The following is a 230,686-nucleotide window of genomic DNA, read 5'->3' as shown; positions in this document are numbered from 1 at the left end:
CGGAGGAGTAGAAAAAGATACGCAGAAGGCATTGGATCTCTATCAAAAGATGATATATCTGGATGTGCCTCAGGGGTTCTATGATATGGGAGCAATGATTGGAAATCGCGCCGGGGTTAAAAACCCTGTAACTGACGGACTTACTTTTCTTGATAAGGCTGCTAGCCTAGGAAATCCGCCGGCACTAACCGAGCTAGGTAAGCTCTATATATATGTGGCCAAAAAAAAGGATTTGGGGTTGGCGTATACTCACTGTGCTGCTAGCCAGGGCCATGCGCCGGCTAGTTATGAGTTGGGGGCGTATTACAAGATAGTAGAGCATAATTTTCCAAAAGCATTGGGTTATTATCAGGCGTCAGTCTCTCAGGGCGGAAAGAGTGCGGCTTTATTTATCTCCGGTGTTTTTGATAAAGCCAGTCCTGATGTCGATAGAATGTGGTACGCCCCCGATGAGAAGCTGCACAAACTATATGATGGTATTTACGATCAACTTGCCGCTGATCCTGATTTGCGTTTTCCCAATTTGATAAAGGACCATCCTCTGCCTCCTCACCCGACCCAAGGCTACGACGTGGACCGCCCAGACTGGAAGCCGGAGCGGTAAGTACGCGAGGCGTGGGCCAGAACGACGTCCAAGGTTTCCAGCGGCAGGCCAGGCGGCAAATGCTACATCTGCACGGCCCGCAAACGCTCCTCGGCCTGGCGGGTGAGCATCCGCAGCAGCGGAGCGAGGGTGTGCGGCGGGGTTTCGTCGGCGCGGGTGATGGCGTAGAGGGTGACCGGGAAGGCCGGGCTCAATGGGCGGATCGCGGTGCTGTGCGGGTCGGCGCCGAGGGCGGTGAAGGGATCGACCAGCGCCAGGCCCGCCCCAGCCTCCACCAGGGCGCGGGCGAGGGCGTAGGTCTGCACGGCGATCTTCACCTGCGGCGGTGGCTCCACGGCGCTGAGGTAATCCTCCAGGCGGGCGAACAGTGGGTCGGCGGTGGACAGCCCGATCAGCGCTTCGCCGGCCAGCCCGGCCAGGCTCAGCGGCTGCCGGCGTTCCGCTTCGGGCCAGTGTTTGCGCGGCGCCAGGGCCACCAATACGCCGCTGGCGATGGCTTCGCCGCGCAGGCCGGGGTGTTCCGGCTGCTTCAGGCTCAGGGCCAGGTCCAGTTCGCGCATCAGCAGGCCCTGCACCAGCTCGCGCGAATGCAAGGTGGCCAGTTCGCAGCCGCTCTGCGGATAGCGCGCGCTCCATTCGCCGATCGCCCGCGGCAGCAGCGACAGCGCCAGGGCCGGGGTGGCGCCGATGCGCAGGCTGTGGCCCGGCTGGCGCCGCAGGTTCTGCGCCAGGCGCCGCACCGCCTGCAGGCTATCGCTGAGCTTGGCCACTTCGCGCTCCAGTTCCAGCGCTTCCGGAGTCGCCAGCAGCTTGCCGCGCACTCGCAAGAACAGCGGGAAGCCCAGTTGCTGCTCGGCGTGCTGCAGGACCTTGCTCACCGCCGGTTGGGACACATGCAGCAACTGTGCGGCGCCGCTGACCGAGCCAGCCTGGCGGATCGCCTGGAACACTTCGATATGGCGGAGCTTCATCGGCGCGATCCCATAACCTGGATTTATACCCTGGCCATCTTTATTCATTGTCCTACCGCTGTCATCCGCACCTATCGTCGAAGCCCTGGAAAACACCTGGATAACGATTGTCATGGCTCAGCGGGTTTGCATCATCGGCGCCGGCGTGGTCGGCCTGGCCACGGCCTACGCCCTGGTTCGCGAAGGATTCGACGTGATCCTGGTGGAAGCGCGCGAGCGGGGCGGGCTGGAAACCAGCTACGCCAATGGCGGGCAGTTGTCCTATCGCTACGTGGCGCCATTGGCCGACAGCGGCGTGCCGGCCCAGGCGCTCGGCTGGCTGCTGCGCAACGATGCGCCGTTGCGCCTGCGGCCGCGTCTTGATCCGGCTCAGTGGCGCTGGCTGCTGGGCTTCCTCGCGGCCTGCCGCGGCTCGCTGAACCGCCGCAATGCCGCGCACCTGCTGCGCCTGGCATTGCTCAGCCAGCGCACCCTGCAGGCCTGGCGCGAGGAGGATGGCCTCGATGGCTTCGACTGGCGGCGCAACGGCAAGCTGGTGGCGTTCCGCCAACCGGCCAGCTTTGCGCGGGCTCGCCAGGGCCTGGCCGATCCCTCGGCGCAATTCGTCCTGTCCGCCGCCGAGTGCCGCGAGTTGGAGCCGGCCCTGTCCGACGCGCCCTTCGTCGGCGGCATCCACACGCCGGACGAGGAGGTCGCCGACTGCCATGCCTTCTGCGTGCAACTTGCCGAGCGCCTGCAGGCTTCCGGACATTGCCGGCAACTGCATGGCCGCAGGGTGACGAAGATCGTCGAGGGCGGCGCGGCGGTGCGTGGCGTCGAGGTCGGCGGCGATCTCATCGAGGCCGATCATGTGGTGCTGGCCGCCGGCTACCGCAGCGCCGAATTGATGCTGCCGGGCCTGCGCCTGCCGCTATACCCGCTCAAGGGCTATAGCCTGACCCTGCCGGTCGGCGCGCAGCACCGCGCGCCGGATACCAGCATCACCGATTACGACCGCAAGATCGTCTACGCGCGAATCGGCGAGCGGCTGCGGATCGCCGCGATGGTCGACATCGTCGGCTTCGACCCCGGCCTCGAGCCCGCGCGCCTGGCACTGCTGCGCCAGCAGGCGCGAGACACGTTCCCGCAGGGCGGCGATTTCGACGCCGCCGTCGAATGGGCCGGCATGCGCCCGGCCACGCCCACCGGGGTACCGCTGGTGGGCAACGGCGGCTACCGCAACCTCTGGCTCAACCTCGGCCACGGCGCGCTCGGCTTCACCCTGGCCTGCGGCAGCGGGCGCCTGCTGGCCGAGCAGATCGGCCGCCGCCCGCCGAGCATCGATACCTCTGGCCTGCTTCCGCGCGGCGCGCTGGCTGGCTGAATTCCCCTCGACCTGGAGCACTCCCATGGAACCGACCCGTATCGCCACCAACGACCGCCTGTCCGCCGCGGTCTGCTTCGACGCCCTGGTATTTCTTTCCGGCCAGGTGCCGGGCCAGGCCGAGGATATCCATGGCCAGACCCGCGAGGTGCTGGCGAAGATCGACGCGCTGCTGGCCGAGGCCGGGTCGCGCAAGGAGCGTATCCTCAGCGCGACCATCTACCTGAAGGACATCGCCCGCGATTTCGCCGCCCTGAACGAGGTCTGGACCCAGTGGTTACCGACCGGCCAGGCGCCCAGCCGGACCACCGTCCAGGCGGAGCTGGCGCGTCCGTCGGTGCTGGTGGAGATCACCGTGGTGGCGGCCAGGGGCTGACTTACTTTCCATAGCCATAAGAAAAAAGAGGCAGAACCTCCGATGAAAATCCTTGTATCCAGCACTCTCGCACTCTCCCTGTCGCTCGCCATCGGCGCCGCGCAGGCCGAGGAACTCAGCGGCACCCTGAAGAAGGTTGCCGACAACGGCACGATAACCCTGGGTTATCGCGATGCCTCGGTGCCTTTCTCCTACCTTGGCGATAACAGCGGCCAGCCCATGGGCTATTCGGTGGAACTGGCCGACAAGGTGGTGGAGCGGCTCAAAAGCACCCTCGGCAAGCCGGAACTCAAGGTGAAGTACAACCTGGTCACTTCGCAGACCCGTATCCCTCTGGTGCAGAATGGCACCGTCGACCTGGAGTGCGGCTCCACCGGGGTCACCGCCGAGCGGCAGAAACAGGTGGCGTTCTCCTACGGCTTCATCTACGTCAAGGGCCAGTTGCTGACCCGCAAGGACAGCGGCATCGCCCACTTCGACGACCTCAAGGGCAAGAACGTGGTGACCACCGCCGGCACCACCAACGAGCGCTACCTGAAGAACTACAACGCCGAACACAAGCTGGGGATGAACGTGGTCAGCGCCAAGGACCACGGCGAAGCCTTCCAGATGCTGCAATCGGGTCGCGCGGTGGCCTTCTACATGGACGATGCGCTGCTCTACGGCGAACGCGCCAAGGCGCGCCAGCCGCACGACTGGGTGGTGGTCGGCGAGCCGCAATCGCGGGAGATATACAGCTGCATGGTGCGCAAGGACGACCCGCAGTTCCTTGCCCTGGTCAACGAGACCCTGGCCGGGCTGTATCGCTCGGGCGAGATACAGGGCATCTACCAGCGCTGGTTCCAGCAGCCGATCCCGCCCAAGGGGTTGAACCTGGAGTTTCCCATGACCGCGGAGCTGAAGGCGATCCTCGAGAACCCCACCAGCGATCCGGTGCAGTGAGCGTCTAGCGCTGCAGGCCGAGGTGGCGGATCGACGGCGTCGGCGCGTCCAGGCGCGACCAGACGTCGTCGGCCAGTTCGGCCGGATAGAACGACGGTAGGCCAGGCAGTTCGTCGCGGGCGATCCAGCCGACCTCGCGGATATCGAACTCGTCGCCGCCCAGGCCCTTCAGGTTGGCCAGGGTCGGCTCGCCACGCCAGGCGTCGATGCGGTAGAACAGCTCCATGTGGAAGCGCCCGGCGGCGGGTTCGGCGAATTCGCGCACGTAGACCAGCGGGCCGACGTCCACCCGCAGGCCGGTCTCCTCGAAAAACTCGCGCCGGACGGTATCCTTCGTCGATTCGTCGCATTCCGACTCGAAGCCGCCGCCGGGCGGAATCCAGTAGATGTCGCCGCCGACCTCGTGGCGGACCAGCAGGATGCGTTGCTCCACCACCAGCAGGCCGGCGGCGCGGATACGGTGTCGCAAGGCCTCGGCCATGCTCGTTCTCCCGGCGCCAGGCGCCGTTGCTTGGATTGATGGTTTCCCCTCTACCGGGGCGGACATGAAAGCCGCTCGGTTTTTTTCCCGGCGCCGAAGTATCATGCGCGGCAGAGCAAAGGACGGGCCCCGCTGTCGACGTTTGCGCCGGGGGCCGAACACATCGCCTCGGGAGCGCATCATGCTAGTTCTGTATCCGGAAATTAAACCCTACGCTCGCCACGAGCTGGCCGTCGACGAACCGCATGTGCTGTATGCCGACGAAAGCGGTTCGCCGGACGGACTGCCGGTCGTCTTCGTCCACGGCGGCCCCGGCTCCGGTTGCGATGCCCTGTCGCGTCGCTTCTTCGATCCCAACCTCTACCGTATCGTCACCTTCGACCAGCGCGGTTGCGGCCGTTCCACGCCCCACGCCAGCCTGGAGAAGAACAGCACCTGGGAGCTGGTGGCGGACATGGAGCGCCTGCGCGAGCACCTGGGTATCGAGAAGTGGGTGCTGTTCGGCGGTTCCTGGGGCTCGACCCTGTCGCTGGCCTACGCGCAGACCCATCCCGAGCGGGTCCATGCGCTGATCCTGCGCGGCATCTTCCTCTGCCGTCCGCAGGACATCCACTGGTTCTACCAGGAAGGCGCCAGCCGCCTGTTCCCCGACTATTGGGAAGACTATGTCGCGCCGATCCCGCCGGAAGAGCGCGGCGACCTGCTGGTGGCCTTCCACAAGCGCCTGACCGGTAGCGACCAGATCGCCCAGATGCACGCTGCCAAGGCCTGGTCGACCTGGGAGGGCCGCACCGCCACGCTGCGCCCCAACCCCATGGTGGTGGACCGCTTCACCGAGCCGGGCAGGGCGCTGTCGATCTCGCGCATCGAGAACCACTTCTTCGTCAACCAGGGCTTCCTCAGGCCCAACCAGTTGCTCGAGGACATGCACCGCATCGCCCATCTGCCTGGCGTGATCGTGCATGGCCGCTACGACGCCATCTGTCCGCTGGACAATGCCTGGGCCCTGCACCAGGCCTGGCCGAACAGCGAACTGCAGATCATCCGCGACGCCGGGCATACCGCCAGCGAGCCGGGGATAGTCGATGCGCTGGTGCGCGCCACCAACGAGATCGGCCGGCGACTGCTCGACCTGCCGCCGGAGGCCGAATGAAGGCATTGCTGCAGCGCGTCGGCGCGGCGCGGGTGGAGGTTGGCGGCGAAATCGTCGGCTCCATCGATCGCGGCCTGCTGGTGCTGGTCGGGGTCGAGCCCGAGGATGGCGAGCGTTGCGCGGCGAAGATGCTGCACAAGCTGCTCAACTACAGGGTGTTCGGCGACGACGAGGGCAAGATGAACCGGTCCTTGCTGGACGTGCAGGGCGGCTTGCTGCTGGTCTCGCAATTCACCCTGGCGGCGAACACCCGCAGCGGACTGCGTCCGAGCTTCTCCAGCGCGGCGCCGCCGGCGCAAGGAGAGGCGGTGTTCGAGCACCTGGTGAAACTGGCGCGGGAGGCCTATCCGCAGGTGGCGACCGGGCGTTTCGGCGCCGACATGCAGGTGCACCTGGTCAACGACGGGCCGGTGACCTTCCTGCTGGAGAGTTGATCGGCGTCGAGGGGATTTTCCCCAAGGTGCTTCAGGGAGGGATGGCGGGGCCGGAACGGTGAATTTTTGTGACAGATACATGGCCTTTTGTCACAACCTCGGTGCATCATCCGCACGCCGATTTCATGCTGTACAGGACAGGCCGGCCGGCATCCCGATGCCGGGCGGGGCGTCCTGCAACCCAATGGACGGGAATCATTCCGCCCGGGCAGGGTCGGAACCTCTGGGGTCGCTAGCCGACGAGCGGCATGCCCCCTGGTCTTCCAGGCCCGGTGCACGTAACGCGAATGACTGGAAACAGGCATTCTTTTTGTCAGATCGCGCCAAATCTGGCTATCTATCGGGTTTGGCAGCGAATGTGGCGAAACCATGTTCGACCGGCACTCCGGTGCCGTCGGAGACCCCTGAACGGTCAGGGCGTCTTCAGTAATTCATGTTCACGGACGAGGGGGCCTCGTGATTTTCCGTTCCGTTTCAAACACCGATTTCCGCGCCCGCGTGCGCACCCTGCTGCTTGCCGGCTCGACCGCGCTGGCATTCGTCGCCGCCCCGGTATGGGCGTTCAGCATCGACGACGTGGCGAGCAAGGCCAAGGACCTGGCCGGCGACAAGTATTCCGCGCCGACCAGCAACCTGCCATCGGAATTCAGCGAAATGAAATTCGCCGATTACCAGCAGATCCGTTTCATCAACGAGCGCGCCTACTGGGGCAAGCTGAAGACGCCGTTCAAGCTGAGCTTCTATCACCAGGGCATGCACTTCGACACGCCGGTGAAGATCAACGAGGTGACCGCTACCACGGTCAAGCCGATCAAGTACGATCGCACCAAGTTCGATTTCGGATCCCTGAAGTTCGACGAGAATGCCACCAAGGATCTCGGCTATGCCGGTTTCCGCGTGCTCTATCCGATCAACAAGGCCGACAAGCAGGACGAGATCGCCACCTTCCTTGGCGCGAGCTACTTCCGCGTGGTCGGCAAGGGCCAGGTCTACGGTCTGTCGGCGCGCGGCCTGGCGATCGATACCGCGCTGCCTTCGGGCGAAGAGTTCCCGCGCTTCCGCGAATTCTGGATCGAGCGGCCGAAGGCGCAGGACAAGCAACTGGTGATCTACGCCCTGCTCGACTCGCCGCGGGCCACCGGCGCCTACCGCTTCGTGCTGCGTCCGGGCAAGGATGCGGTGATGGATGTCCAGGCCCGCGTGTTCCTCCGCGACAAGGTCAGCAAGCTGGGCCTGGCGCCGCTGACCAGCATGTACCTGTTCGGCTCCAACCAGCCGTCCGAGCAGCACAACTTCCGGCCCGAGCTGCATGACTCCAGCGGCCTGCAGATCCATGCCGGCAACGGCGAGTGGCTGTGGCGTCCGCTGAACAATCCGAAGCACCTGTCGGTGAGCACCTTCAGCGTGGAGAACCCGAAAGGCTTCGGCCTGCTCCAGCGCGGCCGCGAGTTCTCCCGCTACGAAGACCTGGATGACCGCTACGACCTGCGTCCGAGTGCCTGGATCGAGCCGAAGGGCGACTGGGGCAAGGGCACCGTGGAACTGGTGGAAATCCCGACCCCGGACGAAACCAACGACAATATCGTCGCGTTCTGGAACCCCGAGACCCAGCCTGAGGTCGGAAAGCCGCTGGACTTCGCCTACCGCCTGCACTGGACCATGGATGAAGACGAGCTGCACGACCCGAAATCCTCCTGGGTCAAGCAGACCATGCGCTCGGTCGGCGACGTGAAGCAGAAGAACCTGATCCGCCAGCAGGACGGCAGCACCGCCCTGGTCGTCGACTTCGAAGGGCCGGCCCTGAAGGACCTGGCGCCGGACGCGCCGGTGACCACCCAGGTCAGCACCGACAGCAACGCCGAGGTGGTGGAGAACAGCCTGCGTTACAACCCGGTCCTGAAAGGCTGGCGCCTGACGCTGCGGATCAAGGTCAAGGATCCGAAGAAGCCGGTGGAAATGCGCGCGGCGCTGGTCGACGAGGCGCAGAAGCCACTGAGCGAAACCTGGAGCTATCAGCTGCCTGCCGATGAATAACCCATCCACTACGAAAGCACCGCTGGCCGACTACCTCGCTCATCTTCCCCTGGCGGAAGAGGAGCGGGAGCGGCTTGGCGAGTCCGCTTCCTTCTCCGAGCTGCACGCTCGCCTGGCGGGAGCGGAAGGCGCCGCTGCCGATGCCGGGGGCGATCCCGCCCTGGCCTCGGTACGCGCCCGCCTGCAGCTGGGCACCCCTGAGCTGGACGACGCCGAGATGTTCGGCGTCGACGCCCAGGGTCGCACCTTCCTCAAGATTTCCCCGCCGATCCGCCGTACCAAGGTGATTCCCGAGCCCTGGCGCACCAACATCCTGGTGCGCGGCTGGCGTCGGCTGACCGGACGCAGCAACCCGCCCAAGCCCAAGCGTGCCCTGCCGCGGGCCCGCTGGCAGCGGGTCGGCTCGCTGCGCCGGTTCATCCTGCTGTTGTTGATGCTGGCGCAGACCTCGGTCGCCACCTACTACATGAAAGGCATCCTGCCCTACCAGGGCTGGGCCTTCGTCGACCTGGAGGAGCTGGCCCAGCAGAGCCTGCTGGATACCGTCCAGCAGGTGCTGCCCTATGTCATCCAGTTCGGCATCCTGGCGCTCTTCGCGATCCTCTTCTGCTGGGTCTCGGCCGGCTTCTGGACCGCGCTGATGGGTTTCTGGGAGCTGCTCACCGGGCGTGACCGCTACCGGATCTCCGGCAGCAGCGCCGGCAGCGAGCCGATCGCCGCCGACGCCCGCACGGCGATCGTCATGCCGATCTGCAACGAAGACGTGCCGCGGGTATTCGCCGGCCTGCGGGCGACCGTCGAGTCGATGGCCGCCACCGGCGAGATGGAGCGCTTCGACTTCTTCGTCCTCAGCGACACCAACGACCCGGATATCGCCGTCGCCGAGCAGCAGGCCTGGCTCGAGCTGTGCCGCGAGACCAAGGGCTTCGGCAAGATCTTCTACCGTCGCCGCCGGCGTCGGGTGAAGCGCAAGAGCGGCAACATCGACGACTTCTGCCGGCGCTGGGGCGGCGACTACCGCTACATGGTGGTGATGGACGCCGACAGCGTGATGAGCGGCGACTGCCTGGCCAAGCTGGTACGCCTGATGGAGGCCAATCCTGAGGCGGGGATCATCCAGACCGCGCCGAAGGCGTCCGGCATGGACACCCTGTATGCGCGCATGCAGCAGTTCGCCACCCGCGTCTACGGCCCGCTGTTCACCGCCGGCCTGCACTTCTGGCAACTCGGCGAGTCGCACTACTGGGGCCACAACGCGATCATCCGCATGCAGCCCTTCATCGACCACTGCGCCCTGGCGCCGTTGCCGGGCAAGGGCTCGTTCGCCGGCGCGATCCTGTCCCACGACTTCGTCGAGGCTGCGTTGATGCGCCGTGCCGGCTGGGGCGTGTGGATCGCCTACGACCTCGACGGCAGCTACGAAGAACTGCCGCCGAACCTGCTCGACGAACTCAAGCGCGACCGCCGCTGGTGCCACGGCAACCTGATGAACTTCCGCCTGTTCCTGGTCAAGGGCATGCACCCGGTGCACCGCGCGGTGTTCCTCACCGGGGTCATGTCCTACCTGTCGGCGCCGTTGTGGTTCTTCTTCCTGGTGCTTTCCACCGCGCTGCTGGCGGTGCACCAACTGATGGAGCCGCAGTACTTCCTGGAACCGCGGCAGCTGTTCCCGATCTGGCCGCAGTGGCATCCGGAGAAGGCCATCGCGTTGTTCTCCACCACCCTGACCCTGTTGTTCCTGCCCAAGCTGCTCAGCGTAATGCTGATCTGGGCCAAGGGCGCCAAGGGTTTCGGCGGGGTGATCCGGGTGACCCTGAGCATGCTCCTGGAGATGTTCTTCTCGGTGCTGCTGGCGCCGGTGCGCATGCTCTTCCACACCCGCTTCGTGCTGGCCGCCTTCCTCGGCTGGTCGGTGCAGTGGAACTCGCCGCAGCGCGACGACGACGCCACGCCCTGGAGCGAGGCGATCCGCCGGCACGGCATGCAGACCCTGCTGGGTATCGCCTGGACCCTGCTGGTGGCCTGGCTCAACCCGCGCTTCCTGTGGTGGCTGTCGCCGATCGTCGGTTCGCTGATCCTGTCGATCCCGGTATCGGTGATCTCCAGCCGGGTGAAGCTGGGCCTGCGCGCCCGCGACGAAAAGCTGTTCCTGATCCCGGAGGAGTACGACACGCCGCGCGAGCTGCGCGCCACCGACGAGTACACCTACGAGAACCGCTGGCATGCGCTCAAGGATGGCTTCCTCAAGGCCGCCGTCGATCCGTTGCTCAACGCCCTGGCCTGCGCCATGGGCACGGCTCGCCACAACCGTGCGCAGGCCATCGAGACGGTGCGCGGCGAGCGTATCGGCAAGGCCATCGATAAGGGCCCGGAACAGCTCGACGGCGCCACGCGCCTGGCTCTGTTGAGTGACCCGGTAGCACTTTCGCGCCTGCATACGCGGGTCTGGGAAGAGGACCGCGACGACTGGCTCGGCCGCTGGCGCAAGGCCGAGGCGGACGACCCCCACGCCGCCAGCGTACCGCTGGCCCAGGTAGTGCCCGGCGACGCCGGCCTGCTGCCCGCCGCCCAGTCCTGATCCCATGCCCCCGGCGGAACGCCGCCGGGGGCATGGTCTGTTTCTTGCCTGTTTTCCCCGTGCGGCGCTGCTGTTACCCTGCGCCGGCAATCCAGAAAGTCTCGTATCGTTCGCCAGCTGAGGTACTATCGGCCGCCTTTTGCGCAGCCGGTCATGGCCTGCTGCCCGCCCGGGACGGCGACACGACGAGAGCATCCGTTCGACGACTGTGTTTCTAAGACTGCTGGGGATTGGGGAATGAAAAAGTATCTTGCTTCATTGGTTCTGGGCGTCTGCGCCCTGGTGGGCGTGGCTTCGGTCCAGGCGGCCGGCGCGGTGGAGGACGCGGTCAAGCGCGGCACCCTGCGGGTCGGCATGGACCCGACCTACATGCCGTTCGAGATGACCAACAAGCGTGGCCAGATCATCGGCTTCGAAGTCGACCTGCTCAAGGCCATGGCCAAGTCCATGGGCGTCAAGCTGGAGCTGGTCTCCACCAGCTACGACGGCATCATCCCGGCGCTGCTGACCGACAAGTTCGACATGATCGGCTCGGGCATGACCCTGACCCAGGAGCGCAACCTGCGCCTGAACTTCTCCGAGCCCTTCATCGTGGTCGGCCAGACCCTGCTGGTGCGCAAGGAACTGGAAGGCAAGATCAAGTCCTACAAGGACCTGAACGATCCGCAGTACAGCATCACCTCGAAGATCGGCACCACCGGTGAGATCGTTGCCCGCAAGCTGATCAGCAAGGCCAAGTACCACGGCTTCGACAACGAGCCGGAAGCGGTGATGGACGTGGTCAACGGCAAGGCTGACGCCTTCATCTACGACTCGCCCTACAACGTGGTGGCGGTGAGCAAGTTCGGCGCCGGCAAGCTGGTCTACCTCGACCAGCCGTTCACCTACGAGCCGCTGGCGTTCGGCCTGAAGAAAGGCGACTACGACAGCATCAATTTCATCAACAACTTCCTCCATCAGATCCGCGAAGACGGCACCTATCAGCGCATCCACGACAAGTGGTTCAAGAACACCGAGTGGCTGAAGGAAATGGAATGAACCGCTGACGGCCCCCGCGAAGGGGGCCGTCGTACCTGCGCATTCCATCGTTCGAGAGAGTTTCCGTGACCAAGAAGAAACGTTCCGTCTGGCCCTGGCACCTGCTGACCGGGCTGATCCTGCTGGTCCTGGCCTGGGCGCTGTGGTTCTCCACCTCGCTGATTTCCTATGAATGGCGCTGGAACCGCGTTCCGCAGTACTTCGCCTACCAGGCCGAGGAGCCGTTACGGGCCAACGAGATCGGCCGGGTCGAGGCTATCGAGGAACAGGGCAGGGACGCGCGCGTCACGCTGCTTGGCGAGAGCGGCGAGAAGCAGGTCGTGACCGTCGCCCAGGACAGCCTGCAATTCTCCGAAGGCGACGACGTGGCCGAGGGCGACGCGGTCGGGGTGACCCGCCACTGGGCCGCCGGCCCACTGCTCTGGGGCCTGTGGACCACCCTCTGGCTATCGCTGGTGTCCGGTGCCATCGGTCTGGCTATCGGCCTGGTCGCCGGCCTCTGCCGGCTGTCGAAGAACCCGACCCTGCACGACCTGTCGACGATCTACGTCGAGCTGGTGCGCGGCACGCCGTTGCTGGTGCAGATCTTCATCTTCTACTTCTTCATCGGCACCGTGCTCAACCTGTCCCGCGAGTTCGCCGGGGTTGCGGCGCTGGCGCTGTTCACCGGCGCCTACGTGGCCGAGATCATCCGGGCCGGCGTGCAGTCCATCGCCCGCGGACAGAACGAGGCCGCCCGCTCCCTGGGCCTGAACGCCGGCCAGTCGATGCGCTACGTGATCCTGCCGCAGGCCTTCAAGCGCGTGCTGCCGCCGCTGGCCGGGCAGTTCATCAGCCTGGTCAAGGACACCTCGCTGGTCTCGGTGATCGCCATCACCGAACTGACCAAGAGCGGCCGCGAGGCGATCACCACCTCGTTCTCCACCTTCGAGATCTGGTTCTGCGTCGCCGCGTTGTACCTGCTGTTGAACCTGCCCCTTTCGCACATGGCATCCCGACTGGAGCGGAGGCTCGGACAAAGTGATTGAAGTACGCAACCTGCTGAAGGTCTTCGATACCCGCGGCCAGGTAGTGCGCGCGGTGGACGACGTGAGTACCCGCGTGGCCAGGGGCGAGGTACTGGTGGTGATCGGTCCGTCCGGTTCCGGCAAGTCGACCTTCCTGCGCTGCCTGAACGGCCTGGAGGAGTTCGACGAAGGCTCGGTGAGCATCGACGGCGTCGACCTGGCCGACCCGAGGACCGACATCAATGCCTACCGCCGCGAAGTCGGCATGGTGTTCCAGCATTTCAACCTGTTCCCGCACATGACCGTGCTCGAGAACCTCTGCCTGGCCCAACGCGTGGTGCGCAAGCGCGGCAAGGCCGAGCGCGAGGCCAAGGCGCGGGCGCTGCTGGCCAAGGTCGGCATCGGGCAGAAGGCCGACGAATATCCCTCGCGCCTGTCCGGCGGCCAGCAGCAGCGCGTGGCGATCGCTCGCGCGTTGTGCATGGACCCCAAGGTGATGCTGTTCGACGAACCGACCTCGGCGCTCGATCCGGAGATGGTCGGCGAAGTCCTCGACGTCATGAAGACCCTGGCCGTGGAAGGCATGACCATGGTCTGCGTGACCCACGAGATGGGCTTTGCCCGCGAAGTGGCCGACCGCGTGCTGTTCTTCGACCACGGCAAGCTGCTGGAGGACGCGCCGCCGGCGCAGTTCTTCGACAATCCGCAGGACCCGCGGGCCCAGGCCTTCCTCCGTCAGGTCCTCTAGTACCGCGCTAGGCGAACGGCTTGCCCGGCGGCGGCAGGAGCGACGTCGGACTCTGCCGCGCGGCCGGCTGGATATCGTTGTCCTCCAGCCAGTCCAGCGCCCATTCGCGCAGGCGCTCGTTCTGGTAGCGGTACCAGTCCTGCAACAGTTCCGGGTACTCCATCAGAGAGTGCTTGAAGGCCTTGAACGGCTTGCGGCTCTGCAGCGCGTTGGCGAGCGTCGCATAGGCGTGCGGCTCTTCCACCTCGCGGAGGAAATCCTGCATCAGTCCCAGCGACTGGGTGGTGCTCAGCGGGTCGATCAGCAGCAGGCGTTCCGGCTCGTTTTCCAGCAATGCGTCCAGTTCGGGATCGGGCGCCTCGGCGGAGATCAGCAGCACCTTGCCGCTGTACAGGTCGAGGTAGTGGTCAATTCCCGGGGTATCCAGGGCGAAGGCCAGTTCGTCGATATCGATGGTCATCGGGCGCATGGCGTCATCTCCCAAAAGGCGAAAGCCTGATCCTACGCAAAGGTGCCCCTCCTGTCCGCTTTCGATGGACGGGAGGGGCTGCCGATGCAAGGAGGATCCTCTCGGGATGTTACAGGCGGAAGCGTCCCACCTGTGCCTGCAACTGCGTGCCCAGGCGCGCCAGCTCGCCGCTGGAGGCGGCGGTCTGCTCGCTGGCGGCGGCCGACTGCTCGGCGACGTCGCGTACGCTGAGGACGCTGCGGTTGATCTCCTCGGCCACCGTGCTCTGTTGCTCCGCGGCAGTGGCGATCTGCAGGTTCATGTTCTGGATGTCGGAGACGGTGCGGGTGATGCTGTCCAGCGCGGCGCCGGCGCGGCGCGCCAGTTCCACCGTGCTGGCGGTCAGCGAGCGGCTGTTCTCCAGGCGTTCGGCGGCTTCGCCGGCGCCCTGCTGGAGACGCTGGATCAGGCCCTCGATCTCGGCGGTGGACTGCTGGGTGCGCTGGGCCAGGCCGCGGACCTCGTCGGCGACCACCGCGAAGCCGCGTCCGGCGTCGCCGGCGCGTGCCGCTTCGATGGCTGCGTTGAGCGCCAGCAGGTTGGTTTGCTCGGCCACCGACTTGATCACGTCGAGGACGCTGCCGATCTGCTCGCTCTCGTTCTTCAGGCGCGCCATGGCTTCGCTGGAAACGTCCATTTCGCTAGCCAGGCGCTCGATGCGGGTCACCGCCTGGTCGACCACCGCGTCGCCCTGGCGCGCCTCTTCGTCGGCCTGGCGAGCGGCCTGGGAAGCCAGTTCGGCGTTGCGCGCGACGTCCTGCACGGTGGCGGCCATCTCGTGCATGGCGGTGGCGACCTGGTCGGTCTCCACTTTCTGGCTGTTGACCCCGGCGCGGGTCTGCTCGGTGACCGCCGAGAGTTCCTCGGCGGAGCTGGCCAACTGGCTGACGCCGTCGCCGATCCGCCCGACCAGCTCGCGCAGGCTGTCGCCCATGCGCTGCATGACTCGCTGCAACTGGCCCAGTTCGTCGCGGCGCTGGAGGGTCAGGGGATTCTGCGGACGCTTGCCGAGGTCGCCGGCGGCGATGGCCTCGGCCTGCGCGAGGGCTTCGTCCAGCGGCCGGACGATCTGCCGGTTGATCGCCCAGCCGGCGACGCAGCCGAAGGCCAGGGCCAGCGCGGCGATCAGCCAGAGGCTGGCGCGGTCGCGGCTGGCGGTGCTCTCGCGCAATTGGCGACCGGCTTCGGTGAGGGTCCGGCCGGCCCGGGCCATATCCTGGGTGCTGCTTTGCATCGCTTGCTGCGCCTGGCGCGTGCGGATGACGCTGGCACGGAACTGCTCGATCCCGCCACGATAGCCCTGGAGGCTGCCCATGGCCTGTTCCAGCGCCGCATCGGCCTCGCCGGGCAACTGGCCACGCAGCGTCGTGGCGGCCTGGCGGAGGGCGTCGAACGCGGCGAACGCGGCCTGCTCGGCCTTGTCGCTGCGTTCGAAGACGTAGCCGCGCACCTGGTAACGCACCATGAGCAACTGTTGGTGCAGGTCGGCCACCGCACGGCTACGTTGCAACGCCTGCGGGTCGCCGGCCTGCTGCGCGAGGCTGGCGTCCATCAGTTCCTCGAGGCGGGCGAAGCTGTCCAGCGCCTGCTGTGCAGTGCCCACCAGCACACCACGGGCGGCGCTGCGTTGCTGATCGGCTGCGGCGAGGTCGTCGAAAGCCTTGCGGTAGGCTTCGATGGCTTCGGCCTGGTGGGCCAGGGCGGCCGGGTCAAGCTCGCTGTCGCGCAGCGCCTGCAGGCGCTGGAGCATCCCGGCCAGGGTCTGGCGGACCTGCTCGGCCTGGCGCGGGTCGCTGCCGGCTTCGAATGCCAGGCGGCCTTGTTCGGCTTGCTGGGTCTGTTCCATCAGGCTGGCGACTTCGGCGAGCTGCTCGCTGAGGGCGGTCTGGTGCGTGAGGGTGCGGTTGCTGCTGATCACCACCAGCAGAAGCAGCGCGAGGAGGACACCGAAACCGACCATCAGCTTGCGGCTGACGCTCAGCTTGGCCAGTTGGAGAACCCACCAATCGTACATCGTCATTACTCCAGGCAGTGCGACACCCTGGGTTGGCAGCCCCATGGCGTGGCGGAACAGGTAATGGCTCAGCGTCGTCGCGTCCGGCGTGCGGGCGCGGAGGGCCGGTACGTGGCCGGCGGGCGAGGTCTTATGGTTGTCGTGCGGAGCCCTGCGCGACAGAGGATGTCGGCCGGGCGGGGAAAACCTTCAGTCTTTTACCGGAGTTTTTTCAGAACAACCGCGCAAGCAGGGCGCTGACCGCGGTTTCCACGCGCAGGATGCGTTCGCCGAGCTGCACCGGATGCAGTCCGGCTTCGCGCAGCTTGTCGACCTCGTAGGGAATCCAGCCGCCTTCCGGGCCGATCGCCAGGGTCACCGGCTTCTCCACCGCGCGCGGACAGGCCGGCCAGGGACCGGGATGGCCGACCAGGCCGAGGCTGCCGGCGGCCAGGGCCGGCAGGCGGTCTTCGACGAAGGGTTTGAAGCGCTTCTCGACGATGATTTCCGGCAGCACCGTATCGCGGGCCTGCTCCAGGCCGAGGACCAGGTTCTCGCGGATCGCCGCCGGGTCGAGGAACGGGGTCTGCCAGAAGCTCTTTTCCACGCGGTAGCTGTTCAGCAGCACCAGCTTCGGTACGCCCATCGCGGCGATGGTCTGCAACACCCGGCGGAGCATCTTCGGTCGCGGCAAGGCCAGCAGCAGGGTGATCGGCAGCTTGGCCGGCGGCGGCTGGTCGAAGTGCACTTCCAGGATCGCCTCGCTGGCGTCGAGCTTCAGCAGGCGACCTTCGCCCATCCAGCAGCCGAGGCGGCCGACCCGCAGGGTGTCGCCGTTCTCGGCGCGGTGCACTTCGTGCAGGTGCTTGAGGCGGCGATCGTGCAGGACCGCACGATCCGCCGACACGAAGTCGGCGTCGTCGAGGAGCAGCAGGTTCACTGGCGGGTGGCCGGAGGCTGGTCGCCGTCGCTGGCCGGTTGGTCGTCCGGATGCTCGCCGCGCTTGCGTACCAGGCGGCCGAACAGCAGGCCGATCTCGAACAGCAGCCACATCGGCACCGCGAGCATGGTCTGGGAGAAGATGTCCGGCGGGGTCAGGACCATGCCGACCACGAAACAGCCGATGATCACGTACGGGCGGATCTTCTTCAGGTACTCGACGTCGACCACTCCGATCCAGATCAGCAGCACCGTGGCCACCGGGATCTCGAAGGCGACGCCGAAGGCGAAGAACAGAGTCAGGACGAAGTCCAGGTAGCTGTTGATGTCCGTCATCATCGCCACGCCCTCGGGCGTCACGCTGGCGAAGAAGTGGAAGATCATCGGGAACACCAGGAAGTAGGCGAAGGCCATCCCGGCGTAGAACAGGATGATGCTGGACACCAGCAGCGGCAGCGCCACGCGCTTCTCGTGCTTGTACAGGCCGGGCGCGATGAAGCCCCAGACCTGCGCGAGGATCACCGGCATGGCGAGGAACAGCGCCACCACCATGGTCAGCTTGAACGGCGCGAGGAACGGCGAGGCGACGTCGGTGGCGATCATGCTGGTGCCTTCCGGAAGGAAGCGGCGCAACGGCTCGGAGACCAGGGTGTAGATCTTCTGCGAGAAGTAGAACAGGCCGGCGAAGATCAGGAAGATCGCCGCCACGCTGCGCAGCAGGCGCGTACGCAGTTCGGTCAGGTGCGAGACCAGGGGCATTTCCTGGTCGTGCTCGGGCTGCTCGGGTTTATCGGCGCTCATGGATTACGCGGCGTCTCGGACGGTGGCGAAGGGGGAGTGGAGGCAGCGACTGCCGGCGGTGCCGCGGCGTCCGCGGGCGGAACCGCAGGCGTGCTGGTCGGCGGCGGCGTGGGTACGCTCGGCGCCGGGCTCTCGGCCGCCGGCGGCGGGGTTTCCTGCGGGGGATTCTGACCGGTCAGCGGGGCCAGCAGCTTCTGCGCTTCGCGCTCCATCGAGAGGATGTGCTCGTTGTGCAGTTGCCGGCGGATCTCGTCCGCGCCGATTTCCCGTTCCACTTCCTGCTTGATGGTATTGAAACTGCGCTTCAGGCGGCCGATCCACAGGCCGGCGGTACGTGCGGCGCCCGGCAGACGCTCGGGGCCGAGCACCAGCAGGGCGACCAGCCCGACCAGCAACAGTTCGCTGAAGCTGATTCCGAACATCGATGGCTACCCGTCAGTCCTTGCGCGCCGGCTCTTCGACCTTCTGCGCCTGGGCGTCGATGGTGTGCGGCTGGTTCAGCGGTTGGGCCGGCTGGGCGGCGGGCTGGTCCTTCTTGTCGTCTTCCTCGGTGTTCACCGCCTTGCGGAAGCCCTTGATCGCTTCGCCGACGTCGGAACCGAGGTTCTTCAGGCGCTTGGTGCCGAACACCAGTACCACGACGATCAGGATGACGATCCAGTGTTTCCAGTCAAAAATGCCCATGTCGTATTCCTCGCAATGTGTAGGTTCAGGCCGATGGTTGGCGGGCGGCTTTCTCGGCGTGGCCGGAAAGGCCGAAGCGGCGCTCCAGTTCGTCCAGCACGGCTTGCGGATGCTGGCCGAGGGCCGAGAGCATCACCAGCGAGTGGAACCAGAGGTCGGCGGTTTCGTAGATCAGGTCCTGGCAGTCGCCGCTGGCCGCGGCATCCTTGGCGGCGATGATGGTTTCCACCGACTCCTCGCCGACCTTCTCCAGGATCTTGTTCAGGCCCTTGTGGTACAGACTGGCCACGTAGGAGCTGTCGGGCGCGGCGTTCTTGCGCTCCTCGAGCACCGCCGCCAGGCGGGTCAGGGTGTCACTCATGGTGGTGTCCTGCGTGTTCGTAGATAGCGTCCGGGTCCTTCAGCACCGGATCGACGGTCTTCCATGCACCATTCTCGAAGACGCGGTAGAAACAGCTTTCCCGGCCGGTATGGCAGGCGATCCCGCCGACCTGCTCGACCATCAGGATGACCACGTCGGCGTCGCAGTCCAGGCGCAGTTCGTGCAGCTTCTGCACATGCCCGGACTCCTCGCCCTTGCGCCACAGCTTGCCACGCGAACGCGACCAATAGATTGCACGGTTCTCGCTGGCGGTCAGGGCCAGCGCCTCGCGGTTCATCCAGGCCATCATCAGCACGCGCCCGGTCTCGTGATCCTGGGCGATCGCCGGGACCAGGCCGTCGGCGTTCCAGTGAATCTCATCCAGCCAGTCTTTCATGGTCTTTCCACGTTCGTTGCCGGTACGTTGCGTGCGTTTCCGGCGGAAATGGGAGTAGTGTGCCAGCCGGGAGCGCGACTGGCTATCGGCGCGGGCCTAGTGGCCGTGCGCGGCGCTAGCGGCGCAGGATCAGGAACACCCCGCCGGCCAGCATCACCCACGCCGGCCAGGCTTCCAGCTGCTGACCCAGGCCGACCTCGGCGGCGCCGACCAGCAGCACCGCGCCCACCAGGCGCCCGAGCCAGTCGTGGCGGGAACCTTTCCACTCCGGCGGCGGCGCATTGTGGGCGTGCGGTTGTGACAGGCGTTCGAGGGTATCGCGGGCCATTTGCGACAGGTGCGGCACCTGCTCGACCTGTTGCTGGAAATTGCGCAGCAACTGCTTCGGGCTGACCCGTTCGCGCATCCAGCGCTCCAGGAACGGCTGGGCGGTGGCCCACAGGTCGAGTTCCGGGTAGAGCTGGCGGCCGAGGCCTTCGATGTTCAGCAGGGTCTTCTGCAGCAGCACCAGTTGCGGCTGGATCTCCATGTTGAAACGACGCGCGGTCTGGAACAGGCGCAGCAGGACCTGGCCGAAGGAGATGTCCTTCAGCGGCTTCTCGAAGATCGGTTCGCAGACGGTGCGGATCGCCGCCTCGAAGTCGTTGACCTTGGTTTCCGCCGGGACCCAGCCGGAGTCGATATGCAGTTGGGCGACCTTGCGGTAGTCGCGCTTGAAGAAGGCGATCAGGTTGCGCGCCAGGTAGTCCTGGTCCTCGTCGGTCAGGCTGCCGACGATGCCGCAGTCCACCGCGATGTATTGCGGGCTCCAGGGCGCGCGGGTGCTGACGAAGATGTTGCCGGGGTGCATGTCGGCATGGAAAAAGCTGTCGCGGAACACCTGGGTGAAGAAGATCTCCACGCCGCGCTCGGCCAGTGCCTTGAAGTCGGTGCGCTGGTCGCGCAGGGTTTCCAGGTCGGTCACCGGGATGCCGTAGATGCGCTCCATCACCAGCACCTTGGGCCGGCACCAGTCCCAGTAGACCTGTGGCACGTAGAGCAGCGGCGAGCCTTCGAAGTTGCGTCGCAGCTGCGAGGCGTTGGCCGCCTCGCGGAGCAGGTCGAGTTCGTCGACGATGGTCTTCTCGTAGTCGCTGACCACTTCCACCGGGTGCAGGCGCCGCGCCTCGCTGGAGACCCGCTCGGCGAGGCGGGCGAGGATGAACAGCCAGGCGATGTCGGAGCGGATCACCGGTTCCAGGTTCGGCCGGATCACCTTCACCACCACTTCCTCGCCGCTCTTCAGGCGCGCGGCGTGGACCTGGGCCACCGAGGCGGAGGCCAGCGGTTCGCGTTCGAAGCGGGCGAAGACCTGTTCGATCTTCGCGCCCAGCTGTTCCTCGATGCGCTTGACCGCCAGCTCCGGCGGGAAGGGCGGCACCTTGTCCTGCAGCCAGGCCAGTTCGTTGGCGATGTCGTCGGGCAGCAGGTCGCGGCGGGTGGAGAGAATCTGGCCGAACTTGATGAAGATCGGTCCGAGGTCCTGCAGTGCCAGGCGCAGGCGCGCGCCGCGGGTCAGTTCCAGCTTGCGCCGCGGCAGCCAGCGCCAGGGCAGGGTGGCACCGAGCAGGCGCAGCCACCAGGGCAGCATCGGCAGTTCGAGGATCAGGTCGTCCAGGCGGTAGCGGATGACGACGCGCTGGATGCGCAGGAGGCGGCGGACAGCGAGGAGCTTCATGCGTCGGGCTTGGTCTTTTGGCTGAGGCGTCCGACGCGCGCGTCGAGACGATCGAGGGCCAGCTTCAGCTGGTCCAGTTCGGCGAAGCGGGCTTCGGCTTCGTGCTGGCCGACCAGCGTACGGCTTTCCTCGGCAAGGTAGTCGGCCAGGTTCAGGCGCAGGCTGTGCAGGCTCTGCGCGCTCCAGCGCGAAGCGTCGCGCAGGCTGCTGCCGAGCACCTGGGTGGCGAGCGGGCCGAGCCAGCGCGACAGTTCGTACTCCCAGTCCAGCTCCAGGCTCTGCAGGATGCCGGCCAGTTCCAGCAGGGCCGCGCTGTCGCCGTCCATGCTGACTTCCGGGCTGTGCAGGACGCGGGTCTTGTCGCGCGCCAGGGCCAGGTGCAGGAGGTTGCCGGCCGGCGCACGCAGGGTGCAGTCGACCTCCGCCTCATGCTGCGCGGCGAAGTGCAGGCCGTCGCCGGCGGGCAGGATGAAGACCCGCAGCGGCGGGCTCAGGCAGTCGACCTCGATGACCTTGGCGGAAAGCCTGCGCAGGCGCGGCAGCGCTGTCCCGTCGAGGCGCAGGACGCGATTGATGCCGGTTTCGGCGGCGGCCAGCACGGCCTGGATCAGCAGCGAGCTCATCGGCGCGCCCTCGGTTAAGGCTTGATACCGCGGTGCAGGGCGACGATGCCGCCGGTCATGTTGTGGTAGGTCACGCGGTCGAAGCCGGCTTCCACCATCATCGCCTTCAGGGTTTCCTGGTCGGGGTGCATGCGGATCGACTCGGCCAGGTAGCGATAGCTCTCGGAGTCGTTGGTGACCAGCTTGCCCATCAGCGGCAGCAGGCTGAACGAATAGGCGTCGTAGGCCTTGGACAGCAGGTTGCTGCTCGGCTTGGAGAACTCCAGCACCAGCAGGCGGCCACCGGGCTTGAGCACGCGCAGCATGGAGCGGATCGCTTCGTCCTTGTGGGTGACGTTGCGCAGGCCGAAGGCGATGGTCACGCAGTCGAAGTGGTTGTCCGGGAAGGGCAGCTTCTCGGCGTCCGCCTGGACGAAGCTGACGTTTCCGGAGACGCCCTTGTCGAGCAGCTTGTCGCGGCCGACCTTGAGCATCGAGGCGTTGATGTCGGCCAGCACCACCTCGCCGGTCGGGCCGACCAGGCGCGAGAACTGCCGGGTCAGGTCGCCGGTGCCGCCGGCGATGTCGAGCACGCGGTTCCCGCTGCGCACGCCGGACAGCTCGATGGTGAAGCGCTTCCACAGGCGATGGATGCCACCGGACATCAGGTCGTTCATCAGGTCGTACTTGGCTGCCACCGAGTGAAATACCTCGGCGACCTTCTTCGCCTTCTGGCTTTCCGGAACGTTCTGGTAGCCGAAGTGGGTGGTGGGTTCGGCGTCGGCGCCTTTGCGGGGATCGTTCATGACGTTCTCACCTGGAAAGAATGCCGGGCATTCTAACAGGATGTGGGGAAAGTGCTGTGCCGCCGTCCGACGGCGCGGGTGCGGTGTTTTGTCTGGCCGCGTATAGTTTTCCGATCTGCAATCAGGAGTCGATCCATGTCGCGTATCCACATCGAACGTCCGCACAGCCTGGGGCTGGACGCCGCACGGGCCAAGGCGGAGAAACTGGCCGAACGTCTGGCGAAGGAGCACGGCGTGCAGTGCGAATGGCAGGGCGACGAGCTGACCTTCAAACGCAGTGGCGTCGACGGCAGGATCGCGGTGGGGGCGGACAAGGTCGCGGTGGACGTCAAGCTCGGCCTGATGCTGTCGGCCATGAGCGGCCTGCTCAAGGGCGAGATCGAGAAGGCGCTGGACAAGGCGCTGGCCTGATCCCGCCGGGCGTTCGCCGTCCTGGCGGCGCCCATCTTCCGCTTAGTATGCGGTTTCTAATTTTCCCCGATACCTTGCTCTCACGCTGCCAGCGTTCCGGCGGCGCCTGCGGTTTCTTCAACCCAACGAGCGTGAGGTGCCCCATGGCCAAGATTGCCCTGAAGAAAAAGACCGTTTCCGAATCCACTTCCCTGGTCTCCGAGATCCGCCACTATGCCCGCCAGATCTGGCTTGCCGGCCTGGGTGCGTATTCCCGCCTGGGCACCGAAGGCAGCGACTACTTCAAGGAATTGGTGAAAGCTGGCGAAGCCCTGGAGAAAAAAGGCAAATCGCTGGTCACAAGTCAGGTCGATTCGGCCAATGACAGTGTCAAGACCGGCCTCTCTTCGGTGAAGGGAAAAGTCGAAGACCAGCTCGACAGGATCGAGCAGGCATTCGACAGCCGTGTCGCTAGCACGTTGAACCGGATAGGCATACCTTCCCGGAACGATGTCGAAGCACTCTCTGCTAAGCTGGATGAGCTGAGCGCAGTGCTCGAGCGTGTCGCGAGAACCCAATAAGGAGAGCAGGATGGCTGGCAAGAAGAAGAGCGAAAAAGAGTCCAGTTGGATCGGCGAGATCGAGAAATACTCGCGGCAGATCTGGCTGGCTGGTCTGGGGGCCTACTCGAAGGTCAGCAAGGACGGCAGCAAGCTGTTCGAGACCTTGGTGAAAGACGGCGAGAAGGCTGAAAAAGAAGCGAAGTCCGATGTGGACGCGCAGGTCGGTGCGGCGAAGGCTTCCGCCCGCTCTGCGAAGAGCAAGGTCGACGAGGTTCGGGACCGTGCGCTCGGCAAGTGGAGCGAGCTCGAGGAAGCTTTCGACAAGCGCCTGAACAGCGCCATCTCGCGTCTCGGCGTGCCGAGCCGCAACGAGGTGAAGGAGCTGCACAGCAAGGTCGATACGCTGACCAAGCAGATCGAGAAACTCACCGGCGTCAGCGTCAAGCCGGCGGCGAAGGCAGCGGCCAAGCCTGCGGCGAAACCGGCTGCCAAGCCCGCGGCGAAAACCGCAGCGGCCAAGCCGGCAGCTAAACCGGCAGCCAAGGCCGCCGCCAAGCCTGCGGCGAAACCCGCGGCGAAAAAAACCGCGGCGAAAACCGCGGCCGCCAAGCCGGCAGCCAAGCCCGCCGCCAAACCGACTGCGAAGGCCGCAGCGAAACCGGCGACCAAGCCGGCAGCCAAGGCCGCGGCGAAGCCTGCTGCGAAACCTGCCGCAGCCAAGCCTGCCGCGAAGCCGGCAGCCAAGCCGGCCGCTGCGACCGCCGCCAAGCCCGCGGCGAAACCTGCCGCCAAGCCGGCTGCGAAAAAGCCTGCGGCGAAGAAGCCGGCAGCCAAGCCCGCCGCGGCGAAACCGGCCGCTCCCGCCGCGTCTTCGAGCGCGCCCGCTGCCCCCGCCGCCACACCGGCTGCCAGCGCTCCGGCAGCGAACGCTCCGGCGACGCCGAGCAGCCAGGGCTGAGTCCTGGCGGCAAGGCACACGCCCGGCACTCGCCGGGCGTTTTTCATTCCGGTCCCAGGTAGCGCTGCGCCAGGCTTTCCGCCGAGCGTTGGGCCTCGCTGCGCAGATGCGGGGCGACCAGCATCATGATCTGGTAGACCACCGTGCGCACCTCGCCCTTGCTGCCCAGTACCCGCTGGTAATCCAGGGAGAACAGCAGGGTCAGGGTGATCTGTTCGACCAGTTGCCCGAGCGCCGGCGCGTCGCTGCGCAACTGCCGGTCGGCCTTGAGGCGGGCCAGCAGGGTGGCCAGGGTCCGCTTCAGCGCGCCGAGCCAGGTACGGATGCCGCGAGCCAGCCGTGGCAGGCGCCCGGTCAGGTTGGACAGGTCCTGGAACAGGAAGCGGTAGTGGGCGAGGCGCTCGACGATCAGGTGCAGGAACAGCCAGTAGTCCTCCGCGCCCAGGCGCACCTCCTCGGGCGGATCGAGCAGCGGCGCCAACTCGGCCTGGAACCGCTCGAACAGCGCCATCACCAGCGGTTCCTTGCCATGGAAGTGGTAGTAGAGATTGCCCGGGCTGATGCCCAGTTCGTTGGCGATCTCCAGTGTCGAGACGTTGGGCTCGCCCTGTTCGTTGAACAGCAACAGCGAGCATTCGAGGATTCGGTCGCGTGTCTTCATCCGGACTTCTTCTGGGGATGGAGGTGCCCGGCTCCAGGCGCCCCGGATCTTTCAGCGTATATGCACGTAGGTGCCCGGGGCCGCTTCGAGGGGCGGATGCGCGGCGCTGCCAAGGTTGAAGTCAGGGTTGCCCAGCTCGCCCGAGCGCTCCTGCAGCCAGCCCAGCCAGACCGGCCACCAGCTGCCCTCTTCGCGCTTGGCGTCGTAGTACCAGGCGCGTGGATCGCTGCTCAGCTTGTCGTTCTCGAAGTAGCAGGCCTTGGGGTTTCCGGGAGGGTTGAGGATGCTCTGGATGTGCCCGCTGTTGGACAGGATGAAGCGGCGCTGGCCGCCCAGCAGGAGGGCCGAGCGATAGACCGCGTCCCAGGGCGTGATGTGGTCGGTGATGCCGGCGACGTGGAAGCTGTCGATCGCCACCTTGCCCAGGTCCACCGCGGTCCCGCTGACCTCCAGCGCGCCCGGGCGGGTCAGCGGGTTGTGCTTGAACAGGTCGAGCAGTTCGCCGTGGAACGCCGCGGGCAGCCGCGTGTTGTCGTTGTTCCAGTAGAGGATGTCGAACGCCGGCGGCTGCCTGCCGAGCAGGTAGTTGTTGACCCAGTAGTTCCAGATCAGGTCGTTGGGGCGCATCCAGGCGAACACCTTGGCCATGTCGCGCCCGTCCAGCACGCCATGCTGGTAGGAGCGGCGCTTGCTGCTCTCCAGGGTCTGCTCGTCGGCGAAGAGCATCGCCGGGCTTTCCATCTGGCTGTCGAGCAGGCTGACCAGGTAGGTGACGCTACTGACCTTGCGCAGTTGCCGGCGTACCTGCAGGTGGCCGAGCAAGGCGGCCACGGTGAGCCCGCCGGCGCAGGCGCCGGCCAGGTTCACGCTGCGGCTGCCGGTGATCTCGCGGCTGACCTCGATGGCCTGGTCGAGGGCCTCGACATAGGTGCTCAGGCCCCATTCGCGGTGCTGGGCGTCGGGGTTGCGCCAACTGATGACGAAGACCTGCAGGTTGTTCTTCAGGGCGTACTGGACGAAGCTCTTTTCCGGCGACAGGTCGAAGATGTAGTACTTGTTGATCTGCGGCGGCACGATCAGCAGGGGCTTGGCGTACTGGCGCTCGCCCAGCGGCTTGTACTGGATCAGCTCCAGCACCTCGTTGCGGAACACCACCGCGCCTTGCGTGGTGGCGAGGTTGCGACCGATCTCGAAGGCGGTCTTGTTCACCTGGCTGGGCATGCCGCCGTTGTGCACCAGGTCTTCGAGCAGGTGGCGGACGCCATTGAGCAGGCTGATCCCGCCGGTATTGAACAGTTCCTTTACCGCCAGTGGATTGATCAGGCTGTTGCTGGGTGCCACGGCGTCGGAGAGCAAGGCGACGAGGAAGCGGGCGCGGGCGCGATCGTCGCAGTCCAGGTTGCTTTCGTCGATCCAGGCGAGCAGTTGCTTCTGCCACGCCAGGTAGGCCTGCAGGGTGCGCCGGTAGAAGGGATTGAGGCGCCAGGATGGATCCTGGAAGCGGGCGTCCTGTGGGTTCGGCTGGTGCAGGGTGTCGCCCAGCAGCACCTTGCCCAACTGGCCTCCGAAGGCGACCAGGTGCCGCGCACTGTGCAGCGGCTGGCGCAGGCCGTGGACAGCCAGGCTGCGGACCGTCGTCAGCAGGTCCTTGCCGCGCAGGCCGACGATGGCGCTCTGTGCACTCATGAACTCGGCGGGCACCGGCACGCTACCCGATTCCTGCTTTTCTCGCATGGACCACACTCCGTCGTAGGACCACAGTCTGGATGCCACGGGCGATCGTCCCCTGGCTCGGAATACTCAGTTATAGCCTGTGAATTCCGTTTCACCCGGGGCAGAACCGCACACCTGCCTGAACAGGGAGGATGCCGCCCGACAGTGGGGCAGCAAGCGCTGTACCACAACGCCGGGAGGGGCGTCGCAGAGCTTGCGCTGTCGCGGCGAAGCCAGGCGCCATGCGCCGTTGCGGAACATTGACTATGCACCTGCACCATGACGAAGCAGTGTCTGCTGCCCTGGTGTTGCCCGTGCAGCAGTTCAGCCGGTCTTGGGCAGGAACGGACGAGGGTGCATGACGGCGCGACGGCGCTCCTCGGCGAGGAACTTCATGATGATCGGTGCCACCGATTCGGCGCGGGTCACCAGGAACAGGTGGCCGTCGTCGATCACGTGCAGTTCGGCGTTGGGAATGCGCCAGGCCAGCACACGCATGTTGATCAGCGGGATGATCGGGTCGTCGTCGCCGGCCAGCACCAGGGTCGGCTGGCGGATCCTATGCAGCCAGTGGATGCTGGTCCAGCCGAGCCCGGCGAACAGTTGCCAGTAGTAGCCCAGCTTGCCCGACGAACGCACCTTGCTGGCATGCGCCATGGCCAGCTTGGGGTCGCGGCGGAAGGCCCCGCCGTAGATGTCCGGGGCGATGTGTACGCCATAGGAGGGCTGGATGTAGCGCCGCGGGCTGGCCATGCGCATCAGTACCTTCGGCTTGCCTGGCACCATCACCGCGCCAGCCGAAGTGGCGGCGAGGATCAGCTTCTTGCAGCGTTCCGGATAGTCGTGGGCGAACTGCTGGGCCAGCGCGCCGCCCCAGGACACGCCGATCGCGTTGACCTGGCCGTAGTCCAGGTAGTCGAGCATCCGCGCCGCCAGCTTGGCCAGGCCGGGAAAGCGGTAGGGCACGCTGGGCGTCGAGGAACCGCCGACGCCGGGAACGTCGAAGGCGATCACCTCCAGTTCCGGGTCGAGCGCCTGGACGAAGGGGAACACCAGTTCCAGGTTGGCGCCTATGCCGTTGAAGATCAGCAGCGGAGTGCTTCCTTCCTTGCCCGGCCGCACTGCGGTGCGGATGGTCTGGCCGTCGAGGTCGATGGTCCGGAAGACGAAGGGCTGGGGCATGCTCGGGGTCCTCGGCGGCGCAGCCGCGGGCTCGGCGATACGGGGCCTGGCCGGCTTCCGCGCGGCACGGGGCCGCGCCGGAGGCGCTGGCGGGGTTTCGTCGGCGGAGGCCGCGGATCGCTCCTGCGGCTGTTCTTCAGGCTGGTCGCTTTTCATCGTTCATGCACGTAGGTTCCGGGCGCGGCTTCGCCGGCCGGATAGGTCTTGTTGCCCAGGCTGGCGGGCGCCTTGCGGGTCTTGCCGGAGCGTTCGGCCAGCCATTGCTGCCAGTGCAACCACCACGAGTCGGCGTGCTTGCCGGCCTGTTCCAGCCAGGCCTTGGGCTCGGCGGGCAGTTCCGGATTGGTCATGAAGCGTGCCTTGGGGTTGCCCGGTGGGTTGAGGATGCTCTGGATGTGACCGCTGTTGGAGAGGATGAACTCGCACTTGCCACCCAGCAGCCTGGCCGACTTGTAGCACGACTCCCAGGGGGTGATGTGGTCGTTCAGACCGGCGACACAGTAGAAGTCGCAAGTCACCTGCTTCAGGTCGATGGGCGTGCCGGAGACCTCCAGGGCGCCGGGGCGGTTCAGCGGGTTGCTCTTGAACAGTTCGACGAACTCGCCGTGCAGCGCGGCGGGCAGGCGCGTGGTGTCGTTGTTCCAGTAGAGGATGTCGAACGCCGGCGGCTGGTTGCCGAGCAGGTAGTTGTTGACCCAGTAGTTCCAGATCAGGTCGTTGGGGCGCATCCAGGCGAACACCTTGGCCATGTCCTTGCCCTCCAGCACGCCGGACTGGTAGGAACGACGCTTGGCGGCCTCCAGAGTCTTCTCGTCGGCGAACAGCGCGACCTGGGTATTCAGTTCGAAGTCGAGCACGCTGACCAGTTGGGTGAAGGCGTTGACCTTCTTCTCGCCGCTGGCCACGTAGTGGCCGACCAGGGTCGCGGTGGTGATCCCGCCGGAGCAGGCGCCGAGGAGGTTGAGGTCCTTGCTGCCGGTGATCGACAGGACTACCTCGATGGCCTCCTTGAGCGCCTCGATATAGGTGGTCAGGCCCCATTCGCGCTGCGACTTGGTCGGGTTGCGCCAGCTGACGATGAAGGTCTGCACGCCGTTGCGCAGGCAGAAGCGCGCCAGGCTCTTGTCCGGCGACAGGTCGAAGACGTAGAACTTGTTGATCTGCGGCGGCACCACCAGCAGCGGGCGTTCGTGCACCGACTCGGTGATCGGCCGGTACTGGATCAGTTCCAGCACGTCGTTGCGGAACACCACGGCGCCCTCGGTGGTGGCCAGGTTCTTGCCCACCTCGAAGGCGTCCATGTCCACCTGGCTCGGCATCCCGCCGTTGTTCACCAGGTCCTTGGCCAGGTGGCCGAGGCCGTCCAGCAGGCTCTTGCCGCCGGTCTCGAAGAAGCGCTTGACCGCCGCCGGGTTGCTCAGGCTGTTGGTCGGCGACATCGCCTCGGTCAGCAGGTTGATGACGAACTGGCCACGACTGATGTCCTGCGGCGACAGGTCGCTGTGGCTGATCCAGCTGTGCAGCTCCTTGCGCCAGGCCAGGTAGGTCTGCATGTAGCGCTTGTACAGCGGATTCTGGCTCCAGGCCGGATCGGAAAAGCGTCGGTCGTCATCGCCTGGGCGTAGCTCCGACTGGCCGAGCAGGACGTTCTTCAGCTCCAGGCTGAAATGCGCCACGTGCCTGGCGCTGTGCAGCGGCTGGCGCACCGCCTGGAGCAGGACCATGCGCGCGGAGGTGAGCAGGTCCTTGCCCCGGATGCCGATCACCGGATTCAGGTTCAGCGTGTTTTCCGCGGCTTGCTTGGGAAGCTCGTTATTGTTCTTCTGACTCATCGGCAACGCTCCATTGTTCGAGGCGAAACAGGGGACCGCAACGAAACCGGGGACCAGGTGTCCGGCCGGCTACTGCTCGACTACCAGCCCACCCGCACGTTTCAGGGCGGGGCGGACGCACGTCAGGGAAGGGAACCCGGACAAGGGGCTGCACCGTCTTGGTTACGCGAGTTTCCGCTGGCGTGCAAGCTGGCAGAAGCATCGGTGGCCGGCGTGGCTGGCCCGGCGAGCGGCCGACCTGCGGACTAGAGCGTTGCTGCCGTGCAGGGTAGGACATTCGCCGTGGCGACCGCGCCGACCGGATGTCTGGTCTGGCAGTCTGCGGGGCGAATGTTGCAAATGACGTGCCCTCGTTCGGGGCAGCGGAGAAAAATCGCCTGGATGCCGTGTGCCGCGAAGGGGCACTCGGCCCGGCGCTTCAGAGCATCAGCTTGACGACCGACTCGTCGGGGTCGCGCGACTTGCCGGCGCTGGCCAGCTCCGCCAGGTAGTCGGCCCATAGCTGGTCCTTGCGGGTCGCCAGCTCGTACAGGTAGTCCCAGGTGAACAGGCCGCTGTCGTGGCCGTCGTCGAAGCTCAGCTTCAGTGCGTACTGGCCGGCGGGTTCGACGCCGACCAGGCCGACGTTCAGCTTGCCGTACTGCAATACCGGGTTGCCGTGGCCCTGGACCTCGGCCGAGGGCGAATGCACGCGGAGGAACTCGGCAGGCAGGTCGTAGCTATCCTCGCCGTAGCGCAGGGTCAGGGTCTTCGAGGCTTTGTGCAGCTGGATGGCGGAAGGGATACGCATCGCATCGGACTCGCGGAAGGGCGGAGTACAAGGATACCCCGGTTCGGGACCGCGCGGCCCGCCGCCACGGTGTTGGCCGTGGCGGCGGCGGTGGTCAAAGGATGTAGCGGGACAGGTCCTCGTCCTCGGCCAGCTCGCCGAGGTGGCTGTTGACGTAGCCGGCATCGATCAGGATCGGCTTGTCGCTATGCTCGCTGGCCAGGTCGGCGGCGCTGAACGAGACCTCTTCCAGCAGCCGCTCGAGCAGCGTATGCAGGCGGCGGGCACCGATGTTCTCGGTCTTCTCGTTGACCTGCCAGGCGATCTCGGCAAGGCGCTTGATGCCGTCCTCGGCGAACTCGATGGCCAGCCCCTCGGTCTTCAGCAGCTCGCGGTACTGCTCGGTGAGCGAGGCATGCGGCTCGGTGAGGATGCGCTCGAAATCGTTCGGACTGAGGGCCTTGAGCTCCACGCGGATCGGCAGGCGGCCCTGCAGCTCGGGAACCAGGTCGCTCGGCTTGCTCAGGTGGAAGGCGCCGGAGGCGATGAACAGGATGTGGTCGGTCTTGACCATGCCCAGCTTGGTGTTCACCGTGCAGCCCTCGATCAGCGGCAGCAGGTCGCGCTGTACGCCCTCGCGGGAGACGTCGGCGCCGCCGGCGTTGGCGCGCTTGGCGATCTTGTCGATCTCGTCGATGAAGACGATGCCGTGCTGCTCGACCGCCTCCAGGGCGCGTGCCTTGAGCTCTTCCTCGTTGACCAGGCGCACCGCCTCTTCGTCGCGGATCAGCTTCAGGGCCTCGGCGACCTTCAGCTTGCGGGTCTTCTTCTTGCCCTTGCTCATGCCGGAGAACAGGTTCTGCAACTGGTTGGTCATCTCCTCCATGCCGGGCGGGGCCATGATCTCCACGCCGGCCGGGTTGTCGGCCACCTCGATGTCGATTTCCTTGTCGTCCAGCTGGCCTTCGCGCAGGCGCTTGCGGAACAGCTGGCGGGTGTTGCTGTCCTCGCGTGCCGGCTCGTCGCCGAAGCCCATGGCGGGACGCGCGGCCGGCAGCAGGGCATCGAGGATGCGCTCTTCGGCGGCGTCCTCGGCGCGATACTTGACCTTCTGGATCTCCTGTTCGCGGAGCATCTTCACCGCGGCGTCGGCGAGATCGCGGATGATCGATTCGACGTCGCGTCCGACATAGCCGACCTCGGTGAACTTGGTCGCCTCGACCTTGATGAACGGCGCGTTCGCCAGGCGCGCCAGGCGGCGGGCGATCTCGGTCTTTCCGACGCCGGTGGGGCCGATCATGAGGATGTTCTTCGGTGTTACCTCGGCGCGCAGCTCGGCCGGCAGTTGCATGCGTCGCCAGCGGTTGCGCAGGGCGATGGCGACGGCGCGCTTGGCGTCGTCCTGGCCGATGATGTGGCGGTTGAGTTCGTGGACGATCTCGCGGGGCGTCATGGACATTCGTTTACTCCAGCGGGGGACGAGCGCTTCAGACGGCGCTGTCCAGCTCCTCGATGGTCAGGTTCTGGTTGGTGAAGACGCAGATCGAGCCGGCGATGTTCAGCGCGGTCTCGGCGACTTCCCGAGCGCTCAGCTCGGCGTTGTGCTGCAGCAGGGCCAGGGCCGCGGCCTGGGCGAAGCCGCCGCCGGAGCCCATGGCGATCAGGCCGTGTTCGGGTTCGACCACGTCGCCGTTGCCGGTGATGATCAGCGAGGCATCCTTGTTGGCGACCGCGAGCATGGCTTCGAGGCGGCTCAGGGAGCGGTCGGTGCGCCAGTCCTTGGCCAGCTCGACGGCGGAGCGGACCAGGTGCCCCTGGTGTTTCTCCAGTTGCTGCTCGAAGCGTTCGAACAGGGTGAAGGCATCGGCGGTGGCGCCGGCGAAACCGGCCAGTACCTGACCGTGATACAGGCGCCGGACCTTCTTGGCGTTGCCTTTCATCACGGTGTTGCCCTGGGAAACCTGGCCGTCGCCGCCCATGACGACTTTGCCGTTGCGGCGGACAGATACGATGGTGGTCAAGGGGGAAATCTCCACACTGCGGGGCCGAATGCCCGGAATGCTGGGAGATATAGGGGCGATCCGCGGCTTTTCAACCGCACGCACCGCCGTGCGTCGGAACGCACGGCGTGGCCCGCGTTCAGCGGGCCTTGCGTTGCTGTAACAGCAGGTTGCTGAAGCCGTTGGAGGACAGTGTCTTCTGCGCCTGGGACAACTGGTCGCGGCTGTTGAACGGGCCGACCATCACCCGGTACCAGGTCTCGTCGCGGACGTTGCCGGCCTCGACGTTCACCGACTGCCCGAGCAGGATGATCTGCGCGCGCACGCGGTCGGCGTCGGACTGCTTGCGGAACGAGCCGGCCTGCAGGAAGAACTGCGTGCTGGCGGCGACCACCGCTTTCGGCAGCGGCGGTGGCACCTGCCCGGCGAGTGCGGCCTTGGCCCGCGCTTCGTCGGCCTTGGCCAGTTCGGCGGGGGTGGGCGGCGGCGGGGCCTTCTCCGGTACCGCTTCCGGCGGCACCACGACCTCGGACTCCGGCAGCAGGGTGTAGAACTCGTACTTCGGCTTGGCCTGGGCCGGCGTCTGCGTTTGCGCGGGCTGCTGGGCCTGGCCGTTCTGCTGCGGCTGCTTGCCCTGCACGGCGGCCGGGCGCTGGGCGTCCGGGCGTTCGCGCTGGACGTCCTTGCGCCCGGGTTCGAGCTTCATCAGGAACATGATGAAGCCGCCGATGGCCAGGCCGGCGACCAGCCAGACCCAGCCGGGAACGCCGTTCTTCGCGGCGGGCGCCTGGTAGCGGCTGGCGCCGCGCTTGGGGGCGGGTTTCTTCTTTGCCATGGGGGTTCCCGGACTCCTGTTCGGGCGGGTTCGATTACATGCGTTCCAGAGTCTTCAGACCGAGCAGCTCCAGGCCCTGTTCCAGGGTACGGCCGGTCAGCGCGGCGAGACGCAGGCGGCTGTCCTTCTGCGCCGGGTCCTCGGCGGTGAGGATCGGGCAATGCTCGTAGAAGCTGGAGAACAGCCCGGCCAACTCGTACAGGTAGGCGCAGAGCAGGTGCGGCACGCCCTTGAGCGCGACGTTGTTGATCAGGTCGCCGAACTGCGCCAGCTGTGCGGCCAGGGCCAGCTCCTGGGGCTGCTCGAGGACGATCTTCCCGCCCAGTTGCTCGCGGCCCTGGCCGAGCTTGCGGAAGACGCTGGCCACGCGGGTGCAGGCGTAGAGCAGGTAGGGTGCGGTGTTGCCTTCGAAGCTCAGCATCAGTTCGAAGTTGAAGCTGTAGTCGCTGGTGCGGTGCTTGGACAGGTCGGCGTACTTCACCGAGTCGATCCCCACCACCCGGCCGATCTCGCGCAGTTGGACCTCGTCGAACGGCTCCTCGCCACGCTCGGCGCGCTGCTCGTTGCGTTCCTTGACCAGCGCATAGGCGCGGCTCTCGGCCTCTTCCAGCAGGTCGATCAGCTTCACCGTACCGCCGTCGCGGGTCTTGAACGGACGGCCGTCGGCGCCGTTCATGGTGCCGAAGCCCATGTGCTCCAGCTCCATGCCGGCCGGAACGAAACCGGCGCGCCGCGCCACTTCGAAGACCTGCTGGAAGTGCAGGGCCTGGCGCTGGTCGACGAAGTACAGCACGCGGTCGGCGTGCAGCACGTTGTGCCGATAACGCATGGCGGCGAGGTCGGTGGTGGCGTAGAGGTAGCCGCCGCCGGCCTTCTGCACGATCACCGGGAGCGGATTGCCCTCGGCGTTCTTGAACTCTTCGAGGAAGACGCACAACGCGCCGTTGTCTTCGGTGAGCAGGCCCTTGGCGGTCAGGTCGGCGACCACCTGGGCGAGGTCGTCGTTGTAGGCGCTCTCCCCCATGACGTCGGCCATGCTCAGCTTCACGCCGAGACGGTCGTAGACCTTCTGGCAGTGCGACAGGGAAATCTCGTTGAAGCGGGTCCACAGGCGCAGGCAGTCGGGGTCGCCGGCCTGCAGCTTGACTACCAGTTCGCGGGCGCGGTCGGCGAATTCGGGAGACTCGTCGAAGCGTTTCTTCGCCGCGCGGTAGAAGACCTCCAGGTCGTGCAGCTCGGCCTCGGCGTCGACCGGTTGCTCTTCCAGGTAGGCGAGCAGCATGCCGAACTGGGTGCCCCAGTCGCCGACATGGTTCTGCCGGATCACCGTGTCGCCGAGGAACTCGAGGACGCGCGCGACGGCGTCGCCGATGATGGTCGAGCGCAGGTGGCCGACGTGCATTTCCTTGGCCAGGTTCGGCGAGGACAGGTCGATCACCACGCGCTGCGCCGGGCCTGCCTTGCGCACGCCGAGACGTTCGTCGGCGAGTGCGCGGTCGAGGCTGGCGGCGAGCCAGACGTGATCCTGGAAGAAGTTGAGGAAGCCGGGGCCGGCGATCTCCACCTTGGCCAGTTGCTCGTGGGCGGGGATTGCCTCGACCAGCCTGGCGGCCAGGTCGCGCGGCTTCATCCCGGCCGGCTTGGCCAGCATCATGGCGATGTTGCTGGCGAAATCGCCGTGGCTACGGTCCTTGGTGTTCTCCACCTGGATGTCCGGGGTCAGGCCGGCGGGCAGGGTGCCGTCCGCGGTCAGTTGGTCGAGGGCTTGCTGGATCAGCTGGCGAATCGTGTCTTTCATCGTTTTTCTCCGTGCTCGCGGGCAGAGGGGCGGCGCGCGACGGTCGGGCAGGGGAAGGGCCGGCGGATGCGGCGCTCCGAAGTTCACTCCCCGCGATGTGCGCGGGGTGGCCGGTCGAGGCTCAGAACCGCGCATTATCCGTGGGCGGACAGGCGTTGCCAACCGTTGCGGCGATTAGCCGACAGTTTGCGCCGGACATCGCGGATTCCGGCTGACCCCAGTCAAGCGGGGCGTCTTCCTGGAAGGCGCTCAGAACAGGTCGATCGGATCGATATCGAGCGACCAGCGCACCTGGCGCCCGCCGGGCAACTGTTCGAGGCTCTGCAGCCAGGGCGTCAGCAGGCGATGCAGCGGCGCCCGGCTCATGCACTGCAGCAGCAGTTGCGCACGGTGCTTGCCGGCACGCCGCTCCATGGGCGCGGGCACCGGCCCGAGCAGTTCCACCTCCGGTCCGCCCATCTGCTCGAGCAATTGCTCGGCGGCACTGCAGGCGCTGTCGAGGAAGGCTTCCGCCTGGCCCGGCTTGTGCGCTTCGGCGCGCAGCAGGGCGAGGTGGGCGAAGGGCGGCAGGCCGGCGGCGCGGCGTTCGCTGAGGGCCTGTTCGGCAAAGGCGAAGTAGCCGTCCTCGGTGAGCTGGACCAGCAGCGGGTGATCGGCCAGGTGGGTCTGGATCAGTACCCGTCCGGGCTCCTCGGCGCGTCCTGCGCGGCCGGCGACCTGGACGATCTGCTGGGCCATGCGTTCGCTGGCGCGGAAGTCGGCGGAAAACAGGCCGCCATCGGCATCGAGGATCGCCACCAGGGTGACCCGTGGGAAGTGGTGCCCCTTGGCGAGCATCTGGGTGCCGACCAGGATGCATGGCTCACCGCTGTTGATGGTGGCGAAGAGGTCGCGCATGGCGTGCTTGCGCGAGGTGCTGTCGCGGTCGATGCGCAGCACCGGATGGTTCGGGAAGAGAATCCGCAGGCGTTCCTCGGCGCGCTCGGTGCCGGCGCCTACCGGGCGCAGGTCGAGCTTGCCGCATTGCGGGCAGTTCATCGGCGGCCGCTGGCGGTGGTCGCAGTGGTGGCAGCGCAACTCGCCGCTGCCCTGGTGCACGGTCATCCGCGCGTCGCAGCGCGGGCATTGGCTGATCCAGCCGCAGTCGTGGCAAAGCAGGGTCGGAGCGAAGCCGCGGCGATTGAGGAATACCAGGACCTGCTGGCCGGCCGCCAGGGTATCGCCGATGGCCTGTTGCAGCGGACGGGAAAGGCCGGCGTCGAGCGGCATGCTCTTCACGTCGAGGCGGATGAACTTCGGCGGGTGCGCGCCACCGGCGCGCTGGGTCAGGCGCAGCAGGCCGTAGCGGCCGGCCTGGGCGTTGTGCAGGCTTTCCAGGGCGGGCGTGGCCGAACCGAGCAGGATCGGCACATTCTCCAGGCGCGCGCGTACCAGTGCCAGGTCGCGGGCGTGGTAGCGCAGGCCGTCCTGCTGTTTATAGGAGGCGTCGTGTTCCTCGTCGACGATGATCAGTCCCGGTCGCTTCAGCGGCGTGAACAGTGCCGAGCGGGTGCCGATGACGATGTCGGCCTCGCCATCCCGGGCGGCGAGCCAGGCGTCGAGGCGCTCGCGGTCGGTCAGGGCCGAATGCAGCAGGGCGATGCGCGCGTTGAAGCGGCGTTCGAAACGCGCCAGGGTCTGCGGCCCCAGGTTGATCTCGGGAATCAGCACCAGGGCCTGGCGGCCTGCGGCCAGGGTTTCGCGGATCAGTTGCAGGTAGACCTCGGTCTTGCCGCTGCCGGTGACCCCGGCCAGCAGGAAGCAATGGAAACCGCCGTGGCTGGCGCGAACCGCCTCGAAGGCGGCGCGCTGCTCGGGGTTCAGCGGCAACTCCGCCTGGGCCAGCCAGCCGCCTTCGCGCGGCGGGGTGCTGTGGCGCCGCACCTCCAGTTCGACCAGGCCTTTTTCCTTGAGCAGGTCGAGGCTGTCCTTGTTTATCTGCAACTGGTTCAGCAACTCATGGGACACCCCGTGCGGATGCTGCTTGAGAATCGCCAGGGCCTGGCGCTGGCGCGGCGCCCGGGCCAGGCGCGGATCGTCGAGGCTGGATTGCGCGGTGGCATGCCAGAAGCGCTGCTGGCGCGCCTCGGCCGGCTCGCCCTGGCGCAACAGGTTGGGCAGCGCCCAGGACAGGGTGTCGCCGAGGCTGTGCTGGTAGTACTGGGCGGTCCAGCGACAGAGTTCGAGCAGGTGCGCCGGCATCGGCGGCTTGGCGTCGAGTACCCTGAGGGCAGGCTTGAGCTTTTCTTCGGGTACTTCGGAACGGTCCGTCACCTCTATCAGAACGCCAACCAGCTCCCGGCGCCCGAACGGCAGCAGCAGGCGAATCCCCGGCTGTAGGGCGCTGCGCGGAATGCCGCGGGGCGCGCGGTAGTCGAACAGGCGGCGGAGTGGCGAAGGCAGGGCTAGGCGTAGGATCAGGTCTGACACTCAGCGGCTTCCGGGGATGAAGGAAACGAGGACTGGGCCGGCGATGTTAGCAGACGACCGGCGGGCGGGGTCGCTTGCATAGATGAATCGGTCTGGTATGATCCACGCCCTTAATTACGTGCGGTGCCTGGTAAACGCGCTGGGTGGCGGCACACAACGCCTCGAGGATTGAATCATGAAAGCGGACATCCATCCGACTTACGAAGCTATCGAAGCTACCTGCAGCTGCGGTAACGTCATCAAGACCCGTTCCACCCTGTGCAAGCCGATCCACCTGGACGTGTGCTCCGAATGCCACCCGTTCTACACCGGCAAGCAGAAGGTGCTGGACACCGGCGGCCGTATCGACCGCTTCAAGCAGCGTTTCGGCGTATTCGGCGCCACCAAGTAAGCCGCTTGCCGCGAACGCGCGCAATGCTACTTGTCGCTGTACCGAGAAAGGCGTCCCTGGTGGGCGCCTTTTTCATGTCCGTGGTTTCCGCCTTCGCCGGTGCGGCGGAGGCCTGCCGGCCTACCGGCGCCTTGCAGAACGTCGAGGTGGCGCGGGTGGTGGACGGCGATACCGTGCGCCTGCGCGATGGCCGCAGCGTGCGGCTGATCGGTATCAACGCGCCTGAGCTGGCGCACAACGGTCGCACCACCGAGCCCTTCGCCGAAGCCGCGAAGCAGCGACTGCAGGCGCTGGTATCGGCCAGCGACGGGCGTCTCGCCCTGCAGCCGGGCCGCCAGGCCCGCGATCACTACGGGCGGACCCTGGCGCACCTGTTCGATGCCAGCGGCGCCAACCTCGAGGCGCGCCTGCTCGGCGAGGGCCTGGGCTACCTGGTGGCGGTCGCGCCGAACACCGAGCTGACGGCCTGTCAGCAAGCGGCGGAACGTGCAGCGCGTTCGGCTAATCTGGGTGTATGGAAGCGTTCGCCGGTGCTTTCGCTCGATCGACTGGCGCAGAGCGGCTTCGCCGTGGTCCGCGGGCGGGTGCTCGAGGTCGAACGCAACCGGGGCGGTATCTGGCTGGAGATGGACGGTCCGCTGGTCCTGCGGATCGAGCCGAAGGTGCTCAAGGCGTTCGATGCGAAACGGGTGATGCAGATGGCGGGACGTTCGCTGGAAGTGCGTGGCTGGGTGGTCGATCGTTCCCGCCGTGGCGCTGTGCCGGCCGGCAAGGCGCGCTGGCAGATGTCGGTGACCGATCCGGCGATGCTGGAATGGTTGCCATGAAGACCGCCTGGCTCCTGCTGCTGTTGCTGGGAGTCGGCGCGCTGGGCGGCTGCGCGGTGAACCCGGCCACCGGCAAGAGCGATTTCGTGATGATGAGCGAGCAGCAGGAACTCGGCATGGGCGCTCGCTACAACCAGGAAATCCTCAAGCAGTTCCCCCGCTACAACGATGAAAAGCTCCAGGCCTACGTGCAACGGGTAGGCGAGCGGGTCGCCCGCAGCAGCCACCGCAGCAATCTGCAATATCATTTCACCGTCATCGATTCGCCGGACATCAACGCCTTCGCCCTGCCGGGCGGCTACATCTATATCCATCGCGGACTGATCGCCTACCTTGGCTCCGAGGCCGAACTGGCCGCGGTGCTCGGTCATGAGGTCGGCCACGTCACGGCGCGCCACAGCGTGCGCCAGCAGAGCCAGGCCAGCGCCTGGAACATCCTTGGCCAGGCGGTGGCGATCGGCACCGGGGTCGGTGCCGCCGGCGACCTGGCCAACGTGCTCGGCACGGCCTTCGTCCGCGGCTACGGGCGTGACATGGAACTGGAAGCCGATGGTCTCGGCGCTCAGTACCTGGCCCGCGCCGGCTACGATCCGACGGCGATGATCCAGGTGGTGCGGGTGCTGAAGAACCAGGAGGACTTCGCTCGCGAAGAGGCTGCGCGCAATGGCCAGGCGGTACAGGCCGGCGGCTACCACGGGTTGTTCGATACCCATCCGGACAACGACCGGCGCCTGCAGGAAGTGGTCGGCCCGGCCCGGCAGCTGGCCAACGGACAGCAGGAAGTGGGGCGCGAGGTCTTTCTTCGCCATCTGGAAGGCATGCCGTTCGGCGACTCGGCATCGGCCGGGGTGCGTCGCGGGCAGAACTTCTACCATGCCGAGCTGGACTTCACCCTGAGCTATCCGGCGGGCTGGAAGATCCTCAACCAGCCCAGCGCCCTGCTTGGCTATCCGGCGGACGAGCAGTCGTTCATCGGCATGAAGCTGGTGCCCCATGATTCCCGCCTGACGCCCGCGGAGTTCCTGCGCAAGAACGCCGGGCAACGGCTGGCCCAGGAAGAGTCGCTGAAGCAGGCCGGGCTGAACGGCTACACGGCGGTGGTGCCAGGCAACCCGGCGCGACGGGTTGCTGTGATCTACCAGGGCGACCGCGCCTACCTGTTCGTCGGCGTGGTCAAGGTCGGTTCCCTGGAGACCCAGGACGACCGCTTCCTCAGCGTGATCCGCAGCTTCCGTCCGCTGCGCGACAAGGAGCGGGCCCTGGCGCAGCCGCGACGCCTGCATCTGGTGCAGGTCAAGGCGGGGCAGACGCTGGAGCAATTGGCGGCTGGCGGCGAGGGGTCATTGAGTGACTCCGTGGCTCGTCTGCGTCTGCTGAATGACCTTTATCCGAGCGGTGAACCCCGTCCGGGCGATTGGCTTAAAGTCGTACGCTAGAGGTCTTGACAGCCGGGTCCTGACGATCTTGTGGGGCGTCGTCTTCTTGCGTATGCTCGGTCGCCCCGTCTGTCCAACAAGCAATAAAGCGGAAGTGCCCAAATGTCCGATCTTAAAACCGCTGCCCTCGAATATCACGCACAACCCCGTCCGGGAAAACTGAGTGTCGAGCTGACCAAACCCACCGCTACCGCCCGGGACCTGTCCCTGGCCTACAGCCCGGGTGTCGCCGAGCCGGTGCGTGAAATCGCCCGCGATGCCGAACTGGCCTATCAGTACACCGGCAAGGGCAACCTGGTGGCAGTGATTTCCGACGGCACCGCGATTCTCGGCCTGGGTAACCTCGGCCCGCTGGCCTCCAAGCCGGTGATGGAAGGCAAGGGTGTGCTGTTCAAGCGCTTCGCCGGCATCGACGTGTTCGACATCGAGGTCGACGCCGAGAGCCCGCAGGCTTTCATCGATACCGTCAAGCGTATTTCCATCACCTTCGGCGGTATCAACCTCGAGGACATCAAGGCTCCCGAGTGTTTCGAGATCGAGCGCGCGCTGATCGAACAGTGCGACATCCCGGTGTTCCACGATGACCAGCACGGCACCGCCATCGTTACCGCGGCGGGCATGCTCAACGCGCTGGAACTGGCCGGGAAGAAGCTGGAAGAAGCGAAGATCGTCTGCCTCGGCGCCGGCGCTGCCGCCATCTCCTGCATGAAGCTGCTGGTGAGCATGGGCGCCAAGGTCGAGAACATCTACATGATCGACCGCAAGGGCGTGATCCACGCCGGTCGCGACGATCTGAACCAGTACAAGTCGGTGTTCGCCACCGAGACCGACAAGCGTACCCTGGCCGACGCCCTGGAGGGCGCCGACGTGTTCGTCGGCCTGTCCGGCGCCAACCTGCTGGAGCCGGAAGACCTCAAGCGCATGGCGCCGAACCCGATCGTGTTCGCCTGCTCGAACCCGGACCCGGAGATCAAGCCGGAACTGGCCCATGCCACCCGCAACGACGTGATCATGGCTACCGGACGTTCCGACTATCCGAACCAGGTCAACAACGTGCTCGGTTTCCCCTTCATCTTCCGCGGTGCCCTGGACGTACGTGCCACGCGCATCAACGAAGAGATGAAGATCGCCGCCGCCCTGGCCCTGCGCGACCTGGCCAAGCAGCCGGTCCCGGAGGACGTCTGCGCCGCCTATGGCGTGGACAAGCTGGAATTCGGCCGCGAGTACATCATTCCGAAGCCGATGGACAAGCGCCTGATCACCGTGGTCTCCGATGCCGTGGCCAAGGCTGCCATCGAGACCGGCGTGGCTACCCTGCCGTATCCGAAGAACTATCCGCTGAAATCGGTGGACGACGTCTTCAACGGCTGATCGATCGATCCGCCGGATAAAAAGAAACCCCGCCTTGGCGGGGTTTCTTTTTGCCTGCGCCTCGCACTCCCGTCGTCGCCAACGAAGCGCAGGCGCCGGCCGGTTCAGAACAGGTCGATCGGCGCGCCTTCGTCATCCGGCAGCGGGCTGCCAGGGAAGCTGCCTGGCGGCAGTTCATTGACCGAGGGCGGGGTATCCTCGTTCTTGAACATCTCGAAATAGGCGCCGGGAGTGCCCGGCGCGGCCGAACGGCCGGTCACCGGGTCGATGCGCAGGCTGACGATGCCTGGCGGCTCGGCCATGGTGTGCATCGGCTTGTCCTTGAGGGCGAAGCCCATGTACCTGATCCAGATCGGCAGCGCGACGGTACCGCCGTACTCGCGGCGACCCAGGGTCTCCGGCTGGTCGAAGCCGACCCAGACGCTGGTCACGTAGTCGGAGTTGTAGCCGGAGAACCAGCCATCCTTGGAATCGTTGGTGGTGCCGGTCTTGCCGGCCAGGTCGGTGCGCTTCAGCGCCAGGGCGCGACGCCCGGTACCGCGCTTGATCACGTCCTGCAGCATGCTGGTCATGATATAGGCGGTACGGGCATCGATGATCCGCTCGGCCGGGGTCGGCTCGAAGGTGGTCTGGGCCTTGGCGGCGACTTGCTGGGCTTCGATCGAACCTTCGCCTTCGGCGCTCTCCGGATGCTCGGGGTCACCAGGATTCCCGGCGTCTTCCGCATCCGGCGCAGCGACCTGTTCTTCCACCGGCACGCGGGGCGGATTGGCCTGGTACAGCACCTGTCCGTCGCGGCTCTCGATGCGTTCGATGACGTACGGATTGACCTTGTAGCCGCCGTTGGCGAATACGCTCCAGGCGCCGGCGATTTCCATCGGTGTGACTGTCGCGGTACCCAGGGCCAGGGAGAAGTTGCGCGGCAGTTCGTCGCGCTGGAAGCCGAACTTGGTGATGTAGCTGATCGCCCGCTCGATGCCCAGGCCCTGCAGGACGCGGATCGAGACCATGTTGCGGGACTTGTACAGGGCTTCGCGCAGCGGGATCGGGCCGAGGAAGGTATTGGTGTCGTTCTTCGGTCGCCAGACCTTGTCCAGGTACTCGTCGACGAACACGATCGGCGCATCGTTGACCAGGCTGGCGGCGGTGAAGCCGTTGTCCAGGGCCGCGCTGTAGATGAACGGCTTGAAACTGGAGCCCGGCTGGCGCTTGGCCTGGATCGCGCGGTTGTAGTTGCTCTGCTCGAAGGAGAAGCCGCCGACCAGCGAGCGGATCGCCCCGTCCTTCGGGTCGAGGGAGATCAGCGCGCTCTGTGCGGCGGGAATCTGTACGAAGCGCAGGGTGCCGTCTTCCTGGCGCTGCACGCGGATCTGGTCGCCGGCCTGGGCCACGTCGGCGGGCTGGCGCGGCATCGGGCCCATGCTGTTGTTGCTGAGGAAGGGGCGTGCCCATTTCATGCTGTCCCAGGTCACGGCTTCTTCCTTGCCGTCGCGGGTCATCACCATGATCCCGCTCTTTTCCACCTGGGTGACGATCGCCGGCTCCAGGCCGCCGATGCTGCGCTGCTGGCCCAGGTGCTTGAGCCAGGCGTCGCGGGTCTGGCCCGGCAGGCGGGTCTCCGGGCCGCGGTAGCCGTGGCGCTGGTCATAGTCGATGAGGCCGTCGCGGACCGATTGGCTGGCGGCGTTCTGCAGGTCGCTGCGGACCGTGGTGATGACCTTGTAGCCCTCGGTATAGGCCTCGCTGCCGTAGCGGCCGACCATCTCGGCACGGGCCATCTCGGCGATGTAGGGCGCATTCAGTTCGGGGGTCTGCACGTGGTAGGAGGCGTTGATCGGCTCCTCGACGGCGGCCTGGTAGCGTTGCTGGTCGATGAAGCCGAGCTTGAGCATGCGCTCGAGGATCCAGTTGCGCCGCTCCGTACTGCGGGTCGGGTTGACCAGCGGGTTGTAGCGCGAGGGCGCTTTCGGCAGGCCGGCGATCATCGCCATCTCGGCCAGGCTCAAGTCTTTGATCGGCTTGCCGTAATAGACCTGTGCGGCAGCCTCGATGCCATAGGCACGGTTGCCCAGGTAGATCTTGTTGACGTAGAGCTCGAGGATCTCGTCCTTGGTCAGCTGTCGCTCGATCTGCAGGGCCAGGAGGATTTCATTGATCTTTCGCGAGAAGCTTCTTTCATTGGTAAGGAAGTAGTTCTTCGCTACCTGCATGGTGATGGTGCTGCCGCCAGTCTGGATGTGACCGCTTTTCAATAATTGCGCGGCGGCGCGCATTAGGCTTTTCACATCGACGCCATAATGGTTGGCGAAATTGTCGTCCTCGGCGGACAGCAGGGCATGGATGAAGTCCTGCGGGATGTCGGCGAAGCGGATCGGCGTCCGGCGCATCTCGCCGAACTCGGAGATCAGCTTGCCGTCCTCGCTGTAGACCTTGAGGGGGATCTGCAGCTGGACGTTACGCAGAGCTTCCACCGAGGGCAGGCTGGGACTCAGATAGAGATAGGCGCCGCTGAAACTGAGCAGCACTCCACAAATCAGGGTGACGCAAGTCCACCACAGGAACTTCAGCAGGCGCATGGGTAGATTCGGATTTCCAAGAAAAAGAAAGAGTTAAGCGAATAGGACAGGAAAAAGGCAAAAGCTGTTCACATTATAAGCAATTTTTCTGTGACCTAGCCATTTGCCTGGCCTTCGGCTCTGGTATCTAATGTGAAAAAAGAAGAATCGTTCGTAAGTATTGAACGCTAATAGGGAATTGGTCGTGCTAGGGCTCATAAAGAAGAAAGCGAACACCTTGCTGGGGATCGACATCAGCTCGACCTCGGTAAAGCTCCTTGAGTTGAGCCGCTCCGGAGGCCGCTACAAAGTGGAGGCCTATGCCGTCGAGCCGCTTCCGCCGAATGCAGTCGTGGAAAAGAACATCGTCGAGCTGGAAGGGGTCGGCCAGGCGTTGTCACGGGTGCTGGTCAAGGCGAAAACCAACCTGAAGTCGGCCGTGGTCGCCGTCGCCGGTTCGGCGGTGATCACCAAGACCATCGAGATGGAGGCCGGGCTTTCCGAGGATGAACTGGAAAACCAGCTGAAGATCGAGGCCGACCAGTACATCCCCTATCCGCTGGAGGAAGTCGCCATCGACTTCGAGGTCCAGGGACTCTCCGCGCGCAATCCCGAGCGCGTGGACGTACTCCTGGCCGCCTGTCGGAAAGAGAACGTCGAGGTTCGCGAAGCGGCCCTGGCGCTGGCCGGCCTGACCGCCAAGGTGGTCGACGTCGAGGCCTACGCGCTGGAGCGCTCCTATGCGCTGCTGAGCAGCCAGCTGGGTGCCGACACTGACCAGTTGACCGTGGCGGTAGTGGACATCGGCGCGACCATGACCACCCTGAGCGTCCTGCACAACGGACGCACCATCTATACCCGCGAACAGCTGTTCGGCGGTCGCCAGCTCACCGAGGAGATCCAGCGGCGTTACGGACTCTCGGTGGAAGAAGCCGGTCTCGCCAAGAAGCAGGGCGGTCTTCCGGATGACTACGACAGCGAAGTTCTGCGTCCGTTCAAGGACGCCGTGGTGCAGCAGGTTTCCCGCTCGCTGCAGTTCTTCTTCGCCGCCGGACAGTTCAACGACGTCGACTACATCGTCCTGGCGGGCGGTACGGCGTCTATCCAGGATCTCGATCGGTTGATCCAGCAGAAGATCGGCACCCCGACCCTGGTCGCCAACCCGTTCGCCGACATGGCGCTGAACGGCAAGGTGAATGCCGGCGCCCTAGCCAGCGACGCTCCGGCGTTGATGATCGCCTGCGGCCTGGCGTTGAGGAGTTTCGACTGATGGCACGGATCAACCTTCTACCCTGGCGCGAAGAGCTGCGCGAGCAGCGCAAGCAGCAGTTCCTGGTGATTCTTGGCGGCGTCCTTTTGGTTTCCGGCGCACTGGTGTTTCTTGGTGGCCAATATCTCAACACTGCGATTGAGCATCAGGGCGCGCGCAACGACTTCCTGCGCAAGGAGATCGTTGTGCTGGATGCGCGGATCAAGGAAATCAGCGAGTTGAGATCGCGGCGCCAGCAGTTGCTCGAGCGGATGAAGATCATTCAGGACCTGCAGGGCAACCGCCCGATCATTGGTCGGGTGTTCGACCAACTGGTGCGCACCTTGCCTGACGGTGTGTATTTCACCGACCTGAAGATGACCGGCAAGAACATCGCCATCGCCGGCGCGGCCGAGTCCAACAACCGCGTTTCCAATCTCATGCGCAACATGGACGCGTCCGAGTGGCTGACCGCCCCGACCCTGAACGAGGTCAAGGCGGTGACCCAGGGCGCGGTGGACCAGGCCAACGTGTTCCAACTGACCGTGCAGCAGACGCAGCCCGGCGAGGAAGACGCCAAGGCGAAGCATGGGGTTGCGCAAGGAGCCAAGAAATGAGTCTGGCCAGTTCCCTGGAAAGTCTGCGCAAGATCGACGTAAACGACCTCGATCTGAACAACATCGGTTCCTGGCCGGCGGCGGTCAAGGTCATCGTCTGCGTGCTGCTGACCGCGGCGGTCCTGGCGCTGGGCTACAACTTCCATCTCCGTGACTTGCAAACACAGCTCGAACAGCAGGCTGCGCAAGAAGAATCGCTCAAGCAGCAATTTGCTACCAAAGCGTTCCAGGCCGCGAACCTGGAAGCCTACAAGGCACAGATGAAAGAGATGGAGGAGTCCTTCGGCGCCTTGCTGCGGCAGTTGCCCAGCGACACCGAGGTACCCGGGCTGCTCGAGGACATCACTCGTACCGGTCTGGGCAGCGGCCTGGAGTTCGAGGAGATCAAGCTGCTCCCTGAAGTCACTCAGCAGTTCTATATCGAGCTGCCGATCCAGATCAGCGTGGTCGGCGGCTACCACGACCTGGCGACCTTCGTCAGCGGCGTGTCCAGCCTGCCGCGGATCGTTACCCTGCATGACTTCGAGATCAAGCCGGCTTCGCCCGATAACACCTCGAAGCTGCGCATGAGCATCCTGGCCAAGACCTACCGCTACAACGACAAGGGGCTGAAGAAATGAGAGCCCGCCTGATTCTGAGCAGCTTGCTGCTCACCATGCTTGCCGGTTGCGGCGCGAATTCCGAGTTCGGCGATCTTCAAGCCTATATGAACGAGGTACGTGCTCGACCTAAGGGCAATATCGAGCCTCTGCCGAAGTTTCAGCCATATGAAGCTTTTACTTATAGCGCTTCGAACCTGCGTAGTCCGTTCCAGCCGCCGGTGAAGATCGACCTGACCGTGCGGCAGAAAGGCAATAAGGTGGTTAAACCCGACGAGACACGGGTCAAGCAGTTCCTGGAAGGTTTCAACATCGAAACCTTCGAGATGGTCGGCACACTGTCCAACGCCCAGGGTACCTTCGCCTTGGTGAAGGGCGCGGGTGGCGTGCATCGGGTGAGGGTCGGGGACTACCTGGGGCGCAACGATGGCAAGGTCGTCGGCATCAGCGAAGGAAAAATAGACGTGATTGAAATCGTTCCTGACGGAGAGGGGAACTGGCTGGAGCGTCCGCGCAGCCTGACTCTCAAGGAACGCTCCTGAGGGCGGGGAAAAACATGCATAACCAACAGCAGTCTGTACAACGGAGTCGGACGATGAACAGTGGCCTCTCGCGCCTCGGGATCGCTTTGCTGGCCGCCATGTTCGCGCCGGCGTTGCTCGCCGCGGACCTGGAGAAACTCGACGTGGCGGCACTGCCTGGAGACCGGGTCGAGCTAAAGTTGCAGTTCGACGAGCCCGTCGCCGCGCCGCGTGGCTATACCATCGAGCAGCCGGCGCGAATCGCCCTCGATCTGCCGGGGGTGCAGAACAAGCTCGGCACCAAGAACCGCGAGTTGAGCGTGGGCAATACGCGCAGCGTCACGGTGGTCGAGGCGAAGGATCGCACGCGGTTGATCATCAACCTGACCACGCTGTCGTCCTACACCACCCGGGTGGAAGGCAACAACCTCTTCGTGGTGGTCGGCAATTCGCCGGCTGGCGCCAGCGTCGCTTCCGCCGCTCCGGTCAAGGCAAGCCCGGCTCCGGCCAGCTATGCCCAGCCGATCAAGCCCAAGCCGTACGTGCCGGCGGGTCGTGCCATCCGCAACATCGATTTCCAGCGTGGCGAAAAGGGCGAGGGCAACGTGGTCATCGACCTGTCCGACCCGACCTTGAGCCCGGATATTCAAGAACAGGGCGGCAAGATCCGCCTGGACTTCGCCAAGACCCAGCTGCCGGATGCGCTGCGGGTTCGCCTGGACGTCAAGGACTTCGCCACGCCGGTGCAGTTCGTCAACGCCAGCGCGCAATCCGACCGTACCAGCATCACCATCGAGCCGAGCGGGCTCTACGACTACCTGGTCTACCAGACCGACAATCGCCTGACCGTCAGCATCAAACCGATGACCATGGAAGACGCCGAGCGGCGCAAGAAGGACAATTTCGCCTATACCGGCGAGAAGCTGTCGCTGAACTTCCAGGACATCGACGTGCGTTCGGTACTGCAGCTGATCGCCGACTTCACCGACCTGAACCTGGTGGCCTCTGATACCGTGCAGGGCAATATCACCCTGCGCCTGCAGAACGTGCCGTGGGACCAGGCGCTGGACCTGGTGCTGAAGACCAAGGGCCTGGACAAGCGCAAGCTCGGCAACGTGCTGCTGGTGGCCCCGGCCGACGAGATCGCCGCCCGTGAGCGCCAGGAGCTGGAAGCGCAGAAGCAGATCGCCGAGTTGGCGCCACTGCGTCGGGAACTGATCCAGGTGAACTACGCCAAGGCCGCGGACATTGCCAAGCTGTTCCAGTCGGTTACTAGTAGTGGCGAAGAGAAAGAAAATTCTCGTGGTTCGATTACCGTAGATGACCGTACCAACAGCATCATTGCCTATCAGCCGCAGGAGCGGCTGGACGAGCTACGCCGAATCGTTTCCCAGTTGGACATCCCGGTTCGTCAGGTGATGATCGAGGCCCGTATCGTCGAGGCCAACGTGGGGTACGACAAGAGTCTTGGTGTGCGTTGGGGTGGTGCCTACCACAATGGCAACTGGAACAGCTACGGCAAGAACGGCAACATGGGCATCAAGGATAAGGAAGGTTACAACTGCGGGCCGTTCCAGGGGCAGTGTACGTTCCCGACCAGAGATAATTCTCCGACCCCATTTGTGGATATGGGGGCCAAGGATGCTACTTCCGGTATCGGTATTGGCTTTATCACCGATAACATCATTCTTGACTTGCAATTATCGGCCATGGAGAAAACCGGGAACGGCGAAGTGGTTTCGCAACCCAAGGTCGTAACTTCTGACAAGGAAACCGCGAAGATCCTAAAGGGATCGGAGATCCCATATCAGGAGGCCAGTTCCAGTGGTGCGACCAGCACCTCGTTCAAGGAGGCCGCTCTTTCTCTGGAGGTGACGCCGCAGATCACTCCAGACAATCGGATCATCGTTGAGGTGAAGGTGACCAAGGATGCTCCCGACTTCCAGAATGCTTTGAATGGAGTTCCTCCGATCAACAAGAACGAGGTTAACGCCAAGATTCTGGTCAACGATGGTGAAACCATCGTTATCGGCGGTGTATTCAGCAACACCCAGACAAAGGCTGTCGACAAGGTACCCTTCCTCGGTGACCTGCCTTACTTGGGCCGTTTGTTCCGCCGCGATACGGTCTCCGACACGAAAAACGAACTTCTGGTTTTCCTGACACCGCGGATCATGAATAATCAGGCCATCGCAATCGGTCGCTGATATCGAACAACGTGGTCAACCTGATCCTCGTCGGCCCGATGGGTGCTGGAAAGAGCACCATCGGGCGCCTGCTCGCCAAGGAGCTGCATCTCGCGTTCAAGGACTCCGACAAGGAGATCGAACAGCGGTGCGGCGCGAATATCCCATGGATCTTCGATGTCGAGGGCGAGGTCGGTTTCCGCGAGCGCGAGCAGGCCATGCTCACCGAACTCTGCGCCGCCGACGGCATGGTGATCGCCACCGGCGGCGGGGCGGTGATGCGCGACGGTAACCGCCAGGTGCTGCGCGCCGGTGGCCGGGTTGTGTACCTGCATGCCTCGGTCGAGCACCAGATCGCGCGCACGGCGCGGGACCGCAACCGCCCCTTGTTGCAGAAGCCCAACCCGGGACAGATCCTCCGCGACCTGATGGCGCTGCGCGATCCGCTCTACCGCGAAATCGCCGATGTGGTGGTGGAGACCGACGAAAGGCCGCCGCGCCTGGTCGTCCAGGAAATTCTCGAACGCCTGCGCAAGTTGCCGCCCCGCTGAGGCGCGGCGAATTGCGTTATCCTATTGCCCTTTCCTGTCTGGGGGCCTCATGCGCACACTTCACGTCGATCTAGGCGAGCGTAGCTATCCCATTTACATCGGTGAAAACCTGCTGGGCGACGCCCGCTGGTTCGCGCCGCATATCGTCGGTCGCCGGGTCGCGGTGATCAGCAACGAAACGGTCGCTCCTCTCTATCTGGAAACCCTGCTCAAGGCACTGCAAGGCCATGAGGTCACCCCTGTGGTGCTGCCCGACGGCGAGGCCTACAAGCAGTGGGAAACCCTGCAACTGATCTTCGATGCCCTGCTGAAGGAGCGGCATGACCGCAAGACTACCCTGATCGCCCTGGGCGGCGGCGTCATCGGTGACATGGCCGGTTTCGCCGCGGCCTGCTACCAGCGTGGGGTCAACTTCATCCAGGTGCCGACCACCCTGTTGTCCCAGGTCGACTCCTCGGTGGGCGGCAAGACCGGGATCAACCATCCGTTGGGCAAGAATATGATCGGTGCGTTCTACCAGCCCCAGGCGGTGGTCATCGACACCGCGTCGCTGAAGACGCTGCCGTCCCGCGAGCTGTCCGCCGGGCTGGCGGAGGTGATCAAGTACGGTTTCATTTGCGACGAACCGTTCATCACCTGGCTGGAAGAGCACATGGATGCCTTGCTGGCACTGGAGCCGACCGTTGTCACCGAGGCCATCGAGCGCTCTTGCGCGGCGAAGGCCCGCGTGGTGGGCGCCGACGAGCGCGAGTCGGGCGTGCGCGCCACGCTGAACCTCGGCCATACCTTCGGTCACGCGATCGAGACCCAGCAGGGTTACGGCGTCTGGTTGCACGGCGAAGCGGTAGGGACGGGAACCGTGATGGCACTCGAGATGTCGCATCGGTTGGGTTGGCTGAGCGCCGCCGAGCGCGATCGCGGTACCCGCCTGCTGCGCCGGGCTGGCCTGCCCGTGGTACCGCCGGCCGAGATGACGGCGGAAGATTTTATGGAACACATGGCCGTCGACAAGAAGGTGCTCGATGGCCGCCTGCGTCTGGTTTTGCTGCAAGGACTGGGGAATGCCGTGGTCACCGGCGATTTTCCCCGTGAGATCTTGGACGCGACCCTGCGCACCGACTATCGGGCCTTGGCCGACCAGCTTGGAGATGAATGAGGTCCCATGACCAGCTTGCATGCCGATGAGGCCTTCCTGGGCCACTACCAATTCAGTCACGACCCGTTCGCGCCGCGCGTTCCGGGTTTCAAGTTCTTCCCGGCGCAGCGCAAGCCGGTGCTCGGCCAGTTGCACCATCTGGCCCGCTACAGCCAGCTCCTGCTGCTGGTCACCGGGCCCCTGGGCAGCGGCAAGACCCTGCTGCGCCAGGCGCTGGTGGCCAGCACCAACAAGGATGCGGTCCTCAGCGTGGTGATCTCGGCGCGCACCGCCGCCGACGAGACTTCGTTGCTGCGCCAGGTGGCGCAGGGCCTGAGCATCAACCAGGCGAGCCTGGAGGCGATCCTGACCAAGGTGGCGCAGCTGGCGATCACCGGGCAGGACGTCTACCTGATGGTGGACGATGCCGAACAGCTCCAGGACAGCGCGCTGGAAGTGCTGTTGCTGCTGGCTTCCGGCACCAACGAGGGACGCCTGCATGTATTCCTGTTCGGTGAGCCGTCGTTGCTGCCGCGCCTGGAGGTGTTTTCCGAGGGTGAGGAGCGCTTCCATGCCATCGAATTGCAGCCATACAGCGAAGAGGAAACCCGCGACTACCTGGCCCAGCGTCTCGAGGGCGCCGGGCAGGGCATCGAGCTGATTTCCAATGACCTGCTGGTGGACATCCACGAGCAGTCGGAAGGCTGGCCGGGAGCGATCAACCAGGTCGCCCGCGATGCCCTGATCGAAGCGATGCTGGCCAATCGTGGCGCAGCGCGCAAGGCAACCGGAGGGTCTTTCAACTTGCCCAAGAAGCATCTGGTGATTCTTGCGGTCGTGGCCATCGGCGTGATCGCCGCCTGGTTCATGCAAGGCAAGAGCAAGCCGGAGGCGCCGCAGACCGCCTCTACCGAATTGTCCATGAATGGCGCTACGCCGGCCCAGGCCCAGCAGCCGGGCAGCGGCCCGGCCGTGGAGTTCAACGGCTCCAGCCAGCCGTTGCCGCTACCGTTGGTCGGCGAGTCGCAGCCGGTCATTCGCGAGCCGCTGGCCCAGGCCGCCGGGCAAGGTGGCGACGACGAAGGCGGCCTGCCGTCCGCCGCGGTGCCGCCTACCGTTTCCAGCTCGGCTCCTCCGGTGACGCCGCTGGCCAACAACGGCGTCACGCCGATGCATCCGGTGCCGCCGGCGCCGACCGAACCGACCGCGCCTGCGGCGACCCCGACTCCGGCGCAGACCCCGGCACCGGCCGCGCCGGTCGCCAGCGCCCCGGCCAGCAAGCCGGCCCCGGCTCCGGCCAAGCCGGCGGCCAGCAAGCCGGCCACCACCGCCGCGGCGAAGCCGGCCCCGGCTCCGGCCGCCAAGCCGGCCAGCGGTGGCGGTGCGGGAAGTCAGTGGTATCGCAACCAGTCTGGTGGTAACTTCGCCCTGCAGATCCTCGGTACCGGCTCCGAAGCCAATGCCCAGGCGTTCATTCGCCAGCAGGGCGGCGGCGATTTCCGCTACTTCAAGAAAACCCTGCAAGGCAAGCCGTTCTACGTCGTCACCTATGGCAGCTTCCCGAACCGTGCCGCCGCCCTGGCCGCAGTGAAAAAACTGCCGTCCAAGGTGCAGGCCGGCAAGCCGTGGCCGCGTACCTTCGCCAGCATCCAGCAGGAGATCGGCCAGGCGCATTGATCCGACCTGCCGTCGCCTCTTGACGAAACTCGCTAGTCGTTAGCATGACCGGCGGGTTTCGTCTTTCATTTTGGCGACATTGAATTTCATTTTCTCGCCGCAAAATTTGTGAGGCCTTGTGCACCTATGTACAATGGCCTCCCTTTGCCTGTCGAAAACTCGCCGCATGAGCGGGTGACAGGCGAAGTAGATGACTAAAAAAGTTTTGCCGGTGAGAGTTCCTTATGAAAGCAGGTCTGTACCATCCTGAAACGTTCAAGGATAACTGCGGATTTGGCCTGATCGCCCATATGCAGGGCGAGCCGAGCCATCAACTTCTGCAAACCGCAATCGAAGCACTGACCTGCATGACCCACCGCGGTGGGATCAATGCCGATGGCAAGACCGGGGACGGCTGCGGGCTGCTGATCCAGAAGCCCGACCTGTTCCTGCGTGCCGTCGCCAGGGAAGCCTTTTCTGTCGACCTGCCCGAGCAATACGCGGTGGGCATGGTGTTCTTCAACCAGGACCCGGTGAAAGCCGAGGCGGCACGCGAGAACATGAATCGCGAGATCGTCGCCGCCGGACTGGAGCTGGTCGGCTGGCGCAAGGTGCCGATCGATACCAGCGTTCTCGGCCGCCTGGCGCTGGAGCGCCTGCCGCAGATCGAACAGGTGTTCATCGGCGGCGCCGGCCTGAGCGACCAGGACTTCGCCATCAAGCTGTTCAGCGCACGGCGCCGCTCGTCGGTGGCCAACGCCGCCGACAGCGACCACTACATCTGCAGCTTTTCGCACAAGACCATCATCTACAAGGGCCTGATGATGCCGGCCGACCTGGCCGCCTTCTATCCGGACCTTGGCGACGAGCGCCTGCAGACCGCGATCTGCGTATTCCACCAGCGCTTCTCCACCAACACCCTGCCGAAATGGCCGCTGGCGCAGCCGTTCCGCTTCCTCGCCCATAACGGCGAGATCAACACCATCACCGGCAACCGCAACTGGGCCCAGGCGCGGCGGACCAAGTTCACCAACGAACTGATCCCCGACCTGGAAGAGCTCGGCCCGCTGGTGAACCGCGTCGGCTCCGACTCGTCGAGCATGGACAACATGCTCGAACTGATGGTCACCGGCGGCATGGACCTGTTCCGCGGCCTGCGCATGATCATCCCGCCGGCCTGGCAGAACGTCGAAACCATGGACGCCGACCTGCGCGCGTTCTACGAGTACAACTCGCTGCACATGGAGCCCTGGGATGGCCCCGCCGGCGTCGTGCTGACCGACGGTCGCTATGCCGTCTGCCTGCTCGACCGCAATGGCCTGCGCCCGTCGCGCTGGGTCACCACGAAGAACGGCTACATCACCCTGGCTTCGGAAATCGGCGTCTGGGACTACAAGCCCGAGGACGTCATCGCCAAGGGGCGCGTCGGCCCGGGGCAGATCCTCGCGGTGGACACCGAGACCGGCCAGGTCCTGCACAGCGACGACATCGACAACCGCCTGAAGTCGCGCCATCCCTACAAGCAGTGGCTGCGGCAGAATGCCCTGCGCATCCAGGCGACCCTGGACGACGACCATGGCGTGGCCAGCTACGACGCCGACCAGCTCAAGCAATTCATGAAGATGTTCCAGGTCACCTTCGAGGAGCGTGACCAGGTGCTGCGTCCGCTCGGCGAGCAGGGCCAGGAAGCGGTGGGCTCCATGGGCGACGATACGCCGATGGCGATCCTCTCCCGGCGCATCCGCTCTCCGTACGATTACTTCCGCCAGCAATTCGCCCAGGTCACCAACCCGCCGATCGACCCGCTGCGCGAAGCCATCGTGATGTCCCTGGAAACCTGCCTGGGCGTCGAGCAGAACATCTTCGAGGAAGCCCCGCACCATGCCAACCAGGCGATCCTCACCACTCCGGTGATCTCGCCGGCGAAGTGGCGGACCATCATGACCCTGGACCGCCCGGGCTTCGACCGCCACTTCATCGACCTCAACTACGACGAGTCGATGGGCCTGGAGGCCGCGGTGCGCAACATCGCCGACCAGGCCGAGGAAGCCGTGCGCGGCGGCAAGGTGCTGCTGATCCTCAGCGACCGCCATATCGCTCCCGGCAAACTGCCGGTGCATGCTGCCCTGGCCGTCGGTGCGGTGCATCACCGCCTGGTGCAGACCGGGCTGCGCTGCGACTCCAACATCCTGGTGGAGACCGCCACCGCCCGCGATCCGCACCATTTCGCGGTGCTGATCGGCTTCGGCGCCTCGGCGGTCTATCCGTTCCTCGCCTACGAGGTGCTGGCCGACCTGATCCGCACCGGTGAAGTGCTGGGCGACCTCTACGAGGTGTTCAAGTACTACCGCAAGGGGATCTCCAAGGGCCTGATGAAGATTCTCTCGAAGATGGGCATCTCCACCGTCGCGTCCTACCGTGGCGCGCAGCTGTTCGAGGCGGTGGGCCTGTCCGACGAGGTCACCGACCTGTGCTTCACCGGAGTCGCCAGCCGCATCCAGGGCGCGCGCTTCGTCGATATCGAGAACGAGCAGAAGCTCCTGGCCGCCGAGGCCTGGAGCAACCGCAAGCCGATCCAGCAGGGCGGCTTGCTGAAATTCGTCTATGGCGGCGAATACCACGCCTACAACCCGGATGTGGTGAATACCCTGCAGGCTGCCGTGCAGCAGGGCGACTACGAGAAGTTCAAGGAATACACCGCGCTGGTGGACCAGCGCCCAGTGTCGATGATCCGCGACCTGTTGCAGGTGAAGACCGCCGCGCAGCCGCTGGCGCTCGACGAGGTGGAGCCGCTGGAAGCCATCTTCAAGCGCTTCGATGCCGCCGGGATTTCCCTCGGCGCGCTGTCGCCGGAGGCCCACGAGGCGCTGGCCGAGGCGATGAACACCCTGGGCGGTCGCTCCAACTCCGGCGAGGGCGGCGAGGACCCGGCGCGCTACGGCACGCTGAAGAGTTCGAAGATCAAGCAGGTGGCTACCGGCCGCTTCGGCGTGACCCCGGAATACCTGGTCAACGCCGAGGTCCTGCAGATCAAGGTGGCCCAGGGCGCCAAGCCCGGCGAGGGCGGCCAGTTGCCGGGCGGCAAGGTCAACGGCCTGATCGCCCGCCTGCGCTATGCGGTGCCCGGCGTGACCCTGATCTCGCCGCCGCCGCACCACGACATCTACTCCATCGAAGACCTGGCGCAGCTGATCTTCGACCTCAAGCAGGTCAACCCGCAGGCGCTGGTATCGGTGAAGCTGGTATCCGAGCCGGGCGTCGGCACCATCGCCGCCGGCGTGGCCAAGGCCTATGCGGACCTGATCACCATCTCCGGCTACGACGGCGGTACCGGCGCCTCGCCGATCACCTCGATCAAGTACGCCGGCTCGCCCTGGGAACTGGGCCTGGCGGAAACCCACCAGACCCTGCGCGGCAACGACCTGCGCGGCAAGGTCCGGGTGCAGACCGATGGCGGCCTGAAGACCGGCCTGGACGTGATCAAGGCGGCCATTCTCGGCGCCGAGAGCTTCGGCTTCGGCACCGCGCCGATGATCGCCCTGGGCTGCAAGTACCTGCGCATCTGCCACCTGAACAACTGCGCCACCGGCGTGGCGACGCAGAACGACAAGTTGCGCAAGGACCACTTCATCGGCACCACCGCGATGGTGATCAACTTCTTCACCTTCATCGCCACGGAAACCCGCGAGTGGCTGGCGCGCCTCGGCGTGCGCAGCCTGGGCGAGCTGATCGGCCGCACCGACCTGCTGGAGATCCTCCCCGGCGAGACCGCCAAGCAGCAGAATCTGGATCTCGCTCCGTTGCTGGGCAGTGAGCTGATCCCGGCCGACAAGCCGCAGTTCTGCGAGGTGGAGAAAAACCCGCCGTTCGACCAGGGCCTGCTGGCCGAGAAGATGGTCGAGCTGTCGAAGGCCGCCATCGAAGGCCTGAGCGGCGGCGAGTACGAGCTGGACATCTGCAACTGCGACCGATCCATCGGCGCGCGGGTATCCGGCGAGATCGCCCGCCTGCACGGCAACCAGGGCATGGCCAAGGCACCGGTGGTGTTCCGTTTCAAGGGCACCGCGGGACAGAGCTTCGGCGTGTGGAACGCCGGTGGCCTGCACCTGTACCTGGAAGGCGACGCCAACGACTACGTAGGCAAGGGCATGACCGGCGGCAAGCTGGTGATCACCCCGCCCAAGGGCAGTCCGTTCAAGACCCAGGAATCGGCCATCGTCGGCAACACCTGCCTGTACGGCGCCACCGGCGGCAAGCTGTTCGCCGCCGGAACCGCCGGCGAGCGCTTCGCCGTGCGCAACTCCGGTTCCCATGCGGTGGTGGAAGGTACCGGCGACCACTGCTGCGAATACATGACCGGCGGTTTCGTCTGCGTGCTGGGCAAGACCGGCTACAACTTCGGCTCCGGCATGACCGGGGGCTTCGCCTACGTCCTCGACATGGACAACACTTTCGTCGACCGCGTGAACCACGAGCTGGTGGAAATCCAGCGGATCAGCGGCGAGGCGATGGAGGCCTATCGCAGCCACCTGCGCAAGGTCCTGGTCGAGTACGTGAACGAAACGGCAAGCGAGTGGGGCGCGAACATCCTGGAAAACCTGGATGACTACCTGCGTCGGTTCTGGCTGGTGAAACCGAAGGCGGCCAGCCTCGGTTCGCTGCTGACCAGCACCCGTGCCAACCCGCAATAAGCGCCCGAAGTTGTGATGAGGTTTCGATATGTCTGAACGTCTGAATTCCGACCGCCTGAACAACGACTTCCAGTTCATCGAAGTCGGGCGCAAGGACCCGAAGAAGAAGCTGCTGCGCCAGCGCAAGCGCGAGTTCGTGGAGATCCACGACCTGTTCAAGCCGCAGCAGGCCGCCGACCAGGCCCACCGCTGCCTGGGCTGCGGCAACCCGTACTGCGAGTGGAAATGCCCGGTGCACAACTTCATCCCTAACTGGCTGAAGCTGGTTTCCGAAGGCAACATCCTGGCCGCCGCCGAACTGTCGCACCAGACCAACACCCTGCCGGAAGTCTGCGGCCGGGTCTGCCCGCAGGATCGCCTCTGCGAGGGCGCCTGCACCCTCAACGACGGTTTTGGCGCGGTGACCATCGGCTCGGTGGAGAAGTACATCACCGATACGGCCTTCGCCATGGGCTGGCGTCCGGACCTGTCCAAGGTCAAGCCGACCGGTAGGCGCGTCGCGGTGATCGGCGCCGGCCCGGCCGGCCTCGGCTGCGCCGACGTGCTGGTGCGCAACGGCGTGACCCCGGTGGTGTTCGACCGCAACCCGGAGATCGGCGGCCTGCTGACCTTCGGCATTCCCGAGTTCAAGCTGGAGAAGCACGTCCTCAGCCGTCGCCGCGAGGTGTTCACCGGCATGGGCATCGAGTTCCGCCTGAACACCGAGATCGGCAAGGACGTGACCATGGAGCAGTTGCTCGATGAGTACGATGCCGTGTTCATGGGGATGGGCACCTACACCTACATGAAGGGCGGTTTCCCCGGCGAGGACCTGCCGGGCGTACACGACGCCCTGGACTTCCTGATCGCCAACGTGAACCGCAACCTCGGCTTCGAGAAGTCGGCCGAGGACTTCGTCGACATGAAGGGCAAGCGCGTGGTGGTCCTGGGCGGCGGCGACACCGCGATGGACTGCAACCGCACTTCGATCCGCCAGGGCGCCAAGTCGGTGACCTGTGCCTATCGCCGTGACGAAGAAAACATGCCGGGCTCGCGCAAGGAAGTGAAGAACGCCAAGGAAGAGGGCGTGAAGTTCCTCTTCAACCGCCAGCCCATCGCCATCGTCGGCGAGGACCGGGTGGAAGGCGTGAAGGTGGTCGAGACCCGTCTCGGCGAGCCGGACGCCCGCGGCCGCCGCAGCCCCGAACCGATCCCCGGTTCCGAGGAGATCATCCCGGCGGAAGCCGTGCTGATCGCCTTCGGCTTCCGGCCGAGTCCGGCGCCGTGGTTCGAGCGCTTCGAGATCGCCACCGACAGCCAGGGCCGCGTGGTGGCTCCGGCGCAGGCGCAGTTCAAGCACCAGACCAGCAACCCGAAGATCTTCGCCGGTGGCGACATGGTCCGTGGTTCCGACCTGGTGGTGACGGCGATCTTCGAAGGACGTACCGCGGCCGAAGGCATCCTCGACTACCTTGGCGTCTGACCCGCGGCGCCACCGGCGCTGCGACAAATCACCGCGATAGACAAAAGGCACGGCCCCCGCCGTGCCTTTTGTTTTGTGCTTTGCGACAATAGCGGCCCTTTTCGCCCGCCGGCCTGTGGATAACCCCCTTCCGCACGCGCCCGCGTGAAGCCAGCAGCCTTTGATCGGATGCCGTTATGACTGCCCTGAAGAACGACCGCTTCCTCCGCGCCCTGCTCAAGCAGCCCGTCGATGTCACCCCCGTCTGGATGATGCGCCAGGCCGGTCGTTACCTGCCGGAATATCGTGCCACCCGTGCCAAGGCCGGCGATTTCATGAGCCTGTGCATGAACCCGGAGCTGGCCTGCGAAGTGACCCTGCAGCCGCTGGACCGTTACCCGCAGCTGGACGCCGCGATCCTCTTCTCCGACATCCTTACCATTCCCGATGCCATGGGCCAGGGCCTGTATTTCGAGACCGGCGAAGGCCCGCGCTTCCGCAAGGTGGTCTCGTCGCTGGCCGACATCGAGGCGCTGCCGGTTCCCGATCCGGAACAGGACCTGGGCTATGTGATGGACGCCGTGCGCACCATCCGCCGCGAGCTGAACGGCCGCGTACCGCTGATCGGCTTCTCCGGCAGCCCCTGGACCCTCGCCACCTACATGGTCGAGGGCGGCTCGAGCAAGGACTTCCGCAAGTCCAAGGCGATGCTCTACGACAACCCCAAGGCCATGCACGCTCTGCTGGACAAGCTGGCGCAATCGGTGACCAGCTACCTCAACGGGCAGATTCGCGCTGGCGCCCAGGCGGTGCAGATCTTCGACTCATGGGGCGGCAGCCTGTCGGCGGCGGCCTACCAGGAGTTCTCCCTGGCCTACATGCGCAAGATCGTCGATGGATTGATCCGCGAGCACGACGGACGCCGGGTGCCGGTGATCCTCTTCACCAAGGGAGGCGGCCTGTGGCTGGAGTCGATGGCCGAGGTCGGCGCCGAGGCGCTGGGCCTGGACTGGACCTGCGACATCGGCAGCGCCCGGGCCCGTGTCGGTGAGCGCGTAGCCCTGCAAGGCAACATGGATCCCTCGGTGCTCTACGCCAATCCGGCGGCGATCCGCGCCGAAGTCGCGCGGATCCTGGCGGCCTACGGCAAGGGTACGGGGCATGTGTTCAATCTCGGCCACGGCATTACCCCGGAAGTCGACCCGGCCCATGCCGGCGCCTTCTTCGAGGCGGTGCACGAGCTGTCGGCGCAGTACCACGGCTGAGCCGGAACGAAAGAAGGGGAGCCGAGGCTCCCCTTTTTCATGCGCGGGCCGACGGCCCTCCGGCGCGTTGGTTGGCGGGGTCGCGCCGGTGGCGTACCCGCCCTACGCAACCCGCCCGGCTCAGTTGCTTACCTTGCCGGTGCGGTCGTTGATCACGAACAGCTTGCCGTTGGCGTCGCGCACGAGGATTTCCGCGCCCGGCTGGCCATCCATGTCGGCCACCGAATCGATGCTGTAGTTGACGTCGCCGATGCGGTAGTCGCTGCTGGCGCCGCTGGCGTGGTGGATGACCCGCACCTTGCCCTGCATCACCACGATCAGCTCGTTGCCCGGCTTGCCGTCGGTGTCCGCGGTGCCGCCATAGAGTGCCCAGGCGCTGGCGCCGATGCTGTATTCCTTGCGGGAAGTGGCGTTGCTGATCACGTAGATGCCGGTGCTGGTGCGGCCGATGATCTCCGCGCCGGGCTGGCCGTCGAGGTCGGCGATCTGTGCGAGCGCGTGGTAGCCGCTGAAGGTGAAGTCCTTGGCGCCACCGGTGCGCGGGTCGATGACCTTGACGCCGTTGCCCATGTTCAGCACCAGTTCCTTGCCCGGCGCGCCGTCCACGTCGGCGACGTCGAACAGGCCCCAGGTGCCGTTGTAGCTGAAGGTGGCGTCGCGTTGCGTACGGGTGCGATCGAATACGGTGCGCACGCCGTTGCCGATGCTGAGGATGACTTCGTCGCCGGCGACGTTGTCGACGTCGGTGGCGCGCATGATCGCCCAGGAGACGTTGCCTACCGGGTACTTGCGCTGGGTGGTGCTGGCGTGGGAAACGATCACCAGGTCGGGACCGGCCTTGACCAGGATTTCCGCGCCGGGCTGGCCGTCGGTATCGGTGGCGCCGAAGACCGACCAGACCACGTTGCCGAAGCTGTAGTTGCGGGTGCTGCCGCCTTCCACCACCTGCAGGTTGGCGCCGTCGCGGTAGACCGCGGCGAGCTGGCCGTTGCCCCGCAGGTCCCAGGTTCCTACCAGAACGCCGGCCGCCTGGGCTGCGCTGGCGCAGAGGGAGAACAGTGCCGTGCCGAGCAGGCAGGCGCGCTTGATCGCTGGTTTCATAAAGTCCCTTTCATATCGCTGTCGAGGCCGGCCGGATGCCGGCCGCAGCAGCATAGGACAGCGCTTGCCGCGCTCAAGGGAAACGCGAGGGATTTGTCGAGCGCTTGGCATTTGTTCGTGAAACTGGTTGCCCGCCCAGCAGGCGGGCGCGGGTGTCGCTCGGCGGCTCGCCGGTCCAGCGCTTGAAGGCGCGGGTGAAGTTGGTTGGATCGCTGTAACCCAGGTACAGGGCGATACGCTGCAACGACACCTCGGGACGCCGCAGCAATCGCAAGGCCTGGCGCTGGCGAGCCTGACCGAGCAACTGGCGAAAGCTGGTGCCGGCGTCATGCAGATGCCGCTTGAGGCTGCGGCTGGACAGGTGCAGGCGCGCGGCTACTTCCTCCAGGTTGGGGAAGCGCTGTTCCTGGCGTTCCAGCTCCAGCCGCACGCGGGCGCAGATGTCCCGGCGGCCGGCATCGAGCAGCGCCAGTTCGCGCTCGCAGTGTTCGCGGGCGCGGCGCAACGCAGCCGGATCGGCCATCGGTAGCGAGCGGGCGAGCAGGATGGCGGGGAACACCAGCTGGACGTGGGCCTGGTCGTAGCGGCACTGCGGCAGCGGCACAGGCACGGCAGGTTCGGGATAGTCGAAGTCGAGCCTGCCGACCAGGGCCGGTTCGCCGAGCAGCCAGGCGCCGGAGCGATACAGGCCGATCAGCAGGGCTTCGCTGAAGTACCGGTGCAGTGCCGGCGGGAGCGCGGGGCCTGGCAGCATGCGCAGGATCACCTGCTCGTCCTCGCGCAGCAGGCTGATTTCGACGTTGCCCTGCAGCAGCGGCATGTAGCGCAGCGCCAGGCACAAGGCATCGCCGAGCGTCGCCGAGGCCATCATCGCGTAGCCCAGGCTGCCATGGGCGGTGGGAGGCGTGCGCAAGGCGAGCTGTGCGCCGAGGCCGGGGTCGCCGCTCAGCGCGAGCGCCGCGGCGGCGATCGCCTGGTACTGCTGCGATGTGACGCGTGCTTCCGGCTCTTCCAGTCGCAGCGTCGACAGACCGATTTCCCGTAGCAGCGCGCGTCCGTCCAGGCCGCGCTCCTCCAGCAGGCCGAGCAGCAGGCGCGGGTAGGCGGCGGTGATGGTCGGTGCGTCGGAGTCCGTGCGGCGGCTCATGCTGGCGTGTCCTGGCCCGAAATGATCGGCAGTCTGGCGCGAGCGCGTCTGCCGCTGCATTGGCTGGTGCCGCAATACTGCCCGGCAACGCAGTCAAGCGGAGAACGAGCGATGCATCCCTGGGCACGACGCAACATTCCACAACTGGCCGGGCGCCTGGCGCTGGTCACCGGCGCCAACAGCGGCCTGGGTTGGCAGGCGGCGCGCACGCTGGCCGGCAAAGGGGCGACCGTGGTGATGGCCTGCCGCAATCGCGAACAGGCGGAGCGGGCGCGGCGGGCGATCCTCGACGAGTATCCCCAGGCACGCCTGGAGCTGGCCGATCTCGACCTGGCCGACCTCGCCTCGATCCGCGCCTGCGCCGCCGGTTTCCGTCAGCGCCACGCACGCCTCGATCTCTTGTTCAACAACGCCGGAGTGATGTTCCTGCCCCTGCGGCGTACCCGCGACGGTTTCGAGATGCAGATGGGCACCAATCACCTCGGCCACTTCGCCCTTACGGGACTGCTGCTGGAGTCGTTGCTGGCCGCTCCACGGCCCAGGGTGGTGGGCATGACCAGCGGTTTCAACCAGTTCGGCCGGCTGCCGCTCGACGACCTCAACGCCGAGCGCGGCTACAACCGCTATCTCGCCTATTGCCACAGCAAGCAGGCCAATCTGCTGTTCAGCCTGGAGTTGCAGCGCCGCGCCGGCCAGCGGGGCGTGCTTCTGCAGAGCCTGGCGGCGCATCCGGGCTACGCGGCGACCAACCTGCAGTACGCGGCGCCGGCGATGTCCGGTTCGCGCCTGGGACGCTGGGCGATGAAGGTGGCCAACGGAGCGTTCGCGCAATCGGCGGAGATGGGGGCGTTGCCGGCACTTTCCGCGCTGACCGAACAGCGCTGGTATGGCGGCGCCTATGTCGGCCCGGATCGCTGGCTGGAAACCCGCGGTTATCCGGCGGCGGCGCGGATTCCGCGGAATGCGCGCGACCTGGGGCTGGCCGCGCGGCTGTGGGCGCGATCGGAGGAACTGACCGGAGTACGCTTCTGGTCGGAGTGAAGGCGCCGGGAGACCGGCACCTCGAACTCAGTGGGCGGCCTGCGCCAGGGTGTTGCCAGGCAGGGCCGGCAGGCGCGCCAGGTGCAGCGAGACCAATACCGCGACCACCAGCAGCGAGCCGATGAACAGCCCGATGCCGTTCCAGCCGTAGTAATGCCAGAACACCCCGCCGAGGGTGCCGGCCAGGCTCGAGCCGACGTAGTAGCTGAACAGGTAGAGCGACGAGGCCTGGCCCTTGGCGCGCAGGGCGCGGCGCCCGATCCAGCTGCTCGCCACCGAGTGCGCGCCGAAGAAGCCGAAGGTGAATAGCAGCAGGCCGGCGAGCATCAGCGGGATCGGCTCGAACAGGGTCAGCAGCAGGCCGCCGAGCATCAGCAGGATGACCGCCCAGAGCACCTTGCGTCGCCCCAGCTTGTCGGCCAGCGAACCGACCCAGGCCGAGCTGTAGATGCCCGAGAGGTAAACCACCGAGAGCACGCCGACCACCGCCTGGCTCATGTGGTAGGGCTCGGCCAGCAGGCGGTAGCCGATGTAGTTGAACAGGGTGACGAAGCTGCCCATCAGCAGGAAGCCGATCAGGAACAGCCAGGGCAGTCCGGCGTCGCGGAAGTGCAGGCGGTAGCCGTTGAGCAGGGTCGCCGGCTTCAGCGGTGCCGGCCGGAAGTGTTTCGATTCGGGCAGCACGCGCCAGAACACCAGCCCGGCGACCAGGGCCAGGCCGCCGAGGACCGCCAGTGCGGCATGCCAGGAGATGAAATCGACCAGGACGCCGCTGATCAGGCGTCCGCTCATCCCGCCGATGGCGTTGCCGCCGATGTACAGGCCCATCGACAGGCCGATGTGCTGCGGATGGATCTCTTCGCTGAGATAGGTCATCGCCACCGCGGCCAGGCCGCTCAAGGACAGCCCGACCAGCGCGCGCATCAGCAGCACGCCATGCCAGGTGGGCATCACCGCGCTGCCGAGGGTGAACAGCGCGGCGGCCAGCAGCGAGACGACCATCACCGGCTTGCGACCGATCGCGTCGGAGATCGGGCCGGTGACCAGCAGGCCAAGGGCGAGCATGGCGGTGGCGACGGACAATGCCAGGCTGCTTTCCGCGGCGCTGATGGAAAACGCCTTGGACAGCACCGGCATCATCGGCTGGATGCAGTAGAGCAGGGCAAAGGTGGCGAAACCGCCGGAGAACAGCGCCAGGGAGGTGCGCATGAACTGCGGGGTGCCTTTTTCGATATAGCGTTCGACTTCGGTGGCGGCTTCCAGCACCTCGTTGGCTGCTTCGCGGGCCGCCTCGATTAACGCGGGTTCTTCTTCGGCCTGTGGCCGGACTTGCGGATTGCTCACGGGGCACCTCTGGGGACGGTGGCGAGCAGGCACAACGAGGCCGCGCCACCTGGATTTCAGGGACAAGGGGTCGTTGTTGGAGGTTATGTGGCAAAGGATATAGATAGGTTTATATGATTTCCAATATATTGATCGACACGATTGATATGTAAAAAGACCTAATTGGAGGGCCGCGTGGAACTCAGGCACCTGCGCTATTTCATCGCCGTCGCCGAGGAGCTGCACTTCGGCCGCGCCGCCGAGCGCCTGGGGATCTCCCAGCCGCCGTTGAGCCAGCAGATCCAGGCGCTGGAGGAGGAAATCGGTGCGCGCCTGTTCGAGCGCACCAACCGCCGCGTCGAACTCACCGACGCCGGCCGGCTGTTCCTCGACGAGTCCCGCCAGGTGCTGGCCCAGGTAGACAAGGCGGTGCTGCTGGCGCGTCGGGCCCACCTGGGGGAACTGGGCGAGCTGAAGATCGGTTTCACTTCCTCGGCACCCTTCACCTCGACCATACCCAGCAGCATCCATGCCTTCCGCAAGGCCTATCCGGACGTACACCTCGACCTGCAGGAAATGAGCAGCCGCCAGGTACTCAAGGCGCTGCTCGAGGAAAGCCTGCAGGTGGGCGTGATCCGCCCGCTGGCGCTGCCGGATGCGGTGCATTGGGTGGAGTTGTTCCGCGAACCGCTGGTGGCGGTGCTGCGGGCCGACCATCCGCTGGCGGCCGGCAGCGAGGATGGCCTGGCCATCGCCGCCCTGGCCGAGGAGCCCTTCGTGTTCTTCCCGCGCAGCTACGGCACCGGGCTCTACGACCAGGTCATCGCCCTGACCCGACAGGCCGGCTTCAGCCCGCGCATCGCCCAGGAGGCCAGCGAGGCGATGACCATCATCGGCCTGGTCTCGGCCGGACTGGGGGTGTCGATCCTGCCGGCGTCGTTCCGCCGCACCCGGGTCGACGGCGTGGTCTACCGCACCCTGAGCGATCCCGAGGCGACGACTGCGGTATGGCTGGTCCGTCGGCAGAACGAGGGCTCGCCGCTGGCGCTGTCCTTCATCGACCTGGTGACCCGTGAGGCGGCCAGCCTGCGCCGGCGCTGAACCGCTCTACGTCAGGACCGAGACGGCGCTCGCGCTTGCCCGCGGCTTTGCCTATCATCCGGGATCAGGCTCGGCTCACGGAGATTTCCCATGCGGCGCGTGGTGTTCAATCAGAAAGGCGGGGTAGGCAAGTCCAGCATCGCCTGCAACCTGGCGGCGGTCAGCGCGGCGGAGGGCTATCGCACCCTGCTGGTGGACCTGGACGCCCAGGCCAACTCCACGCACTACCTGACCGGACTGACCGGCGAGGACCTGCCGGTGGGGATCGCCGACTTCTTCAAGCAGACCTTGTCTTCCGGGCCCTTCAGCAAGAAGGGCAGGGTCGAGATCTACGAGACGCCGTTCGACAACCTGCACATCGTCACCTCCAGCCCCGAACTGGCCGACCTGCAGCCGAAGCTGGAGTCGAAGCACAAGATCAACAAGCTGCGCAAATTGCTGGACGAACTGGACGAAGACTACGACCGGATCTACCTGGATACCCCGCCGGCACTGAATTTCTACACGGTATCTGCGCTGATCGCTGCCGATCGCTGCCTGATCCCCTTCGATTGCGACAGCTTCTCCCGCCAGGCGCTGTATGGCCTTCTCCAGGAGATCGAGGAACTGCGCGACGACCACAACGAAGACCTGCAGGTCGAGGGCATCGTGGTCAACCAGTTCCAGCCGCGCGCCAGCCTGCCGCAGCAACTGCTCGACGAGCTGGTGGCGGAGGAACTGCCGGTGCTGCCGGTGTACCTGATGAGCTCGGTGAAGATGCGCGAGTCGCACCAGGCTTGCACCCCGCTGATCTTCCTCGAACCGCGGCACAAGTTGACCCAGCAGTTCGTCGAGTTGCACGGGCTTCTCGAAAGCTGAGCAGCCTCTGCGGCAGCGCTTCTACGAGGTAACCAGGACGTCACAGCTCGGCTGGCGCAGGTAACGTTGCGCCAGGTTGCCGAGCAGCGCCTGCATCAGCGCGTTGCGGCTGTGCCGGCCGAGGGCGAGCAGCTCCGGCTGGCGCTGCTTCAACGCGGCGTCCAGGCTGTACGGCAGCACGCCGGGAACCACTTCGTGGCTCAGCTGCGGCCCGACGCCCGGCAGGCGCTCCTGCTCGTCGCTCAGCAATTGTTCGATCAGCCCGGCCTGGGTGGCCAGGTGCGCGGCATTCTGCCTGGGCAGGCCGAGCACGCTGTCGTCGGGAGACTCGAACACGTGCAGGGCGTGCAGGTCGGCTTCCACCGGCAGCAGGCGGTAGGCCTGGCGCAGCGCGGTACAGGCGCACTGGGAAAAGTCCAGGGCGCTGAGCGCCTGGCGGTAGGGTTCGTCCGCCTCGCGCACGGCGAGCAGCACCGGCACCCGGCTGCGCCGCACCACCTGGTCGAGGGTGGTGTTGCCGAAGCGTTCGAAGGTCTTCTGGTGGTGTGCGCCCATCAGCAACAGGTCCGGTTCGAGCGCCCGGGTCTGCTGCAGGATGCCGTCGACCGGCTGGCCCCTGAACAGGTGGATGGCGCTGTCCTCGTCGAGGCCGGCCTCCTTGCGCTTGAGCTGCAGCATGGCGCTGACGGTCTTCACCGCTGACGCCGATAGCCCCGGGTCGTACACGTGCAGCAGGCTGACCCGCGCATCGTGCTGGCGGGCCAGTTGGGCGGCGCGGGCGAGGGCGACGTCGGCTTCCGGGGTGAGGTCGTGGGCGACCAGGAGGTGGCGGATCATGGCGGACTCCGTGGGATGGCTACGCTGGCTTCTCCACTGTCGCGCCGCAGCTCGCTACGGACCTTGATCCATGGCAGAAAAAACCTTCGCCGGGCCCTGCGAAATCTGCCAGTCAGGGCCGCGCGTGGCTGCGTAGCTGGTACAGCGCGGTGCTTTCCGCCACCACCTCCCCCTGCTCGTCGGTGAGTTGCAGTTCGAGGCTGTATTCGGCCTTGCCGCGCTCTCCAGCCTCGGTTTCCAGTTGGCGGATGCGCTCGGCATCCAGGCGTGCCTCGACGCGTATGTCGCCCTTGGCCGGGCGGCGGAAGCGCAAGGTCATCTCCTTGACGATGGGATAGAAGCGGGCGCTGTCGAAGCTGGTCAGGAACAGCGCGCCACCGGGAATTTCGGCGAGGGTGAAGAGCGCCCCGGCGTACATGCTGCCGATGTGGTTCTCGTTGCCGGCGCCCGGCATGCGCAGGCGCACGTAGCCGGGTTCGAGGACTTCCGCCCTGAGTCCGCTGCGCTGGACGAAGGCGATCTTTTCTTCGGTCAGGTGCCTGGCGAGTTCGGTGGGCAGTGGCATGGCGCTCTCCATGTCGGGGATCCCAGCCAGACTAGCCGGCCGGCCAGGCCGGGCAAGGACCGAAACGCTCGCCCGGACTGACCGATCCGCTCAGCGTGCGGCGGCGGCCAGGGCCTGGTCGAGGTCGGCGAGGATGTCGTCGATGTGCTCGATGCCGATCGACAGCCGCACCATGTCGTCGGAGACTCCGGCGCGGGCCAGTTCCTCTGCGTTCAACTGGCGGTGGGTGGTGCTCGCCGGGTGGCAGGCCAGGGACTTGGCGTCGCCGATGTTGACCAGCCGCACCACCAGCTTCAAGGCGTCGATGAAGCGCGCGCCGGCGGCGCTGCCGCCCTGGATGCCGAAGGACAGGATCGCCGCCGGGCGGCCCCCCAGGTAGCGCCGGGCCAGGGCGTGCTCGGGGTTGTCGGCGAGGCCGGCGTATTTCACCCAGGCCACCTGCGGATGTTGTTGCAGGTAGCGGGCTACGGCGAGGGCGTTGTCGCAGTGGCGCTCCATGCGCAGCGCCAGGGTCTCCAGGCCTTGGAGGATGAGGAAGGCGTTGAACGGCGAGAGCGCCGCGCCCATGTTGCGCAGCGGTACCACCCGGCAGCGGCCGATGAAGGCGGCGGGTCCGAAGGCCTCGGTGTAGGTGACGCCGTGGTAGGACGGATCGGGCGTGTTCAGCAGCGGGAAGCGCGACTTGTTCGCCGCCCAGTCGAATTTGCCGGAGTCGACCACGATCCCGCCGATGCTGGTGCCGTGGCCGCCCATGTACTTGGTCAGCGAGTGCACGATGATGTCGGCACCGTGCTCGAACGGCCGGCAGAGCACCGGGGTGGCTACCGTGTTGTCGACGATCAGCGGTACGCCGTGGCGGTGAGCGGCGTCGGCCAGTGCCTGCAGGTCGATGATGTTGCCCGCCGGGTTGCCGATGGTTTCGCAGAACACGGCCTTGGTCCGCTCGTCGATCAGCGCTTCCAGGGCGGCGATGTCGTCGTGGGCGGCGAAGCGCGCCTGGATGCCGATGCGTGGCAGGGTGTGGGCCAGCAGGTTGTAGGTGCCGCCGTAGAGCTTGGCCACCGAGACGATGTTGTCGCCGGCTTCGGCGACGGTCTGGATCGCGTAGGTGATGGCCGCCATCCCCGAGGCCACCGCCAGCGCCCCGACCCCGCCTTCCAGCGCCGCGACGCGCTGTTCCAGTACATCGTTGGTGGGGTTCATGATCCGTGTGTAGATGTTGCCCGGTACCTTCAGGTCGAACAGGTCGGCGCCATGCTGGGTGTCGTCGAAAGCGTAGGAGGTGGTCTGGTAGATCGGCACCGCCACCGCGCGGGTGGACGGGTCAGGGCTGTAGCCGGCGTGGACGGCCAGGGTTTCCAGTTTCATGCAGCGTTCCTTCGGGCAGATTGGAAGGACGCAGCATGGGAAAGCGCGCCGGGCGGGTCAATGCGCCCGGGCAAGGAAAAGCGTGCCTGGTTAGACCGTTGTGTTCGCCGCTTATGCCTGTCAGCGCAGGCCGATGTAGATGTTGTAGGCGCTGATCAGGGTGATCAGGGTGCCGACGATGACCAGCAGGGTGCGCGGCGAAAGCTTCTTGCACAGCAGGGCGGCGAACGGCGCGGCGAACAGGCCGCCGAAGACCAGTCCGGCGACCATCTTCCAGGTGTCCGGCTGGCCGGCGAGGAGGATGAAGGAGGTGGCGCTGGCGATGGTCAGGAAGAACTCGGCGAAGTTCACCGAGCCGATGGTGGTGCGCGGGTCGCTACCCGAGCCGATCAGGCTGCTGGTGACCACCGGGCCCCAGCCGCCGCCGCCGGCGGCATCGACGAAGCCGCCGAAGAGTGCCAGCTTGGCCACGTGGCGCGGTGCCCGGCGCTTGATCACGTGGCGGTAGGCCTTGCTCAGGATGTACAGGCCCATCAGCAGCAGGTAGGCGGAGATGAAGGGCTTGAGCTGGTGGCCGTCGAAGCGGGTGATCAGCACGGCGCCGAGCACCGCGCCGATCATTCCCGGCAGCAGCAGGCGGAGGAAGAGTGACTTGTTGACGTTGCCGAGCTTGACGTGGGAAATCCCGGAAAAGCCGGTGGTGAACACTTCGGCGATGTGCACGCTGGCGCTGGCGGCGGCCGGCGTGGCGCCAGCGCTGAGCAGGAAGGTGGTGGCAGTAATGCCGTAGGCCATGCCCAGCGCACCGTCGATCACCTGGGCGAAGAAGCCCACCGCCACCGCGCTCCAGAAACCTCGGCTGGTCAGGGCCTGCTCGATGATCTCGAAGCCGCTGCTGCCGCCGTTGTCGAAGAACAGGCGCCAGGCCAGGAAGGCGAGCAGGCCGACCAGGATCAGCACCGCCGCCCACATGGCGGCGCGCAGTACCGGGTGGTCGTCCGGATGGGTGACGAAATCTTCGACAGGAGGCAGACCTAGCGCCTGGTGTTCGGTGTTGATCGAACTCTGGCTGAGATCGAGGTCGCGTATCTTCATGCGGCAAGGCGCCTGACAGGAGGTGGTAGAACAGGCTGGAATAAGTGTGGCGGCGAAGATAATCGGCTTTTCTTAGTGCGTCTAAGAAGTTTTCCGAAGGTATTTATTCCATTGCGGCATTATCGGCCGCCGTTCTGTCAGGGCATCCCGTCAGGAGGAGCAACTGATTTCCAGGTGCCGCCCCCAGTCCGGCGGGCGCCGAGTGAAGCGCCCCATGCCCGGCTGTTCCTCGAACGGGCGACTCAGTACCTGGTGCAGCAAGCGGACTTCCGTGTAGTCGCCCTGCTCGGCCGCTTCGATGGCCTGCTGTGCCAGGTAGTTGCGCAGCACATAGAGCGGATTGACCGCGTGCATGCGCCGGCGCCGCGACTCCTGGTCTCCGCCTTCTTCCTCGACGCGCCGGCGGTAGGCCTCGGCCCAGCGGTCGAAGGCCTCGCGGTCGACGAAGTCGTCGCGCAGGCTGGCCAGCGCCCGCTCCGGAGTTTCTTCGCCGAGTCGGCGGAAGAACAGCGAGTAATCCACCGCGCTGCCCTGCATGCGCTGCAACAGTTCCTGGACCAGGGCATGGTCGTTCTCCGCGGCGACGCCCAGGCCCAGGCGCCGGCGCATCAGGTCGAGGTAGTGGGCCTGGTAGAGGGGCAGGAACAGGTCGAGGCTGGCGCGCAGTTCGTCCACTTCCACCAGTGGCGTCAGCGCCTGGGCCAGGGCGGCCAGGTTCCAATGGGCGATCGGTACCTGGTTGCTGAAGGAGTAGCGGCCGGCGTCGTCGGAGTGATTGCAGATGTGATTGGCGTCGAAATCGTCGAGGAAGGCGTAGGGCCCGTAGTCGAAGGTAATGCCGAGGATCGACATGTTGTCGGTGTTCATCACCCCGTGGCAGAAGCCATAGGCCTGCCAGCGGGCGATGAGTTCGGCGTTGCGCTCGACGACCTGGCGGAACATCGCCGCGTACGGCCGCTCGGCTGCGTTGCAGTCGGCGAAGTGGTGTTCCAGAACGAACGCCGCCAACTGTTTCAACTGGTCGTGCTGGCGGGTGTAGTAGAAGTATTCGAAGTGACCGAAGCGCACGTGGCTGGGCGCCAGGCGCAGCAGCGTCGCCGCGCTTTCCTTCTTCTCGCGCCAGACCGGCGTGCTCGAACCGATCACGCAGAGCGCCCGGCTGCTGGGAATGCCCAGTGCCGGAAGGGCTTCGGAGGCGAGGAACTCGCGGATCGACGAGCGCAGCACGGCGCGCCCGTCGCCCATCCGCGAGTAGGGGGTCTGGCCGGCGCCCTTGAGGTGCAGGTCCCAGTGCTCGCCGGCCTGGTTGATCACCTCGCCGAGCAGCAGGCCGCGGCCGTCGCCCAGGCGCGGGTTATAGGAGCCGAACTGGTGGCCGGAATACACCATCGCCCGCGGCTCGGCCTCCGACCACAGCTTGTGCCCGCCGAACAGTTCGGCGAACAGCGCTTCGTCGCTGGTTTCCGCTGGCAGGTCGAGCAGCGCCAGGGCGGCGGGGCTGGCTACCACCAGGCGCGGCTCGGCGATGGGGTCGGGCAGGACTTCGGTGGAGAAGGCGCCGCCCAGGCGGGCGAAGCGGTTGTCGAAGTCGAGGTCGTCGAGTGATTTCAAGAGAGGCCTCCGGCAATTCCCGAGCATTGTGCTGGGAATTGCCGGAGGGCGTCCAGGCCCGGAGGTTCAGCGGGTCGGTTCGGCGGGACCGTCCTGGCCCTTGAGCGCGGGCGGATTGCCGACGCCGCTGTGCTGCGGCTCGCCGACGAACAGCTGGACCTGCTGGCCCTGGAGGTTCTTGACGAACACATCGACCTGGTTGAAAGCCATGTCGATCTTGTGTTCGCGGAAGCTGGTGGCGATCTTCGTCAGGATCTCGTCGGTAGAGGGGTTGCGGTCGCCCAGTTCGCGGACGTGGAAGCGCAGCTCGTAGTCGAAGGTACTGGCGCTGATGGTTAGGAAGTACAGCAGCGGCTCCGGGTCGCGCAGTACCCGCGGGTTTTCCTTGACCGCCTGCATCATCAGCTTGCGCGCCAGCGGCAGGTCGGTCTCGTAGGCCAGGCCGATCTTGATGGTGACCCGGGTCACGGTATCGCTCAGCGACCAGTTCACCAGTTGCCCGGTGATGAAGGTCTGGTTCGGGACGATGATCTCCTTGCGGTCGAAATCGGTGATGGTGGTGGCGCGGATGCGGATCCGGCTGACCGTGCCGGACAGGTTGCCGATGGTCACCACGTCGCCGATTCGTACCGGACGCTCGAAGAGGATGATCAGGCCGGAGACGAAGTTGGAGAAGATCGCCTGCAGGCCGAAACCGAGGCCTACCGAGAGCGCCGCCACCAGCCATTGCAGCTTGTCCCAGCTGACCCCGAGGGTGGACAGGGCGCTGACGATGCCGATGCCGCTGATGGCGTAGGAAAGCAGGGTGGTGGTGGCGTAGGCGCTGCCCTGGGCCAGGGTCAGGCGCTGCAGTACCAGGACTTCCAGCAGGCCGGGCAGGTTGCGCGCCAGGGCCACGGTGACCACCGCGATGGCCAGCGCCGCGAGGAAGTCGCGCAGGCTGATCGGCACGCTGGTGGCCGCTTCGCCGGTGCCGGCGGTGTACTGGTACAGGGTGACGTTGTCGAGGTAGGAGATCACGCTGATCAGGTCGGCCCAGACCCAGTACAGGCAGACGATGAAGCCGATCAGCAGAGCCAGGCGGATCAGCCGCAGCGATTGCTGGTTGATCTGCTCGATGCCGAGGGTCGGCTCCTCGACGTTGGTCTCGCCGTCGACGCCTTCCTTCGCCGCGTTCTGCCGTTTCGCCAGGGCCCGGGCGTAGGCCAGGCGCCGGGCCGCCACGCCCAGGCCGCGGACGAAGGCGGCTTCGATGACGAACCAGAGCAGCAGCAGGTAAAGGGTATCGATGAGACGGTCGGTGAGCTTCAGCGAGGTGTAGTAGTAGCCGAAGCAGACCGCGACGAAGAGCACCAGCGGCAGCGCGGTGAAGAGGATGCCGACGATCATCTTGATCAGCGACGGACGTTCGTCGCCGGGGCTGCTGAACAGCAGGCGGCTGAGCAGCCAGGCCATGGCCGCGTAGCCGAGCAGGACCACGGCGATGCCGATCACGTCGTCGGCCAGACTCGCCGGCTGGTGCTCGGCCACCGTCACCACGCCGACCAGCGCCAGGACCACAACGCCGAGGCGGACCAGGTGCCGGTCGAGGAAGCCGACCTGTTCGCGGCTCCAGTGGAAATGCCGCTCGGCGATGCCGCCCGGGGTGAGGATGCGATGGGCGGTGTAGAACAGCAGCCAGACCTGGGCCATTTCCAGCAGGGCGCTGCCGAGGGTGGCGTTCTGGCCGCGGGCGTCCAGCAGCAGGGCCAGCCCGGCGACGGCGAAGGTCAGGGTGCCGGGCAGGGCGAGGAGGATGGTGATCAGGATCGCCAGCGGGGTATGCAGTTGGCTGTCGCGCTTGAAGTGGCCGATGTCGTCGTTCAGCTCCGCCAGCTTGTCGTACAGGTAGCGGCGTTTCCACAGCAGCGCGGCGATCAGCAGGAACAGCGGCAGGAACAGCAGCGGCCGATCGACCAGGCCTTCGCCCAGTTCACGCACCCCGGAGCCCCAGGGGATCTCGGTGAGCTGGTTCTTCAGCAGGGTCGGGGTCATCTTGAACCAGGACAGGTCGAGCGGCTGGTTGCTGGGAATCCAGAACATCTGCTCGTCGAGGGTGGTGCGCAGGCTCTCGCTGGTGGAAAGCAACTGTTTCTGGTTCAACTGCAAGGTGATCGCTTCGTTGAGCAGCGCGTTGAGTTCGTGGTTGAGCCGTTCGAGCAACTCGGAACGGGTTGCCAACAGGGTGTCGAGATCCTTGCGCAGTTCCGGCGTGACCTGCTCGCTGGGCTGCTGGGCGAGCAGGTCGTCCAGGTATTGCTGCGGGGTCGCCAGCTTGTCGCGTTCCTGGTTCAGTTCGAACTGGCCGAGGCGCAGGTCGGCGATCTCGTCGGCCAGGCTCTGGTCGGCCTTGATCTTGGGCAGCGCCTGTTTCTGCTTGTAGAGGATGCGCGACAGCAGCAGGCTGCCGCGCAGGACGTTGATCTGTTCCTCGAGGGCCTGGTTGGACTGGGTCAGGTTGTCCAGTTGCTGCTTGGTCTCGAGGTTGCGCCGGGTGAGCACGTTGAGGCGGTCGGTGGCACGCAGGAGGTAGTCGGAGAGACGCAGGTTCTTGGCGTTCTCCTGGCTCAGCAGGCTGTCGGTGCCGGCCCCCTGGGCGCCTTCCTTGGACAGCTCGGCGACGGTCTTTTCCGACTGCTCGCGGCGCTTCTCGCTGATCAGCGCCTGCAGGTCGAGGGTTTCCTTTTCCAGGCGCGAGATCTTCTCGGTGAGCAGATCGTGCTGGCTCTTGCCGAGGTCCTGCAGCAGGTTGTTGCCGGCCAGCTCCTGGCGCAACAGCTGGCTCTGCACGGTCAATGCGGCCTGCTCGGCGAGCAGCTCGCCGCGACGGTCGGCGTTGATCGTCTTGCCGCTTTCCTTGCCGGCCTTGAGCAGCGAGCCGATTTCCAGGATCCGTGCCTGCATGCTGCTGATGCCGGCCTGGGCTCGTTCCGGACGGGTCTCGGCGGTGATCGACAGGCTGTTGGCCTCGCCCAGGGCTTTCTGCCACTCGGCCTGCTGGGTGGTGCGGTCGTTGAGCAGCATTTCCAGGCGGGCCGCGCTCTCGCCGCTGTAGCGTTCGCTGACCGGACGTTCTTTGGTCTTCTTCAGGCGCTCCAGTTCGCGCTGGTTTTCCTCGATCTGCCGGGGCGCGTCGCTCAGGCGCTTTTTCAGGTCCTCCAGGCTCTGCAGCGCTTCGTCGCGCGCGGCGAGGAACTTGAGGGTCTGTTCGAGGCTGGCCTTGGCGACCTTCTGGTCGGCTTCGGCGAGCTTGCGCTCGGCCAGCTTGTCGAGGCTTTGCTGGACGGCCTCGGCCGAGGGCGGCTCGGACTGGGCGAGGAGCGGCGGACTGGCAAGGCAGAGGCCGAGGAAAAGAATAGCGATCAGGGAGCGAAGGGCAGGCATGGTCGAGAAGAGACTCGAAGAAGGGTGAATGCAGGTTAGTGGTGGCTCCGAGGCGCCGCAAGGCGCCTCGGAACGGGAATTCGACAGGAAATCAGAGGAAAAGTCCGGGTCCTGGGCGGCCTTCCGGAAACTTCACGCCGACCTTGCGGATACGGTTGCCTTCCAGGGCGGCCACGGTCCAGGTCAGGCCGTTCCACTCCACCTGGTCGCCGATCACCGCTTCGCCGCCGATCTCGTGGGCGATGAAGCGGCCCAGCGCTTGCTCGCCGTCGATGCCGTCGAGCTTCAGGCCGTAGAGCGAGGCCACCGCCGACAGCTGGGCATCGCCTTCCAGCACGAAGTCGCCGAAGAAGCGCGCGCCGAGGCCCCGGTCGGGCGCCTGGCTGAACAGCTTGCCGAGGGCCGGCAGGTCGTGTTCGTGGCCGATCACGCAGAGAATGTCGTCGGCCTCGAGGATGGTGCTGCCCGACGGGTGGAGCAGTTCGGTGCCGCGGAACAGCGCGGCGATCCGGGTCCCGCCGGGCATCTTCAGCTCGCGCAGGGCGGCGCCGATGCACCACTTTTCCTTGTTCAGGTGGTAGACGAACAGCTCCCACTCGCTGGTCGGGTGGATCTCCAGGCCGGCGCGGGATATCGGTGCCGGATCCGGCGGCACCACCACCCGCAGCAGCCTGGCCGCCCAGGGCAGGCTGGTGCCCTGCACCAGCAGCGAGACCAGGACGATGAAGAAGGCCACGTTGAAGAACAGCTGGGCGTTCTGCAGGCCGGCCATCAGCGGGAACACCGCGAGGATGATCGGCACCGCGCCGCGCAGGCCGACCCAGGCGATGAAGGCTTTCTCGCGGTCGTGGAAGGCGCGGAACGGGATCAGTCCGATCAGTACCGACAGCGGTCGTGCCACCAGGATCATCCACAGCGCCAGGGCCAGTGCCGGCAGGGCGATCGGCCACAGGTCGTGGGGGGTGACCAGCAGGCCGAGGACCAGGAACATGCCGATCTGCGCCAGCCAGGCCATGCCGTCGAGCATGTGCAGGATGCCGTGGCGGCTGCGGATCGGGCGGTTGCCGAGGAGCAGGCCGCACAGGTAGATGGCGAGGATGCCGCTGCCGCCGACGGCGTTGGCCAGGGCGAACACCAGCAGGCCGCCGCTGATCACCAGCAACGGGTAGAGGCCGCCGGCCAGGTGCATGCGGTTGATCAGTTGCAGCAGCAACCAGCCGCCGCCAAGACCGAGCAGGGCGCCGAGACCGAACTGCTGCACCAGGTGCAGGGCGAAGCCCCAGCTGAGGCCGGTCTGGCCGCTGGCGAGCATCTCGATCAGGGTCACGGTGAGGAACACCGCCATTGGGTCGTTGCTGCCCGATTCGATTTCCAGGGTCGCGGTGACCCGCTCGTTGAGACCTTTGCCGCCGAGCAGGGAGAACACCGCGGCGGCGTCGGTGGAGCCGACGATGGCGCCGATCAGCAGGCCTTCCATCCAGTGCAGGTCGAACAGCCAGGCTGCCGCGATGCCGGTCAGGCCGGTGGTCACCAGCACGCCCAGGGTGGCCAGCGACAATGCCGGCCAGAGCGCCACGCGGAAGCTGGAGACGCGGGTGCGCAGGCCGCCGTCGAGGAGGATCACGGCGAGCGCCAGGTTGCCCACCAGGTAGGCCATCGGATAGTTGTCGAAGACGATGCCGCCGACCCCGTCGTTGCCGGCGATCATGCCGACGGCGAGGAAGATCACCAGGATCGGGATGCCCAGGCGGGAGGACAGCGAGCTGACGAGGATGCTCATGCCGACCAGCACCGCCCCGATCAGGAAGAAATTATTGACGGTGACGGCGTCCAAGGTCGGCCTCCTCGCGGCGGGACAGGGGGAAGGCGACGCTACGGGTCGGTTTTACGTAGGGGAATTACGTAGACAGGATGCAGGCCGCATGCCAAGTGATTCTAACCTGCGGATTTGGCGGACTGTAAAGGGGCGGCTGCGGTTTTTTTCGAAGGAATTCCAAGGCTTTCGCGTTGTCCGGGCGAGTGCGCGCGGACTCGCCGGCGTGGCCGCCAGGCAACGGCAACCCGGCGTCCATGCCCGGACATAAAAAAGCCCCGGACGTGACCGGGGCGGGAAAGGGCAGGCAGGATCAGAACCATTCTTCCTGCATGCTCGAACACACGTCGTCGCGGGCCTCCAGCAGCGCCAGTTCGTGGTGGCAGCCAGGCACTTCCCAGGTCAGGAAGTAGCGTGCGGCCTGCAACTTGCCGCGATAGAAGTCGGCGTCGGCGCAGTCGCCGCGAGCCAGCCCTTCCTCGGCGCGGATCGCCTGCTCCAGCCAGCGCCAGCCGATCACCGCATGGCCGAACACTTTCAGGTACAGCGCCGAGTTGGCCAGGCCCTGGTTGACCTGGCCCTGCATCAGGTCGCCGAGCAGTGCCAGGGTCACCTCGGACAGCCGCGCCACCAGCCGTTCCAGCGGCTGGCGCAGGGCGACCAGGGATGGGTGGGCTTCGGCGCGCCGGCAGGCGTCCTGGATCAGGCGGGTCAGCTGGCGCAGGCCGGCGCCATTGTTCTGCCCGACCTTGCGTCCCAGCAGGTCGAGGGACTGGATGCCGTGGGTGCCTTCGTGGATCGGGTTCAGGCGATTGTCGCGGTAGTACTGTTCCACCGGGTATTCGCGGGTGTAGCCGTGGCCGCCGAGGATCTGGATCGCCAGCTCGTTGGCCTTCAGGCAGAACTCCGAGGGCCAGGACTTGACGATCGGGGTCAGCAGGTCGAGCAGGTCGTGGGCCTGGCGGCGCTGTTCGTCGTCTTCCAGGGTCTGGCTGTCGTCGAACAGGCGCGCGGCGTACAGGCCCAGGTCGAAGGCGCCTTCGACATAGGCCTTCTGGGTCAGCAGCATGCGCCGCACGTCGGCGTGGCGGATGATCGCCACCTGTGGCGCGCTCGGGTCCTTGCCGTCCGGCAGGCGGCCCTGCGGGCGTTCGCGGGCGTACTCCAGCGAATAGAGGTAACCGGCATAGCCAAGCATCACCGCGCCCATGCCGACGCCGATGCGCGCCTCGTTCATCATCTGGAACATGTAGGCCAGGCCGTGGTGCGGCTTGCCCACCAGGTAGCCGACGCAGGCGCCGTTGTCGCCGAAGTTCAGCGCGGTGGAGGTGGTGCCGCGATAACCCATCTTGTGGAACAGGCCGGCGAGGATCACGTCGTTGCGCGGCCCGAGGCTGCCGTCGGCGTTGACCAGGAACTTCGGCACGATGAACAGCGAGATGCCTTTCACCCCCGGCGGTGCATCCGGCAGCTTGGCCAGGACCATATGCACGATGTTCTCGGAGAGCGGGTGGTCGCCGCCGGAGATGAAGATCTTGTTGCCCTTGATCCGATAGCTGCCGTCGGCGGCCGGTTCGGCGCGGGTGCGGATGTCGGAGAGGGAGGAGCCGGCGTGCGGTTCGGTGAGGGCCATGGTGCCGAAGAAGCGGCCCTCGATCATCGGTTGCAGGAAGCGCTGCTTCTGCTCCTCGCTGCCGAAGCTCTCGATCAGGTTGGCGGCACCCATGGTCAGGAACGGATAGGCCGAGCTACCGACGTTGGCCGCCTGGAAGTGGGCGAAGCAGGCCTGCGACAGCAGGGTCGGCAACTGCATGCCGCCTTGCTCGAAGCTGCGGGTGGCGTTGAGGAAGCCGGCGTCGAGGAAGGCATCCACTGCCGGCTTCACTTCCGGAATCAGCGTGGCTGAGCCATTCTCATAGAGCGGCTCGTGTTCGTCGCCCTTGCGGTTGTGCGGGGCGAACAGCTTTTCCGCCAGGCTCCGCGCGGTGCCGAGGGCGGCATCGAAGGTTTCGCGGCTATGTTCGGCGAAGCGCGGGCGCTGGGTCAGGGCTTCGGCATCGAGGACTTCGTACAGCTCGAACGCCAGGTTGCGGGAACTGAGCAGGGTTTCGGACATGACGACCTCGGCGAAAGGGGATCGTGGGGCGGCGCGGCGAAGGCATCGACCGTCGCAGGCGGTGCCAGGGTGCCAGCGAGTCTAGGCTGGTGAATGAAGGTCGCCAACCAACATCGATATGCGTGATACAAGGGCCAAACCTGCGACGGCGAGACCGCTGCCGAAGCCTCGGGAGGCTGGTAGAATCCGCGCCCCTCGCCCATGGGCGAGGGCCTGTGCCGACGCGGGGTCGGCGCGAATCCGCCGGGGCCGGGCGGTCCGGCTAGCAGCGCTGCCTGGCGCTGTCCAAGGAGCAGTCATCATGAACTATCGTCACGCTTACCACGCCGGCAACCATGCCGATGTCTTCAAGCACCTGGTGCTGGCGCGGATCTTCGCCCTACTGGGGCGCAAGGACACGCCGTACGCCTACCTGGACAGCCATTCCGGGGTCGGCCTCTACGACCTGCAGGGTGACGAGGCCAGCCGCACCGGCGAGTGGGAGCAGGGCATCGCCCGCCTGTGGGAGCGCGAAGGCCTGCCCGAGCAACTGGACGATTACCTGGACGTGATCCGTCACCTGAATCCGGACGGCTCCCTGCGCTACTACCCGGGCTCGCCGGAACTGGCGCGGCGCCTGACCCGCGCCCAGGACCGCGTGCTGCTCAACGAATTGCATCCCGAGGACGGCCGCCTGCTCAAGGCCAACATGGCTGGCGAACGGCGGGTCGCCGTGCACCAGGGCGACGGTTGGCTGCTGCCGCGGGCGTTCCTGCCGGCGCCGGAAAAGCGCGCGGTGCTGCTGATCGATCCGCCGTTCGAGCAGGCCGACGAATTGCAGCGTTGTGTCGCTGCGCTCGACGAGGCGATCGGGCGGATGCGCCAGACGGTGGTGGTGATCTGGTATCCGATCAAGGACGAGCGCCAGCTCAAGCGTTTCTACCAGGCCCTGGAACGTAGCGTCGCGCCGAAGCTGCTGCGTGCCGAGCTGCACGTGCATCCGATCGACGACGCCGAGCGTTTCAACGGCTCCGGGCTGGCCATCGTCAATCCGCCGTGGCCGCTGGAAGACGAACTGCGCGACCTGCTGCCCTGGCTGGCCGAGGTCATGGCCCAGAGCCAGGGCGGCTGGCGTCTCGACTGGCTGGTGGCGGAATAGTCGTCAGGCCGGCAGGCACACCCCGGTGCCGCCCAGGCCGCAGTAGCCGTTGGGGTTCTTCGCCAGGTACTGCTGGTGGTAGGCCTCGGCGTAGTAGAAGGGCGGGACGTCGGCGATCTCGGTGGTGATGCGGTCGTAGCCGGCTTTCGCCAGTTCGGCCTGGAAGTTCTCCCGGCTGGCCAAGGCCGCGGCCTTCTGGGCCGCGTCGAAGGTGTAGATCACCGAGCGGTACTGGGTGCCGATGTCGCCGCCCTGGCGCATGCCCTGGGTCGGGTCGTGGGCTTCCCAGAATACCTTGAGCAGCTGTTCGAAGCTGGTCTCCTGCGGGTTGTAGACCACCAGCACGACCTCGCTGTGGCCGGTCAGGCCGGAGCAGACTTCGTCGTAGGTCGGGTTCGGCGTGTAGCCGCCGGCATAACCCACCGCGGTCACCCAGACACCCGGTTGCTGCCAGAGGCGACGCTCGGCGCCCCAGAAGCAGCCCATGCCGAACAGCACCTGTTGCAGGCCGGCGGGGAACGGCGCGGTCAGCGGGCGGCCGTTGACGAAGTGCGCTTCGGGCACCGGCATGGCGCTTTCGCGACCCGGCAGGGCCTGGTCCGGCGTGGGCAGCTCGCTTTTCTTGGTGAGGATTTCAGAACGCAGAACCATGGCTCTCGTCTCCTGCTCAGGGGGTAGGCGAATGACTCGCGGATGAGCACAGAGAGTACAGCCTTTCCGCGCCGGCGGGGGAAGCCTGGGCGATCAGTGCAGGGTGCGGCAGGGATAGCGCAGCAGACTGGTATTGAGCAGGTCGCTGGGGATCGGCCGGTCGAACAGGTAGCCCTGGCCGATGTCGCAGCGGTTGCGCCGGAGGAAGGCCAGTTGCTCGGCGCTCTCCACGCCTTCGGCGACTACCTTGAGCTTGAGGTTGTGGGCCATGGCGATCACCGCCGAGGTGATTTCCATGTCGTCCTGGCTGTCCGGAATGTCCTTGATGAAGCTGCGGTCGATCTTGATCACGTCGATGGGGAATTTCTTCAGGTAGCTCAGCGACGAGTAGCCGGTGCCGAAGTCGTCCATCGCCAGAGTCAGGCCGAGGCTCTTCAGGCGTTCGAGTTGCTGGCGGGTATCGTCGGTGGCGTCCAGCAGCAGGCTTTCGGTGAGCTCCAGTTCCAGCTGGCTGGCCGGGATGTTCTCTTCGTGGAGGATCGCCGCGATCGAGCCGACCAGGTCCGGGTCGGTGAACTGCTTGGGCGACAGGTTGATGGCGATCTGCAGCTCGCCCAGCCCGGCCTCGGCCAGCTCGCGGGCCTGGCGACAGGCTTCGCGGATCACCCACTTGCCGATCGGCACGATCAGCCCGGTTTCCTCGGCCACGCTGATGAAGCGGTCCGGGCGGATCATGCCTTTTTCCGGATGCTGCCAGCGCAGCAGGGCTTCCAGGCCGAGCAACTGGCCGCTGCGCAGGCACAGCTTGGGCTGGTAGTGCACCGCCAGTTCGTTCTGCGCCAGGGCGCGGCGCAGGTTGCTCTCGACGAACAGCTTGTAGCTGGCCTCGGCGGTCAGCGCCTCGGTGAACACCTGGACCTGGTGCTTGCCGTTGGCCTTGGCCTTGTGCAGCGCCAGGCCGGCGTACTTCATCAGGGTCTGCGGGTCGCAGCCGTGCTGCGGGGCGCTGGCCAGGCCGATGGAGCCGGTGATGTTGATCAACTGGTTGTCGACGAACAGCGGCTTGTCGAGCATGTGTAGGACCTGCGCGGCAATGCTTTCGCCCTTTTCCACCGCGGTGTCGTCGAGCAGCACGGCGAACTCGTTGCTGGCGAAGCGCGCCAGGGTGGCGCCGTCGCCGAGGCAACTGCGCAAGCGCCGGGCCAGGCTGACCAGCAGCTTGTCGCCGGTCTGGTGGCCGAGGCTGTCATTGATCCGCTTGAAGTTGTCGATGTCCACCAGCAGCAGGCTGAGCGGGCGGTCGCCGCTGCTTTCCAGGCGTTCCTCGAGGGCGCCGATGAAATAGTGCCGGTTGGCCAGGCCGGTGAGGTTGTCGCGGTAGGCGAGTTTCTCGATGTGCTGCTGGGCCAGCTTGTTCTGCGTGATGTCTTCGTAGATGCCGATGTAGTGGGTCAGCTCGCCGAGATCGTCGTAGACCTTCGACAGCGACAACTGGCCCCAGTAAGGCTCGTGGTTCTTGCGGCGGCTGCGGAACTCGCCCTGCCAGCTGTTCTGCTGAGTCAGCGCGGAACGCGCGTCGAACAGCAGCTCGCTGAGGTTCTCCAGCGCCGGTAGCTCGGACAGGCGTCGGTTACGCACTTCGTCGGCGCTGTACTGGGTGATCGAGGTGAAGCTCGGATTGACGTATTCCACCACGCCGTCGCGGTCGATCAGCAGGAAGGCGCTGGCGCTCTGTTCCACCGCGCGCTGGAACAGGTGCAGGGCGCTGGAGACATTGCGTCGCTCGTGGTTCATCAGGACCTGCGCGTACTGGTCGGCGAGTTCCCCGGCGAAGGCGATCTCGTCGCTCTGCCACATGCGGTTCTCGCCGGCGTGTTCCAGGCACAGCACGCCGACCACCTCGCCGCCGATGCGGATGGTGGCGTCGAGCAGGGCGTTGACGCCCAGCGGCTTCAGGTAGTCCTTGTAGAGTTCCTGGGTGCGTGGGTCGCGCTGGGCGTTGTGGGCGTCGATGGCGCGCCCGCTGTGTACCGCCTCGAGGTAGGCGGGGTAGCGGCTGGCGTCGATGCTCTGGGGCTTCTCGTACTGGTCGAGGTCGCGGCGGTAGACGGTCACCGCTTCCAGGCGCTGGTCGTCGAGCAGCCGCCAGATGCCGGCTCGCGCGGTGCCGTAGGCTTCGCAGGCGGCCTGGGTGATCAGTTGCGCAGCCTCCAGCAGCGGGTCGCTGGACAGGTAGCGATGGCGGGCCAGGCGGACGATCAGGTTCTGCTGGGTGCGCGAGCGCAGCAGGTGTTGCAGGTGGTCGTCCTGGGAGCGCTGGTAGAGGTCCAGGGACGCCTTCAGGCGCAGGTTCTGCGATTCCAGGTCGAGCAACTGTTCGCTGCGCTCGGCGCTCTCCGCTCGCTCCTCGACCATCAGGTAGCCGTGCAGCAACTGGCGGCCATGCTGCTGGAAGGCTTCGCCGAACTCCAGCATGGTCAGCACGCCGTTGGGTGTGTGCAGCTTGTAGCTCACCTGGTAGTGCGGGCGCTTCACCAGTTGCTGCTGGATCTGCTCGTGCAGGCGGTGGCGGGCCTCGGGTTCCATCAGGCTGGCGTAAGGCGCATCGAGCAGTGCGCAGAGGGTAGTCGCCGGCAGCCCGAGCTGGCGCTCGCAGGCAGGATCGAGGAACAGCAGTGCCCAGCTCGGCTCGTTCAGCCGCTCGAAACGCAGCAGCCCGAGCCGCGACGGCACGGGTAGCTGCGTGACAACCTCGGCCGCCGAACGGCTGGCGGCATCGGGATGACTTTTCATGCGAGGCTGATTCCAGGTACTGAGCGAGGGGGAGGCCTCGACCCGTTTCGATGGGGTGCAGGCAAAGGGTGCATTATGCCGATTGGTCTGACAAGTAACTCTGTATCGGCCCGGCAGGGCCCAAGTTAAGCGTATCCGGGAAAAAACCGCTGGACGGTCGGAGCTCTGCGGTGCCGCTGGAAAAGCCCTGTTTTTCGTAGGGTTGGCTTCGCCGGGAGGGTTGGCGTCGAGCGCCTGTCATCGTGCGCGCCGAACTCGCGCCTGCGGGTCCTGTGGCATTCGCTGGCGGTACGACGGGACGCAGTTTCGCCGAGCCGTCAGGAGGGCAAAAAAAGCCCCACCATCCGGTGGGGCCGAGAGACGAGCGTGGCATGCTCGCGAGAGGGGCTGGCCGCTCCGTGGGGAGCGGCGCAGGTATTACAGGAGCAGGGTGCGGATGTCCGCCAGCAGCTCGCCCAGGCGCTTGGTGAAGCGCGCCGCGGCGGCACCGTTGATCACGCGATGGTCGTAGGACAGCGACAGCGGCAGCATCAGGCGCGGCTGGAAGGCCTTGCCGTCCCATACCGGCTGCATGGTCGCCTTGGACACACCGAGGATCGCCACTTCCGGCGCGTTGACGATCGGCGTGAAGCCGGTGCCGCCGATGTGGCCGAGACTGGAGATGGTGAAGCAGGCGCCCTGCATGGCATCGGCCGAGAGCTTCTTGTTGCGGGCCTTGTCGGCCAGCTCGGCGGCCTCGGCGGCCAGTTGCAGGAGGCTCTTCCGGTCGACATCGCGGATCACCGGGACCAGCAGGCCGTCCGGAGTGTCCACGGCGAAGCCGATGTGTACGTACTTCTTGCGGATCAGCGCCTTGCCGCTGGGGGCCAGCGAACTGTTGAAGTCCGGCAGTTCCTTGAGCAGGTGGGCGCAGGCCTTGAGCAGGATCGGCAGTACGGTCAGCTTGACCCCGGCCTTCTCCGCCGCGGCCTTCTGGGCAACGCGGAAGGCTTCCATGTCGGTGATGTCCGACTGGTCGAACTGGGTCACGTGCGGCACGTTCAGCCAGCTGCGATGCAGGTTGGCGGCGCCGACCTGCATCAGGCGGGTCATCGCCACTTCTTCCACTTCGCCGAACTTGCTGAAGTCGACTTCCGGGATCGGCGGGATGCCGGCTCCGCCGGTGGCGCCGGCACCGCCGGACTTGGCGCGCTGCAGTTGCTCCTTGACGAAGACCTGGACGTCTTCCTTGAGGATGCGACCCTTGGGACCGCTGGCTTTCACTTCGCTCAGCTCGACGCCGAACTCGCGCGCCAGCATGCGCACCGCCGGGCCGGCGTGGACCTTGGCGCCGTCGCGGCTGGGTGCGCCGACCGGAGCCGGGGTATCGGCCTTGGCTGGCGCAGGGGCCGCCGCGGCGGGCTTCTGCTCGGCGGCGGGCGCCGCGGCCTGGGCCGGAGCGGCTGCCGGTTGCTCTTCGGCTGCCGGAGCGGCGCCTTCCACCTTCAGCTTGAGGATCAGGTCGCCGGTGCCGACTTCGTCACCGACCTTGATCGAGACGCTTTCCACCACCCCGGAGGCCGGCGAGGGGATCTCCATGCTGGCCTTGTCGGATTCCAGGGTGATCAGCGACTGGTCGGCCTCGACCGTGTCGCCGGCCTTGACCATCACTTCGATGACGTTGGCCTTGCCGGCCGAGCCGATGTCCGGGACCTTGATGTCCTGGACGCTGGCCGCGGCGGGGGCGGTCGGCTTGCTCTCGCTCGGGGCGGGAGCAGGCGCTTCGGCTTTCGGCGCTTCCGGTTGGGCGGGCGCTGCCTCGGCCTTGGCTTCGGCAGGCTGTTCGCCGCCTTCCACTTCCAGCTCGAGGATTTCGTCACCTTCTTTCAAGGTGTCGCCGACCTTCGCCTTGATGCTTTTCACTACCCCGGCCTTGGGACTGGGGATTTCCATGCTGGCCTTGTCGGATTCCAGGGTCAGCAGGCTCTGATCGGCCTCGACCTTGTCGCCGGGCTTGACCAGCAGCTCGATGACTTCACCCTCACCGTTGCCGATGTCGGGTACGCGAATGAGTTCGCTCACATTCCTCTCCTTTTACGTGCCACCACCGCTGTGCGGCGCGCAAAACAAAGACTTTTGGTCCTTGGTTCGTTGTGAGCCGGCGCCGCCCGTTGGCGGCGCCGGCGTGCTCGAAACCCCTCGCTGCCGAGGGGAGTATGGAGCGAATTAGCAATCCAGCGGGTTGCGCTTCTCCGGATCGATACCGTACTTGGCGATGGCCTCGGCCACCACTTTCGGCTCGATATCGCCGCGATCGGCCAGCGCTTCGAGCGCGGCCAGCACCACCCAGTGACGATCCACTTCGAAGAAGTTGCGCAGCTTCTTGCGGCTGTCGCTGCGGCCGAAGCCGTCGGTGCCGAGCACCTTGTACTCCTTGGAGGGAACCCACTGGCGGATCTGCTCGGCGTAGAGCTTCATGTAGTCGGTGGAGGCGATCACCGGGCCGCGACGGCCGCCCAGGCACTCCTCGACGTAGCTCTGCTTCGGCTTCTGGCCCGGATGCAGGCGGTTCCAGCGCTCGACGGCAAGGCCGTCGCGACGCAGCTCGTTGAAGCTCGGCACGCTCCAGACGTCGGCGCCGATGCCGAAGTCGTTGCGCAGCAGCTTGGCCGCTTCCTCGACTTCGCGCAGGATGGTGCCGGAGCCCAGCAGTTGCACGTGGTGAGCGGCTTCCTTCTTGTCCTCCTCGAGGAGGTACATGCCCTTGATGATGCCTTCCTCTGCGCCCTTCGGCATGGCCGGCTGGACGTAGTTCTCGTTCATCACGGTGATGTAGTAGAAGATGTCCTGCTGCTCTTCGATCATCTGCCGCGAGCCTTCGCGGATGATCACCGCCAGTTCGTAGGCGTAGGTCGGATCGTAGGTGCGGCAGTTCGGGATGGTCGAGGCCAGCAGGTGGCTGTGGCCGTCCTCGTGCTGCAGGCCTTCGCCGTTCAGCGTGGTGCGACCGGCGGTGCCGCCGATCAGGAAGCCGTGCGCGCGGCTGTCGCCGGCGGCCCAGGCCAGGTCGCCGATGCGCTGGAAGCCGAACATCGAATAGAAGATGTAGAACGGCAGCATCGGCTGGTTGTGGGTGCTGTAGGAGGTACCGGCGGCAATCCAGCTGGACATGGCGCCGGCCTCGTTGATGCCTTCCTCGAGGATCTGGCCCTTCTTGTCCTCGCGGTAGAACATCACCTGGTCCTTGTCCACCGGCTCGTAGAGCTGGCCGACCGAGGAGTAGATGCCGAGCTGGCGGAACATGCCTTCCATGCCGAAGGTACGGGCCTCGTCCGGGACGATCGGGACGATGCGCGGGCCGAGTTCCTTGTCCTTGACCAGCTGCGAGATGATCCGCACGAAGGCCATGGTGGTGGAGATCTCGCGATCGCCGGAGCCGTCGAGCATGGCCTTCAGGGTTTCCAGCGGCGGAACCGGCACGCTCATGCTCTTCTGCCGGCGCACCGGCATGAAGCCGCCCAGCGCGGCGCGGCGCTCGGCCAGGTACTTGGCCTCGGCGCTGCCTTCTTCAGGCTTGTAGAACGGCAGCTTCTCCAGGTCGGCGTCCTTGACCGGGATGTCGAACTTGTCGCGGAACGCGCGCAGGCTGTCGACGTCGACCTTCTTCACGTTGTGCGCGATGTTCTTCGCTTCGCCGCTGCCGGTGCCGTAGCCCTTGATGGTCTTGGCCAGGATGACGGTCGGCTGGCCCTTGTGGTTGACCGCCTGGTGGTAGGCCGCATAGACCTTGTAGGGGTCGTGGCCGCCGCGGTTGAGCTTCCAGATTTCCTCGTCGGAAAGGTCCTTGACCATTTCCAGCAGTTCCGGACGCGCGCCGAAGAAGTGCTCGCGCACGTAGGCGCCGTCTTTCGCCTTGTAGTTCTGGTATTCGCCGTCGATGACCTCGTCCATGCGCTGCTGCAGCAGGCCGGCGGTGTCCTTGGCGAACAGCGGGTCCCAGAAGCGACCCCAGATGACCTTGTTGACGTTCCACTCGGCGCCGCGGAACACGCCTTCCAGTTCCTGGATGATCTTGGCGTTGCCGCGGACCGGGCCGTCGAGGCGCTGCAGGTTGCAGTTGATGACGAAGATCAGGTTGTCGAGTTTCTCGCGGCCGGCCAGGGAGATCGCGCCGAGGGATTCCGGCTCGTCGCACTCGCCGTCGCCCATGAAGCACCAGACCTTCTGCTTGCCGGCGGGGATGAAGCCGCGGCTTTCCAGGTACTTCATGAAGCGTGCCTGGTAGATCGCCTGGATCGGGCCAAGGCCCATGGATACGGTGGGGAACTGCCAGAAGTCTGGCATCAGCCAGGGGTGCGGATAGGAGGACAGGCCGTTGCCGTCCACTTCCTGGCGGAAGTTCTCCAGTTGTTCCTCGCTGATGCGGCCTTCGAGGAAGGCCCGGGCGTAGACGCCGGGGGACGCGTGGCCCTGGAAGAACACCAGGTCGCCGCCGTGTTCGTCGGTGGGAGCCTGGAAGAAATAGTTGAAGCCGATGTCGTAGAGGGTCGCCGAGGAGGCGAAGGTGGAGATGTGGCCGCCCAGGTCCGGGTCGTGCTTGTTCGCCCGCATCACCATCGCCAGGGCGTTCCAGCGCACCAGGGAGCGGATCCGGCGTTCCATGAACAGGTCGCCGGGCATGCGTGCTTCGTGGGTTACCGGAATGGTGTTGCGATAGGGCGTGGTGATCGCGTAGGGCAGTTGGGTGCCGCTACGGCTGGCCAGCTCGCCCATGCGGGTCATCAGGTAATGAGCGCGGTCTTCACCTTCGCGGTCGAGTACGGACTCCAGGGCGTCCAGCCATTCCTGGGTTTCGACGGGATCGAGGTCTTGCATGGCTTGCTCCAGGGCGGAAAGGCTTCCAGAATCGGATGCCATAGGTGAGCGGCCGGCCTCGTGGGCGACCGCAGCTAATTCTTGGATGTTCTCCGGGGGTGTACCCGGCGACTTGTAGTTTTACTACAGATCAGTCTGAGAAACAGCCCTCTGGATACAATTTTTAGTAGTAAAACTACATTTCGATTGTCGCTGTCAGGCTATAAGGCCCGATGTAGAGCCTTTTCGACGTTGTGCGTCGAGCCTGTGGTCTTCGGTCGGAAGCCCAAACAGGATAGACCATGAGCCTGCCTTCGCTGGCGAATCTGCCGGCCACCCTGCTGCCCGCCGCCGAACGCGCCGGGACTGCCCTCCGCTCCGCTGTCGCCGCCCTCGATGCCGCCGCCCTGGCCCGCCTGGAGGCCTGGCCCGAGGAGCGCCTGGAGGATTTCCGACGGGTCGCCGCGGCCAGCGATTTCGTCGCCGAGCAGGCAGTGCGCGACCCGGCGATGCTGCTGGAACTGGCCGAACGCGGCGAGCTGGAGAACCCCCACGCGCCCGGCGAACTGCGCAGTCAGTTGCAGGCGCGGCTGGAGGATTGCGCCGACGAGGACGAACTCGGTCGGCGCCTGCGACGTTTCCGCACACGCCAGCAACTGCGCATCATCTGGCGCGACCTGACCCGCCGCGCCGCGCTGGCGGAAACCTGTCGCGACCTGTCGGCCCTGGCCGACGCCTGCATCGACCTGGCTTGCGAGTGGCTCCATCGGCGCCAGTGCGAGCAGTTCGGCACGCCGATCGGCCGGCGCTCCGGCGAACCGCAGCGGATGGTGGTCCTCGGCATGGGCAAGCTGGGCGCGGTGGAACTCAACCTGTCGTCGGACATCGACCTGATCTTCGGTTACCCGGAGGGCGGCGAGACCGAGGGGGCGAAGCGTTCGCTGGACAACCAGGAGTTCTTCACCCGCCTGGGGCAGAAGCTGATCAAGGCGCTGGATGCGATCACCGTCGACGGCTTCGTCTTCCGCGTCGACATGCGCCTGCGTCCCTACGGCTCCAGCGGACCGCTGGTCTACAGCTTCGCCGCGCTGGAGCAGTACTACCAGGACCAGGGGCGCGACTGGGAGCGCTACGCGATGATCAAGGCGCGGGTGGTCGGCGGCGACCAGCAGGCAGGCGAGCAACTGCTCGGCATGCTGCGGCCGTTCGTTTATCGGCGCTACCTGGACTTTTCCGCCATCGAGGCGCTGCGCACCATGAAGCAGCTGATCCAGCAGGAGGTCCGGCGCAAGGGGATGTCGGAAAACATCAAGCTGGGCGAAGGCGGTATCCGCGAGGTGGAGTTCATCGCCCAGGCCTTCCAGTTGATCCATGGCGGGCGCGACCTGAGCTTGCAGCAACGGCCGCTGCTGAAGGTGCTGGCGACCCTGGAGGGGCAGGGCTACCTGCCGCCGGCGGTGGTCGAGGAGCTGCGCGGCGGCTACGAGTTCCTGCGCTACGCCGAGCATGCCATCCAGGCGCTGGCCGACCGGCAGACGCAAATGCTGCCCAGCGACGAATACGACCGCATCCGCGTGGCCTTCATCATGGGCTTCGCCAGTTGGGCCGCATTCCACGAGCGCCTGAGCCACTGGCGGGCGCGCATCGACTGGCACTTCCGCCAGGTGATCGCCGACCCGGACGAGGACGAAAGCGGCGAGGCGGCCTGCGGCAGCGTCGGCGCCGAGTGGATCCCGCTGTGGGAGGAGGCGCTGGACGAGGAGTCGGCCAGCCGGCAACTGGCCGACGCCGGCTTCGTCGATGCCGAGGCGGCCTGGAAGCGTCTCAGCGATCTGCGCCACGGCCCCCAGGTACGAGCGATGCAGCGTCTCGGCCGGGAGCGCCTGGATGCCTTCGTTCCGCGCCTGCTGGCGATGACCGTGGAAAACCCCCAGCCGGACCTGGTGCTGGAGCGGGTCCTGCCGCTGGTGGAAGCGGTGGCGCGGCGTTCCGCCTACCTGGTGTTGCTGACCGAGAACCCCGGCGCGCTGGAGCGCCTGCTGACCCTCTGCGCGGCCAGCCCGATGGTTGCCGAGCAGATCGCGCGGTTCCCGATTCTGCTCGACGAGCTGCTCAACGAGGGGCGCCTGTTCCGTCCTCCACAGGCCGCCGAGCTGGCCGCCGAGCTGCGCGAACGGCTGATGCGGATTCCCGAGGACGACCTCGAGCAGCAGATGGAGACCCTTCGTCACTTCAAGCTGGCCCACGGGCTGCGGGTGGCGGCCTCGGAGATCGCCGGCACGCTGCCGTTGATGAAGGTCAGCGACTACCTGACCTGGCTGGCCGAGGCGATCCTCGTCGAGGTCCTCGAACTGGCCTGGCGGCAGTTGGTGCAGCGTCACGGCCGGCCGTTGCGCGCCGACGGCACGCCGTGCGATCCGGACTTCGTCATCGTCGGCTACGGCAAGGTCGGCGGGCTGGAGTTCGGCCATGGCTCGGACCTCGACCTGGTGTTCATCCATGACGGCGACCCCCAGTGCGAGACCGATGGCGGCAAATCCATCGATGGCGCGCAGTTCTTTACCCGCCTGGGGCAGAAGATCATCCATTTCCTCACCGCGCAGACGCCATCCGGCACCCTCTACGAAGTCGACATGCGCCTGCGTCCGAGCGGCGCGGCCGGCCTGCTGGTGAGTTCGCTGGGCGCCTTCCAGCGCTACCAGGAGCAGGAGGCCTGGACCTGGGAGCACCAGGCGTTGGTCCGCGCCCGGGTGCTGGCCGGTTGCCGGCGGGTGCAGGCGAGCTTCGAGGCGGTACGTGCCGAGGTGCTGGCGAGGCCGCGCGATCTCGACGCGTTGCGCACCGAAGTCAGCGAAATGCGCGCCAAGATGCGCGACAACCTGGGAACCCGCGCGACCGCCGCCGGTACCGCCTCGAATGCCTTCGAGGCCACGGCAGCCTTCGATCTCAAGCACGATGCCGGTGGTATCGTCGATATCGAATTTATGGTGCAATATGCGGTTCTAGCTTGGTCCGGAGAACACCCGGCGCTGCTCGAATTCACCGATAACATCCGCATTCTGGAAGGACTGGAACGGGCTGGCCTGATCGCCAGCGAGGACGTCCGTCTCCTGCAGGAGGCCTACAAGGCCTATCGCGCAGCCGCACACCGCCTGGCACTACAGAAGGAGGCCGGGGTCGTGAGCGGCGAGCACTTCCAGACGGAGCGGCGAGAAGTGATCAGGATCTGGCGCGAGCTGCGGCTCGGCTGATCCACTCAGGCACGTAACGCAAGTACGTAACGAATATCTGAAGGAGCTGGCAACTATGTCGATGGCCGATCGTGATGGCGTGATCTGGTATGACGGTGAACTGGTGCAGTGGCGCGACGCGACCACGCACGTGCTGACCCATACCCTGCACTATGGAATGGGCGTGTTCGAGGGCGTGCGCGCCTACGACACCCCGCAGGGCACGGCGATCTTCCGCCTGCAGGCGCATACCGACCGGCTGTTCGACTCCGCGCACATCATGAACATGCAGATCCCGTACAGCCGCGACGAGATCAACGAGGCGACCCGCGCCGCCGTGCGCGAGAACAACCTGGAAAGCGCCTATATCCGCCCGATGGTGTTCTACGGAAGCGAAGGCATGGGCCTGCGCGCCAGCGGCCTGAAGGTCCATGTGATCATCGCCGCCTGGAGCTGGGGCGCCTACATGGGCGAGGAAGCCCTGCAGCAAGGCATCAAGGTGCGCACCAGTTCCTTCACCCGCCACCACGTCAACATCTCGATGACCCGCGCCAAGTCCAACGGCGCCTACATCAACTCGATGCTGGCCCTCCAGGAAGCGATCTCCGGCGGCGCCGACGAGGCCATGATGCTCGATCCGGAAGGCTACGTGGCCGAAGGCTCCGGCGAGAACATCTTCATCATCAAGGATGGCGTGATCTACACCCCGGAAGTCACCGCCTGCCTGAACGGCATCACTCGTAACACTATCCTGACCCTGGCCGCCGAACACGGTTTTAAACTGGTCGAGAAGCGCATCACCCGCGACGAGGTGTACATCGCCGACGAGGCCTTCTTCACTGGCACTGCCGCGGAAGTCACGCCGATCCGCGAAGTGGACGGTCGCAAGATCGGCGCCGGCCGCCGTGGCCCGGTCACCGAAAAGCTGCAGAAAGCCTATTTCGACCTGGTCAGCGGCAAGACCGAGGCCCACGCCGAGTGGCGTACCCTGGTCAAGTAAGCACCGAAGAAGGGTGTGACAGGGAGGCGAAAGCCTCCCTGATCATTTCCGGAGCCTGAATGAGAATTCTGATCGTAGGTCCCTCCTGGGTGGGGGACATGGTGATGGCGCAGACCCTGTTCCAGTGTCTGCGCCAGCGGCATCCCGAGTGCGTGATCGACGTGCTGGCGCCCGAGTGGAGCCGACCGATCCTCGAGCGCATGCCCGAGGTGCGCCAGGCCCTGAGCTTCCCGCTCGGCCACGGGGTGATGGACGTCGCCACACGGCGCCGGATCGGACGCGGCCTGCGCGGTCAGTACGAGCAGGCGATCCTGCTGCCCAACTCGCTGAAGTCGGCGCTGGTGCCCTGGTTCGCCGGAATACCGAAGCGCACCGGCTGGCGCGGCGAGATGCGCTACGGGCTGCTCAATGACATCCGCAAGCTCGACAAGCAGCGCTATCCGCTGATGATCGAACGCTTCATGGCCCTGGCCTTCGAGCCGGGCGTGGAGTTGCCGAAGCCCTATCCGCAGCCGCGCCTGCGGATCGACGACGGCAGCCGCCAGGCGGCGCTCGACAAGTTCGCCCTGAGCCTGGACCGCCCGGTGCTGGCGCTCTGTCCCGGCGCCGAGTTCGGCGAGGCCAAGCGCTGGCCGGCGGAACACTACGCCGCGGTCGCCGAGGCGAAGATCCGTGCCGGCTGGCAGGTCTGGCTGTTCGGCTCGAAGAACGACCATCCCGGTGGAGAGGAGATTCGCCAGCGCCTGATTCCGGGGTTGCGCGAGGAGTCCTTCAATCTTGCCGGGGAGACTTCGCTGGCCGAGGCCATCGACCTGATGTCCTGCGCTGGCGCGGTGGTGTCCAACGATTCCGGCCTGATGCACGTGGCGGCCGCGCTGGATCGCCCGCTGGTGGGCGTCTATGGCTCCACCTCGCCGCAGTTCACCCCGCCGCTGGCGGACCGGGTGGAGATCGTCCGCCTCGGTCTCGAGTGCAGCCCGTGCTTCGAGCGCACCTGTCGCTTCGGCCACTACAATTGCCTCCGCGAGCTGCCGCCTGGCCTGGTATTGCAAGCCCTGGAGCGGCTGGTCGGCGATCCTGCCGAGGTCGCCGGATGAGGGTACTGCTGGTCAAGACCTCGTCCCTCGGCGACGTGATCCACACCCTGCCGGCGCTTACCGACGCCGCCCGGGCGATTCCCGGCATCCAGTTCGACTGGGTGGTGGAGGAAGGTTTCGCCGAGATTCCCGCCTGGCATCCGGCGGTGGCGCGGGTGATCCCGGTGGCGATCCGGCGCTGGCGCAAGAATCTCTGGCAGACCCTGCGCAACGGCGAATGGCGGCGCTTCAAGCAGCGCCTGAAGGAAGTCGACTATGACCTGGTGATCGACGCCCAGGGGCTGCTGAAGAGTGCCTGGCTGACCCGCTACGTGGGCAAGACGCCGGTCGCCGGTCTCGATCGCGACTCGGCGCGCGAGCCGCTCGCCAGCCGCTTCTATCGCCGTGCCTATCCGGTCGCCTGGGGACAGCATGCGGTGGAGCGCACGCGCCAGTTGTTCGCCCAGGCGCTGGACTACCCGTTGCCCGAGTCGGTCGGTGACTATGGCCTGGACCGCGAGCAGTTGGCCGACGCCGACCCTGGCGCGCCGTACCTGGTGTTCCTGCACGGTACTACCTGGGTCACCAAGCATTGGCCGGAAGCCTACTGGCGCGAACTGGCCGAGCGCATGTGCGAGCGCGGCTGGTCGGTGCGCCTGCCCTGGGGCAGCACCGCCGAGCGGGAGCGGGCCGGGCGCCTGGCAGCGGGGTTGGAAAATGCCGCGGTACTCCCCAGATTATCCCTGGCCGGCATGGCCAAGGTGCTTGCCGGCGCGCGCGCCTGCGTGGCGGTGGATACCGGCCTCGGTCACCTGGCGGCGGCGCTGGACGTGCCGACGCTGTCGTTGTTCGGCCCGACCAATCCTGGCTTCACCGGCGCCTACGGGCGCTCCCAGGTACACCTGGGCAGCGACTTCCCCTGTGCGCCGTGCCTGAAGAAGACCTGTACCTACCAGCCGACCGAAGAGGACCGCAAACTGTTCGATCTCAAGCGTGAGCAGCCGCTGTGCTTCACCCGGCTGAATCCCCAGCGCGTGGCCACCCAGCTGGAGGCCATGCTGCTGGCCCCGGAGACCCTCCGATGACCCTGGCGTTCATCCTCTACAAATACTTCCCCTTCGGCGGCCTGCAGCGCGACTTCATGCGCATCGCCCTGGAATGCCAGCGGCGCGGGCACGACATCCGCGTCTATACGCTGATCTGGGAGGGCGACGTGCCGGACGGCTTCGAAGTGCTGGTGGCCCCGGTGCGCTCGATCTTCAACCACCGGCGCAACGAGAAGTTCACCGCGTGGGTCCGCGCCGACCTGGACAGGCGCCCGGTGCAGCGGGTGATCGGCTTCAACAAGATGCCCGGACTGGATGTCTACTACGCCGCCGACGCCTGTTTCGAGGAAAAGGCCCAGACCTTGCGCAACCCGCTGTACCGCCAGTGGGGCCGCTACCGCCACTTCGCCGGCTACGAACGGGCAGTGTTCGACCCGGCCTCGAAGACCGAGATCCTGATGATCTCCGAGGTGCAGCAGCCGCTCTTCGTCAAGCACTACGGCACCCAGGCCGAGCGTTTCCATCTGCTGCCGCCGGGGATCAGTCAGGATCGCCGGGCGCCGGCCAACGCCGCGGACGTGCGTGCGGAATTCCGCCGCGAGTTCGGCCTGGAGGAGGACGACCTGCTGCTGGTGCAGATCGGTTCCGGCTTCAAGACCAAGGGCCTGGATCGCAGCCTGAAGGCGCTGGCCGCGCTGCCCAAGGCGTTGCGCAGGCGTACCCGGCTGATCGCCATCGGCCAGGACGATCCCAAGCCGTTCCTGCTACAGATCGCCGCCCTCGGTCTCAACGACCAGGTACAGATCCTCAAGGGGCGCAGCGATATCCCGCGCTTCCTGCTCGGCGCCGACCTGCTGATCCACCCGGCCTACAACGAGAACACCGGTACGGTGCTGCTGGAGGCGCTGGTCTCCGGCCTGCCGGTGTTGGTGACCGATGTCTGCGGCTACGCCCACTACATCGCCGAGGCCGACGCCGGGCGGGTGCTGCCGAGTCCCTTCGAGCAGGACAGTCTCAACCGCCTGCTCGCGGAAATGCTGGAGGACGCTCCGGCGCGCGCCGCCTGGTCGCGCAATGGCCTGGCCTACGCCGATCACGCCGACCTCTACAGCATGCCGCAGCGCGCCGCCGACCTGATCCTCGGGGAGGCCTCATGAGGCTGGTGCTGGAAGAGCCGTTCAAGCGCCTGTGGAGCGGGCGCGACCCGTTCGAGGCGGTGGAGGCGCTGCAAGGCAAGGTCTACCGCGAACTGGAGGGGCGCCGCACCCTGCGCACCGAGGTCGACGGGCGCGGCTACTTCGTCAAGATCCACCGTGGCATCGGCTGGGGCGAGATCGCCAAGAACCTGCTCACCGCCAAGCTCCCGGTGCTCGGCGCGCGCCAGGAGTGGCAGGCCATCCGGCGCCTGCACGAGGCCGGCGTAGCGACCATGACCGCGGTCGCCTACGGCGAGCGCGGCAGCGATCCGGCGCGGCAGCATTCCTTCATCGTCACCGAGGAACTGGCGCCGACCGTGGACCTCGAGGTGTTCTCCCAGGACTGGCGCGAACGTCCTCCACCGCCGCGGCTCAAGCGCGCGCTGGTCGAGGCGGTGGCGCGGATGGTCGGCGACATGCACCGTGCCGGAGTCAACCATCGCGACTGCTACATCTGTCATTTCCTGTTGCACACCGACAAGCCGGTGAGCGCGGACGATTTCCGCCTCTCGGTGATCGACCTGCACCGTGCCCAGACCCGCGACGCCACGCCGAAACGCTGGCGTAACAAGGATCTGGCGGCATTGTATTTCTCTGCGCTGGACATCGGACTGACGCGTCGCGACAAGCTACGCTTCCTGCGCACCTATTTCCGCCGGCCGTTGCGCGAGATACTGCGCGACGAGGCCGGCCTGCTGGCCTGGATGGAACGCAAGGCGGAAAAACTCTACGAACGCAAGCAGCGTTACGGAGACCTGCTCTGATGGCGGGGTGGACCCTCGAACCCGATTACCGTCACCTGGCCGCCGACTTCGGTAGCCTCGATAGTGTGTTCGCCCTGGAGGGCGAGCGCCTGACCCGCGACCCGTTGTCCGAAGTCATCCGCATCGAGCGCGACGGCGTGCGTTACTACGTCAAGCGCTACCGCAGCGCCGGCAAGGGCCTGCGCCGCTACCTGGCGCGACCGCGGATCAAGGCCGAGTGGCAGAACCTCAAGCGCTTCGAGAAGTGGGGCATTCCCACCGCCGAAGTGGTCGCCTGGGGGCTGGAGCGCAAGGCCGGCGCCTTCCAGCGCGGCGCCATGATCACCCGCGAACTGCCGGGCACCGAGGACTTGTCGGTGCTCGCCTGCAACCGGGATCCGCGCCTGAAGGACCCGCGCTGGGTGGACGGCGTCAGCCGGCAGATCGCCAAGGCTACGCGCCTGATGCACGACCAGCATTTCACCCACAACGACCTGAAGTGGCGCAACCTGCTGGTGGACGACCAGCCGCTGGTGTATTTCATCGACTGCCCGAACGGCGCGTTCTGGTGGAGCTTCATGCTGCGCTACCGGATCACCAAGGACCTGGCCTGCCTGGACAAGGTGGCCAAGTACCACTTGTCGCGCACCCAGCGCCTGCGCTTCTACCTGCAATATCGCCGTCGCCGGCACCTGAACGAATCCGACAAGAAGCGTATTCGCCAGGTGGTGGCTTTCTTCGAGGGGCGCGAATGAGCGTTTTCATCGCCGCGCAGGACCACGACCTGCTCCAGCGCAACCGTCTGGACAGCTTCGACGCCCTGTGGGCCTTGCAGCTGGACGCCGTGGACGAACCGAATACCGAGCGGGGTGGCTGGAGCAGCGTCTATCGCCTCGACCTGGGCGACTCCGCCTACTACCTGAAGCGCCAGAGCAACCACCTGACCCGCAGCCTGCGCCATCCGCTGGGCGAGCCGACCTTCGCCCGCGAGTTCCGCAACATCGAGCGCTACCGGGCGCTGGGCATTCCCGCCCTGCAGGCGGCGTTCTTCGCCCAGCAGGCGGTCGGCGGAGAGCGCCAGGCAATCCTCCTGACCCGTGCCCTGGACGGTTGGCAGGACCTGGACACCTGGCTGGCGTCCTGGCACGACCTGGCCGAAGAGCGGCGCCGGGCGATTCTCCGGGCGGTTGGCAGGCTGGCGCGCCAGCTGCACGCGGCCGGACAGATGCATGGTTGCTTCTATCCCAAGCATGTATTCCTCCGCGAGGGGGCCGATGGTGTCTTCGAGGCCTGCCTGATCGACCTGGAGAAGACCCGCCCGATCTGGTTCGGCCGCCGCGACCAGGTCAAGGACCTGGAGCCGATGCTGCGCCGTGCCCCGGACTGGAGCGAAGCGGACGTGCACGAATTCATCTCCGCCTATGTCGACGAACCCCTCGACTCGGCCGAGGTCGAGCAGTGGTATCGCCTTCTCGACCAGCGCCGCCGGCGCAAGGAGTCGCGCCGATGAGACTGGCCGAACTGCAAGCCGCCGGGCGCCACCCGCAACTGCCATTGCGGGTGACCCTGGCGGATGGCGCTGGCGCTGCCGAACTGCGCCTGGACAGTCTGCTGCGGGTGCTGCCCGGGCAGCGCTACGTCGGTGCCGGCGAATGGCGTGGGCGCAAGGTGCTGGCCAAGCTGCTGGTGGGCGGCAAGGCCGCACGGCATTTCCAGCGCGAACTGGAAGGGGCGCGTCTGCTCGCGGCCCAGGGGCTGACCACCCCGGCGCTGCTGGCCGACGGGCTGCAGCAGGGCGAGGGCGGCTGGTTGCTGTTCGACTACCTCGACGCGGCGCAGAGCCTCGGTGACGCCTGGCGTGCGGTGGAGGCACAGGCGCCGCTGGGCGATGCCCAGCAAGCGGTGCTCGGCGAAGCCCTGGCAGCCATTGGCGAGCTGCATGCAAAGGGCCTCTGGCAGGACGACCTGCACCTGGACAACCTGTTGCGCCACGCCGGCCGCCTGTATCTCATCGACGGTGGCGGCGTGCGTGCGGAAACTCCCGGCCAGCCGCTGTCGCGACAGAAAGTGCTGGAAAACCTCGGGGTGTTCTTCGCCCAGTTGCCGGCGCTCCTCGATCCTTTCCTGGAGGAGTTGCTGGTGCATTACCTGCTGGCCAACGGCGAGCATGCGCTGCCGCTCGAAGCCTTGCAGAAGGAAATCGCCAAGGTTCGCCGCTGGCGGGTGCGCGACCTGCTGAGGAAGGTCGGTCGCGACTGTAGCCTGTTCAGCGTCGTGCGCGGTCCGTTCCGCCTGTTCGCCGCCCGCCGCAGCGAGGCCGAGACGATGGCGCCCCTGCTGGCGGACGCGGACCGCCTGATCGCCGCCGGCCACGTCTACAAGGACGGCGGCGCGGCCACCGTCGCCCGGGTCGAAGCGAACGGCCGCACGCTGATCATCAAGCGCTACAACATCAAGGGCTGGGTCCATTGGCTGAAGCGCTTCTGGCGGCCGAGCCGGGCCTGGGCCTCCTGGCGCGAAGGCAACCGCCTGGAATTCCTTGGCATCGCCACCGCCCGTCCGCTGGCGATGCTGGAGCGGCGCTGGTGCTGGCTGCGCGGGCGCGCCTACCTGATTACCGATTATCTCGGCGGTCAGGATATAATCGCTCGTTTTAAGCCTTGCCTGGACATGCCCGATGGCGCCGTTTCGCCACCGGAAGCCGAGTTGGCGGCACTGGATCGGCTGTTTTCGACGCTGATCCGCGAACGCATCAGCCACGGCGACCTGAAGGGACACAACCTGTTCTGGCAGGCCCATGAACAAGGCGGCGAATGGGCGCTGATCGACCTGGACGCGATGCGCAAGCATCACAGCCAGGCGTCCTTTGCCCGCGCCTACGCCCGCGACCGCGCGCGCTTCCTGCGCAACTGGCCGCAGGACAGCGGCCTCTACCGGCTGCTGGAGCAACGGATTCCCCGCCTCGGCGACGCCGCCGGGGCTTGAACGACAAGCGACGACCACCGCCTGCGGCGGTCGACGAGTTAAACGAAAGCCGCGGTTGTCGGTCCCACTCCGCAACCGCGAGCTGCTTTGAAGAGGTTCTACCGTGGCATTGACCGTCCTAGGCCTGTCTGGCGCCGTAAGCCATGACCCGTCCGCCGCCCTGTACATCGACGGCAAGCTGGTCGCGGCCGTCGAGGAAGAGCGCTTCGTGCGCGACAAGCACGCGAAGAACCGCATGCCCTACGAATCGGCGAAGTTCTGCCTGGAGCAGGCAGGGATCGAGCCGGCCGATGTCGACGTGGTGGCGATTCCCTTCGCTCCCATCAGCATCATGGAAAAGGCCCGCTGGCACTATGCCAAGCGCTACGCCTACGCGCCGGATCGCGCGCTGGATGCGATCCTGCTCGGCAACCGCCGCTACAAGCGTTACTACAAGCGCATCGAGTGGTGCCTGCAGCAACTCGGCTTCGACCTGAAGAAAATCAAGATCCAGCCGGTCGAGCACCACCTTGCCCATGCCTCCAGCGCCTACCATTGCTCGGGGTTCAAGGAAAAGACCGCGATCCTCGGCATCGACGGCAAGGGCGAGTACGCCACCACTTTCTTCGGCTGGGGCGAGAACGGTAGGATCCACAAGATCAAGGAGTTCTACGATCCGGATTCGCTGGGCGGCCTGTACGGCGCGATCACCGAGTACCTCGGCTTCGACATGCTCGACGGCGAGTTCAAGGTCATGGGCATGGCGCCCTACGGTGACGCCAGCAAGTACGATTTCTCCCGTCTCGCCAAGTTCGAGAACGGCGAACTGGTGATCAACACCGATTATGCCAACGTCATCGGCTTCCGCCGCTACAAGGAGAAAGGCAAGGGCTACTACTTCTCGCCCAAGCTGATCGAGTGGCTGGGGCCCAAGCGCGAAGGCGACATCGCCGACGATCCCTACATCCATTACGCCGCGAGCATCCAGGCGCTGTTCGAGAAGCTCGCGCTGGAGATGATGGACTACTACCTCGGCGATATCATCCGCGAGACCGGCAAGGTCGCTTTCGCCGGCGGCTGCGCGCTGAACGTCAAGCTCAACCAGAAGATCATCTCGCGCCCCGAAGTGAAGGAGCTGTTCGTCCAGCCGGCGGCCAGCGACGCCGGCACCGCGGTCGGCGCGGCGGCCTACGTGTCGCACCAGCGCGGCGTGCCGGTGGAGAAGATGGAGCACGTCTACCTCGGCCCGGAGTATTCCAACGAGGACGTCATCGCCGCCTGCGCCCGTCACGAGGCCAGGCCGCAGTGGCAGAAGATCGACAACCGCAGCCGGCGTATCGGCAGGATCCTTGCCGACGGCAACCCGGTGGCCTGGTTCCAGGGACGCATGGAGTTCGGTCCGCGTGCCCTCGGTGGCCGCTCCATTCTCGGCTGCCCGAGCGTGCCGGGCGTGGCCGACCGGATCAATGCGCAGATCAAGTTCCGCGAGCGCTGGCGGCCCTTCTGCCCGTCGATGCTGGATACCGTCGGCCCGCAGATGTTCAAGATCGACCACCCGGCCCCGTTCATGACCTTCACCTTCGAAGTCAACGAAGAGTGGAAGGAGCGAGTGCCGGAAGTGGTGCACGAAGACGGCACCTCCCGCGCCCAGGTGCTGAAGCGCGAGTACAACCCGCGCTACTACGACCTGATGAAGGAACTGGAGAACCTCACCGGCAACGGCGTGGCCCTGAACACTTCGCTCAATCGCCGTGGCGAACCGATGATCTGCTCGCCGACCGACGCCCTGAACATGTTCTTCGGCTCCGATCTGCAGTACCTGATCATGGAGGACATCCTGGTCGTGAAGGAGGGCGTGGACTGGTATGACTCGGTCGGCTGAACCTCGCGTCCTGCAGTTCTGTCACGGCTACGACGGGCCTTTCCTCGACTGTGCCCGTCAGTACGCCAGCCTGTTCGCCGGAACCCCGTACAAGGTCACCACGGTGTTCCTCACCGGGCGTTCCGATCCTGAGGTGGCGGCGCGTTGCGCCTCCGACGAGGTACTGTTCCTCGAGTACGGCTCCAGGGACATCCGTGGCCTCAAGCTGAAGGCGATCCGCGACTTGCGCGAGATCGCCCGTTCGCGCGACTTCCGCTTCTGCATCGCGCACCGCTTCAAGCCGATCTGGATCGCCAGCCTGGCCACTCGTCTGCCGATCGTTGGCGTGCACCACGCCTTCGGCGATTACCAGCGGTTGTCGCGCAAGGTCTTCGCCGGCCTGATGAGCAAGCGCCTGAGCCTGCTGGCGGTGTCCGACGCGGTGCGCGACGATATCCGCCGTTGCCTGCCGAAGTGGCCGGCGGAGCGGATCGAGACGCTCTACAACCGCATCGACGTCGCTGCGCTGCAGGCCGAGCAGGTCGAGCGCCTGAGTGCGCGCCGGCAACTGCGCCTGCCCGACGAGGCCTGGGTGGTCGGCAACGTCGGCCGCCTGCATCCGGACAAGGACCAGGCTACCCTGCTGCGCGGCTTTGCCGCCGCGCTGCCGCGCCTGCCGCAGAACAGCCTGCTGGCGATCCTCGGCAGCGGCCGCCTGGAAGAGCAGCTCAAGGACCTGGCCTGCGAACTGGGTATCGGCGAGCGCGTGCTGTTCCTCGGCCAGGTCGAAGAGGCACGGCGCTACTTCAAGGCGTTCGACGCCTTCGCCCTGAGTTCCGACCACGAGCCGTTCGGCATGGTCCTGCTGGAGGCCATGGTCGCCGGTGTACCGCTGATCGCCACCGCCTGTGGCGGCGCCCGCGAAGTGGTGGAAGGGGTCGGCATCCTCTTCCCGCTGGGCGACGAGACGGCCCTGGCCGAGGGCCTGACCCACCTGGCGGCGCTTGACCGCCGCCAGCGCGAGGCCTGTGCGCGGCTCATGCTCGAGCGCCTGGAGACACGCTTCTCCGACGCTGCGGTGCGCCGCGAATTCTGGCGCCTGCCGACGATTGCCGGCTTCGCTTCGGAGTCTGCATGCTGAACAGGTTGCGCGCCTTCCGCGAACGCGGTTGGCGCGAAGTGGACGCGCCGACCTACGCCCAGGCCTGGCAGCGTTTCGGCGGCAGCGTCGCGACCCACCCGCTGGTGGTCGAGCAGCTCGCCGAAATGGCTGGAATCCCGGTGCGTTACCTGGGTTGGGATAGCGCTGGCGAACTGGTTGCGGCGATCCCGACCTGGGGCCGCCACCTGGCGTTGTCCAAGGACGTGCTCAAGCGGCGCGGCAAGAAGGGCCTGTACGACCTGGGCAACGCCGAACTGATCCTGCCGGTGGCCGACGATGCCCGCATCGCCCTCCGCCATGCGGGACGCTACCTGTCGGCGCTGCATGAGCGGAACATCGTCACGCTGCGCCCTCAGACCGAGCAACTGGCTTTCGCTCGTGCTCCCGAGGATTTCTCCAAGAAGTTCCGCTATAACCAGCGGCGCGAAGTGCGCCTGGTGGAGGAGGCCGGTGGCCAGGTGCGCCAGGCAGACAGCTTCGCCCCGGCCGAGTTCGCTGCCATCTATCTTGAACTGTTCCAGCGTCGCTGGGGTTTCCCGGCCACCGGCGCGGAGCGCATGGCCGAGGTCTTCGAGCGGCTGCGCGAATTGCTGCGCGGCTCGGTCCTGCTGCTCAACGACCAGCCCATCGCGGTCCAGGTACTGTATCGCGCCGAAGCGCCGGGCTGGCTCAGCGTCGAGTACATCAACGGCGGCGTCGATCCGCAGACCCACGAGTTCAGCCCTGGCAGCGTGCTCAGTTACCTGAACACCCAGGCCGCCTGGGAGGATGCGCGAGCGCTGGGCAAACCCCTGCGCTATTCGTTCGGTCGCGCCGACCGCGAATACAAGGATCGCTGGTGCCATCCTTCTCCGGTCTTCCAGGTCTGAAGCATGAGCGCACGCAAGCAGCAGTTGCTCAAGCGTCATCGACGCAACAAGCGGATCGGCCTACTGGTTGCGCTGCTGGCATTGCTGGCCGTCGGTCTGCTGGTCAGCCCCTGGTTGTTGCCGATCCTCCTCGTGGCCCTGTGGGTCGCCCACGAAGCCTGGTTCGCCGATCACCTGTTCTATTCGCCGGGCGAGGACTACCGCTACCGTTTCGCGGAAGGGGTCGAGTCGCTGCCGGTACGCCTGGCGGATGGCCGTCTGCGAGTCGACGGTGAGCTGCGCGAAGGCGATACGCTGGTGCTTGGCATCGGCGTGCGCGCTGGCTGGCTGGGGCGCTTCCTCGAACCCTCGGTGCTGCTGGAAGGTGGCGCGGAGGCCGATGCCCAGGCTTTCGAACGTGGGGTGAACGGCTTGCGCTACCTGAACCTGACGGGACTGGCCGGGCCGCTGGGCGAGGGCCGGATTCGCCTGCGCGGCCGGCATTGCCGGCTGGTCGGCGAACCGACCCTGTGGCGTGCGCGCCATCCCGACTACCGTGATCGGCGGGTGATGGTCATCGCTCCGCATGCCGACGACGCCGAGCTGGCCGCCTTCGGCCTCTACAGCCAGGCTCGCGAGGCCTGGATCGTGACCCTGACCGCCGGCGAGATCGAAACCGAGCATTACCGCCGCATGGGCCTCGACGGAATAGCTGCGGCGCGCCTGAAGGGCCGCCTGCGCGCCTGGGATAGCCAGGCCGTGCCGACGTGGGGTGGGGTGCCGGCCGAGCGCTGCGTGCAACTGGGTTATTTCTGCCTGCAATTGCCTGCCATGCAGGCGAACCCGGGCGAGGTGGTGCCGTCCCGTGAGGCCGATCTCGCCGATATCCGTCCGTTCCGCCAGTTCAACCGCCTGCGCCTGGCCAGCGATGCCGACGGCCTGTCGACCTGGAACAATCTGCTGGCCGATCTCCGCGAGCTGATCCTGCTGGCACGTCCCGAGGTTATCGTCCTGCCTCATCCGCATTTCGATCCGCACCCGGACCATGTCCGCGCCCAGGAGGCCGTGCGCGAGGCGCTCCAGGGTCTGGACTGGCAGCCGCAGGCATTGTTGCACTATGCCAATCACCTGCACGACAACGATCGCTGGCCGATGGGCGATGCGCACATGGGGGTCAGCCTGCCGCCGCTGACCGAAGAATGCTCGCCGTTGCTGCCATGGACGCTGGCGCTGGAGCGCACGCGCCAGGTGGACAAGGCCATGGCCTTGGGCATGATGCACGACCTGCAACCCAGGCCGCCGTTCAAACGCCGTCTGCGCCGCCGTCTGCAGGGCTGGCTCGCCGGGCGTCGCTGGCCGGCTTACGGCGAGGACGAGTTCATGCGCAAGGCGGTGCGTCGGCACGAGTTGTTCTGGGTGGAGTCGCTGGATGGGGAGGCGTGATGCTTGGGTCGAGCGTTCGGCAAGGTTCGAGCCGCCATGCTGCTTCGGAGCAGCCGCGAGGATGAAGGTCTGATGAAAGTTCTGTTTCTGGTCCAGAAAGAGCAGCGCGCGATCCTGGATCGCCTGTACGACGGCATCGCCGCCCATTGCGAGTGCGATACCCGCTGGCTGAGCAGCGAGGAGCAGGCCGACCTGCGCGGCTACTTCCGCAAGCACGTGGATGTCTCGCGCTACGACCGCATCCTGTTCTTCCTCCGTTTCAAGAAGGAAATGCGCCAGGTCCGCTTCATCCGCAGCGTGCCCAACCTGGTGATCCTCGAGCACGATGCCTACCAGAACTACATTCCCTGCAAGTACACCGGCAAGTTCAGCGCCCATTACCGGCGCCTGCCCTGGGCACGGGTGATCAGTTCGGGCCATACGGTCAGCGAACGCCTGCGCCAGGAGGGATTCGACGCGGTATTCGTGCCCAAGGGCTACGACCAGACCCTGTTGCATGACCTGGGCCTGGCGCGCGATATCGAGCTGGGCTTCGTCGGCAGTACCGGCAGCGTGGCTTACAGTGGACGCAAGGCGCTGCTCGACGAGTTGGGCGGAGTGGAGAACCTGCTGGTGACCAAGACCAAGTCCGGCGAGGAGTACCTGCGTACGCTCAACCGCATCCGTTTCTTCGTCAGCGCGGATGTCGGCATGGGCGAATACATGATCAAGAATTTCGAGGCGATGGCCTGCGGTTGCGTACTGCTGGCCTACGACCAGGGCGAGCGGGAAAACGAGGCCTTGGGTTTCCGGGACATGGAGAATATCGTGCTGTATCGCTCGGTGGCGGACATCCAGGAAAAGCTCGCGATCCTGCGCCTCGATACGGCTCTCGCCGAGCGGATCGCGCGAAGCGGCCAGGCGCTGGCCATCGAACGATTCAGCTTCGCCGCTGTCGGTCAGAGTATCGTCGAGGCCATGCGGCCCGCGTTGCGCGAGCCGGAGCGTCCCGGATGGCTGGAGAAGACCTGGCGACGTATTTTTACCTGAGAGTAGCAGCCGAAAAGAGCTGGGGCTTCAGGCGTGTTTGCTATTGTTCAGCTTGTTTTTCCGGGCTGGGGGGAGGTGTAGGACCGATGAAGATCGCAGGATCGCTCATGCATGTCTGGCGCTTTGAATGGGGACGTGAAGGACAGGTAAGGTTGTAGTTATGGCGCTCGTCGATGATGGTTCGCAGCCATTGGTTTCCGTGATCATCGCTTCCTATAACCACGAAAAGTACATAGAAGCGAGCATCGCCAGCGTGGCTGCGCAGACATACCGCAACGTGGAACTGCTGGTGGTGGACGATGGTTCCAGCGATGGCAGCGTCGAGCTTTTGCGCGGGCTCCAGGCGAAGTACGGCTTCGACCTCAGGGTCCAGCAGAACCAGGGACTGTCGAGAACGCTCAACGAGGCGATCGCCAGGGCCCGGGGAAATCTCATCGTGCCTTTCGGTTCGGACGACATCATGCTGCCGCAACGCCTGGAGAAACAGGTGGCACACATGTGGGACAAGCCCGAGGTAGGTATCTGCGCGGGCAATATCGAGATCATCGATTCCAATGGCCGGGTCATGCCGGGAAAGGAGCAGCGCAAACGCGACCTGCCTTTCCGCCGTCTCGACTTCGATGACCTGTTCCTGGACCGCAAGCCGGGCCCGATGGCGCCCACCCTGATGTTCCGGCGGGAAGCCCTGGAGAAGGTCGGCGGTTTCGATCCGGACATACGCCTGGAAGATGTCTATATCGAACTGGCGGTGACCAAGGCTGGCTACGTCATCGACATTCTTGGCGAGGTCCTCGCCCAGTACCGCAAGCATCCCACCAATACGTACAAGAACGCCCGTTTCATGGTGGACAACGTATTCAAGACGTACAGCCAGTTCAGCGATCACCCCGATTACGAGCAGGTGATCATGCGCTTCCGCAATTCGATGTTCCTCAAGTGCTCGAACCGGGACAAGGTACTGGCCCGGGAGCTGCTCTCCGGCTTGCCGCTGAAGTACTGGAACGAGAAGACCTTCCGCGGCATTGCGCGGCTGTTTTTCTCCTAGCTCGGATGAACCCGGACCGCCTCCTCAGGAGGCGGTTTCGTTTTTGTCGCGGGCGCTTTTCTGCACCCACAGGGCGTACAGCAGGGCCAATGGAATCCAGATCAGGAACCAGTGCTCCTTGGGGCGGGACATGAACGCGTTGCCTTCCGTGAGGCCGGAAGCCAGTCCGAAGACCAGCCAGGTAGACGCCAGCAGCACCATGGGGTCGCGACGGTTCTTCCAGGCGAAGACGAAGGCCAGGGCGTAGATCGCAGACCATAGCAGCAGGCCGACGATCCCGCCGGCGAACAGCACGCCCAGCTCGATGTTGTGCGGATCGGCCAGCAGCATGCCGTTGGCCAGCTTGATCCGCATCGGGTGATCGTAGCCATGGCCAAGCCAGGGGTGCTCGCCGATCTGGCGCAGGGATTCGCTCCAGATTTCCGGGCGGAAGGAGACGCCGCGCTGGGTGACCAGCTCTGGATTGAAGATATAAGCCACGATCATGCCCAGCGCTGCCAACCCGATGACGATCAGGGTCTTTTTCTGATTACCGGCGACCAGCAGCCAGCCCAGGCAGGCGGTGAGTGCGATCAATGGGGTGCGTGAGCCGGTCGACAGCAACAGGCAGCATAGTATCGCCAGGGACAGCAGCGGCAGTGGCGCAAGAAGATGGCGTGATTGCATCCAGTAAACCAGCCAGACCACAGTGAATGCGCCATATACATGGGCACTCAGCAGTGGGTTGTAGAGAGCCCCGTATCCGGACAAGCGCATCCATGCAGGATGTGTCTGGAGGTGGTAGTGGACCACCGTGACCGCTGCGGCGAAAACTGCTCCCAGTGCCGCCAGCCAAGTAATGTTGCGTAGGCGTTCGGGTGCCTGTAGCGCCAGTATCCCCACACAGAAGAGCAGTAGAACGATGTACAGCGGCCGTTTGAACAGCGAACCCGCCGAGTTTTCCGGCGTTGACCAGAGCAGGCTGAGCATCATGTAAGCGCTGAAGGCCAGAATGGCGATGAGCAGCGGCGAGCGGGTCAGTGGACGTAACAGTTGCGGCTGGATAATCACGAAAAGCAGCGTCGGGGCTGCAAGCAGGATGTAGAAGAGGCGATGGTAGTCGGAGCGGTCGCCGACCCAGAACATTCCGGTGAGCAGGGCCAGCCAGCCCAGCGGCAGGATCCAGTGGCTGAGGATGCGGCTGGTATCGTGGCGAAGACGGGTCAGTCGGGTAGCTGCGAACATTCCTTGCTCAATCCAGTTGCAGTTGCTTGAGGAGCTGCTCGAGTGTCCAGTGGACCTGGCTGCTGCGGAGATAGGCCTTGAGCACCAGGTGCTCGCTGTCGTCGAGGAACCAGGTTCGATCCTGTTCGTAGCGCAGCAGGTGCTTGAAATTGCGAATGCGCTGGGCGGCGCTGAGCGCCGAGCGCTGGACCCGCAGGTCGGCGATGTCGATCAGGCCCATCCGGCCTTCCGGCGTGCGCACCACGTTGCCCAGGTGCAGCGAGCGGAAGTACACCCCCTTGGCGTGCAGCGCGGCGATCAGCTCGCCCAGTTGCGTCCGGACTGCGTCGCCGCACTCCGGGTCGTTGCGGTCGAGTTGGCGGAGGGTCTGCCCCGGTAGCGGCTCGTAGTGCACCGCGTCGCGCTGGATATGTGGGATCCGCAATACGTCCAGCACCTTCGGGCAGACGATGCCGCGCCGCGCCAGTTCGCTGGCGTTGCGGGCGAAGCGCTCCGCATAGGGGAACAGGGCTGCGGAGGAAATCAGGCGCTTGCGGCGAAACAGTTTGAGGAAGGACCCGTCGCGCAGACGCAGAACCTTGTCCCCATGACCATCGGCTTCCAGCACTTCTGCGTTGTCACGCAACTGCAAGTAGGAGGGGTAGTCTATGACTCGCATGCGAGCTCCTGAACGAACGGCCCGCCATCTTACCCCAACACGCCTTCCAGGCGGAGTGATGGAGGTCCTGTGCTACACTCCGGGACCTTTTCAGCATGTAAGAAACCATGAGCGATAGTCCTCAGAATCCCGGACCTTCCAGTCTCAAGATCTATTTCCGCCTGTTGGGCTACGTGAAGCCCTACATCGGAATGTTCCTACTCAGCATCGTCGGTTTCCTGATCTTCGCCTCGACCCAGCCGATGCTGGCGGGCATCCTCAAGTATTTCGTCGACGGCCTCTCCAATCCTGACGCGGCATTGTTTCCGAATGTGCAGTGGCCCTGGTTGCGCGACTTGCACCTGGTCTACGCGGTGCCGTTGCTGATCATCCTGATCGCTGCCTGGCAGGGGCTGGGCTCGTTCCTCGGCAACTTCTTCCTCGCCAAGGTTTCCCTGGGGCTGGTGCATGACCTGCGGGTCGCCCTGTTCAACAAGCTGCTGGTGCTGCCGAACCGCTATTTCGACACGCACAGCTCCGGCCACCTGATCTCGCGCATCACCTTCAACGTGACCATGGTCACCGGAGCGGCCACGGATGCCATCAAGGTGGTGATCCGTGAGGGCCTGACCGTGGTCTTCCTGTTCCTCTACCTGCTGTGGATGAACTGGAAGCTGACCCTGGTGATGCTGGCGATCCTGCCGGTCATCGCGGTGATGGTGACTACCGCCAGCCGCAAGTTCCGCAAGCAGAGCAAGAAGATCCAGGTGGCCATGGGCGACGTCACCCACGTCGCCTCGGAAACCATCCAGGGCTACCGGGTAGTGCGCAGCTTCGGCGGCGAAGCCTATGAAGAGAAGCGCTTCCTCGACGCCAGCCAGAGCAATACCGACAAGCAGTTGCGGATGACCAAGACCGGCGCGGTCTACACGCCGATGCTGCAATTGGTGATCTACGTCGCCATGGCGATACTGATGTTCCTCGTGCTGTGGCTGCGCGGGGACGCCTCGGCCGGCGACCTGGTGGCCTATATCACCGCGGCGGGCCTGTTGCCCAAGCCGATCCGCCAGCTTTCCGAGGTCAGTTCCACGGTCCAGCGCGGCGTCGCCGGCGCCGAGAGCATCTTCGAGCAGCTCGACGAAGCGGCGGAGGAAGACCAGGGTACCGTCGAGAAGGAGCGGGTCAGCGGGCGCCTGGAAGTGCGCAACCTGAGCTTCCGTTATCCCGGAACCGACAAGCAGGTGCTGGATGACATCAGTTTCATCGCCGAGCCCGGGCAGATGATCGCCCTGGTCGGCCGTTCCGGTAGCGGCAAATCGACCCTGGCCAACCTGGTTCCGCGCTTTTACCAGCACAATGACGGCAAGATCCTCCTTGATGGCGTTGAAGTCGAGGATTATCGCCTGCGCAACCTGCGCCGCCACATCGCCCTGGTGACCCAGCAGGTCACGCTGTTCAACGACAGCGTGGCCAACAACATCGCCTACGGCGACCTGGCTGGCGCGCCGCGCGAGGAAATCGAGCGGGCGGCGAAGGCTGCCAACGCCAAGGAGTTCATTGACAACCTGCCGCAAGGCTTCGACACCGAGGTCGGCGAGAATGGCGTGCTGCTTTCCGGCGGCCAGCGCCAGCGTCTGGCGATCGCCCGGGCGCTGCTCAAGGACGCGCCCCTGCTGATCCTCGACGAGGCGACCTCGGCGCTGGACACCGAGTCGGAGCGGCATATCCAGGCGGCGCTGGACGAAGTGATGAAGGGGCGCACCACCCTGGTGATCGCCCACCGCCTGTCGACCATCGAGAAGGCCGACCTGATCCTGGTGATGGACCAGGGGCAGATCGTCGAGCGCGGCAGCCACGCCGAGCTGTTGGCGCAGAACGGCCATTATGCGCGGCTGCATGCGATGGGACTGGATGAGCAGGCGCCGGCGCCTGTCGGCTGATAAACTGGGCGTCTGCCCCGAGAGGTTGTTTGGAGTTCCCATGAAGTTGTCCATGCCCCGTTTCGACCAGGCCCCGGTGTTGGTGGTCGGTGATGTGATGCTCGACCGCTACTGGCATGGCGCGACTTCGCGCATTTCGCCGGAGGCCCCGGTGCCGGTGGTCCGCGTCGAACAGCACGAGGACCGCCCCGGCGGCGCCGCCAACGTCGCGCTGAACATCGCCGCGCTGGGCGCGCAGGCCTTGCTGGTCGGCGTCACCGGCCGCGACGAGGCCGCCGACAGCCTGGCCAACAGCCTCAAGGCCGCTGGAGTGGACGCGCGCTTCCAGCGCATCGATAGCCAGCCGACCATCGTCAAGCTGCGGGTCATGAGTCGCCACCAGCAACTGCTGCGGGTCGACTTCGAGGAACCGTTCCGCACCGACGCGGCGGCCCTGGCCGTGGACGTCGAGTCGCTGCTGGCCAAGGTCAAGGTGCTGGTGCTGTCCGACTACGGCAAGGGCGCGCTACAGAACCACCAGGTGCTGATCCAGGCGGCGCGGGCGCGCAACATTCCGGTACTGGCCGATCCCAAGGGCAAGGACTTCGCCATCTATCGCGGCGCCAGCCTGATCACCCCGAACCTGTCCGAATTCGAGACCATCGTCGGCCGTTGCGCCGACGAAGCCGAACTGGTCGCCAAGGGCCAGGCGCTGATGAGCGAACTCGACCTCGGTGCCTTGCTGGTGACCCGCGGCGAGCATGGCATGACCCTGCTCCGCCATGGCCAGCCGGCCCTGCACCTGCCGGCGCGGGCGCGGGAAGTGTTCGACGTCACCGGTGCCGGCGATACGGTCATCTCCACCCTGGCCGCGGCGCTTGCCGCCGGCGAGGAGCTGCCTTCCGCGGTGGGTCTGGCCAACCTGGCCGCCGGCATCGTGGTCGGCAAGCTGGGTACCGCGGCGATCAGCGCGCCCGAACTGCGTCGCGCGGTGCAGCGCGAGCAGGGTTCCGAGCGTGGCGTGCTGGGCCTGGAGCAATTGCTGCTGGCAATCGAAGACGCCCGCGCCCACGGCGAGAAGATCGTCTTCACCAATGGCTGCTTCGACATCCTTCACGCCGGCCACGTGACCTACCTCGAACAGGCGCGCGCCCAGGGCGACCGCCTGATCGTCGGGGTCAACGACGACGCCTCGGTCACTCGCCTGAAGGGCGTTGGCCGGCCGATCAACTCGGTGGACCGGCGCATGGCGGTACTCGCCGGGCTCGGCGCGGTGGACTGGGTGGTGAGCTTCGCCGAAGACACTCCCGAGCGCCTGCTCGAGCAGGTGCGTCCGGACGTGCTGGTCAAGGGCGGCGATTACGGCGTCGAGCAGGTGGTCGGCGCGCAGATCGTCAAGGCCTACGGCGGCGAGGTACGGGTGCTCGGCCTGGTGGAGAACAGCTCCACCACCGCCATCGTCGAGAAGATCCGCCAGAAAGGCTGAGCCTTTCCCCGGTCGGTCGCCCCTGGCGGATGACTGGCTGGCCTGACAACTCCCTTCGGCGAGACGGTCATAGGCGCTGCCCATGCGGCGGCGCATGATCCGGGCATCCCATCCTGCGTGGAGCAAGATGCCCATGAGCACCGATGTACAGGGCCGTGCCCTGGCTGTACTGAACCGTGTCGCCCAGGCCGACTGGCCGGATCGCTTCAATCTTCGCAAACCCTTCGAGAAACTGCTCTACAGCGGCAGCCGTACCGGCTTCCGCCTGGCCAGCGAGCGTTCGGCGAAGCAGGCGAAGGGACCGCGCAAGGCCGATCCGGACGGGTTGTTCGACCTGTCGTTCTCCGACGACCAGCAGATGCTGGTGGACATGCTCGAAGGCTTCGCCCTGGAGGTGTTGCGTCCGCTGGCTCATGACGCGGATGCCGAGGCCAGCCTGCCGGCGGAACTGCTCAACCAGGCGCTGGAGCTGGGCCTGACCCACTATGGGGTCGGCGAGGTGCACGGCGGCATGGCCGGTGAGCGCACCACGGTGACCACTGCCCTTATCGCCGAGGCCCTGGCCAAGGGCGACCTGACGCTGGCGGCGGCCCTGCTGGTGCCGTTGTCGGCGGCCAACTGCATCCGCCGCTGGGGCAGCCCCTCGCAGCAGGCGCAGTGGCTGCCGGCGTTCGTCAGCGAAGAGGGGGCGCCGCTCACCGCCATCGCGGTCAACGAGCCGAGTCTGCTGTTCGACCCGCAGAAACTGGCGACCCGCGCCCGGCGCAAGGGCAGTCACTACCTGCTTTCCGGAGAGAAATGCCTGGTCCTGCGCGGCCTGGAGGCCAGCCGCCTGATCGTCGCGGCGAAGACCGACGAGGGGCCTGCGTTGTTCCTGGTGGAAGCCTCCGCCAAGGGCGTCGAGCGACGTGCCGAGCCGGCGATGGGACTGAAGGCCGGCGGCACCGCCCGGTTGCGCCTGAAGAGCGTCAAGGTGCCGGCGGACAACCGCCTGGCCGCCGAGCATTTCGACTACCGGGCCTTCCTCGATCACGCGGCCCTGGCCTGGTGTGCCCTGGCGCTGGGCACCGGGCAGGCGGCGCTGGACTACGTGATCGCCTACTGCAACGAGCGCGAGGCCTTCGGCGAGCCGATCAGCCATCGCCAGGGAGTCGCCTTCATGGTCGCCGACATCGCCATCGAACTGGACGCCATGCGCCTGATGGTCTGGCGCGCCTGCGCCCTGGCCGAGCGCGGCCAGCCGTTCCAGCGCGAGGCTTACCTGGCGCGTCTGCTGTGCGCCGAGAAGGCGATGAAGATCGGCACCGACGCCGTGCAACTGCTCGGCGGCCACGGCTTCACCAAGGAGCATCCGGCCGAGCGCTGGTACCGCGACCTGCGCGCGGTAGCGCTGATGGCCGGCGGCCTGCACCTGTGAACCCGAGCGAGTGCGCGGTCCGCCGCGACGAGTGAACGAGGAATCGACATGTACCTGGAAACCCCGAAGAAATTCCGCAGCCTGGCCAACCAGGCGCATCAGGTCGCGGAAAACTATTTCCGGCCGATCTCGCGCAAGTACGACAAGGCCGAACACGCCTATCCGAAGGAGCTGGACCTGCTCGCGGCCTTGCTGGACGGCATGAACAGCGGCTCGCCCGAGGCTGTCGGCGCGACCTCGGCGAGCAAGCGCGCCGGCAAGCAGGTCGAGGAGGGCATCAAGAACGGCGGCAACCTGTCGGCATTGCTCGGCGTGATGGAACTGTGCTGGGGCGACGTCGGCCTGCTCCTGGCCATGCCGCGCCAGGGGCTGGGCAACGCGGCGATCGCCGCGGTGGCCAACGAGGAGCAGTTGCAGCGCTTCGGCGGCACCTGGGCGGCGATGGCGATCACCGAGCCGGGCTGCGGCTCGGACTCGGCGGCGATTCGCACCACCGCGACCCAGGATGGCGACCACTATGTACTGAACGGCGAGAAGATTTTCGTCACTTCCGGCGAGCGGGCCGATGCCGTGGTGGTCTGGGCCACCCTGAACCGCAACCTGGGGCGGGCGGCGATCAAGTCCTTCGTGGTCGAGAAGGGCACGCCGGGGATGACCGTGACGCGCCTGGAGAAGAAGCTCGGGATCAAGGCTTCGGATACCGCTTCGATCAGTTTCAATGATTGCCGGGTGCCGGCCGCGAACCTGCTGGGCAACGCCGAGGTCGACGTGCAGAAGGGTTTCGCCGGGGTCATGGAGACCTTCGACAATACCCGCCCGCTGGTGGCCGGCATGGCCGTCGGGGTGGCCAAGGCGGCGCTGGACCGGACCCGCGAATTGCTGAAGAAGGCTGGCTGCAAGTTCGACTACAGGAAACCGCTGCTCACCGTCAGCCACGCCGAGGCCACTCTCTATCGCCTGGAGGCGGAGTGGGAGGCAGCGCGCCTGTTGACCTTGAAGGCGGCATGGATGGCCGACAACAAGCTGCCCAACTCGAAGGAAGCGTCCATCGCCAAGGCCAAGGCTGGACGGGTGGCCAACGAGATCACCCTGAAATGCGTGGAGCTGGCCGGCGCCCTCGGCTACGCCGAGGATGAACTGTTGGAGAAGTGGGCGCGGGACTCGAAGATCCTCGACATCTTCGAGGGCACCCAGCAGATCCAGCTGCTCATCGTCGCTCGCCGCCTGCTCGGCAAGTCTTCCAGCCAGTTGAAGTAGAAAGGGCGGCAAAGCCCGCCCGGTTCAGGCGCTGGCGCGGTCGCGCCCACCGCCGGCCTGGTCGCCGTTGCTGGATGGCCACAGTGCCAGCCAGTCGCGGAAACGGATGCGTTCCTCATGCACCAGCCAGCCGTCCTGTACGGCAAAGCTCTCGGCCAACCACAGGCCGCGGGTGGCCGCAGGGCGCAACTGGCCCTTGCGCAGGGTGAACAGGTCGCCGGTGGGGCGCCCCTGGTCCAGCGGCAGCAGGTAGAGATCGGGGCGCCGACGGTCCAGACGCGCCACCAGCGGACCGCTCTCGAGCCGCTCGTCGACATGGTAGAGGCTCGGCTCGCGCGCATCGCGCGGCAGCTCCAGGCGCATGTCGTAGACCAGTTGCAGCGAGGCCGTGGGCAGGTGTACGTAGGCGCGTGGGCGCTCCAGCAAGCGCAGGCTGCCGGCTTGCACCGGACGGGCGGCGCCGGACAGCGGGGTGAGGACGAAGTGGCTGTTCTCCCGGTAGCGCAGCGAACCCTGGTAGGGCGTCGGCAGCCAGGTGTCGCCGAAGCGCCCGCCGAGCCAGCCGCCGGCGGTCTCCACCAGGCATTCCTCGGCGACTTCCTGGATCGCCGTGAGCAGCGGCAGGTTCAGTTCGTGGGCCGGTACGTAGCCGGAGATCAGCTTGAGCACGGTATCGCCGCGGTCCAGCCGGCGCTGACGGACCAGCACCCAGTAGTCGCGGCCCTGCCAGTTCAGGGTCAAGCGCACCGAGACCCCCAGGTTGGCCAGCTCGGCGACGAAGCGCTGCGGGTCGGCTACCTCCATGCGGCGGCGGCGTACGAGCATCTGCTGGAAGTTCAGCGGCAGGCCGAGGGCCTGGTAGACCAGCCCGTCCGGGGAGGCCTCCACCAGCAGCGGCAGGGTCTTGAAGGCGGACGGATCCTTGCGGGCGAGCATACGGGGCATACGGGGCTCCTTGTCGGGTCATCGCGCCGGGGCGGGACGGAGGCTCACGTTCGATGCACCGGCCACCGGAGGCGAGGGCGGCAGGCAGGATACGGCTCGTTCGGGAGGAACATGGCAGCGGAATGCACCGCGGGTGTCAACCCGCGGATGTTGCAGCCGATGTATGGTTCAGGCCTTTTTCAGGGCTTGCGCGGCCATCGCGACATTATGGGCCAGGTGCAGCGGATTGATGGTGCCGACGATGGCGGCGGCGACGCCCGGCTGGTCGAAGACCAGTTCGAAGCTGGCGCGCACCGGGTCCTGTCCGGCGCCCAGGCAGGCATGCCCGCTGGCCAGCGCCTTCTTCACCAGGATGCCCTTGGCATGGGCCGCGGCGTACTCGATGACCGGGCGCTCGGCGCGCTCGTTCAGGTTGTAGGTGACCATCGCGCAATCGCCCTCGCGCAGGGCGCGCAGGCCACCTTCGACGGTCTTGCCGGAGAGTCCGTAGGCGCCGATCAGGCCCTCGCGCTTGAGCGCGGCGAGAGTCGGGTAGACCTCGCTGTTCTCGAGGATATCCAGGTCGTTGCCATCGGAATGCACCAGCACCAGCTCGATCCGCTCGGTCTCCAGGCGCTTCAGGCTGCGTTCGACGGAGCGCCGGGTATGCGTGGCGGAGAAGTCGAAGACTGACTGGCCGTCGACGAACTCTTCGCCGACCTTGCTGACGATCACCCAATGCTCGCGCTGGCCGCGCAGCAGCGGGCCGAGGCGTTCCTCGCTGCGGCCGTAGGCCGGGGCGGTGTCGATCAGGTTGATGCCGAGGTCGCGGGCCAGGGCCAGCAGGTCGGCGGCTTCGCGGTCGTCGGGGATGATGAAGCCGGAAGGGTACTTCACTCCCTGGTCGCGGCCGAACTTGACGGTGCCCAGGCCCAGCGGCGAAACGGCCAGGCCGGTGTCGCCCAGCGGGCGGTGCAGGTCGTGGAGGGTATCCCTGATCATGCGAAGGCTACCTCCCAGGCCGGTTCGGCGAGCGGCGGACGCGGCAGTTGCGGCAGCGCGGCATGTTCGCTGGGGCGGATGCCGTCTTCTTCCAGGCGGGCGCAGACCCGGTCGGCGAAGTCAGGGGCCAGCGCCAGCTTGGTCGGCCAGCCGACCAGCAGGCGTCCCTGTTCGGCGAGGAAGGCGTTGTCCGGGCGCAACAGGTTGGACTGTGCCGGCTCGGCGCGATCCACCCGCAAGGTGGCCCACTGCGCCTGGCCGAGGTCGATCCAGGGCAGCAGCTTTGCCAGTTCGCGGCGTGCTTCGGCGATCTGCGCGGCTTCGTCGCGGGCCACGCCATCGGCTTCGGCGATGTCGCCGCCGAGGTACCAGACCGACTGGCCGTCGCGGGTCGGATGGGTGGTCACGGTGATCCGTGGCTTCGGCCCGGCCCCCAGGCAGTGGGCGTACAGCGGTTTCAGGGTCGCCGCCTTGACCATCACCATGTGCAGCGGCCGCCGCTGCATGGCCGGTTGTTCCAGGCCCAGTTCGCGGAGCAGCGCCTCGTTGCCGGCACCGGCGCTGAGCACCACGCGCTGTGCACGGATCTCCCGGCCGTCGACGCACAGGCCGGCCAGTTCCCGGCCTTCGCGCAGCGGTTCGATGCGCTCGCCGGCGAGCAGGCTGTCGCCGGCCAGTTCCGCCAGGCGGCGAATCAGGTCGGGGACGTCGAAGACGATTTCCGTGAGGCGGTAGGCCTTGCCCTTGAACCCCTTGTCGCGCAGCGCCGGAGGCAAATCCCCGCCCTTGGCCTGCTCGACCCGGCTGCGCACCGCCTTGCTGGCGAAGAAGCTGGTAAGGCTGCCGGCCAGGCCGCCCGGCGACCACAGGTAGTGCGCCTCGGAAAGCAGGCGTACGCCCCGCAGGTCGAGTTCGCCGTCGCTGCCGAGACAGGCGCGCCAGCGCCGCGGCATGTCGGCGATGGCTTCGGAGGCGCCGGTCAGGGCGCCATGCAGGGCGTACTTGGCGCCGCCGTGGATGATCCCCTGCGACTTCACGCTCTGTCCGCCGCCGAGGCTGGCGCTTTCCACCAGCACGGTGGCGTAGCCGGCCCGGCGCAAGCGGGCGTTCAGCCAGAGGCCGGCGATACCGCCGCCAACGATGAGGATGTCGGTGGAAAGGGCTTGGGGCATGGGGCTGCCTTATCGGGAACGGAAAGGGCGCAGTATACAACCTGCGCCCGCGACGGTCGTTCAGTGCCCCGAAGCGCGGGAGAACAACTGGATCACCAGCACGCCGGCGATGATCAGGCCGATACCGAGGAGGGCCGCGGGGTCCAGGCGCTGGCCGTAGACGAACATCGCCACCAGGCTGACCAGGACGATGCCGAGCCCGGACCAGATGGCGTAGACCACGCCGACCGGCAGGGTGCGCATGACCAGCACGAGCATGCTGAAGGCGAGCACGTAGCCGCCCACCACCAGCAGCAGCGGCAGTGGCTTGCTGAATCCGGCGACGGCTTTCAGCGAGGTGGTGGCGACCACTTCGGCGGCGATGGCGATGGCGAGGTAGAGATAATTGGTCATGGCGGCGTCCTCCGGAAACTGCGGCCATTCTAGGGAGCCGGCGGATGGGATAAAGTCGTTACCTATCTGTATTGGAGATAGGTTATGCAGTGGAACCTGGAGCAGATCCGCCTGTTCGTCAGCGTCGCCGAGCGCCAGTCGTTCTCTGCCGCCGCCCGCGAACTGAAGCGGGTGCAATCGGCGGTGAGCAACGGCATCGCGCTGCTGGAGGCGGACCTCGGCGTCACCCTGTTCGAACGCAGCAGCGGACGCCAGCCGCGCCTGACCGACGAGGGCCGGGTGCTGCTGGCGGAGGCGCGCGAGGTGCTGCGCCAGTGCGAGCGCCTGCAGGGGCGCGCGCTGGGGCTGGCGCGCGGCGAGGAGCCGCGGCTGCGCCTGGCCCAGGACGAGGCGATGCCCTACCAGCCGGTGCTGGACAGCCTGGAAGCGCTGGCGCAGCGCTTTCCCAGTCTGGAGGTGCAGGTGTCCAGCGGCGGCCAGGGTGACGTCACCCGTCGTTTGCTCGAGGAGCAGGCTGACCTCGGCCTGCTGTTCCACCATGAGCGCATGCCTGAGTCGCTGGAGCGGCGGCGCCTCGGCAGCGTCGAGATGGTCACGGTGTGCGGTGCCGGCCACCCGCTGGCCGGGCTGCAACGGGTCAGTCGCCGCGAGCTGGCACAGCACCGGCAACTTTTGATCGTGCCCCAGCAGAGCGGCTATCCGGGCGGCGAGCAGATCAGCCCGCAGGTCTGGCGGCTGGACAGCTTCTATTCCATGGCCGAGCTGCTGATGCGCAACCTCGGCTGGGCCTGGCTACCGCGGCACGTGGTGCAGTACCCCACCTACGACCGGCTGATGGTGGAGCTGACCAGCGACTGGACGCCGCCGGCGCTGGTGGTCGAACTGGTCTGGCGGCGCAACGAGGTGCTCGGCCCGGCGGCGGCCTGGCTCGGCGAAACCTTCACCCGCCACCTGCGCGCCATCGGCTGAGCCGGTCGGCGGGAGTTTTGCTAAGCTGCGCGCCCATGAACCGTACCCTCTATACCCTGCTGTTCCACCTCGGCTTGCCGCTGGTGGCGTTGCGCCTGTGGTGGCGCGCGCGCCAGGCACCGGCCTATGCCAAGCGCATCGGCGAGCGTTTTTCCCTGTCCTTGCCCGAGGTGCCGCCCGGCGGCATCTGGGTGCACGCTGTCTCGGTGGGCGAGAGCATCGCCGCCGCGCCGATGGTGCGGGCGCTGCTGGAGCGCCATCCGCAGCTGCCGGTCACCGTCACCTGCATGACCCCGACCGGCTCGGAGCGCATCCGCGCATTGTTCGGCGAGCAGGTCCGGCACTGCTACCTGCCCTACGACCTGCCCTGGGCGGCGGCGCGCTTCCTCGACCGGGTGCGGCCGCGCCTGGCGGTGATCATGGAAACCGAGCTGTGGCCCAACCATATCCATGCCTGCGCCGTGCGCGGGATCCCGGTGGCGCTGGCCAATGCGCGCCTGTCCGAGCGCTCGGCGCGTGGCTACGCGCGCTTCGCCGGGCTGACCCGGCCGATGCTCGCCGAGCTGTCCTGGATCGCCGTGCAGACCGAGGCCGAGGCCGAGCGCTTCCGTCGTCTCGGCGCGCGTCCTGAGTGCGTCAGCGTGACCGGCTCGATCAAGTTCGACCTGCGCATCGACCCGCAGCTGCCGCTGGCCGCTGCTGCCCTGCGCGAGGAATGGGACGCGACGGCGCGACCGCTGTGGATCGCCGCCAGCACCCATGCCGGCGAGGACGAGATCGTCCTGGCAGCCCACCGGCGCCTGCTGGAAACGCGTCCCGACGCGTTGCTGATCCTGGTGCCGCGCCATCCGGAACGCTTCGCCGGCGTCCACGAGCTATGCCGCCGCGAAGGCTTCGCCACGGTCCGGCGCTCCGGCGGCGAGCCGGTGGCACGCGCGACCCAGGTGCTGCTCGGCGATACCATGGGCGAGCTGCTGTTCCTCTATGCCCTGGCCGACATCGCTTTCGTCGGCGGCAGCCTGGTGCCCAACGGCGGGCACAACCTGCTGGAGCCGGCGGCCCTGGGCAAGCCGGTGTTCGCCGGTCCGCACCTGTTCAACTTCCTCGACATCGCCGCGCAATTGCGCGACGCCGGGGCGCTGCTCGAGGTGACGGATGCCGGCGAGCTGTGCGACGGCCTCACGCGCCTGTGGGCGCAGCCGGAGGTCGCGACGGCCATGGCCACTGCCGGAGAGAAGGTGCTGCGCAACAACCAGGGCGCCCTGGAGCGGCTGTTGGCGGGGTTGGCGCGGTTGCTCGAGCGCGGCGGGTAGCGCCCGCCCCGTCGGCGCTCCCCTGGCCCTGCATCGCGACAGGGCGTTTCAGAACGTCGGCGGGGTGATCACCCAGAGCACCAGGGTATCGCTGTCGCCTGGGTTGCCGTAGCGATGCGGTTCCTGGCTGGAGTAGCTGAAGCTGTCGCCCTCGCGGAGCTGGAAATGGCGGTCGCCGACCCAGAGTTCGAAGATTCCGCTGAGGATGTAGCCGGCTTCCTCGCCCTCATGGCTGTAGCTCTGCTGGCTGTAGGTGCCCGGCGGGAAACGCGAGTGGAGGATCTCCAACTGGCGGCTGGGCTGCGGGGTGAGCAGTTCGTCGATGATGCCGTCTTCGTAATGCACGCTCATGCGCGTGTTGCGCCGCACCACGTAGCCGGCGTCCGCCGGGTCCACCGCGGCCTCGCTGGCGAAGAACCACTGGATGGTCACGCCGAGGCTGCGGGCGATGTTGAACAGCGCCGGAATCGACGGATACGCCAGGTTGCGTTCCAGTTGGCTGATGTAGCCGGCGGTGAGTTCGCTCTGTGCGGCCAGCTCGGCCAGGGTCAGGCCGCGGCGTTTGCGCAGGCCGCGGATGCGGGTGCCGAGGAAGTGCGTTTCGCTGCGCGGCGTGTCGGTGGCGTCCGGCGGTGACGGGCGGGGCATGCGGCGGGGTCCTGGCTGCGTTTGCGGCATTCTAGGGGCTGGGCCGGGACCCGTCGAGGGAGCCGCGGCCGCGCCGCTCAGATGCTCCAGGCGGCCTTGAGCCCTTCGTAGATCGCCTCCTCGGCGGTGCGGGGGGCCAGGCAGTCGCCGATCCGCAACACCTCCGCCAGGCCGTGCAGGCTGTCGGCCAGGCGGTCCACCGGCTGGTGGCCCTGGCATAGCACCAGGGTATCGACCTCCTCGAACAGCATCGCCTCGCCGCTGGCGCTGTGCTGCATGTACACCGTGGTATCGTCGCAGCCGTACAGGCGGGCGTAGGGCGTGACCGGGATACCCAGGCGGTGCAGCTCGCCGGCCAACTGGTCGCGCACATACAGCGGCAGGCTCTCGCCGCAGTGGGTGCCGTTCACCGCCAGGCGCACCTGGTGGCCCTCGCGTACAAGCTTTTCCGCGATACCGGGGCCGATCCAGTCGCCCCGCCAGTCGGTGACCAGCACCGAACGACCGACCCGCACCTCGCCGCGCAGCACCTGCCAGGCATCCACCACCTGCAGCTCGCCGCCGCGCTCGAAAGGCGGCCAATAGGGTTCGGCGCCGGTAGCGACGATCACCAGGTCCGGCCGTTCGCGCTCCACCAGCGCGCGGTCGACCGGCGTGTTGCGGCGTACCTCGACGCCGGCCAGTTGCATCTCCCGTTGCAGGTTGGTGGAGGCGCCGCCGAATTCCGCGCGGCGCGGCAGCAGTTGCGCCAGGTTGACCTGGCCGCCGAGCTGGGCGCCGGCCTCGCAGAGCACTACCTCGTGGCCGCGCTGTGCCGCCACCGCCGCCGCCTTCATCCCCGCCGGGCCGCCGCCGGCGACCAGCACGCGCTTGCGCCGCGAGGCCGGATTGGGCGTTGCGTAGGTCAGCTCGCGGCCGGTTTCCGGGTGCTGGATGCAGGAGATCGGATAGCCTCGGTGGAAATGTCCGATGCAGGCCTGGTTGCAGGCGATGCAGGCGCGCACGTCGTCGCTGCGCCCGGCCTCGGCCTTGTTCGGCATCTGCGGGTCGCAGATCAGCGCGCGGGTCATGCCGCAGACGTCGGCCTGGCCTCGGGCGAGGATGGCCTCGGCCTCCTGGGGCTGGTTGATGCGCCCGGTGACGAACAGCGGGATCGCCAGGCGCGCCTTGAAGGTACCGGCTTCGCGGGCCAGGTAGGCCGGCTCGATGGCCATCGGCGGGACGATATGGATGGCGCCGCCGAGGGAGGCCGAAGTGCCGGCGACGATGTGCAGGTAGTCCAGCTCGCCCTGGACCGCCTCGGCCGCCTGCAGCGACTCGCTTTCGCTGAGACCCTCGGGGTCGCGCTCGTCGGCGGACAGGCGCAGGCCGACGATGAAGTCCTCGGAGGTGGCCGCGCGCACCGCCGCCAGCACTTCGCGGAGGAAACGCAGGCGGGCATCGAGGGCGCCGTTGTAGCCATCCGTGCGGCGGTTCACCCGCGGGTTGAGGAATTGCGCCGGCAGGTAGCCGTGGCTGGCGACCACCTCCACCCCGTCCAGTCCTGCCTCGTGCAGGCGGCGCGCGGCGGCGGCGTAGCCGGCGACGATCTCGTCGATCAGCGGCTGGTCGAGTTCGCGCGGCATCACCCGGAACCGTTCGTTGGGCGAGGCCGAGGCGGAATAGGCCACCGCCAGCAGGCCGTCGGCGGACTCCATGATCTCGCGCCCGGGATGGAAGATCTGCGACAGCACCACGCAGCCTTCGGCGTGGCAGGCCTCGGCGACCCGCCGGTAGCCGGGGATGCAGGCATCGTCGGTGGCCATCAGCACGTGCGAGGTGTAGCGCGCGCTGTCGTGGACCCCCGCCACCTGCATGACGATCAGTCCGGCGCCGCCGCGGGCCCGGGCGCGGTGATAGGCGACGAGTGGCTCGTTGACCAGGTTGTCGGTAGGCATCGACGTGTCGTGGCCGCTCGACATGATGCGGTTTTTCAGGCGTTTGCCCCGGATTTCCAGGGGGCTGAACAGGTGCGGGAAATTCACGGTTGGCGTCCTTCTTGTTGTTCTCGCGGCGCGCTTCAGAAACAGGATATGAATTTACCATCAGTAAAAAATCAACTTGTTTTTTTAAAATCGACTGGATAGTTTCTGTCCCGTGGCCGCTTCCCGGCGGCTCGCTGCGATCCACTCCACAACAAGAACAAGAGGAGACGCACATGAACCGTTCCTTTCCGTTGCGCCGCGCGGCCAGCGCCCGTCCGCACCCGGTTTTTCCTTGCCGCGTCCTGATCGGCGCCGTCCTGCTGGCGTTCGGCGGCCTCGCGCCGGTCCAGGCCGATGATGGCCTGGTGGTGGTCGGCTACGGCGGCGCCGGACAGAAGGCCCAGGAGGTGGCGTTCTTCCAGCCCTTCACGCAGCAGACCGGGATTCCCGTGGTGCAGAGCGAGTACAACGGCGAGATGGCCCGGATCAAGGTGATGGCCGACACCGGTCACGCCGACTGGGACCTGGTCCAGGTCGAGGGGCCGGACCTGGCGCGCGGTTGCGACGACGGCCTGTTCGAGCGTCTGGACTGGCAGGCCATCGGCGGCAAGCAGCAGTTGATCGCCAATGCCGCCCAGGAATGCGGTTCCGCCGCGCTGGTCTGGGGCGTGGCGATCGGCTACGACGCCGACCGGCTGCAACAGCCGCCGGCGTCCTGGGCCGACTTCTGGGACGTCCAGCGCTTCCCCGGCAAGCGCGGCCTGCGCAAGCGGGCGATCTACAACCTGGAGTTCGCCCTGCTCGCCGACGGCGTGCCACGCGAGCAGGTCTATCCGCTGCTGGCGACCCGCGCCGGTGCCGACCGTGCCTTCGCCAAGCTGGGCCAGCTCAAGCCCTACATCCAGTGGTGGGAGGCGGGAGCGCAGCCGGCGCAGTGGCTGGCCGCCGGCGACGTGGTGATGACGTCCACCTACACCGGGCGCATCGCCGACGCCCACCGCGCGGGGCGCAACCTGGCCCTGGTATGGCCGGGCAGCCTGTACGGCATGGACTACTGGGCGGTGGTCAAGGGTTCGAAGCGCGGCGCCGAGGCGCGTCGCTTCATCGCCTTCGCCAATGCCCCGGATGCCCAGGTGCGCTACGTCGAGAACATTCCCTACGGGCCGACCAACCGCCAGGCCGCCCAGCGCCTGCCCGCGCAACTGGCGAGCTGGGTGCCGACCGCGCCGGCGAACCTGGAGCAGGGCCTGGCGATGGACGACGAATTCTGGGTCGAGCACGGCGAGGAGCTGGAGGAGCGCTTCAACGCCTGGGCCAGCCAGTGAGACGGGCGCCACGTAACCTGCGATCATCGGGGCTGCCCGCCGGTGGTCGCGGGCGACGAGCAGGAGCCGCGAAAGGATGAACCAGGAAGTGCGCTTTTCCCGTCTGGAGCCAGAGCAGCGCAAGGCGCTGCTGATCGAGGCGACCCTGGCCTGCCTGAAGCGGCATGGCTTCCAGGGCGCCTCGGTGCGCAAGATCTGCGCCGAGGCCGGGGTATCGGTGGGCCTGATCAATCACCACTACGATGGCAAGGACGCGCTGGTGGCCGAGGCCTACCTGGCGGTCACCGGACGTGTCATGCGCCTGCTCCGCGGTGCCATCGACACCGCGCCGGGCGGCGCCCGCCCGCGGCTCTCGGCGTTCTTCGAGGCATCCTTCTCCGCCGAGCTGCTCGATCCGCAATTGCTCGACGCCTGGCTGGCGTTCTGGGGTGCGGTGGGCAGCATCGAAGCGATCGGGCGGGTCCACGACCATTCCTATGGCGAGTACCGGGCGCTGCTGGTCGGCGTGCTGCGGCAACTGGCGGAGGAGGGCGGCTGGGCGGACTTCGACGCGGAACTGGCGGCCATCAGCCTCAGCGCCCTGCTCGACGGGCTGTGGCTGGAGTCTGGGCTGAATCCCGCGACCTTCACGCCGCGGCAGGGCGTGCAGATTTGCGAGGCCTGGGTGGATGGTCTGGAGGCGGGCGCCCATCGCCGCTTCCGGCGTGCGATGGAAGCTTGTTGATCGTTCGTTCAGTAGTGGATAGGCTGCTGCTGGCAGCGGAAGGCGCCCCGGCCCCTTCCGCCCACCGTCCGACAACCCAGAACAAGAAACGCCCCGGCCCGCCGGAGGCGCAAGGTGATGGCGATGGTTCCGCGCGTATTGGTGGTCGACGACGACCCGGTGATTCGTGAGCTTCTCCAGGCCTATCTCGGCGAGGAGGGCTATGACGTCCTCTGCGCCGGCAACGCCGAGCAGGCGGAAGCCTGCCTTGCCGAGTGCGCCCATCTCGGCCAGCCGGTCGAGCTGGTGCTGCTGGACATCCGCCTGCCCGGCAAGGACGGCCTGACCCTGACCCGCGAGCTGCGGGTGCGCTCCGAGGTGGGGATCATCCTGATCACCGGGCGCAACGACGAGATCGATCGCATCGTCGGCCTGGAGTGCGGCGCCGACGATTACGTGATCAAGCCGCTGAACCCGCGCGAACTGGTGTCGCGGGCGAAGAACCTGATCCGCCGGGTGCGCCATGCCCAGGCCAGCGCCGGCCCCGCCCGGCAGGCCCTCAGGCAGTTCGGCGACTGGCTGCTGGACGCCGACCGGCGCCGCCTGATCGACCACGCGGGCAACGAAACCCTGCTCACCCATGGCGAATTCCAATTGCTCGGCGCTTTCCTGCGCAACAGCGGGCATACCCTGAGCCGCGACCAGTTGATGGACCAGATCCGCAACCGCGAGTGGCTGCCCAGCGATCGCTCCATCGACGTGCTGGTCGGCCGCCTGCGTCGCAAGCTGCGCGACGACCCGGCCGAACCGCAACTGATCATCACCATCCACGGCGCCGGCTACCTGTTCACCGCCGCGGCCAGCGACGCCTGAGCCATGCAGGCCTGCTGGCTGGCGCTCTGCGTATGGCTGCTGGGCGGCCTGGCACAGGCTGCGGAGACCATCCGCTATTGCGACTATCCGGTATACCCGCCGATCTCCTGGAGCGACGGCCAGCAGGTCCGGGGGCTGGCGCCGGAGCTGGTGAAGCGGCTGTTCGGCGCGCTGGGCTACCGGGTCGAGGTGGTGGTGCTGGGCAACTGGCGGCGCTGCCTGCTCGACGCCGCCGCCGGACGGGTCGACCTGATACTGGCCTACCGCACGCCCGCGCGCGATCGCGACCTGGCGTTTTCCGCCGAGCCGGTGCTGCGCGAGGAGGTGGCGATCTTCTACAACCGCCAGCGGCCGGTGCGCATCCAATCCCTCGGCGACCTCGCCGGCTATCGCGGCGGGCTGTTGTTCGGCGAAAGCTACGGGGCGGACTTCGACCGCTTCGTCGGCCGCCACGGCAACGTCGAATGGGTTTCCGACAGCCGACAGAACTTCGGCAAGCTGGTGCGCCAGCGCATCGACTACATCGCCCACGAACGGCGCACCGGCACGCTGTTCGCCGAGCGCCTGGCCGGCGGCGAGAACATCCGTGCGCTGCCCGAACCGCTGACGGTGGACTACCTGCGGGTGGCGGTCTCGCGGCACTCGCCGCTGGCGGCGAAGATGGACGAGATCGACCGGGCCCTGCGTGGCTATCGCGACGACGGCAGCATCCAGCGTTGGCTGGACGACAGCGTGCGCGACTATCGGCGCCTCGCCGGCAACCGCGCGGACGCCTGGTGAGCGGCCACGGCGGAGTGTTGGCGCAGCGCCTGCTGTGGCGGGTGCTGCTGTTCAGCCTGTGTTTCACCGTCCTCGCCGGCGCCGTGCAGCTGTTCTTCGAATACCGCCGCGAAATGCGCGAGATCGAGGCGCGCCTGGAACTGATCCGCAGCGGCTACCTGGCCAGCTTCGAGCGCAGCCTGTGGGATCTCAACCAGGAGCAGTTGAACGTGCAGTTGCGCGGCCTCGGGGATTTCCCCGACATCGCCCGTGTCAGCCTGCAAAGCGCCGACTTCAACCTGTTGCAGGGCGACCAGCGTCCACGCGGCATGCTGCGGGTCGAGCGCTTTCCCTTGAGCTACCAGCCGCCGGGGGGCGAGCGTCGGCAACTGGGCGAGCTGGAGATCGCCATCGACCTGGCGGCGGTCTATCGCCGGCTGGTTTCCGGCGGCCTGGCCAGCCTCTTGTGGATGGGCAGTTTCCTTTGCGGCCTGGCGGTGGCCCTCAGTTGGCTGTTCCACAGCCTGGTCACTCGCCATCTGTGGCGCATGTCCGAGTTCGCCGGGCATATCGCCGAAGGCGACCTGCAACAGCCGCTGCGACTGGACAAGGTGGACCGCGAGCGCGATGAGATCGACGCCGTCGCCGCCGCCCTGGAAGACATGCGCCAGGCCCTGCGCACCGACCGCCGCCGGCGCGATGCCGATCGCGACGAGTTGCGCCGACAGGTCGAGCGACGCACCGCCAGCCTGCGTCGGGCGAAGGACCAGGCGGAAGCCGCCGACCGGGCGAAGAGCCGTTTCCTCGCGACCATGAGCCATGAGATCCGTACCCCGCTGAACGGCATCCTGGGCATGGCCGAGCTGCTGCGCGAGGCATCGCTCGGCGAGCGTGACCGCCAGCGCCTGCGGGCACTGGCGACAGCGGGGGAGGGACTGCTGGCGATCCTCAACGAGGTCCTCCACTTCGCCCGGCTGGAGGAAGCGCCGGATGTGCCGGAAGCGGTGGACTTTTCCTTGCGAAGCCTGCTCGAGGACGTCCTCACCCTGCTCGAACCGCGGGCGCGGGAGAACGCCACGCGGCTGGACCTGTGGCTGGACCCGCAGGTTCATGACGGCCATCGCGGCGCCGAGCAGTTCCTGCGCCAGGTGTTGACCAACCTGCTGGGCAACGCGGTGAAGTTCACCGAGGCCGGCGAGGTGCGCGTTCGCGTCGAGCGGCTGGTGCGCAGCGCAGGAAGCGAGCGACTGCGGCTGAGCGTCGCGGACGATGGAATCGGCATTCCCGAGGAAATGCGCGAACGCATCTTCGAACGCTTCACCCAGGGCGGCGACGCCGTGACCCGCCGTTACGGCGGAACCGGCCTGGGCCTGGCGATCAGCAAGCGGCTGGTGGAAGCGCTGGGCGGGCGGATCGGCGTGGAAAGCCGGGTCGGCCAGGGCAGCACGTTCTGGTTCGAGATCGAGCTGGCGCTGGCGAGCTTGTCCGGCGCAACGCCGCCGGCGGCATCGGTGTCTGCGCTGGAGGTGCTGCTGGTGGAGGACGTGGCGCTCAACCGCGAGGTGGCCCAGGGCCTGCTCGAGCGGGACGGCCACCGGGTGATGCTGGCCGAGGACGCGGGGCCGGCCCTGGCGTTGTGCCGGCAGCGGCGCTTCGACCTGATCCTGCTGGACATGCACCTGCCGGGGATGGCTGGCCTCGAGCTTTGCGCCGGGATTCGCCGGCAGCTCGACGGCCTGAACCGCGCCACGCCGATCTTCGCCTTCACCGCCAGCATCCAGCCGGACATGGTGCGTCGGTACTTCGCCGCGGGCATGCAGGGGGTGCTCGGCAAGCCCCTGCGGATGGACGAGCTGCGCCGCGCGCTGGGCGAGGTCGGCACCAGCGTGCCTGCGCTTGCGGTGGAGGCCGCGCTGGACGCCGCGCTGGACCGGCAAATGCTCGAGACCCACCGCCGCCTGCTGGGGCGGCACAAGCTCGCCGGACTGCTGGGCAACCTGCTGGGAAGCCTGGACGAGCAGTTGCCGCTGCTGGCCGAAGCCCTGGACCAGGCGGACCTGGCCGAGGCGGCGAACATCGCCCATCGCCTGTCCGGAAGCTGCCACTCCATGGGCCTGGTGGCGCTCGGCGCCGGCCTGGGCGAGCTGGAGCGCGAGGCCCTGGGCGCGGCCGGGGTCGACCCGCGAGCCTGGGGCGCACGCCTGGGTAGCCTGCGCCGCGACGGCGCCGAAGCCCTGCGCCGCGCCGGCTTCCTCGGCGAAGCCGACTCAGCGGCCGGTTGAGCGGCGCGGCGAACAACTTCCTTACAGCTTTTTACATCTTCGATCCGCGCGTTCAACGGCGTCTTACATCCGCCGCCAATAATCCGCTCATCCGTGCGCAAGACACGGCCTCTGACAGAGTGGAGACAAGAATAATGAGCCATCTCGAAGACCCCTGTGCGTACCCTCATCCGGAGGTGCGCCATGGCTGACGGCAAGGAAAGGCTGCAACTCACCCGGGCCCTGGCGAGCCGCCACATCTTCATGCTGTCCCTCGGCGGGGTGATCGGCACCGGGCTGTTCATGGGCTCCGGCGTGACCATCAACCAGGGCGGCCCGGCCGGCGCGGTGCTGGCCTACCTAGTGGCCGGGGTGCTGATGTACCTGGTGATGGTCTGCCTCGGCGAGCTGTCGGTGCAGATGCCGGTCTCCGGTTCGTTCCAGGCCCACGCGACGCGTTTCATCGGACCGGCGACTGGCTTCATGATCGGCTGGGTCTACTGGATGAGCTGGGCCTCCACGGTAGGCCTGGAATTCACCGCGGCCGGGATGCTCATGACCCGCTGGTTCCCGGAGGTGCCCGTGTGGCTATGGTCGGGTTTCTTCGTGGTCGTGCTGTTCTCCCTCAATGCCCTGGCGACCCGCGCCTTCGGCGAGGCCGAGTACTGGTTCGCCGGGATCAAGGTGGCGGCGATCCTGGTGTTCATCGTGGTCGGGGGGCTGGTGATCTTCGGCGGTATCGAACTGAAGAGCGGTGCGCCGGCGCCGATGTTCTCCAACCTGGTCGGCGAGCGGCTGTTCCCCAACGGCCTGTCGGCGGTGTTCGCGGTGATGATGACGGTGGTCTATGCCTTCCAGGGTTGCGAGATCATGGGCGTCGCCGCCGGCGAGACCGAGCGACCGGAGAAGAGCATCCCGCGGGCGGTGCGCAACGTGGTGTTCCGCGTACTGATCTTCTACGTGCTGGCCATCGTCGTGCTTTCCGCCATCATTCCCTGGCAACAGGCCGGGCTGATGGAAAGCCCGTTCGTGCAGGTGTTCGACATGGTCGGGATTCCCTACGCGGCGGACCTGATGAACTTCGTCATCCTCACCGCCATCCTCTCGGTAGGCAACTCGGGCCTGTACGCCTCGACGCGGATCCTCTGGGCGATGTCCAGGACCGGCATGGCCCCGCGCGGCCTGTCGAAGCTCAGCGCGCGCGGCGTGCCGCTCTACGCGTTGCTGATCACCCTGTGCTTCGCCCTGCTCTCGTTGCTGACCAGCGTGGTCGCCGCCGACACCCTGTTCATGGTGCTGATGGCGGTGAGCGGGATGTCCGGCACCGTCACCTGGATCGTCATCGCCTACGCCCAATACCGCTTCCGCCGCGAGTACATGGCCAGCGGCGGCACGGTCGCCGAGCTGAAATATGCCGCGCCGCTGTTCCCGCTGGTGCCGCTGGCCTGCATCGCCGTGTGCTGCTCGCTGTTCGTCTTCCTCGCCCTCGATCCCACCCAGCGGCCGTCCTTGTACTGGGGCTTCGGCTTCATCGCCGCCTGCTACCTGGCCTATTACGTGGTTCGTCGCCGGCAGCCGCAGGGACTGGGCGACCCCGCCCTGGGACGGGCCGGCTGAACGGCCATTCGCAGGACCCGACGCCCGCCGCATCCGGCGGGCGTTTTCGTTTTCGCCTGGTTGGTTTGTTCGAAGTTGTAACAGCCGGCTCGCGCGGGCCTTCGCCGCTTTTCGGCGGATCGCATGGCGTGTGGCTTTGCGCCTGCCGCAGGGCCGTTACATACACCCGAATGGGTGGATTGTGGTCTTGTTGAACGAGTGTTTAGTATTGCCTGAAAGCCGCGATCGCCATCAACCAACAATAAGAACGAGGGCCGCATGACTGACCTTTCCCCATTGCAGACGCGGGTCGAAGCCGGGATCGCCTGGCTCGTCCTGAATCGTCCGCAACAGCGCAATGCACTGGATATCCCCACCCTGGAGGCCCTGCACGTCCGACTCGATGCCTGCGAGCGCGACCCGGCAGTGCGCGCCGTGGTCCTCGGCGGCAGCGGACGCAGCTTCTGCGCCGGGGCCGATCTCGCCGAATGGGCGGCGGCTGAAGCCCGTGGCGAGCTGGAAAGCTATGGCTGGACCGAGGCCGCCCACGCCCTGATGGGGCGCCTGCACGCCCTCGACAAACCCACAGTCGCCGCCGTCAACGGCAGCGCCGTGGGCGCTGGCATGGACCTGGCGCTGTGCTGCGATTTCCGCATCGCCGCCGCCTCGGCGCGCTTCAAGGCCGGCTACACCGGCATGGCCTACTGCCCGGACGCCGGCGCCAGTTGGCATCTGCCACGGCTGCTTGGCAGCGAGGCGGCCAAGCGCCTGCTGTTCCTCGACGAAGCCTGGAGCGCGGAGCGCGCCCTGGGCGCCGGACTGGTCGGCGAGGTGGTCGCCGACGAGCGCCTGGTTGAGACGGTCGGCGCCTTCGCTGCGCGTCTCGCCAGCGGCCCGACCTTCGCCTTCGCCCAGACCAAGCGCCTGCTGCGCGACGGCGCCGGGCGCTCGCTGGCCGAGCAGTTGCGTGCCGAGCAGGCCGCCGGGCTGCTCTGCGGGCGCAGCGAGGATGCCGCCGAGGCGCTGCGCGCCGTGGCCGAGAAACGTTCCCCTCAATTCAGCGGGCGCTAGGCGCCGAGCAGGTGATTCCCATGGATTTCAGGCTGACCCAGGAACAGGACATGCTGGTCGAGGCGGTGCGCAGCTTCGTCGAGAAGGAACTGCTGCCCCACGAGGACGATGTCGACCGCGCCGACGCGGTGTCGCCGGAGCTGGCCGCACAGATTCGCGGCAAGGCCCTCGCCGCCGGTTTCTATGCCTTCAACATGCCCGAGGAAGTGGGTGGCGGCGGCCTCGACTACCTGTCCCAGGCGCTGGTCGAACGCGAGCTGTCGAAGGTCTCCTGGGCCCTCCACGTATTCGTCGCGCGGCCCTCGAAGATCCTCATGGCCTGCACCGGAGAACAGCTCGGCGACTACCTGTTGCCCTGCGTGCAGGGCGAAAAGACCGATTGCTTCGCCCTCACCGAGCCGGGCGCCGGCTCCGACGCCAATTCGATCAAGACACGCGCGGTGCGCGACGGCGACGCCTTCGTGATCAACGGTAGCAAGCACTTCATCAGCCACGCCGGGCACGCCGACTTCGCCATCGTCTTCGCCGTCACCGACAGCTACGAGCACAACGGCCGCAAGCGCAACGCGGTGACCGCCTTCCTGGTGGACAAGGGCACGCCCGGGATGACCGTGCGCCGCGGGCCGAAATGCGTGAGCAACCGTGGCTACCACACCTACGAGATCTTCTTCGACGATTGCCGGGTGCCGGCCTCCAAGGTGCTCGGCGAGGTCGGCAAGGGCTGGGAAGTGGCCAACGCCTGGCTCACCGCCGGACGGGTGATGGTCGCCGCCAACTGCGTCGGCCAGGCCCAGCGCGCGCTCGACCTGTCGCTGCGCTGGGCGGCCGATCGCAAGCAGTTCGGCCAGCCGATCGGCAGCTACCAGGGCGTTTCCTTCAAGCTCGCCGACATGGCCACGCAGATCCGTGCCGCCGAGCTGATGACCCTGCACACCGCCTGGAAGATGGACCAGGGCACCATGACCGACGGCGAGGCCGGCATGGCCAAGCTGTTCGCCAGCGAGACCCTCGGCAAGGTCGCCGACGAAGCGGTGCAGATCTTCGGCGGCATGGGCCTGATGGATGAAGGACCGGTCGAGCGCATCTGGCGCAACGCGCGGATCGAACGGATCTGGGAGGGCACTTCGGAAATCCAGCGGCACATCGTTTCCCGCGAACTGCTGCGGCCGTTGCTGCGTTGAAGTCCTGGCTCCCCTCTTCCTCCAGGGGAGAGGGGAAGGCTGCCATGTTCCGAATCGAGAACCGACATGAATCGTGAAAACCTCAAGCGCCTGCTGGCACCCAGGCATCTCGCCTTCATTGGCGGCCGTGGCATGGCGCGTGCCCTGAAACGCTGTGCCGAAGGCGGTTTCGCCGGCCAGTTGTGGCTGGTCAATCCGCAGCACGCCGAACTCGAAGGCGTACCCTGCGTGGCCAGCGTCGCCGACCTGCCGTGCGGCCCGGACGCGGCGTTCGTCGCCACCAACCGCGAACTGACCCTCGACGCGGTCGCCGCGCTCGCCGCCAAAGGCGCCGGCGGGGCGATCTGCTATGCCTCCGGCTTCGCCGAAACCGGCGAACAGGGCCTGGCCGTGCAACGCCGGCTGCTGGCCGCCGCCGGCGAAATGGCGCTGCTCGGCCCGAACTGCTACGGCTTGCTCGACTACCTGCACGGCGCCGCGCTATGGCCGGTGGCACATGGTGGTCGGCAGGTGGAGCGGGGCGTCGCGGTGCTGACGCAGAGTGGCAACTTCGCCTACAACCTGTCGATGAGCGACCGTTCGCTGCCGGTGGCCTATATGGCATCGGTGGGCAACCAGGCGCAGCTGGGCATCGCCGAGCTGATGGACGTGCTGCTCGACGAGCCGCGGGTGACTGCCATCGGCCTGCATCTGGAAGGGCTGAAGAACGTCCCGGGGTTCGCCCGCGCAGCCTACAAGGCGTTGCAGAAAGGCGTGCCGGTGATCGCCCTGAAGACCGGAGTGTCGAAGATCGGTGCGGCCCTCGCGCTCAGCCACACCAGTTCCCTGGCCGGTTCCGACGCGCTCTACGACAGCCTGTTCGAGCGCCTCGGGGTAATCCGTGTGAGCGGCCCGGTGAGCTTCGTCGAAACCCTCAAGGCCGCCGCCTGCGGCCACCTGCCTGGCGGGCCGAGCCTGGTCGCGCTGGCCTGTTCCGGCGGCGACGCCGGGTTGATCGCTGACTACGCCGAGCGCAACGGCCTGGGGTTGCCGTCTTTCGACGCCGGACAGCGCGACGAACTGACCGGGGTGCTGCCCGACTACGCCAACATCGCCAACCCGCTGGACTTCACCACCGCCATCTGGGGCGATGCCGCGGCCCTGGAGGAAATGCTCGACAGCGCTTTGCGCAGCCCTGCCGACGCCGCCCTGCTGGTGCTCGACTATCCGGGCGAGGAAACCGGCGAGCGGCCGCAGTGCGACCTGCTTCTGCAACGCTACTGCGCCGCGCTGAAGCGCCACGGCAAAGTCGGCTTCATCGCCTCGGCGTTCCCGGAACTGCTGCCGGCCCGGGCCCGCGAGCTGTTGCACGGCGAGGGCGTCGCCGCGCTGCAGGGCGTCGAGGATGGTCTCGCCGCCTGGGGACGGATCGCCCGCTACCGCCAGCGCCGCGCGGCGCTGCTGGAGCGCGGTGAGGCGGCGTTGGTGCCGATCTGCCCAGGGCCGCTGGCGGGCGACGGCTACCTGCTCGACGAGTGGCAATCCAAGCAGGCGCTGAAACCCTTCGGCCTGCCACTGCCCCAGGGGGTGCTGAGCACCCCCGGCCAGGCCCGCGAAGCGGCCCTCGACCTCGGCTTCCCGCTGGTGCTCAAGGCGGTCAGCGCCGCACTGCCGCACAAGACCGAGGCCGGCGGCGTGGCGCTCGGCCTACGCAACGAGGCGGCGTTGGAGGCGGCATTGTTCGACATGCGCGAAAGCCTGGCCCGGCACGCGCCGCAACTGGTCTTCGAGCGTGTTTTATTGGAGCGCATGGCTGGCGCGCCGCTGGCCGAGCTGATCGTCGGGGTCAAGCGCGAGGAGGGCTTCGGCCTGGCATTGGTGATCGGTGCCGGCGGGATACTCGTGGAGTTGCTGCGCGACAGTCGCAGCCTGCTCCTGCCGACCACCGACGCGGCGATCCGCGATGCCCTGCTGAGCCTGCGCAGCGCGCCGTTGCTCAGCGGCTTCCGCGGTCGCCCGGCAGTGTGCATGGAGGCCCTGGTGGCGGCGATCCGCGCGGTCGCCGAATTCGCCTGCGAACATGCCGAGCGCTTGCTGGAGCTGGACGTCAATCCGTTGCTGGCGGATGCCGAGGGAGCGCTGGCGGTGGATGCGTTGATCCGGCTCGCCAATGGCTGAAGGCCGGGGGGACACGACGGCTCCCCCTCCCGCTTGTGGGAAGGGGAGCAAGAGCGCTGCGGCGCGAACGGCGACTCCGATGGTCGCCGAACTGGACGAGGATATTGCCCATGCAACCACAGAAGACCCTCACCGCCGGCCAGGCCCTGGTCCGCTTGCTGGCCAACTACGGCGTGGATACCGTTTTCGGCATCCCCGGCGTGCATACCCTGGAGCTGTACCGCGGACTTCCGGGCAGCGGCATCCGCCACGTGCTGACCCGCCACGAGCAGGGCGCCGGCTTCATGGCCGACGGTTATGCGCGGGTCAGCGGCAAGCCGGGAGTGTGCTTCGTCATCACCGGGCCGGGCGTGACCAACGTCGCCACCGCCATCGGCCAGGCCTACGCCGACTCGGTGCCGCTGCTGGTGATTTCCAGCGTCAACCACAGCGCCAGCCTGGGCAAGGGCTGGGGCTGCCTGCACGAGACCCAGGACCAGCGTGCCATGACCGCGCCGATCACTGCCTTCTCCGCCCTGGCCTTGAGCCCGGAACAGCTGCCCGAACTGATCGCCCGGGCCTACGCGGTGTTCGACAGCGAGCGTCCGCGCCCGGTGCATATCTCGATCCCGCTCGACGTGCTTGCCGCGCCGGTGGCCCATGACTGGAGCGCTGCCGTGGCGCGCCGCCCTGGTCGTGGTGTGCCGTGCACCGAGGCATTGCGGGCGGCGGCGGAGCGCCTGGCTGCGGCCCGGCGACCAATGCTCATCGCCGGCGGCGGCGCGCTGGCGGCCGGCGATGCGCTTGCCGCGCTGAGCGAGCGCCTGGCCGCGCCGCTGTTCACCAGCGTCGCCGGCAAGGGCCTGCTGCCGCCGGACGCGCCGCTCAACGCCGGGGCCAGCCTGTGCGTAGCGCCGGGCTGGGAGATGATCGCCGAGGCCGACCTGGTGCTGGCGGTGGGCACCGAGATGGCCGACACCGACTTCTGGCGCGAACGCCTGCCGCTGTCCGGCGAACTGATCCGCGTCGATATCGACCCGCGCAAGTTCAACGACTTCTATCCCTCTGCCGTAGCGCTCAGGGGCGATGCCCGGCAGACCCTTGAGGCGCTGCTGGCGCGCCTGCCGCAGGAGGCCCGCGACGCCGCGCCGGCCGCCGCGAGGGTGGCGCGCCTGCGCGCGGAGATCCGCGCGGCACACGCGCCGCTGCAGGCGCTGCACCAGGCGATCCTCGACCGGATCGCCGCCGCGCTGCCGGCCGATGCTTTCGTCAGCACCGACATGACCCAACTGGCCTATACCGGCAACTACGCGTTCGCCAGCCGAGCGCCGCGCAGCTGGCTGCATCCCACCGGCTACGGCACCCTCGGCTACGGCCTGCCGGCCGGCATCGGCGCCAAGCTCGGCGCCCCGCAGCGCCCGGGCCTGGTGCTGGTCGGCGATGGCGGCTTCCTCTACACCGCGCAGGAACTGGCCACCGCCAGCGAGGAACTGGACAGTCCGCTGGTGGTGCTACTGTGGAACAACGACGCGCTCGGCCAGATCCGCGACGACATGCTCGGCCTGGACATCGAGCCGGTCGGCGTGCTGCCGCGCAACCCCGACTTCGCCCTGCTGGGCCGCGCCTACGGTTGCGCGGTGCGCCAGCCGCAGGACCTGAACGAACTGGAGCGCGACCTGCGCGCCGGCTTCGGGCAGCCCGGCGTGACCCTGATCGAACTGCGGCACGCCTGTGCGCGCTGACCGCCGGACAAGGAGAGCATCCATGCGCTATTCCGACTTCACTCAACGTATCGCCGGCGACGGCGCCGCTGCCTGGGACATCCACTATCGCGCGCTGGCGCGGGTCGAGCAGGGCGAGGAAATCCTCCTGCTGTCGGTCGGCGACCCCGACTTCGATACCCCGGCGCCCATCGTCCAGGCGGCCATCGACAGCCTGCTGGCCGGCAACACCCACTACGCCGACGTGCGCGGCAAGCGCGCCCTGCGCCAGCGCATCGCCGAGCGCCACCGGCGGCGCAGCGGCCAGGCGGTGGACGCGGAGCAGGTGGTGGTGCTGGCAGGTGCCCAATGCGCGCTGTACGCGGTGGTGCAGTGCCTGCTGAATCCGGGCGACGAGGTGATAGTCGCCGAGCCGATGTACGTCACCTACGAAGCGGTGTTCGGCGCCTGTGGCGCGCGGGTGGTGCCGGTGCCGGTGCGCTCCGAGAATGGCTTCCGCGTGCAGGCCGAGGAGGTCGCCGCACTGATCACCCCGCGCACGCGCGCGATGGCGCTGAACAGCCCGCACAACCCGTCCGGCGCCAGCCTGCCGCGGGCCACCTGGGAAGCCCTGGCCGAGCTGTGCATGGCCCATGACCTGTGGATGATCTCCGACGAGGTCTACAGCGAACTGCTGTTCGACGGCGAGCATGTCAGCCCGGCCAGCCTGCCGGGGATGGCCGACCGTACCGCGACCCTCAACAGCCTGTCGAAATCCCACGCCATGACCGGCTGGCGGGTCGGCTGGGTGGTCGGTCCCGCAGCACTCTGCGCGCACCTGGAGAACCTCGCCCTGTGCATGCTCTATGGCTCGCCGGAATTCATCCAGGATGCCGCCTGCACCGCGCTGGAAGCGCCGCTGCCGGAGTTGGAGGCGATGCGCGAGGCCTACCGCCGCCGCCGCGACCTGGTAATCGAGTGCCTGGCCGACAGCCCCGGCCTGCGTCCACTGCGCCCGGACGGCGGCATGTTCGTGATGGTCGACATCCGTCCCACCGGACTTTCCGCCCAGGCCTTCGCCGACCGCCTGCTGGACCGCCATGGCGTATCGGTGCTCGCCGGCGAAGCCTTCGGCCCGAGCGCCGCCGGTCACATCCGCCTCGGCCTGGTGTTGGGCGCCGAACCGCTGCGCGAAGCCTGTCGGCGCATTGCGCTGTGCGCCGCCGAGTTGCTCGGCCAGGCCTGAACCCCTCGGCCGCGAGCGATGCGGCCGGTCACCACGATTCGGAAACCACGATGAACGTACTGATCGTCCACGCCCACAACGAACCGCAATCCTTCACCCGCGCGCTCTGTGACCAGGCATGCGAGACCCTGGCAGGCCAGGGCCACGCGGTGCAGGTCTCGGATCTCTACGCGATGAACTGGAATCCGGTGGCCAGTGCCGCCGACTTCGCCGAGCGCGCCGATCCCGACTACCTGGTGTACGCCCTGGAGCAGCGCGAGAGCGTCAAGCGCCAGAGCCTGGCCGCCGACATCCAGGCCGAGCTGGACAAGCTGCTGTGGGCCGACCTGCTGATCCTCAACTTTCCGATCTACTGGTTCTCGGTGCCGGCGATCCTCAAGGGGTGGTTCGACCGGGTACTGGTGTCCGGGGTCTGCTATGGCGGCAAGCGCTTCTACGACCAGGGTGGCCTGGCCGGCAAGAAGGCGCTGGTCAGCCTGACCCTGGGCGGGCGCCAGCACATGTTCGGCGAGGGTGCCATCCACGGACCGCTGGAGGACATGCTGCGGCCGATCCTGCGCGGCACCCTGGCCTATGTCGGCATGCAGGTGCTGGAGCCCTTCGTCGCCTGGCACGTGCCATACATCAGCGAGGAAGCGCGCGGCAACTTCCTGCGCGCCTACCGGGCGCGGCTGGAAAATCTCGAGCAGGATGTACCCCTGCGGTTCCCGCGGCTGGAGCAGTTCGACGCGCTGCTCCAGCCGCTGGCGCGCTGACCCGGGCGACGCGCGCCAGGCCAGTCAAGCGAAGACGCCCCCGACCGGGGGCGTCTTGGCTCGTGCTAGTACTGCTGGCGCGGCTTGCTCTGTAACTGCTCGGAGGCGGCCTTGGCCAGGTCCGGCGGGAGGAAGTCCTTGTCCGGATCGTAGTCCTGCTTCAGGTAGGCGCTGAGCGCCTCCAGGTCGGCCGGGCTGAGGGTGCCGGCCGCCTGCTTCAGGCGCAGGGTATCGAGGATGTAGTCGTAGCGGCTGTTGTTGTAGTCGCGCACGGCGGCGTACAGCTGGCGCTGGGCGTTGAGCACGTCGACGATGTTGCGGGTGCCGACCTGGTAGCCGATCTCGGTGGCTTCCAGCGAACTCTGGTTGGAGATGATCGCCTGGCGCCGCGCCTGGACCTGCTCGACGTCGGTATTCACCGCGCGGTGCAGGTTGCGGGTGTCCTGCACCACCTGGCGGCGCTGGCCTTCGCGGGATTGCTCGCTCTGGTTGAGGCGCTGGTAGGACTCGCGGACCTGGGAGGAGGTCAGGCCGCCGCTGTAGATCGGGATGTTCAGTTCCAGGCCAATCGTGCGTTCCTCGACATCCTTGCCGTAGTGCACCAGCGGATTGGCGGCGCTGTTGGCGAAGCCGAGGGCGTCGTTGTCGCCCTTCTGGTACTGGGCCACGGCATCGAGGGTCGGCAGGTGCCCGGCCTTGCGCTGGCGGAGGGTTTCCTCGGCGGCGTTGACCGCGTAGTTGCTGGCCAGCAGGCGCAGGTTCTGCTGCACCGCGGTGTCGACCCAGGCCTTGGCGTCGTTCGGCGCCGGCGGCACCACCGGCAGGGTGTGGCGCATGCCCTCGATGGCGCTGTAGTCGCGGTTGGTCAGGGTCACCAGGGCCTGGAAGGCATCGTCCACGCGCTGTTCGGCGATCAGCCGGTTGGCGCGGGCGGTGTCGTAGCTGGCCTGGGCCTCGAGTACGTCGGTCTTGTCGGAAAGGCCCACGTCGAAGCGCTCGTTGGCCTGGTCCAATTGACGCTTGAAGGCGGCTTCCTCGGCCTTGCTGGTGGCCAGGTTGTCCTGGGCGCGGAGCACCGTGAAGTAGGTCTCGGCGCTGCGCAGGATCAGGTCCTGCTGGGTCGCGGAGAATTCCAGCTTGGCCTGGTCGCTGGTTTCCTTGGCGGCCTGCCACTGGAACCAGCGGTCGGCGCGGAACAGCGGCTGGCTGAGGCTGGCCTGGACCACATGACTGCTGCGTTTGACCGTGGCGGCCGGTTCGTCGAGAGCGATCCGTGAGTCGCCGATACGGCCGCCGGCGCCGAGTTGCGGCAGCAGGCCGGCGCGGGCCTGGGGCACCACTTCCTTGCGCGCCAGGTAGTCGGCCTGGGCGGCGGCGAGGTCGGCGTTGTTGTCGACGGCTTCCTTGTAGACGCTGATCAGGTCGGTCTTGGTCGGCAGCGGGGTCGGCTGGGCGGCCCAGGCGACACCGGTAGCAGCGGCCACGGCGGCCGCCAGGGAGAGTCTGCGCAGCATTCGTTCGTCCTGGAAAAGATGCGAGGTGGGGCAAGGCTAAGGTCGCTACCGGTGGCGGTCAAGGCACCTGCGCGGCAACTGATCGAAGAGCCAGTCCGGATCGATGTGCCGGCGAACGTGCGGGGATCTGCGTCTTCCCTGGCGAGAGGGCGCCGGACCGGACCATGACTGCCGGTCGGGCGGGGCGTTTTCCCGTTGGCGTATCCCGCCGGTGTTGATTAGACTGCCGGGGTTCTTGTCGGGGTGCCCTATACGAGGGGCTGAGATCGGATAGTTCCGGATCCCGTTGAACCTGATCGGGCTAGCGTCCGGTTCCGCCTCGCGCGGACCGCAGCAACCCGCGTAGGGAACAAGATGTCCGCGCCATGCCTGCCTTGCCGGCGCGTCCTTCTCGCCACCAGTCCCGGTGGCCCCGCGTGCCAGGTTCTCCCGACAATCACCCAGGAGAGCCATCGATGAGCGCAACGCAGAAGAACAACATCACCCGCCTTGAGCAGCTCGACCGCCAGTCGACGCAGCCTTTCCCGAACTCGCGCAAGGTCTACCTGACCGGCTCGCGCCCGGACATCCGCGTCCCGGTGCGGGAAATCTCCCTCGCCGACACCCCCACCGCCTTCGGCGGCGAAAAAAACCCGCCGGTGTTCGTCTACGACACCTCCGGCCCGTATACCGACCCTGAGGTCCGCATCGACCTGCGCAAGGGCCTGCCTGACGTGCGTTCGCGCTGGATCGACGAGCGCGGCGACACCGAGATCCTCCCCGGCCTGACCTCCGAGTTCGGCCAGGCCCGCCTGGCCGACGCCAGCCTCGACGCCCTGCGCTTCGCCCACGTGCGCACGCCGCGCCGGGCCAAGGCGGGCGCCAACGTCTCGCAGATGTACTACGCGAAGAAAGGCATCATCACCCCGGAGATGGAATACATCGCCATCCGCGAGAACATGAAGCTGCAGGAAGCCCGGGCCGCCGGCCTGCTCGACCAGCAGCACCCGGGGCACAGCTTCGGCGCCAACATCCCGAAGGAAATCACCCCCGAGTTCGTCCGCGAGGAAGTCGCCCGCGGCCGCGCGATCATTCCGGCGAACATCAACCACACCGAGCTTGAGCCGATGATCATCGGCCGCAACTTCCTGGTGAAGATCAACGGCAACATCGGCAACAGCGCGCTGGGCTCGTCGATCGAGGAAGAGGTGGAGAAGCTCACCTGGGGCATCCGCTGGGGCGCCGACACGGTGATGGACCTGTCCACCGGCAAGCACATCCATGAAACCCGCGAGTGGATCCTGCGCAACAGCCCGGTACCGATCGGCACCGTACCGATCTACCAGGCGCTGGAGAAGGTCAACGGCGTCGCCGAGGACCTGACCTGGGAAATCTTCCGCGACACCCTGATCGAACAGGCCGAGCAGGGCGTCGACTACTTCACCATCCACGCCGGCGTGCTGCTGCGCTATGTGCCGCTGACCGCCAAGCGGGTCACCGGCATCGTTTCCCGCGGCGGCTCGATCATGGCCAAGTGGTGCCTGGCGCACCACCAGGAGAACTTCCTCTACACGCATTTCGAAGAGATCTGCGAAATCATGAAGGCCTACGACGTCAGCTTCTCGCTGGGCGATGGCCTGCGTCCGGGCTCGGTGGCCGACGCCAACGACGCCGCCCAGTTCGGCGAGCTGGAAACCCTCGGCGAGCTGACCAAGATCGCCTGGAAGCACGACGTGCAGGTGATGATCGAAGGTCCCGGCCACGTGCCGATGCAATTGATCAAGGAAAACATGGACAAGCAGCTGGAGTGCTGTGACGAGGCGCCGTTCTACACCCTCGGCCCGCTGACCACCGACATCGCCCCCGGCTACGACCACATCACCTCCGGCATCGGCGCGGCGATGATCGGCTGGTTCGGCTGCGCCATGCTCTGTTACGTCACGCCCAAGGAGCACCTGGGTCTGCCGAACAAGGATGATGTGAAGACCGGGATCATCACCTACAAGATCGCCGCCCATGCCGCCGACCTCGCCAAGGGCCACCCGGGCGCGCAGATCCGCGACAACGCGCTATCCAAGGCGCGCTTCGAGTTCCGTTGGGAGGACCAGTTCAACCTTGGCCTGGACCCGGACACCGCGCGGGCGTTCCATGACGAGACCCTGCCGAAGGACTCGGCCAAGGTCGCGCACTTCTGCTCCATGTGCGGACCGAAGTTCTGCTCGATGAAGATCACCCAGGAAGTCCGCGACTACGCCAAGGAGAACGGCCTGTCCGACGAGAGCAAGGCCATCGAGGCCGGCTTCCAGGAGCAGGCGGCGCGCTTCAAGGACGAAGGATCGGTGATCTACAGGCAGGTCTAGGCCGCGCCACGGGGCCCCTCGCCGTGACGAGGGGCTGCGGAGCGTCGGAAGCGTCAGCCGCGGCCGGGGAACAGGTTCGGCTTGACGATGCCGTTCAGGCGCGGATACGGGATCTTCAGTTCGGGGTGGGCATAGGAATACGGCGCGATGGAGTAGGCGTCGTACTTCAGCGTCACCGCGCCGAAGGTCAATGCCACGTGCGGGGTGCGCTGGAACGGCCAGGTCTTCTGGAAATCGGCGTCCTGGTCGAGCTTGTTGGCCAGCAGCCAGGCCTTGTGCGCCAGCTCGGCCTGTTTCCAGAAGGCTTCTTCCTGGCCGGGAACCAGCATGTCCTGCAGGCTCAGCACCTTGTGCTGCCTGCGGTCGTAGTTGATGAAGCCGCGACCGGGCATGCCGTGGGCGCCGCCGGTGAACAGGTAGCTGGAAAGCTCGATGATCACCAGACCGTCATGTTGTTCGCGCACCTTGGCTTGCAGGTAGCTGCTCCAGCCCGGCTCGGCGCTGTCCAGGAACTGCCGCTCGTAGGCCGCCAGCGATGCCGGCAGGGGCGTTTCGTTGTTTTCCCGGGTCATTTCCAGCAGGGCGCGCTCGACGATCGGGTCCAACTGCGGTTCGTCGGGGAACTTCAAGGTGTCGATGTTTACCAAGGGACACTGTTCGCCCTGACAGCCGGGCTTCAGGTGCTCGCTGGCGAGGCGCTCGGTGGGCAGCGGGTCGTCGAGGCCGGGCTTGAAGAGGCTCTGGCAGGCGCTCAGCAGAACGACCAGGCTGCCGAGGGCGGCGAATTTCAGAAGGCGCATGGGATTCCTTTTGCGACGGTGGATGGGCGGGCTCGAAGCGTCGACCAGTCCGTTTCGACCCTGGCGTCGCGCTTGAGTTCGGCCCGCGCAAACCCCAAGTATGGCCTAGCCGTGGCCGGGAAACACGCCCGTGCGGCGAGCGCCACGAAGTTTTCCCGAGCTGTCCTGAAAGTGGCTGCGCCCTGCGCCGGGCCGCGATAGGATGGCGCGAAACCCACATACCCGAGTGAAGTGAGTCGAGGATGTCCGAAACCTTCAAACCCGCCCCCGGTGACGTCGAGCTCGTGCAGCGCGAGGAATGCTTCCGCGGCTTCTATCGTCTCGATCGCCTGCGCCTGCGGCATCGCCAGTTCGACGGCAGCATGGGCCGGGAAATCAGTCGGGAACTGTTCGTCCGCCATGACGCGGTCTGCGTGCTGCCCTACGACCCGCAGCGCGATTGCGTGGTGCTCATCGAGCAATTCCGCGTCGGGGCGATGCAGAAGCTCGCCAACCCCTGGCTGCTGGAGCTGGTCGCCGGCCTGATCGACAAGGACGAGCAACCGGAGGAAGTGGCCCATCGCGAGGCGATGGAGGAGGCCGGGCTGACTCTCGGTGCGCTCTGGCCGATAACCCAGTACCTGCCGTCGCCGGGCGGCACCGACGAAGTGGTGCACCTGTTCGTCGGCCGTTGCGACAGCGAAGGCGTCGGCGGCGTGCATGGCTTGCCGGAGGAGGGCGAGGACATCCGCGTCCACGTCTGGCCGTTGGAAGATGCGCTGCAGGCCGTGCGCGACGGGCGGATCAACAACGCGGCGAGCATCATCGCCCTGCAGTGGCTGGCCCTGAACCGGGCCGAGGTGCGTGGGCTATGGGCCTGAACCTGCTGCGCGAGCGCTACCGGGTCGACCTGGCCAGCCTGCAGGCGACCTGCGAAGCGAACTACGCGCGACTCATGCGCCTGCTCCCGGACATGCGCGAGGCGCAGGCCTCGCGCCGGGTCGCGCTGAGCGAAGGGGAGCGGCTGCTCGGCGTACTTGCGCTGGAAGTGACCGAGGCCTGCCCCTACACCACCACCCTTCAGGTGCGCCAGGAACTGGGCCTGCCCTGGTTGCCGGCGCCGCGGCTGGAAGTGCGGGTCTACCACGATGCGCGGATGGCCGAGGTGATCGGCGCCGAACAGGCGCGGCGGCTGATGGCGATCTATCCCTACCCGAACCAGGCGATGCACCAGCCCGACGAGAAGAACCAGCTCAACCTGTTCCTCGGCGAGTGGCTCGCCCATTGCCTGGCCTGCGGCCACGAAATGGAGCCGGTGGCCCAGCGCTGAGCGGTTGCAGGCAAAAGGCCAGTTGAATGACATCAAGCCAAAAGTAGTCCTCGCAACTGTGATCTGTTCCGCTTTCCGGGTTTGCCGCCACTTTCGTCGGTCACCATAATCATCCCTTTCACCGCGGACGCCTCGCCTTCAGGAGACGGCCCCTTGTCACGCCATTCGAACACTCCCGCCACCGACGCCTCCGTACTGCTGGTGCAGCTCTCGGACAGCCACCTGTTCGCCGAGGATGGCGCGCGCCTGCTTGGCATGGATACCGCCCATAGCCTGGAGAAGGTGGTCGAGCGGGTCGCCCGGGAGCAGCCGCGGATCGACCTGATTCTCGCCACCGGCGACGTCTCCCAGGACGGCAGCCTCGATTCCTACACACGCTTCCGCAGGTTGAGCTCCCCCCTGGACGCGCCGTTGCGCTGGTTCGCCGGTAACCACGACGAACGCGAGCCGATGCAAAGGGCGACCGAGGGCAGCGACCTGCTGGAGCAGGTCGTCGACGTCGGCAACTGGCGCGTGGTGTTGCTCGACTCGAGCATTCCCGGCGCGGTGCCGGGCTATCTCGAGGAGGATCAGCTGGAGCTGCTGCGGCGCGCCATCGACAGCGCCGGCGAACGCTTCCTGCTGGTTTCCTTCCATCACCACCCGGTGCCGATCGGCAGCGACTGGATGGATCCCATCGGCCTGCGCAACCCGCAGGCGCTGTTCGACCTGCTGGCGCCCTATCCGCAGGTACGCTGCCTGCTGTGGGGGCACATTCACCAGGAGTTCGACCGCCAGCGCGGCCCGCTGCGCCTGCTGGCTTCGCCGTCCACCTGCGTACAGTTCGCCCCCGGTAGCAGCGACTTCACCCTCGACCGCCTGGCGCCGGGCTACCGCTGGTTGCGCCTGCACGACGACGGGCGCCTGGAAACGGGGATCTCGCGGGTCGACGACGTCGTCTTCGAAGTAGACTACGACACCGCCGGATACTGACATGCCCCCGGTCGCGGGATACCGCGGCCACGTGCGTCGTTGCCGATCGGCGCGCAGGCTGGAAGATGAAGCCTGGAAGCTGTTACCGTTCGGCTTTCCCTACCGAGTTGAAGCCCATTAGCCCGTTCCCGATGACCGCGACCAGCCCATCCCTGCTGTATATCCACGGCTTCAACAGTTCGCCCGAATCGCACAAGGCGCGTCAGCTGCAGGCGGCCTTCGGCCACTTGGGCCTGGCCGAAGGCCTGCGCGTCCCGGCCCTGCACCATCACCCACGGCAGGCTATCGCCCAGTTGGAGCGGGCCATCGCCGAGCTCGGGCGACCGGTGCTGGTCGGCAGCTCCCTGGGTGGCTACTATGCGACCCATTTGGCGGAGCGCCATGGCCTGGCGGCGATCCTGGTCAATCCGGCGGTCGCCCCGCATCGCTCCTTCGACGGCTACCTGGGCGCGCAGACCAACCACTACAGCGGCGAGACCTGGGAACTCACCGAGGACCACGTGGCGGCGTTGGCCGAACTGGAAGTCACGCACCTGCAACGTCCCGAACGCTACCAGGTATGGCTGCAGACCGCCGACGAAACCCTCGATTATCGCGTCGCGCAGGCCTTCTACCGAGCCTGCGCGCTACGTATCCAGGCCGGCGGCGACCACGGTTTCCAGGGCTTCGCCCGGCACCTGCCGGCGCTGCTGGCGTTCGCCGGCTACCCGTCGGCGCTGTGGCGCGACACCGACTTTTCGACTTTTGACTGAATAGAGACCCCATGGCTACTTACAACGCAGACGCCATCGAAGTCCTTTCCGGCCTCGACCCGGTGCGCAAGCGCCCGGGGATGTACACCGACACCACCCGCCCCAACCACCTGGCCCAGGAAGTCATCGACAACAGCGTCGACGAAGCCCTGGCCGGCCACGCGAAGAGCGTGCAGGTGATCCTGCACCAGGACAACTCGCTGGAAGTCATCGACGATGGCCGCGGCATGCCGGTGGACATCCACCCGGAAGAGGGCGTGCCGGGCGTCGAGCTGATCCTTACCAAGCTGCATGCCGGCGGCAAGTTCTCGAACAAGAACTACCAGTTCTCCGGCGGCTTGCACGGGGTCGGCATCTCGGTGGTGAATGCGCTCTCGACCCGGGTCGAGGTACGCGTCAAGCGCGACGCCAACGAGTACCGGATGACCTTCGCCGACGGCTTCAAGGACAGCGATCTGGAAGTCATCGGCACGGTCGGCAAGCGCAATACCGGTACCAGCGTGCATTTCTGGCCGGATCCGAAGTATTTCGATTCGGCGAAGTTCTCGGTCAGCCGCCTCAAGCATGTGCTCAAGGCCAAGGCGGTGCTGTGCCCGGGGCTGAGCGTGGTGTTCGAGGACAAGAACACCGGCGAGCGCGTCGAGTGGCACTTCGAGGACGGCCTGCGCTCCTACCTGACCGACGCGGTCGCCGAGCTGCCGCGCCTGCCCGATGAACCCTTCTGCGGCAACCTCGAAGGTTCCAAGGAAGCGGTGAGCTGGGCCCTGCTGTGGCTGCCCGAGGGCGGTGAGTCGGTGCAGGAAAGCTACGTCAACCTGATTCCCACGGCCCAGGGCGGCACCCATGTGAACGGCCTGCGCCAGGGCCTGCTCGACGCCATGCGCGAATTCTGCGAGTTCCGCAACCTGTTGCCGCGCGGCGTCAAGCTGGCGCCCGAGGACGTCTGGGAACGGATCGCCTTCGTCCTCTCGATGAAGATGCAGGAACCGCAGTTCTCCGGGCAGACCAAGGAGCGCCTGTCGTCCCGCGAGGCGGCGGCGTTCGTTTCGGGCGTGGTGAAGGACGCCTTCAGCCTGTGGCTCAACGAGCACGCCGAAATCGGCCTGCAACTGGCGGAACTGGCGATCAGCAACGCCGGGCGTCGCCTCAAGGCGGGCAAGAAGGTCGAGCGCAAGAAGATCACCCAGGGGCCGGCGCTGCCCGGCAAACTGGCCGACTGCGCCGGACAGGAACCGATGCGCGCGGAACTGTTCCTGGTCGAGGGCGACTCCGCCGGCGGCTCGGCGAAGCAGGCGCGGGACAAGGAATTCCAGGCGATCATGCCGCTGCGCGGAAAGATCCTGAACACCTGGGAAGTGGACGGCGGCGAGGTGCTCGCCAGCCAGGAGGTCCACGACATCGCGGTGGCCATCGGCGTCGATCCGGGTGCCAGTGACCTGGCCCAGCTGCGCTACGGCAAGATCTGTATCCTCGCGGATGCCGACTCCGACGGGCTGCACATCGCCACGCTGCTCTGCGCGCTGTTCGTCCGCCATTTCCGCCCGCTGGTGGAAGCCGGCCACGTCTACGTGGCGATGCCGCCGCTGTACCGCATCGACCTCGGCAAGGACATCTACTACGCCCTCGACGAAGCCGAGCGCGACGGCATCCTCGAGCGCCTGGCCGCAGAGAAGAAGCGCGGCAAGCCGCAGGTCACCCGCTTCAAGGGCCTTGGCGAAATGAATCCGTTGCAACTGCGCGAGACCACCATGGATCCGAATACCCGGCGGCTGGTCCAGCTCACCCTGGAGGACGCCACCGGTACCCTGGAGATCATGGACATGCTGCTGGCCAAGAAGCGCGCCGGTGACCGCAAGTCCTGGCTGGAAAGCAAGGGCAACCTGGCCGAGGTGCTGGTCTGATGCGCCGCCTGCTGGCCATCCTCGGCCTGTTCGGGGGCCTGGTCCAGGCGGCCGAGGCGCCGCCAGAGCCACCGGTTCCGGCAGCCTTGAGCTTCATCTCCGAACATGCGGTGGAGGGCATGCGCGGCGGCAACCTCTCCGGGCTGGCCTGGTGTGGCGGCGCGCTGTGGACGGTTTCCGACCGCGACGATGACCGCCTGTATCGCCTGCAACCCTCGGCCGAAGGCTCCGACCAGCCCTGGCAGGCCGAGGCCGAGAGTTTCATCGCTCCGACCCCGCCGGACAGCGGGTTGCCCTGGGGCATGAGCACGCGGGTCTGGCTCAGTGGCCTGGTGCGCGGCGGCAACCTCGACTTCGAAGGCATCGCCTGCGATGCCGCCGGCAATCGCTACCTGGTCAGCGAGGCGCACGCGGCGGTCCTGCAACTGCCGGTGAGCGGCGCGCCGAACTGGCTGCGCCTGCCGCCCGGCCTGCTGTCGCAAGCGCGGGCCAGCGGCATGCTGATGAATTTCAACGCGCTGTTCGAAGGGATCGCCGTCGACCCCGAGGGCAAGCGCCTCTGGCTGGCTGCCGAGCGCGAGCGCCGCGGCCTGCTGGTGGCCCACCGCGACAACAGTGCCTGGCGCTGCGAGGGCAGCTGCGTACTGCTCGCCGAGGGCGGCAAGATCGAGCCGCCGCCGGAACTGGGCAGCGCGCGCAAGCTGCCGAAGGATTTCTCCGACCTCGCCTTCTACCGCGGCAAGCTGTTCACCCTGGAGCGCCTGGCGCATCAGATCTGTCGCCGCGACCTGGCCCAGGCCAAGGTCGAGCGCTGCTGGTCGTTCGCCTCGGCGGTCCTGGCGCCGGAGCGTCGCTACGAGCTGCCTTATGGCGTCGCGGAAGCCCTGTCGCTGGACGACAAGGGCGCCTGGCTGGGCATCGACAATGGCGACCATGCGCGCGCCGATGGCGACGTGCGGCCCTTCGTCCTGCGCTTCGCCGCGCCCGCCGGCGGCTGGTTGGGGGACAAGTGACGCAACGGGCGCCCGGTCAGCGGCTGGGACGGATCATGCTGGTGCTGGCCTGGATCGCCGGGCTGGCGCTGGCGACGCGCTATTTCGGCGTCTGGGAAGATCGACAGCGCAACCCGAACCAGGCGCCGCAATCGATCCATGGCGACGGCTACGTCGAGTTGCGCCTGGCCAGCAGCCGGCAGGGCCATTACCTGCTGAACGGGCAGATCAACGGCCAGGGCGTGACCTTCCTGCTCGATACCGGGGCGACCCAGGTGGCGGTGCCGGAAGCCCTGGCGGCAAGACTCGCGCTGGAGCGCGGCGCGCCGATCACCCTGAGCACGGCCAACGGCCGCGCCACGGGCTGGCGCACGCGGCTGGACCAGCTGCAACTCGGCGATATCCGCCTGTCCGGGGTCGCGGCGCTGATTGCGCCGGGCATGGACGGCGATGAGGTGCTACTCGGCATGAGCGCCCTGAAACAACTCGAATTCACCCAGCGCGACGGCACCCTGGTGCTGCGCCAAAACACTTCTCCGTGAGGTACGCATGAGCGAATCCCTCGATCTGAGCCTGGAAGGGGTCGAACGCCGGTCGTTGGCCGAGTTCACCGAGCAGGCCTATCTGAATTATTCCATGTACGTGATCATGGACCGCGCCCTGCCGCATATCGGCGACGGCCTGAAGCCGGTGCAGCGACGCATCGTCTACGCCATGAGCGAACTGGGGCTGGATGCCGATTCCAAGCACAAGAAGTCGGCGCGCACCGTCGGCGACGTGCTCGGCAAGTTCCACCCGCACGGCGACTCGGCCTGCTACGAGGCCATGGTGCTGATGGCGCAGCCGTTCTCCTATCGCTATCCGCTGGTGGACGGCCAGGGCAACTGGGGGGCGCCGGACGATCCCAAGTCCTTCGCCGCCATGCGTTATACCGAGGCGCGCCTGTCGCGCTATTCCGAGGTGCTGCTCAGCGAACTGGGCCAGGGTACCGTGGACTGGGTACCGAACTTCGACGGCACCCTCGACGAGCCGGCCGTGCTGCCGGCCCGCCTGCCCAACCTGCTGCTCAACGGCACCACCGGCATCGCGGTGGGCATGGCCACCGACGTGCCGCCGCACAACCTGCGGGAAGTCGCGTCGGCCTGCGTGCGCCTGCTCGACCAGCCGGGCGCGACGGTCGCCGAATTGTGCGAACACGTGCCGGGCCCGGACTTCCCCACCGAAGCCGAGATCATCACCCCGCGCGCCGACCTGCAGAAGGTCTACGAGACCGGCCGCGGTTCGGTGCGCATGCGCGCGGTGTACCGCGTCGAGGACGGCGACATCGTCATCCACGCCCTGCCGCACCAGGTGTCCGGTTCCAAGGTGCTGGAACAGATCGCCGGGCAGATGCAGGCCAAGAAGCTGCCGATGGTGGCCGACCTGCGCGACGAGTCGGACCACGAGAACCCGACCCGCATCGTCATCATCCCGCGTTCGAACCGGGTCGATGTCGAAGAGCTGATGACCCATCTGTTCGCCACCACCGACCTGGAAACCAGCTACCGGGTCAACCTGAACATCATCGGCCTCGACGGAAAGCCGCAGGTCAAGGACCTGCGCCAGTTGCTCTCGGAGTGGCTGCAGTTCCGCATCGGCACCGTGCGTCGACGCCTGCAGTTCCGCCTGGACAAGGTCGAGCGCCGCCTGCATCTGCTGGATGGCTTGCTGATCGCCTTCCTCAACCTCGACGAGGTGATCCACATCATCCGCACCGAGGATCAGCCCAAGGCGGTGCTGATGGAGCGCTTCGAACTCAGCGAGGTGCAGGCCGACTACATCCTCGACACCCGCCTGCGCCAGTTGGCACGCCTGGAAGAGATGAAGATCCGCGGCGAGCAGGAAGAGTTGCTGAAGGAGCAGAAGCGCCTGCAGACCCTGCTCGGCAGCGAGGCCAAGCTGAAGAAGCTGGTGCGCGAGGAGCTGATCAAGGACGCCGAGACCTACGGCGACGACCGCCGTTCGCCGATCGTCGCCCGCGCCGAGGCCCGCGCGCTGTCGGAAACCGAGCTGATGCCCACCGAACCGGTGACCGTGGTGCTCTCGGAAAAAGGCTGGGTGCGTTGCGCCAAGGGCCACGACATCGACGCCGCCGGCCTCTCCTACAAGGCCGGCGACGGCTTCAAGGCCGCCGCGCCGGGACGCTCGAACCAGTATGCGGTGTTCATCGACTCCACCGGGCGCAGCTACTCGCTGCCGGCCCACAGCCTGCCGTCCGCGCGAGGCCAGGGCGAGCCACTCAGCGGCCGGCTGACGCCGCCGCCGGGGGCCAGCTTCGAATGCGTGCTGCTGCCGGACGACGATGCGCTGTTCGTGATCGCTTCCGACGCCGGCTATGGTTTCGTGGTCAAGGGCGAGGACCTGCAGGCCAAGAACAAGGCCGGCAAGGCCCTGCTCAGCCTGCCCAACGGCTCCGCCGTGGTGGCGCCGCGCCCGGTGCGCGATGTGGAGCAGGATTGGCTGGCGGCCGTGACGACCGAGGGCCGTCTGCTATTGTTCAAGGTCTCCGACCTGCCGCAGCTCGGCAAGGGCAAGGGCAATAAGATCATCGGCATCCCCGGCGAACGCGTGGCCAGCCGCGAGGAATACCTCACCGACCTGGCTGTTCTGCCAGCCGGGGCGACGTTGGTCCTGCAGGCCGGAAAGCGTACCCTGTCGCTCAAGGGCGACGACCTGGAACACTACAAGGGGGAGCGAGGCCGGCGAGGCAACAAGCTGCCGCGCGGTTTCCAGCGCGTCGACAGCCTGCTGGTGGATATTCCGCCACAGGATTGAAATGAGCCGTTACCGGTCTCCGATCTCTCGCATATCCGCAAGGGAATGGCGAAAGCGGCCTCTTCCGAGGCCGGCTTTCCGGGGGAATGTCGTCTCCCTGGCGGGTTCCGCCGGGTTTTCCCCTGACGCAGGTGGTCCGAAACCGGTTTCGGAATACGCTCTGCCTCTGGAGCTATGGCGCTGGTTAGGGGATGATACGCCCCTTCGGCCGCCGTTTCCGATGGCGGGTGGCCAGTAGAATTCAAGTCTTGCATCAGTAGTGCCGATCTTCGGCGAAATACGGTGGTTCTCGATGAGCGCGTGGCGCGTCTTCGCATGTCTTTCCCTCGTCAGCCTGCTCGGGCTGACGGGTTGTGCGGTCCATCCGCCGGCCCAGCTCTACCAGTTGGACGTCGGTGCCGCTGCGGTACCGAAAAAGGACGGCGGTGCGGCCGTCCTGCTCGGGCCGGTACAACTGGCCGACTATCTCAAGCGCGATGTGATGGTGCAGCGGCAGGCCGATGGTATTCTCAGTCTGTCCACCGAAGCGCGCTGGGCCGGCAACCTGGAGACCAATGTCAGCCAGCAACTGCTGCGGCAGATGTCCAGCGAGCTGGGCAGCAGCCGCCTGGCGCTGTTCCCGGAAAAACCCGGTTTCACCCCCCAGGTCCAGGTGATGCTGACCATCAGTCGCCTCGACTCCGGCCCCAAGCAGCCGGCAGTGATCGAGGCGCGCTGGCGCCTGTTGGACCAGAAGGGCGACCTGAAGGACAGCCGGGTGTTCCACGAGGAAGAACAGCATCAGGGCAGCATCGGCGACCAGATCCGTGCCCAGAGCGACCTGCTCAAGCGCCTGGCGGCGCAGTTGGCCAAGGACGTCAAGCCGATCGCCGTGGCGGCCGAGGCGCCGCCGCCGGCGACCGCGCGCAAGCCGGTGGCCAAGCCGAAGGTCAAGGAAGAGGAAGGTCCGAAAATGCCACTGGTGGTGCCGATTCGCACCGACGCCGAGGTCTATCGGTTCTGATTGTCGATAGCCGACTAGGAGAAAGCCCCGCCGAAGCGGGGCTTTTTCGTTTCGGCGTCAGCGTGAGCGGCGCAACAGGAAGCGCAGGGCCATGCCGGCGAGCGCCAGCAGCAGGCAGGGCAGCCAGACCCAGCGCGCCTCCGATTGCAGCACCAGCAATCCGCGTTCGCTGAGGAAGCGCGACAGACCGATCGGCGACACGGCGATCGGATGGAACGGCATGAAGTAGCGGGCGTCGCTCCAGGGCCAGAACCAGGCGACGCCCAGCCCGCCATTGGTCATCGCGTCCAGCAGGCTGTGCGAGGCGGTGGCCAGCGCTACCCACAGCCCGGCTTTCAGCGGTCCGCTATGCAGCGGCCGGCAGGCGAGGGCGGCGAGCGCGCCGAGGATCGCGGCGAACAATAGCGAATGGCTGAAGCCGCGATGGCCGAAGGCATCGTGATAGGCGATGCCGAGCTTGAAGGCGACTACGTCGAAGTCCGGCAGGCAGGCGGCGAGCATGCCTGCCAGCAGCAGGTGTGGCGGGATCACCCGGCTGCCAAGGGCCAGTCCCACCGCCAGGACCGGCAGCGGGTGGGTGATCAGGGTGGTCACGGGCGGGCGCGGTCGTGCATGCGCGCCAGTTGGCGCTCGAGCATCGACGGATACGGCTCCAGCAGACGCTCGACGCAGCAGGCTCCTTCCGGACTGGCGATGGCGCGGATACGGGCGCGCTCGCGGACCACCGCGTCGTCGGCGATGCTGCGTTCGACCAGCAGCAGGTTGCGGCTGTGCTGGTTGAGGGCGAGGGCGTTCTGCACGGTTTCGTTGAGCAGCAGGTCGGCCTGGGTCTGTTCGCTGAGGTCTTCGCCGAGGCTCAGGCCCAGTTGCAGTTGCAAGGTGATGCCGCTGTCGGCGACCTCGATCTGCAGGGCATGGCCGAGCGCACGCATCAGTTCACCGCAGCAGAGCGCGTTGGTCAGGTAGTCGGCGCGGTTGTCGCGGCTGTGGAAGAGAATCAGGCTGCCGCCGTCGCTGAGCGTGTGCAGGCTGCCCTTGTACTGGCGGGCGGCCTGTTCCAGGCAGTCGCGATAGCGTTGCAAGAGATCCACCAGGCGGCTGCGCGGCAACCGGCGCAACTGTTCCTGGGCGCCGAGCTGGATCGCCAGCACCGCACTGTGTTGCGGTTCGCGCGCAGCGGCGGGCGCTGCGGGCTGTTCCCCGGCTTCGGCTCCGTTCTCGTCGAAGGCGTCCTGGTCCAGCGGGTCTTCGTCGATGGAGGTGAATTCCACCGGCTTGGTCTCGTCCAGCAGGGCGTCGCCCAGCGGAATGTCGTCTTCCTCGAAGGCCGAGGCCTCGACCTTGCGGCTGCGCAGGTCGGCTTCGTCGTCTTCCAGCAGGATGTCGTCGAAGTTCTGCGGCAGCGGTGCTTCTTCCGGCTCCGGCGCCGGCGGCTTCTCCGGCACCAGGCGCTCTTCCAGGTCGCGCGCCAGGTCGCCCAGCTCGTTCTGCAGTTCGGCGCCGGGGGCCGGATTGTCCGGATCGCGCAACCAGACACGCAATTGCAACAAGGGTGTGGAAATCTGCCGCCCCAGGCGCAGGCTGAAATACAGGGCGAGGATCAGCAGGATCAGGCTGATCAGGCCCATGCTCTGCAGGCTGATCATCATCGGCTGCTGGAACTGCTGCATGTCCAGGCTGATGCGCAGGTGCCCGGCGATCACTTCCTGGAAGGTGATCGGCGTCGAGTACAGGCCTTCGGTGGCGCCGAGCAGGCTCTGCTTCGGACGGCTGCCGGCCTCGGCGAGGATGCGCTGGTCGACGCTGTAGATCGCCGCATGGGCCACCAGCGGGTTCTTCACCAGGTTGTTCAGCAGCACGTTGAGGCTGAGGATGTCGTTGGACACCAGCAACTCGGTGGCGGACGCGGCGGTCTGGGTGATCAGGCTCTGGCCCAGGGCATCGGCCTGCTGTTGCATGGCCTGGCGAAACTGCATGCCCATGACCCAGGCGTAGATCAGCAGGGCCAGGGCCACCAGGATCAGGCTATGGCTGGCGAGCCGCAGGGCGATCGGGACGCGGCGCTGGCGCAAGGCACGAAACAGCAGGAGGAAGAAATTGTCGGGCTTGACGGACGTGGGCCGGGTCACAGGGGGCTCGGTCTTCTGAAATAGAGGTATCGCGCAGTATAACCAGCGCCCCCCGAGGGGCAAAGGGCCGTTGACGCGCTTTCCAGGCCGCCGCGCGGCGGTTTCGCGGGTTTTCCCGGTCGGTTCCGACCGGTGGTGATGGCAAATGCCCGGCTCTGCGTCTCTCGGGTGTGCGGGAAAGCGGGTAGAATGGCGTCTTTTACCTGGCGGAGCTTACGCCTTGCGCGAAATTGTCCTGATCAACATCACCGGGGAAGACCGCCCCGGTCTCACCGCGGCCATCACCGGCGTACTGGCCCAGGGCGGGGTGAACATCCTCGACATCGGCCAGGCGGTGATCCACGACACCCTGTCGTTCGGCATCCTGGTGGAAATCCCGGATACCGAGGCCGGTTCCTCGGTCCTCAAGGACGTGCTGTTCACCGCCTACAAGCTGGACCAGCAGGTGCGCTTCACCCCGGTCTCGGAAGAGGACTACCGGCAATGGGTCGACGGCCAGGGCAAGGCGCGGCACATCGTGACCCTGCTCACCCGCCGGGTGACTGCCGAGCAACTGCAGAGGGTCAGCTCGATCACCGCCAAGTACGCGCTGAACATCGACCACATCGACCGTCTCTCCGGGCGCATGCCGCTGGACATGCCCGCCGACCAGGGCAAGGGCTGCATCGAGTTCTCGGTACGCGGCGAACCGGCCGATCCGGCGGCGCTGCGTGCGGAATTCCTCAGCGTCGCCCAGGAATTGAACGTCGACATCGCTTTCCAGCAGGACAGCGTGTTCCGCCGCAATCGCCGGCTGGCGGTGTTCGACATGGATTCGACGCTGATCGAGGCGGAAGTCATCGACGAACTGGCCAAGGCCGCCGGCGTCGGCGAGAAGGTCGCCGCGATCACCGAGCGGGCGATGCGCGGTGAACTGGACTTCCGCGCCAGCTTCAAGGAGCGCCTGGCGCTGCTGCAGGGGCTGTCGGAAGACGTGCTGGAGGAGATCGGCGCCTCGCTGCGTCTGACCGAGGGTGCGGAAACCCTGTTCGCCGAACTCAAGCGCCTGGGTTACAAGACCGCCATCCTGTCCGGCGGCTTCACCTATTTCGCCCGTCAATTGCAGGCGAAGCTGGGGATCGACTACGTGTTCGCCAACGAGTTGCAGATCGTCGACGGCAAGGTCACCGGGGTGGCGGTCGAGCCGATCGTCGATGCCCAGCGCAAGGCCGACCTGCTGCGCGAACTGGCGGCGAAGGAAGGCCTGAGCCTGGAGCAGACCATCGCCGTCGGCGACGGCGCCAACGACCTGCCGATGCTCGGCCTGGCCGGCCTGGGCGTGGCGTTCCGCGCCAAGCCGCTGGTCAAGCAGTCGGCCAAGCAGGCGATCTCGACCCTGGGCCTGGACGGCATCCTCTACCTGCTCGGCTACCGCGACCGCGAAGGACGAGCCTGAGGCCGGCGGGCGTCTCTTGCCGGCCCGGCAGCCACGAACCAGGTCGGTAGAGCGGAAAAGCAACGGGCGCCCAGGGCGCCCGTTCTTCATTCGTCTCCCGAGGAGAAGTCGTAGTCCATCGCCTGGCTCGGCCCTTGCAGGTAGTAGCCCTGGATGTAGGTGGCGCCGGCTTGCCACAGGGTGGCGAGGACGCTGGCGCTCTCGACGAAGGGGACGATGCTGAGCTTCTGCTGTTCGTGCAGTTCGGCGATCAGGCCCTTGAGGATCTCCTGGTTTTCCACCTGGTTGAGGTCCTGGACGAAGGAACCATCGATCTTGATGAATTGCACGGTCAGGTGCTTCAGCGCGTTGAACGGGTTCAGCGAGCAGCCGAACTGGCTGATCGCCGCCTGGCAATGCAGGGTGGCCAGGCCCTGGGTCAGTTGCTTGGCCTGCTTCAGATAGCTGGTGGCGTCAGCTTCGCTGATCTGGAACACCAGCGACTCCGGCGGCAGGCGCGCGGCCTTCAGCGCCACCCCGAGCCAGGGCAGCAGGCCGGGGTCTTGCAGGCTCGCGCTGGACAGGTGGACGAACAGCTTGGTCTGGTGCCCCTTGGCGCGATGCTCGGCGAGCAGCTTGATCGAATTGAGGATCACCCAGCGGTCGATCTTCTCCGCCAGCCCGGCTTCCTTGGCGGCATGCAGGAACTCCGCCGGCGGCACTTCCTGGCCCTGCGGATTGAGCAGGCGCAGGAGCACCTCGTAGTTCTCGTGGCTGTCGCCGCGCAGGCTGATGACTGGCTGGAACAGCAGGCGGAAGCTGTTGGTCTCCAGCGCCTGCTGGAGGATCGCGATGACGTCGCCGCGCTGGGCGGCGGCGGCAAGCTCTTCCGCCGGGTTGTACTGCTTGATCTGCGACCCGCCCTTGCGTGCCGCGTCATCGGCGCAGCGATGCGCACGGTTCATCACGTCCTGGGCCTTGGCGGTCTTCTCGTCGAGACCGGCGACGCCGATGCTGAGGGTGGCCTGGGCGCTGCGGCCGTTCAGCTCGAAAAGGTGGTTCTCGACTTTCTTCAGCAGTCGTTGCAGCGCCGCTTGCGCCTGCTCGGGAGTCTTACCCTTGAACAGGGCGGCGAAGATCGAATCGCCGAAACGCGCCAGGTCGGCTTCCTCGCCGAACTGTTCACGCATCAGTCCGGCCAACTGGCCGAGCAGCAGGTCGATCCCGGAAAGCCCGTGGTCGGCCTGGAGCGAGGGGTAGCCGTTGAGATGGATATAGGCCAGGGTCGACGGCTTGCGGGCGGTCACCGCCTGCTGCACGGCGGCATCCATCAGGTCGAGGAAGTGGCTGCGGTTGTAGAGACCGGTGACCGGGTCCTGGCTGCTGACTTCGCGGAGCTTTTCTTCCAGCTCGGCGTTGTCGACCTCGCCGCGGATCACCACCTGGATGCAGGGTTCGCCGTCGTACGTGGCGGCGGAGAGGCTGATGCGCGCCTTGAATTCCTGGCCGTCGAGCTTGACCCCGGTGCAAACCAGTTCGGTCTGGCGCTGGTCGTTCTGGTAGCCCTTGAGGAAATCCTTGAAGGCGCCCTGGTCGCAGGAGGCGATCAGGTCGATGACCGGCAGGCCTTCCAGTTCCTCGGCGTCCTCGTAGCCGAACAGCGCCATGTAGGAGCGGTTGGCGTAGATGTGCATGCCGTCGTGGACGTAGGTGATGGCGTCGACCGAGCTGTCGAGCAGCAACTGGCAGCGTTTTTCCGCCTCGCGCAGGGCGAGTTCGGCGGCGCGGCGCGCGCGGCGTTCGGCGAGGCCGGCCAGCTCGCGGTTGGCGACCAGCACCAGGCGCTCGTCCTCGCCTTGCGGCAGGGCGTCCTGGGCGCCGAGCATCAAGGCGTCGGTGATGGCGTCGGAGCTGTTGTCGGCCACCAGCTGGATGAACGGGATGTCGCGCGACTGGCGGCGCAAGGTGGCGAGCGCCTCGCCGGGCTCGAGACACTCGCTGGTCGGCGCGGCGATCAGCAGGTCCCAGCTTTGCTGGAGGGTTTCGGCGAGGTCCTCGGGAGAGGTCAGTCGATGTACGCGGGTCGCGTGGCCGGCATTGCGGAACAGACTGACCAGGCGTTCGGCTTCGTTCTGCGAGTCTTCCAGAATCAGCAGGCGGATGGTTTTCTTTTCGATGGCCATGGAAAGGGCTCAGTCCGCGTCCGGGCAGGCGCGAAAAGACGGCGAATGGAGGTGTCGGGGCAATCTACAGAGACTTCCAGAGCGAGTCAAAATCTTCCTCCCCCGCAGGCGGCCGGGCCACTGGCGCTGTGACCGGCTTATCGCTCGGGGTGTTCACCGGTTCCGCCGAGCGGTATTCGAACTGGCTGAAGCTGCCGGTCGAGGCCTGCCGGCGATTCAGCACCGCGCGCCGCTCCTCGCCGTGCAGGTTGATCTGCACCCGGCTGCCCTCCTGGAACGGCAGGCGCGGGGTGATCACCGTCGCCGGCCGCGAGATCGCGGCGATCGCCGGCAGCAGCAGGGCGCGCAGGTAGTGGCTGCTCTGCTCGGTCTTGCGCAGCAGTTGCAGGCCGCAGGGCTGTGCCGCCGGGGCGATCATCTCGATGCCCATCTGCGTGCCGCCATTGCGTACCTGGCGGATCCAGCGCACCACCGCGATGCTCCACGCCTGGCCTGGAAGGTCCTGCAGGCCGACCAGTTCGCCCGCCTGCAGTTGGGCGGGCACCTCCTTCGGCCAGCTCAGGCAATAGCCGCCGGGGCTGTGGTTGACGATGGGCAGGGCGTAGGTCGGGTAGTCCTCGGTGGCGTCAGCCTGTGCGTGGGCCTGCGGGTGCCCGGGTTGCACACTGCGGGGCGACTGATGCGGGCGGTACTCGATTTCCTCCAGCGGCATGCCGGGCTGCCAGTCGGTGACCTTCTGTGCATCGAAGGCGCCGGCCCAGGCGTCCTGGACGTCGGCCTTGAAGCGAGGCGCCTCGGGCGCTTCCTGGATCTGCAGGACCTCGTTGAACGGGCGGCGCCCGGCGAGGAAGTAGTGCAGGGCGCTCATGCCGATGCACAGGGTCAACTGGCCCTGGCCCTGGGTGCGCTGGAAGGTACGTTCGGCGATGTCACCCCAGGCCGAGGAGAGATGTTGCAGCAGGTCCAGGGTCACCCCTTCGATCAGCGGCAGGCGTGCTTTCGCGCGTTCGGCCTCGGGCTGCAGCAGGTATTCGCGGATCAGCTCGACCAGCGGCTGGGTGTCGATGCCCAGGGCACTGGCCAGTTGGGTCTCCGGGTACAGCGAACGGTAGCGCGGCGGGCCGTCGATCTGCGGCACGGCGATGAACAGCGAGCCGGGCAGCGTCGCGCTCTGTATCGACAGCAGCTGGCTCCAGGGTTCGAGCACCTCGGCGAGCCGTGCAATGTTGTTCTGGCGCATCTGGTTGCAGCGCGCGCAGCCGAGCAGCAGCGGAATCAGGTAGGCCTGCTCGACGCTCAGGCCGGGGGTGTGCTTGGCCAGTTCGTCGCGCACCGCGAGACGATGCACGCCGCGCTGGCTGGCCAACTGGTAGAGCTGGTGGAGTTCCAGCCAAAGCCCCTCGGGGACCGGGCAGTACAACTGGCTGGCGCGGATCAGCGGCCCGCACAGGCTGCGGATCGCCCGCTGGATGCCGACCGCGAACAGCTGCGCGCGGTCGCGGCTGTTGCGCGGCGCTTCCTGGACCACGATCAGCTTGTAGCCGATGGCCAGGTGGTTCTGCAGGGCCTGGCAGAGGTTGGCGATCTTGCGCGGCCGTTCGTCGAGGACGATGGCCTGGTTGAGGAAGTGCCGTTCCAGGTGGGCGCAGACGAAATGCACCTCTGGACGGAACAGTTCGAGCAGTTGCAGGCGGGCCTCGACGGGCAGCACCAACTGGTTGAGTTCGATCAGGCCCTGGTAGAGCTGGCGCGCGGTTTCCCCGAGGTTGGCCTTGGGCAGGTGCGCCAGCCAGTACTTGATGTCCTTCGGGGTGGCGTCGCAGAAGCTCAGGTTCTGCTGCGTCGGAGTGGGGACGCGCAACGAGAGGTGGGGGCTCTGGTTTTCCATGGGGGGTTAGACGGCTCCGCTACTGAAAAGGCTCTACGGGGGGGATGAAGCCCCGGAGAGGTGCCGGACTTCCGATCGCCGCGGCTGCGCCTCCTCTTTCTTAACACGGGAGGCGGGTTCATCGTCGTGGCCAGGACAGGAACTGTGCGGCAGTCCGCTTTCCTGACCGAGGGGTCGGCACAGGCTCGATAGGACCTTTCCGAACTCTAGCAGCATCGAAATGGACCCGCAGCCTTCGGACGCCACGATCCCGCCGGGAGGTCCCGGCGGCGGGGAGAGATGGGACGGAGACGCTCGGGGCGCTCCGTCCCGGCGAGGTCAGGACTGTTTCGGCAGGGCCAGGCATTCGCCCATGCGCACCGGGCTCGCTGCCCCAAGGCCGTCGTTGAACGCGACCTGCTGCGGGCCGAACAGGACGATGGCGGTGGAGCCCAGCTTGAAGCGACCGAGCTCGGCGCCTTTTTCCAGGCGGATCGGCGCACGGGCGGCTTCGTCGTAGCGGAAGGTCTTCAGTTCGCGCTTCGGCGGCGTAACCAGGCCGGCCCAGACGGTTTCGATGGAGGCTACGATCATCGCGCCTACCAGCACCACGGCCATCGGACCGCGCTCGGTGTCGAACAGGCAGACCACCCGCTCGTTGCGGGCGAACAGCTCGGGAACGTTTTCCGCGGTGGTCTGGTTCACCGAGAACAGCCGGCCGGGAACGTAGACCATCTCGCGCAGGGTGCCGGCCAGCGGCATGTGCACGCGGTGGTAGTCCCGGGGGGACAGGTAGACGGTGGCGAAGTCGCCGCCCATGAAGGGCGCGGCCAGTTCGGCGTCGCCGCCGAGCAGTTCGGCCAGGCTGTAGCTGTGGCCTTTGGCCTGGAAGATCCGCCCGTGCTCGATCGGGCCGAGCTGGCTGATCGCGCCATCGGCCGGGCAGAGCACCGCGCCGGGCTCCTGGGCCAGCGGGCGGGCGCCATCCTTCAGGGCGCGGGTGAAGAAGGCATTGAAATGTTCATAGGCCTGCAGGTCCTCGACCTGCGCTTCGCGCATGTCGACCTGGTAGCGCCGGGCGAACCAGGCGATCAGGCGGTCCTTGAACCAGGTCGCCCGGCAGTCGGCGGCGAAGCCGATCAGCCGGGACAGCAGGTGGTGCGGCAGCAGGTACTGGCTGCAGATGAACAGACGATCTTTGAACGACATTCCTCAAACCTCTACAGGGGTATCGGGGTGGTTGCCCCATTCCGACCAGGAGCCGGCGTAGCCTTTGACCCGCGGGTAGCCCAGCGCCTTGGCCACCAGGTAGGTGAAGCCGGAGCGATGGTGGGTCTGGCAGTGGGTGATCACTTCCTTGTCCGGCGTGATGCCGAGGTCCTCCAGGACTTCGGCGATATCCGCGCGGATGCGCAGGGCGCGAGCCGGGTCCATGCCGGCGGTCCATTCGAAATTGATCGCGCCGGGCACATGCCCGGCCTTCGCGGCGAGCACCTTGGTACCGGCGTATTCGCTGGGGTTGCGCGCATCCCATACCGCCAGGTCGGCGGCGCCGAGGCGGCTTTGCAGGTATTCGCGGGTCGCGCTGGGCTCGTCGTGCAACGTCAGCGGCAGCGGGCCGCCGACAGGCGCCGGGACCTCGCGGTCGAGAGCCTGGGCGTCGGCGATCCAGGCCGGCAGGCCGCCGTTGAGATAGTGGTAGCGGTGGTGGCCGATCACGTCCAGCAGCCAGATGAAGCGGCCCGCCCAGCCGCCGCCTTCGTCGTCGTAGACCACGTAGGTCGCCTCCGGGCGGTGGCCCAGCTCGCCGAACAGGGCTTCCAGGTCGGCCTTGGCCGGTAGCAGGCCGGGTGCCGGGGGTTGTCCCCACTGGGTGCGTTTGGGGTCGACGAAACGCGCGCCGGGGATATGCCCTTCGGCGTAGCGGGCGGCACTGGTCAGGTCGACCAGGATCAGCTCGGGCGCGCCCAGGCGCGGCGCGAGGTCGCTGGGCTCGATCACCAATGGCAGGTCGGAGAAGACGGACATGCGAGTACCCCCGGGTTGAAGAAGGGCAGCAGTTTAACGGAAAGCGCGCCCGACCAGTGTGCCGGGCGTGTCCCTCATTCCGTGCGGCGCTGGCGGCCGAACTGCTGGATCGCGCGCTCGGTGCACTGGGCGGTCTTGGCGAAGGCCTGGGCATGCAGGTCGCTGAACGGCTGGCCGCCGAGGTCGGCCAGGACCAGCATCACCACCCGCGAGCCGTTGCCCAGCGAGCGCAGCAGCAGGTGAGGCCCGGGGAACAGTTGGCGCAAGGGTTCGCCGAGGGCCGGCAGCAACTGGTCCTGGTTGTTCGGGCCGATGCGCAGCAGGGCGGGTTGCTGGAACAGTTTCTTCAGCAGCGGGCTGCTGGCAATCTCCAGTTGCAATTTCTCCTGGCCCGGTTCGAGTCCGGCGCTCTGCTGCGCCAGCACGTGTACCTGGGTGCGATCGGCCACCAGCAGCAGCATCCTTTGCAGGCCGCAGGCGCGCAGCGCATCGCGGGCACAGGCGGTGAGCTGCACCACGTTGCTGAACGGGCTGGGCTCGCGGAGCAACTCGGCGCAATGCTGCCGCCACTCGGCCAGGGCTTCCGCCGAGGGCGGCGGCGGGGGTGCCGCTTCGGCACGCCAGCGGCTGGCCTGCCAGGGCCAGATCAAGGCCACCGCCGGATGCCACAGCGGCGGCCGGGCGTGCAGGCGCGCGCTTTGCGCGGCGAGCATGTGCACCTGCTGCTGGACTTCGGTCAGCGGCTGGCCCAGGTACAGGCCGGTCAGGCGCTGCCAGCGCAGCATGTGCGGCCCGTCCCAGCTCTGGTGCGCGGCGATGGCCAGGCCATTGGCGAGGAGAGTGCAGTTGGCCGGCTGGGTCAGCCAGCGGGCGAGATCGGGCTGGGCATCGAGTTGCTGTTGCTGGAGCAGGGGCGACTGATGGTCGCGGGCGATACGCAGGGCTCGAACCAGCAGGCGACGGTCGCAGGCGAGCAGGCGATAGCCCTGGATGACCCACTGCGGTAGCCGCCAGCGTTCGGCCAGCGCCAGGCAGATCGGCAGCAGGCGCATGCCGAGCAGTTCGCGCTCCACTCGCAGGGTCGGTTCGCCCTGTACCAGCACGCGTTGCTGCCATTGCTCCAGCAACTGCGGGCGGGCGTTGGCCAGCGCCCAGACCGGAGCCATGGTCAGCAGGCTGCCCCAGTGGATTTCCTGCCAGAGCCTGGCCAGGCGCGCGCCGAACAGGCCGCTGGCCTGCTGCATGGCGTGCTGGCTGATCAGCAGCATCTGCCCGAGGACCCTGGGCATCTCCGCATCCTGGATGCTCGGCAGGGTCTTCAGAAGTTGGCTCGCGCGCGCCAGGCCGAGGCGGCTGAGGGCCACCTCCAGGCTTTCCGCGGGGTTGTCGCGGGCGCTCTCGGCGCGATTGGCCTCGCGCAGGATGGACAAAGCCAGTGTCGGGCTGCCCTGCAACTGGTCGGCGATCTCGCGCAGCGAGCGACGGCTGTCGCTCAGCGCGGCGTGCAGGCCGGCATAGTGGCTGGCGGGGATCGGCAGGGGTTGCCGGTCGAGCTCTTCGAGCCAGGCGGCGAGGCGGTCTGTCATGGGTGTCGGGCTCGGTGTCGGCGAGGCGGCGAACTGGCTTTTCGAGTATTCGGACTATAGTCTTGCGGCTAGCAACCGATAACAAGAGGGAGCCTAGCAGTCCCCCTCCTTATCCTGTTCATTTCGCACGTCCGGTCCTCATGTCAAAAATCATCGGCATCATCGTCGTTTTCGCCAGTGTCCTCGGGGGCTTCCTGCTCTCCGGCGGCAAGATCGGCGCCATCATCCAGCCCTTCGAGGTCCTGATCATCGGTGGCGCGGCACTGGGGGCGTTCCTCCAGTCCAACCCGGGCAGCACGTTCATGGTGGTGCTGAAGAAAGCGCCGAAGATGTTCAGCAACCGCTTTACCCAGACCTACTACCTCGAGGTGCTGGGCATGCTCTACGAGATCCTCAACAAGAGCCGGCGCGAAGGGATGATGGCGATCGAGGCGGACATCGAGGACCCCGCGGCCAGCCCCATCTTCAGCAAGTACCCCGGTGTGCTGAAGGATGAGCGGATGACCGCCTATGTCTGCGACTATCTGCGCATCATGTCCTCCGGCAACATGGCGCCGCACGAGCTGGAAGGCCTGTTCGACATGGAGCTGTCCAGTCTCAAGGAGGACCTGGAGCATCCGTCCCACGCGGTGACCAAGGTCGCCGACGCCCTGCCGGGCTTCGGTATCGTCGCCGCGGTACTCGGCATCGTCATCACCATGGCGTTGCTTGGCGAAGGCAGCCAGGCGGAGATCGGCCACCACGTCGCCGCCGCCCTGGTGGGCACCTTCCTCGGGATTCTCGCCGCCTACGGCTTCGTCGGCCCGCTGGCGGGCGCCCTGGAGCACGATGCCAAGGAAGAGTTGAACCTGTTCGAGGCGATCAAGGCCTGCCTGGTCGCTTCCGCTTCCGGCATGCCGCCTTCGCTGGCCGTCGAGTTCGGCCGCAAGGTGCTGCTGCCCGCCCATCGGCCGACCTTCGCCGAGCTCGAGCAGGCCGTGCGTGGCCGCTGAGTGGAGGCACTGTCGATAGATGGACAATAACCAGCCGATCATCGTCAAGCGCGTCAAGCGCTATGCCGCCGGCCACCACGGCGGCTCGTGGAAGATCGCCTTCGCCGACTTCGCCACGGCGATGATGGCGTTCTTCCTGGTGCTCTGGCTGCTGTCTTCGGCCACCCCGGAGCAGAAGAAGGCGATTTCCGGATACTTCCAGGACCCCATCGGTTTCAGCGAAAGCGCCAGCCCCTACGTCATCGACCTCGGCGGCACGCCGACGCCGGCGCCGGACAAGACCCTCAATCCGCAGGTCCAGGCCCAGCCGGACTCCAACGAAAGCCGGATCAGCCCCGAGCAGGACCACCAGGTCAACGCCGACCAGGCCGAGAACCTCGCCGAGCAGGTTGAGCGAGAGCGCCTGGCGCTGCTGCTGCAGGAGTTGCAGAACAAGGTCGACGAAAATCCGATGCTCAAGGACTTCAAGGACCAGATCCACTTCGAGATCACCCGCGACGGCCTGCGCATCCAGATCGTCGACGCCGCCAACCGGCCGATGTTCGACCTCGGCAGCGCGCGCCTGCAGCCGTATTTCGAGGACATCCTGCTGGCCATGGCCGAGACCATCCGCCAGGTGCCGAACAAGATCAGCATCAGCGGCCACACCGACGCCAAGCCCTATGCCGGCAACGGCGACTTCGGCAACTGGGAGCTATCGGCCAATCGCGCCAACGCCGCGCGCCGAGCACTGGTCGCCGGCGGCTATCCGGAAGGGCAGATCGCCCAGGTTGTCGGCTATGCCTCGGCACGCCTATTCGACGACAAGGACCCGCTGAACCCGGTGAACCGGCGGATCGACATCGTGGTCCTGACCCGCAAGGCGCAGAAGGCCATCGAAGGCGAGACCGGCGCTCCCGAAGCCAGCGCCCCCGCGGCTGCCCCGGGCGAGCAGCCGAAGCCGGCTGCCGAGGCACCGGCGGCGGGCGCGCAACCTTCGCTACCGGCGGACGAGGTGCAGAAGAAGCTCAACCTGTTCGACGACGGCGGCAGCCTGAAGCTGGAGCAGATCAAGGGCGACTGAGGTTCAGTAGTCCGTTTCCGGCATGCTTGCCAGAATGTGCCGGTAGCTGGCCATGCGTTGCGGCATGATGCGCCCGTCCTCCAAAGCCTGGAGCAGGGCGCAACCTGGTTCACGGTCGTGCTTGCAGTCGCGGAAGCGGCAACGTCCGAGCAGGTCGCGGAACTCGATGAAACCGGCCTCGACATCGTCTCGCGACACGTGCCCCAGGCCGAACTCACGGATGCCGGGCGAGTCGATCAGGTCGCCGCCGCCGGGAAAATGGAACAGTCGCGCGGTGGTGGTGGTATGGGTGCCCTTGCCGGTCACCGTGGAGAGGTCGCCGACACGTGTGTCGACACCTGGCAACAAGGCATTCACCAGCGACGACTTGCCCACCCCGGACTGCCCGACGAAGACGCTCACGTGACCGTCCAGCGCGCCGCGCAGTTCGTCCATCGCCAGGCCATTGAAGGCCGACACCTCGATCAGCGGGTAACCCAGGGTGCGGTAGACATTCAGCAGCGCATCGATGCCTTCGGCATTGCTCTCGTCGACCAGGTCGGCCTTGTTCAGCAGCAGCAGCGGCTGGATGCCGGCATGTTCGGCGGCGATCAGGTAGCGGTCGATCAGGTTGGCGTGCGGTTCGGGACGCGGGGCGAAGACGATGACGATGCGGTCGACGTTGGCCGCCACCGGCTTGAGCAGCCCGCGCATGTCCGGGCGGCACAGCTCGGAGCGGCGCGGCAATTGCGCGACGATCACGCCGATGCCCTGGTTGCCGGCGCGCCAGACCACCTGGTCGCCAGTCACCAGTGCCGGCAGGTTGGCGCGCAGGTGACAGCGGGAAACCTGGCCGTCGGCGGACTCGACCTCTACCTGAACCCCGAAATGAGCGATCACCTGGCCGGTCTGCTCCGGTCCCAGGTCGCCGCCCTCCAGCTCTTCCACGGCACGCGACTCGCGACGGGCCGCCCGGGCCGCGCGTTCTTCCTGGATCTTTTCGATACGCCAGCTCTGCCGGCGGGTCAAGTGGCGTTTGGCCATGATGCGTCCGCATGAAAAATCGGCGGCGAGTTTAACATGGGCGCGCCGCCATCATTCGCGCGGCGGCGTTCCACGCTAGAATGCACGGCATAGCGACTGGAGCGACTCCCCATGCAGAACCCGCAGAACCTTATCTGGATCGACCTGGAGATGACCGGCCTCGATCCGGACCGGGACGTCATCATCGAGATGGCCACCATCGTCACCGACAGTGACCTCAACACCCTGGCCGAAGGACCGGTGATCGCCATCCACCAGCCAGAGGAAATCCTCGCCGGCATGGACGAGTGGAATACCCGCCAGCACGGCCAGTCCGGCCTGACCCAGAGGGTTCGGGAAAGTACCGTGAGCATGGCCGAGGCCGAGGCGCAGACCCTGGCCTTCCTCGAGCAGTGGGTGCCCAAGCGCAGCTCGCCGATCTGCGGCAACAGCATCTGCCAGGACCGCCGCTTCCTCTATAGGCACATGCCCAGGCTGGAAGGCTACTTCCACTACCGCAACCTCGACGTCTCCACCCTCAAGGAGCTGGCCGCGCGCTGGGCGCCGCAGGTCCGCGAGAGCTTCAAGAAGGGCAACACCCACCTGGCGCTGGACGATATCCGCGAGTCGATCGCCGAGCTGCGCCACTACCGCGACCACTTCATCAAGCTCTGATCCGTCCGGACCGGGTGGCAGGCGCCGGCCGGGCTAGGTTTCCCCGTGGCGCCGCAGGGCCCATTCCACGTGCTCGCGGACCAGCTCCGAAGGGAACCCGCGGCGCGCCTTCAGCGCCTCCAGCACCTGGATGGTCGAGGGCGCGTTGCCCAGCCCCACCGCCAGGTTGCGCAACCAGCGCTCGTAGCCGGCGCGGCGCAGCGGCGAACCCTCGGTGCGGCCGAGGAACTCCTCCTCGCTCCAGAGGAACAGTTCGGCGAGTTCGGCGTTGTCCAGGCTGTGGCGCGGCTGGAAGTCGCCCTGCCCGGTGGGGCGGGCGAAGCGATTCCATGGGCAGACGATCTGGCAGTCGTCGCAGCCGAATACCCGGTTGCCGATCAGTGGTCGCAGCTCCAGCGGAATCGCGCCCTTGTACTCGATGGTCAGGTAGGAGATGCAGCGTCGCGCGTCCAGCCGGTAGGGGCCGACGAAGGCCGCGGTCGGGCAGATGTCCAGGCAGGCCGAGCAGCGTCCGCAATGCTCGCTGTCCATCGCCGGGTCGACGGGTAGCGGCATGTCGACGAACAGCTCGCCGAGGAAGAAGTAGCTGCCGGCCTTGCGGTTGAGCACCAGCGTGTTCTTGCCGATCCAGCCGAGGCCGGCCTGTTCGGCGATGGCCTTTTCCAGCACCGGCGCGCTGTCGACGAAGGCGCGGAAACCGAACGGGCCGACTTCGGCCTGGATGCGCTCGGCCAGTTGTTGCAGACGCTTGCGGATCAGCTTGTGGTAGTCGCGGCCGAGGGCGTAGCGCGAGACGTAGGCTTTTTCCGGCGTCGCGAGGACCTGCGCCATGCGCGTGTCGCCGGGCAGGTAATCCATGCGCAGAGAGATCACCCGCAGCGTGCCGGGAACCAGCTCGGCAGGTCGTGAGCGCTTGCTGCCGTGCGCCGCCATGTAGTCCATCTCGCCGTGGTAGCCGGCCTCCAGCCAGCGCTGCAGGTGCGCTTCGTGCTCGCCCAGCTCGACGTCGCTGATACCGACCTGCTGGAACCCCAGCTCGCGGCCCCAGTCCTTGATGGACTGGGCGAGGCGGGTGGGGTCCGGCGGGGAAAGGTTGTCGGCCAGAGGTTGGGGAGTCATGGGAGGCAACGAAGACGAGGGAAAGCGAAATGGGATAGGTATAATTCTGCCAGACTGCGCGCCTGACGCCGAATCGATCCGATGACCATGACCTTCCAGCACGACGACCTGCCACTCGCCCTCTATTCCGCCGCCCAGGTGCGCGACCTGGATGCGCGCCTGATCGCCGCCGGCACGCCGGGCTTCGAACTCATGCAGCGCGCCGCCCACGCCGCCTGGCGTGCCTTGCGCCGCCGTTGGCCGGAGGCCGCGGCGCTGACGGTGCTCGCCGGGCACGGCAACAATGCCGGCGACGGCTACCTGATCGCGGCGCTGGCGCAACGTGCGGGTTGGCGAGTGCGGGTGCTGGCGGTCGCGGCGCCGCAGCGGCTTGCCGGCGACGCGGCGCAGGCGCGTGCCGCCGCGCTGGCGACCGGGGTCGTGGTGGAGCCCTGGAGCGAGTGCGCCGTGCTCGAGGGCGTAGTAGTGGATGCATTGCTCGGCACCGGCCTGGCAGGTGCCGTGCGCGAGCCCTTTGCGCAGGCCATCCGCCTGGCCAACGCCGCCGACCTGCCGGTGCTGGCGGTGGATATTCCTTCCGGCTTGAGCGCCGACACCGGTGCGGTATTGGGGGAAGCGATCAGGGCGGATCTGACAGTGACTTTCATCGGCCTGAAGATCGGGCTGTTCACTGGCGAGGCGCCGGCACGGGTCGGCGAGCTGGTGTTCGACGAACTCGGCAGCGACGCCGTCGTGTTGCAAGGGCTCCAGCCCCGGGCCCACCGTCTGGCACGAAATGCCCTGCCGAGTCTGGCAGCGCGGCCGCGGACCGCGCACAAGGGGCTGTTCGGCCACCTGCTGGTGGTCGGCGGCGACACCGGCATGGGCGGGGCCGTGCTACTGGCCGCGGAAAGCGCCCTGCGCTGCGGCGCCGGGCTGGTCTCGGCGGCGACCCGCGTCGAACATGTGCCGGCGTTGCTGAGCCGTTGTCCCGAGGTCATGGCCCATGGCGTGGCGTCGGCGAACCAACTGCTGGCCCTTGCCGAACGCGCCAGCGTGCTGATGCTCGGTCCCGGTCTTGGCCAGCGCGCCTGGGGGCGTAGCCTGCTGAGCGCTGTCCGGTCGCGACCGTTGCCGCAGGTCTGGGATGCCGACGCGTTGAACCTGCTGGCCCTGGAACCGGTCGGAGCAGGGCCGCGGACATGGATTCTGACGCCACATCCCGGCGAGGCCGCGCGCCTGTTGGGTCGCTCGACCACCGAGGTGCAGGCGGACCGCCCGGCGGCGGCGCTGGAACTGGCGCGTCGCTACCAGGCGGTGGTGGTGCTGAAGGGCGCCGGCAGCCTGGTCGCCGCGCCCGACGGACGACTTGCCGTCTGTTCCCAGGGGCATCCGGCGATGGCTGGTGCCGGCCTGGGTGACGTGCTGTCGGGCATCACCGGTGCCTTGCTGGCCCAGCGCGTGGAGGCGTTCGAGGCGGCCTGCCTGGCGGTCTGGCTGCATGCCGCCGCCGGTGAGCGGCTCGGCGCCCAGGGTCGTGGGCTGGCGGCGACCGATCTCATACCTACCGTTCGTCAGTTGCTCGAGGAGTGCAGTCCGTGTCTGAAGTGATCCTGTCCGCCGAAGGGGAAGACGCGATGCTCGAACTGGGCGGGCGCATCGCCCGGGCCAGCGGGGGGCAGGGGGTGATCTACCTGCATGGCGACCTCGGCGCCGGCAAGACCACCCTCTCGCGCGGCATCCTGCGCGGCCTCGGCCATGCCGGCTCGGTGAAAAGCCCGACCTTTACCCTGGTCGAGCCTTACGAAATCGGCGAGCTGCGCGCCTACCATTTCGACCTGTACCGGCTCGCCGATGCGGAGGAATTGGAGTTCTTCGGCATCCGCGACTATTTCGACGGCAGCGCACTCTGTCTGATCGAGTGGCCCGAGCGCGGTGCGGGCGTTTTGCCAACCGCCGATCTGGACATTACCATTACTGCCCAAGCGGGTGGACGGACACTGCGCCTGGTACCGCACGGTGCGCGGGGCGAAGCCTGGTGTGCCACCCTGACCATGGGAGCATGAGAAAAACGATGGGTTGGGGCTTGCGTCTGCGGACGTTGTTGACTGGGGTGATGATTCTGCTGGCCTGCCAGGTCGGCGAGGTTCTGGCCGCCGCGCAAATCAAGAGCGTGCGGATCTGGCGCGCTCCGGACAACACCCGTCTGGTCTTCGATCTCTCCGGTCCGGTGCAGCACAGCCTGTTCACCCTGGCCGCTCCCAACCGTATCGTCATCGACGTCAGCGGCGCCCAACTGGCGACCCAGCTCAACGGTCTCAAGCTCGGCAACACCCCGATCACCGCGGTGCGCTCCGCCCAGCGCACGCCCAACGACCTGCGCATGGTCCTCGACCTGTCGGCGCAGGTCACCCCGAAAAGCTTCGTCCTGCCGCCCAACCAGCAATACGGCAACCGCCTGGTGGTCGATCTCTACGACCAGGGCGCCGACCTGACCCCGGACGTGCCCGCGACGCCGACCCCGAGCGTGCCGGTCACCCCGGTGACGCCGACCCAGCCGGTGGCCAAGCTGCCGCTGCCAACCAAGGGCGGCACCCGCGATATCGTCATCGCCATCGACGCCGGCCACGGCGGTGAAGACCCTGGCGCCCTTGGCCCGGGCGGGTTGCACGAGAAGAACATCACCCTGTCGATCGCTCGCGAGCTGCAACGCCAGATCAACCAGGTGCGCGGTTACCGGGCCGAGCTGACCCGTACCGGCGACTATTTCATCCCGCTGCGCAAGCGCACCGAGATCGCCCGCAAGAAGGGCGCCGACCTGTTCGTCTCGATCCATGCCGACGCCGCGCCGAGCCGCAGCGCCTTCGGTGCCTCGGTGTTCGCCCTGTCCGACCGCGGCGCCACTTCGGAAACCGCGCGCTGGCTGGCCGACAGCGAGAACCGTTCCGACCTGATCGGCGGCGATGGCAGCGTCAGCCTCGGCGACAAGGACCAGATGCTCGCCGGCGTGCTGCTCGACCTGTCGATGACCGCCACCCTCTCGTCGAGCCTGGATGTCGGCCACAAGGTACTGACCAATGTCGGCCGCATCACTTCGCTGCACAAGCGTCGTGTCGAGCAGGCCGGGTTCATGGTGCTGAAGTCGCCGGACATCCCATCGATCCTGGTGGAAACCGGCTTCATCTCGAACGTCAACGAGTCGCGCAAGCTGGCTAGCGCCAGCCATCAGCAGGCTTTGGCGCGTTCGATCACCAGCGGCATCCGCCAGTATTTCCAGCAGAGCCCGCCGCCCGGCACCTACATCGCCTCTTTGCGCGCCCAGGGCAAGCTCTCCATGGGGCCGCGCGAGCACGTGGTGCGGCCCGGAGAGACCCTGGCGATGATCGCCCAGCGCTATGAAGTGAGCATGGCCGCGCTGCGTAGCAGCAACAGCCTGTCCAGCGACAACCTGAAAGTCGGCCAGGCCCTGTCCATCCCGAGCACCGCCCTGGCGGCCCAGTGATGAGTGAAGCACCGCGTATCCAGCTGCTGAGTCCGCGGCTGGCGAACCAGATCGCCGCCGGTGAGGTGGTCGAGCGTCCCGCCTCGGTGGCCAAGGAACTCCTGGAAAACAGCCTTGACGCCGGTTCCCGGCGCATTGATGTGGAGGTCGAGCAGGGCGGCATCAAGTTGCTGCGAGTGCGCGACGACGGTCGCGGCATCCCCGCCGACGACCTGCCGCTGGCCCTGGCTCGCCACGCCACCAGCAAGATCCGCGAGCTGGAAGACCTGGAGCGGGTGATGAGCCTCGGCTTCCGTGGCGAGGCGCTGGCCTCGATCAGCTCGGTAGCGCGCCTGACCATGACCTCGCGTACCGCCGACGCCGGCGAAGCCTGGCAGGTGGAAACCGAGGGCCGCGACATGCAGCCGCGGGTACAGCCGGCGGCGCACCCGGTGGGGACCAGCGTCGAGGTTCGCGACCTGTTCTTCAACACCCCGGCGCGGCGCAAGTTCCTGCGTGCCGAGAAGACCGAGTTCGACCATCTGCAGGAGGTCATCAAGCGCCTGGCGCTGGCCCGCTTCGACGTGGCTTTCCACCTGCGCCACAACGGCAAGACCATCTTCGCCCTGCACGAGGCGCGAGACGAGCTGGCCCGCGCGCGCCGGGTCGGCGCGGTGTGCGGCCAGGCATTCCTCGAGCAGGCGCTGCCGATCGAGGTCGAGCGCAACGGCCTGCACCTGTGGGGCTGGGTCGGCTTGCCGACCTTCTCCCGCAGCCAGCCGGACCTGCAGTACTTCTATGTGAACGGGCGCATGGTGCGCGACAAGCTGGTCGCCCACGCGGTGCGCCAGGCTTATCGCGACGTGCTGTACAACGGCCGGCATCCGACCTTCGTGCTGTTCTTCGAAGTCGATCCGGCGGTGGTGGACGTCAACGTGCACCCGACCAAGCACGAAGTTCGCTTCCGTGACAGCCGGATGGTCCATGACTTCCTCTATGGCACCTTGCATCGTGCGCTGGGCGAGGTCCGTCCCGACGACCAGCTCGCGCCGCCCGGGGCGACCAGCCTGACCGAGCCGCGACCGACCGGCGCTGCCGCCGGCGAGTTCGGCCCGCAGGGCGAGATGCGCCTGGCCGAGAGCGTGCTGGAGAGTCCGGCGGCACGGGTGGGCTGGAGTGGCGGCTCATCGGCCTCCGGCGGCTCCTCCGGCTATTCCGCCTATACCCGGCCGGAGGCGCCGCCCTCTCTGGCCGAGGCCGGTGGCGCCTACAAGGCCTACTTCGCGCCGTTACCCGCGGGCGAGGCGCCAGCCGCGTTGCCCGAGAGTGCCCAGGACATCCCGCCGCTGGGTTACGCCCTGGCGCAGCTCAAGGGCATCTACATCCTCGCCGAGAACGCCCACGGCCTGGTGCTGGTGGACATGCACGCGGCCCACGAGCGGATCACCTACGAGCGCCTCAAGGTGGCGATGGCCAGCGAAGGCTTGCGTGGGCAGCCGTTGCTGGTGCCGGAGTCGATCGCGGTCAGCGAGCGCGAGGCGGATTGCGCGGAAGAGCATTCCAGCTGGTTCCAGCGCCTGGGCTTCGAGCTGCAGCGCCTGGGGCCGGAAAGCCTGGCGATCCGGCAGATCCCTGCGCTGCTCAAGCAGGCGGAGGCGACCCAGTTGGTGCGCGATGTCATCGCCGACCTGCTGGAATACGGCACCAGCGACCGTATCCAGGCGCACCTGAACGAGTTGCTCGGCACCATGGCCTGCCATGGTGCGGTGCGCGCCAACCGGCGCCTGACCCTGCCGGAAATGAACGCCCTGTTGCGCGACATGGAAATCACCGAGCGCAGCGGCCAGTGCAACCATGGGCGTCCGACCTGGACCCAACTGGGCCTGGACGAGCTGGACAAGCTCTTCCTGCGCGGACGCTGAGCCTTGCAGCTTCGGGCGCAAAGCCCGAAGCTATGCGCTTTGTCCAAGAGCTTTCCGATGTCTTCCCTGCCTCCCGCCATCTTTCTCATGGGGCCGACCGCCGCCGGCAAGACCGACCTGGCGATGGCGCTGGCCGATGCGCTGCCCTGCGAGCTGATCAGCGTCGACTCGGCGCTGATCTACCGCGGCATGGATATCGGTACGGCCAAGCCTTCCCGGGAGCTGCTGGCGCGCTATCCGCACCGCCTGATCGATATCCGCGACCCGGCGGAGAGCTATTCGGCCGCGGAGTTTCGCGCCGACGCCCTGGCGGCGATGGCCGAGGCCACCGCGCGCGGCAGGATTCCCCTGCTGGTGGGGGGCACCATGCTCTATTACAAGGCGTTGCTCGAGGGCCTGGCCGACATGCCCGGCGCCGATCCCGAGGTGCGCGCGGCGATCGAGGCCGAGGCCCAGGCCGAAGGTTGGGAGGCGCTGCACCGGCAACTCGCCGAGGTCGACCCGGAATCGGCTGCGCGTATCCACCCCAACGATCCGCAGCGACTGATGCGGGCGCTCGAGGTGTATCGCCTCGGCGGGGTGTCGATGAGCGACCTGCGTCGCCGGCAAAGCGCTGAAAAGGCGGATTTTGACGCGTCAGGCAGGAATCAATTGCCGTATACTGTCGCTCAGCTGGCGATTGCTCCCGAGCAGCGCCAGGTGTTGCACGCGCGGATTGCGCAGCGTTTTCGCCAGATGCTGGAACAGGGTTTCATCGCCGAGGTCGAAGCACTGCATGCCAGAAGTGACTTGCATGCAGGATTACCGTCTATTAGAGCCGTGGGTTACCGTCAGGTGTGGGATTACCTGGATGGCAAGCTGTCCTACGCTGAAATGACCGAACGCGGCATCATCGCTACCCGCCAGTTGGCCAAGCGCCAGTTCACCTGGCTGCGAAGCTGGAGCCATCTACACTGGATGGACAGCCTAGCAGGTGACAATCTGCCGCGTGCCTTGAAATACCTGAAAACGGTCTCCATATTGGCCTGAGACCTTAATTTGTCCGTCTGTTTCCGGAACGACTCCGGAGTTTGGACGGCGCCAAGTCACCCTATTCGACTACTTCAAACTACGATCCTTAAAGGAGTGCGGCACATGTCAAAAGGGCATTCGCTACAAGACCCTTACCTCAATACCCTGCGGAAAGAACGCGTCCCGGTTTCCATCTATCTGGTCAACGGCATCAAGCTGCAAGGCCAGATCGAGTCCTTCGACCAGTTTGTCATCCTGCTGAAGAACACCGTCAGCCAGATGGTTTACAAGCACGCGATCTCCACCGTGGTACCGAGCCGTCCGGTGCGTCTGCCGAGCGGTGACCAGCCGGCCGAGCCGGGCAACGCTTGACGGGAGTCCGCTTTGTTCTTTGAGCGCCCAGGTGGTGGGGAACAGGCTGTTCTGGTGCATCTGGAAGGGCAGAACCCCGAGGCGCGTGAAGACCCGCAGGAGTTCCAGGAGCTGGTGCGTTCGGCCGGCGCGGAAACGGTGGCATTCGTCAGCGTCTCCCGCCACCAGCCGAGCGCCAAATATCTTATCGGCAGTGGCAAGGTCGAGGAGTTGCACGACCTGGTCAAGGCCGAAAACGTCGAGCTGGTGATTTTCAACCACACCTTGACGCCCAGCCAGGAGCGCAACCTCGAGCGTGCGTTCGAGTGCCGCGTACTCGACCGGACCGGGCTGATCCTCGACATCTTCGCCCAGCGCGCACGTACCCACGAAGGCAAGTTGCAGGTGGAACTGGCGCAACTGGAGCACATGAGCACGCGGCTGGTACGCGGCTGGACCCACCTCGAACGGCAGAAAGGCGGTATCGGTCTGCGCGGTCCGGGCGAGACCCAGCTGGAAACCGACCGACGCCTGCTGCGCGTGCGCATCCGCCAGATCAAGCAGCGCCTGGAGAAGGTCCGCAGCCAGCGCGAGCAGGCTCGACGCGGGCGCAAGCGCGCGGATATCCCGGCGGTCTCCCTGGTCGGCTATACCAACGCCGGCAAATCGACCCTGTTCAATTCGCTCACCGCCTCCGAGGTGTATGCCGCCAACCAGTTGTTCGCCACCCTCGACCCCACCCTGCGTCGCCTGCAACTGGACGATCTCGGGCCGGTGGTGCTGGCCGACACGGTGGGCTTCATCCGCCACCTGCCGCACAAGCTGGTGGAGGCCTTCCGCGCTACGCTGGAAGAGTCGAGCAACGCCGACCTCCTGCTGCACGTGATCGACGCCTACGAGCCCGAACGGGATGCGCAGGTCGAGCAGGTGCTGGCGGTGCTCGGCGAGATCGGCGCCAACGAATTGCCGATGCTCGAGGTCTATAACAAGGTCGACCTGCTACCCTCGGTCGAGCCGCACATCCAGCGCGACGATTCCGGCAAGCCGGTGCGCGTCTGGCTGTCGGCGCAGACCGGCGAAGGCCTCGACCTGTTGCGCCAGGCCATCGCCGAGCTGCTCGGCGAGGACCTCTTCGTCGGAACCTTGCGCCTGCCCCAGCGGCTCGGGCGCCTGCGCGCCCAGTTGTTCGAACTGGGCGCGGTGCAGTCCGAGGCGCACGATGAGGAGGGTTGTACCCTGCTGCAGGTGCGCCTGCCGCGGGCCGAGTTGAACCGCCTGGCGAGCCGCGCTGGCTGGCAGCCGGCGGAGTTCGTTGCGCAACACACTTTGCAATAAAGCCCGTATCGCTGCTTTTGGCAGCGGGCAGGGCATTCGGTAGCATGGGTGGCCGCGCCGCAGGCGCGTTTCGCGTTACTAGATGGAGAGCGCTATGGCTTGGAACGAGCCGGGTGACAACTCGAACAACAACGATCGAGACCCGTGGGGAGGCCGCCGCGGTGGTGGTGGCGGTGGTGACCGCAAGGGGCCGCCCGACCTGGATGAGGCTTTCCGCAAGCTTCAGGACAGCCTGAACGGGCTGTTCGGTGGAAAAAAACGCAGTGGCAACGGTTCCGGCTCCGGTTCCGGCGGCAAGGGCGGTGGCCTGGGCCTGTTCGGCATCGGCCTGGCGATCCTCGCCGTGCTCTGGCTGTACAACGCCATCTATGTGGTGGACGAGCAGGAGCAGGCGGTCATCCTGCGCTTCGGCAAGTATTACGAGACGGTCGGTCCCGGCCTGAACTTCTACTTCCCGCCGATCGACAAGCGCTTCCAGGAGAACGTCACCCGCGAGCGTGCGTACAGCAAGCAGGGGCAGATGCTCACCGAGGACGAGAACATCGTCGAAGTGCCGCTGACCGTGCAGTACAAGATCAGCAACCTGCAGGACTTCGTGCTCAACGTCGACCAGCCCGAGGTCAGCCTGCAGCAGGCGACCGAGAGCGCGCTGCGGCATGTCGCCGGCTCCACCACCATGGACCGGATCCTCACCGAAGGCCGCGAGCAGATGGCGACCGAGGTGCGCGAGCGCCTGCAACGCTTCCTGGATACCTACAGGACCGGTATCACCGTGACCCAGGTGAACATCCAGAGCGCCCAGGCACCGCGTGAGGTGCAGGAAGCGTTCGACGATGTGATCCGGGCCCGCGAGGACGAGCAGCGCGAGAAGAACCAGGCCGAAGCCTATGCCAACGGCGTGGTGCCGGAGGCACGTGGCCAGGCCCAGCGCATCATCGAAGAAGCCAACGGTTACCGCGACGAGGTGATTTCGCGCGCCCAGGGCGAGGCGGATCGCTTCTCCAAGCTGCTGGTGGAATATCGCAAGGCTCCGGAAGTGACGCGCGAGCGTCTGTACCTGGACACCATGCAGGAAGTCTTCAGCCAGACCAGCAAGGTGCTGGTGACCGGTCAGCAGGGGCAGAACAACCTGCTCTACCTGCCGCTGGACAAGATGATCGATGGTCGTAACGCCGCGCCCGCTACGGGGGCCGGTGCTTCCGCCGGTGGTGGCAGCGCCAGCGCTTCCGACCTGGGGTCGCGGATCGTCAACGATCTGCGGCAGCAAGACGCGCGTACGAGGGAGAGCCGCTGATGGGCAACAAGTCTTTGATCGCTCTGATCGTCGGTGTCGTCGCCGCCATCGTCCTGTGGAACAGCGTCTACGTAGTCCAGCAGACCGAGCGCGCGGTCATGTTGCGCTTCGGCCGGGTGGTCGAGTCCGACGTCAAGCCGGGCCTGCACTTCAAGATCCCGTACGTCAACCAGGTGCGCAAGTTCGACGCTCGCCTGCTGACCCTGGATGCCCCGACCCAGCGCTTCCTGACCCTGGAAAAGAAAGCGGTGATGGTGGATGCCTATGCCAAGTGGCGGGTGGCGGATGCCGAGCGCTTCTACACCGCTACCTCGGGCCTCAAGCAGATCGCCGACGAACGCCTGTCGCGGCGTCTCGAAGCGGGTCTGCGCGACCAGTTCGGCAAGCGTACCCTGCATGAAGTGGTATCGGGCGAGCGCGACGCGCTGATGGGCGACATCACCGCTTCGCTGAACCGCATGGCGCAGAAGGAACTGGGTATCGAGGTGATCGACGTGCGGGTCAAGGCCATCGACCTGCCGAAGGAAGTCAACCGCAGCGTCTTCGAGCGGATGAGCACCGAGCGTGAGCGCGAGGCCCGCGAGCACCGCGCCAAGGGTCGCGAACTGGCCGAAGGCATTCGTGCCGACGCCGATCGCCAGCGCCGGGTAATCGTTGCCGAAGCCTACCGCGAGTCGGAAGAGACCCGCGGTGACGGCGACTCCAAGGCTGCCGCGATCTATGCCAAGGCCTACAACCAGGATCCGGAGTTCTATTCCTTCTACCGTAGCCTGAAGGCGTATCGCGAAAGCTTCGCCGAGAAGCGCGACGTACTGGTGCTCGATCCGAGCAGCGAGTTCTTCCGCTATCTGAACAAGGCCAACAAGTAATACTCGGTTCTCCGGCGGGCGGCAGCGCCCGCCGGAGAAATCGTGTTATGATGAGCCAGCCGGGAAATCCCGGCTTTTTTGCGTCCGCGAGAATCATGTGGCAGGAATTCGGCATCGCTTTTTGTCTCGTGCTGGTGCTGGAAGGCATCCTGCCGTTCCTGTGTCCGCGACAATGGCGCGAGGCGGTCACCGGCATCGGCCGGCTGAGCGACCGTCACCTGCGTCTCGTGGGGCTGGGCAGCATGCTGCTCGGCACCCTGCTTCTTTACTGGATTCACTGATGATGTGCCGCCCGGCTGAAAGGGGAGAGGCGAAATGGCAACGGTAGACCGCTGGCTGCTGCCAGATGGGATCGAAGAGGTGCTGCCCCCGGAGGCGGCGCGCATCGAAGCAGCCCGCCGTCAGGTGCTGGATCTGTTCCACCGCTGGGGTTACGAGTTCGTCGTGACCCCGCATATCGAATACCTGGAGTCGCTGCTCACCGGCGCGGGACAGGATCTTGACCTGCGCACCTTCAAGGTGACCGACCCGGCGTCCGGCCGGCTCATGGGTTTCCGTGCCGACATTACGCCGCAAGTGGCGCGGATGGATGCGCACAGCCTGCGCCGCGAGGGACCGAGCCGCCTGTGCTATGCCGGCAGTGTGCTGCATGCGCAGCCGCGCGCGCTGTCCACTTCGCGTAGTCCGATCCAGCTGGGCGCCGAGCTGTACGGCGATCCGAGCCCTGCCAGCGATGTCGAGGTGATCAGCCTGATGCTGGAAATGCTCGAGATGGCGGAAGTGCCGGACGTGCACATGGACCTCGGCCATGTCGGTATCTACCGCGGCCTGGCGCGCGCGGCAGGGCTGTCCGGCGAAGTCGAGCAGCAGTTGTTCGATGCCTTGCAGCGCAAGGCGGTGGACGAGGTCGAGGCGCTGACTGCAGACCTGCCTGCCGAGCTGCGCGGCATGTTGCGTGCGCTGGCCGAGCTATGCGGCGGCCGCGATGCGCTGGAGCAGGGCCGTGCCCGTCTGGCGGCGGCGCCGGCCGATGTCCAGGTGGCGCTGAACGAGCTGATCGAGATCGCCGATTCGCTGGCTGGACGTTTCCCCGGCTTGCCGCTGTATTTCGACCTCGGCGAGCTGCGTGGCTATCACTATCACACCGGCGTGGTGTTTGCGGCCTTCGTGCCCGGCGTTGGCCAGTCCATCGCCCAGGGCGGTCGCTATGATGATATCGGTGCCGATTTCGGGCGCGCCCGCCCGGCCACCGGTTTCTCCACCGATCTGAAAAGCCTGGTCACTCTCGGCCAGGCCCGGTTGGACCAGGCTGTATCGGGTATCTGGGCGCCGGCCGAAGGGGCCGGGCTCTGGCAGGTGGTGCAACGACTGCGCCGCGACGGGCAGCGTGTCGTCCAGGCTCTGCCCGGGCAGGATGCGGCTTCTGCGCGCGAGGCGGGCTGCGACCGGCAGCTGGCGCTGCGCGATGGCAATTGGCAGGTGGCGCCGCTGGCGTCCTGAGATTCCGCCGGCCGCGGCCGGCATCGAACTTCCACGATGGGGACAAGTGTTATGGGTAAGAATGTCGTAGTCCTGGGCACCCAATGGGGTGATGAGGGCAAGGGCAAGATCGTCGACCTGCTCACCGAGCAGGCGGCTGCCGTAGTTCGCTACCAGGGTGGTCACAACGCTGGCCACACCCTGGTGATCGATGGCGAGAAAACCGTCCTGCACCTGATTCCATCGGGCATCCTGCGCGAAGGCGTGCAGTGCCTGATCGGCAATGGCGTGGTGCTGGCGCCGGATGCGCTGCTGCGCGAAATCACCAAGCTGGAAGAGAAGGGCGTGCCGGTGCGCGAGCGCCTGCGCATCAGTCCTTCCTGTCCGCTGATCCTGTCCTATCACGTCGCCCTCGACCAGGCGCGCGAGAAGGCCCGCGGCGAAGCCAAGATCGGCACCACCGGTCGTGGCATCGGCCCGGCATACGAGGACAAGGTGGCGCGTCGCGGCCTGCGCGTCGGCGACCTGTTCCACCGCGAGCGCTTCGCCGCCAAGCTGGGCGAGCTGCTGGACTACCATAACTTCGTCCTGCAGCACTACTACAAGGAGCCGGCCATCGACTTCCAGAAGACCCTGGACGAGGCGATGGAGTATGCCGAGCTGCTCAAGCCGATGATGGCCGATGTCGCTGCGACCCTGCACGACCTGCGCAAGCACGGCAAGGACATCATGTTCGAAGGCGCCCAGGGATCGCTGCTGGACATCGACCATGGCACCTATCCCTACGTGACCAGTTCCAACACCACCGCTGGCGGTACCGCCACCGGTTCCGGCTTCGGCCCGCTGTACCTGGACTACGTACTGGGTATCACCAAGGCCTATACCACTCGCGTCGGCTCCGGTCCGTTCCCGACCGAGCTGTTCGACGACGTCGGCGCCTACCTGGCCAAGCGCGGCCACGAGTTCGGCGCCACCACCGGTCGCGCTCGTCGCTGCGGCTGGTTCGATGCCGTGATCCTGCGCCGCGCCATCGAGATCAACAGCATCTCCGGCCTGTGCCTGACCAAGCTCGACGTGCTCGATGGTCTGGACGTGGTGCGCCTGTGCGTCGGCTACAAGAATGCCGATGGCGATGTGCTGGAAGCGCCGACCGATGCCGACAGCTACATCGGCCTGCAGCCGGTCTACGAGGAAATGCCCGGCTGGAGCGAGTCGACCGTGGGTGCGAAGACCCTGGAAGAGTTGCCGGCCAACGCCCGCGCCTACATCAAGCGCGTGGAAGAACTGGTGGGTGCGCCGATCGATATCATCTCCACCGGTCCGGATCGCAACGAAACCATCATCCTGCGCCATCCATTCGCCTGAGGCGGATAGCGGGGCGATGACGGAACGGGCTGCGCATGCGGCCCGTTTTCATTTCCGGGGTCGGCGCCGCGGCGAGCGGGGGGAGGTGGCGTGGCTCGAAGGGAAAAATCGCGGACAACAAAAAGCCGAGCGATGCTCGGCTGTTTGTCTTGAAGATGGTGCCCAGGAGAAGACTCGAACTTCCACGGTGTTGCCACCGCTAGGACCTGAACCTAGTGCGTCTACCAATTCCGCCACCTGGGCATGCTTTTCAGCATTGTGCGATGATCGCTCATCGACTTGGGTGTTGCAAACCTTGTCGCAGTTTCAATGCCTGGTAGTGGCTGAACTGCTGAAACAAAAACGGTCTAATGTCCGGCTTTGTCTGAAATATGGTGCCCAGGAGAAGACTCGAACTTCCACGGTGTTGCCACCGCTAGGACCTGAACCTAGTGCGTCTACCAATTCCGCCACCTGGGCACTGGAGTCGATGATCGCTCATCGTTTCCGTGTTACAACGTCTCAGCAACGTTGTGGGCGCGAACTATACGAGTACGTATTCTGCTTGTAAACCCCTGATGCGATAAAAATTATTCTGTTGCCGAAGCTGACCGACGAAGCGTTTTCGCGCTTCAATAGAGCAATGGCAGCAAACGCTAAAGAAGAAAAGGTGACCTACCTCTAATGGCCGATTGGCAAAACCTCGATCCCGAGGCCGCTCGCGAAGCGGAAAAGTACGAAAACCCCATCCCCAGCCGGGAACTGATCCTGGCTCACCTATCCGAGCGGGGCGCTCCGGCGACTCGCTCCCAGTTGCTCGACGAGTTCGGGCTCGCCGGCGAGGAGCCGGAAGAGGCCTTGCGTCGTCGCCTGCGCGCCATGGAGCGCGACGGGCAGCTTATCTATACGCGTCGTGGCGCCTATGCGCCGGTGGACAAGCTGGACCTGATCCGCGGCCGCATCAGCGGGCACCGCGACGGCTTCGGCTTCCTGATCCCCGACGATGGCAGCGACGACCTGTTCCTCAGTCCCACCCAGATGCGCCTGGTGTTCGACGGCGACCGCGCCCTGGCCCGGGTGTCCGGCCATGACCGGCGCGGACGCCGCGAAGGCCAGCTGGTCGAGGTGATCGAGCGGGCCCACGAGATCGTGGTCGGCCGCTACTTCGAGGAAAGCGGCATCGGCGTGGTGGTCGCGGACAACCCGAAGATCCAGCAGGAAGTCCTGATCCCGCCGGGCAAGGCCGGCAAGGCCAGGCACAACCAGTTCGTCCAGGTGCGCATCGAGCAATGGCCGAGCATCCACCGCCAGGCCCAGGGCGAGATCGTCGAGGTGCTCGGCGACTACATGGCGCCGGGGATGGAGATCGAAGTCGCCCTGCGCAGCTACGATATCCCCCACGTCTGGCCGGCCGCAGTGGAGAAGGAAGCGGCCAAGCTCAAGCCGGAAGTGGCGGAGAAGGACAAGGAAAAGCGTGTCGACCTGCGCCAGGTGCCCTTCGTCACCATCGACGGCGAGGATGCCCGCGACTTCGACGACGCGGTGTACGCCGAGGCCAAGCGCGGCGGCGGCTGGCGCCTGTTTGTGGCGATCGCCGATGTCTCGCACTACGTGAAGGTCGGTTCGGCGCTGGACGAAGAGGCGGCCAGGCGCGGCAACTCGGTGTATTTCCCCGAGCGGGTGATCCCGATGCTGCCGGAGGTGCTGTCCAATGGTCTCTGCTCGCTGAATCCGCTGGTCGACCGGCTGGCCATGGTCTGCGAGATGACCCTGTCCAAGGCCGGCAAGCTGACCGGCTATCAGTTCTACGAAGCGGTGATCCACTCCCATGCGCGCCTGACCTACACCAAGGTCAGCCAGTTGCTCGAGCATCCCGACAGCGTCGAGGCCGAGAACCTGCGCCAGCAGTTGCCCGGCGTGGTGCCGCACCTGCAGCAGTTGTATGCGCTGTATAAAGCGCTGCTGGCCGGCCGCCATGTCCGCGGCGCGATCGATTTCGAGACCCAGGAAACCCGCATCGTCTTCGGCGCCGACCGGAAGATCTCGGAAATCCGCCCGACCCAGCGCAACGATGCGCACCGCCTGATCGAAGAGTGCATGCTCTGCGCCAACGTGGCGACCGCACGCTTCCTGCAGAAGCACGCCATCCCGGCGTTGTACCGGGTGCATGACGGCCCGCCGCAGGAGAAGCTCAACAACCTGCGCCAGTTCCTCGGCGAGCTGGGGTTGAGCCTCGGCCGCGGCAAGGCCGCGCCGACCCCGGGCGACTACCAGGAGTTGCTGGAGAAGATCCACGACCGCGCCGACTTCCGCCTGATCCAGACGGTCATGCTGCGTTCGCTCAGCCAGGCGGTGTACAGCCCGGACAACAATGGCCACTTCGGCCTCAACTACGACGCCTACACCCACTTCACCTCGCCGATCCGGCGCTACCCGGACCTGCTGGTGCACCGTGCGATCCGCAGTGTGATCCGCTCCAAGGCGGAGACTCCGCACGTGCAGCGGGCCGGCGCGGCGAGCATGCCCAAGGCGCGCATCTATCCGTACGACGAATTGCGCCTGGACCAGTTGGGCGAGCAGTGCTCGATGACCGAGCGGCGTGCCGACGAGGCCACCCGCGACGTGACCAACTGGCTGAAGTGCGAATACATGCGCGAGCGGGTCGGCGAGACCTTCCCTGGCGTAATCACCGCGGTCACCGGTTTCGGTCTGTTCGTCGAGCTGACCGACATCTTCGTCGAAGGCCTGGTCCATGTGACCGCGCTGCCCGGCGACTACTATCATTTCGACGCCGTGCACCATCGCCTCAGCGGCGAGCGCACCGGGCGCAGCTTCCGTCTCGGCGACACCACGGAAGTGGTAGTGGCGCGGGTCGACCTGGACGAGCGGAAGATCGATTTCGAGCTGGCCGGAAACGTGCTGAGCGCGCCGATCGGACGCAAGAAGCGCAACGGCGACAAGTCGGCGAACGCCGGCAAGGCGCCGAAGGGGCGCAAGGGCGCATCCGTGCCCGAGGTCGACCTGGAGCCGGCGCTGGCCAGTCCCGACGCCGCGGTGGTGCCGCGGCGCAAGGCCGGCAAGGTGCAGGCGCTGCCGCCGGTCGCGCCGGAGCTGCTGGCGCAGGCCGCGGAGATGCTCGGCAACACCGACGTGCGCAAGAGTCGCGAGGTGAAGCAGGCGCTGCTCGCCGAGGCGCGCGTCGGCGGCGGCAAGGACAAGGGCGGGAAGAAGGGCAAGGTCGTTCCTGCGGGCAAGAGCGCGAAGGGCAAGGCCAAGGGCGGCAAGCCCGCCGCTGCCGCCAAGCCGGGAAAGCCGACCAAGCATCGCAAGGGGCCTTCCAAGCCGAAGGCCGACAACGCTCCGGCCGCCACCGGGGCGCGCAAACGTAAGGCCAAGTCATGAGTCAGTGGGAAAAGGTCTACGGCGTGCATGCCGTGGAAGCGTTGTTGCGTCATCACCCGAAGCGGGTCAAGCAGTTGTGGCTGGCCGAGGGGCGGCATGATCCGCGGGTCCAGGTGCTCACCGAGCTGGCCGCCGGGTTCCGTATTCCGGTAGGGCAGCGCGACCGGCGCGAACTCGACGAGTGGGCGGAAGGCGTCCACCAGGGCGTGGTCGCGGAAGTCAGCCCCAGCCAGGTCTGGGGCGAAAACATGCTCGAGGAACTGCTCGAGCGGGGCGAGGGCGTGCCGCTGCTGCTGGCCCTGGATGGCGTCACCGATCCGCACAACCTCGGCGCCTGCCTGCGTACCGCCGATGCGGCGGGGGTGCAGGCGGTGATCGTGCCCAAGGACAAGTCCGCGACCCTCAACGCCACCGTGCGCAAGGTCGCTTGCGGCGCCGCCGAGGTGATCCCGCTGGTGGCGGTGACCAACCTCGCGCGCACCCTGGAAAAGCTCCAGCAGCGCGGCCTGTGGGTGGTCGGCACCGCTGGCGAGGCGGACAAGACCCTCTACCAGCTCGACCTCAAGGGGCCGACCGTGCTGGTGATGGGCGCGGAAGGCAAGGGCATGCGCCGGCTGACCCGCGAGCACTGCGACTTCCTCGCCAGGTTGCCGATGGCCGGCAGCGTCAGCAGCCTGAACGTCTCGGTCGCCACCGGCGTCTGCCTGTTCGAGATCCTCCGCCAGCGCACCCCGCTGGAGTGAGCGCGTGCGGGGCCGCCGCGGCGCGGCCCCGCGCCATTCCATCCGCTGTACAAATATTCGCCAATCTTCCTTGCTTCGCCGGTTGCCCTTCTCTAGAATGTCGCCCCTTGCCGCGTGGGCAGGCGTTCGTTCGCCTCTCCACCAGGCAAGCCAAGAAAACATTCACTCCTTGCCTGACCGTTCTGCGGCAGGCTGCAACCCGTAAGGAGCATTTATGCGTCATTACGAAATCGTGTTCCTGGTTCACCCGGACCAGAGCGAACAAGTCGGTGGCATGGTCGAGCGTTACACCAAGGCCATCGAAGAAGACGGCGGCAAGATCCACCGTCTGGAAGACTGGGGCCGTCGTCAGCTGGCCTACGCCATCAACAACGTGCACAAGGCCCACTACGTTCTGATGAACGTCGAGTGCAGCGCCAAGGCCCTGGCTGAGCTGGAAGACAACTTCCGTTACAACGATGCCGTGATCCGTAACCTGGTCATGCGTCGCGACGAAGCTGTCACCGAGCAGTCCGAGATGCTCAAGGCTGAAGAAAGCCGCAACGAGCGTCGCGAGCGTCGTGAGCGTCCGAACGATAACGCTGAAGGCGCCGATGGCGACGACAACAGCGATAGCGATAACGCTGACGAGTAATTCCGGACCAGTATTGAGGAGCCAATCACATGGCACGTTTCTTCCGTCGTCGTAAGTTCTGCCGCTTCACCGCCGAAGGCGTGAAAGAGATCGATTACAAGGATCTCAACACCCTGAAGGCCTACGTTTCCGAAACCGGCAAGATCGTTCCGAGCCGTATCACCGGCACCAAGGCCAAGTACCAGCGTCAGCTGGCGACCGCTATCAAGCGCGCCCGCTACCTGGCCCTGCTTCCTTACACCGACAGCCACGGCCGTTGAGATCGGGCAGTCGAACGCTGGTAAGGGATAGATCGCATGCGCGCACTGGCTGAGTTCACCATGCGCGGCCGCATGCAGGCCACGCTCGCCGTGGCAGGCTCCGCGGTTGTTCCACTGTTGTTCTGGCTGAGTGCCGCCGCCGGTAGCCTGTTGCTGCTGCGGCGCGGATTCGGCGACGCCTTCGGCGTCCTGGCCTGGGCGGTGCTACCGGCGATGTTCTGGTGGTACCTGGGCGATCCGAGCATCCTTCTGGTCCTGCTCGGTACCCTGACGCTGGCGCAGATCCTGCGCGCCAGCACGTCCTGGAGCCATGTGCTGCTGGGCAGTGTTGCAGTTGGCGTGGTATTCGCGCTGGTGCTGGGGCATACCTCCAGCGAGCTGATCGGCGCCCTGGCGACGGAAGTCACCAAGGTCCTGACCCAGCTTCGCGGGGAGTCCCAGCTGTCGGGCGAAGAGCTGGACAAGTTGCAGGTGGCGCTGGTGCCGACCCTGACCGGGGTCATGGCTTCCTCGCTGCAGGTGACCTGCCTGCTCTGCCTGATGCTCGCGCGGTACTGGCAGGCTTCGCTGTACAACCCGGGCGGCTTCGGCCGCGAATTCCGGAGTTTGCGGCTGGCGCCGGCGGTTGCCGTGATCCTGCTGCTGGGGGCCGTCGTGGTCCCGGCGCTGGAAGTGCAGGCCGCGGTGCTCGGTCCGTTGTGCAGCGTGCCGCTGATCATCGCCGGCGTGGCGCTCGGGCATGGCCTGATCGCCCTGAAGCGCCTCGCGGGTGGTTGGCTGGTGGGCCTGTACCTGGCTGTATTGCTGCTGGGGAACCTGATCTGTCTTTTGGCGGTTGTCGACAGTCTGTTTGATTTTCGTGGACGCCTGGCCCGGCGCCAGGGTTCCACGAACGGTGAAGGTTAAAAGTTAAGAGGTAAGACTCAAATGGAAGTCATCCTGCTGGAAAAAGTCGCCAACCTGGGCAACCTGGGCGACAAGGTGAACATCAAGGGCGGTTACGCCCGTAACTTCCTGCTGCCGCAGGGCAAGGCCACCGTCGCCACCGCCGAGAACGTCGCTGCGTTCGAAGCACGCCGCGCCGAGCTGGAAAAGGCTGCCGCCGAGAAGAAGGCCGCTGCCGAAGCCCGTGCTGCCCAGCTCTCCGAGCTGGTGGTAACCCTCGGCGCCCACGCTGGCGACGAAGGCAAGCTGTTCGGTTCGATCGGCACCCGCGACATCGCCGAAGCCGTTTCCGCTGCCGGTTACCCGCTGGAAAAAGCCGAAGTTCGCCTGCCCAACGGCGCGCTGCGCAACACCGGTGAGTTCGACGTCGCCGTGCACCTGCACACCGACGTGGAAACCACTCTGAAGCTGATCATCGTCGCTGAGTAAGCGATCCGATCGGTAGGGCTGGGCGGGCATATGCGTGTCCGCGGCAGTCCGCTAACATCGGGCACGGTACCGGCAACGGCACCGTGCCCGTTGTTTTTTCCGCTGTTCCTTTTTCTTGCGTCGAGTCTATGAACGAGATCACCAGCCCCGAGCAATACGACCTGGAAACCACAGCCCTGAAGGTGCCGCCGCACTCGATCGAGGCCGAGCAGGCCGTGCTGGGTGGCCTGATGCTGGACAACAACGCCTGGGAGCGTGTGTCGGATTCGGTGTCCGACGGCGATTTCTACCGCCATGACCATCGCCTGATCTTCCGCGCCATCTACAAGCTGGCCGAGGCCAACCAGCCGATCGACGTGGTGACCCTCTCCGAGCAGTTGGAGAAGGAAGGACAACTGGCCCAGGTCGGCGGCCTGGCCTATCTCGGCGAACTGGCGAAGAACATTCCCTCGGTCGCCAACATCAAGGCCTACGCGCAGATCATCCGCGAGCGCGCCACCCTGCGCCAACTGATCGGCATCAGCAACGAGATCGCCGACAGCGCCTTCCACCCGGAAGGGCGCGGCGCCAACGAGATCCTCGACGAGGCCGAGCGGAAGATCTTCGAGATCGCCGAAGCGCGACCGAAGACCGGCGGGCCGGTAGGGATCAGCGATATCCTGGTCAAGACCATCGACCGCATCGACTACCTGTTCAACACCACCGAGGCGCTGACCGGGGTGTCCACCGGTTTCACCGACCTCGACGAGAAGACCAGCGGCCTGCAGCCGGCCGACCTGATCATCGTCGCCGGGCGTCCGTCGATGGGTAAGACCACCTTCGCCATGAACCTGGTCGAGAACGCGGTGATGCGCACCGACAAGGCCGTGTTGGTGTACTCCCTGGAGATGCCCTCCGACTCGATCGTGATGCGTATGCTCTCGTCGCTCGGGCGTATCGACCAGACCAAGGTGCGTTCCGGCAAGCTCGACGACGAGGACTGGCCGCGCCTGACTTCGGCGATCAACCTGCTCAACGACAAGAAGCTGTTCATCGACGATACCGCTGGCATCAGTCCCTCGGAAATGCGCGCGCGGACCCGTCGCCTGGTGCGCGAGCACGGCGACCTGGCGCTGATCATGATCGACTACCTGCAACTGATGCAGATACCCGGCTCCAGCGGCGACAACCGGACCAACGAGATTTCCGAGATTTCCCGCTCGCTGAAGGCCCTGGCGAAGGAATTCAACTGCCCGGTGATTGCCCTGTCGCAGCTCAACCGCTCCCTGGAGCAGCGACCCAACAAGCGCCCGGTGAACTCCGACTTGCGCGAATCCGGGGCGATCGAGCAGGACGCCGACGTGATCATGTTCGTCTACCGCGACGAGGTGTACCACCCGGAGACCGAGTTCAAGGGCGTCGCCGAAATCATCATCGGCAAGCAGCGTAACGGTCCGATCGGTACGGTGCGCCTGGCCTTCATCGGCAAATACACGCGCTTCGAGAACCTTGCCGCCGGCATGTACAACTTCGAGGACGAATGACCCGGCTTGGGTCTTGCCCGGCGGGCGCCTTACCATAGGCACCCGTTTCAGTTGCAGGACCCGATGCCATGCGTCCCCTCGTTGCCACCGTCGACCTTTCCGCCATTCGCCACAACTATGCCCTGGCCAAGCGCTGCGCGCCGCAGCGCCAGGCGTTCGCGGTGGTCAAGGCGAACGCCTATGGCCACGGTGCGCGCGAAGTGGTTACCGCGTTGCACGACGATGCCGATGGCTTCGCCGTGGCCTGCCTGGAGGAGGCCGCGGAAGTCCGCGCCTTGCACGCCAGCGCGCGCATCCTGTTGCTGGAAGGCTGCTTCGAGGCGAGCGAATACGCCCTCGCCGGGCAATTGCGCCTGGACCTGGTGATCCAGGGCGCGGAACAGGGCGAGGCGTTCCTCGCCGCCGGCCTGGATATTCCACTCAACGTCTGGCTCAAGCTCGACTCCGGCATGCACCGCCTGGGCTTCGATCCTGCCGCGCTGCGCGCCTGGCATGCGCGCCTGCGCAACCATCCTGGTGTGCGCGAGCTGAACCTGATCAGCCATTTCGCCTGCGCCGACGAACGCAACCATCCGCTCACCGAGCAGCAGCTGGAGAGTTTCCTCGGCCTGCTCGACCTGGATTTCGACCAGCGCAGCCTGGCCAATTCGGCGGCGGTGCTGACTATCCCGGCCGCCCACATGGACTGGCTGCGGCCGGGAATCATGCTCTACGGGTCGACCCCGCTGGCCGACCTGAGCGCCGCCGAACTGGGCCTGAGGCCGGCCATGAGCCTGGGCGCGCAGTTGATTTCGCTGCGCGAGGTGGCCGTGGGCGAGAGCGTCGGCTACGGCGCCACCTGGATCGCCGAGCGGCCGGCGCGGATCGGCACGGTCAGTTGCGGCTACGCCGACGGCTACCCGCGCACCGCGCCAGCCGGGACTCCGGTACTGGTCGGGGGACGCCGCGCGACCCTGGCCGGGCGGGTCTCGATGGACATGCTGGCGGTCGACCTCTCCGACCTGCCGGAGGCTCGCGTTGGCGACCCGGTGGAGTTGTGGGGCGCCGGGTTGTCGGTGGACGAGGTCGCCCGTGCCTGCGGCACCCTCGGCTACGAGCTTCTGAGCAAGGTCACGGCTCGGGTTCCGCGACACTACAGCCACTGATTCAGGAGATACGCTCCGGTGCCAGGGCGGTCGGCCAGGGGAGCGCCGGCGCGGTCTCGCGTTCATCGTCGGCAGCCATCGCATAGCCGGCGCGCCCGGCGCCCTTGACCCGGTACAGCGCCTGGTCGGCGGCCTTGTAGAGTTTGCCGAACTGCAGGGCGTCGCCGGGAAACAGGGCGACGCCGATGCTCGGTGTGATCACCAGCCACTGCTTGGCGAACTCCACCGGTTTCGCCAGTTCTCGCAGCAGGCGTTCGGCGATGTCGCGGGCATGCTGCTCGGCATTCGACCCGCCGACCAGCACGGCGAATTCGTCGCCGCCGAGGCGCGCCACGCAATCCTCGGTGCGCACGCAATGGCGCAGCCGCTGGGCCACGTTCTGCAGGACGAAGTCGCCGGCATCGTGGCCATGGGTATCGTTGATCGGCTTGAAGTGATCCAGGTCGATCAGCAGCAGCGCCATGCTGTTGCCGTGGCGGCGCGCGTCGTCCAGGGCGCTTTCGGCGAACTCCATCAGGTGCCTGCGGTTGCCAAGCCCGGTCAGCGGGTCGTGATGGGCGGCGTACTGCAGTTGCGCTTCGCGCATCTGCAACTGGCGATTGGCCTCGCTCAACTCGTTGGTACGGACTTCCACGGCGCGTGCCAGGTCGCGCTGGGCGCTGTGCAGCAGGGCCAGGCGCGCGTTCTTTTCCTGGTCGGCCTGGTCCAGGGCCAGGGCCCTTTCCTGCTTCAGATCCTGGATGCGCGAGGCGAGCGCCAGGGAGAACAGCAGGGCCTCCAGGGTCAGCGCCAGCGGGAAGACCATGGCGTTGGCCGAGGTCGGCTGGACCAGCGCGGTGGCGCGCATCACGCCAAGGCTGACGCTGCCGAGCACCAGGCCGAAGCCGACCAGGTACAGGCGCGCCGTGGCCGAACCCTGGCGCCAGCGCTGCACTGCCAGGCCGATGGCGATCGGCAGGTTGGCCAGCAGGGTCAGCGCCAGCACGCCGGCCGCCTGCCAGCGCCAGCCGGCGGCGTTGAACGCCAGGCAGGCAAGGAACAGCAGGCAACAGGCGTTCAGCAGGTGATGGGCCCAGCGTGCGTGCTGCCGGCTTTGCAGCAGGTTCTGGCTGAAGCGGATCACGCAGATGCCCCAGATCGCCAGCAGCGCCAGGCGGTCAAGCCACCAGGGCACCGCCCGCTCGGGCCAGAAATACTCGAAACCATGGCCGCTGATGCTCAGGGTCAGCACCAGCGCGCTGGCAGCGGTCAGCACGTACCAGAAATAGGCGCGATCGCGCAGGCTGGTGAAGAGGAACAGGTTGTACAGCAGCAGGGCGAGGATCAGCCCGTAGGCCATGCCGAACAGCAGGTTGCCCTGGCTGCGGTATTCCAGCAGTTCGTCGTGGCTCCAGAGCCTCAGCGGAAAGGCGTTGCCGCCGGGATCGTAGCTGCGCAGGTAGACGCGCAACGGCCCATCGCCGGGAGGGATCCGGAACAGCGGATGACGGTAGGCTTGGTCGCGGCCCTCGGCGAAGGGCACCGCTTCGCCGCTGCGATGTTCACGGAACCCGCCGCGCTCGTCGGGGAGATACAGGCGCAGGTCGTGCAGGCTGGCGCTGGCGACTTCCAGCCACCAGCCGCCGGATACCGCCTCGCGTCTCGGCAGGTCGAGGCGCAGCCACCAGGCGCTGCGGCTGAGGCCGACGCTGGTGCGGCCGGCGGCGGCGACGAAGCGGCCGGCCTGCTCCGCTTGTTCGAGGTCCTCCACCGCCAGGTTGCCATCGGGGTCTTCGAGCAGGTCCAGCGAGCCGTTCAACCAGGCGCCGCTGGCCGGAGGCGCCGGAAACTCCGGCGCGGCGCGCGAAACGGCGCTGGCCAGTAGCAGGAAGATGACCGCGAGCAGGGCAAGAGGATGGCGCACGATGACTCTCCCGGGGGCCTGCCTTAGAGGCCGGGTGAGATGACGATGAATGGAGTATAGAAACAAGATGGCTAAATGATGGCATTTTTTCGAAGCCGGCCGACGACAGGCAATACCCAGTGAAAACGTCGGAATTGCTCATTTTTTGTGCTATATTCCGCGCCCCGCGTTTTCGCGACCCCCCATTCCTAGAGATACCCCCTGGTGCCCGTGATGCAAGCCGCCAAGCCGCTGTTCGACTATCCCAAGTACTGGGCCGAGTGTTTCGGTCCGGCGCCCTTCCTGCCTATGAGTAGGGAAGAGATGGATCAGCTCGGCTGGGACTCCTGCGACATCATCATCGTCACCGGCGATGCCTACGTCGACCACCCGTCCTTCGGCATGGCCATCATCGGCCGCCTGCTGGAGGCCCAGGGGTTCCGCGTCGGCATCATCGCCCAGCCGGACTGGCAGTCGAAGGACGACTTCATGAAGCTCGGCGAGCCGAACCTGTTCTTCGGCGTGGCGGCCGGCAACATGGACTCGATGATCAACCGCTACACCGCGGACAAGAAGGTCCGTTCCGACGACGCCTACACCCCCGGCGGCCTGGCCGGCAAGCGCCCGGACCGCGCCAGCCTGGTCTACAGCCAGCGCTGCAAGGAGGCCTACAGCCATGTGCCGGTGATCCTCGGCGGGATCGAGGCCTCGTTGCGCCGTATCGCCCATTACGACTACTGGCAGGACAAGGTCCGCCGCTCGATCCTGATGGACGCCACGGCCGACATCCTGCTCTACGGCAACGCCGAGCGTGCGGTGGTGGAAATCGCCCAGCGCCTGGCCCAGGGCGAACCGCTGAGCGCGATCACCGACGTGCGCGGCACCGCCTTCGTCCGTCGCGACACCCCGGAGGGCTGGTTCGAGATCGATTCCACGCGGATCGACCGGCCGGGCAAGATCGACAAGATCATCAATCCCTACGTGAACACCCAGGACACCGCCGCCTGCGCCATCGAGCAGGAAAAGGGCGCGCAGGAGGGCCCGCAGGAAGCCAAGGTCGTGCAGTTGCTGGCGAACCCCAGGCTGACCCGGGAGAAGACCGTGATCCGCCTGCCGTCTTTCGAGAAGGTGCGCAACGACCCGGTGCTCTATGCCCACGCCAACCGCGTGCTGCACCTGGAGACCAACCCGGGCAACGCCCGTGCCCTGGTGCAGAAGCACGGCGAAGTGGATGTCTGGTTCAACCCGCCGCCCATTCCGATGAGCACCGAGGAAATGGACTACGTGTTCGGCATGCCCTATGCCCGCGTGCCGCACCCGGCCTACGGCAAGGCGAAGATTCCCGCCTACGAGATGATCCGCTTCTCGGTGAACATCATGCGTGGCTGCTTCGGCGGCTGCACCTTCTGCTCGATCACCGAGCATGAGGGACGGATCATCCAGAACCGCTCGCACGACTCGATCATCCGCGAGATCGAGGAGATGCGCGACAAGGTGCCCGGCTTCACCGGCGTGGTCTCCGACCTTGGCGGACCGACGGCGAACATGTACCGCATCGCCTGCAAGAGCCCGGACATCGAGCGGCACTGCCGCAAGCCATCCTGCGTGTTCCCCGGCATCTGCGAGAACCTCGATACCGACCACAGCTCGCTGATCGAGCTGTACCGCAAGGCCCGGGCGCTGCCGGGGGTGAAGAAGATCCTGATCGCCTCCGGCCTGCGCTACGACCTCGCCGTCGAGTCGCCCGAGTACGTCAAGGAACTGGTGACCCACCACGTCGGCGGCTACCTGAAGATCGCCCCGGAGCACACCGAGCGCGGTCCGCTGGACAAGATGATGAAGCCGGGGATCGGCACCTACGACCGCTTCAAGCAGATGTTCGAGAAGTTCTCGAAGGAAGCCGGCAAGGAGCAGTACCTGATCCCGTACTTCATCGCCGCCCATCCCGGGACCACCGACGAAGACATGATGAACCTGGCCCTGTGGCTCAAGCGCAACGGCTTCCGCGCCGACCAGGTCCAGGCGTTCTATCCTTCGCCGATGGCCACTGCCACCGCTATGTATCACTCGGGCAAGAACCCGCTGCGCAAGGTCACCTACAAGAGCGATGGCGTGACCATCGTCAAGAGCGACCAGCAGCGGCGCCTGCACAAGGCCTTCCTGCGCTACCACGACCCGAAAGGCTGGCCGCTGCTGCGCGAGGCGCTGGAGCGGATGGGGCGCGCCGACCTGATCGGCAATGGCAAGCACCACCTGGTCCCGACCTACCAGCCGGATACCGGCGAATACCAGAGCGCCCGGCGGAAGAACTCGACGCCGGCCGGCAGCAAGAAGGCCGGCAAGCTGCTGACCCAGCATACCGGCCTGCCGCCACGCGCCAGCGACGGCGGCAAGCCGTGGAGCAAGGGCCAGCAGAACAAGGCGACGGCCTTCGCCAAGGGCAAGAAGAAGTCGCGCCAGCCGAACATCCCGCGCTGATCGCCGGGGCGGCCCTGCCGCCCGCAAAGCGTGCGCGGCTGCAACCTTGCCTGCGGTCGCGCACCGTCGCAGTGCATTGCCGCGGCACGACCTCCTGGCCGCCCGGGCCTGACGGCGCTGGCACAAGTCTTGCGCTTCCGGGGCATCCCGGTCTTCACGAAGAACCGTCGTGGCGGACCCGGCAACGCCTCGTCGCTTCGCTCCGGCGTCGCGCCGCCGACTCCGCTACAGTGACCGCAACCCCAGCCCCGCGAGCCTTCGATGCCCGAGCTGCTTGCCCACTATCCGTTCACCGATACGGCCTACCACGAGTTGCTCGATCGCCAGGGCGGCGTGCGTCCCCATTGGCAGCGGCTGTTCCGCCAACTGGAGCGCAGCAGCCCTGAGCAACTGCGCCAGCGCCAGGCCCTGGTGGAACGGCAGATCCAGGAGAACGGCGTCACCTACAATGTTTACGCCGATCCCAAGGGCACCGACCGCCCCTGGGCGCTGGACCTTCTGCCGAACCTGCTGTCCGCCGCCGAGTGGCAGCCGATCGCCGCTGGTGTGGCGCAGCGTGCTCGGCTGCTCAATGCGCTGCTGGCCGACCTGTACGGCGACCAGCGTCTGCTCGCCGAAGGGCTGCTGCCCAGCGAACTGGTCTTCGGCCATCCGAACTTCCTCTGGCCGGCGCTCGGCATCCGGCCGCCCGGCGGGATTTTCCTGCACAGCTATGCCGTGGACCTGGCGCGCGATGCCGACGGACGCTGGCAGGTCCTTGCCGACCGCACCCAGGCTCCGTCCGGCGCGGGCTATGCGCTGGAGAACCGGCAGATCGTCTCGCGGGCCTTGCCGGAACTCTATCGCGACCTGCGCGTGCAGCATCTCGCCGGGTATTTCCGCACCCTGCAGGAGACCCTCGCCAGCCAGGCCGCCGGCGACGGCGAGACGCCGCTGGTGGTGCTGCTGACTCCCGGACGTTTCAACGAAACCTACTTCGAGCATCTCTACCTGGCGCGCCAGCTCGGTTTTCCGCTGGTCGAGGGGCACGACCTGACGGTGCGCGACGCCACCCTCTATCTCAAGACCCTCGGCGGCCTGAAACGGGTGCACGCGGTATTGCGGCGCCTCGATGACGATTTCTGCGACCCACTGGAATTACGTACCGACTCGGCGCTGGGCATTCCCGGCCTGCTCGAGGCGGTACGCCAGGGACGCGTGCTGGTGGCCAACGCACTGGGCAGCGGAGTGCTGGAGTCGCCCGGCCTGCTCGGCTTCCTGCCGCAGGCCTGTCGCCGCCTGCTTGGCGAGGAACTGGCGCTGCCCTCGCTCGACACCCGCTGGTGCGGCGAGCCGCAAGCCCTCGAGGCGATACTCGCGGCACTGCCCGACCTGGTGATCAAGCCGGCCTTTCCCGGCCAGCGCTGCGAACCTCTGTTCGGCCACGCCCTCGACAGTGCCGGCCTGGCATCCCTCGGCGAGCGCTTGCGCGAGCGCCCGCAGGCCTACGTGGCGCAACGCCTGGCGCAGTTGTCCCAGGCACCGGTCTGGCGCGACGGCAAGGCCGGCGTCGGCCTGCAGTCGCGGGCCATCGGCATGCGCGTATTCGCCGTCGCCGCCAGCGACGGCCGCTACTGGGTGATGCCCGGCGGCCTGACCCGCGTAGCCTCGGCGGCGGACGCCGAAGTGGTGTCGATGCAGCGCGGCGGGGCGAGCAAGGACACCTGGGTGCTGGCCGAGCGAGCAGTCGGCGGCGAGCCGTTGCGACCGCGCCGGCTCGGCGTGCGCGACCTGGTCCGCGAAGACCCCTACCTGCCGTCGCGGGTGGTGGAGAACCTGTTCTGGTACGGCCGCTATGCCGAGCGTTGCGACGACCATGCGCGCCTGTTGCGGGTGGTGCTGTCGCGCTACGTGGATGCCGATGGCGACGAAGAGGCGTTGCGCAGCGCCCTGGCCCTGGCCGGCGGCATCGGCCTGCTGCCCGGGGATGGCGAGCCGTTGGAAAGGTGCCTGTTGCGGGCGTTGCTCGACGAGCACTGGCCGGCGAGCCTGTGCGCCAACCTGCGGCGCCTGCACTGGGCGGCGGCGCAGGTGCGCGGGCGCTTGTCCGGGGAGAACTGGCTGGCCTTGCTGGAGCTGCAACGCGACATGCAGGCGCTCGATCCGGCACGCACCGACCTCGGCGAAGCGCTGGACTTCCTCAACCGGCTAGTGATGTCCCTGGCCGCGTTGTCCGGTTTCGCCCTCGACGACATGACCCGCGACGACGGCTGGCGTTTCCTGATGATCGGCCGGCGCATCGAGCGCGTGCGCTTCTTCGCCGAGAGCATCGCCGCCTTCCTCGGTAGCGCCTGGGACGCCGGCGCGCTGGAGTGGCTGCTGGAGCTGGGTAACAGCGGCATCACCTACCGCTCGCGCTACCTGGCGTCGCCGCAGCTGGTCCCGGTGCTCGACCTGCTCCTGTTGCACGAGCAGAACCCGCACTCGCTGCGCTTCCAGTTGCAGGCCCTGGAGCGTTCGCTGGAGCGCCTGCACGAGGAGTTCGGCGCGCCACGCGAGCGGGAACTCAGGACCCTGGGCGAACGCCTGCGCAGCTTCGATCTGGCGGCCCTGGAAAGCCCGCTGTTCGGCGCGGCAGGACTCGACGAGGTGCTCGTCGGGCTGGCGCGACTGCTGCGCGACATCGCCGCCTGCGCCGGACAGGTCTCCGATCGGCTAGGCTTGCGCTATTTCGCCCATGTCGACGATGTCAGCCAGAGAACGGTATCCACCTGATGTCCGCACCCGCGCTTCGCTCCGTTCCGCTCCAGGGCGCCCGCTACCAGGTGCTGCACGACACCCATTACCGCTATGCGATGCCGGTCTCGCTGTCGCGGCAACTGGCGCATCTCTGGCCACGCGAATGCGCCTGGCAGGCCTGTCATGAGCGGGCACTGCTGATCGAGCCGGGGCCGAGCCGGCGCGAGGATGGCCACGACGCATTCGGCAATCCGCTGAGCCGGCTGGCCTTCGAGCGTCCCCACGAGGCGCTGCGGGTCAGCGCGCGACTGCAGGTCGAAGTGTTCGCCCATGCGCCGGCGCAACTGACCGCGTCGCCGGCATGGGAAACCGTCGCCGCCGGGCTGGCATTTTCCGGGCGGGCGCTGTCCGCCGCCGAGCTGGAAGCCTGCCGCTATCGCGTCGAGTCGCCCTATGTGCGCATCCAGCGGCGATTCGCCGAGTTCGCCGCCGACTGCTTCCCGCCCGGACGGCCGTTGCTGGTGGCGGCGGCGGCACTGATGGAGAAGATCTTCCGCGAGTTCGCCTTCGATGCGCAGGCCACCCAGGTGGCGACGCCGCTGGACGAAGTGCTGGAGCGCCGTCGCGGGGTCTGCCAGGACTTCGCCCACCTGATGCTCGCCTGCCTGCGCGCGCGCGGACTGGCGGCGCGCTACGTCAGCGGCTACCTGCTGACCCGCCCGCCGCCCGGACAGGCGCGACTGATCGGTGCCGACGCCTCGCATGCCTGGGTCTCGCTGTATTGCCCGGAGAACGGCTGGGTGGATTTCGACCCGACCAACGACCTGTTGCCCGACCTGGAGCACATCACCCTGGCCTGGGGGCGGGATTTTTCCGATGTGTCGCCGTTGCGCGGGGTGATCCTCGGTGGCGGTAGCCATGACCCGGAGGTGCGGGTGACGGTGCTGCCGCTACAGGAAACAGCCGGCTGATCAAAAAGTGATCGGTCTCGCGGAGGCCCTGCCGCCCTGGACTCCCGGACCTTTTCACCCAGGTTGTCCACAGCCTCGCCCACGCCGTTTGGGGACAACGAAGCGGTGCTCCGGCAAATTCGCGGCGCCGTGCTAGCTTTTCCAGAATCCGCTACGGACGTTGTCGGGCCAAGGGCCGGAGCCTGCCTTTCCGGTGCCAGGGGCGGTTCTCGTACGGAGCCAGACTCCTTCCTTGCGCACGGTGAGCGATATGGATGACACGACGATCGTCAACGTAGGTACCGAGAAGATCAACGCGCTCTGGGCGACGGTGTCCCAGTACGCCTTCGCCTTCGGCATCAAGATTCTCGCGGCCATCGCCTTCTGGGTGATCGGCCGCTGGCTGATCGGCTTCGCCGTCGGCATGGTGCAGAAATCCCTCGAGCGGCAAAAGGTCGATCCCACCGTGCTGCGCTACGTGGGTTCGTTCATCACGGTGACCCTGAACGTGCTGCTGGTGGTGGGCATCCTCGGTTTCTTCGGCATCCAGACCACCAGCCTGGCGGCGCTGATCGCGGCGGTCGGCCTGGCCATCGGCATGGCCTGGTCGGGATTGCTGGCGAACCTGGCGGCCGGCGGCTTCATCATCGTCCTGCGGCCGTTCAAGGTCGGCGACTTCATCTGCGCCGGCGGAGTGACCGGCACGGTCAAGGAGATCGGCCTGTTCACCACGGCGATCAACACTCCGGACAACGTGCTGACCATGGTCGGCAACAACAAGATATTCGGCGACAACATCCAGAACTTCACCCACAACCCGTTCCGCCGGGTCGAGTTGAAGGCGCAGCTTTCCGGTGCCGCCGACTACCAGGCGGCCATCGCCCTGCTCAAGCAGCGCGTCGCGGCGATTCCCAACGTGCTCGGCGAGCCGCCGGTGGACGTGGAGATCCTCGAGTTCAACCTGGTCGGGCCGGTGCTGGCGGTGCGCCCGTATTGCCACAACGACCATTACTGGCAGGTCTATTTCGATACCAACAAGGTGATCAAGGACGCCCTCGGCGCCGACTTCCCGGCACCGATGCCGGCGCAGACGGTGATCGTGCAGCAGTCCGCCGGCGCCTGACGTTTCCCGCTCGGCACCGACGCCCCGTCCTGCGGGGCGTTGGCGTTTGTGCGCGGACCGGGTGGCGGGCCGCGCGGAGAAAACGGGCCATCGGCGAGTCCAACGGGCACCCCGGCGAACAAGGTATAGTGCGGGCCTGCAACCGTCGCCGCAGCCGGCCGGGTTTCATCGGGAAAAGGATTCCGTGTGTTCTTCAGATTGCTCTTGATCGCCGTCCTGCTGGCGGTATCCGCGTGCAGCTCCAAGGCTCCCGGCCCGGGGGCGTCGGTGCCGAAGGTCGTGCGCGGCGAGTATCGCGTCAAGCGCGGCGACACCCTCTATTCGATCGCCACCCGGCACGGCTGGAACTACAAGGACCTGGCGCGCGCCAACGGCATCCGCCCGCCCTACGCGGTCAAGGTCGGCCAGGTGGTGCGCTTCGACGGGCGCAAGTCGACCTACGTCGCCAGTAGCCGCTCTTCGTCTAACACCCGTGCGCGCAAGCCGCCGCCTCCGCCGCCGTCGGTGACCCTGCGCGGCTGGCAGTGGCCGATGAAGGGGCCGGTGATCCGCCGCTTCTCCAGTTCCGACAAGCTCAACAAGGGCATCCGCATCGCCGGCACCCTGGGCCAGCCGGTGCAGGCCTCGCTGGCCGGCAAGGTGGTGTTCGCGGTGAACAACATGCGTGGCTACGGCAACCTGGTGATCATCCAGCACGGTACCTCGTACACCAGCACCTACGCGCACAACAGCCGCTTGCTGGTGAAGGAGGGGCAGATGGTCGGCAAGGGCCAGAAGATCGCCGAGGCCGGTTCCTCGGATGCCGACCGGGTGCAACTGTACTTCGAGATCCGCCAGAACGGCCGGCCGCTCGACCCGCTGAGCCTGCTGCCGCCGTCCTGAGAGAGGAGCGGATCACTGCGGGGTGCGGTCGACCCACTTTGGCGCCACGCTTGGCGTCCAGGCGGCGAGGGCATCGAGCAGCGCCTCCGGACTGGCACCGCGCTGCAGCATGCCGCGGTGTTCGGCGCGGACGAAGCGTTCGTCGACCAGGTGGTCGAGGAAGGTCAGCAGCGGGTCGTAGAAACCGTTCACTTCGAGCAGGCCCAGCGGCTTGGCGTGGTAGCCCAGTTGGCCCCAGGTCCAGACCTCGAACAGCTCTTCCAGGGTGCCGAGCCCGCCGGGCAGGGCGACGAAGGCGTCGGCCAGCTCGGCCATGCGCGCCTTGCGCGCGTGCATGCCGTCTACCACTTCCAGGCGGGTCAGGCCCTTGTGGCCGATCTCGGCCTCCTGCAGGCTCTGCGGGATGATCCCGATCACTTCGCCGCCGGCGGCCAATGCGGCGTCCGCCACGGTGCCCATCAGACCGACCGCGCCGCCACCGTAGACCAGGGTCAGGCCGCGCTCGGCCAGGTGCCGGCCGAGGGCCACGGCGGCTTCCTGGTAGACCGGGGAAGCGCCGGGGCTGGCGCCACAGAATACGCAGACGGAACGCAAGGTCATGATCGACTCCTGTCGGGGGTGGAAAAAGGCGCACAGGGTAGCGGCTGGGAGCGCTTCGACCAAGCCGTGCGAAGCATTGCCGGACGTTGCGTCGCAGGCGCGAAGCGGCACATCTGTGCTAAAACAGGAGTTCCCCGTAGTAAACGCCGGGCAGATCCCGCTCGATGCCCCGCCACGTCCGGTTCGGGTTTGACCTGAATCAGTGGAACTCGGTGCCCGATCGGGCAGTCTGCTCTTTCAGGATTCATCGCCCAACCTGCCTAGGAGGCTGCTCCATGCTACGTAAACTCGCTGCGGTATCCCTGCTGTCCCTGCTCAGTGCGCCGCTGCTGGCTGCCGAGTGCTCGGTGGACATCCAGGGTAACGACCAGATGCAGTTCAACACCAATGCCATCACCGTCGACAAGAGCTGCAAGCAGTTCACCGTCAACCTGTCCCACCCCGGCAACCTGCCGAAGAACGTCATGGGCCACAACTGGGTACTGAGCACCGCCGCCGACATGCAGGGCGTGGTCACCGACGGCATGGCTTCCGGCCTGGACAAGGATTACCTGAAGCCCGACGACAGCCGTGTCATCGCCCACACCAAGCTGATCGGCTCGGGCGAGAAGGACTCGGTGACCTTCGACGTCTCCAAGCTGAAGGAAGGCGAGCAGTACATGTTCTTCTGCACCTTCCCGGGCCACTCCGCGCTGATGAAGGGCACCCTGACCCTGAAGTGATGCGCGAGCGATCCGCTGCATGAAAAAGCCCGGCCGCTGCCGGGCTTTTTCATGGGCGCGCGCCGGGCTCAGCGCGCGTAGCGCGCCGCCATCGCTTCGCCGGCCAGTTGGTGCACGCGCCGGGTCGGATGCCACTCGTCCCAGAAGTAGTACTGGTCCGGGTTGGCGCAGGCCGGGCGGACGCTGGGCTGGGTCGGCTGGCAGGGCGCGTCCAGCTCCACCAGGCCGTAGCGTGCCGGGTTGCGCCGCAAGTGGCGGCTGAAGGTGAGATGGTCGAACCAGCTCAGCTCCAGGCCGCGGGTCTTGCGCAGGGCGGCGAGCTGGATCGGCAGGCTGGCGTTGACCGCTTGCAGGTAGCGCTGCGCACGCTCGACCCGGTTGCCGACGACCACCGCCGGGACCACGCTCAGGTCGGTCGAACTGACCACCAGGAAGCGTCGTGCGCCGGCCTCTCCGAGACGCTGCACCGCGGCGCGGATGTTCGCCACGCTGCTGCCGGCCAGTTGTTCCAGGGGCTGCTCGCCGGCGAAATCCTCGTGCTCGAAGAAATCGTTGGCGGAGACGAAGATGAAGTGCAGCGCCTGGCCATCGACCGGCTTGCCGTCCAGCGTGGCGAGGTAGGCGTCGACCTGGCCGGCGAGGCCGGTATGGCGGTAGGCGCTCATCCAGCCGTAGTAGTTGTCCGCTCCGCTCTTGGCGCCGCCCACCGCATGGTCGGCCAGTTGCGCACCAAGCTGGCGGGCGAGCACCTCGACGGCGGTCGGGCCGTTGCTCCAGCGGCCCTGCCAGTAGACTTCGCCGGGCAATGCCTGGGCGCCGGCGATGCCCTTGGCGAGCATCTCGCGGGTCAGTCGCTGGCTTTCGCCGTTGTCCGAATAGCTGTCGCCGAAGGCGTGGATCTGCCGTACCGGCGCGAGCAGCGGGGATGTGTGTCCGCAGGCCTGGCCGGCCAGCAGGACACCGAGGAGCAGGGCGGGGAGACGGGTGCGCATGGCTGGCCTTCGCAGGGATACAGCTTCCTTCTAGCGCGCCGCCGCGCGGACTTGAAGACCTGGTTGCGACAGGCACATTCCCGCCCGCGACAAAGGCCCGTCGACGACGGGCCTGCCGCACGGACCGGGAGGCTCAGGGCGCCTTCGGCAGTTCGCGCTTGTGCTGGGTCTTGTGGTAGGTGTCGACGATCACCCGCGCAGCTTCCTCGCGCAGCGGCTGGCCGTGCAGGAAGGCGTCGATCTCGGCATAGGTGACGCCGTGGGAAGCCTCGTCCGGATGGCCGGGGCGCAGGTCCTCAAGGTCGGCGGTGGGGATCTTCTCCACCAGGTTCTCCGGAGCGCCGAGGGCGCGGGCGAGGGCGCGCACTTGATGCTTGGCCAGGCCGCTGAGCGGAGCCAGGTCGCAGGCGCCGTCGCCGAACTTGGTGAAGAACCCCATGACCGCCTCGGCGGCATGGTCGGTGCCGATCACCAGGCCGCCGCGGGCGCCGGCGATGGCGTACTGGGCGACCATGCGGATGCGCGCCTTGATATTGCCGATGACGAAGTCGCTCTTCGCCGGCTCGAGTCCTTCCAGGGCTTCCAGCTGTTCCGCCAGGGCTTTCACCGACGGACCGATGTTGACGGTCTGCTCTTCGTCGGCGCGGATGGTCGCCAGCGAGGCCTGGGCATCGGCCTCGTCCTGCTGCACCTGGTAGGGCAGGCGCACGGCGATGAAGCGGTAGGCCTGGTCGCCGGTCTGCTCGCGCAGTTGCTCGACGGCGCGCTGGGCCAGCAGGCCGGCGGTGAGCGAGTCGACGCCGCCGCTGATCCCCAGCACCAGGGTCTTCAGCCCGGAATCCTTCAGGCACTGCTGGATGAAGGCGATGCGCCGGGCGATCTGCGCCTGCACGTCGGCCTCCGACTGGAACGGCGGCTGGACCTGCAGGGCTTGGGCGATGTCGCGTTGGATCTGTTGCATGTTCGGGCTCCCGTTAGGTGCGAAAGGATTAGGCCGGCACGTTGAAGACGTGGCGGAGGTAGGCGACGAAGTTCTCGTCGCGGCATTGGGTCTTGCCCGGGGCGTCGGATATCTTCGCCACCGGATGGCCGTTGCAGGCCGTCATCTTCAGGACGATGTTCATCGGCTCGACCCCCGGGATGTCGCAGGTCAGGTTGGTGCCGATGCCGAAGCTGACGTTGATCTTGCCACGTAGCGCGCGGAACAGCTGCAACGCCTTGGGCATGTCCAGCCCGTCGGAGAACACCAGGGTCTTGCTCAGCGGGTCGATACCCAGGCGGCGGTAGTGGGCGATGGCTTTCTCCGCCCAGGCCAGCGGGTCGCCCGAATCGTGGCGCAGGCCGTCGAAGAGCTTGGCGAAGTACAGGTCGAAGTCGTCGAGGAAGGCATCCATGGTAATGCAGTCGGTCAGGGCTATGCCGAGCTGTCCGCGGTACTCGCGGACCCAGCAGTCCAGCGCCGCTTGCTGGCTGTCGACCAGCCGCGGGCCGAGTTGCTGGTGGGCCATCAGCCATTCGTGGGCCATGGTGCCGATCGGCTTGAGGTCGTACTCGCGGGCCAGGTGCACGTTGCTGGTGCCGACGAAGCGCCCGGGGAAGTCGCGCTTGAGGATATGCACCACTTCCTCCTGGGTGCGGTAGGAGAAGCGCCGGCGGGTGCCGAAGTCGGCGACCTGGAATTCCGCGAGTTCCTCGCTGCTGGCCTGGGCGGAGAGCCAGTCGAGCTTGCGATAGAGCTGCTCGCCGACCTGTTCCAGGACCACCTCGCGGTAGCGATAACGGTTGCGCACCTCGCTGACGATGGCCAGCAGCGGCACCTCGAAGAGGATCACGTGCAGCCATGGGCCGCGCAGGCGGATTGCCAGTTGGCCATCCTCGATGCCGGTGTGCACGTAGCGCAGGTTGAAGCGGAACAGGCTGAGGAAGCGGATGAAGTCCGGCTTCATGAACGGGATGCGTTCGAGGAAGGCGAGCTGGTCGGCGGTTACCTCGACTTCGGCGAGGCGCTCGATCTGGTAGCGGATCTCCGCCAGGTACGGACGCAGGTCCTCGGCGTTGCGGCAGCGGAATTCCCACTCCACTTCGGCGTTGGGGTAGTTGTGCAGCACCGCCTGCATCATGGTCAGCTTGTAGAAATCGGTATCGAGCAGGTTCTGCACGATGCGCTCGGCAAAGACGCTTTCGGCCATGTTCACTTCTCCTTGTCGGCGCCGGCGAGGGCGCTATCCAGTCGTTCCAGGTCGGCGCAGAGGATCACCCCGGCGTCGCGCATCTCGTCGCAGGCCCGCTGCGCGGTGTCCTCGGCGATGGCCCGGCAGGCGGGCAGGTAGAGCAGCACCTCGAAACCGGCGCGGCGCAGTTGCAGGGCGGTGTTCTTCACGCAGTAGTCCAGCGCCAGGCCACCCACCAGCACATGGCTCACGCCATTCTGCCTCAGGTATTCGATGACCCCGGTGCTGCGGCGTTCCGCCAGATCGTGGTAGCAGGCGCCGTAGGGATGCAGGTCCGGCTCCACGCCCTTCCAGACGAAGAAGTCGTAGTCGATCGGCCGCGGCAGTTCGTCGAGCAGCTCGAAACCCGGCGTACCCGGTACGCAGTGGTTCACCCAGGTCAGGTCGGCATCCGGATAGGCCAGCGGCCGCAGCATCTGCTCGGCGCTTTCCACTACCCAGGCAGCCTTCGGGCTGTGCGCGTCCTTGCTGCCCAGGCGCAGCGCGGCGCGGCTGGCCAGTTGGTTGAGGGCGGCGCCGATGGCGTCGCCGCCGGGCACCGGCAGTTCGTCCGGGCACAGCGGGGTGAAGCCTTTCTGGGCGTCGACATCGAAGCTGGCGATCTTGCTGGGACGATTCATGGAAGCCTCCGCTTGACGGGTTGGGGCTGAATGTGGGTACATAATTCATCACGTGAAATAAGTCGTCAAGCACTTGTACTACAAAATTTCGCAGTGGAAGGTATTTTCTATGCGTGATGAAATAAGTTACCGGATTCGCCGACTGCCTGCCGGGATGAGCGGCGGACGCGCCCCCGACTTCGCCCTCGCGGTCTACGGTGGGGCGTTCGACCCGCCGCACCCCGGCCATGAGTCGGTGATCCGCCGGGCGCTGCTTTGCGCCGAACGGGTCGCCCTGGTGCCGAGCCACCGCCACGCCTTCGGCAAGCGCATGGGCGATTTCGAGCTGCGCTGCCGCTGGCTGGCGCGGCTGGCCCGGCGGATCGATCCGCGGCGGGTGTATTGCGAACCGATCGAAGCAGGATTGATGCCTGATTGTCCGGCGGTCTACAGCATCGACCTGCTGGAAGCGCTGGCCGCGCGTAGCGGCCTGGCGTCACCGCGGATCGCCCTGCTGATCGGCGCCGACAACGAGGCGGAGCTGCCGCGCTTCGAACGCGCCGCCGAATTGTGCTGGCGCTTCGGCCGGCTGGTGGCGGAGGAGCGGCTGCCGCTGCACAGCTCGATGATCCGCCAGCGCCTGCGTGAAGGGCTGGCGGTACCGGAGGCCTGGTGCCTGCCGGAAGTGAAGGACGAACTGCACTGCTATGGCGGCGAACGCCAGGCGGGCTGAAGAGAGGAGTGACGATGAGTTCAGCGGAAGTATTGGCCAGCGTGGATATCGTGGCGTTGCGCCTGAACCCCGGGCACGGACTGGAGCTGTTGCTGATCCGCCGCGCCCAGGCGCCTTTCGCCGGCCAGTGGGCCTTGCCCGGCGTGCTGGTCAACGGCCGCAGCGCCGACCACAGCCTCGACGACGCGGCGGTGCGCGCCCTGCGCGACAAGGCGCGGCTGGAGCCGGCCTACATCGAGCAGGTGGCCACGGTCGGCAACGCGGTACGCGACCCGCGCGGCTGGTCGCTGAGCGTGTTCTACCTGGTGCTGGTCGGTCCGGACACCCGGGTGGAGGACGACGACCTCGACTTCGTGCCGCTGCGCGACGTTCGCAGCGAGCGCTTCGCCCTGCCGTTCGACCACGCCCAACTGGTACAGCAGGCCTGCGAGCGCCTGGCGAGCAAGTCGGTGTACAGCGCCCTGCCGCTGTTCCTGCTGGCGCCGCGCTTCACCGTGGCCGAGGCGCTGAAGGCCTTCGAGTGCGCCATCGGCCAGGAAGTCCAGCATTCCAGCCTGCGCGGGCGCCTGGAGCGGATGAAGGAGGCTGGCTGGGTCGAGGACACCGGCGAACGCCAGCGTCCGCCCATGGGGCGCCCGCAACACATCCTGCATTTCACCCCGAAGCCGGGCGGCGCCTTCGTTTTCGACCGCAGCCTGCTGGCGTCCTGACAAACGGGTGCGGCAGGGCCGGTGAGGCCGCTCCCTGCCGCGCTTGCTAGACGGTGAAGCGCTGGATCTGCTGCTCCAGTCCGTTTGCCAGCTTCGCCAGCTCGACACTGGAGGTGGAGGTCTTCACCGCGCCCTCGGCGACTTCGCCGATGCTGGCATTGAGCGAGTCGATGTTCTGGCTGACCTCGCTCGCGGTGGCGGTCTGTTCTTCCGTCGCCGTGGATATCTGCGCGTTGCTCTGGGCGATACCTTCGACCGCCTGGGCGATGAGACCGAGCGCCTTTCCCGCCTCGTGGGCGCGCTGGAGGCTGACCTGGGCCTGCTCGCGTGACTGCTGCATCACGCTGACCGCGCTGCTGGCGCCTGCCTGCAGGGCTTCGATCATCTCGCGGATGGTTTCGGTGGCCTTGTGCGTATTGGTGGCCAGGCTGCGCACTTCATCGGCGACCACCGCGAACCCGCGTCCGGCCTCGCCCGCCCGTGCGGCTTCTATCGCGGCATTGAGGGCGAGCAGGTTGGTTTGCTGGGCGATGTTCTGGATGACTTCCAGAACGGTGCTGATTTCCTCGGTCTTGTTGCGTAGCGTGTCGATGACGGCTCCCGCCTCTCCGACCATGACCGACAGGCCCTGGATGGCGTCGAGGTTCGCATGCACGAGTCCGGTTCCGGTGTGCGCCTCGCTGTTCGCCGATTCCGCGCTGGCTGCGGCGGCCTGGGCGTTCCGCGCCACGTCCTGGACCGCCATGCTCATCTGGTGTACCGCCGTGGCGACCATGTCGGTCTGGTCGCCCTGGGACGTGGCGACATGGCTGACCTGGTTGCTGATGGCACTCATCTCGTCCGAGGTGATGGTGAGCTTCCTGGCTGTCTCGGCGAGATGCCGAAGCAGCGCCTGCTGGCTTTCCAGCATCATATTGAAGGCGCGCGCCGTATCGGACACTTCGTCGCGCCCGCGCGCATCGGCGCGGAGCGTGAGATTCGAGGAGTCCTGCACGCGGCGGATCACCCCGCGCAGATCGGAAAGCGGGCGCATGATCGACAGGCTGATGAACCAGGCCGCGGCGACGATGAGGACCAGGGCTGCGGCGCCGATGAGCAGGAAGGTGGTGCGCATGGAGTCGTAGCGTTTCTCCATCTGCTCGTTGAGCTTGGCGCCTTCACTGAGCTGCAGGTCGATCAGCGTCGACAGCGCGGTTCCCAGCGGATCGAACGCACCATACATCTCGCGATTGAACGTGCCGGCCTCGACGTTTCGCAGGCTTCCGGCCCTGGCCTGCTCGCCGTATGCCAGGGTCATCCGCTTGACCCGTTCCAGGGTGGGGACCAGCGACTCGATGATTTCCTTCTCGGCGGCAGTCCGGTGGTCTGCGGAATAGTCGGCCCACGACTTCTCGATGCGCGACAGCGCCCCACTCAACTCCTGCTGCAGGCGCTCTTCATCGAAGACCCCCGCACGGTACTTGTGCAGGGCGTCGACCACGCTGACCGCAACGGCGTCGGCGACGATCTTGAGCTGGCTGATGGGCTTCATCCGGTTGTTGAAAAGGTCCTGGAAGCTGGCATCGAGTCGACTGGCGTTGGCCAGCGCCATCGCGATGACCGTGACGAGCATCGTCAGCGGTAGCAGCGCCAGGACCAGCAGGCGGATTCGAACCGTGACGCCAGTGAGCATGGGACGTTCCGAGGTGAACCGAGTGAGAGTAAAGATGGTTCCGCGCAGCGGAAACGTCAAACCGGGCCGTGGCGCGTCTGGCGGGGGCCCGCTGAGGGTTGCTCCTGCTCCAGGCGCTCTACCATCCACTCGATGAAATGGCGCACCTTGGGGACTTCCGCGGCATGCTCGGGATAGGCCAGGTAGTAGGCCTCCTGGCTGGGCAGGGCGTGCGGCCAGGCGATCGCCAGCTTGCCTTCGGCGAGTTCCTCCTCGACCAGGAAGCGCGGTAGCAGGGCTACCCCGCAACCGGCCTGGGCGGCGCGGATGCACATGTAGAAGGTGTCGAAGCGTGGACCGTGGTAGCAACCCTGGCAATTTCGCTCCAGGCTGGCGAACCAGTCGTGCCAGGCCTCCGCGCGGCTGGCGTTCTGCAGCAGCACCAGCTCCGCCAGTTGGGTCGGTTCGTCCAGTCCGCCGGCCGGCAACAGGGATGGCGCGCAGACCGCCACCAGTTGTTCGCCGAACAGGCGGATGCACTCGGCGCCCGGCAGGGTGCCGGGGCCGAAGAAGAACGCCAGGTCGCAATGGCCCTGGCGCAGGTCGTCCGGTTCCAGTTCCTGGCGCAGGTCGAGGTGGATGTTCGGGTGGCGGTGGCGCCAGCCGTTCAGTTGCGGGATCAGCCAGCGCGCGCCGAAGGTCGGCGGGGTCGCCACTCGCAGCACTTCGGTCTCGCCGCCGTAGGAAAGCAGGAAGCGGGTGGACAGCTCTACCTGTTGCAGGATGCGTCGTACCTCGGCCAGGTACAGCTCGCCGGCCGGGGTCAGTTGCAAGCGCTTGCGCACCCGGCGGAACAGGGCGTGCTGCAGTTGCTCCTCGAGTTGCGCGACCTGCTTGCTCATGGCGCTCTGGGTCAGGCTCAACTCTTCGGCGGCGCGGGTGAAGCTCAGGTGCCGGGCTACCGCTTCGAAGCATTGCAGGGCGGTCATCGACGGCAGGCGGCGTTTGTTCAGCATGGCGGGTTTCCTGGCGCGGGTGGAGCGGGCGGAACGCGTTATATGAATAAACGGAATGACGTGGGGAGGAAAGCTCGCTTGCCGGAGTGCCGCGCGACGCTTATTACTGCCGGCAAGTCTCGCGATAGAGCATTCGCTGGCTTATGACGAATCCGTCACAGGGTTTTGCGCCGAACGTGGCGTCGCTAACGGATATGTTCATGTCGTATTCGAATCGACTTTTTCCGCCAAGTACCGAATTACGGGAAGTTCATGTTCATATTAATTTTAAAAACCGCTCTGTCCTGCACTTTCATTGAAAAAGAGGACCTCAATTAGTGCGTGGAACGCACCAGTGACGTGCAGTTTCTAACCGCTTCAATATCGTTGTAGAGTTATTCCTAGGAACGGTTCAGGCCTTGTGAAGCCTGGGCTGTAGCTCTCCGAAGGGGATTCGGAGAAATGCCTAAATGACTGATTTCCAATAACAAAGATAAAAACGGAAAGGAGGGCTAAAGTTCTTGTGGCCGGCCACTCAGGAAAAAAACGAATGGCACGCCGCTTGCTCTGCCTGTTGAGCGAAACACAACAACAACATCGTAGTTACGAGCGCCAACATCATCCTCAGGAGCAACACCCCATGTCCAAGAAGCTGTTCAGAAAAGGCATCCTGGCTCTCGCGGTTTCATCCGTGATGGGTCTTTCCACGCATGCGCTGGCCGACGTCGTGATCGGCGTGGCCGGACCGCATACCGGCGCCAACGCCTCCTTCGGCGAGCAATACTGGCGCGGCGCGTCCCAGGCGGCGGAAGACATCAACGCGGCGGGTGGGATCAACGGCGAGAAGATCAAGCTGGTCAAGGCCGACGACGCCTGCGAACCGAAGCAGGCCGTGGCCGTGGCCAACCGCCTGGTGGACCAGGACAAGGCCATCGCCGTGGTCGGCCATTTCTGCTCTTCTTCGACCATCCCCGCATCCGAGGTCTACGACGAGGCCGGGATCATCGCCATCACCCCCGGTTCCACCAACCCGCAGGTCACCGAGCGCGGACTCTCCGGGATGTTCCGCATGTGCGGCCGCGACGACCAGCAGGGCGTGGTCGCCGGCGACTATATCGTCAACGTGCTCAAGGCCAAGAAGGTCGCGGTGATCCATGACAAGGACACCTACGGCCAGGGCCTGGCGGACGCCACCAGGGCGCAACTGAACAAGCTCGGCGTGAAAGAGGTTCTCTACGAGGGCCTGACTCGCGGCGAGAAGGACTTCAACGCGCTGGTCACCAAGATCCGCGCCTCCGGTGCCGAGGTCGTCTACTTCGGCGGCCTGCATCCGGAAGCCGGTCCGCTGGTACGGCAGATGCGCGAACAGGGACTGACCGCCAAGTTCATGTCCGACGACGGCGTGGTCACCGACGAACTGGCGACCACCGCCGGCGGTCCGCAGTACGTCAAGGGCGTGCTGATGACCTTCGGCGCCGACCCGCGGCTGATCCCCGACGGCAAGGCGGTGGTGGAGAAATTCCGTGCCGGCGGTTTCGAGCCGGAAGGCTACACCCTCTACTCCTACGCCTCGATCCAGTCCCTGGCGGCGGCCTTCAACGGCGCCGGCGCCAACGATCCGGCCAAGGCCGCCGAGTGGCTGAAGTCGCATCCGGTGCAGACCGTGATGGGCAAGAAGGAATGGGACAAGAAGGGCGACCTGAAAGTCTCCGACTACGTGGTCTACGAGTGGGACGACAAGGGCAAGTACCACCAGTTGCCCTGATCGCGCTCGACCGCCATGCGCCGGGCACAGGCCCGGCGCATGGGTAAGTCCGGGAGCTGCTGAAGTGCTCGCCCGTGCTTGCCGCCGTAGTGCGGATTCACCGAAGACGTCTGCGTGTGGTCGGTCTGGAGTCCCGCGATCCGGGGCCGTTTCAGTAGCACCCGTCCGCTTTCACCGGCGAGCGCCGGCGCGCCTTACAAAGGCCGTCGCGATTCGCCCTGAAGAGACTGAAAAATGGACGGCATCTTCCTCCAGCAAATGATCAACGGGCTGACCCTTGGCTCGGTCTACGGCCTCATCGCCATCGGCTACACCATGGTCTACGGCATCATCGGCATGATCAACTTCGCCCACGGCGAGGTGTACATGATCTCCGCCTACCTGTCGGCCATCGCCCTTGCCCTGCTGGCCTTCTTCGGCCTGCAGAACTTCCCGCTGCTGATCCTCGGCACCTTGCTGTTCACCGTGCTGGTGACCTGCACCTACGGCTGGGTGATCGAGCGCATCGCCTACAAGCCGCTGCGCAACTCCACGCGCCTGGCGCCGCTGATCTCGGCGATCGGCATGTCGCTGATCCTGCAGAACTACGTGCAGGTGGCGCAGGGACCGCGCCAGCAGGGGATCCCGACCCTGCTCGACGGCGCCCTGAAATTCCACGTCGGCGACGGTTTCGTCCAGCTCACCTACACCAAGCTGTTCATCCTGATCGCTTCGCTGATCGGCATGGCGGTGCTGACCTACGTGATCCGCTACACCAAGCTCGGGCGCATGTGCCGGGCGACCCAGCAGGACCGCAAGATGGCTTCGATCCTGGGGATCAACACCGACCGGGTGATCTCCTACGTGTTCGTCATCGGCGCGGCGATGGCCGCCCTGGCCGGGGTGCTGATCACCATGAACTACGGCACCTTCGACTTCTACGCCGGCTTCATCATCGGCATCAAGGCGTTCACCGCGGCGGTGCTCGGCGGCATCGGCTCGCTGCCCGGGGCGATGCTCGGCGGCCTGGTGCTGGGAGTGGCCGAGGCGCAGTTCTCGGGGATGGTCAACACCGACTACAAGGACGTGTTCGCCTTCTCGTTGCTGGTACTGATCCTGATCTTCCGTCCCCAGGGCCTGCTCGGCCGCCCGCAGATCGCCAAGGTGTAAGGGGACGACGATGAGCAACGAGACTTCCATCGATCTCAAGCAGTGCGTCCTCGATGCCGTGCTCTCCGGGTTGATCGCCCTGGTGGTGTTCGGCCCCATCGTCGGCGTGGTCCTCGACGGCTACGGCTTCAACCTGCATTACGAGCGGGTCGGCTGGATCATCGCGATCGTGATGGCCGGGCGCTTCCTGCTCAGCCTCTACCTGCAGACCCGCGGCGGGCGCGCCGTGCTGGAGCGCTTCGAGGGGGCTGGCAGCGGCGTCCACGTCCTGCCGCCGGGCTACAAGACCCGCTTGCGCTGGATCGTGCCGCTGATCCTGGTGGCCGCGGTGATCTTCCCGTTCTTCGCCAGCAAGTACCTGCTGGCGGTGGTCATCCTCGGCCTGATCTACGTGCTGCTGGGCCTGGGCCTGAACATCGTGGTCGGCCTCGCCGGGCTGCTCGACCTCGGCTACGTGGCCTTCTACGCCATTGGCGCCTATGGCCTGGCGCTGGGCTACCAGTACCTCGGCCTGGGCTTCTGGACCGTCCTGCCGCTGGCCGCGCTGACCGCCGCGGTGGCCGGGGCGATCCTCGGCTTCCCGGTGTTGCGCATGCATGGCGACTACCTGGCGATCGTCACCCTGGGCTTCGGCGAGATCATCCGCCTGGTACTGAACAACTGGCTGTCCTTCACCGGCGGGCCGAACGGCATGCCGGCGCCGGCGCCGACCTTCCTCGGCCTGGAGTTCGGCCGCCGGGCCAAGGATGGCGGGGTGCCGATCCACGAGTTCCTCGGCATCGCCTACAACCCCAACATGAAGTTCCTGTTCATCTACGTGGTGCTGTTCCTGGTCGTGCTGCTGGTGCTCTACATCAAGCACCGGCTGACCCGGATGCCGGTCGGGCGCGCCTGGGAGGCGCTGCGCGAGGACGAGATCGCCTGTCGCGCGATGGGCCTCAACCATGTGCTGGTGAAACTCTCGGCGTTCATGCTCGGCGCCTCCACCGCGGGACTGGCCGGGGTGTTCTTCGCCAGCTACCAGGGCTTCGTCAACCCGTCCTCGTTCAACTTCTTCGAGTCGGCGCTGATCCTCGCCATCGTCGTGCTCGGCGGCATGGGCTCGACGGTCGGGGTGGTGATCGCCGCCTTCGTCCTCACCGTGGCGCCGGAGCTGCTGCGCAGCTTCGCCGACATCCGCGTGCTGCTGCTCGGGATACTCATGGTGGTGATGATGATCTGGCGGCCGCGCGGGCTGATCCGCATCAGCCGGGTGGGCTTCGCCCCGCGCAAGGGGGTGGCGCCATGAGCGACAAGATCCTCAGCGTCGAGCACCTGATGATGCACTTCGGCGGCATCAAGGCGCTCAACGACGTCAACCTCGACGTCGAGCGCGGTTCGATCACCGCGCTGATCGGCCCCAACGGCGCCGGCAAGACCACCGTGTTCAACTGTCTCACCGGCTTCTACAAGGCCACCGGCGGCAACATCCTGCTCAACACCCAGGGGCGCACCACGGACGTCATCCAGGTGCTCGGCGAGCCGTTCCAGCTGGACGACTTCGTCAAGCCGCCGCAACTGGGCAGTCGCCTCTACTACAAGATGTTCGGCGGCACCCACCTGGTGAACCGCGCCGGGCTGGCGCGGACCTTCCAGAACATCCGCCTGTTCAAGGACATGTCGGTGGTGGAGAACCTGCTGGTGGCGCAGCACATGTTCGTCAACCGCAACCTGCTCGCCGGCATCCTCAACACTCCCGGCTATCGCCGCGCCGAGAGCGAGGCGCTGGACCACGCGTTCTACTGGCTGGAGGTGGTCGACCTGGTGGACTGCGCCAACCGCCTGGCCGGCGAGATGTCCTACGGCCAGCAGCGGCGCCTGGAGATCGCCCGGGCCATGTGCACGCGGCCGGAACTCATCTGCCTGGACGAACCGGCCGCCGGCCTCAACCCGGCCGAGACCCACGCCCTGAGCAACATCGTCCGCTACCTGCGCGACCACCACGGGATCACCGTACTGCTGATCGAGCATGACATGGGCATGGTGATGAACATCTCCGACCACATCATCGTACTCGACCACGGCGACGTGATCGCCCGTGGCAACCCCGAACAGATCCGCCATGACGAGAAGGTGATCGCCGCCTATCTCGGTGCCGACGAAGAGGAGCTGTCATGAGCGCGGCGTTGCTGGAATTCCGTGAGGTGGACGTGTTCTACGGGCCGATCCAGGCGCTGAAGAAGGTCTCGCTGCAGGTCAACGAGGGCGAGACGGTGAGCCTGATCGGCGCCAACGGCGCGGGCAAGTCGACGCTGTTGATGTCGATCTTCGGCCAGCCGCGCGCGGCGGCCGGGCAGATCCTCTATCGCGGCCAGGACATCCGCCAGAAGTCGGCGCACTACGTGGCGTCCAACGGCATCGCGCAGTCGCCGGAAGGACGCCGGGTGTTCCCCGACATGAGCGTCGAGGAAAACCTGCTGATGGGTACCATTCCCATCGGCATGGACCACGCCGAGGAGGACATGCAGCGCATGTTCGAGCTGTTCCCGCGCCTGAAGGAGCGGCGCAACCAGCGCGCCATGACCATGTCCGGCGGCGAGCAGCAGATGCTCGCCATCGCCCGCGCGCTGATGAGCCGGCCGAAGTTGCTGTTGCTCGACGAGCCCTCCCTGGGCCTGGCGCCGATCGTGGTCAAGCAGATCTTCCAGACCCTGCGCGAGCTGGCCAGGAGCGGCATGACCATCTTCCTCGTCGAGCAGAACGCCAACCATGCGCTGAAGCTCTCCGACCGCGCCTACGTGATGGTCACCGGGGAAATCCGCATGAGCGGCAGCGGCGAAGAACTGCTCGGCAACCAGGAGGTGCGCAACGCCTATCTCGGCGGACATTGAGCACGCCCCGCCCCGGCTGCCTGGCCGCCGGGGCGGGCGCTGCCCTGGAGCCACGGAGGAAACTCGACTTATGCACAGCCTGCGCTTTTTCAGCAACGCCGAGGTCGCCGAGCGCCTGGCTTATCCACAACTGATCGAGGCGTTGCGCATCGGCCTGGCCAAGCCTTGCAGCGCGCCGCTGCGCAACTGCCATGCCTTGCCGGCGCAGGCCTCGCTGCTACAGATGCCGGTGTGGCAAGCCGGCGCGGGGATCGGCGTGAAACTGGTGACGGTGTTCCCTGGCAATGGGGCGCGTGGCCTGCCGGCGGTGGCCGCGGTGTTCGCTCTGTTCGACGGCGAAGACGGTCGCCCACTGGCGTTGCTGGAGGCTTCGGAGCTGACCGCCCGGCGTACCGCCTGCAGCTCGGCGCTGGCCGCCGACTACCTGGCGCGGGACGATGCGCGGCGCCTGCTGGTGGTCGGCTGCGGAACCCTGGCTGCGCACATGGTGCGGGCCCACGCCTGCGTGCGCGACTATCGCCACATCGACATCTGGGGCCGCGATCCGGCCAAGGCCGCCGCGCTGGCCGCCCGGCTGCGCGAGGAGGGCTACCCGGCGCGAGCGGCCGACGGGTTGCGCGCGGCGGTGGAGGCGGCCGACTGCGTCAGTTGCGTTACCACCTCCCGCGAAGCGCTGGTGCGCGGCGCATGGCTGAAGCCGGGCGTCCATCTCGACCTGGTCGGCGCCTTCCTGCCGTCCATGCGCGAGACCGACGCCCTGGCGGTGGCGCGCGCGCGGGTCGTGGTGGATACCCGCGCAGGCGCGCTGGAAGAGGCCGGCGACCTGTTGCAGGCGATCGCCGAAGGCGCCATCGGGCGCGAGGCGATATCCACCGAACTGCGCGACTTGCTGAGCGGGGCAGGGCGGCGCGGCGATCCCGGGGAAATCACCCTGTTCAAGTCGGTGGGTTATGCGCTGGAGGACCTGGTCGCCGCGCGCCGGGTTGTGGATAACGCCGCCTGAGGTTGTTCAGGATTTCTGTGCGGGGGCTTGTGGATAAGGTGGGTAAGAACCGCCAAACCCCCGAATCGGCGAGGGTTATGCGTGGCTGGTCAGAAAATGAACAGCGCTCGCGCCAGGTACTTATCCCCAACGCGTGGTCATCCCGCTGCCACAGTTGTTCAGGAAAACTGTGCGACGCCCTGTGGACAAGTTGGTGGCTGTTCGCTGCGGCCCAGGCACGGTGCGGGTTCCGCGAGGTTGGTCGTTTTTTGAGCAGACGCCTCGGCAAACTCGTGCGCAACTGTATGGCCAACCGGGCACGGCGAGGCTCTAGAATCCCCGGACATCGTTTTTCCGCCCCGTACGAGGAGATGCCCATGTCGTCCACCCTGTTCATCACCGGCGCCACCTCAGGCTTCGGCGAAGCCTGCGCCCGTCGTTTCGCCGAGGCCGGCTGGTCGCTGGTGCTCACCGGCCGTCGCGAGGAGCGTCTGCAAGCCCTGGCCGGTGAGCTTTCGGCGAAGACCCGGGTGTTGCCGCTGACCCTGGACGTGCGCGACCGCGCGGCGATGAGCGCGGCCGTGGACAACCTGCCGGAAGAGTTCGCCACCCTGCGCGGCCTGATCAACAACGCCGGCCTGGCGCTGGGCACCGACCCGGCGCAGTCCTGCGACCTGGACGACTGGGACACCATGGTCGACACCAACATCAAGGGCCTGCTCTACAGCACGCGCCTGCTGCTGCCGCGGCTGATCGCCCACGGCGCCGGGGCGAGCATCGTCAACCTGGGTTCGGTGGCCGGCAAGTGGCCCTATCCGGGTAGCCATGTCTACGGCGGCACCAAGGCTTTCGTCGAGCAATTCTCCCTGAACCTGCGTTGCGACCTGCAGGGCACCGGGGTGCGCGTGACCAACCTCGAGCCGGGGTTGTGCGAGAGCGAGTTCTCCCTGGTCCGCTTCGGCGGCGACCAGGCGCGCTACGACAAGACCTACGCCGGAGCCCATCCGATCCAGCCGGAAGACATCGCCGAGACCATCTTCTGGATCATGAACCAGCCCGCCCACCTGAACATCAACAGCCTCGAGATCATGCCGGTGAGCCAGTCCTGGGCCGGCTTCGCCATCCACCGCGAAAGCTGACCGGCGGAGGCGGCCGGGGCACGCTATGATGCCCCGGACGTCCCGATCGAATAAGCGAATTCCATGAGCAAACCGGGCCAACGCGTGCTGGCCGAGCTACGCAAGCTGATCGCTTCCGGCGAACTCGCCGCCGGCGAGCGCATCGTCGAGATTCCCACCGCCGAACGCCTGCAGGTCTCGCGCATGCCGGTGCGCATCGCCCTGCGTACCCTCGAGCAGGAAGGCCTGCTGTGCAAGACCGGGCGCGGCTACAGGGTGCGCGCGGTGACCCGCGAGGATATCGCCGGCGCGGTCGAGGTGCGCGGCGTTCTGGAAGGCCTGGCGGCACGCCAGGCGGCCGAGCGCGGGCTGTCCGCCGAGGCACGGGCGACCCTGGAGGAATGCCTGGCCGAGGGCGACCGATTGTTCGCCAACGGCCAGGTCCTGCTGGAGGAGCTGGAGCGCTACCAGCGCATGAACATGCGTTTCCACCGCACCATCATCGAGGCCAGTGGCAACCCGGCGATCGCCGTGGCGCTGGCGCGCAACGACCACCTGCCGTTCGCCTCGGTGAGCGCCCTGGCGGTGGATCGCGACAATCTCGAGCAGGAATTCCGCCGTTTCAACTTCGCCCACATGCAGCACCACGCGGTGGTCGACGCGCTGGTCAACGGCCAGGGCGCGCGCGCCGAGGCGATCATGCGCGAGCACGCCAACGCGACCTTGCGCTACGCCGACTACTTCGATCCGGCGCGGAAGGGCGTCACCGTGCTTCACGGCGACGTCGCCGCCGACTAGAGATCCAGCACCAGCCGTGGGCTGCGCGAACGCGAACAGCAGGGCGTGAAGCAATCGTTGGCGGCCTGCTCCTCTTCGCTGAGGTAGAGGTCGCGATGCTCCGGCTCGCCGTCCAGCACGCGGGTCAGACAGGTGCCGCAGATGCCCTGCTCGCAGGAGGCCGGCAGGTCCACCCCAGCTTCGCGCAGGGCCGCCAGCACGGTCTGCCCGGCGGCGACCCGGATCAGCGCCCCGTTGCTCGCCAACTGCACTTCGAAGGTGCCGTCCGCATTGGCGTCCCGTGGCGCGGCGGCGAAGTGCTCGCGATGCAAGCGGCTTGCTTCCCAGCCCAGTTCGCGGGCGCTTTCTTCGATCCACTGCATGAAGCCCGCCGGCCCGCAAAGGTATAGCTGGGCGTCGCGCGGACTGGCCGCCAGCAGGGCGCGAAGGTCCGCGCGGCGGCTGCTGTCGCCGTGGTCGAAGTGGCAGTACACGCGGTCGGCGAAGGCGCACCGGCCAAGGTAGTCGACGAAGGCCGCGCGCTCGGCGGAATGCGCGCAGTAGTGCAACTGGAAGTCGGCGCCATCGCGGGCCAGGCGTTCGGCCATCGCCAGCAGCGGCGTAATGCCGATGCCGCCGGCGAACAGCAGGCGCGGACCGGGCTCCGGCGACAGCGGGAAGAGATTGCGCGGCTCGCCGATGCGCAGCCGCTGGCCGACCCGCAGTTCGGCGTGCAGCGTGGCCGAGCCGCCGCGCGAGTCGCGGCAGCGGAGTACGGCGATACGGTAGTGGCGCGGCCGTTCGGCGGGGCCGCAGAGGGAGTACTGGCGGACCAGGCCGTTGGGCAGGTGCAGGTCGATGTGCGCGCCCGGCTCGAAGGACGGCAGTGCCGCCCCGTCGGCCCGGAACAGTTCGAAGCTGTGGATATCCTGCGCCTCCAGGCGGATGGCGCCGACGATGACCTCGATCATGGCGAAGGCTCCCGTCAGGCCTGGGCGCGGTTGGGGGCGGCGGCCTGGCGCTCGTCCGCCAGCAGGCGCTCGATGATGCGCCGGGCCTGCACGCCGCCGGCGTCGATGTTCAGTTTCAGCAGGTCGCGCCGTGGATGGCGCAGCAGGTTGCGCTGCTGGCTTTCGAGCATTTCCAGGTCTTCGCCGAAGATCTTTCCCTGGCCTTCGCGAATGCTCTCGGTGAGCGCCTGGTCGTGGGCCTGGAAGTTGCGCGCCATGCCCCAGAAGTACCAGATGGAAGTGGCGCTCTCCGGGGTGATGAAGTCGACCACGATGCTCGCCGCCTTGCGCTCCGCCGGCGCCTGGTAGCCGCCGTGGCCGGCGTGGGCCACGCCGACCTCGATCAGCACGTGGCTGGGCGGCGTGAAGCGGCAGATCTGCCAGCGGTCCACCGCCACGTCGTCGGCCAGGCCGTTGCCGCGCAGAGCCATGCGCCAGAACGGCGGGGCCATGACATTCTGCATGTGGCGGCTGGTGATCACCTCGTCGCCTTCCACCCGCGTGGTCGGCGCGGCCTCGTCGATTTCCTTCTGGCCGATGCTGGACGCATGGACATAGGTCTCGTGGGTCAGGTCCATCAGGTTATCGATCATCAGGCGATAGTCGCAGTGGATGTGGTACAGCCCGCCGCCATAGGCCCAATCGGGGCTTTCCGCCCATTCCAGGCGGGGTATCAGCGCGGCGTCGGCCTGTTCTTCCGCGCCCGGCCAGACCCAGACGAAGCCGTGCCGTTCCTGCACCGGGAAGCGACGGATGCAGGGGAAGCCGCGGACCCGCTGGCCGGGCATCGCGCGGGTGCGACCGTCCTCGCCCATTGCCAGGCCGTGGTAGCCGCAGACCAGCACGCCGTCCTCGACGAAGCCCAGCGACAGCGGCGCGCCACGGTGCGGGCAGAAATCCTCGAGGGCCGCCACGCGGCCGTCCTCGCCTCGGTAGAAAACCATCGGCTCGTCGCAGATGCGTCGGCCGAGCGGCTTGCCGGCCAGTTCGTCGGGGGTGCAGGCCACGTACCAGGCGTTCTTCGGAAACATCGTCGGATCCTCTCGTTGTTTTTGTAATTGGATCCAATGATTCGCGAGGCAACTTTTCCAAGTCAACCGATTCTGTACAAAAAATAATCTGTTCGATAGTCGCACATAAAAAACTTCAGGAATAAATTGCCAAATTATCTCGTTCCAGAGCCTTTCTCGGATTTCGCTGACAGTGGGATATCCGCTGGCCATCCGTTTTCTTGTCGCTCAAATGGATCCAATAGGATTGCGGCATCGACGCAACGGTGCCAGGGTGCCTGCGCTTGCCGTGCCTACAACAACAAGAAAAAGGGTCTTCCCGATGATGGATTCCTGCATTCCCGCGCCTCGCTCCCGCCTGCCGTCGCTTCTTTCCTGTCCGCTCGGGGAGGGCCGCCCATGAACCGGGACTTGCGCCGCGCTCTCGACGACGAACCGATGCGTCCGGTCCAGTGGCTGGCGGTGGCTGTGTGCATCGTGCTCAACCTGATCGATGGCTTCGACGTGCTGGTGATGGCCTTCACCGCATCCTCGGTGGCCGCCGAATGGAACCTTGGCGGCGCCGAGATCGGCCTGCTGCTCAGCGCCGGCCTCTTCGGCATGGCCGCCGGCTCGCTGTTCATCGCGCCCTGGGCCGACCGCTGGGGGCGCCGCCCGCTGATCCTCGCCTGCCTGGCGCTGTCGGGCCTGGGCATGCTCGCCTCGGCGCTGAGCCAGGCGGCCTGGCAACTGGCGTTGCTGCGCGGGCTGACCGGACTGGGTATCGGCGGCATCCTCGCCAGCAGCAACGTGATCGCCAGCGAGTACGCCTCGCGCCGCTGGCGCGGCCTGGCGGTAAGCCTGCAGTCCACCGGCTACGCGCTCGGCGCGACCCTTGGCGGACTGCTCGCGGTATGGCTGATCGGCGCCTGGGGCTGGCGCTCGGTGTTCGTCTTCGGCGCTGGCCTGACCCTGGCGGTGATCCCGCTGGTCTGCCTGTGCCTGCCGGAGTCGCTGGACTTCCTCCTGGCGCGCCGGCCGCCGCGGGCGTTGCAACGGGTCAACGCGCTGGCCCGGCGCCTGGGCCGCGCGGCGCTCGCGGAACTGCCGAGCCCGCCCGGTGGCGGAGCGGAGCACGGTAGCCGCCTCGCCCGGTTGCTTTGCGTTGCCCAGCGACGTACCACGCTGCTGCTCTGGGCGCTGTTTTTCCTGGTGATGTTCGGCTTCTACTTCATCATGAGCTGGACGCCGAAGCTGCTGGTCGCCGCCGGCCTGTCCACCGCCCAGGGCATCACCGGCGGCACCCTGCTGAGCATCGGCGGGATCTTCGGTGCCGCCTTGCTCGGCGGGCTTGCCGCGCGCTTTCGCCTGGAACGGGTGCTGGCGCTGTTCATGCTGCTTACCGCCGCTCTGCTCGCGCTGTTCTCGCTGAGCGCCGGGCTGCCCGGCGCGGCCTTGCCGCTGGGACTGCTGATCGGGCTTTGCGCCAACGCCTGCGTGGCCGGCCTGTATGCCCTGGCGCCGAGCCTCTACGACGCTTCGGTGCGTGCCACCGGGGTCGGCTGGGGGATCGGCGTCGGTCGCGGCGGGGCGATCCTCTCGCCGCTGGTGGCCGGGCTCCTGCTCGACGACGGCTGGCAGCCGCTGTCCCTCTATGGGGCGTTCGCGGCGGTGTTCGTCGTCGCGGCCGCCGTGTTGCCGCTGCTCGGTGCGCGGCGTCGCGAGCGCTCGCCGACGCTGGGAGACGCTGCGTGAGGGCCGCCGGCGTTTCAGCGTTGGGCGGCGATGATTGCCTCGGCGATGGTGGTGCGGAACCAGTTCAGCGCCGCCGAGCGTTCGCTGCTCTCGTGCCAGTGCAGGGAGACGTCGAACGGCGGCAGGGTGAAGGGCAGTTCGAGCATGCGCATGCCGCCTTCGGCGACGAAGCGATAGGCGATCTGCGCCGGCAGGATGGTCAGCAGCTCGGTACCGGGAATGATCTTCGGCAGCACCGAGAAGTGCGGCACCCGCAGGCTGATGCGGCGCTGCACCTGCATGGCCTCGAGCACGTCCTCGGCGATGCCGTGGCCGGAGGTACGGGTCACCACGATGTGCCGCTCGGCCAGGTACTGCTCCAGGCTCAGGCTGTCGCCGATCCGCGGGTGGCGGTCGCTGAGCAGGCACACGTAGCGCTCGTGCAGGACCCGCTGGCTGCGCGCGCCGGGCACCGGCTGGCGGCAAATCGCCGCGTCGACCTTGGCGCTGCTCAGCCAGGCGCCGACCTCGTCCACCTGCAGCGGCAGCACTTCCACTTCGGCGAACGGCGCGTCGCGGGTCAGGCGTTCGAGGATCAGCGAGAGGAAACCCACTTCGCCGAGATCGGTGAGGGCGATGCGGAAACGTCGCTCGGTGGTCGCCGGATCGAAGTGGCGAACGCTCTGTACCGCGCCCTCGATGCGCGTCAGCGACTCGCGGAAGGTGCCGTAGAGCTGCTCGGCGACGAAGGTCGGCTGGATGCCGTCGCGGGTGCGGGTGAACAACGCGTCGTCGAACAGTTCGCGCAGGCGCGCCAGGGCGTAGCTCACCGATGGCTGGGTGACGAACAGGCGCTCCGCGGCGAGGGTCACGCTGCCGGCTTCGTAGAGGGTGACGAAGGTGCGGATCAGGTTGAGATCGATCGGACTCATATAGACCAGTTCTATTTTTTATAGAAAGAGTATCGATTTGATTGATTATCGAGCGGCTGCAACAGTAGCGCAAATCCAGGAAACGAGCTTGAAGGCCTGCATGAAAACCGTCCATTCCGCGTCTTACGAGATCCTCCGTCGCCACGGCCTGACCACCGTCTTCGGCAACCCCGGCTCCAACGAGCTGCCGTTCCTCAAGGACTTTCCCGAGGATTTCCGCTACATCCTCGGCCTGCACGAGGGCGCGGTGGTCGGCATGGCCGATGGCTTCGCCCTGGCCAGCGGCCGCCCGGCCTTCGTCAACCTGCATGCGGCGGCTGGCACCGGCAACGGTATGGGTGCCCTGACCAACGCCTGGTACTCCCATAGCCCCCTGGTCATCACCGCCGGGCAGCAGGTGCGCTCGATGATCGGGGTCGAGGCGATGCTCGCCAACGTCGATGCCGGACAACTGCCCAAGCCGCTGGTGAAATGGAGCCACGAGCCGGCCTGCGCCCAGGATGTACCGCGCGCGCTGAGCCAGGCGATCCAGACCGCCAGCCTGCCGCCGCGGGCGCCGGTGTACCTGTCGATTCCCTACGACGACTGGGCGCAACCGGCGCCGGCCGGCGTCGAACACCTGGCTGCGCGCCAGGTCAGCGGCGCCGCGCTGCCCGCGCCGGCATTGCTGGCCGAACTCGGCGAGCGCCTGTCGCGCTCGCGCAACCCGGTGCTGGTGCTCGGTCCGGACGTCGACGGGGCGAATGCCAACGGCCTGGCCGTGGAACTGGCGGAGAAGCTGCGGATGCCGGCCTGGGTCGCGCCGTCGGCCTCGCGTTGTCCGTTCCCCACCCGCCATGCCTGCTTCCGCGGCGTGCTGCCGGCGGCCATCGCCGGGATCAGCCGGCTGCTGGACGGCCACGACCTGATCCTGGTGGTCGGCGCGCCGGTGTTCCGCTATCACCAGTTCGCCCCCGGCGATTACCTGCCGGCCGGCGCCGAGCTGGTGCAGGTCACCTGCGATCCCGGCGAAGCGGCACGGGCGCCGATGGGCGACGCGTTGGTCGGCGACATCGCGCTGACCCTCGAGGCACTGCTCGAACAGGTCCGCCCCAGTGCGCGGCCGTTGCCCGAGGCGCTGCCGCGACCGCCGGCGCTGGCCGAGGAGGGCGGACCGCTGCGTCCGGAAACCGTGTTCGACGTGATCGATGCGCTGGCGCCGCGCGACGCCATCTTCGTCAAGGAGTCGACTTCCACCGTGACCGCCTTCTGGCAGCGCGTGGAGATGCGCGAGCCGGGCAGCTACTTCTTCCCGGCCGCCGGCGGCCTCGGCTTCGGCCTGCCGGCGGCGGTTGGCGCGCAACTGGCGCAGCCGCGGCGGCAGGTGATCGGGATCATCGGCGACGGCTCGGCCAACTACGGCATCACCGCGCTCTGGAGTGCCGCGCAATACCGCGTGCCGGCGGTGTTCATCATCCTCAAGAACGGTACCTACGGCGCCCTGCGCTGGTTCGCCGGGGTGCTCGAGGTGCCCGATGCGCCGGGGCTCGACGTGCCCGGCCTGGACTTCTGCGCGATCGCCCGCGGCTATGGCGTCGAGGCGCTCCACGCAGCCACCCGCGAAGAGCTGGAAGGTGCCTTGAAGCATGCCCTGGCCGCTGATCGCCCGGTTTTGATCGAGGTGCCGACGCAAACCATCGAACCCTGATGTTCCACGGCGCCGCCCCATGCCAGAGTGGGCGGTGCCGACCGACGCCCGCGTGCGCCCATAACAAGAACAAGAGAGAGGTTGGTATGAACAGGCAATCCGCTGCGGCGGTGATCGACGCTGCCCGCTTTAACCGTACTCACTGGCTGATCCTCGGCTGGGGGTGTTTCATCATGCTGTTCGACGGCTACGACATGGTCATCTACGGCTCGGTGGTGCCACGCCTGATGCAGGAGTGGCAGCTGAGCCCGGTGCAGGCCGGCACCCTCGGCAGTTGCGCGCTGTTCGGCATGCTCTTCGGCGGCACCCTGCTGGCGCCGCTGGCGGACCGTTTCGGCCGGCGCCGCCTGGTGATCGCCACCACCCTGCTGGCGAGCCTCGCCGCCTTCCTCACCGGGCACGCCCGCGACCCGCTGGAACTGGGCGCCGGACGCTTCTTCACCGGCCTGGCACTGGGCGCGCTGGTGCCCAGCGCGATCAACCTGATCAGCGAATTCGCCCCGGCCGGGCGGCGCAGCACCCTGGTCACGGTGATGTCGGCCTTCTACTCGGTGGGCGCGGTGCTCTCGGCGCTACTGGCGATCGCCATGATCCCCGCCTGGGGCTGGCAATCGGTGTTCTACGTGGCGGTGCTGCCGGTGCTGGCGGTGCCGCTGATGTTGCGCTGGTTGCCGGAGTCGGCGGCGTTCCTCGAACTCAAGGGCCGCCGCGCCGAACTGGACGCGCTGCTGCGCAAGGTCGATCCCGACTACCGGCCCGGCGCCGAGCGGGCGAACGCTGTCGCGGCCGAAGCGCCGAGCGGACGGGTCGCCCAGTTGTTCGAGGGGCGCCAGGCAGTGGGCACCCTGCTGCTGTGGGTGGCCTTCGCCATGTGCATGCTGATGAGCTACGGGCTCAACACCTGGTTGCCAAAACTGATGGCCGGCGGCGGCTACGCCCTCGGTTCGAGCCTGGCGTTCCTCGTCACCCTGAATGTCGGGGCGACCCTCGGTGCGTTGTTCGGCGGCTGGCTGGCCGACCGCCTCGGCGCCGGCCGCACCCTGGTGCTGTTCTTCGCCCTGGCCGCGGCCTCCCTGGCGGCCCTCGGCCTGGGGCCAGGCCCCTGGCTGCTCAACGGCCTGCTGGTGGTGGCCGGCGCCACCACCATCGGCACCCTGGCGGTGATCCATGCCTACGCCGCGCAGTTCTATCCGGCCTGGGTGCGCTCCACCGGGGTCGGCTGGGCCGCCGGTGTCGGCCGCCTCGGCGCCATCGCCGGGCCGATGCTCGGCGGCAGCCTGCTGGCCCTGGAGCTGCCGTTCCAGCAGAACTTCCTGGCCTTCGCCGCGCCCGGCGTGATCGGCGCGCTGGCGATCGCCTGCATCCACCTGCGGCCGCGCGTGCCGGCGGAAGCGTCCGTCGACGCGACGGCGAAGAAACCCCTGTGATTTTCGAAAGAGGAGAAGAGCGATGAGCGATTCCCGTTATACCGACCTCGGTCTCCAGCCCCTGGCCGGCGAGTGGCGCCACGGCCGGGCCGGCCGCCGGCTGAAGGTGAGCAACCCGTTCGACGGCAGCCTGCTGCTGGAGATCGAGCAGGCCGACCGCGACGACCTCGATGCCGCCTACGCCAAGGCCGCCGAGGTCCAGCCGGCATGGGCCGCGCTCGGGCCCTCGGCACGCGCGGCGGTACTGTACAAGGTGGTGGAGGTGTTCGACCGCCGCCACGAGGAGATCGTCGACTGGATCATCCGCGAGTCCGGCAGCACCCGCCTGAAGGCCGAGATCGAATGGGGCGCGGCGCGCGCGATCACCCTGGAGTCGGCGTCGTTCCCGGCACGGGTGCACGGGCGCATCGTCGAGTCCGACGTGCCGGGCAAGGAAAGCCGGGTCTACCGCAGCGCCATCGGCGTGGTCGGGGTGATCAGCCCGTGGAACTTCCCGCTGCACCTGACCCAGCGTTCCATCGCCCCGGCCCTGGCGCTGGGCAACGCGGTGGTGGTCAAGCCGGCCAGCGACACGCCGGTCTGCGGCGGACTGCTGCTGGCGCGGATCTTCGAAGAGGCCGGGCTGCCGGCCGGGCTGTTCAGCGTGGTGGTCGGCCCCGGCAGCGAGATCGGCGACGCCTTCGTCGAGCACCCGGTGCCGGGCCTGGTGACCTTCACCGGATCGACCCCGGTGGGCCGCAACATCGGCCGCATCGCCAGCGGCGGCGCGCACCTCAAGCACGTGGCGCTGGAGCTGGGCGGCAACAGTCCGTTGGTGGTGCTCGGCGACGCCGATCTGGAGCAGGCGGTGAATGCCGCGGTGTTCGGCAAGTTCCTCCACCAGGGGCAGATCTGCATGGCGATCAACCGCATCATCGTCGAGGACAGCCTCTACGACGCTTTCGCCGCGCGCTTCGTCGAGCGGGTCAAGGGTCTCCGGGTCGGCGATCCGCAGCGCGCCGATACCGCGGTCGGGCCGATCGTCAACGCGCGCCAGCTCGAAGGCCTGCTGGAAAAGATCCGCCTGGCCCGCCAGGAAGGCGCCAAGCCGCTGTACGAGGGCGGCGTCGATGGGCAGTTGCTGGCTCCGCACGTATTCGGCGAGGTCACCGCGACGATGGAGATCGCCCGCGATGAAATCTTCGGCCCGCTGGTCGGCCTGCTCCGCGCGCGCGACGAGGCGCATGCGCTGGAGTTGGCCAACGCCAGCGAATACGGGCTGTCCAGCGCGGTGTTCAGCCGCGACCTGGAACGCGCGGTGCGCTTTGCCCGCCAGCTTCGCGCGGGGATGACCCACGTCAACGACATTCCGGTGAACGACGAGGCCAACGCGCCCTTCGGCGGCGAGAAGAACTCCGGACTTGGCCGCTTCAACGGCGACTGGGCCATCGAGGAATTCACCACCGACCACTGGATCAGCGTGCAGCACGCGCCGCGCCAGTACCCGTTCTGACCCTGGCGGCGGGGCCCGCGCCCCGCCGCTGACCCGACCGTCGTCGCCAGGTGGCCCGCAGAGGCTGCCGGGGCCCGGTCGTCCCTGAAAAACGGAGCACAATAACAATGAAAATCCGTCGTAAAACCGCAGTCCCGCGCAATGCAGGGGCGGTCCTGCCGATGCTCGCCTGTCTTGCCGCGCAAGCTGCCGAGGGCGGCTTCCTGGAGGATGCGAAGACCGACCTGGTCCTGCGCAACTATTACTTCAACCGCGATTTCCGCGACCACGATGCCGGCAAGAGCCTGGTGGACGAGTGGGCGCAGGGCTTCATCCTCAAGTTCAGTTCCGGCTATACCCCGGGCACGGTCGGCGTCGGCCTCGACGCCATCGGCCTGTTCGGCGTGAAGCTGAACAGCGGACGTGGCACCAGCAATTCCGAGCTTCTTCCGTTGCACGATGACGGTCGCGCGGCGGACAACTATGGGCGTGTCGGCGTGGCCGCCAAGCTGCGCGTTTCGGCCAGCGAACTGAAGATCGGCGAGATGCTCCCGGACATTCCGCTGTTGCGCTACGACGACGGACGCCTGCTGCCGCAGACGTTCCGCGGCTTCGCCGTGGTTTCCCGCGAGCTGCCGGGCCTGGCTCTGCAGGCCGGACGCTTCGACGCGGTGAGCCTGCGCAATTCGGCGGACATGCAGGACCTGTCGGCCTGGAGCGCGCCGACGCAGAAATCGGACGGTTTCAACTACGCCGGCGCCGAGTACCGCTTCAACCGCGAGCGCACCCAACTGGGCCTGTGGCACGGGCAACTGGAGGACGTCTACCGGCAGAGCTACGCCAACCTGCTGCACAAGCAGCGTGTCGGCGACTGGACCCTGGGCGCCAACCTCGGCCTGTTCGTCGACCGCGACGACGGCGCCGCGCGCGCCGGAGAGATCGACAGCCATACCCTCTACGGCCTGTTTTCCGCCGGCATCGGCCTGCACACCTTCTACCTTGGCCTGCAGAAGGTCGGCGGCGACAGCGGCTGGCAATCGGTCTACGGCAGCAGTGGGCGGAGCATGGGCAACGACATGTTCAACGGCAACTTCACCAACGCCGACGAACGCTCCTGGCAGGTGCGCTACGACTACGATTTCGTCGGCCTCGGCTGGCCCGGCCTGATCGGCATGGTCCGCTACGGCCATGGCTCGAACGCCACCACCAAGGCCGGTAGCGGCGGCAAGGAATGGGAGCGCGATGTCGAGCTCGGCTACACCGTGCAGAGCGGTCCGCTGGCGCGGCTCAACGTGCGCCTCAACCACGCCAGCAACCGACGCA

Annotated in this window: 190 protein-coding genes, 2 tRNA genes and 1 riboswitch (2 of these 193 cut by a window edge); of the genes, 121 read left to right on the top strand and 71 right to left on the bottom strand. The window is 66.7% G+C overall.

Features of this window, described 5'->3' with window-relative positions:
• On the top strand, nt 1–604 hold the 3' portion of the coding sequence (locus LJF27_RS02025) for a tetratricopeptide repeat protein (RefSeq protein ID WP_078465401.1). 266 nt of this gene lie to the left of the window's left edge; 604 of the gene's 870 nt are visible here — the last part of the coding sequence; the start codon falls outside the window, past its left edge; its stop codon occupies nt 602–604.
• 62 nt (nt 605–666) lie between these two features.
• On the opposite strand, the gene LJF27_RS02020 is transcribed toward LJF27_RS02025, so the two are convergent.
• Complete coding sequence (locus LJF27_RS02020; protein WP_078465400.1) at nt 667–1,623, bottom strand: LysR family transcriptional regulator; 957 nt, start codon at nt 1,621–1,623, stop codon at nt 667–669.
• 64 nt (nt 1,624–1,687) lie between these two features.
• Between LJF27_RS02020 and LJF27_RS02015 the strand changes: the two genes are divergently transcribed.
• The 3 genes from LJF27_RS02015 to LJF27_RS02005 are packed head-to-tail and all read left to right on the top strand — an operon-like array spanning nt 1,688 to nt 4,256.
• Nucleotides 1,688–2,938 carry a D-amino acid dehydrogenase gene (locus LJF27_RS02015; protein ID WP_023116801.1) on the top strand — a complete coding sequence of 417 codons (1,251 nt, stop codon included), beginning with the start codon at nt 1,688–1,690 and terminating at the stop codon, nt 2,936–2,938.
• A gap of 25 nt (nt 2,939–2,963) precedes the next feature.
• Complete coding sequence (locus tag LJF27_RS02010; protein ID WP_003095925.1) at nt 2,964–3,314, top strand: RidA family protein; 351 nt, start codon at nt 2,964–2,966, stop codon at nt 3,312–3,314.
• Nucleotides 3,315–3,356: 42 nt separating this feature from the next.
• Nucleotides 3,357–4,256, top strand: coding sequence for a transporter substrate-binding domain-containing protein (locus LJF27_RS02005; RefSeq protein ID WP_003103446.1), 900 nt, complete (start codon nt 3,357–3,359; stop codon nt 4,254–4,256).
• Nucleotides 4,257–4,260: 4 nt separating this feature from the next.
• Here LJF27_RS02005 and LJF27_RS02000 read toward each other — a convergent pair whose 3' ends face one another.
• Nucleotides 4,261–4,737 carry an NUDIX domain-containing protein gene (locus LJF27_RS02000; protein WP_003095920.1) on the bottom strand — a complete coding sequence of 159 codons (477 nt, stop codon included), beginning with the start codon at nt 4,735–4,737 and terminating at the stop codon, nt 4,261–4,263.
• 181 nt (nt 4,738–4,918) lie between these two features.
• On the opposite strand from LJF27_RS02000, the gene pip reads away from it, so the two are divergent.
• The 7 genes from pip to LJF27_RS01965 all read left to right on the top strand — a co-directional run bounded on the left by pip (nt 4,919) and on the right by LJF27_RS01965 (nt 13,729).
• A complete protein-coding gene (pip, locus tag LJF27_RS01995; RefSeq protein WP_023116800.1) occupies nt 4,919–5,890 on the top strand; it encodes a prolyl aminopeptidase in 972 nt (323 codons plus the stop codon).
• Nucleotides 5,887–6,324, top strand: a complete 438-nt coding sequence (gene dtd, locus LJF27_RS01990; RefSeq protein WP_003103447.1) for a D-aminoacyl-tRNA deacylase — start codon at nt 5,887–5,889, stop codon at nt 6,322–6,324. The genes pip and dtd overlap by 4 nt, the downstream gene beginning before the upstream one ends.
• A 456-nt stretch (nt 6,325–6,780) precedes the next feature.
• Entirely contained in the window at nt 6,781–8,358 is a 1,578-nt protein-coding gene (locus LJF27_RS01985; protein ID WP_003095915.1) for a glucan biosynthesis protein G, read from the top strand.
• A complete protein-coding gene (mdoH, locus tag LJF27_RS01980) occupies nt 8,351–10,936 on the top strand; it encodes a glucans biosynthesis glucosyltransferase MdoH (RefSeq protein WP_003103448.1) in 2,586 nt (861 codons plus the stop codon). Before LJF27_RS01985 ends, mdoH begins: the two co-directional genes overlap by 8 nt.
• A 237-nt stretch (nt 10,937–11,173) precedes the next feature.
• Nucleotides 11,174–11,974 (top strand): transporter substrate-binding domain-containing protein, encoded by an 801-nt coding sequence (locus LJF27_RS01975; RefSeq protein WP_003095910.1) that lies wholly within the window; start codon nt 11,174–11,176, stop codon nt 11,972–11,974.
• 65 nt (nt 11,975–12,039) lie between these two features.
• Complete coding sequence (locus tag LJF27_RS01970) at nt 12,040–13,002, top strand: amino acid ABC transporter permease (RefSeq protein WP_003103450.1); 963 nt, start codon at nt 12,040–12,042, stop codon at nt 13,000–13,002.
• Complete coding sequence (locus LJF27_RS01965; RefSeq protein ID WP_003095906.1) at nt 12,995–13,729, top strand: amino acid ABC transporter ATP-binding protein; 735 nt, start codon at nt 12,995–12,997, stop codon at nt 13,727–13,729. The genes LJF27_RS01970 and LJF27_RS01965 overlap by 8 nt, the downstream gene beginning before the upstream one ends.
• 7 nt (nt 13,730–13,736) lie before the next feature.
• Here the strand turns inward: LJF27_RS01965 and LJF27_RS01960 are convergent, their stop codons facing one another.
• From LJF27_RS01960 to ubiE, 11 genes are all read right to left on the bottom strand, one after another.
• Nucleotides 13,737–14,198 (bottom strand): UPF0158 family protein, encoded by a 462-nt coding sequence (locus LJF27_RS01960; protein ID WP_003095904.1) that lies wholly within the window; start codon nt 14,196–14,198, stop codon nt 13,737–13,739.
• A gap of 109 nt (nt 14,199–14,307) precedes the next feature.
• On the bottom strand, nt 14,308–16,251 hold the full coding sequence (locus tag LJF27_RS01955; protein ID WP_023110490.1) for a methyl-accepting chemotaxis protein: 1,944 nt from the start codon (nt 16,249–16,251) through the stop codon (nt 14,308–14,310).
• Nucleotides 16,252–16,462: 211 nt separating this feature from the next.
• A complete protein-coding gene (locus tag LJF27_RS01950; RefSeq protein WP_023110489.1) occupies nt 16,463–17,170 on the bottom strand; it encodes a 16S rRNA (uracil(1498)-N(3))-methyltransferase in 708 nt (235 codons plus the stop codon).
• On the bottom strand, nt 17,167–17,970 hold the full coding sequence (gene tatC, locus LJF27_RS01945) for a twin-arginine translocase subunit TatC (RefSeq protein ID WP_003095896.1): 804 nt from the start codon (nt 17,968–17,970) through the stop codon (nt 17,167–17,169). The genes LJF27_RS01950 and tatC overlap by 4 nt, the downstream gene beginning before the upstream one ends.
• On the bottom strand, nt 17,967–18,392 hold the full coding sequence (tatB, locus tag LJF27_RS01940; RefSeq protein WP_003115042.1) for a Sec-independent protein translocase protein TatB: 426 nt from the start codon (nt 18,390–18,392) through the stop codon (nt 17,967–17,969). The genes tatC and tatB overlap by 4 nt, the downstream gene beginning before the upstream one ends.
• A gap of 13 nt (nt 18,393–18,405) precedes the next feature.
• Nucleotides 18,406–18,654, bottom strand: coding sequence for a twin-arginine translocase TatA/TatE family subunit (locus LJF27_RS01935; protein WP_003095893.1), 249 nt, complete (start codon nt 18,652–18,654; stop codon nt 18,406–18,408).
• Nucleotides 18,655–18,679: 25 nt separating this feature from the next.
• Nucleotides 18,680–19,015 (bottom strand): phosphoribosyl-ATP diphosphatase, encoded by a 336-nt coding sequence (locus LJF27_RS01930; RefSeq protein WP_003103458.1) that lies wholly within the window; start codon nt 19,013–19,015, stop codon nt 18,680–18,682.
• Nucleotides 19,008–19,412 carry a phosphoribosyl-AMP cyclohydrolase gene (hisI, locus tag LJF27_RS01925; RefSeq protein WP_003095888.1) on the bottom strand — a complete coding sequence of 135 codons (405 nt, stop codon included), beginning with the start codon at nt 19,410–19,412 and terminating at the stop codon, nt 19,008–19,010. The genes LJF27_RS01930 and hisI overlap by 8 nt, the downstream gene beginning before the upstream one ends.
• A 115-nt stretch (nt 19,413–19,527) precedes the next feature.
• On the bottom strand, nt 19,528–21,129 hold the full coding sequence (gene ubiB / locus LJF27_RS01920; protein WP_003095885.1) for a ubiquinone biosynthesis regulatory protein kinase UbiB: 1,602 nt from the start codon (nt 21,127–21,129) through the stop codon (nt 19,528–19,530).
• Nucleotides 21,126–21,752: a ubiquinone biosynthesis accessory factor UbiJ gene (locus tag LJF27_RS01915; RefSeq protein ID WP_023110488.1), complete on the bottom strand. Its 627-nt coding sequence runs from the start codon at nt 21,750–21,752 to the stop codon at nt 21,126–21,128. Before LJF27_RS01915 ends, ubiB begins: the two co-directional genes overlap by 4 nt.
• 14 nt (nt 21,753–21,766) lie before the next feature.
• Complete coding sequence (gene ubiE, locus LJF27_RS01910; protein ID WP_003103462.1) at nt 21,767–22,537, bottom strand: bifunctional demethylmenaquinone methyltransferase/2-methoxy-6-polyprenyl-1,4-benzoquinol methylase UbiE; 771 nt, start codon at nt 22,535–22,537, stop codon at nt 21,767–21,769.
• A gap of 135 nt (nt 22,538–22,672) precedes the next feature.
• Here ubiE and LJF27_RS01905 point away from each other — a divergent pair, with 135 nt between their 5' ends.
• The 3 genes from LJF27_RS01905 to LJF27_RS01895 all read left to right on the top strand — a co-directional run bounded on the left by LJF27_RS01905 (nt 22,673) and on the right by LJF27_RS01895 (nt 24,448).
• Nucleotides 22,673–22,948: a polyhydroxyalkanoic acid system family protein gene (locus tag LJF27_RS01905; RefSeq protein ID WP_003095874.1), complete on the top strand. Its 276-nt coding sequence runs from the start codon at nt 22,673–22,675 to the stop codon at nt 22,946–22,948.
• A gap of 143 nt (nt 22,949–23,091) precedes the next feature.
• Entirely contained in the window at nt 23,092–23,508 is a 417-nt protein-coding gene (locus LJF27_RS01900) for a phasin family protein (protein WP_003103463.1), read from the top strand.
• A 10-nt stretch (nt 23,509–23,518) separates the two neighbouring features.
• The gene (locus LJF27_RS01895; RefSeq protein WP_003146415.1) at nt 23,519–24,448 is read left to right on the top strand and encodes a phasin family protein; all 930 of its coding nucleotides are present in this window, start codon (nt 23,519–23,521) and stop codon (nt 24,446–24,448) included.
• A 43-nt stretch (nt 24,449–24,491) separates the two neighbouring features.
• Here LJF27_RS01895 and LJF27_RS01890 read toward each other — a convergent pair whose 3' ends face one another.
• From LJF27_RS01890 to LJF27_RS01845, 10 genes are all read right to left on the bottom strand, one after another.
• A complete protein-coding gene (locus LJF27_RS01890; RefSeq protein WP_003103292.1) occupies nt 24,492–25,109 on the bottom strand; it encodes a TetR/AcrR family transcriptional regulator in 618 nt (205 codons plus the stop codon).
• 51 nt (nt 25,110–25,160) lie between these two features.
• Nucleotides 25,161–26,843 (bottom strand): class II poly(R)-hydroxyalkanoic acid synthase, encoded by a 1,683-nt coding sequence (phaC, locus tag LJF27_RS01885; protein ID WP_003103289.1) that lies wholly within the window; start codon nt 26,841–26,843, stop codon nt 25,161–25,163.
• 303 nt (nt 26,844–27,146) lie between these two features.
• The gene (gene phaZ, locus LJF27_RS01880; protein ID WP_003095866.1) at nt 27,147–28,004 is read right to left on the bottom strand and encodes a poly(3-hydroxyalkanoate) depolymerase; all 858 of its coding nucleotides are present in this window, start codon (nt 28,002–28,004) and stop codon (nt 27,147–27,149) included.
• A 152-nt stretch (nt 28,005–28,156) separates the two neighbouring features.
• On the bottom strand, nt 28,157–29,836 hold the full coding sequence (gene phaC / locus LJF27_RS01875) for a class II poly(R)-hydroxyalkanoic acid synthase (protein ID WP_003095864.1): 1,680 nt from the start codon (nt 29,834–29,836) through the stop codon (nt 28,157–28,159).
• Nucleotides 29,837–30,254: 418 nt separating this feature from the next.
• Nucleotides 30,255–30,626 (bottom strand): gamma-butyrobetaine hydroxylase-like domain-containing protein, encoded by a 372-nt coding sequence (locus tag LJF27_RS01870; protein WP_003095857.1) that lies wholly within the window; start codon nt 30,624–30,626, stop codon nt 30,255–30,257.
• 94 nt (nt 30,627–30,720) lie between these two features.
• Nucleotides 30,721–32,064 (bottom strand): ATP-dependent protease ATPase subunit HslU, encoded by a 1,344-nt coding sequence (gene hslU / locus LJF27_RS01865; protein WP_003095854.1) that lies wholly within the window; start codon nt 32,062–32,064, stop codon nt 30,721–30,723.
• 28 nt (nt 32,065–32,092) lie between these two features.
• Nucleotides 32,093–32,626, bottom strand: a complete 534-nt coding sequence (hslV, locus tag LJF27_RS01860; protein ID WP_023116799.1) for an ATP-dependent protease subunit HslV — start codon at nt 32,624–32,626, stop codon at nt 32,093–32,095.
• A gap of 118 nt (nt 32,627–32,744) precedes the next feature.
• Complete coding sequence (locus tag LJF27_RS01855; RefSeq protein ID WP_003095850.1) at nt 32,745–33,440, bottom strand: SPOR domain-containing protein; 696 nt, start codon at nt 33,438–33,440, stop codon at nt 32,745–32,747.
• A gap of 34 nt (nt 33,441–33,474) precedes the next feature.
• Entirely contained in the window at nt 33,475–35,238 is a 1,764-nt protein-coding gene (argS, locus tag LJF27_RS01850; protein WP_003110892.1) for an arginine--tRNA ligase, read from the bottom strand.
• Between the two features lie 249 nt (nt 35,239–35,487).
• Complete coding sequence (locus LJF27_RS01845) at nt 35,488–37,707, bottom strand: primosomal protein N' (RefSeq protein ID WP_003146407.1); 2,220 nt, start codon at nt 37,705–37,707, stop codon at nt 35,488–35,490.
• Between the two features lie 175 nt (nt 37,708–37,882).
• Here LJF27_RS01845 and rpmE point away from each other — a divergent pair, with 175 nt between their 5' ends.
• The 4 genes from rpmE (at nt 37,883) to LJF27_RS01825 (ending at nt 41,732) form a co-directional block, all read left to right on the top strand.
• A complete protein-coding gene (gene rpmE, locus LJF27_RS01840) occupies nt 37,883–38,098 on the top strand; it encodes a 50S ribosomal protein L31 (protein WP_003095846.1) in 216 nt (71 codons plus the stop codon).
• 59 nt (nt 38,099–38,157) lie between these two features.
• Nucleotides 38,158–38,925 (top strand): thermonuclease family protein, encoded by a 768-nt coding sequence (locus tag LJF27_RS01835; RefSeq protein ID WP_003103280.1) that lies wholly within the window; start codon nt 38,158–38,160, stop codon nt 38,923–38,925.
• Nucleotides 38,922–40,361 carry a M48 family metalloprotease gene (locus LJF27_RS01830; RefSeq protein WP_003095844.1) on the top strand — a complete coding sequence of 480 codons (1,440 nt, stop codon included), beginning with the start codon at nt 38,922–38,924 and terminating at the stop codon, nt 40,359–40,361. The genes LJF27_RS01835 and LJF27_RS01830 overlap by 4 nt, the downstream gene beginning before the upstream one ends.
• A gap of 102 nt (nt 40,362–40,463) precedes the next feature.
• Entirely contained in the window at nt 40,464–41,732 is a 1,269-nt protein-coding gene (locus LJF27_RS01825) for a malic enzyme (RefSeq protein ID WP_003103278.1), read from the top strand.
• A 104-nt stretch (nt 41,733–41,836) separates the two neighbouring features.
• On the opposite strand, the gene LJF27_RS01820 is transcribed toward LJF27_RS01825, so the two are convergent.
• Complete coding sequence (locus LJF27_RS01820) at nt 41,837–44,308, bottom strand: penicillin-binding protein 1A (RefSeq protein ID WP_003095841.1); 2,472 nt, start codon at nt 44,306–44,308, stop codon at nt 41,837–41,839.
• Nucleotides 44,309–44,492: 184 nt separating this feature from the next.
• Here LJF27_RS01820 and pilM point away from each other — a divergent pair, with 184 nt between their 5' ends.
• The 11 genes from pilM (at nt 44,493) to hemE (ending at nt 60,198) form a co-directional block, all read left to right on the top strand.
• Nucleotides 44,493–45,557: a type IV pilus assembly protein PilM gene (gene pilM / locus LJF27_RS01815; RefSeq protein ID WP_003110888.1), complete on the top strand. Its 1,065-nt coding sequence runs from the start codon at nt 44,493–44,495 to the stop codon at nt 45,555–45,557.
• A complete protein-coding gene (gene pilN, locus LJF27_RS01810) occupies nt 45,557–46,153 on the top strand; it encodes a type 4a pilus biogenesis protein PilN (RefSeq protein WP_003141783.1) in 597 nt (198 codons plus the stop codon). Before pilM ends, pilN begins: the two co-directional genes overlap by 1 nt.
• Entirely contained in the window at nt 46,150–46,773 is a 624-nt protein-coding gene (gene pilO / locus LJF27_RS01805) for a type 4a pilus biogenesis protein PilO (RefSeq protein ID WP_003116135.1), read from the top strand. Before pilN ends, pilO begins: the two co-directional genes overlap by 4 nt.
• Nucleotides 46,770–47,294 carry a type 4a pilus biogenesis lipoprotein PilP gene (gene pilP, locus LJF27_RS01800; protein ID WP_003116136.1) on the top strand — a complete coding sequence of 175 codons (525 nt, stop codon included), beginning with the start codon at nt 46,770–46,772 and terminating at the stop codon, nt 47,292–47,294. The genes pilO and pilP overlap by 4 nt, the downstream gene beginning before the upstream one ends.
• Before the next feature lie 53 nt (nt 47,295–47,347).
• A complete protein-coding gene (gene pilQ / locus LJF27_RS01795; protein WP_003116137.1) occupies nt 47,348–49,480 on the top strand; it encodes a type 4a pilus secretin PilQ in 2,133 nt (710 codons plus the stop codon).
• A gap of 11 nt (nt 49,481–49,491) precedes the next feature.
• Nucleotides 49,492–50,010, top strand: coding sequence for a shikimate kinase AroK (gene aroK, locus LJF27_RS01790; RefSeq protein WP_003095833.1), 519 nt, complete (start codon nt 49,492–49,494; stop codon nt 50,008–50,010).
• 49 nt (nt 50,011–50,059) lie between these two features.
• Entirely contained in the window at nt 50,060–51,166 is a 1,107-nt protein-coding gene (aroB, locus tag LJF27_RS01785; protein WP_229601843.1) for a 3-dehydroquinate synthase, read from the top strand.
• Between the two features lie 6 nt (nt 51,167–51,172).
• Nucleotides 51,173–52,822, top strand: a complete 1,650-nt coding sequence (locus LJF27_RS01780; protein WP_023104793.1) for an AAA family ATPase — start codon at nt 51,173–51,175, stop codon at nt 52,820–52,822.
• Between the two features lie 224 nt (nt 52,823–53,046).
• The gene (gene gltB, locus LJF27_RS01775) at nt 53,047–57,492 is read left to right on the top strand and encodes a glutamate synthase large subunit (RefSeq protein WP_003103700.1); all 4,446 of its coding nucleotides are present in this window, start codon (nt 53,047–53,049) and stop codon (nt 57,490–57,492) included.
• 28 nt (nt 57,493–57,520) lie between these two features.
• Nucleotides 57,521–58,954, top strand: coding sequence for an FAD-dependent oxidoreductase (locus LJF27_RS01770; RefSeq protein ID WP_003095829.1), 1,434 nt, complete (start codon nt 57,521–57,523; stop codon nt 58,952–58,954).
• 176 nt (nt 58,955–59,130) lie between these two features.
• Nucleotides 59,131–60,198 (top strand): uroporphyrinogen decarboxylase, encoded by a 1,068-nt coding sequence (hemE, locus tag LJF27_RS01765; protein WP_019486037.1) that lies wholly within the window; start codon nt 59,131–59,133, stop codon nt 60,196–60,198.
• 120 nt (nt 60,199–60,318) lie between these two features.
• Here hemE and LJF27_RS01760 read toward each other — a convergent pair whose 3' ends face one another.
• On the bottom strand, nt 60,319–61,299 hold the full coding sequence (locus LJF27_RS01760) for a hypothetical protein (RefSeq protein ID WP_023087870.1): 981 nt from the start codon (nt 61,297–61,299) through the stop codon (nt 60,319–60,321).
• 73 nt (nt 61,300–61,372) lie between these two features.
• Nucleotides 61,373–62,446: an AraC family transcriptional regulator gene (locus tag LJF27_RS01755; RefSeq protein WP_003121195.1), complete on the bottom strand. Its 1,074-nt coding sequence runs from the start codon at nt 62,444–62,446 to the stop codon at nt 61,373–61,375.
• Between the two features lie 111 nt (nt 62,447–62,557).
• Here LJF27_RS01755 and LJF27_RS01750 point away from each other — a divergent pair, with 111 nt between their 5' ends.
• Complete coding sequence (locus LJF27_RS01750; protein ID WP_003123611.1) at nt 62,558–63,487, top strand: oxidoreductase; 930 nt, start codon at nt 62,558–62,560, stop codon at nt 63,485–63,487.
• Nucleotides 63,488–63,514: 27 nt separating this feature from the next.
• On the opposite strand, the gene LJF27_RS01745 is transcribed toward LJF27_RS01750, so the two are convergent.
• The gene (locus LJF27_RS01745; RefSeq protein ID WP_023087869.1) at nt 63,515–64,831 is read right to left on the bottom strand and encodes an MFS transporter; all 1,317 of its coding nucleotides are present in this window, start codon (nt 64,829–64,831) and stop codon (nt 63,515–63,517) included.
• A 174-nt stretch (nt 64,832–65,005) separates the two neighbouring features.
• Between LJF27_RS01745 and LJF27_RS01740 the strand changes: the two genes are divergently transcribed.
• The gene (locus LJF27_RS01740) at nt 65,006–65,911 is read left to right on the top strand and encodes a LysR family transcriptional regulator (RefSeq protein ID WP_003095817.1); all 906 of its coding nucleotides are present in this window, start codon (nt 65,006–65,008) and stop codon (nt 65,909–65,911) included.
• A 90-nt stretch (nt 65,912–66,001) separates the two neighbouring features.
• A complete protein-coding gene (locus LJF27_RS01735; RefSeq protein ID WP_003103688.1) occupies nt 66,002–66,769 on the top strand; it encodes a ParA family protein in 768 nt (255 codons plus the stop codon).
• A 21-nt stretch (nt 66,770–66,790) separates the two neighbouring features.
• Here LJF27_RS01735 and LJF27_RS01730 read toward each other — a convergent pair whose 3' ends face one another.
• From LJF27_RS01730 to LJF27_RS01695, 8 genes are all read right to left on the bottom strand, one after another.
• Nucleotides 66,791–67,606 (bottom strand): universal stress protein, encoded by an 816-nt coding sequence (locus tag LJF27_RS01730; protein WP_023087868.1) that lies wholly within the window; start codon nt 67,604–67,606, stop codon nt 66,791–66,793.
• Nucleotides 67,607–67,718: 112 nt separating this feature from the next.
• On the bottom strand, nt 67,719–68,171 hold the full coding sequence (locus tag LJF27_RS01725) for a YiiD C-terminal domain-containing protein (RefSeq protein WP_003116142.1): 453 nt from the start codon (nt 68,169–68,171) through the stop codon (nt 67,719–67,721).
• Between the two features lie 90 nt (nt 68,172–68,261).
• Nucleotides 68,262–69,539 carry a bifunctional O-acetylhomoserine aminocarboxypropyltransferase/cysteine synthase gene (locus LJF27_RS01720; protein ID WP_003125609.1) on the bottom strand — a complete coding sequence of 426 codons (1,278 nt, stop codon included), beginning with the start codon at nt 69,537–69,539 and terminating at the stop codon, nt 68,262–68,264.
• Nucleotides 69,540–69,659: 120 nt separating this feature from the next.
• Nucleotides 69,660–70,634 (bottom strand): sulfite exporter TauE/SafE family protein, encoded by a 975-nt coding sequence (locus LJF27_RS01715; RefSeq protein WP_003103681.1) that lies wholly within the window; start codon nt 70,632–70,634, stop codon nt 69,660–69,662.
• A gap of 150 nt (nt 70,635–70,784) precedes the next feature.
• On the bottom strand, nt 70,785–72,245 hold the full coding sequence (gene selO / locus LJF27_RS01710) for a protein adenylyltransferase SelO (RefSeq protein WP_023086707.1): 1,461 nt from the start codon (nt 72,243–72,245) through the stop codon (nt 70,785–70,787).
• Nucleotides 72,246–72,311: 66 nt separating this feature from the next.
• On the bottom strand, nt 72,312–75,668 hold the full coding sequence (gene mscK, locus LJF27_RS01705) for a mechanosensitive channel MscK (RefSeq protein ID WP_003103675.1): 3,357 nt from the start codon (nt 75,666–75,668) through the stop codon (nt 72,312–72,314).
• Nucleotides 75,669–75,759: 91 nt separating this feature from the next.
• A complete protein-coding gene (locus LJF27_RS01700) occupies nt 75,760–77,502 on the bottom strand; it encodes a potassium/proton antiporter (RefSeq protein WP_003106481.1) in 1,743 nt (580 codons plus the stop codon).
• 292 nt (nt 77,503–77,794) lie between these two features.
• Complete coding sequence (locus tag LJF27_RS01695; protein WP_003114561.1) at nt 77,795–79,597, bottom strand: acyl-CoA dehydrogenase; 1,803 nt, start codon at nt 79,595–79,597, stop codon at nt 77,795–77,797.
• Nucleotides 79,598–79,898: 301 nt separating this feature from the next.
• Here LJF27_RS01695 and LJF27_RS01690 point away from each other — a divergent pair, with 301 nt between their 5' ends.
• Complete coding sequence (locus LJF27_RS01690) at nt 79,899–80,735, top strand: 23S rRNA (adenine(2030)-N(6))-methyltransferase RlmJ (protein ID WP_003095790.1); 837 nt, start codon at nt 79,899–79,901, stop codon at nt 80,733–80,735.
• Nucleotides 80,736–80,738: 3 nt separating this feature from the next.
• Here the strand turns inward: LJF27_RS01690 and msrA are convergent, their stop codons facing one another.
• From msrA to aceE, 4 genes are all read right to left on the bottom strand, one after another.
• Nucleotides 80,739–81,386: a peptide-methionine (S)-S-oxide reductase MsrA gene (gene msrA, locus LJF27_RS01685; RefSeq protein ID WP_019726979.1), complete on the bottom strand. Its 648-nt coding sequence runs from the start codon at nt 81,384–81,386 to the stop codon at nt 80,739–80,741.
• Between the two features lie 93 nt (nt 81,387–81,479).
• Nucleotides 81,480–84,179, bottom strand: a complete 2,700-nt coding sequence (dipA, locus tag LJF27_RS01680) for a phosphodiesterase DipA (protein ID WP_003106476.1) — start codon at nt 84,177–84,179, stop codon at nt 81,480–81,482.
• 417 nt (nt 84,180–84,596) lie between these two features.
• Entirely contained in the window at nt 84,597–86,240 is a 1,644-nt protein-coding gene (gene aceF / locus LJF27_RS01675; RefSeq protein ID WP_023114911.1) for a dihydrolipoyllysine-residue acetyltransferase, read from the bottom strand.
• Nucleotides 86,241–86,384: 144 nt separating this feature from the next.
• Nucleotides 86,385–89,033, bottom strand: a complete 2,649-nt coding sequence (gene aceE / locus LJF27_RS01670) for a pyruvate dehydrogenase (acetyl-transferring), homodimeric type (RefSeq protein ID WP_003114556.1) — start codon at nt 89,031–89,033, stop codon at nt 86,385–86,387.
• 281 nt (nt 89,034–89,314) lie between these two features.
• Here aceE and glnE point away from each other — a divergent pair, with 281 nt between their 5' ends.
• The 15 genes from glnE (at nt 89,315) to wapR (ending at nt 107,655) form a co-directional block, all read left to right on the top strand.
• Nucleotides 89,315–92,263 carry a bifunctional [glutamate--ammonia ligase]-adenylyl-L-tyrosine phosphorylase/[glutamate--ammonia-ligase] adenylyltransferase gene (gene glnE, locus LJF27_RS01665; RefSeq protein ID WP_003146359.1) on the top strand — a complete coding sequence of 983 codons (2,949 nt, stop codon included), beginning with the start codon at nt 89,315–89,317 and terminating at the stop codon, nt 92,261–92,263.
• A gap of 55 nt (nt 92,264–92,318) precedes the next feature.
• Nucleotides 92,319–93,242 (top strand): branched-chain-amino-acid transaminase, encoded by a 924-nt coding sequence (ilvE, locus tag LJF27_RS01660; RefSeq protein WP_003095783.1) that lies wholly within the window; start codon nt 92,319–92,321, stop codon nt 93,240–93,242.
• Between the two features lie 59 nt (nt 93,243–93,301).
• The gene (waaF, locus tag LJF27_RS01655) at nt 93,302–94,339 is read left to right on the top strand and encodes a lipopolysaccharide heptosyltransferase II (protein ID WP_003109905.1); all 1,038 of its coding nucleotides are present in this window, start codon (nt 93,302–93,304) and stop codon (nt 94,337–94,339) included.
• Nucleotides 94,336–95,403 carry a lipopolysaccharide heptosyltransferase I gene (gene waaC, locus LJF27_RS01650; protein WP_019485817.1) on the top strand — a complete coding sequence of 356 codons (1,068 nt, stop codon included), beginning with the start codon at nt 94,336–94,338 and terminating at the stop codon, nt 95,401–95,403. The genes waaF and waaC overlap by 4 nt, the downstream gene beginning before the upstream one ends.
• Entirely contained in the window at nt 95,400–96,521 is a 1,122-nt protein-coding gene (locus tag LJF27_RS01645; RefSeq protein ID WP_003116148.1) for a glycosyltransferase family 4 protein, read from the top strand. Before waaC ends, LJF27_RS01645 begins: the two co-directional genes overlap by 4 nt.
• Entirely contained in the window at nt 96,518–97,324 is an 807-nt protein-coding gene (rfaP, locus tag LJF27_RS01640; protein ID WP_003095775.1) for a lipopolysaccharide core heptose(I) kinase RfaP, read from the top strand. The genes LJF27_RS01645 and rfaP overlap by 4 nt, the downstream gene beginning before the upstream one ends.
• On the top strand, nt 97,324–98,058 hold the full coding sequence (locus LJF27_RS01635) for a lipopolysaccharide kinase InaA family protein (protein WP_003095773.1): 735 nt from the start codon (nt 97,324–97,326) through the stop codon (nt 98,056–98,058). Before rfaP ends, LJF27_RS01635 begins: the two co-directional genes overlap by 1 nt.
• Nucleotides 98,055–98,813, top strand: a complete 759-nt coding sequence (locus LJF27_RS01630) for a lipopolysaccharide kinase InaA family protein (protein ID WP_003095770.1) — start codon at nt 98,055–98,057, stop codon at nt 98,811–98,813. Before LJF27_RS01635 ends, LJF27_RS01630 begins: the two co-directional genes overlap by 4 nt.
• On the top strand, nt 98,810–100,288 hold the full coding sequence (locus LJF27_RS01625; protein ID WP_003123597.1) for a lipopolysaccharide kinase InaA family protein: 1,479 nt from the start codon (nt 98,810–98,812) through the stop codon (nt 100,286–100,288). Before LJF27_RS01630 ends, LJF27_RS01625 begins: the two co-directional genes overlap by 4 nt.
• A gap of 103 nt (nt 100,289–100,391) precedes the next feature.
• Nucleotides 100,392–102,149, top strand: a complete 1,758-nt coding sequence (locus LJF27_RS01620) for a carbamoyltransferase (RefSeq protein WP_003095766.1) — start codon at nt 100,392–100,394, stop codon at nt 102,147–102,149.
• On the top strand, nt 102,133–103,269 hold the full coding sequence (locus LJF27_RS01615) for a glycosyltransferase (protein ID WP_003109898.1): 1,137 nt from the start codon (nt 102,133–102,135) through the stop codon (nt 103,267–103,269). Before LJF27_RS01620 ends, LJF27_RS01615 begins: the two co-directional genes overlap by 17 nt.
• The gene (locus LJF27_RS01610) at nt 103,263–104,159 is read left to right on the top strand and encodes an antimicrobial resistance protein Mig-14 (protein ID WP_023116798.1); all 897 of its coding nucleotides are present in this window, start codon (nt 103,263–103,265) and stop codon (nt 104,157–104,159) included. Before LJF27_RS01615 ends, LJF27_RS01610 begins: the two co-directional genes overlap by 7 nt.
• A gap of 3 nt (nt 104,160–104,162) precedes the next feature.
• Nucleotides 104,163–105,581: a PIG-L deacetylase family protein gene (locus LJF27_RS01605; protein WP_003114549.1), complete on the top strand. Its 1,419-nt coding sequence runs from the start codon at nt 104,163–104,165 to the stop codon at nt 105,579–105,581.
• Between the two features lie 72 nt (nt 105,582–105,653).
• Entirely contained in the window at nt 105,654–106,610 is a 957-nt protein-coding gene (locus tag LJF27_RS01600; protein ID WP_003114548.1) for a glycosyltransferase, read from the top strand.
• A 160-nt stretch (nt 106,611–106,770) separates the two neighbouring features.
• Entirely contained in the window at nt 106,771–107,655 is an 885-nt protein-coding gene (wapR, locus tag LJF27_RS01595; protein ID WP_003116152.1) for an alpha-1,3-rhamnosyltransferase, read from the top strand.
• Between the two features lie 24 nt (nt 107,656–107,679).
• On the opposite strand, the gene LJF27_RS01590 is transcribed toward wapR, so the two are convergent.
• Entirely contained in the window at nt 107,680–108,879 is a 1,200-nt protein-coding gene (locus LJF27_RS01590) for an O-antigen ligase family protein (protein WP_003116153.1), read from the bottom strand.
• Between the two features lie 7 nt (nt 108,880–108,886).
• Nucleotides 108,887–109,537, bottom strand: a complete 651-nt coding sequence (locus LJF27_RS01585) for a hypothetical protein (protein ID WP_003114545.1) — start codon at nt 109,535–109,537, stop codon at nt 108,887–108,889.
• 107 nt (nt 109,538–109,644) lie between these two features.
• On the opposite strand from LJF27_RS01585, the gene msbA reads away from it, so the two are divergent.
• From msbA to LJF27_RS01565, 4 genes are all read left to right on the top strand, one after another.
• Nucleotides 109,645–111,456, top strand: a complete 1,812-nt coding sequence (gene msbA, locus LJF27_RS01580; RefSeq protein WP_003114544.1) for a lipid A export permease/ATP-binding protein MsbA — start codon at nt 109,645–109,647, stop codon at nt 111,454–111,456.
• A 40-nt stretch (nt 111,457–111,496) separates the two neighbouring features.
• Nucleotides 111,497–112,921, top strand: a complete 1,425-nt coding sequence (hldE, locus tag LJF27_RS01575; RefSeq protein WP_003095747.1) for a bifunctional D-glycero-beta-D-manno-heptose-7-phosphate kinase/D-glycero-beta-D-manno-heptose 1-phosphate adenylyltransferase HldE — start codon at nt 111,497–111,499, stop codon at nt 112,919–112,921.
• A gap of 127 nt (nt 112,922–113,048) precedes the next feature.
• Entirely contained in the window at nt 113,049–114,338 is a 1,290-nt protein-coding gene (locus LJF27_RS01570) for an acyl-CoA dehydrogenase family protein (protein ID WP_003121174.1), read from the top strand.
• Nucleotides 114,339–114,386: 48 nt separating this feature from the next.
• Nucleotides 114,387–115,595: an acyl-CoA dehydrogenase family protein gene (locus LJF27_RS01565; protein ID WP_003095742.1), complete on the top strand. Its 1,209-nt coding sequence runs from the start codon at nt 114,387–114,389 to the stop codon at nt 115,593–115,595.
• Between the two features lie 24 nt (nt 115,596–115,619).
• On the opposite strand, the gene LJF27_RS01560 is transcribed toward LJF27_RS01565, so the two are convergent.
• The 4 genes from LJF27_RS01560 to LJF27_RS01545 form a co-directional block, all read right to left on the bottom strand.
• Nucleotides 115,620–116,540: a hypothetical protein gene (locus tag LJF27_RS01560; RefSeq protein WP_003114542.1), complete on the bottom strand. Its 921-nt coding sequence runs from the start codon at nt 116,538–116,540 to the stop codon at nt 115,620–115,622.
• A 168-nt stretch (nt 116,541–116,708) separates the two neighbouring features.
• Complete coding sequence (locus LJF27_RS01555; protein ID WP_023116797.1) at nt 116,709–117,521, bottom strand: aldo/keto reductase; 813 nt, start codon at nt 117,519–117,521, stop codon at nt 116,709–116,711.
• Nucleotides 117,518–118,693, bottom strand: a complete 1,176-nt coding sequence (locus LJF27_RS01550; protein ID WP_003141739.1) for an NAD(P)/FAD-dependent oxidoreductase — start codon at nt 118,691–118,693, stop codon at nt 117,518–117,520. The genes LJF27_RS01555 and LJF27_RS01550 overlap by 4 nt, the downstream gene beginning before the upstream one ends.
• 60 nt (nt 118,694–118,753) lie before the next feature.
• Nucleotides 118,754–119,086: a DMT family transporter gene (locus tag LJF27_RS01545; protein WP_003095735.1), complete on the bottom strand. Its 333-nt coding sequence runs from the start codon at nt 119,084–119,086 to the stop codon at nt 118,754–118,756.
• Nucleotides 119,087–119,170: 84 nt separating this feature from the next.
• Between LJF27_RS01545 and LJF27_RS01540 the strand changes: the two genes are divergently transcribed.
• Together LJF27_RS01540 and waaA are read left to right on the top strand one after the other, a co-directional pair.
• A complete protein-coding gene (locus LJF27_RS01540; protein WP_003114539.1) occupies nt 119,171–120,055 on the top strand; it encodes a LysR family transcriptional regulator in 885 nt (294 codons plus the stop codon).
• 35 nt (nt 120,056–120,090) lie between these two features.
• Nucleotides 120,091–121,368, top strand: a complete 1,278-nt coding sequence (waaA, locus tag LJF27_RS01535; RefSeq protein ID WP_003109887.1) for a lipid IV(A) 3-deoxy-D-manno-octulosonic acid transferase — start codon at nt 120,091–120,093, stop codon at nt 121,366–121,368.
• A 48-nt stretch (nt 121,369–121,416) separates the two neighbouring features.
• Here waaA and LJF27_RS01530 read toward each other — a convergent pair whose 3' ends face one another.
• Together LJF27_RS01530 and LJF27_RS01525 are read right to left on the bottom strand one after the other, a co-directional pair.
• Complete coding sequence (locus tag LJF27_RS01530) at nt 121,417–122,016, bottom strand: helix-turn-helix domain-containing protein (protein WP_003095727.1); 600 nt, start codon at nt 122,014–122,016, stop codon at nt 121,417–121,419.
• 77 nt (nt 122,017–122,093) lie between these two features.
• A complete protein-coding gene (locus tag LJF27_RS01525; protein WP_023116796.1) occupies nt 122,094–124,040 on the bottom strand; it encodes an FAD-dependent oxidoreductase in 1,947 nt (648 codons plus the stop codon).
• 173 nt (nt 124,041–124,213) lie between these two features.
• Here LJF27_RS01525 and LJF27_RS01520 point away from each other — a divergent pair, with 173 nt between their 5' ends.
• From LJF27_RS01520 to LJF27_RS01465, 12 genes are all read left to right on the top strand, one after another.
• Entirely contained in the window at nt 124,214–125,305 is a 1,092-nt protein-coding gene (locus tag LJF27_RS01520) for an ABC transporter substrate-binding protein (protein ID WP_023116795.1), read from the top strand.
• Between the two features lie 76 nt (nt 125,306–125,381).
• Nucleotides 125,382–126,029, top strand: a complete 648-nt coding sequence (locus LJF27_RS01515; RefSeq protein WP_003114535.1) for a TetR family transcriptional regulator C-terminal domain-containing protein — start codon at nt 125,382–125,384, stop codon at nt 126,027–126,029.
• 117 nt (nt 126,030–126,146) lie between these two features.
• Nucleotides 126,147–126,881, top strand: a complete 735-nt coding sequence (aruR, locus tag LJF27_RS01510; protein WP_003095718.1) for a two-component system response regulator AruR — start codon at nt 126,147–126,149, stop codon at nt 126,879–126,881.
• A gap of 3 nt (nt 126,882–126,884) precedes the next feature.
• Nucleotides 126,885–127,661, top strand: coding sequence for a substrate-binding periplasmic protein (locus tag LJF27_RS01505; protein ID WP_017002009.1), 777 nt, complete (start codon nt 126,885–126,887; stop codon nt 127,659–127,661).
• Nucleotides 127,658–129,922, top strand: a complete 2,265-nt coding sequence (locus LJF27_RS01500; RefSeq protein ID WP_023116794.1) for an ATP-binding protein — start codon at nt 127,658–127,660, stop codon at nt 129,920–129,922. The genes LJF27_RS01505 and LJF27_RS01500 overlap by 4 nt, the downstream gene beginning before the upstream one ends.
• A gap of 183 nt (nt 129,923–130,105) precedes the next feature.
• A complete protein-coding gene (locus LJF27_RS01495) occupies nt 130,106–131,518 on the top strand; it encodes an amino acid permease (RefSeq protein WP_003116157.1) in 1,413 nt (470 codons plus the stop codon).
• A 258-nt stretch (nt 131,519–131,776) separates the two neighbouring features.
• On the top strand, nt 131,777–132,568 hold the full coding sequence (locus LJF27_RS01490) for an enoyl-CoA hydratase/isomerase family protein (protein WP_003116159.1): 792 nt from the start codon (nt 131,777–131,779) through the stop codon (nt 132,566–132,568).
• A gap of 20 nt (nt 132,569–132,588) precedes the next feature.
• Nucleotides 132,589–133,749 (top strand): acyl-CoA dehydrogenase family protein, encoded by a 1,161-nt coding sequence (locus tag LJF27_RS01485; RefSeq protein WP_003095708.1) that lies wholly within the window; start codon nt 132,589–132,591, stop codon nt 133,747–133,749.
• Between the two features lie 66 nt (nt 133,750–133,815).
• Nucleotides 133,816–135,906, top strand: a complete 2,091-nt coding sequence (locus LJF27_RS01480) for an acetate--CoA ligase family protein (RefSeq protein ID WP_025921122.1) — start codon at nt 133,816–133,818, stop codon at nt 135,904–135,906.
• Between the two features lie 110 nt (nt 135,907–136,016).
• Nucleotides 136,017–137,627 carry a 5-guanidino-2-oxopentanoate decarboxylase gene (locus tag LJF27_RS01475; protein WP_009877185.1) on the top strand — a complete coding sequence of 537 codons (1,611 nt, stop codon included), beginning with the start codon at nt 136,017–136,019 and terminating at the stop codon, nt 137,625–137,627.
• 22 nt (nt 137,628–137,649) lie between these two features.
• Complete coding sequence (gene aruH, locus LJF27_RS01470) at nt 137,650–138,831, top strand: arginine--pyruvate transaminase AruH (protein ID WP_003102073.1); 1,182 nt, start codon at nt 137,650–137,652, stop codon at nt 138,829–138,831.
• A 50-nt stretch (nt 138,832–138,881) separates the two neighbouring features.
• Nucleotides 138,882–139,586, top strand: a complete 705-nt coding sequence (locus LJF27_RS01465) for an NAD(P)H-dependent oxidoreductase (protein ID WP_003102071.1) — start codon at nt 138,882–138,884, stop codon at nt 139,584–139,586.
• Between the two features lie 65 nt (nt 139,587–139,651).
• On the opposite strand, the gene opmH is transcribed toward LJF27_RS01465, so the two are convergent.
• Nucleotides 139,652–141,100 carry an efflux transporter outer membrane subunit OpmH gene (opmH, locus tag LJF27_RS01460; protein WP_017002004.1) on the bottom strand — a complete coding sequence of 483 codons (1,449 nt, stop codon included), beginning with the start codon at nt 141,098–141,100 and terminating at the stop codon, nt 139,652–139,654.
• Between the two features lie 229 nt (nt 141,101–141,329).
• Nucleotides 141,330–141,466, top strand: a riboswitch (TPP riboswitch).
• A gap of 89 nt (nt 141,467–141,555) precedes the next feature.
• Here opmH and thiC point away from each other — a divergent pair.
• Nucleotides 141,556–143,439 carry a phosphomethylpyrimidine synthase ThiC gene (gene thiC, locus LJF27_RS01455; protein ID WP_023116792.1) on the top strand — a complete coding sequence of 628 codons (1,884 nt, stop codon included), beginning with the start codon at nt 141,556–141,558 and terminating at the stop codon, nt 143,437–143,439.
• A gap of 53 nt (nt 143,440–143,492) precedes the next feature.
• Here the strand turns inward: thiC and LJF27_RS01450 are convergent, their stop codons facing one another.
• Nucleotides 143,493–144,239, bottom strand: a complete 747-nt coding sequence (locus LJF27_RS01450; protein WP_003102069.1) for an RsiV family protein — start codon at nt 144,237–144,239, stop codon at nt 143,493–143,495.
• Between the two features lie 242 nt (nt 144,240–144,481).
• On the opposite strand from LJF27_RS01450, the gene LJF27_RS01445 reads away from it, so the two are divergent.
• The 9 genes from LJF27_RS01445 (at nt 144,482) to LJF27_RS01405 (ending at nt 153,982) form a co-directional block, all read left to right on the top strand.
• Complete coding sequence (locus tag LJF27_RS01445) at nt 144,482–145,099, top strand: NUDIX domain-containing protein (protein ID WP_003095694.1); 618 nt, start codon at nt 144,482–144,484, stop codon at nt 145,097–145,099.
• The gene (locus LJF27_RS01440; RefSeq protein ID WP_003102067.1) at nt 145,090–145,548 is read left to right on the top strand and encodes a DUF1249 domain-containing protein; all 459 of its coding nucleotides are present in this window, start codon (nt 145,090–145,092) and stop codon (nt 145,546–145,548) included. Before LJF27_RS01445 ends, LJF27_RS01440 begins: the two co-directional genes overlap by 10 nt.
• A 153-nt stretch (nt 145,549–145,701) precedes the next feature.
• Complete coding sequence (gene cpdA, locus LJF27_RS01435) at nt 145,702–146,520, top strand: 3',5'-cyclic-AMP phosphodiesterase (protein WP_014603361.1); 819 nt, start codon at nt 145,702–145,704, stop codon at nt 146,518–146,520.
• A gap of 131 nt (nt 146,521–146,651) precedes the next feature.
• A complete protein-coding gene (locus LJF27_RS01430) occupies nt 146,652–147,272 on the top strand; it encodes a YqiA/YcfP family alpha/beta fold hydrolase (protein ID WP_003102064.1) in 621 nt (206 codons plus the stop codon).
• An 11-nt stretch (nt 147,273–147,283) separates the two neighbouring features.
• Nucleotides 147,284–149,173, top strand: coding sequence for a DNA topoisomerase IV subunit B (parE, locus tag LJF27_RS01425; protein WP_003102062.1), 1,890 nt, complete (start codon nt 147,284–147,286; stop codon nt 149,171–149,173).
• Nucleotides 149,173–150,186 carry an esterase-like activity of phytase family protein gene (locus tag LJF27_RS01420; protein ID WP_003121164.1) on the top strand — a complete coding sequence of 338 codons (1,014 nt, stop codon included), beginning with the start codon at nt 149,173–149,175 and terminating at the stop codon, nt 150,184–150,186. The genes parE and LJF27_RS01420 overlap by 1 nt, the downstream gene beginning before the upstream one ends.
• Entirely contained in the window at nt 150,183–150,707 is a 525-nt protein-coding gene (locus LJF27_RS01415; protein ID WP_003113919.1) for a retropepsin-like aspartic protease family protein, read from the top strand. Before LJF27_RS01420 ends, LJF27_RS01415 begins: the two co-directional genes overlap by 4 nt.
• 7 nt (nt 150,708–150,714) lie before the next feature.
• Nucleotides 150,715–152,979 carry a DNA topoisomerase IV subunit A gene (parC, locus tag LJF27_RS01410; protein WP_003095687.1) on the top strand — a complete coding sequence of 755 codons (2,265 nt, stop codon included), beginning with the start codon at nt 150,715–150,717 and terminating at the stop codon, nt 152,977–152,979.
• Nucleotides 152,980–153,271: 292 nt separating this feature from the next.
• Entirely contained in the window at nt 153,272–153,982 is a 711-nt protein-coding gene (locus LJF27_RS01405; protein ID WP_003102054.1) for a PqiC family protein, read from the top strand.
• Nucleotides 153,983–154,039: 57 nt separating this feature from the next.
• On the opposite strand, the gene LJF27_RS01400 is transcribed toward LJF27_RS01405, so the two are convergent.
• Together LJF27_RS01400 and LJF27_RS01395 are read right to left on the bottom strand one after the other, a co-directional pair.
• A complete protein-coding gene (locus tag LJF27_RS01400) occupies nt 154,040–154,576 on the bottom strand; it encodes a metal-dependent hydrolase (protein WP_003161586.1) in 537 nt (178 codons plus the stop codon).
• A complete protein-coding gene (locus LJF27_RS01395; RefSeq protein WP_003102052.1) occupies nt 154,573–156,111 on the bottom strand; it encodes an AhpA/YtjB family protein in 1,539 nt (512 codons plus the stop codon). Before LJF27_RS01395 ends, LJF27_RS01400 begins: the two co-directional genes overlap by 4 nt.
• A gap of 220 nt (nt 156,112–156,331) precedes the next feature.
• On the opposite strand from LJF27_RS01395, the gene serB reads away from it, so the two are divergent.
• On the top strand, nt 156,332–157,546 hold the full coding sequence (gene serB, locus LJF27_RS01390; RefSeq protein ID WP_003095681.1) for a phosphoserine phosphatase SerB: 1,215 nt from the start codon (nt 156,332–156,334) through the stop codon (nt 157,544–157,546).
• A gap of 86 nt (nt 157,547–157,632) precedes the next feature.
• Here serB and fimX read toward each other — a convergent pair whose 3' ends face one another.
• The 5 genes from fimX to LJF27_RS01365 form a co-directional block, all read right to left on the bottom strand.
• Nucleotides 157,633–159,708 (bottom strand): cyclic di-GMP-binding protein FimX, encoded by a 2,076-nt coding sequence (gene fimX / locus LJF27_RS01385; RefSeq protein WP_003095680.1) that lies wholly within the window; start codon nt 159,706–159,708, stop codon nt 157,633–157,635.
• Nucleotides 159,709–159,772: 64 nt separating this feature from the next.
• Complete coding sequence (fimW, locus tag LJF27_RS01380) at nt 159,773–161,596, bottom strand: cyclic-di-GMP receptor FimW (RefSeq protein ID WP_003113922.1); 1,824 nt, start codon at nt 161,594–161,596, stop codon at nt 159,773–159,775.
• 318 nt (nt 161,597–161,914) lie between these two features.
• A complete protein-coding gene (asd, locus tag LJF27_RS01375) occupies nt 161,915–162,784 on the bottom strand; it encodes an archaetidylserine decarboxylase (protein WP_003095677.1) in 870 nt (289 codons plus the stop codon).
• A gap of 3 nt (nt 162,785–162,787) precedes the next feature.
• Nucleotides 162,788–163,603, bottom strand: coding sequence for a thiosulfate sulfurtransferase (rhdA, locus tag LJF27_RS01370; protein WP_003102047.1), 816 nt, complete (start codon nt 163,601–163,603; stop codon nt 162,788–162,790).
• A 74-nt stretch (nt 163,604–163,677) separates the two neighbouring features.
• Nucleotides 163,678–165,189: an HDOD domain-containing protein gene (locus tag LJF27_RS01365; protein ID WP_003102046.1), complete on the bottom strand. Its 1,512-nt coding sequence runs from the start codon at nt 165,187–165,189 to the stop codon at nt 163,678–163,680.
• A gap of 140 nt (nt 165,190–165,329) precedes the next feature.
• Between LJF27_RS01365 and motA the strand changes: the two genes are divergently transcribed.
• Nucleotides 165,330–166,181 carry a flagellar motor stator protein MotA gene (gene motA / locus LJF27_RS01360; RefSeq protein ID WP_003102044.1) on the top strand — a complete coding sequence of 284 codons (852 nt, stop codon included), beginning with the start codon at nt 165,330–165,332 and terminating at the stop codon, nt 166,179–166,181.
• A 19-nt stretch (nt 166,182–166,200) separates the two neighbouring features.
• Nucleotides 166,201–167,244, top strand: a complete 1,044-nt coding sequence (gene motB, locus LJF27_RS01355) for a flagellar motor protein MotB (protein WP_003095673.1) — start codon at nt 166,201–166,203, stop codon at nt 167,242–167,244.
• A gap of 3 nt (nt 167,245–167,247) precedes the next feature.
• Here the strand turns inward: motB and rsgA are convergent, their stop codons facing one another.
• On the bottom strand, nt 167,248–168,267 hold the full coding sequence (rsgA, locus tag LJF27_RS01350) for a small ribosomal subunit biogenesis GTPase RsgA (protein ID WP_019396785.1): 1,020 nt from the start codon (nt 168,265–168,267) through the stop codon (nt 167,248–167,250).
• A gap of 111 nt (nt 168,268–168,378) precedes the next feature.
• Here rsgA and orn point away from each other — a divergent pair, with 111 nt between their 5' ends.
• The gene (orn, locus tag LJF27_RS01345) at nt 168,379–168,921 is read left to right on the top strand and encodes an oligoribonuclease (protein WP_003095671.1); all 543 of its coding nucleotides are present in this window, start codon (nt 168,379–168,381) and stop codon (nt 168,919–168,921) included.
• 33 nt (nt 168,922–168,954) lie between these two features.
• Here orn and queG read toward each other — a convergent pair whose 3' ends face one another.
• Entirely contained in the window at nt 168,955–170,040 is a 1,086-nt protein-coding gene (queG, locus tag LJF27_RS01340) for a tRNA epoxyqueuosine(34) reductase QueG (protein WP_023097040.1), read from the bottom strand.
• 81 nt (nt 170,041–170,121) lie between these two features.
• Here queG and LJF27_RS01335 point away from each other — a divergent pair, with 81 nt between their 5' ends.
• The 12 genes from LJF27_RS01335 (at nt 170,122) to LJF27_RS01280 (ending at nt 183,126) form a co-directional block, all read left to right on the top strand.
• On the top strand, nt 170,122–171,630 hold the full coding sequence (locus LJF27_RS01335; RefSeq protein ID WP_023097039.1) for a bifunctional ADP-dependent NAD(P)H-hydrate dehydratase/NAD(P)H-hydrate epimerase: 1,509 nt from the start codon (nt 170,122–170,124) through the stop codon (nt 171,628–171,630).
• The gene (tsaE, locus tag LJF27_RS01330; RefSeq protein WP_003106408.1) at nt 171,618–172,085 is read left to right on the top strand and encodes a tRNA (adenosine(37)-N6)-threonylcarbamoyltransferase complex ATPase subunit type 1 TsaE; all 468 of its coding nucleotides are present in this window, start codon (nt 171,618–171,620) and stop codon (nt 172,083–172,085) included. Before LJF27_RS01335 ends, tsaE begins: the two co-directional genes overlap by 13 nt.
• A gap of 8 nt (nt 172,086–172,093) precedes the next feature.
• Nucleotides 172,094–173,521, top strand: coding sequence for an N-acetylmuramoyl-L-alanine amidase AmiB (gene amiB / locus LJF27_RS01325; protein ID WP_003123571.1), 1,428 nt, complete (start codon nt 172,094–172,096; stop codon nt 173,519–173,521).
• Nucleotides 173,521–175,422, top strand: a complete 1,902-nt coding sequence (gene mutL, locus LJF27_RS01320; protein WP_003106411.1) for a DNA mismatch repair endonuclease MutL — start codon at nt 173,521–173,523, stop codon at nt 175,420–175,422. The genes amiB and mutL overlap by 1 nt, the downstream gene beginning before the upstream one ends.
• A gap of 57 nt (nt 175,423–175,479) precedes the next feature.
• Nucleotides 175,480–176,451 (top strand): tRNA (adenosine(37)-N6)-dimethylallyltransferase MiaA, encoded by a 972-nt coding sequence (gene miaA / locus LJF27_RS01315; RefSeq protein ID WP_003106415.1) that lies wholly within the window; start codon nt 175,480–175,482, stop codon nt 176,449–176,451.
• A 105-nt stretch (nt 176,452–176,556) separates the two neighbouring features.
• Nucleotides 176,557–176,805 carry an RNA chaperone Hfq gene (gene hfq, locus LJF27_RS01310; RefSeq protein ID WP_003095657.1) on the top strand — a complete coding sequence of 83 codons (249 nt, stop codon included), beginning with the start codon at nt 176,557–176,559 and terminating at the stop codon, nt 176,803–176,805.
• Between the two features lie 12 nt (nt 176,806–176,817).
• A complete protein-coding gene (gene hflX, locus LJF27_RS01305; RefSeq protein ID WP_003113930.1) occupies nt 176,818–178,119 on the top strand; it encodes a ribosome rescue GTPase HflX in 1,302 nt (433 codons plus the stop codon).
• Between the two features lie 94 nt (nt 178,120–178,213).
• Nucleotides 178,214–179,413, top strand: a complete 1,200-nt coding sequence (hflK, locus tag LJF27_RS01300; protein WP_003116168.1) for an FtsH protease activity modulator HflK — start codon at nt 178,214–178,216, stop codon at nt 179,411–179,413.
• Entirely contained in the window at nt 179,413–180,282 is an 870-nt protein-coding gene (gene hflC, locus LJF27_RS01295; protein WP_003106429.1) for a protease modulator HflC, read from the top strand. Before hflK ends, hflC begins: the two co-directional genes overlap by 1 nt.
• A 95-nt stretch (nt 180,283–180,377) precedes the next feature.
• Nucleotides 180,378–180,563 carry a DUF2065 domain-containing protein gene (locus LJF27_RS01290; RefSeq protein WP_003095647.1) on the top strand — a complete coding sequence of 62 codons (186 nt, stop codon included), beginning with the start codon at nt 180,378–180,380 and terminating at the stop codon, nt 180,561–180,563.
• 34 nt (nt 180,564–180,597) lie between these two features.
• The gene (locus LJF27_RS01285; RefSeq protein WP_003116169.1) at nt 180,598–181,782 is read left to right on the top strand and encodes an ATP phosphoribosyltransferase regulatory subunit; all 1,185 of its coding nucleotides are present in this window, start codon (nt 180,598–180,600) and stop codon (nt 181,780–181,782) included.
• Between the two features lie 51 nt (nt 181,783–181,833).
• The gene (locus LJF27_RS01280; RefSeq protein WP_003095642.1) at nt 181,834–183,126 is read left to right on the top strand and encodes an adenylosuccinate synthase; all 1,293 of its coding nucleotides are present in this window, start codon (nt 181,834–181,836) and stop codon (nt 183,124–183,126) included.
• A 156-nt stretch (nt 183,127–183,282) separates the two neighbouring features.
• Here the strand turns inward: LJF27_RS01280 and LJF27_RS01275 are convergent.
• Nucleotides 183,283–183,369 (bottom strand) — tRNA-Leu (locus LJF27_RS01275).
• A 129-nt stretch (nt 183,370–183,498) separates the two neighbouring features.
• Nucleotides 183,499–183,585: transfer RNA gene (locus LJF27_RS01270), tRNA-Leu, on the bottom strand.
• A 204-nt stretch (nt 183,586–183,789) separates the two neighbouring features.
• On the opposite strand from LJF27_RS01270, the gene rnr reads away from it, so the two are divergent.
• The 8 genes from rnr (at nt 183,790) to alr (ending at nt 192,186) form a co-directional block, all read left to right on the top strand.
• The gene (gene rnr, locus LJF27_RS01265) at nt 183,790–186,507 is read left to right on the top strand and encodes a ribonuclease R (protein WP_004347671.1); all 2,718 of its coding nucleotides are present in this window, start codon (nt 183,790–183,792) and stop codon (nt 186,505–186,507) included.
• Nucleotides 186,504–187,250 carry a 23S rRNA (guanosine(2251)-2'-O)-methyltransferase RlmB gene (rlmB, locus tag LJF27_RS01260; RefSeq protein WP_004347672.1) on the top strand — a complete coding sequence of 249 codons (747 nt, stop codon included), beginning with the start codon at nt 186,504–186,506 and terminating at the stop codon, nt 187,248–187,250. The genes rnr and rlmB overlap by 4 nt, the downstream gene beginning before the upstream one ends.
• Before the next feature lie 214 nt (nt 187,251–187,464).
• Nucleotides 187,465–187,884: a 30S ribosomal protein S6 gene (gene rpsF, locus LJF27_RS01255; protein WP_003095636.1), complete on the top strand. Its 420-nt coding sequence runs from the start codon at nt 187,465–187,467 to the stop codon at nt 187,882–187,884.
• 29 nt (nt 187,885–187,913) lie between these two features.
• On the top strand, nt 187,914–188,144 hold the full coding sequence (gene rpsR / locus LJF27_RS01250) for a 30S ribosomal protein S18 (protein WP_003095634.1): 231 nt from the start codon (nt 187,914–187,916) through the stop codon (nt 188,142–188,144).
• Nucleotides 188,145–188,180: 36 nt separating this feature from the next.
• Entirely contained in the window at nt 188,181–189,050 is an 870-nt protein-coding gene (locus LJF27_RS01245; RefSeq protein ID WP_004347675.1) for a hypothetical protein, read from the top strand.
• A 21-nt stretch (nt 189,051–189,071) separates the two neighbouring features.
• A complete protein-coding gene (rplI, locus tag LJF27_RS01240) occupies nt 189,072–189,518 on the top strand; it encodes a 50S ribosomal protein L9 (RefSeq protein WP_003095627.1) in 447 nt (148 codons plus the stop codon).
• A gap of 128 nt (nt 189,519–189,646) precedes the next feature.
• Nucleotides 189,647–191,041, top strand: a complete 1,395-nt coding sequence (gene dnaB, locus LJF27_RS01235; RefSeq protein WP_003100012.1) for a replicative DNA helicase — start codon at nt 189,647–189,649, stop codon at nt 191,039–191,041.
• A gap of 68 nt (nt 191,042–191,109) precedes the next feature.
• Entirely contained in the window at nt 191,110–192,186 is a 1,077-nt protein-coding gene (alr, locus tag LJF27_RS01230) for an alanine racemase (RefSeq protein WP_004347678.1), read from the top strand.
• A gap of 1 nt (nt 192,187) precedes the next feature.
• Here alr and LJF27_RS01225 read toward each other — a convergent pair whose 3' ends face one another.
• Entirely contained in the window at nt 192,188–194,089 is a 1,902-nt protein-coding gene (locus LJF27_RS01225; RefSeq protein ID WP_023116791.1) for a diguanylate cyclase, read from the bottom strand.
• 213 nt (nt 194,090–194,302) lie between these two features.
• On the opposite strand from LJF27_RS01225, the gene LJF27_RS01220 reads away from it, so the two are divergent.
• The 5 genes from LJF27_RS01220 to LJF27_RS01200 all read left to right on the top strand — a co-directional run bounded on the left by LJF27_RS01220 (nt 194,303) and on the right by LJF27_RS01200 (nt 202,219).
• The gene (locus tag LJF27_RS01220) at nt 194,303–196,546 is read left to right on the top strand and encodes a YgiQ family radical SAM protein (RefSeq protein WP_023116790.1); all 2,244 of its coding nucleotides are present in this window, start codon (nt 194,303–194,305) and stop codon (nt 196,544–196,546) included.
• A 261-nt stretch (nt 196,547–196,807) separates the two neighbouring features.
• Nucleotides 196,808–199,300 carry a circularly permuted type 2 ATP-grasp protein gene (locus tag LJF27_RS01215; protein ID WP_003112286.1) on the top strand — a complete coding sequence of 831 codons (2,493 nt, stop codon included), beginning with the start codon at nt 196,808–196,810 and terminating at the stop codon, nt 199,298–199,300.
• Nucleotides 199,300–200,235, top strand: coding sequence for a transglutaminase family protein (locus LJF27_RS01210; RefSeq protein WP_003112287.1), 936 nt, complete (start codon nt 199,300–199,302; stop codon nt 200,233–200,235). The genes LJF27_RS01215 and LJF27_RS01210 overlap by 1 nt, the downstream gene beginning before the upstream one ends.
• Nucleotides 200,236–200,485: 250 nt before the next feature.
• Nucleotides 200,486–201,337, top strand: a complete 852-nt coding sequence (locus LJF27_RS01205; RefSeq protein WP_003095599.1) for a mechanosensitive ion channel family protein — start codon at nt 200,486–200,488, stop codon at nt 201,335–201,337.
• 186 nt (nt 201,338–201,523) lie between these two features.
• The gene (locus tag LJF27_RS01200) at nt 201,524–202,219 is read left to right on the top strand and encodes a peptidoglycan DD-metalloendopeptidase family protein (RefSeq protein ID WP_003112288.1); all 696 of its coding nucleotides are present in this window, start codon (nt 201,524–201,526) and stop codon (nt 202,217–202,219) included.
• A 12-nt stretch (nt 202,220–202,231) separates the two neighbouring features.
• Here the strand turns inward: LJF27_RS01200 and LJF27_RS01195 are convergent, their stop codons facing one another.
• Entirely contained in the window at nt 202,232–202,819 is a 588-nt protein-coding gene (locus LJF27_RS01195; RefSeq protein WP_003116172.1) for a TIGR00730 family Rossman fold protein, read from the bottom strand.
• Between the two features lie 275 nt (nt 202,820–203,094).
• Between LJF27_RS01195 and azu the strand changes: the two genes are divergently transcribed.
• Nucleotides 203,095–203,541: an azurin gene (azu, locus tag LJF27_RS01190; RefSeq protein ID WP_003095591.1), complete on the top strand. Its 447-nt coding sequence runs from the start codon at nt 203,095–203,097 to the stop codon at nt 203,539–203,541.
• A gap of 68 nt (nt 203,542–203,609) precedes the next feature.
• On the opposite strand, the gene choE is transcribed toward azu, so the two are convergent.
• From choE to LJF27_RS01170, 4 genes are all read right to left on the bottom strand, one after another.
• Nucleotides 203,610–204,533 carry a cholinesterase ChoE gene (gene choE, locus LJF27_RS01185; RefSeq protein WP_003116174.1) on the bottom strand — a complete coding sequence of 308 codons (924 nt, stop codon included), beginning with the start codon at nt 204,531–204,533 and terminating at the stop codon, nt 203,610–203,612.
• Nucleotides 204,534–204,666: 133 nt separating this feature from the next.
• Nucleotides 204,667–205,494 carry an ammonia-dependent NAD(+) synthetase gene (nadE, locus tag LJF27_RS01180; RefSeq protein WP_003099998.1) on the bottom strand — a complete coding sequence of 276 codons (828 nt, stop codon included), beginning with the start codon at nt 205,492–205,494 and terminating at the stop codon, nt 204,667–204,669.
• Nucleotides 205,495–205,522: 28 nt separating this feature from the next.
• Complete coding sequence (pncB, locus tag LJF27_RS01175) at nt 205,523–206,722, bottom strand: nicotinate phosphoribosyltransferase (protein WP_003099996.1); 1,200 nt, start codon at nt 206,720–206,722, stop codon at nt 205,523–205,525.
• A gap of 2 nt (nt 206,723–206,724) precedes the next feature.
• Nucleotides 206,725–207,384, bottom strand: a complete 660-nt coding sequence (locus LJF27_RS01170) for a nicotinamidase (RefSeq protein ID WP_003116175.1) — start codon at nt 207,382–207,384, stop codon at nt 206,725–206,727.
• Between the two features lie 109 nt (nt 207,385–207,493).
• On the opposite strand from LJF27_RS01170, the gene LJF27_RS01165 reads away from it, so the two are divergent.
• Together LJF27_RS01165 and LJF27_RS01160 are read left to right on the top strand one after the other, a co-directional pair.
• Nucleotides 207,494–208,096, top strand: a complete 603-nt coding sequence (locus LJF27_RS01165; protein ID WP_003125444.1) for an adenylyltransferase/cytidyltransferase family protein — start codon at nt 207,494–207,496, stop codon at nt 208,094–208,096.
• Nucleotides 208,097–208,110: 14 nt separating this feature from the next.
• The gene (locus LJF27_RS01160) at nt 208,111–208,806 is read left to right on the top strand and encodes an NUDIX domain-containing protein (RefSeq protein ID WP_003116176.1); all 696 of its coding nucleotides are present in this window, start codon (nt 208,111–208,113) and stop codon (nt 208,804–208,806) included.
• A 46-nt stretch (nt 208,807–208,852) separates the two neighbouring features.
• On the opposite strand, the gene LJF27_RS01155 is transcribed toward LJF27_RS01160, so the two are convergent.
• A complete protein-coding gene (locus LJF27_RS01155; protein WP_003116177.1) occupies nt 208,853–210,478 on the bottom strand; it encodes a methyl-accepting chemotaxis protein in 1,626 nt (541 codons plus the stop codon).
• 56 nt (nt 210,479–210,534) lie between these two features.
• On the bottom strand, nt 210,535–211,473 hold the full coding sequence (locus LJF27_RS01150) for a LysR substrate-binding domain-containing protein (RefSeq protein WP_012614609.1): 939 nt from the start codon (nt 211,471–211,473) through the stop codon (nt 210,535–210,537).
• Nucleotides 211,474–212,092: 619 nt separating this feature from the next.
• Between LJF27_RS01150 and LJF27_RS01145 the strand changes: the two genes are divergently transcribed.
• The 8 genes from LJF27_RS01145 to LJF27_RS01110 all read left to right on the top strand — a co-directional run bounded on the left by LJF27_RS01145 (nt 212,093) and on the right by LJF27_RS01110 (nt 220,134).
• Nucleotides 212,093–213,217, top strand: a complete 1,125-nt coding sequence (locus LJF27_RS01145) for a branched-chain amino acid ABC transporter substrate-binding protein (RefSeq protein WP_003116179.1) — start codon at nt 212,093–212,095, stop codon at nt 213,215–213,217.
• Between the two features lie 234 nt (nt 213,218–213,451).
• Nucleotides 213,452–214,366, top strand: a complete 915-nt coding sequence (locus tag LJF27_RS01140; protein WP_003095571.1) for an ABC transporter permease subunit — start codon at nt 213,452–213,454, stop codon at nt 214,364–214,366.
• A gap of 10 nt (nt 214,367–214,376) precedes the next feature.
• Nucleotides 214,377–215,654: a high-affinity branched-chain amino acid ABC transporter permease LivM gene (livM, locus tag LJF27_RS01135; RefSeq protein ID WP_003099983.1), complete on the top strand. Its 1,278-nt coding sequence runs from the start codon at nt 214,377–214,379 to the stop codon at nt 215,652–215,654.
• Entirely contained in the window at nt 215,651–216,523 is an 873-nt protein-coding gene (locus tag LJF27_RS01130; protein ID WP_003095566.1) for an ATP-binding cassette domain-containing protein, read from the top strand. Before livM ends, LJF27_RS01130 begins: the two co-directional genes overlap by 4 nt.
• On the top strand, nt 216,520–217,236 hold the full coding sequence (locus LJF27_RS01125) for an ABC transporter ATP-binding protein (RefSeq protein WP_003095563.1): 717 nt from the start codon (nt 216,520–216,522) through the stop codon (nt 217,234–217,236). Before LJF27_RS01130 ends, LJF27_RS01125 begins: the two co-directional genes overlap by 4 nt.
• 70 nt (nt 217,237–217,306) lie before the next feature.
• Complete coding sequence (locus LJF27_RS01120; protein WP_003116180.1) at nt 217,307–218,239, top strand: ornithine cyclodeaminase family protein; 933 nt, start codon at nt 217,307–217,309, stop codon at nt 218,237–218,239.
• A 356-nt stretch (nt 218,240–218,595) separates the two neighbouring features.
• Complete coding sequence (locus LJF27_RS01115) at nt 218,596–219,357, top strand: SDR family oxidoreductase (protein ID WP_003095557.1); 762 nt, start codon at nt 218,596–218,598, stop codon at nt 219,355–219,357.
• Nucleotides 219,358–219,420: 63 nt separating this feature from the next.
• Nucleotides 219,421–220,134 carry a GntR family transcriptional regulator gene (locus LJF27_RS01110; RefSeq protein ID WP_003109450.1) on the top strand — a complete coding sequence of 238 codons (714 nt, stop codon included), beginning with the start codon at nt 219,421–219,423 and terminating at the stop codon, nt 220,132–220,134.
• On the opposite strand, the gene LJF27_RS01105 is transcribed toward LJF27_RS01110, so the two are convergent.
• Together LJF27_RS01105 and LJF27_RS01100 are read right to left on the bottom strand one after the other, a co-directional pair.
• Nucleotides 220,131–221,084 carry a PDR/VanB family oxidoreductase gene (locus LJF27_RS01105; protein ID WP_004347710.1) on the bottom strand — a complete coding sequence of 318 codons (954 nt, stop codon included), beginning with the start codon at nt 221,082–221,084 and terminating at the stop codon, nt 220,131–220,133. The genes LJF27_RS01110 and LJF27_RS01105 overlap by 4 nt on opposite strands.
• A gap of 14 nt (nt 221,085–221,098) precedes the next feature.
• Entirely contained in the window at nt 221,099–222,154 is a 1,056-nt protein-coding gene (locus LJF27_RS01100; RefSeq protein ID WP_003099966.1) for an aromatic ring-hydroxylating oxygenase subunit alpha, read from the bottom strand.
• A 378-nt stretch (nt 222,155–222,532) separates the two neighbouring features.
• On the opposite strand from LJF27_RS01100, the gene LJF27_RS01095 reads away from it, so the two are divergent.
• Nucleotides 222,533–223,867 (top strand): MFS transporter, encoded by a 1,335-nt coding sequence (locus tag LJF27_RS01095; protein ID WP_014834148.1) that lies wholly within the window; start codon nt 222,533–222,535, stop codon nt 223,865–223,867.
• A 14-nt stretch (nt 223,868–223,881) separates the two neighbouring features.
• Here the strand turns inward: LJF27_RS01095 and LJF27_RS01090 are convergent, their stop codons facing one another.
• Nucleotides 223,882–224,778, bottom strand: coding sequence for a LysR family transcriptional regulator (locus tag LJF27_RS01090; RefSeq protein ID WP_003095545.1), 897 nt, complete (start codon nt 224,776–224,778; stop codon nt 223,882–223,884).
• Between the two features lie 100 nt (nt 224,779–224,878).
• On the opposite strand from LJF27_RS01090, the gene mdlC reads away from it, so the two are divergent.
• From mdlC to LJF27_RS01070, 4 genes are all read left to right on the top strand, one after another.
• A complete protein-coding gene (gene mdlC, locus LJF27_RS01085; RefSeq protein WP_003099962.1) occupies nt 224,879–226,465 on the top strand; it encodes a benzoylformate decarboxylase in 1,587 nt (528 codons plus the stop codon).
• Between the two features lie 86 nt (nt 226,466–226,551).
• Nucleotides 226,552–227,892: an MFS transporter gene (locus LJF27_RS01080; protein WP_003112299.1), complete on the top strand. Its 1,341-nt coding sequence runs from the start codon at nt 226,552–226,554 to the stop codon at nt 227,890–227,892.
• 22 nt (nt 227,893–227,914) lie between these two features.
• On the top strand, nt 227,915–229,384 hold the full coding sequence (locus LJF27_RS01075) for an aldehyde dehydrogenase family protein (RefSeq protein ID WP_004347719.1): 1,470 nt from the start codon (nt 227,915–227,917) through the stop codon (nt 229,382–229,384).
• A gap of 107 nt (nt 229,385–229,491) precedes the next feature.
• Nucleotides 229,492–230,686: the 5' portion of an OprD family porin gene (locus LJF27_RS01070; RefSeq protein WP_003123555.1), read on the top strand. It continues 59 nt past the right edge of the window; the window shows 1,195 of its 1,254 coding nt (coding positions 1–1,195); the start codon lies at nt 229,492–229,494; its stop codon lies beyond the right edge, outside the window.

It is taken from the genome of Pseudomonas sp. 203-8 (assembly GCF_020708595.1).
GTDB lineage: Bacteria > Pseudomonadota > Gammaproteobacteria > Pseudomonadales > Pseudomonadaceae > Pseudomonas > Pseudomonas aeruginosa.
Note: the sequence above shows the minus strand (reverse complement) of the source record. Positions and strands in the feature narration are given on the sequence as shown.

Coding starts and splice junctions, on each gene's coding strand:
- LJF27_RS02020 (WP_078465400.1), bottom strand. CDS start 1,623: ATGAATAAAGATGGCCAGGGTATAAATCCAGGTTATGGGATCGCGCCG.
- LJF27_RS02015 (WP_023116801.1), top strand. CDS start 1,688: ATGGCTCAGCGGGTTTGCATCATCGGCGCCGGCGTGGTCGGCCTGGCC.
- LJF27_RS02010 (WP_003095925.1), top strand. CDS start 2,964: ATGGAACCGACCCGTATCGCCACCAACGACCGCCTGTCCGCCGCGGTC.
- LJF27_RS02005 (WP_003103446.1), top strand. CDS start 3,357: ATGAAAATCCTTGTATCCAGCACTCTCGCACTCTCCCTGTCGCTCGCC.
- LJF27_RS02000 (WP_003095920.1), bottom strand. CDS start 4,737: ATGGCCGAGGCCTTGCGACACCGTATCCGCGCCGCCGGCCTGCTGGTG.
- pip (WP_023116800.1), top strand. CDS start 4,919: ATGCTAGTTCTGTATCCGGAAATTAAACCCTACGCTCGCCACGAGCTG.
- dtd (WP_003103447.1), top strand. CDS start 5,887: ATGAAGGCATTGCTGCAGCGCGTCGGCGCGGCGCGGGTGGAGGTTGGC.
- mdoH (WP_003103448.1), top strand. CDS start 8,351: ATGAATAACCCATCCACTACGAAAGCACCGCTGGCCGACTACCTCGCT.
- LJF27_RS01975 (WP_003095910.1), top strand. CDS start 11,174: ATGAAAAAGTATCTTGCTTCATTGGTTCTGGGCGTCTGCGCCCTGGTG.
- LJF27_RS01960 (WP_003095904.1), bottom strand. CDS start 14,198: ATGCGCCCGATGACCATCGATATCGACGAACTGGCCTTCGCCCTGGAT.
- LJF27_RS01955 (WP_023110490.1), bottom strand. CDS start 16,251: ATGTACGATTGGTGGGTTCTCCAACTGGCCAAGCTGAGCGTCAGCCGC.
- tatC (WP_003095896.1), bottom strand. CDS start 17,970: ATGAGCGCCGATAAACCCGAGCAGCCCGAGCACGACCAGGAAATGCCC.
- tatB (WP_003115042.1), bottom strand. CDS start 18,392: ATGTTCGGAATCAGCTTCAGCGAACTGTTGCTGGTCGGGCTGGTCGCC.
- LJF27_RS01935 (WP_003095893.1), bottom strand. CDS start 18,654: ATGGGCATTTTTGACTGGAAACACTGGATCGTCATCCTGATCGTCGTG.
- LJF27_RS01930 (WP_003103458.1), bottom strand. CDS start 19,015: ATGAGTGACACCCTGACCCGCCTGGCGGCGGTGCTCGAGGAGCGCAAG.
- hisI (WP_003095888.1), bottom strand. CDS start 19,412: ATGAAAGACTGGCTGGATGAGATTCACTGGAACGCCGACGGCCTGGTC.
- ubiB (WP_003095885.1), bottom strand. CDS start 21,129: ATGAAGCTCCTCGCTGTCCGCCGCCTCCTGCGCATCCAGCGCGTCGTC.
- LJF27_RS01915 (WP_023110488.1), bottom strand. CDS start 21,752: ATGAGCTCGCTGCTGATCCAGGCCGTGCTGGCCGCCGCCGAAACCGGC.
- ubiE (WP_003103462.1), bottom strand. CDS start 22,537: ATGAACGATCCCCGCAAAGGCGCCGACGCCGAACCCACCACCCACTTC.
- LJF27_RS01905 (WP_003095874.1), top strand. CDS start 22,673: ATGTCGCGTATCCACATCGAACGTCCGCACAGCCTGGGGCTGGACGCC.
- LJF27_RS01900 (WP_003103463.1), top strand. CDS start 23,092: ATGGCCAAGATTGCCCTGAAGAAAAAGACCGTTTCCGAATCCACTTCC.
- LJF27_RS01895 (WP_003146415.1), top strand. CDS start 23,519: ATGGCTGGCAAGAAGAAGAGCGAAAAAGAGTCCAGTTGGATCGGCGAG.
- LJF27_RS01890 (WP_003103292.1), bottom strand. CDS start 25,109: ATGAAGACACGCGACCGAATCCTCGAATGCTCGCTGTTGCTGTTCAAC.
- phaC (WP_003103289.1), bottom strand. CDS start 26,843: ATGCGAGAAAAGCAGGAATCGGGTAGCGTGCCGGTGCCCGCCGAGTTC.
- phaZ (WP_003095866.1), bottom strand. CDS start 28,004: ATGCCCCAGCCCTTCGTCTTCCGGACCATCGACCTCGACGGCCAGACC.
- phaC (WP_003095864.1), bottom strand. CDS start 29,836: ATGAGTCAGAAGAACAATAACGAGCTTCCCAAGCAAGCCGCGGAAAAC.
- LJF27_RS01870 (WP_003095857.1), bottom strand. CDS start 30,626: ATGCGTATCCCTTCCGCCATCCAGCTGCACAAAGCCTCGAAGACCCTG.
- hslU (WP_003095854.1), bottom strand. CDS start 32,064: ATGTCCATGACGCCCCGCGAGATCGTCCACGAACTCAACCGCCACATC.
- LJF27_RS01855 (WP_003095850.1), bottom strand. CDS start 33,440: ATGGCAAAGAAGAAACCCGCCCCCAAGCGCGGCGCCAGCCGCTACCAG.
- argS (WP_003110892.1), bottom strand. CDS start 35,238: ATGAAAGACACGATTCGCCAGCTGATCCAGCAAGCCCTCGACCAACTG.
- rpmE (WP_003095846.1), top strand. CDS start 37,883: ATGAAAGCGGACATCCATCCGACTTACGAAGCTATCGAAGCTACCTGC.
- LJF27_RS01830 (WP_003095844.1), top strand. CDS start 38,922: ATGAAGACCGCCTGGCTCCTGCTGCTGTTGCTGGGAGTCGGCGCGCTG.
- LJF27_RS01825 (WP_003103278.1), top strand. CDS start 40,464: ATGTCCGATCTTAAAACCGCTGCCCTCGAATATCACGCACAACCCCGT.
- LJF27_RS01820 (WP_003095841.1), bottom strand. CDS start 44,308: ATGCGCCTGCTGAAGTTCCTGTGGTGGACTTGCGTCACCCTGATTTGT.
- pilN (WP_003141783.1), top strand. CDS start 45,557: ATGGCACGGATCAACCTTCTACCCTGGCGCGAAGAGCTGCGCGAGCAG.
- pilO (WP_003116135.1), top strand. CDS start 46,150: ATGAGTCTGGCCAGTTCCCTGGAAAGTCTGCGCAAGATCGACGTAAAC.
- pilP (WP_003116136.1), top strand. CDS start 46,770: ATGAGAGCCCGCCTGATTCTGAGCAGCTTGCTGCTCACCATGCTTGCC.
- pilQ (WP_003116137.1), top strand. CDS start 47,348: ATGAACAGTGGCCTCTCGCGCCTCGGGATCGCTTTGCTGGCCGCCATG.
- aroB (WP_229601843.1), top strand. CDS start 50,060: ATGCGCACACTTCACGTCGATCTAGGCGAGCGTAGCTATCCCATTTAC.
- LJF27_RS01780 (WP_023104793.1), top strand. CDS start 51,173: ATGACCAGCTTGCATGCCGATGAGGCCTTCCTGGGCCACTACCAATTC.
- gltB (WP_003103700.1), top strand. CDS start 53,047: ATGAAAGCAGGTCTGTACCATCCTGAAACGTTCAAGGATAACTGCGGA.
- LJF27_RS01770 (WP_003095829.1), top strand. CDS start 57,521: ATGTCTGAACGTCTGAATTCCGACCGCCTGAACAACGACTTCCAGTTC.
- hemE (WP_019486037.1), top strand. CDS start 59,131: ATGACTGCCCTGAAGAACGACCGCTTCCTCCGCGCCCTGCTCAAGCAG.
- LJF27_RS01760 (WP_023087870.1), bottom strand. CDS start 61,299: ATGAAACCAGCGATCAAGCGCGCCTGCCTGCTCGGCACGGCACTGTTC.
- LJF27_RS01755 (WP_003121195.1), bottom strand. CDS start 62,446: ATGAGCCGCCGCACGGACTCCGACGCACCGACCATCACCGCCGCCTAC.
- LJF27_RS01750 (WP_003123611.1), top strand. CDS start 62,558: ATGCATCCCTGGGCACGACGCAACATTCCACAACTGGCCGGGCGCCTG.
- LJF27_RS01735 (WP_003103688.1), top strand. CDS start 66,002: ATGCGGCGCGTGGTGTTCAATCAGAAAGGCGGGGTAGGCAAGTCCAGC.
- LJF27_RS01730 (WP_023087868.1), bottom strand. CDS start 67,606: ATGATCCGCCACCTCCTGGTCGCCCACGACCTCACCCCGGAAGCCGAC.
- LJF27_RS01725 (WP_003116142.1), bottom strand. CDS start 68,171: ATGCCACTGCCCACCGAACTCGCCAGGCACCTGACCGAAGAAAAGATC.
- LJF27_RS01720 (WP_003125609.1), bottom strand. CDS start 69,539: ATGAAACTGGAAACCCTGGCCGTCCACGCCGGCTACAGCCCTGACCCG.
- LJF27_RS01715 (WP_003103681.1), bottom strand. CDS start 70,634: ATGAAGATACGCGACCTCGATCTCAGCCAGAGTTCGATCAACACCGAA.
- mscK (WP_003103675.1), bottom strand. CDS start 75,668: ATGCCTGCCCTTCGCTCCCTGATCGCTATTCTTTTCCTCGGCCTCTGC.
- LJF27_RS01695 (WP_003114561.1), bottom strand. CDS start 79,597: ATGTCCGAAACCCTGCTCAGTTCCCGCAACCTGGCGTTCGAGCTGTAC.
- LJF27_RS01690 (WP_003095790.1), top strand. CDS start 79,899: ATGAACTATCGTCACGCTTACCACGCCGGCAACCATGCCGATGTCTTC.
- msrA (WP_019726979.1), bottom strand. CDS start 81,386: ATGGTTCTGCGTTCTGAAATCCTCACCAAGAAAAGCGAGCTGCCCACG.
- dipA (WP_003106476.1), bottom strand. CDS start 84,179: ATGAAAAGTCATCCCGATGCCGCCAGCCGTTCGGCGGCCGAGGTTGTC.
- aceE (WP_003114556.1), bottom strand. CDS start 89,033: ATGCAAGACCTCGATCCCGTCGAAACCCAGGAATGGCTGGACGCCCTG.
- glnE (WP_003146359.1), top strand. CDS start 89,315: ATGAGCCTGCCTTCGCTGGCGAATCTGCCGGCCACCCTGCTGCCCGCC.
- ilvE (WP_003095783.1), top strand. CDS start 92,319: ATGTCGATGGCCGATCGTGATGGCGTGATCTGGTATGACGGTGAACTG.
- waaF (WP_003109905.1), top strand. CDS start 93,302: ATGAGAATTCTGATCGTAGGTCCCTCCTGGGTGGGGGACATGGTGATG.
- waaC (WP_019485817.1), top strand. CDS start 94,336: ATGAGGGTACTGCTGGTCAAGACCTCGTCCCTCGGCGACGTGATCCAC.
- LJF27_RS01645 (WP_003116148.1), top strand. CDS start 95,400: ATGACCCTGGCGTTCATCCTCTACAAATACTTCCCCTTCGGCGGCCTG.
- rfaP (WP_003095775.1), top strand. CDS start 96,518: ATGAGGCTGGTGCTGGAAGAGCCGTTCAAGCGCCTGTGGAGCGGGCGC.
- LJF27_RS01635 (WP_003095773.1), top strand. CDS start 97,324: ATGGCGGGGTGGACCCTCGAACCCGATTACCGTCACCTGGCCGCCGAC.
- LJF27_RS01630 (WP_003095770.1), top strand. CDS start 98,055: ATGAGCGTTTTCATCGCCGCGCAGGACCACGACCTGCTCCAGCGCAAC.
- LJF27_RS01625 (WP_003123597.1), top strand. CDS start 98,810: ATGAGACTGGCCGAACTGCAAGCCGCCGGGCGCCACCCGCAACTGCCA.
- LJF27_RS01615 (WP_003109898.1), top strand. CDS start 102,133: ATGACTCGGTCGGCTGAACCTCGCGTCCTGCAGTTCTGTCACGGCTAC.
- LJF27_RS01610 (WP_023116798.1), top strand. CDS start 103,263: ATGCTGAACAGGTTGCGCGCCTTCCGCGAACGCGGTTGGCGCGAAGTG.
- LJF27_RS01605 (WP_003114549.1), top strand. CDS start 104,163: ATGAGCGCACGCAAGCAGCAGTTGCTCAAGCGTCATCGACGCAACAAG.
- LJF27_RS01600 (WP_003114548.1), top strand. CDS start 105,654: ATGAAAGTTCTGTTTCTGGTCCAGAAAGAGCAGCGCGCGATCCTGGAT.
- wapR (WP_003116152.1), top strand. CDS start 106,771: ATGGCGCTCGTCGATGATGGTTCGCAGCCATTGGTTTCCGTGATCATC.
- LJF27_RS01590 (WP_003116153.1), bottom strand. CDS start 108,879: ATGTTCGCAGCTACCCGACTGACCCGTCTTCGCCACGATACCAGCCGC.
- LJF27_RS01585 (WP_003114545.1), bottom strand. CDS start 109,537: ATGCGAGTCATAGACTACCCCTCCTACTTGCAGTTGCGTGACAACGCA.
- msbA (WP_003114544.1), top strand. CDS start 109,645: ATGAGCGATAGTCCTCAGAATCCCGGACCTTCCAGTCTCAAGATCTAT.
- hldE (WP_003095747.1), top strand. CDS start 111,497: ATGAAGTTGTCCATGCCCCGTTTCGACCAGGCCCCGGTGTTGGTGGTC.
- LJF27_RS01570 (WP_003121174.1), top strand. CDS start 113,049: ATGCCCATGAGCACCGATGTACAGGGCCGTGCCCTGGCTGTACTGAAC.
- LJF27_RS01565 (WP_003095742.1), top strand. CDS start 114,387: ATGTACCTGGAAACCCCGAAGAAATTCCGCAGCCTGGCCAACCAGGCG.
- LJF27_RS01560 (WP_003114542.1), bottom strand. CDS start 116,540: ATGCCCCGTATGCTCGCCCGCAAGGATCCGTCCGCCTTCAAGACCCTG.
- LJF27_RS01555 (WP_023116797.1), bottom strand. CDS start 117,521: ATGATCAGGGATACCCTCCACGACCTGCACCGCCCGCTGGGCGACACC.
- LJF27_RS01550 (WP_003141739.1), bottom strand. CDS start 118,693: ATGCCCCAAGCCCTTTCCACCGACATCCTCATCGTTGGCGGCGGTATC.
- LJF27_RS01545 (WP_003095735.1), bottom strand. CDS start 119,086: ATGACCAATTATCTCTACCTCGCCATCGCCATCGCCGCCGAAGTGGTC.
- LJF27_RS01540 (WP_003114539.1), top strand. CDS start 119,171: ATGCAGTGGAACCTGGAGCAGATCCGCCTGTTCGTCAGCGTCGCCGAG.
- waaA (WP_003109887.1), top strand. CDS start 120,091: ATGAACCGTACCCTCTATACCCTGCTGTTCCACCTCGGCTTGCCGCTG.
- LJF27_RS01530 (WP_003095727.1), bottom strand. CDS start 122,016: ATGCCCCGCCCGTCACCGCCGGACGCCACCGACACGCCGCGCAGCGAA.
- LJF27_RS01520 (WP_023116795.1), top strand. CDS start 124,214: ATGAACCGTTCCTTTCCGTTGCGCCGCGCGGCCAGCGCCCGTCCGCAC.
- LJF27_RS01515 (WP_003114535.1), top strand. CDS start 125,382: ATGAACCAGGAAGTGCGCTTTTCCCGTCTGGAGCCAGAGCAGCGCAAG.
- aruR (WP_003095718.1), top strand. CDS start 126,147: ATGGCGATGGTTCCGCGCGTATTGGTGGTCGACGACGACCCGGTGATT.
- LJF27_RS01505 (WP_017002009.1), top strand. CDS start 126,885: ATGCAGGCCTGCTGGCTGGCGCTCTGCGTATGGCTGCTGGGCGGCCTG.
- LJF27_RS01495 (WP_003116157.1), top strand. CDS start 130,106: ATGGCTGACGGCAAGGAAAGGCTGCAACTCACCCGGGCCCTGGCGAGC.
- LJF27_RS01490 (WP_003116159.1), top strand. CDS start 131,777: ATGACTGACCTTTCCCCATTGCAGACGCGGGTCGAAGCCGGGATCGCC.
- LJF27_RS01485 (WP_003095708.1), top strand. CDS start 132,589: ATGGATTTCAGGCTGACCCAGGAACAGGACATGCTGGTCGAGGCGGTG.
- LJF27_RS01480 (WP_025921122.1), top strand. CDS start 133,816: ATGAATCGTGAAAACCTCAAGCGCCTGCTGGCACCCAGGCATCTCGCC.
- LJF27_RS01475 (WP_009877185.1), top strand. CDS start 136,017: ATGCAACCACAGAAGACCCTCACCGCCGGCCAGGCCCTGGTCCGCTTG.
- aruH (WP_003102073.1), top strand. CDS start 137,650: ATGCGCTATTCCGACTTCACTCAACGTATCGCCGGCGACGGCGCCGCT.
- LJF27_RS01465 (WP_003102071.1), top strand. CDS start 138,882: ATGAACGTACTGATCGTCCACGCCCACAACGAACCGCAATCCTTCACC.
- opmH (WP_017002004.1), bottom strand. CDS start 141,100: ATGCTGCGCAGACTCTCCCTGGCGGCCGCCGTGGCCGCTGCTACCGGT.
- thiC (WP_023116792.1), top strand. CDS start 141,556: ATGAGCGCAACGCAGAAGAACAACATCACCCGCCTTGAGCAGCTCGAC.
- LJF27_RS01450 (WP_003102069.1), bottom strand. CDS start 144,239: ATGCGCCTTCTGAAATTCGCCGCCCTCGGCAGCCTGGTCGTTCTGCTG.
- LJF27_RS01445 (WP_003095694.1), top strand. CDS start 144,482: ATGTCCGAAACCTTCAAACCCGCCCCCGGTGACGTCGAGCTCGTGCAG.
- LJF27_RS01440 (WP_003102067.1), top strand. CDS start 145,090: ATGGGCCTGAACCTGCTGCGCGAGCGCTACCGGGTCGACCTGGCCAGC.
- LJF27_RS01430 (WP_003102064.1), top strand. CDS start 146,652: ATGACCGCGACCAGCCCATCCCTGCTGTATATCCACGGCTTCAACAGT.
- parE (WP_003102062.1), top strand. CDS start 147,284: ATGGCTACTTACAACGCAGACGCCATCGAAGTCCTTTCCGGCCTCGAC.
- LJF27_RS01420 (WP_003121164.1), top strand. CDS start 149,173: ATGCGCCGCCTGCTGGCCATCCTCGGCCTGTTCGGGGGCCTGGTCCAG.
- parC (WP_003095687.1), top strand. CDS start 150,715: ATGAGCGAATCCCTCGATCTGAGCCTGGAAGGGGTCGAACGCCGGTCG.
- LJF27_RS01405 (WP_003102054.1), top strand. CDS start 153,272: ATGAGCGCGTGGCGCGTCTTCGCATGTCTTTCCCTCGTCAGCCTGCTC.
- fimX (WP_003095680.1), bottom strand. CDS start 159,708: ATGGCCATCGAAAAGAAAACCATCCGCCTGCTGATTCTGGAAGACTCG.
- fimW (WP_003113922.1), bottom strand. CDS start 161,596: ATGGAAAACCAGAGCCCCCACCTCTCGTTGCGCGTCCCCACTCCGACG.
- asd (WP_003095677.1), bottom strand. CDS start 162,784: ATGTCGTTCAAAGATCGTCTGTTCATCTGCAGCCAGTACCTGCTGCCG.
- rhdA (WP_003102047.1), bottom strand. CDS start 163,603: ATGTCCGTCTTCTCCGACCTGCCATTGGTGATCGAGCCCAGCGACCTC.
- LJF27_RS01365 (WP_003102046.1), bottom strand. CDS start 165,189: ATGACAGACCGCCTCGCCGCCTGGCTCGAAGAGCTCGACCGGCAACCC.
- motA (WP_003102044.1), top strand. CDS start 165,330: ATGTCAAAAATCATCGGCATCATCGTCGTTTTCGCCAGTGTCCTCGGG.
- motB (WP_003095673.1), top strand. CDS start 166,201: ATGGACAATAACCAGCCGATCATCGTCAAGCGCGTCAAGCGCTATGCC.
- rsgA (WP_019396785.1), bottom strand. CDS start 168,267: ATGGCCAAACGCCACTTGACCCGCCGGCAGAGCTGGCGTATCGAAAAG.
- orn (WP_003095671.1), top strand. CDS start 168,379: ATGCAGAACCCGCAGAACCTTATCTGGATCGACCTGGAGATGACCGGC.
- queG (WP_023097040.1), bottom strand. CDS start 170,040: ATGACTCCCCAACCTCTGGCCGACAACCTTTCCCCGCCGGACCCCACC.
- LJF27_RS01335 (WP_023097039.1), top strand. CDS start 170,122: ATGACCATGACCTTCCAGCACGACGACCTGCCACTCGCCCTCTATTCC.
- amiB (WP_003123571.1), top strand. CDS start 172,094: ATGGGTTGGGGCTTGCGTCTGCGGACGTTGTTGACTGGGGTGATGATT.
- mutL (WP_003106411.1), top strand. CDS start 173,521: ATGAGTGAAGCACCGCGTATCCAGCTGCTGAGTCCGCGGCTGGCGAAC.
- miaA (WP_003106415.1), top strand. CDS start 175,480: ATGTCTTCCCTGCCTCCCGCCATCTTTCTCATGGGGCCGACCGCCGCC.
- hfq (WP_003095657.1), top strand. CDS start 176,557: ATGTCAAAAGGGCATTCGCTACAAGACCCTTACCTCAATACCCTGCGG.
- hflK (WP_003116168.1), top strand. CDS start 178,214: ATGGCTTGGAACGAGCCGGGTGACAACTCGAACAACAACGATCGAGAC.
- hflC (WP_003106429.1), top strand. CDS start 179,413: ATGGGCAACAAGTCTTTGATCGCTCTGATCGTCGGTGTCGTCGCCGCC.
- LJF27_RS01290 (WP_003095647.1), top strand. CDS start 180,378: ATGTGGCAGGAATTCGGCATCGCTTTTTGTCTCGTGCTGGTGCTGGAA.
- LJF27_RS01285 (WP_003116169.1), top strand. CDS start 180,598: ATGGCAACGGTAGACCGCTGGCTGCTGCCAGATGGGATCGAAGAGGTG.
- LJF27_RS01280 (WP_003095642.1), top strand. CDS start 181,834: ATGGGTAAGAATGTCGTAGTCCTGGGCACCCAATGGGGTGATGAGGGC.
- rnr (WP_004347671.1), top strand. CDS start 183,790: ATGGCCGATTGGCAAAACCTCGATCCCGAGGCCGCTCGCGAAGCGGAA.
- rlmB (WP_004347672.1), top strand. CDS start 186,504: ATGAGTCAGTGGGAAAAGGTCTACGGCGTGCATGCCGTGGAAGCGTTG.
- rpsF (WP_003095636.1), top strand. CDS start 187,465: ATGCGTCATTACGAAATCGTGTTCCTGGTTCACCCGGACCAGAGCGAA.
- rpsR (WP_003095634.1), top strand. CDS start 187,914: ATGGCACGTTTCTTCCGTCGTCGTAAGTTCTGCCGCTTCACCGCCGAA.
- LJF27_RS01245 (WP_004347675.1), top strand. CDS start 188,181: ATGCGCGCACTGGCTGAGTTCACCATGCGCGGCCGCATGCAGGCCACG.
- rplI (WP_003095627.1), top strand. CDS start 189,072: ATGGAAGTCATCCTGCTGGAAAAAGTCGCCAACCTGGGCAACCTGGGC.
- dnaB (WP_003100012.1), top strand. CDS start 189,647: ATGAACGAGATCACCAGCCCCGAGCAATACGACCTGGAAACCACAGCC.
- alr (WP_004347678.1), top strand. CDS start 191,110: ATGCGTCCCCTCGTTGCCACCGTCGACCTTTCCGCCATTCGCCACAAC.
- LJF27_RS01220 (WP_023116790.1), top strand. CDS start 194,303: ATGCAAGCCGCCAAGCCGCTGTTCGACTATCCCAAGTACTGGGCCGAG.
- LJF27_RS01215 (WP_003112286.1), top strand. CDS start 196,808: ATGCCCGAGCTGCTTGCCCACTATCCGTTCACCGATACGGCCTACCAC.
- LJF27_RS01210 (WP_003112287.1), top strand. CDS start 199,300: ATGTCCGCACCCGCGCTTCGCTCCGTTCCGCTCCAGGGCGCCCGCTAC.
- LJF27_RS01205 (WP_003095599.1), top strand. CDS start 200,486: ATGGATGACACGACGATCGTCAACGTAGGTACCGAGAAGATCAACGCG.
- LJF27_RS01195 (WP_003116172.1), bottom strand. CDS start 202,819: ATGACCTTGCGTTCCGTCTGCGTATTCTGTGGCGCCAGCCCCGGCGCT.
- azu (WP_003095591.1), top strand. CDS start 203,095: ATGCTACGTAAACTCGCTGCGGTATCCCTGCTGTCCCTGCTCAGTGCG.
- choE (WP_003116174.1), bottom strand. CDS start 204,533: ATGCGCACCCGTCTCCCCGCCCTGCTCCTCGGTGTCCTGCTGGCCGGC.
- nadE (WP_003099998.1), bottom strand. CDS start 205,494: ATGCAACAGATCCAACGCGACATCGCCCAAGCCCTGCAGGTCCAGCCG.
- pncB (WP_003099996.1), bottom strand. CDS start 206,722: ATGGCCGAAAGCGTCTTTGCCGAGCGCATCGTGCAGAACCTGCTCGAT.
- LJF27_RS01170 (WP_003116175.1), bottom strand. CDS start 207,384: ATGAATCGTCCCAGCAAGATCGCCAGCTTCGATGTCGACGCCCAGAAA.
- LJF27_RS01165 (WP_003125444.1), top strand. CDS start 207,494: ATGCGTGATGAAATAAGTTACCGGATTCGCCGACTGCCTGCCGGGATG.
- LJF27_RS01160 (WP_003116176.1), top strand. CDS start 208,111: ATGAGTTCAGCGGAAGTATTGGCCAGCGTGGATATCGTGGCGTTGCGC.
- LJF27_RS01155 (WP_003116177.1), bottom strand. CDS start 210,478: ATGCTCACTGGCGTCACGGTTCGAATCCGCCTGCTGGTCCTGGCGCTG.
- LJF27_RS01150 (WP_012614609.1), bottom strand. CDS start 211,473: ATGCTGAACAAACGCCGCCTGCCGTCGATGACCGCCCTGCAATGCTTC.
- LJF27_RS01145 (WP_003116179.1), top strand. CDS start 212,093: ATGTCCAAGAAGCTGTTCAGAAAAGGCATCCTGGCTCTCGCGGTTTCA.
- LJF27_RS01140 (WP_003095571.1), top strand. CDS start 213,452: ATGGACGGCATCTTCCTCCAGCAAATGATCAACGGGCTGACCCTTGGC.
- livM (WP_003099983.1), top strand. CDS start 214,377: ATGAGCAACGAGACTTCCATCGATCTCAAGCAGTGCGTCCTCGATGCC.
- LJF27_RS01130 (WP_003095566.1), top strand. CDS start 215,651: ATGAGCGACAAGATCCTCAGCGTCGAGCACCTGATGATGCACTTCGGC.
- LJF27_RS01125 (WP_003095563.1), top strand. CDS start 216,520: ATGAGCGCGGCGTTGCTGGAATTCCGTGAGGTGGACGTGTTCTACGGG.
- LJF27_RS01120 (WP_003116180.1), top strand. CDS start 217,307: ATGCACAGCCTGCGCTTTTTCAGCAACGCCGAGGTCGCCGAGCGCCTG.
- LJF27_RS01115 (WP_003095557.1), top strand. CDS start 218,596: ATGTCGTCCACCCTGTTCATCACCGGCGCCACCTCAGGCTTCGGCGAA.
- LJF27_RS01110 (WP_003109450.1), top strand. CDS start 219,421: ATGAGCAAACCGGGCCAACGCGTGCTGGCCGAGCTACGCAAGCTGATC.
- LJF27_RS01105 (WP_004347710.1), bottom strand. CDS start 221,084: ATGATCGAGGTCATCGTCGGCGCCATCCGCCTGGAGGCGCAGGATATC.
- LJF27_RS01100 (WP_003099966.1), bottom strand. CDS start 222,154: ATGTTTCCGAAGAACGCCTGGTACGTGGCCTGCACCCCCGACGAACTG.
- LJF27_RS01095 (WP_014834148.1), top strand. CDS start 222,533: ATGAACCGGGACTTGCGCCGCGCTCTCGACGACGAACCGATGCGTCCG.
- LJF27_RS01090 (WP_003095545.1), bottom strand. CDS start 224,778: ATGAGTCCGATCGATCTCAACCTGATCCGCACCTTCGTCACCCTCTAC.
- mdlC (WP_003099962.1), top strand. CDS start 224,879: ATGAAAACCGTCCATTCCGCGTCTTACGAGATCCTCCGTCGCCACGGC.
- LJF27_RS01080 (WP_003112299.1), top strand. CDS start 226,552: ATGAACAGGCAATCCGCTGCGGCGGTGATCGACGCTGCCCGCTTTAAC.
- LJF27_RS01075 (WP_004347719.1), top strand. CDS start 227,915: ATGAGCGATTCCCGTTATACCGACCTCGGTCTCCAGCCCCTGGCCGGC.